Genomic DNA, 230,686 nt, shown 5'->3' with positions numbered 1-230,686 from the left:
AATCAAAAGATATTTTATTGTCGTGTATCGATGTTATCGCAAATGGAAATCAGTATCAACCATTTTTGGATTACGTTAAGGATTTGGAAAAGGTAGTGCCTACGGATTTTTTAGACTTTGACGAGCTTGACAAGATGACTGACTGTATCATAAGTGAAACGCCAAAACGCCTAATTAAGGTATATCTTGTTCGGTGGCTGTTAGGTTTATTTGACTTGCACCTCCACAATCGTATGACTAAAAACGTTCTCGTATTAGCTGGAGAGCAGAACGCTTGTAAGACTTCATTCTCTAAAAATATACTGGCGACTATCTTAAAGCAATACGGCAAAGTGATAGACTTCAATCCAAACAAGATGACCGACGGCAAAATTGCACTATGCAGCTTATTAGTAGCTTGTTTTGACGAGTTTGAGGAAATTTTAACTAAGCACCGTACTCTAGCTGATTTTAAGAATTTAACGGCTTCTTACGACATATTCGAGCGGAGACCGTACAGGAGAAACCACGAACAAATGTTCCGTTCTTCCATAGTAATGGCAACTACTAACCAATCTAACTTTCTTAACGATAGCACAGGGAATACAAGATTTTTGACTATTAACGTGAAAGCCTTTGACCTCGAAAAGTATTTCAAGATAGATTTAGACAAAGTTTGGCGTGTTATCTATGATTTGCACCTACAAGGAGAGACCAGCGTTCTAAGCGAAGCAGAGAGGGCGTTACAAAGCCAACAGAATCAAAATTTTGAGGCGGTGGATAGCTATGTTGAGTTAATCGAAAAAGTTTTCCTGGTTGATGAAAATAGCTTTTTGACAAGTACTGATATAGCTATTGAGCTGGAGAGATACACCCGACAAAATTTATCTATTAACAGAATCGGTGCAGCCCTTAAGAAGTTAGGATTTGACCGAAAATCTAAAAGGATTAACGGCTCGCCAAAATACGGATATATGCTAAAAATCAATTACAATTATGATTAAGGCGGTGTAGTACGTAGTAACAGCGTAGTAATCGAAAAACTACTTTGTTACTACGCTGTTAACCTTAGTAAAATAAAGGCTTAACGGTAGTTGTAGTAAGTGTAGTAACTAGTTTATATATAAGACTATAAATAATACACACATACAGGGATTAGATAGGACTACTATAGGTAGTATTTACCCCTATAAAGGGAAAAAATGGCTACTACGCTAACTACTTACTACAATAACCACCTAAAGTTTTAAAAATCAATTACTTAAACCGTAGTAGCTAGCGTAGTAGCCAAAAGAACGGTGCTACTACAAAACAGATATTTTCAGAATAAACAACGTAAACAAATAAATTCAAAACTATGAAAACAAAAACTATTATCGTGAACGGCAAAAAGTTCAATCTTAAAGCCGTTGCGGCAGGAATGGTTCAAAAACCAAAGACAGTTCACAAACCCAGTGCAAACCTTGTGAGGCTAAAAAATATTATTGCTAAAATGTTGGCAAAAAAGCCCATCCCTAAAGCAACTGCAATTGCTCCAATTGTAAAAGCTCCTGCAAAAGCTCCTGAACGCTCAAATTTATTCAGAAGATACTTGGCTACAATGGCAGTCGATGCGAAAGAGTTAACAGCGATCACTCAAGGTAATTTAAAGGAACTAAGCGACGACGAGTTAAAGCTCCTTAAGATTAAAATTGATAACGCTATCAAGGTGCGTATTTACGACAAAACTTCTAAAGTAGAACAAAATAGATAATTATGACAACAAGAGCCAAAACGGGGGGACGTTCAAAAAACACCCCCAATAAGGTTAACGCAAAAGCAAGAGAGCTTGTGTTAAAAACCATAAATGATGAAATACTCAATTTGCCACAATTGCTTACAGAACTAAAAGCAGTGGACAGGGCAAACCTATTGGTTAAGATGCTCCAGTACGTTTTGCCAAAGCAAAGTAAAATTGAACTCGATGCAGAAATTACTGACCGCTTCCAGCCCGTTGTAATTCAGATAAACGAACCTTTAAAACTTGAAAAATGAGAAGGATAAAAATCGATTCGCTGGACAAATTAGAGGTATTTATAAATAACGAGAGTGTGAGCCTTGAAGACCGTCTTACTGTTTTTAAACAGACGCTTAATTCTTTCCCGCTATTCGTATTGTCGATACGCTTAAACGATGATTGCACCGTAATTGATAACCCCGAAGCCGTGTTAAATGGAATGCTTAACACGCTATCAGAGATTAAAGCCGATACAAACCTAAAGACCTATAGGGGCTTTGTAGTATTATATAATTAATTTAAGGTATAGCGCACCACCTAGAACGGAACGCAAAAAATACATAAACTATGAACACAAGAATTTTATTATCAGAAAACAATGCAGCAGCCGAAAGCTTAATTAATCAAAAACAATTAGGCTATAAAAACGGCGTGCAATTACTGGCAGGGCTGGCGAAATTAGGCTTAGAGCTGGAGAGCGTCAACAATTGGGAAACGGACGTATTGCCACATTTTAAAACTGATTTTCCAAATAGTACGCTTGACTTCAATTTGGACAGCAGAGGCATTAAAGACGAGTTCAAAGCCTTAGAAGTGTTCTACAATAAAAACCGTGGAAGTTTGTCCTTTGTAGCTCCAACAGCCGAAGAGCTGGAAGCAATCAGGGAAAAGTACCGAGTGTATGCGACCGTGAAACAAGCCGAAGCCCTCGAAGTCGTGGAGCGTGTTGCAAATGATCTGAATAAATTAAAATCTGAATTTGGCTTCAATCTTAATTTCGGTTATGTAAGTCAACTTTTTTATCCGCTTCGCCAAACAGCCGATTACAAAGTTGAGGTTTCACAAGAGGGTTTACTATCCTATTTGAAGAAATTGGAATAAAGATATATTTAATTAAATTGGTTCAATTAGACCGTTCAGAGATGAGCGGTTTTTTTATGCTTAAAAAGTTATTAACAACGTAAAAAGGCAACTAAACTGGCAACTAAAAACAGAAAACCCTCATAATCAACAGATTACAAGGGTTTTTGTGAAGGCAGAAGGATTCGAACCTTCGACCGCCTGCTTAGAAGGCAGGTGCTCTATCCAGCTGAGCTATGCCTCCATTGCTCGTGTAAGAAAATTAGTCGGGGTGGCAGGATTCGAACCTGCGGCCTCCTGCTCCCAAAGCAGGCGCGATAACCGAGCTACGCTACACCCCGTACTGCAAAAAATATAAAGCGGAGGGACAGGGACTCGAACCCTGGCACCGATTACTCGATGACAGTTTAGCAAACTGCTCCATTACCACTCTGGCACCCCTCCAAGCTCAAAGAAACGTGTCTCGTTTTGCGGTTGCAAATTTAAGACAACTTTACGTTTCCCACAACTATTTTAAGGCTTTTTTTTATGTTTTTTTGACATTATTCTAAAAACAGTTCACAATCAAACATATAGCTTGAAATAAAAATTCACTTTAATTTTGAAAAAATATAATACTTAGTCAAAAACAAAAATTTGTTCAAAAAAGAGTAAATTTGCTATATAAACCAACATTTTATAAGTTATGAACAAAAGAGTTGTTATCGTTTCTGCCGTTAGGACACCTATCGGAAGTTTTATGGGGGGATTATCTACCGTTTCTGCACCAAAATTAGGTGCAATTGCAATTAAAGGAGCTTTAGACAAAATAAATCTAGATCCAAATTTAGTTGACGAAGTTTTTATGGGAAATGTCGTTCAGGCAGGTGTAGGACAAGCTCCTGCGCGTCAAGCAGCAATTTATGCTGGCTTACCTGATAGCGTAGCCTGTACTACAATAAATAAAGTATGTGCATCTGGTATGAAATCAGTAATGCTAGGAGCCCAAGCAATTCAGTGTGGTGATGCAGAGATCGTCATAGCTGGAGGAATGGAAAACATGAGCTTGATTCCACATTATATGAATTTGAGAACAGGAACCAAGTTTGGTCCATCAACCATGGTTGACGGAATGCAAAAAGATGGTTTAACGGATGCTTATGACAACAACGCAATGGGAGTTTGCGCTGACTTATGTGCATCTGAATATAAGTTCACAAGAGAAGATCAAGATAATTACGCTATACAGTCTTATACTCGTTCTGCAAAAGCATGGGAAGCTGGTAAATTTGATAATGAAATAGTTCCAGTTGCTGTCCCACAAAGAAAAGGAGACCCAATTATAGTTTCTAAAGATGAAGAATTTACAAACGTAAAAATAGATCGCATCCCTACATTAAATGCAGTATTTACTAAAGATGGTACGGTTACAGCTGCAAATGCTTCTACTATTAATGACGGAGCTGCTGCATTAGTTTTAATGAGTGAAGAAAAAGCATTGTCATTAGGACTAAAACCACTAGCCTACATAAAAAGCTATGCAGATGCGGCTCAAGAGCCAAAGTGGTTCACTACAAGTCCATCAAAAGCATTACCCAAAGCATTAAAAAAAGTAGGTCTAACAACTAGCCAAGTTGATTACTTTGAATTCAATGAAGCGTTCGCAGTTGTAGGACTTGCAAATGCCAAAATTTTAGGTTTAGATAATGACAAAGTAAACGTAAACGGTGGCGCTGTCTCACTAGGACATCCATTAGGTTGTTCTGGGGCACGAATTATAGTTACGCTACTCAATGTACTAGAACAAAATAACGGTAAGATTGGAGCAGCTGCTATATGTAATGGTGGTGGTGGCGCTTCTGCCATTGTAATTGAAAGAGCTTAAATAATCATAAATTATGGGTTTTAAGCACCAAAATCTTACAACCCATAATTTCAACTTATAAATTGATCTAAATGTTCGGAATTTGTAATCTAGCAATAATCCCCTTACGATTTGAACCCAGTGATAAAAGCGAAATTGTTTCTCAAGTTTTATTTGGTGAACATTTTGAAATTATTGAACAATTTAAACAGTGGTCTCGAATCAAAATGCAATTTGATAGGTATGAAGGCTGGGTAGATTCTAAACAATATCAATTGATTTCCGAGGCTAATTACATCCAACTTTCAAATGATACGATTATTCTCAATGGTGACTTGATTGAATACATAACTGGAAATTCTAATTTATTAATTCCTATTCCTTTAGGATCGTCATTATCATTTATAAATAACAATGAGATTAACGTCAATAATTTTTATTTCGAAGGCACAAAAATAAATGGCATTAAAGACAAAAAAGAACTGATCAATACTGCTTTTTTATATTTAAACGCTCCCTATTTATGGGGAGGAAAAACTCCTTTTGGTATAGACTGCTCCGGTTTTACTCAAATGGTATACAAACTAAATGGTTATAAACTATTAAGAGATGCTTCACAACAAGCAACTCAAGGGGAAGCGTTAAGTTTTATTGAAGAGAGTGAACCTGGAGACTTGGCTTTTTTTGACAATGAAGATGGAAATATTATCCATGTAGGAATAATTATGGAAAACAACTACATCATTCATGCAAGTGGAAAAATAAGAATAGACAGATTAGATCACTTAGGCATATACAATCCAGAAATAAACAAACACACACACAAACTTAGGGTTATCAAAAAAATTATATAACAAAAAAAAAACCTATCTGAAACAGATAGGTTTTTTTATACTTATGTAAGATTTACATTTTATCTTTTAATGCTTTTTTCTTTTCAGTCATTTCTAAAGCACCATAAACACTTATCAACGTGTTTTTAACCTCTTCATTTTTAGGATCCAATTCATTTGCTTTTTCTAAATATGGCAAAGCATCTTTAAAAACTACTTCTCTTTGTTTTTTAAGAACTAAGTAACGCTTGTTATCTTTCTCTGAGTTTCCTAATTTATTCATTTCCTCAAAAATAACTTTATCACCGTCCAGTTTCATGATAGCTAAATTAAGATATGCATTTACATAATCAGGCTTAATTTCAATTGCTCTTTTATAATACTTCTCAGCATCAACTACATTTTTAGCATTATAGCTAACAACTCCTAAATTAAAAACTAAATCTGCATCATTAGGATTTTTTTCTAAAGCTTCAGAGATTAATTTTTTATATTTATCAAAATCTTTAGTTTCTAAATACAAGTTAGCTTCTGTCAAAATTAATGAATCATCATCAGGATTATTCGCTCTAGCTTCAGCAATTGCTTTTTTAGCTTCATCAGTTCTCCCTTTTTCAACTAAAATTAAAGCCATATTTTTATATATCTCTCCTCTTTTTGATGGAATAACCTCAGTTCGTGGTTTTTCATGTGTCCCCATTTTCACCATTCTATCTCTTTCTTGAACGGTAGCAAAAAGATCTTCTTCACTAGTCAATTTATTTACAGCCAAATAACTTGTTCCTTTTCCAGAATAGTTCATTGTCTTCAAATCATCGTACAATTTCAACGCTTTGTCATATTCTTTTGCATTTACATAAGTAGACGCTGCATAATATAAATTTAAAGTGTCTTTTTTATCTAATAAATAAGCGTCATATAATTTTTGAGCACTTTCAAGATCTTTGTTCACTTTAGAATCAGCTATCGCACTATTTATCAACTTATATTTTATTGCTGTAATTGAAGTAGCTGCTTCAGTTGAATATTTTGATTTTCCTGAAGCTTTCTCAGCTGCCAGCAAATCCAAATAAGCCGCAGATGCTATAGATAAATTTTTATCAGTATCTATATTTTTATTTGCCAAGTCCAAAAAAGCATTTCCTTTCACAAAGAAAAATTGTGCTTTTTCAGAGTCTGATGCATTTGAAATTAAAGACTCAGCACCTTTCAAAATTGTAGCAGCTTCTTGAGAATCGCCTTTTTTTAATGCTTTTTCTGCCGCTTTAATTTCATCTTTTTGAGCAAAAGTAGCTACTGATATCAATAATGCTGATGCAAGTATTACATATTTACCTTTCATAATATTCATTTTTGTTATTTAATAATTATTCTTTTTTTATTTATTTAAACTATGCTTCATCGTCGTCTGAGTCATCCTCTTCAGCCTCATCTTCAACTTCCTCGTCTTCTTCGTCATCTGAATCATCATCAACTCCTACTTCTTCTTCAAGAACTTCAAGAACAGGTTTCACCCTTTCAATTGTCTCTACTTCGATAACATTTCCGTCTTCGTCAACAACAACCTCTTCTTCATCATCCTTCATTACTTTTGTAACTGCAGCAATAGAATCTTTCCCTTTTAGATTAATCAGTTTCACACCTTGAGTAGCACGTCCCATCACTCGTAAATCTTCAACCGCCATTCTAATAGTCAATCCTGATTTATTGATGATCATTAAATCATCTGCATCAGTTACTGCATTAATAGAAATAAGACTTCCTGTTTTCTCAGTGATATTTAAAGTTTTCACTCCTTTACCACCACGATTAGTTATACGGTAAACATCTTCTCCATCTTCATCAACTAATTTAGTACGTTTTCCGTATCCATTTTCAGTTACTACTAAGACTTGAGAATCGTTTACAGCATCCTTATCTACAGTAATCATGCCAATCACTTCATCATTATCGTCTTTAAGCGAAATTCCACGTACTCCAGAAGCTGTTCTTCCCATTGGACGGGTCTTTGTTTCTTCAAAACGAACTAACTTCCCAGACTTAACAGCTAATATAATTTGGCTTTCACCATTTGTCAATTTAGCTTCTAATAATTCATCACCTTCTTTAATAGTAATAGCTGCAACTCCGTTTATTCTAGGTTTAGAATATTTCTCTAATGAAGTTTTCTTAACCTGACCCTTTTTAGTCACCATAACTAAGTTATGACTCTTAATATAATCTTGGTCTTTTAGATCTTGAGTACAAATAAAAGCTTTCACTTTATCATCACTCTCTATATTTACCAAATTCTGGATTGCTCTCCCTTTAGCCGTTTTACTTCCTTCAGGAATTTCATAAACACGCATCCAGAAACATTTCCCTTTTTGAGTAAAGAACATCATATATTGATGATTTGTTGCCACAAACATATGCTCTAAGAAATCTTGATCTCTCGTTCCAGCACTTTTTTGTCCAACTCCTCCTCTATTTTGAGTTTTATATTCCGTTAGATTTGTACGCTTAATATATCCTGCATGTGAAATTGTAATTACTACATTTTCATCAGCAATTAAATCTTCGATACTTACATCCCCACCAGAATACTCTATTTGAGAACGACGTTCATCACCATATTTATCCCGAATTTCTTCTAATTCTTCTTTGATCAATGCAGTTCTTAAGTTCACATCTGCTAATAACGCTTTCAAATGTTCAATTAATTTCATCAATTCGTCATACTCAGCTCTTAACTTGTCTTGTTCCAGACCAGTTAATTGACGCAAACGCATTTCTACAATTGCACGCGCTTGAATATCTGACAATTTAAATCTTTCGATTAATTTTTCTCTAGCTTCCTCAGTGTTTTTAGAACCTCTAATTAAGGCAATCACTTCGTCAATATTATCAGAAGCAATGATTAATCCTTCTAAAATATGTGCTCTTGCCTCGGCTTTTTTTAGTTCAAATTGAGTTCTTCGAGTCACTACATCATGACGGTGTTCTACAAAATAATGAATCAAGTCTTTCAGATTCAACATTTGAGGACGACCTTTTACAATTGCAATGTTATTAACACTAAAAGAAGATTGCAGTTGGGTATACTTATACAAAGTATTCAAAACTACGTTAGGCGTAGCGTCACGTTTCAAGATATAAACGATACGCATACCGTTTCTATCTGATTCATCACGAATATTTGCAATACCCTCTATTTTTTTTTCATTTACTAAGTCAGCAGTACGCTTAATCATATCTGCCTTATTGACTTGATAAGGAATTTCAGTTACAATAATAGATTCTCTACCATCCACTTCTTCAAAGCCAACTTTGGCGCGCATCACTACTCTACCTCTACCTGTTTTAAAAGCTTCTCGAACTCCTTCATAACCATAAATTATACCACCAGTAGGGAAATCTGGTGCTTTAATGTGGTTCATTAATTCATCAACCTCAATGTCATTATTGTCCATATAGGCCAATGTCCCATTAATTACTTCCGTAAGATTGTGAGGAGGCATATTAGTAGCCATACCTACTGCAATACCTGTGGCACCGTTTATCAATAAAGTAGGAACACGAGTTGGCATTACTGTTGGCTCTTGAAGCGTATCATCAAAATTTAATTTAAAATCAACTGTTTCTTTATCAATATCCGCTAAAATTTCTTCCGAAATCTTACGCATTCTAGCCTCCGTATAACGCATGGCAGCAGGACTATCTCCATCTACTGAACCAAAGTTACCTTGACCATCAATTAATAAATAACGCATACTCCATTCTTGAGCCATACGAACCATGGCGTCATAAACTGAGGTATCTCCGTGAGGGTGATACTTACCTAAAACTTCTCCGACAATTCTTGCGGACTTTTTGTGCGCAGATCTTGAATTAACTCCTAAATCATGCATACCAAATAGTACTCGACGATGTACTGGTTTCAAGCCATCTCTAACATCTGGAAGTGCTCTTGATACAATTACTGACATCGAATAATCAATGTAAGCCGTTTTCATTTCATCTTCTATGTTAATAGGAATTAACTTTTCTCCTTCAGACATAAGTTGTTATATTAAATAATTATATTAGTTTCAAAACGTGCCAATATACGGCTTTCTGAAATTTTTCAAAGCATTTTAACTTACTTATTTCAATGATTTATTAACAAATTAACATTCGCTTTTGTTTAATAAATTAACAAATATTCAACATTATTTTATCTTTTTTTTTGTCAATTAGCTGACACGACTTCTTAGGAACGATTTTTGTTTTTCAAATAGTAATTCACTAAATTTACATATACTAAATATATATTATGGATGATAATTTTTCACCAAGAGTAAAAGACGTTATAACCTATAGCAAAGAAGAAGCTTTGCGATTGGGTCATGACTTTATAGGTACTGAACACTTGATGCTAGGTATCCTTCGAGATGGTAATGGTAAAGCAATTCAAATATTAAATAACCTTTCTGTTGATTTAGATCATTTAAGACGAAAGGTCGAAATACTTAGCCCCGCAAACCCTACTTTAGATACTAATGTAGAAAAGAAAAACCTACACTTGACACGTCAAGCCGAGCGCGCATTGAAGACTACTTTTCTAGAAGCAAAAGTGTTTCAAAGTTCCTCTGTAAGTACTGCACATTTATTATTGTGCATATTAAGAAATGAAAACGATCCCACAACCAAGCTATTAAATAAACTTAAAATAGATTATGACGTAGCTAAAGAACAGTACATAAATATGACACCAAACGAAGAAGAATTCTTAGAAAATTTACCAAGAGCATCCGACTCCTACAATGAAGATTCAGGACAAGATGACAGTCTTAAAGAAGGTAATTTTAATAATCCCGCCAATAAATCTAACAAAAAATCCAAAACACCTGTTTTAGATAATTTCGGAAGAGATTTAACCGAAATGGCCGAAGAAGGAAAATTAGATCCTGTTGTAGGACGTGAAAAAGAAATTGAACGTGTTTGCCAAATTTTGAGCCGACGTAAAAAAAACAATCCACTGCTTATAGGAGAACCTGGAGTTGGTAAATCTGCTATTGCAGAAGGTTTAGCTTTACGCATCATACAAAAGAAAGTGTCAAGAATCCTATTCAACAAAAGGGTAGTAACATTGGATCTAGCTAGTCTTGTTGCGGGAACTAAATACAGAGGTCAGTTCGAAGAGCGCATGAAAGCGGTAATGAATGAATTGGAAAAAAATGATGATATCATCCTTTTCATTGATGAAATTCACACCATTGTTGGTGCTGGAGGAGCAACTGGTTCACTAGATGCATCTAACATGTTTAAACCTGCATTAGCAAGAGGAGAAATCCAATGTATTGGAGCAACTACTCTTGATGAATACAGACAATATATTGAAAAAGACGGTGCTTTAGAAAGACGTTTCCAAAAGATAATTGTTGAACCAACATCAGTTGAGGAAACGATTACCATTTTGAATAATATCAAAAATAAATATGAAGACCATCATAATGTTACTTACACACCCGAAGCGATTGAGGCTTGTGTAAAGTTGACAAATAGATACATGTCGGAACGATTTTTACCGGACAAGGCTATCGATGCTTTAGACGAAGCAGGTTCACGTGTTCACATTACCAATATTGAGGTACCTAAAAAAATTCTTGATTTAGAACGTCAATTAGAAGATATCCGTGAACTAAAAAATGTTGTTGTCAAAAAACAAAAATATGAGGAAGCAGCTAAACTTCGTGATGATGAAAAACGCATCGAAAAAGAATTAGCAATTGCTCAAGAACAATGGGAAGAGGATGCTAAAAACAACCGAATCGAAGTTACAGAGGACAATGTTGCCGATGTAGTTTCGATGATGACAGGAATTCCTGTTAATCGTATCGCTCAAACCGAAAGTAACAAATTAGCCAAACTACCGGAGCTCATAGAAAGCAAAGTAGTTGGACAAAATGAAGCTGTACTTAAAATTGCGCGTTCAATTCAAAGAAATCGCGCAGGATTGAAAGACCCAAATAGACCTATTGGTTCATTTATCTTTCTTGGTCAAACAGGAGTTGGAAAAACACAATTGGCCAAAGTTCTAGCTAAAGAATTATTTGATTCCGAAGATGCATTGGTTCGTATTGATATGAGTGAATACATGGAGAAATTTGCAATTTCGCGTTTAGTTGGAGCGCCTCCAGGATACGTTGGATACGAAGAAGGTGGACAATTAACTGAGAAAGTACGTCGCAAACCTTATTGTGTTGTTTTATTAGATGAAATAGAAAAAGCACATCCTGATGTTTTCAATATGTTGCTACAAGTTCTTGATGATGGGTATTTGACAGATAGCTTAGGCCGAAAAATTGATTTCAAAAATACAATCATCATCATGACTTCTAATGTAGGAGCACGACAATTGAAAGATTTTGGTCAAGGTGTTGGTTTTGGTACCGCTGCCAAAGTTGCTCAAGCAGATGATAATTCAAAAAGTATTATTGAAAATGCGCTTAAGAAAACATTTGCACCCGAATTTTTAAACAGAATTGATGACGTAATCGTTTTCAACGCTTTAGAAAAACACGATATTGATTTGATTATCGAAATTGAATTAAAAAAATTATATGCTAGAGTTTCTGAATTAGGATACCAATTAACCCTTTCTGATAAAGCAAAATCTTTTATTGCTGAAAAAGGATTTGACAGACAATTTGGAGCTAGGCCTCTAAAAAGAGCCATTCAAAAATATGTTGAAGATGCGCTTGCTGAAGAAATTATAACTTCAAAAATTACATCAGGAGATGAGATTTTTATGGATATAGAAGATGGAGCACAAGAATTAAATGTACATGTACATAAAGCTGGTGAACCAACAAACCCATAAGCATACATCCTCTAATTTATTAAAAAGTCCGTTACTTTATATAAAGTAACGGACTTTTTCTTTACGTTAATTATACCCAATATTAAAAACATATATTTACATTTGAATTTTATAATACAAATCAAACAAAAATAAAAATATGCCTCTAAATAAAGTAATACTAGGGAGTGAGGAATGGTGTTCTTTTCCTGAATTAGGAATCCCCACGATTAAAGCACGTGTAGATTCGGGCGCAAAAACATCGGCTCTACATGCAATAAATATTGCTCCTTTCATAAAAAACGAATCCAATTGGGTACGATTTGACATAAATCCTATTCAAAACAACCTTAAGACCGTTATTCATTGCGAAGCTCCTTTAATCGACAAAAGAATAGTCAAAAGCTCTAGTGGATTTAGAGAACAACGATATGTAATTCAAACTAATTTACAAATTGGAGAATCAACATGGCCTATCGAAATGACATTGACCAACAGAGATTCAATGGGGTTTCGAATGCTTTTAGGTAGAGAAGCCATGAGCGGTAGAGTCCTTGTTGATCCAGAGCAAAAATACCTTTTAGGTCAACCCACTTCAGAAGCGCTAAAAGAGTTATATGTGAATGCTGAAAAAGCACCAACAGGTCTACGTATTGGTGTCTTGGCCAGTAATCCTGAATTATACTCTAACAAACGTATAATGGAAGCAGGGGAAATGCGTGGTCACGAAATGCATTTTTTAAACATTAAAGAATGCTATATGAGACTGGATGCTCAAACTCCTGAAATTCATTATAGAGGTGGTATCATTTTAAATCAATTTGACGCCATTATTCCAAGAATAAGACCAAGTATCACTTTTTATGGTTGTGCATTAACTAGGCAATTTGAAGCATTAAAAGTATTTTGCTTAAATTCTGCAAGCGCTATTACACAATCTCGCGACAAGTTATATTCCCTCCAATTATTATTAAATAGCGGTATTGGTATTCCTACTACTGGATTTGCGAATTCTCCATTAGATACAAATGATTTAATAAAAATGGTAGGTGGTTCTCCATTAATTGTAAAGTTATTAGAAGGAACTCAAGGAAAAGGAGTTGTACTTGCTGAAACAAAAAAAGCGGCAGAAAGTGTAATCAATGCATTCAAAAGTGTTAATGCTAATATATTAGTTCAAGAATTTATCAAAGAAGCCGATGGAAAAGACATTCGCTGTTTTGTGATCGACGGAAAAGTAGTCGCTTCTATTCAACGTGAAGCTATGCCAGGTGAATTTAGAGCTAACATACACCTTGGCGGAACAGCCACAGTAATAAAAGCAACTTCTGAAGAAAAACGCATAGCCATAAAAGCTGCAAAAGCGATGGACTTAAAAGTAGCAGGTGTAGATATTATTCGTTCTGCAAAAGGGCCATTACTATTAGAAGTAAATTCTTCTCCTGGGCTTGAAGGAATCGAAGGCGCCACAAACAAAGATATCGCAGGCGAAATGATTAAAGCCATCGAGAAGAATTTTAAGATAAAATAAAAAGTGAATCCCTATCTCGATATTATCATTCGAAGTGCCACCGTATATTTTTTTATGGTAATAGCATTACGCGTTTTTGGTAAGAAAGAATTATCACAGCTCAATACAGCCGATGTTATTTTGATATTACTAATTAGTAATTCGGTTCAAAATGCAATGGTTGGAAATGATTCTAGCCTTTACGGAGGCTTGATTGCAGCAACCGTTTTATTTGGTATCAATTTTATATTAAAAAAAATAATGTTCAAATATCAAAAAATCAATAATTTCTTTATAGAAAAGCCTGAGATTTTGATTCATAATGGAACATTAGAATTTAAAACTTTAAGTAGACTAAATATTACTTCTGAAGAATTGAGAGAAGCCATGAGAGAACATGGAGTAGAACATTTTAAGGACGTGAAATTATCAATGTTAGAGATTGATGGCAACATTAGTATTATTACTGGCAATATCAATTTGAAACAGAGTCTTTATAAAAGAAAGAAAAAAGTAAAAAAAACAATCCACTAGTTTAAAAAAAATAACTTTTACTGACTTATAAAAACAAAAAGAGATCCAAGTTTAATTTAAAACTGGATCTCTTTTTGTTTAGTAAATATTTATTTTCAGATTATATAAACAATCTTAGAATATAATATACTAACCCTGCCAATAATCCTGAAACCGGAATAGTTAAAACCCATGCCCATAACAAACTTACCGTTACACCCCAACGAACAGCCGAAATACGTTTAGTCAAACCTACCCCTATTATCGAACCCGTTATAGTATGAGTTGTACTTACTGGAACTTTAAAATGCTCCGTAAAATAAAGTGTCAAAGCTCCAGCAGTTTCTGCAGCAACTCCTTCAAATGATGTTACTTTAGTGATTTTTGACCCCATTGTTTTTACAATTTTCCAGCCACCACTTAAAGTTCCTATAGCAATAGCAGTATAACAAGCCAATGGAATCCATTCTGGCATTACTCCTTTAATTCCTTTTTCATCATTTGGCAAAACCACTTGCAACCATTCAGGAAGACTTACAATATCAACACCGCTGGTCTTAATATAAACAGCTACTGCTGCTGCAATAATTCCCATTACTTTTTGCGAATCATTTCCTCCATGTCCTAAACTAAAAGCTGCCGAAGACAACAACTGCATTTTTTTCAAAACCGCATCCGCTCTATGTAAATTTAAACTACTAAATACTAAAGCAAAAATGGATATCGATATGATTATAAAAGCTACTAAAAACCACTTTATATTGTGTGATTCAAATACTATACTCCAAAAAACAGAAGTTGCAAATCTTGGGTTTTCTATTTTTTCGAAGGGTACCATTTGGTTATAAACAAATAAAACAGAGCCTATCATTAATGCTATTGTAAACAATTTAGGCAACAAACTCTTCTTTGAGGCATTGAGTAACCAAATAGAAATAAAATACGACATGACAGCTCCTAAAAGAGGTGCCAATACAATAAATGCAATGATAATAACGACACCTGAAGGCATCCCTCCATCTTTACCTGCTTTGTACCAACTTACAATATTATACCAATGCTTGATGTGTTCTACTCCGTCTTCAACAATAACATAATCAGAAAATCCGTGTACAGCAATGGCATGAGCAATAGCCGCTCCAGCAAAACCTCCAATCAAAGTATGAGAGGAACTAGAAGGTATCCCTTGCCACCAAGTAATTAGATTCCAGATGATGGCCGCAACAACTCCCGCAAGAATTACGGTCAAGTTAATCTGGCTAGAATCAGCCGTTTTTGCAACAGTATTAGCAACACCTAAACCAAAAACCCAGTACGCTAAGAAATTAAAAAAAGCAGCCCATACAACTGCTTGAAATGGGGAAAGAACTTTGGTTGCAACTACGGTAGCAATGGCATTTGCGGCATCGTGAAAACCATTGATGTAATCAAAAATCAAGGCCAATACTATAATAACTATTAGTAGAGTAAACATAATTTTAATTGAAAGATTGAGAAATTTTCGAAATTTTTAAGAATGCTTAACGGCAATTGATTCTAAAACACTTGCAACACTTTTACATTTATCAGTCGCAGTTTCTAAAATAGATAATACTTCTTTATATTTAATTATGTTTTTAGCATCTGTTTCATTTTCAAAAATCTCAAAAACAGCTTTATTATAAACTGTATCTGATTTATTTTCTAATTTCGAAATTCTAGCACAAGCTGCAGTAATATTTGGAATATTTTTTAAATTCCTCAACTCCTTAACTGCTGCATCAATATTTTGACAAGCGTCAAGATTGATTTCTGTTAATTTTCTAATTGACTTCGTAATTTTATCCACTTGATACAAGCGCATAATACTAGAAGCACCGTGCAAACGGTCTGCCACATTATCAATTGAAGTCACTAATGAGTGAATATCTTCTCTGTCAAATGGAGTAATGAAATTTCTACTCAACTCTAGATTAGTTTGGCGTGTAATATCCTCTCCTTTTTGTTCTAATGCATCAATCTTTTGAAAAAGAACTTCTCTTTCCTTCAAAGGAAGATTCACTGCCTCATGTAAATTGGAAGCTAATTCAATTAAATTACTAGATGCCTCTTCGAAAAGAGGAAAGAATTTTTTATCCTTCGGAACTAAAAATTGGAATATACTATTTAATGACATTTTATATTTTTTTAGGGTACAAATTTAATTGATTTATTTTTTGGAAACCAACCTTAATTTAACAAATCATCTTCTATTTGAAAACTGTTTAAAAAAGCAACAGTTTTCTCAATATCATAATGTAAAATTCTATCTTCCTTTACAAATGAGACTTCTTCTCTATAAGAACTCAAGAACATTTCAATAAAATCACTCGATTTTAAAGGTCTTCTAAATTCAATTGCCTGAGAAGCATTCATCAATTCAATGGCTAAAATCCGCTCCAAATTATCCATTACACGCAATGCTTTTGTAGCACCATTGGCACCCATACTCACATGATCTTCTTGTCCATTACTTGATACAATACTATCAACACTTGCCGGTGTTGCTAATTGTTTATTTTGACTGGCGATACTTGCAGCGGTATATTGAGGAATCATTAATCCCGAATTTAATCCTGGATTATCAACTAAAAAAGCAGGTAGATTTCGCAATCCAGATATTAATTGGTACGTTCTTCTCTCAGAAATACTTCCTAATTCAGCCAAAGCAATTGCCATAAAGTCTAATGCTAATGCCAAAGGCTGACCATGAAAGTTTCCACCTGATATAATTTGGTCACTTTCGATAAATATATTTGGGTTGTCTGTAACGGAATTAATCTCTGTTTTAAACACTTTTTTCACATAATCCATCGCATCTTTTGATGCACCATGAACCTGAGGAATACATCTAAAAGAATACGGATCTTGAACATGAGTTTTTTCTTGCTCAATAATTTCACTTCCTTCTAAAAAGTCTTTCACGCGATTTGCCGTTACTATTTGTCCTTTATGAGGACGAATAAAATGAATTAACTCATTAAAGGGTTCTATTCTACCATCAAACCCTTCCAAAGACATTGCTCCAATTAAATCGGCCAAATACGAAAACTTATTCGCTTTCATTAAAATGTGAGCACCATAAGCACTCATAAATTGTGTACCATTTAATAAAGCCAGTCCTTCTTTGGATTTCAAAACGATGGGCTCCCAATTGAAACGTTCCATGATTACTTTGGAAGACACTTTATTTCCTTCAAAATAAACTTCTCCTTCTCCCAATAATGGCAAAGATAAATGAGCTAAAGGTGCTAAATCTCCAGAAGCTCCTAATGAACCTTGCGTATAAATTACTGGTAATATATCATTATTATAAAAAGCGACCAATCGCTCTACTGTTTGCAATTGTATCCCTGAATGTCCATAACTCAACGATTGAATTTTAAGTAACAGCATTAGCTTAACAATCGCTGTTGGCACTTCTTCACCTGTACCGCACGAATGCGATTTTACTAGGTTTTCTTGCAATTTTGATAAGTTTTCATTTGAAATTTTTACATTACAAAGAGAACCAAAACCAGTATTAATTCCATAAATAGGTTCCGAATGGGAAGCCATTTTTTTATCTAGATAATCTCTACACTTTTGAATATTAACTTTTGCTTCTTCTGAAAGTTCTATCGATTTATGTTGTGCTATAATTTCTTGAACTATTTCTAGGGAAAGTATCTCGGTACTTATGTAATGTGTATTATCCATTTCGTATTGAATTTTGAGTAGCCAAAATTCAATAAATCAATATTAAAAAGCAACATATATTGCTAATAATTTAAAATACTTATCAAAACATACCTGCATTATAAATTTACCCCATAATTTACTCACAAAACCATTATAAATAAGCACTAAAACTAAAAAGCACACCCTTTTTTGCATTCAAAAAATGAAAAATGAATCAATAGAGTGGCTTATTCTTTAGCTTATACAAGCAAAAAACACCTGTTTGAATGGTTTCAAATAAAAAAAACAACAAAAAAACTACTCAAATTCTTTCCTACTTAAAAAAAAATCAACAATAGTTACAATAAAAAGCCTTTATAATAAGGAATACATAATCAGAGGTGAATAATATCCTTATTTTTGAAATATTCGCAAAAACGGAATAAAGGTTTTTCATTTTTATAAAAAACTGTATTTTTGTCACATCATAATGAACAATAACAGAACTACATATCATTCTTCGATAACAACTCAAAACAGAGTTGCCATTTCTGTTACTTCTACTTTTACTACAACAACTACTACCCCTTAGGGGTATACATTTTACATATAATCCAATTTTATATTTTTCTTTTTTAAGAAAGAAAGGTATTGGATGTATAAAAGACATTGCATTTTTTTAAATTAAAACAAATAAAATGAAAGTATTAAAATTTGGCGGAACTTCGGTTGCCAATGCACAAAATATAAAACTAGTCCTAGACATAGTCCAAAAACAAGCAAAACAAGATCAATTAATCGTAGTCGTATCTGCACTAAGTAAAGTAACTGATTTACTTCAGTTGGCTTCCCAAAAAGCAGCTGCAAATGATGAAGGATACAAAGAAATAGTTGCTGAAATTGAGAAAAAACACTTAGATACATTAAAAGAATTTATTCCAGTAAGCGAGCAAAGTAGTTTGTTGAGCCATATTAAAAGAATCATCAACCATCTTGAAACATTATTGGATGGCTGTTACCTTTTAGGAGAACTTTCTGCTAGAACAGCTGATACTATTTTAAGTTTTGGTGAATTATTGTCATCTTATATTATTGCAGAAGCTTTAAAACAAAATCTAAAAAACAGCAGTTACAAAGACAGTCGCGAGTTGATTAAAACCAATACTAATTTTGGAAAAGCAGCAGTAAATTTTGAAATAACAAATCAATTAATCGTTGATTATTTTGCTTCTAATGAAAGTCAAGTAGTGGTTATGCCTGGATTTATTGCTTCGTCTGTCGATGGAATCATTACTACTTTAGGTCGTGGTGGATCCGATTATACTGCAGCAATTTTAGCTGGAGCATTAGACGTAACTGATTTAGAAATTTGGACAGATGTAAACGGAATGTTTACTGCCAACCCTAAAATTGTAAAGCAAGCGCAACCTATCGCAACAATTTCGTACCAAGAAGCAATGGAATTGTCACATTTTGGTGCCAAAGTATTATATCCCCCAACAATTCAACCTGTTTTAAGAAAAAATATTCCTATTCATATCAAGAATACTTTTGAGCCAGATGCGGAAGGAACATATATATCGAATAATGCTACTGCAAATGGAAATCCAGTAAAAGGAATCAGCCACATTGATAACATCACTTTAATCACACTGGAAGGACCAGGAATGATTGGTGTTTTAGGATCTTCAAAAAGATTGTTTGAAGTTTTATCACAGGCCAATGTGAATGTTATTTTTATAACTCAAGCCTCATCCGAGCATTCTATTTGTATTGGAATTCTAAATTCAGATGCTGTAGTCGCTGAAGAAGCCATCAATAAGGCTTTTGAAATAGAGATTTTACAAAACAAAATCGAACCTTGTATTGTAGAAAAAAACCTATGCATTATTGCTTTAGTGGGTGAAAATATGAAAAACCACCAAGGATTAAGCGGTAAAATGTTTAGTACTTTAGGAAAAAACAACGTGAATATTCGTGCAATTGCTCAAGGTGCTTCAGAAAGAAACATATCGGCAGTAATTAATGAAAGAGATGTTAAAAAAGCCTTGAATACGCTTCACGAACGCTTTTTTGAAGACAACACTAAACAACTAAACCTTTTTGTTATGGGTGTTGGAAATGTAGGCGAAAAATTCATCGATCAAATCAGCCAACAAAAGAAGTTCCTAAAAGATAACTTAAAAATAAACCTAAGAGTTATTGCCTTAGCCAATTCTAGAAAAATGCTTTTTGATGAAGATGGAATTGATCTAAAATCATGGCAAGCACTTTTGGACAATGGAGAAAAAGCAGACCAACAATTGTTCATTGAGCAAGTAAAAAACCTCAATTTACGCAACAGTATTTTTGTAGATATTACAGCAAATGCAAGCGTTTCTGAAACTTATGCACACTATTTAAGAGAGAGTGTTGCCGTAGTAACTTGTAATAAAATAGCATGTTCATCAGCGTTTGACAATTATAAAAGTCTAAAAAGTTTATCTCGTAGATACAATGCTCCTTTCTTGTTTGAAACGAATGTTGGTGCAGGATTACCGATCATTGACACGGTTAAAAACTTAGTCGCATCGGGTGATAAAGTGAATAAAATTCAAGCGGTTTTATCTGGAAGTTTGAATTTTATCTTTAATAATTTTGATGCCAATAATTCTTTTCATGATGTAGTGAAAGAAGCAGGCGTGCAAGGATTTACGGAGCCAGACCCAAAGATTGATTTGAGCGGAATTGATGTTGCTAGAAAGATCTTGATTTTAATTCGCGAAAGCGGTTATAAAATGGAAATTGAAGAAATTGAAAACAAATCTTTCCTTCCAATCGAATGCATGGAAACAGCAAATAATGAAGAATTCTTTAAATCCCTTACACAATATGCCAGCCATTTTGAAGGAATTTTGGCGGAAGCCAATGCCAAAGAAAGCCGCTTAAAATTTGTTGCTCAGTTTGAAGATGGAAAAGCAAGCGTAGGTTTGCAATTCATCCCAAAAGACCATCCATTTTACAACTTAGAAGGAAAAGATAATATCGTATTGTTTTACACAGACCGTTATGTAGACCAACCTTTATTGATAAAAGGTGCTGGTGCTGGTGCAGCGGTTACTGCTTCGGGAATTTTTGCCGATGTAATTAGGATAGGGAATGTTTAAAAATTAGTTTCAAGTTTAAAGTTTCAAGTTAAATCTTTGTTTCAAAGCACTTTTTTAACCTGAAACTTTAAACTTTAAACCTGAAACAAAAAATCATGAATGAAATAAAAATATTTTGCCCCGCTACAATTGCCAATCTATCTTGTGGATTTGATGTCCTAGGATTGTGTTTAGACAATGTGGGTGACGAAATGGTTATTCGAAAATCAGATCAAAAAGGAATACGCATCACTAAATTAGTAGGTGCCGACTTGCCTCTTGAAACCGAAAAGAACGTTGCTGGAGTTGCCGCTTTGGCGATGCTAGAAGCCTTAGATTCGGATGCAGGATTTGAAATCGAAATTTACAAAAACATTAAAGCCGGAAGCGGAATTGGAAGTAGCGCTGCCAGTTCGGCGGGAGCGGTTTTTGGAATCAATGAATTATTAGGAAGACCTTTTGAAATCAAAGATTTGGTTCCATTTGCCATGCAAGGCGAAAAACTAGCTTGCGGAAACGCTCATGCTGATAATGTGGCTCCTGCTCTATTGGGTGGTTTTACATTAGTGCGCAGTTACGCGCCGCTGGATATAATCAAAATCGAAAGTCCGTCAGAGTTATACGCTACCGTGGTTCATCCGCAAATTGAGTTAAAAACATCAGATGCACGCTCGGTATTGAAACAAACTGTTTCCCTAAAAAGCGCCATTATGCAATGGGGAAATGTAGGTGGATTAATCGCTGGTTTGTATACCAAAGATTACGATTTAATAGGTCGCTCATTACATGACGAAATTGTGGAACCGTTGCGCTCTGTATTGATTCCGGGATTTGATTTAATCAAACAAACTGCCTTAGAAAATGGTGCTTTGGGTTCTGGGATATCAGGTTCTGGTCCTTCTATTTTTGCTTTAAGCAAAGGAGAAGCTACCGCAAATAAAATTGCAAAAGCCATGAGTGCTGTTTATGACGAAATGAAATTACCGTACGAGATTCATGTTTCAAAAGTGAATCCTGATGGTGTGAGAATAATATAATATTAAATAAAAATTTAAGGTTTTTGATTAACTATTTTTGATTTTAGAAGTAACTACTGTTGCGAGAAAATCATAAATCTAAAATCGTTAATCTCCAATCAAAAATCATTTTTACCAATGAAATACTACAGTTTAAACCATAACGCCCCAAAAGTTTCTTTTCAAGAAGCCGTAATACAAGGATTAGCAAGCGACAAAGGATTGTATTTTCCAGAAACGATAACGCCTTTACCTCAAGATTTTTTTGATACTATCGAAAATCTTAGCAATGAAGAAATAGCCTTTCTAGCGATTCGTCAATTTGTAGGGGATGAAATTCCAGAAACCAAACTAAAAGAAATTATTGCCGAAACCCTTTGCTTTGATTTCCCAGTAGTAGCAGTCGAAACAGGAATCTATTCCTTAGAATTGTTTCATGGACCTACAATGGCTTTCAAGGATGTTGGTGCGCGATTTATGTCCCGTTGTTTGGGGTATTTTAACAAAGATAAAAAAGACAGTAAAAATACGGTTCTAGTAGCGACCTCAGGAGATACAGGTGGTGCTGTAGCTAGCGGTTTCCTAGGTGTAAATGGCGTTGAAGTGATTATCTTGTATCCATCAGGGAAAGTGAGCGACATTCAAGAGCGTCAATTGACCACTTTGGGACAAAACATTAGAGCGCTAGAAGTAGATGGTGTTTTTGATGATTGTCAGGATATGGTAAAAAAAGCGTTCTTAGATGAGAGCTTAAAACACCACAACTTGACCTCAGCGAATTCGATTAATATCGCGCGTTGGTTGCCACAAATGTTTTATTTCTTCTTTGCTTATAAAGCCTTAAAAAGCCAAAACAAACCGTTGGTTTTTTCTTGTCCTAGCGGAAACTTTGGGAATATATGCGCTGGAATTATCGCCAAAAAAATGGGATTACCTGTGGCGCATTTTGTTGCCTCAACTAATGTGAATGATACGGTACCTCGTTTCTTAGAAAACGGAATCTACGATCCTAAACCTTCTAAAGCAACGATTTCGAATGCGATGGATGTTGGTAATCCAAGTAATTTTGTTCGAATTCAGGAAATGTATCAAAACGATTTGGAGCAGTTCAAAAAAGATTTCTCTTCGTTTACGTTCTCAGATGAAGATACTATAGAAGCCATGAAAACCATTTACAATACCGATGGGTACATTGCGGAGCCGCACGGAGCTGTAGGTTATTTAGGATTGAAAAAAGAATTACAAAACCATAGTAATGCACTTGGGATTTTCTTAGAAACGGCCCACCCAATCAAGTTTTTAGATACGGTGGAACCAACATTAAATGTAAAATTACCTATTCCTGCACAAATTGAAAGTGTGTTAGGAAAAGAGAAAGTAAGTACTAAAATAAAAACCTACGAGCAATTCAAAGCATTTTTAGGATAACACTTAAAACAGCTATTATATACAAACGACTGCGAAGTGATTCTCAGTCGTTTTTTTATGGACTAACCTGACTGATTATTATTTTAAAATTGGATTAGTTTAGATAAAATTCTTTTTTTAATCCAAAATAATTTCTAATAATTTGATTATTTTGAATTATTTTATTTTCGAATTGTAAAAAAAGAACAATAAAGGTCAAAAGACTTATTTACTGGAGCTGGTGGTATTAACTTTGTGCTTTGCTTTTAAAGAATTATATTTATTAAAAAAAATATGACAAATATTAAAGAATTAGGTAGATTCCAAATTAGATCAAAAATTGCATATAATTGGATTGAAACAAAAGATGCTTTTATTACAGATAATTTACAAATTTATTATAACGAAAATTTTAACAATTGGAGATTAAAAGATACTACACTCCCATCATCAACGGATCTTACAATTATTATAATACCTTTGAAAAACGAGGAAATTAGAAGAATAAAACAATTTATATAAGAAATTATAATGCTCTTTGAAGTGTACCCCACTCGTGAGCACAAAAATAGAATGATAATTAAATAACAACGCAACTGCGTAAGGGATTGCGGCGGTATCCTTTATTTTTTTTCTTTAAAAAAATAAAGATAAAGCCAAAAGCCCGACCCCAAAGTAGCAGTTTCATTCTTTTTAAAATTAACTTTCTGCTTTGGGGTTACGCCCAAAATGTACTTGGAAAAAAGTGTTACAATTTGTTAAAATCAAACTTTTGGCCGCCAATGGAGTATTTGTACATGAGTCCGCCTTTTTGCATGGTGAATACCATCACGCCATTTGTATATTTTACATTTGCGGAAGTGCCTGCCGTTACCGCAACGGCCGAGGCTTGGGCCGCAAACTCCCTAAAACTTACCCCTTAATAATCAAGAAGTACTCATTGCACGAGCGAAACCAACAGTATCGCGATACATTTGAGGAGAGACAGCTGCATTGTTTTTAAAGAAACGACTAAAATAATGTTCGTCGTCATAGCCTAACTCATATGCGATTTCTTTTACTGCTTTATTAGATAAATACAATTCTCTTTTGGCTTCGATAATAATTCGTTCCGATATTAGAACAGTTAGGGTTTTATTGAAATGGTTCTTGGTGATTTTGGCTAATGCTTTTGGTGTGATGTGCAACAAATCGGCGTAATCACTTGCAGAATGTTTAGTTCTGAAATGCAATTCGATATAATTTTTTAAATTTTGAAGGATAAACGGTTCTTTAGTATCTGGCGCTTCCTTTGGCTCTTGAATTCCCTGCTGGTCTTTTAATCGGGAGGCCGTGATGAGCAAAATTTTTAGGTACGAAATCAACAGTTCGTACTGTGCCAAAGCTGGATTTTGCATTTCTATTTTTATCTGCTCTATTACCATATTCAGCGTATTTGAAGCAGATTCATCAATCAATACAAACGGTGGTTCGTATATGTTATTGAACAAAATACCGTTACAAGCTACTTCGGCCTGATGTTTATGAATGCAAAAAAAGTCTGGATGAAAATGCAACACTACACCTTCCATTTTTTCATGGGTAGACAACATAAAAGGTTGATAGGGTGCAAAAGCTAATAATGAATTTGCTGAAAAATCATATTCAGAGAAGTCTACTTTTACTCTGCCACTCCCCTTTTTAATCCAAATCAATGAATAATAATTAAGTCGTTGCAAGTGATCAAAAGAGCTGTTGTCTTCAAAAGTGAAAATTTTGAAAGCCAAATTCCCATTTTGAGGATTGATTAATGTAAAAGTAGCGTCGTCTAGCATCGTATTCTTTTTTTGTAAATTTAATTAAAACCCTGCTTCTTTCAATTTGGCGGCAAGCAATTTATTTTCTTCTTCCAGTTTATTTATATACGCTTGCTGTGGTTGTAAGGCAATTTGAATTTCGTCTGCCGTAAAGCGAGCTGTAATATGTTGCGGGCAATTCCAATCATAAGCTTCAATATGAAAGACCATTATCCGCTCTCCACGAAATTTATAATCGCCTAAATCGAGTGTAGTGTAAAACTCAGGATTGTCTTTGAGTGCTACAATTTCAGTTTTAGCATAGATTTTCAGCCGTGCTTTTGCTGGATAATCCATCAAGATCAATGATACATTAGCATTGTCTACCAGATTTCCCACCGTTATATACTGTTTATTACCTGAGAAATCAATACATGCAATACGATCTTTATCCAGCACTTTTAAAAACCCTTTTGGACCACCACGGTGTTGAATGTACGGATAATTATTAGTGCCTATCGAAGCCATATAAAAACTATCCCGATTGGCAATAAATGCCATTTCGTTATGTGTCAATCCATCGACCTCGTTTAATTTTTCCATTCGTTCATAGCTATTGCGGCTACCATGAGCCTCTTGTAATGCTTTCACTGCATCAGTAAAAGCAATTTTATGGAAATGCAGTGCCATATCGATTATCTAAACTTTCGGTCTTTTTCTTCGATAGGTAAATCGTTGATGCTCGCAAAACGTTTGCGCATTAAACCATTTTCGTCAAATTCCCAATTTTCGTTACCATAAGCTCGAAACCATTGCCCTTCAATGTTATGGTATTCGTACTCAAAACGAACTGCCATACGGTTTTCACGAAAACCCCACAATTCTTTTTTAAGAGTATAATTTAGCTCTTTCTCCCATTTTTGCTTCAAGAATTCCTTTACAGCTTCCCTGCCATTAATGAACTCAGTACGGTTGCGCCATTCAGTATCAATGGTATATGCTAAGGCAATACGTTCTGGGTCTTGGCTATTCCAAGCATCTTCGGCCAATTGTACTTTTTGTAAGGCAGTTTCCATATTAAAAGGCGGAAGTGGTAATTTCTGTTCCATGGGTTATTATTTTTACGATTATTATTGTTCAAATTTTAGAATATCAAAGTTATCAGATATTGGCAATCCAAAACTTAGATAATGTACGCATATCCATGGACAATTTTCTCATTTAGGGATTTTATTGGAAGCTGCCCATCCTATCAATTTTTTGGATACGGCAGAACCCACTTTAAACGTAAAACTTCCAATTGCTGCACATATTGAAAGTGTGTTAGGAAAAGATTAAGTAAGTACAAAGATTAAGTCGTACGAGCAATTTAAAGCATTTTTAGGAAAACACTTGAAACAGCTATTCTATACAAGCGACTGCGAAGTGATTCTCATTCGTTTTTTTTATCAAGACCATAACGACCTCTATTTAAGTACAATATTAGTTTTTAATAAGAAAAAAACTTAATTTTGAATCTAAAAAAAAAATTTTTATTTATAGCATAAGGTCAACCCATCTTTGATGTATTGAGCCATTTTATAGCTAGTATCAACTAGCAAATAAACTCTTGTTTGAATCCAAATTAAAACGAAGAAAATGAATAGAAGGAAATTTATTGAGAAATCAGGAATAATAGGGTTTGCTGTAATTTTACCTGGATCCTATTTATCTGCAATTAACAATCCAAAATACAAAATGGGTTATCAACTCTATTCTATACGAGATGAAATGGCTAGAGATCCGTTGAACACCTTAAAGTATTTAAAAAAAATAGGTTATCAAGATTTTGAAGTCTATGGTTTTGATAATGAGAAAGATATGTATTATGGATATAAATCTTTGGAATTTAAGCAAATATTAGATGATTTGAACTTATCTGTTAGTAGTGGTCATTATGGTTTTTCTCCCTATTTAGAAAAATCTGAAGACGAGCTAAAACGTTTTGTTGATCAGTGTATCATTGGAGCGCAAACTTTAAACAGTAAATATATCACTTGGCCATGGATAGCTCCACAACAACGGACCATTGATAACTTCAAGTTGATGTCTGAAAAACTTAATGTTATAGGCGAGCAAGTAACTGATGCGGGACTCGGATTTGCTTACCACAACCATGGTTATGAATTTATAGACCAAGGCGGCGAAAATGGATTTAATATTATTATTAATGAGACAGACTCATCTCTAGTTAAACTACAGATGGATATGTATTGGGTAATGCATTCCTCCAAATACACTCCCAAAGAATTGGTACAAAATCAACCAGGTAGATATACCATGTGGCATATAAAGGACATGGATAAAGTTACTAAAGATTATACTGAGCTAGGTAACGGTTCTATAAACTATGAAGAAATATTACCCGATGCCAAAAAATCAGGTCTAGAATATTATTATTTAGAACAAGGTGGCAATTTCTTGGACAATTCTATAAAAAGTGCTTCTGATAGTGCTATTTATTTTAAAAAAGAGCTTCAGAAATATTTTTGATTATACATTTATAAAAGTTAGCTGCAAACAAGCTAAATAATTGAATACACATCTCCACAAAGTGTTATCACTGCGCAAATGACTCTGACTTTGCACAGTTTTGATGTATTATTACAAACTAAATAATTATAGGATTCAGGAGACTTTGTGATGCTATGTTTTCATAACTTGCAAACCACTTTTAGCAAGAAAACATTAGATTTCATTTTAAATCGTCACATCACTCTAATAGAAAGATAAAATGAACAATGACTTTGAATACATACAAATCCAACCAGACAAAGCACTATCGGATTATGTAGAAAGTTTTTGGTGCCTTCACAATCGAACAGACAGCAATAAAGAAACTATTGGATTACCCGATGGACGCATTGATTTATCGCTTTTCGAATCGGCTACAACTTCTTTTCGCATCTCACTTCTTGGCGTAGGTACTCAGCGACACGATCATGCCACAATTCCTGCTCATGGATTGCTATTTGCCGTTAGCTTTAAATTACTTGCTGTAGAGTACTTATTTCATGAACCAGTTGCTGACATTCTTAATAGTGGGAAACACTTACCAAACGATTATTGGGATTTCGATTCAGATGATTTGAAAGACTTTGATCGTTTTTGCAAAAAAGCATCAAAAAAAATTTATTCTCTTTTACCTGAAACAATTGATGCACGCAAACAAAAATTATTCGAACTAATTTATCTCACAAATGGAGCTATTACTGTAAAAGAATTTAGCGAAAAAATTGGTTGGAGTAGCCGTCAAATTAATCGGTATTTCAATCATCAATTTGGGCTTTCATTAAATGCCTTTTGTAAAATATTACGATTCAGAGCATCACTAGACCATATTGCTAAAGGGAAACTATTCCCCGAAATGAACTTTGCAGACCAAACTCATTTTATAAAAGAAATCAAAAAATTTGCGGGTGTGGTACCCAAAGAATTATTTAAAAATAAAAACGACCGATTTATACTATTATCAACACTCTCTTCAAAATAATTTTGTAAAATAATTTTTAGAGACAAAAACATGTTAATACAAAATAAAAAAATTGCCATAGTTGGCGGTGGGCCAGGTGGTCTTACACTGGCAAGACTTTTACAGTTGAAAGGCGCCAATGTAAAAGTGTATGAAAGAGATTTAAATACAGCTGCTCGTGTGCAAGGATCACCACTAGATTTGCATGATGAATCAGGTTTGGCAGCGCTACGTTCTGCTAATTTACTCACCGAGTTTAAAGAAAATTTTCTTGCTGGCGCCGATAAAATGCTGATTGTAAATGAACAAGCCCAAGTATTTTACAGCAACCATGAGACAAAACCAGATGAAAATTTTGACAACATAAATTTTCGTCCAGAAATAGGTCGTGGTGCATTAAGAAAGATACTATTGGATTCCTTAGAATCGGAAACCGTGATTTGGAACTGCCATTTTGTTTCAATGGAACAACAAAACGAAGGTTGGTTGATGCATTTTAAAAATGGAACCTCAGCATATGCTGATTTGGTCATTGCTGCTGATGGAGCCAATTCCAAAATACGTCCGTATCTAACTGAGGTTGTTCCATTTTATTCAGGAATAACCATGCTTGAAGGAACAATTTATAATGCCAAAAAAATTGCTCCACAAATATCAAACTTACTTCGTGGCGGAAAAGTAATGGCTTTTGGCAACAAAAAAGACATTTTATTAGGCCAAAAAGAAAATGGTGAAATTGGTTTTTACATCAGTTTTAAGACCAATGAAAATTGGGGAGCTACAAGTGGCTTGGACTTTACAAATAAAGCACAATTGTTAGACTGGTTTAAAAGAGAATATGGTGACTGGGGTAGTATTTGGTATGAGTTAATTGAAAAAAGTGCAACACCATTAATCCCGCGACCAATATTTTGTATCCCATTTGACCAAAATTGGAATACACTTCCAAATGTAACACTAATTGGTGATGCTGCGCATGTGATGCCTCCTTTTGCAGGCGAGGGAGTGAATATGGCGATGCTCGATGCATTGGAATTGAGTGAATTTTTAACTACTAATAAATACAATAGCATCCAAGAAGCGCTAGCTTTCTATGAAAATGCGATGCAAAAAAGAGCAGTAATTATTGCAAAAGAATCACTTGAAAATGGCGAACTAATGCATTCAGAAAATGCATTGGATAGCATGTTGGGATTCTTTGGCGGACACTAAAAAGAAAATGGAATAGCGGTTTTCAAAAGTAGGATTTGAAGCTTTTAACAATGAGTAAAATAGAAAAAATAAACTTTCACCACTTCTCACTGATAAAAATCGCTCCTTTTAAAGAGTTCGTATCCCAGAAGATATTTTCAATTAACAGATATTAACATTCTCTTTTGTAAGATTTAACACTATCATTTTATAATAACACCACTGCTCCATTTTATAATGTTTAATTTTACAGTAAACATTAAAAAAGTAAATCAAAATGAAAAACTTAAAACTGATTGCTCTAGGAATGATTCTGATTACAACTATTAGCTGTAAGGATACTAAAAAAAGTAATGAAGAATCAACTCCAGAAGCTCAGACCACTGAAGCTAACTACAGTCTAATTAATGATTCTACAAAAGTGAGTTTTACCGCTTACAAAACAACCGATAAAGTAGCTGTGGGAGGGAAATTTAAAGAAATAACATTAACCAATTCTGGTCAAGGAAAAACAGCATTTGAAGCTTTAAACGGGACTAAATTTAGTATTCCAGTAAGCAGTTTATTTACCAATGATGCTACAGGAACAAGAGATCCTAAGATTTTAAAATTCTTTTTTGGAGTAATGAAAAACACGGAACTTATTTCAGGTGAGTTTAAAGTTACTGGTGAAAACAATTGTTCTATCGATGTGACATTGAATGGAAAGACAGCCAACATCCCTTTAAAATTCACTGAAAATAGCGATACAAGCTTGGCTTTTGATGGAGTGATGAATTTAGAAAACTGGGATGGACTTGCAGCAGTTGCATCTATCAACAAAGCATGTGAAGCCTTGCATACAGGTAAAGACGGGATAAGTAAAACATGGAGCGAAGTGGCAGTGCATGCTGATGTTTTATTGAATAAAAACTAGATAATAGGAGTTCAACATTCAGAACAAGTATTGAATTACTCTATATTTAAACGAATACAACATAAAAAAGCGATTAACTTACAATGAGTTAGTCGCTTATTTATGACTTGATTTATTTATGTTCAAAAGTGAGTAGAAGCCTAATCAACTACTTCTAAAAATCATTAGAGTTTATTAAAATTAAACTTTTGACCACCAATAGAAGCTTCATACATGAGTCCCCCTTTTTGCATGGTGAATACCATGACGCCATCAGTATATTTTACGTTTGCTGATGCGCCTGCAGTTACCGCTACAGCTGAGGCTTGGGCTGCAAACTCAAATCGGCTGTCTTTGAATCTTTCCAGTTCATTTTTGGATTCAAAAAATATAACCTCTCGGTACGCTTGTCCCCCTGCTTGAAAACCGATGCTTAGTTGTGATAATTTGGCCAGACCAACAATCTTATTGTGTTCATATACCGTTCCATTACCAGCAGCACCACCAATACCAAACCCTCCTTTACCCACATTAGGGAAAATGACATAACCAGTTGCTTTGTCAAAAAGCCCTTTCATTAGCGGATCACTTTTAATGAACTCTACTTTTGCTGCATTACTGTCGGCAATAATTCTATTCTTTTTGGCTTTTGATTGCCCTATTGCAGGCGTAGCATTGATTGCACATGCCAATACTATTACCCAAATAATATTTAAATTTTTCATGTCTTAAATAATTTAATTGTTGCTATTTTTCTATATTAAAGATAACGAAAAAATCATTTAAATATTTAAAAACTACTGATTATCAGTGTTTTAATTATTAATACCCTAACTATATTTACCAATAGTTTCCTTTAAGTGTTTTTATCAATTGTATTTATTTTATTTAAAAAAAATAGGCTTATAAAAAACAGGTATTTATACGTTATAAAAAATATTATTTTTTATAGAAATTTGATAAATAAAACATTCTAATCTATTCCTATTCAGCTAGATTAAAAAGCAAGAACAATAAATGGTCCTTTTATTAGAACTCAGAAATTACATCTCAATTCTAAAATAAAGACGAGTCTAGTACATTCTCAAAAAAAGGTTCCATTAGAAAAGCCAAAGGAGTAGAAACTAAAGCAAATGTTATGAAAGTACAGGGTAAAAAAATCGATTTGTCAGATATTCATTTATCAAAAACTGATGAAAAGCAACACAAGGTTTTAAGTTACATGAACAATTCTACAGATGGAGGGTATTTATCTCCACAGCAAGTACAGTCCCTGATGCAAAGTTTGCACCTAAATTTGCAGGAATTAATGAATTATTTAGTACCCTATGCCACTAAGTTCGCCATGTCCCCTATATCAGGTTTTAAAGTGGGTGCTGTTGCACATGGAATTTCTGGAGCTATTTATTTTGGTGCTAATATTGAATTTCAAGATCAGGCATTGTCTTTTACCGTTCATGCTGAACAAGCATCTATAGCGCACGCTATAAGTTATGGGGAAACAGGTATCGACTATCTTGCTATTTCTGCTGCTCCATGTGGGTATTGTCGCCAGTTTTTGTATGAAATTACAAATTGTCCTTCAACAAAAGATATTACCATTTTAATTAATAATGAGAGTAATTCCTTGTCTAATTTACTTCCACAAGCATTTGGTCCACAGGACCTAGGGGTTACTACCCGATTAATGTTGGCACAAAATAATAATTTACAAATGATTCCCGTTCATGCAGATCCATTTGTAATTGCAGCCTTTAATGCTGCCAATACATCCTACTCTCCATATACATGTGATTATTCTGGTGTTTGTATAGCTACAAATTATGGTGCTTATGTAGGTTCCTATGCAGAAAATGCCGCTTACAATCCAAGTATGTCTCCTTTAGAAGCAGCAATCGTTCTGTTAATAATGAACGGAGATTCATACAACAATATTTACCGTGCTATTTTAGTTGAAGCTAAAAACAATAAATGCAGTCAACTTTCGGCTACTAAAGATGTCTTAGCAGTAGTAGCCAAAAATATTACTCTGGAATACTACTCTGTTAATAGTCAAAAAAATGGTTCAACACTAAACATTAAAGAAATGGTGTAATTCTATTCCTTTTTTTTTACTTGAATTTTATCTAATATTCCATTTCTTGCACTACAGAAAACTTGTGCGTAAGGGATTGCGGCGATATCCTTTATTTTCTTCTTTCAAAAAAATAAAGATAAAGCCAAAAGCCCGACCCCAAAGCTGAAGACGCATTCTCACTACATACAATCTGTCCGATTTGGGGTGACGCCCAAATAAGTTTTGATCTTCAATAAGAAATTCCTTGAAACTCTTTTTTATTGTACTTTTTATCTAAATTTGTATGATCAATCCCATTTTAGAATATCTTGAATATCATGATTACAAAAGCAAGCTTAAAAGATGTTTCTCACTTAAATACATTAATCAATTCAGCTTACCGTGGTGCTTCTTCTAAAAAAGGATGGACCACCGAAGCCAACATTCTAGAAGGACTCAGAACTACCGAAGCGGAACTTACGGAAATCATGGCCGATGCTAAAAACACGATTCTAAAATTTACGGAGAACGACCAAATAATAGGTTCTGTATTACTGATTGAAAAAGCGCAAAAACTATATTTAGGAATGTTAACGGTTTCGCCTAACCTGCAAAATAGTGGTATTGGAAAACAACTTTTGAAAGAAGCTGAAAAGCAAGCTTTGGCCTTGGGATTACCAAAAATTGTAATGACTGTCATATCTGTTAGAACTGAATTAATAGCATGGTACCAGCGTCATGGCTATGTAGATACTGGAGAAAGAGATCCTTTCCCTAGCAGTGATGTTCATATTTCAATCTCTGAAAAACCTTTGGAGTTTATGGTTTTAGAGAAAAAATTAAGCTAAATTAACACTTCATTTTCAAGATTATAAACTATTCATTTAATACTATTAAAATCAAATGGCAAACAATAGCAAAACACTCGTTATAAAAGATTTAAAAGAGAAATCTATCTTGGTATCCAGAGTCTTTAAAGCTCCTCGTGATAAAGTTTGGCGTGCTTATACCGAAAGTGAATACTTGGAAAAATGGTGGGGACCACAACCATGGAAAGCCGAGACCAAATCCATAAGCTTTACCGTTGGTGGCTATTGGTTGTATGCGATGGTAGGCCCCAAAAACGAAAAGCACTGGAGTCGAATGGATTATACTGCAATAAAACCATACGAAAGTTTGGAAATTAAAGATGGTTTTTGTGATGAAGAGGGGAATTTAAACACTTCCCTACCCGTTTCAACTGGATCTATTATTTTTAATCCAAGTGATTCAGGTACTTTGGTAGAATTCAAAATGTTCTATAACACTGAAAAAGAAGTGGAAACTATGATTGAAATGGGTTTTGAGCAAGGCATTACAACTTGTCTTGAACAATTAGAAAGGCTATTTCAAGAAAATAAAATATAACTAAAAACCCAATCCAAAAACAACAAATTAGTGAATCATAGCTGAGATTATCAGCATTAATTTAAGCTCAGAACATAATGAAAAACTTGGTTTATTTAGGATGTATGCTCTCTAACAAAGAGACAAGAACTCCATTTAATTCTTGAAGCGTACTAGGATTTGTAACTACCCCTATTTCATTCATTTTACTTTTGATGGTTCCAATAGTCAAAGTCGCTTTTTGGGGTGTATTAGTCCCCAAGGCCGAAAGCGTTAATAACAACGATGCTAATGCCTTGTCGCCACCCATTTGCATGGGAGATACACTGATTGCAGCAACTGGTTTATCATTCAATTCTCCTGAAGAAACGAGCCAATCTAATGCGTTTTTTAATACACCGGGAATACCAAAAGCATATTCGGGAGTAGAGAATATAATGCCATCAGCCGCTTTAATTTGGTTTCTAAAATAGGTAACTGTGGGTATTCCTTCGGTTATTTCAGGGTTAAAATGAGGCAATTGATCCAATCCATCAACTATATTTAGAATAACATTTTCTGGAGCAATCTTAGCTACTTCCCTTAAAATATTAGTATTTGCTGAAGTTGATTTCAAACTTCCCGAAATGGCAATAATAGTCGTACCCTGTTTCATTTTTCTTATTTATTTCAAAAATAGAAAAGTAAAAACTAACCTCGTTAATTAGTTTTTACTTTTTTAAATTCAATTTTATAACCATATTCCTTCTGTAGCATCTTACAGAAGATACTATTTTTATAACGCAGGAGCCAGAGGAAAATCTACAGGAACTTGAGTTAAATTATGCAAAAAATTCATCGCCGTTTTATCGCTTACTAGCAAAATCAAATCTACTAAATTTTCATTAGTATAGCCCTGTGCAAAAAATCCATCTACTGCTTCTGTGCTTGCATTTCCTTTGTTTGCAGCTATCTCTGCTGAAAGTTGTACTAAAGCATTTAATTTGGTATCCGTACTTTTACCTTTACGAATGTCTAACAATTGGTCATCCGAGAAGCCATTCATTTTACCTAAAACCAGATGGGCACTTTGGCAGTAAACACATCCATTAACTTGGCTTACAATTAAATTCACTGCTTCTTTTTCTTTATTATTCAAAGAAGTTTTTGCATTTTGATAAGCCAAAAAACGAGATAATCCGTTAGTAGAATGCGCGATAGTAGCGTATAAATTTGGTACAAAACCCAATGCTTTTTGTAGATTGTCAAAAATGTCTTGGTTTGCTGGGGCTACTTGTTCTCTAGTTGGAACTGTAAATGTTGTCATTTTATTTTTGTTTAAATTGGTTGTCAATATTGACTTAGCAAAGATGCGACAGCAATAAACAGTATAAAATGGATAATAAACGCCAGTTGATGGACGATTTATTTCTTTGAAATTTACAGCACTAACTCTTCAAACAAGCGTTGAATGGTTTTTTCTAAATCGTCACACAATCCTGGATGGGGTCTTGAAGTTTGAATTACGGAACTGCGCAAGGCCGTTAACCAACGAAAACGAGACGGAATATCCATTACTGCTATTGACCCACCATCTTTTGTACCGTGTGCTACTTTTTCGAAAGCAGATAAGTTCATTTGGATTTGTTCTACATCAGCTTCTGTCGAAAAAGAAAGAACTCTTTCAACGTTTAAAGCATGAATTACTTTTATAAATTTGGCTTTTTTGCAAAATAGAATAACCCCTACATTCAGGAATTCTTCGCGCTCTACCCTAGGTACAACCCGAATTACAGCATACTCATATAAGTTTTTCTCTTGCATTTTGTGCTTCCTTTATAAAAATTTCTGAATGATTTAAGCGGGTCAATAGGAACTGTAAATATACATTTCTCAATTCGGCAGGTGTGGCTTCTACGTCTTCCCATTGCAACCAATCCTCTGGGATTAGGCTAACAATCTCCTGAAGAATTTCTGGAGTTAATAGTTTTTTGAAAGCGGTATCCGTTTCAGTTAATGCGGATGCTTGAGGCAATAATACGTGGTCTTTGATCAAGGCAAACGGACTTTGAGCATGATTCTCCCAATTTGTCCAAGAATGATGAAAATACAAACTTGCGCCATGATCAATAAGCCATAATTCTTTATGCCAAATCAACATATTGGTGTTTCTAAACGTTCGGTCCACATTAGTAATGTAAGCATCCAGCCATACAATTTGCGAAGCCAAAACGGGATCAACAACGGTTACAACAGGATCGAAATTAATCGCTCCCGATAAAAAATGCAGTGCTAGATTCATCCCCTGACTTCCTTGTAATAAATCCTGAATTTCCTCATCGGCCTCTGTTCGTCCAAAGGCTTCATCGAGATTAGCAAAGACAAGTTCTGGCATTTTAATACCCAATGCACGTGCGATTTCACCACCAATCAATTCGGCGATTAAGGCTTTTACACCATGACCAGCACCTTTAAATTTAAGTACGTATTTGAAATCATCATCGGCTTCCGCCAAAGCAGGCAAGGAACCGCCTTCCCGCAAAGGAGTGATGTACCGCGTAACATTTACGGTTCGAAGATTGAAGTTGGTTTTCATATTCGGGTTTTACTGAAGTACAAACTTACAAATAACTAGACTGAGTTTCAAGATTGTTTTCTATTAAAGAAAAACCACTCACTATTTATTTAATGAGATTCCTCCTTCGTCGGAATGACAAAAATACGAGAAACTAAGTAGTGTAAAATTACAAGAGGCATTAATCCTGATTCTCTAAACTCAAAAATGCTTTCCCTAAATATTTAATTATATCCGAAGCGATAAAGGATTGATAGCCCGTTTCAGGCAAAGCAATATCTGCGGTCAAACCGTGAAGGTAAACGCCGAGAATTGCAGCGTCAATAGGTTCATACGATTGAGCCAGTAAACTAGTAATTATTCCAGTGAGTGCATCACCACTTCCCGCTGTTGCCAAAGCGGCATTTCCAGTTGTGTTTTCGTAAACCGTATCCCCATCAATAATTTGCGTTGGCGCGCCTTTCATTACAATAACGACATTGTATTGTTTAGAAAAAGTAATCGTTTTATCGAATTTATCTTCGTCTGAAGTCCATTTTCCTATTAAGCGTTCTAATTCTTTGGGATGCGGCGTTAGGATAGTTTTTGGTTGTAATAATTTCAGCAAATCTTTATTTTTTGACAAAATATTTAAGGCATCGGCATCGATTACTAGCGGAATTTTGTTGGTTTTTAGGAAATCATGAACTGCTTTTTGAGTTTCTGTTTCTTGTCCTAAACCTGGACCTATAGCAATCGCTTGTGGTTTTATGTTGAATGTAATGTTGGAAATATATTTCTCGCTTTCATCGGTAAGCGTCATGACTTCGGGATTTGAAATTTGCAGAATTTCATAACCACATTCAGGAACATAAGACGTTACGAGTCCGCAACCCGATTTAAGACAAGCTCTAGAAGCCAGTACGGCTGCTCCTATCTTTCCATAACTTCCTGCAATAATTAATGCGTGCCCCTGAATCCCCTTGTGAGTTTGAGAATCAATGGGTTTGTAACGTTGTATGATTTCGGCTTTATGGATAGAAATGGGCTGTTTCATTTTTGAATTATTTGTTTAAAAATACAAAATTAATAGGGAAACGAAATCCCCTAGCCCAGATTGAAATGGAAATCCTTTTTATTTTTTCTTTAAAAATAAAAAGATTGCAGTGCAAAGCTGGATATAGCTCCTAAATAGTATTGAATTTACATATTTAATGCCTTTAATATGATAATTTTTCAATAATTTAGCGACTTCAAATTTTATATACACACACAATGAAAAATACTGCGCTTACGCACATACACGAAAGTTTGGGAGCAAAAATGCTTCCGTTTGCTGGATACAATATGCCTATTTTATATGAAGGGGTGAATGCTGAACATGAAACAGTTAGAAATGCTGTGGGTGTTTTTGATGTTTCGCACATGGGGGAATTCTTGCTTTCGGGTCCAAATGCTTTGGCTTTGATCCAAAAAGTGACTTCAAATGATGCTTCTGTATTGACAATAGGAAGAGCACAATATTCTTGTTTACCAAACGATAAAGGTGGTGTTGTAGATGATTTGATTATCTATAAAATGAAAGAAGAACAGTATCTATTGGTTGTAAATGCTTCGAATATTGAAAAAGACTGGAACTGGATTTCATCTCATAATGATTTGGGAGTGGACATGAAAAACATTTCTGAAGACTATTCCTTATTAGCGATTCAAGGACCAAAAGCAGTTGAAGCAATGCAATCTTTGTCTTCAATAGATTTGGCTGCCATAAAATATTACCATTTTGAAGTGGCTGATTTTGCTGGAATTGACAATGTGATTATCTCTGCAACGGGTTACACTGGTTCAGGAGGTTTTGAGATTTACTGCAAAAATACTGAAGTGGAACAAATATGGAATAAAGTTTTTGAAGCTGGAGCGGCTTTTGGAATCAAACCAATTGGTTTAGCGGCAAGAGATACGTTGCGTCTTGAAATGGGTTTCTGTTTGTACGGGAATGACATTAGCGACACCACTTCTCCACTTGAAGCTGGATTAGGATGGATTACTAAATTCACAAAAGAGTTTACGAATTCTGAAAACTTGAAAAAACAAAAAGAAGAAGGTGTTACTAGAAAATTAGTTGCTTTTGAAATGCAAGAACGTGCAGTACCAAGACATGACTACGAAATCGTAGACGGAACTGGAGCTGTAATTGGGATTGTAACTTCAGGAACAATGTCTCCATCAATGAACAAAGGAATTGGTCTAGGTTATGTAACTGTAGCTAACAGCGCATTGGATAACGACATCTATATTCGCATCAGAAAAAATGATGTTCCTGCGAAAGTGGTAAAATTGCCATTCTACAAGAAATAAAATAGCTATTTAACCGCTAATTTTAAAATTGGCGGTTATAAATCATAAAAAACAGCGAATTTAAAGTTGCTTTATGTAATTTTATAATAACCAAAACGCTTTCTTTTTTTATGAATAAAATTTTAATCGTATTTTTCCTGTTTCCGTTTTTAGCACTTGCTCAAAATGAGGTTAAAACATGTGAGATACTTTCTAAAATAAACACACTTATACAAAACAAACATATTCAGCCTAAACCGGTAGACGACAGTCTATCGGTTTTTGTTTTTGATACTTTCATTGACAATCTCGACAATTCCAGAAATGTTTTCTTAAAATCCGAATACGATTTACTTGCTAAAAAGTACCGTTTAAATATTGATGATTTTATAAAAAATAAAAACTGTAGCTTTTTGACAGACATTATTTCTGTTTATAAAGGAGATCTCTTACGAAATCAGTCGATTTTAGAAAAAATGAAATTGGAAAATATTGATTATGAACAGAAAGATACTATTCGGTTTTACAAAAAAATATTTCCAATCTACATGCAGCAAATAGATGTAGAAAAAGTTTTGAAGAAAAAAGTGCGATACGAAATTCTTGAAGATATCGCCGCTGCAAATGAAAACAGAGACTCCTTAAATTTACATTTCACTTCATTAGAAAAAGAAACAAAAAACAGAATCATAGAAAATGAACTTTGTAAAATAAATGCCATCCTTCAAAATGAAATTAATTATCAAGAAGCTCTTTTTACCATTTTTTGTTCCTATTTTGATCCACACACTGCTTATTTCAGTAATGATTCAAAATCTAGTTTTGTAGCTTCTTTATCAAAAGAACACCTTTCACTGGGAATGAATGTGAATTTAAATAAACGAAATGAAATTATTGTACAAGATCTAGATGCCAATGGTCCTGCCTTTAAAACTGGTAAAATAAAAAAAGGAGATCAAATTGTTTCCATTTCAAACCTTAAAGATACCCTGCAGGTTTCCTGCGCTACACTGGAGTCTATATCCAATATGATTTTATCCGATTCTAATAAACAAATCATGTTAACCTTAAGACGGAATTCAGGCAAGTCATTTGATGTGGTCGTAGAGAAACAACTAATTAAAGATGAGGGGAATTCAGTTTACAGCTTTGTCATAGAAAACAACAATAAGAAATTTGGTTATGTAAAGATTCCAAGTTTTTATGGTGATCTGGAAGGAAATAATGGAAAAGGTTGTGCCGAAGACACTGCCATGGAAGTACTTAAATTACAAAAAGACAATATCAAAGGGTTAATTATCGATTTAACCGATAATGGTGGTGGCTCGATGGAAGAAGCCATAAAATTGGCAGGAATGTTCATTGATTCTGGTCCGATTTCTATTGTAGTTAACAATAACCAAGACCGAACGGTTATTAACGACCCCTACAAAGGAATGATTTATAAAGAACCGATCGTGGTGCTTATAAACGGAAATTCAGCTTCAGCAAGTGAATTTTTTTCTTCAATACTTCAGGATTACAATAGGGCAATATTAGTGGGAAGTACTTCAGTAGGAAAAGCAACTATGCAATCTATTTTTCCTCTAGAAAATAATGATGATGAAAACTTTGTAAAAATAACCATTAATAAGTTTTACCGAATAAACGGGAAAAGCCATCAAGGAATTGGTGTAATTCCAAACATAAAACTACCTGCAATTTATGAAACTATTACTCAAAAAGAGAGCAATAGCCCCACTGCCTTAAAAAATGACAGTATTGCAAGTACTATTTATTTTTTACCCTATATGTCTACTAAAGCGGTGTCAAAAATAGTGGAAAACAGTAAAAATAGAATTGCAGTAAACCTGACTTTGAATGAAGTAATTCAAATCAATAAAAAAATTGAAGAACTCCTTGAAAAACCTAAATCGGCTGTACCAATAACTATCGATGCCATATTCAAAGAACAAACTATTATAAGTCAATTATGGGAACTTATAGACTCTTTTGAAACCCGAAATAACGGATTAAACATTTACAATTCCAATATAAATAATTTTCTATTAACCCTTTATCCAAACGAGAACGAGAATAACAAATTTCAATTGGAAAATTTGAAAACAAATCACTATTTAAATGAGTCAATATCGATACTTGATGACGCAAATTCTTTGAAAAGAAATTAAAAAAGCACTAATTACCTTAATTTATTGAAAAGAAGATACTATGATTTTGGTAAAATAAGGAATAACTGTATTTTTGCAGTTCAAAATAATAAATTAGAAATGGGAAGAGCGTTTGAATTCAGAAAAGGTAGAAAAATGAAACGTTGGTCAGCAATGGCTAAAGCATTTACCAGAATTGGAAAAGATATTGTAATGGCCGTTAAGGAAGGTGGACCAAATCCTGAAGCTAACTCAAGATTAAGAGCCGTTATTCAAAATTCAAAGGCAGCTAATATGCCTAAAGAAAATGTAGAACGTGCTATCAAAAAAGCAACCGATAAAGATACTGCCAACTATAAAGAAGTTTTATTTGAAGGCTATGCACCACATGGAATTGCTATTTTAGTAGAAACTGCTACTGACAATAATAATAGAACAGTTGCCAATGTTAGAAGTTATTTTAACAAATGCAACGGTACAATGGGAACACAAGGTTCAGTAGAATTTATGTTTGACCATACGTGTAACTTCCGAATTCCTGCTGAGGGATTGGATGCTGAAGAATTAGAATTAGAATTAATTGATTTTGGTGCTGAGGAAGTTTTTGAAGATGAAGATGGAATTTTAATCTACGCTCCTTTTACAAGCTTTGGAACTATTCAAAAAGAATTAGAAAATCGTAATATTGAAATCCTTTCTTCTGGATTTGAAAGAATTCCGCAAATCACTAAAAAACTAACAGAAGCTGAAATGGCTGATGTAGAAAAATTGATTGAAAAAATGGAAGAAGATGATGATGTAATGAACGTGTACCATACAATGGAAGAAGCATAATACTTCTTTCTTATAATAGATAAAACTCTAGCTTCGGCTGGAGTTTTTTGTTTGAAATTATTGAAAATTTTAAAATCGATTCGAATGTTATTTCTTTTTTTAAGTATATTATGTAGCGTTACAGTAGGCGTTATCTTTAAAGTTGCTCGAAAATATACCATTAGTACGACTCAAATCGTAGCTTGGAATTATGTTTTCGCACTAATACTTTGTTATTTCTTTTTTAGTCCAGATTTAAGCGTAATTGATGCGTCGATACCGTGGGAGATTTATATTCCGTTGGGGATTTTATTGCCCACCATATTCCTATTTTTAGCAGCTTCCATCAAGCATATGGGAATTGTAAAAACAGATGCTGCACAACGTCTTTCACTCTTCATTCCTATACTGGCAGCTTGGTTATTATTTAACGAAGAGTTTAACAGCCTTAAATTGGTTGCTTTCATGATTGCCCTACCCGCTTTGTTATTGATTCTTTCTAAAAAAACAGATAACGCTAACAATAAATGGATTTATCCAGCAGTCGTATTAGTTGGGTTTGGTGCTATTGACATCTTATTCAAACAAATCGCTTTGGCGACAAGCCTTCCTTTTACAACTTCATTATTTATTGTATTTGGTATTTCGCTCCTTTTAATTTTGGCAGTAGCACTTTACGAAATAGCTTTAAAAAAAGTGCCATTTAAAAGTAACAATATACTTTTTGGAACGCTTGTAGGACTGTTTAATTTTGGGAATATTTTATTTTATCTTAAAGCACATCAGGCTTTCGCCAAAAATCCATCGACTGTTTTTGCGGCTATGAATATGGGCGTAATTATCATAGGAAGCGTGGTAGGTATTTTAATATTTAAAGAAAAATTGAATACAAAAAATTATATCGGTTTATTTTTTGCCTTAGTTTCTATTGTACTTATTGCTTTTTCTCAGGTCCTGAATTAATAAAAATAATATTGAATAATTAGTGTTTATAATTGGTATATTACCTAACTATTTGTTTCATAAATACAACCGATCAAATACGCATAAATTAAAGTAAGGAACGTTAGTAAACGAGTAGTTTTTTATATTTTTTTTGATAAATGCAAGTTCATTATATTTGTCTGACTTTTGATCTATGCGAAGCCCATAAAACTAAAGGTTTTTTAAACCATTTAGAAATTAATCGTTTGAAAGTTAAGTCGTTAAAAATTAACACAAATAATACACAAGGAAAAGTCATTTATTTACAATGATTTTCCAAAGGATATAGCTGCTGATTAAAATAAATGAATCATACAACTATTCCTAATAAAGAATATCGTTCTAAGGAACGTTTTAAATTATAACATCTATGACAAACAACATTCTAATTGAAAATCAATATAATAGAACAAGTTTATTTGAAAAGGAAAATGTAAACTATTTGGTTCGTATTTTAAAAAGATTTAATACCGTACCAAAGGTAAATAACATCAATATTATTACCTCTACTAGTGCCCCTACTATTTTTAAAATTGTACCCAATAAATCAATTATAATTGGTTCGTCCTACCTAGACAAGCCTGTTTTAGCTTTAGTTTATTTACGCTATGGTATCGAATGGCAGCTCTGGTACAAAGCGTTGAATAACGAAAAAAAAGATGCTGTTTTATGTGATATAGCAGCACTTGAAGTGATTCGAATATTTTATAATTTACTCCCAAAAGACGATAAGGAAAAATTAGAAGACCTTGATTATCTCTTAATTAACTTAATTAAAAATGATGCCGATTTATGTACGGTATCTACCATAAAAAACGAAGAGCTACAGTCTTTTCACGGCTTAAAAAATCCAAATACAGAAGTTAATTCATCTTGGAAACCTATTGTTGAAAATCTAGCAAGACCTACCGAATATTTATTGATGGCTGGAGGTGATCTTAGATTGAATATTGACGAAATTCATTTGTTAAACAAATATGGTTGTCGCCCATTCCCCAGACCGGATGCATTTACATTTGCCTCATCAACAGCTTCAAGCGTTTCCAATTTTGCTTTTGACAAAACAGATAAAGTGCGAAGTATTTTAATTAGAAATAGCTTGAAAAACGGTTTTAAAGAAACAACTATCGAGTTTTCGGAATTGTTAAAAAATAATCTTCGAAAAATATTTAAACTAAATGAAGAATGTGAAATAATTTTTTCCCCATCAGGTACAGATTCCTCTCTTCAAATAGCGGCTATAACACAAATTATTTCTGATAAAGAAATTACACATATTTTGGTAGCCTCTGATGAAACAGGTAGTGGTGTGGCTTCGGCCTTGAAAGGATGTCATTTTGAAAACACAACAGCGCTTAATTATCCAATTAAAAAAGGGGATAAAATTGAAGGATTTAGAGATGTCGATGTAATTAAAATCCCTTTTAGAGATGAAAATGGCGCGTTAAAATCGGCTAAGCAATTAGACGAAGAAGTATTTAATGCTGTTTCTAAAACCAAAGATTTAGGTAGACATGTTGTGTTGCATACTATGGATCAATCTAAATTAGGCTATCAAGCTCCTAGTGACCAATTAATTAAAAAACTAAATACGCTTGAAGATTTATCAATTCAGATTATTGTAGATGGTTCACAGTTAAGACTAGATCCAAAAGACATACAAAATTACCTAAACAAAGGATATATTGTAACTATTACAGGGAGTAAATTCTTTACCGGTCCTCCCTATTGTGGCGCATTAATTCTACCTAAAAATGTCACTAAATTAATTCATTCTGTAAAAACCTCATTGCCCGCAGGTTTAACCCAATATTACAATCATTCTGATTGGCCTGCTTCATGGTTCTGCTCCAATGAATTGTCAGATGGTTATAATTATGGGTCTTATATGCGCTGGAATGCTGCCATAGTTGAAATGGATAGATATTACAAAACCCCCATTTTATACCGAAATATGGGTGTTGAAATGTTTTGTAATTTTGTTGAAGACTCCATAAAAGACGCAGGTTTTTTAGAACCTATTTATGCCGACGAAGCCAAAACAAATAGTTATAATAGTAAAGAATTTGGAATAAGAAATATCCGTACCATTTTTCCTTTCTTTATTTTTAAAGATAATGAAGCCTTATCTGTTGATAAAGTAAAAAAAATGTATACTTTATTAAACTCTGATTTATCGGATCAATTTGAAGATTCTTCTATAGAAATCATTCGGCTTGCTGCCCAAAAATGTCATATCGGCCAAGCGGTTAATGTAAAATATACAAATGATATTGCAAGTGCCGTTTTAAGAATTAGTTTGGGTTCAAGAGTAATTTCTGAAAGTTGGGTCAATAGAGATATTAGTCTCTTTTTTAGAAATATAGAATTACAAATGAACCAAATTACAATCATAATTAAAAAGATAGAATTAATTCTTAGCAATCCTGAATTGCTTGACTAAATAAAATAATTATTGCCAATTCTATTCCATAAAAAAGTCCCATTTGCAAAAGCAGATGGGACTTTTAAAATTTATAATAATAAACTTATTTTATCATTTCTATTTTTTGAACTTCTTCTTCATTGACACTGTCAAAGAATCCTTGTTCATTCATCCAGTCGTCGCTAAACACTTTACTCATGTAACGAGAACCGTGATCTGGGAAGATTGCTATTACATTACTGTTTGCATCAAATTCTCCTTCTTCAGCATATTGCTTGATGGCTTGCATCACAGCTCCTGAAGTATACCCTACAAACAATCCTTCTTTACGAGTGATTTCTCTTGCGGTATGAGCACTCTCTTCATCAGTTACTTTCATGAACTTATCGATCATGTCAAAATCGGTAGCCGATGGAATTAAGTTTTTACCTAGACCTTCTATTCTATATGGATAAATCTCGTCGTTATCAAATTCTCTTGTTTCATGGTATTTTTTCAATACAGAACCAAAAGCATCTACTCCAAGCACTTTAATATTAGGGTTTTGTTCTTTTAAATATTTTGCAGTTCCTGAAATAGTACCACCGGTACCACTACAAGCAACAAGATGGGTAATCTTTCCATTTGTTTGCTTCCATATTTCTGGTCCAGTTGATTTATAATGGGCATCAATATTCAATTGATTGAAGTATTGATTGATATACACAGATCCTTTCGTTTCTTCATGTAATCTTTTGGCAACATTATAATAAGAGCGTTCGTCATCTGCTGATACGTGAGCTGGACATACATAAACTTTTGCTCCTAAACTGCGAAGCATATCGATTTTATCTTTTGATGATTTTGAACTTACGGCAAGAATGCAATTGTACCCTTTAATGATACTTACCATTGCTAAACTAAAACCAGTATTACCTGATGTTGTTTCGATAATAGTATCTCCTGGTGATAAAATTCCTTTTTTCTCAGCCTCTTCAATAATGTATAATGCGATTCTATCTTTTGAGGAATGTCCCGGATTAAAAGCTTCTACCTTAGCATAGAAATTTCCTTCTAACTTTTCGGTGACTTTATTTAGCTTAATAAGTGGTGTGTTACCTATTAATTCTAAAACATTATTATAAGCGTTTATTTCTTCTTTCATAAAAAAATAGTTAATCAAGGGCAATTTTATTCAACCTCGAAACGTTGCAAATTTAACAAAAAATTTCGAATTACTTTTTAATTTTCTCTAAATCTAATAAAAAACTAAATTCTTTAGCTAATTCTTTAAGTGCTTCAAACCTACCCGAAGCACCTCCGTGACCAGCATCCATATTAGTATCTAAGTATAAAACCGTATCATCTTTTTTTAATGTTCGCATCTTAGCCACCCATTTTGCAGGCTCCCAGTACTGCACTTGAGAGTCATGAAGACCTGTAGAAACATAAATATTAGGATATTTTTTCTCTTTTAAGTTATCATATGGCGAGTACGACTTCATATATTTATAATACTTTTTAACATTAGGATTTCCCCATTCGTCATATTCTCCTGTTGTCAATGGAATAGAATCATCTAGCATTGTGGTCACTACATCCACAAAAGGCACTTGAGCAATAACACCATTATACAGTTGTGGTGCCATATTAATAATCGCTCCCATTAACAATCCTCCTGCAGAACCTCCCTCAGCATATAAATGTTTTGCAGATGTGTATTGATGCTCGATTACATATTTTGAGCAATCTATAAAATCAGTAAATGTATTTTTCTTTTTGGCTAATTTTCCTCCTTCATACCAAGGTCTCCCTAAATCCTCTCCCCCTCTAATATGTGCAATCGCATAAACAAATCCTCTGTCCAGTAGCGAAAGTCTTGTTGAAGAGAAATAAGCGTCCATGGAGTGTCCATATGAACCATAAGCATATAATAACAAGGGGTTTGTACCATCTTTCTTCAGGTCTTTTTTGTACACCATCGAAATAGGCACTTTGGTACCATCTTTGGCCGTAGCCCAAACTCTTTCTTCGTGGTAATTGTTTTTATCAAATTGCCCCCCTAAAACCTCTTGCTCTTTTTTAACTTCTTTTTCTTTGGTTTTCATATTGAAATCAATCACAGACGAAGGTGTTGCCATAGATTGATAGCCATAACGAAGAATATCAGTATCAAAATCAATATTAGCAGTAGTATAAGCTGTATAGGTTTCACTTTCGAAAGGTAAAAAATACTCCGCATCCCCGTTCCATGGCATAATACGGATTCTGTTCAAACCATTACTACGCTCAGAAACTACAAGAAAATCTCTAAAAATATCAATATCTTCTAGCAAAACATCCTCGCGGTGCATGATTACTTCTTCCCAATTTTTTCTATTGGTTGCCTTTTCAGGCGTTTTCATTAGCTTAAAATTAGTTGCTTTATCTTTATTGGTAACAATATAAAAACTACCTCCGTAATACGAAATACTATATTCCAGTCCGCGAACTCTTTTTTGGAAAACCTTAAATTTTCCGTTAGGATTATCGGCTAATAAAGTTCTAAACTCCGTTGTTAAAGTACTTGAAGAGCTTATTAAAATATATTTTTTTGATTTTTCCTTTCCAACCGCGACATCAAAAGTATCGTCTTCTTCAAAATAAACTAACTCATCATCTGAAGTTTCATTACCTAACTTATGTTTTAAAACTTTATCAGAACGCAAGGTTTTAGCATCTTGATTGGTATAAAACATAGTTTGGTTATCATTGGCCCACGTTGAGTTTCCAGTAGTATTTTCGATTTTATCCTTTAAAATTTCTCCTGTAGTAAGGTTTTTAACATGCAATGTGTAAATTCTCCTTCCTACGGTATCTACTGCATAAGCTGCCAGATTATTATCAATACTAATGCTAAGCCCGCTTAATTGAAAGTATTTGTGGCCTTTCGCCAATTCATTACAGTCAAACATTATTTCTTCGTTTGCCGAAAGGCTTCCCTTTTTTCTAGAATAAATAGGATAATCTTTTCCTTTTTCAAATCGGGTAATGTAGTAGTAGCCATTGTATAAATAAGGAACCGATTCATCATCCTCCTTAATTCTAGCTTTCATTTCTTCATATAAATCTTTTTGAAAATCCTTAGTATGAGCCGTCATTGCTTCATAATATTCATTTTCTTTATTAAGATAATCAATGACTTCTGGATTTTCCCTATCCTTTAACCAAAAATAATTATCGATTCTAATGTCGTCAAACTTTTCTAATTGAGTAGGAATCTTCTTTGCTATTGGTGCTTGTATCTTTTCTGTCATTTATTGAACTTTCAAATTTTTACAAAAATAACATAAAGCCCATTTAGAATACAAAAGCTTTTCATGTTATTTAACATTGGTTATTCCTTCAAATATAGTAATTTCGTGTTTCAATAACTTATAAAATAGGAAAAATGGATTTAATGGGAATGATGGGTAAATTGAAAGAAACCCAAAATAAAATTGAGGAAACAAAAAAACGTTTGGATTCAGTTCTAGTAGACGAACAAAGTACTGATGGTTTATTGAAAGTAACAATTACAGCCAACAGAAAAATAAAATCAATAACCATTGCTGATGACTTATTGCAAGACAAAGAGCAACTGGAAGATTATATGATTTTAGTACTTAATAAAGCGATCGAGAAAGCAACCAAAGTAAATGAAGCGGAACTAGATGCTGTTGCAAAAATGGATATGCCAATGATTCCAGGTATGGACAATTTGTTTAAATAGTAAAAAAATAAGTGGTGAATTAGGAGTCTCAATAGTTGAAATTTTCTAATTCACCACTTTTAATTTATAACTTAGATAAAGTTTCTAAAACATAGGTATGCATGACTTCTCTATAGTCAAGATGCGTAACCATTCTAAGCTTACCTTGTCCCATCGAACTAATTGATATGTTTTTTTGTTTTAACTTTTCAATCAATTGCTTATCCCCGTAATTGGGTGCCAAAGAAAAAATTAAAATATTCGTTTCTACAGGTTCTACAGAAGCGACCCAATCCAACTTATTCAATACCGCTGCTAATTCTTTAGCTCTTCTATGATCTTCGGCAAGGCGACTGATGTTATGTTCTAAAGCATATAGTCCGGCTGCCGCCAAATAACCCACTTGACGCATACCACCTCCTAATATTTTTCTAATTCTTAATGCACGATGAATCGTTGCTTTGTCTCCAAGTAAAACAGAACCTATTGGAGCTCCAAGCCCTTTTGACAAGCAAACTGAAATAGTGTCAAAAAGTTGCCCAAAAGACTTTGGGTCTTGCTTTTTAGCAATCAATGCATTCCAAATTCGGGCACCGTCAAGATGAAATTTTAAATTGTTAGCAACGCAAACTTCTTTTATTTTTTTTAAATCTTCAATTTCATAACAAGCTCCTCCCCCTTTATTTGTGGTATTCTCTACACAAACTAAACTCGTTAACGGACTGTGATAAGACTCGGGATCATTTATGGCTCCAGCTACTTGCTCGGCAGTGATCATTCCTCGATTACCGTCTAGCAAACAAAAAGAAACTCCACTATTAAAAGAAGCTCCTCCTCCTTCATACAGGTAAACATGAGCATATTTATCGGCAATTATTTGTTCTCCAGGTTGGGTATGTAGTTTTAAAGCTGTTTGATTTGCCATGGTTCCAGAAGGAAAAAAAAGCCCCGCTTCCATACCGAAAATTTGTGCAATAGAATCTTCTAATTCAATAACGGTAGGATCTTGCTTGTATACATCATCACCCACTCCAGCATTAAACATGTACTGCAACATTTCATAGTTAGGCTTAGTAATTGTATCGCTGACCAAATTTATTTCCATATCTTGATTTTATAAATATTTAAAAGACAAGTCACCACTTGTCACTGCATAAAATTTTCTTATTTTTGCCCCACAAAATTACATAATTTATGACAACTACCGAACAAATTAAAGGTATTGTAGAGCGCCTTGGTGCGTTGAGGAGGTATCTTTGACGTTGATGCCAAACTAATTGAAATTTCTAACGAAGAAGAAAAGACTTTTGCCCCTGATTTTTGGAACAACGCCAAGGAAGCAGAGGTTATTGTAAAAAACCTTCGTAACAAGAAAAAATGGATCGAAGATTACAATAAAGCAGTTGAAATGACTGACGAATTGCAACTAGCTTATGAGTTTTATAAAGAAGGTGAACTTACCGCAGAAGAGTTAGACGAACAATATAATCTTACTCAGAATCATATTGAAGCGATCGAATTCAAGAACATGCTTTCGGATGAAGGTGACACTTTAAGTGCTGTAGTACAAATAACTGCTGGTGCTGGTGGAACTGAAAGCTGTGATTGGGCTGAAATGCTCATGCGTATGTATATGATGTGGGGCGAAAAATATGGATACAAAATAAAAGAGTTAAACTTTCAAAAAGGAGATGCTGCAGGTATAAAAACAGTGACACTTGAATTTGAAGGCGATTATTCTTTTGGATACTTAAAAGGCGAGAATGGTGTGCATCGATTAGTGCGAATATCCCCTTTTGATAGCAACGCCAAACGCCATACGTCATTTGCTTCCGTTTATGTATATCCACTTGTTGATGATAGTATTGAAATCGACATTAATCCTGCTGATATTGAAATTACAACTTCGCGTTCCAGTGGAGCTGGAGGTCAAAATGTGAACAAAGTAGAGACCAAAGTACAGCTTTTTCATAAACCAACGGGTATCCAAATTCAGTGTTCAGAGACACGTTCTCAGCAAGACAACAGACAACGAGCGATGCAAATGTTACGCTCTCAGTTGTATGAGATTGAATTAAAAAAACAACTAGCACAGCGTGCCGATATTGAAGCGGGAAAAATGAAAATTGAATGGGGTTCCCAAATCAGGAATTACGTAATGCAACCCTATAAATTAGTAAAAGACGTTAGAACGGGTTATGAAACCAGTAATGTTGACGGCGTCATGAACGGTGAAATAGATGAGTTCCTAAAAGCCTATTTGATGATGATGGGGCAAAAGGAAGAAGAATAGAAATTCAGTTTTACATCCCTTTGATATAATCCAATAAAAAAAATCCTTTCTACCTTTAATTTTTTAAAGTTTGAGAGGATTTTTTTATTTTATGACTTATTTTTAAACGCTAGGTGTATTACTCTCTTTACAATCCGTTTTTCAAAACATTTAAATTTCCCATAATAATTGTGGGGTTTTGTTTAGGATCTAACCAATTCACTAATGACTTCATCCTTACTTCATCAATCGCCACGCAACCTGCGGTAAAAGATGGCTTTTTTATAGCCAAATGAAGAAAGATTGCACTCCCCTTCCCTTTTACAATTGGGTTTGTATTGTATTCAATAACTAAACAGTATTTATAAGCATCATTATTCAATACTAAATTCTCATACGATTTTGCATTAGTAGCTCCTTTGATGTACGTATTGTAATCCTTTGAATTGGGGTCATCAATCCATTTATCCTCAGCAGTAGTTTGTTGGTTTTCTAATAAAGTTTCAAACTGTTTTTCATAACTAAATAATTTTCCTAAACGAAAAATTCCTGTTGGCGACTTACCGTCTCCTTCCATTTTATGAAATGGCAATGCAAAGCCGTTTTTCCCTATCCCTACTTCTACCGGACCTAGTTTTACATTATAACCAGTTCCTTTTTTTTCTAAAGCTACAAAAGAAGCTGTATAATTTTCTGGCTGATAATTATACACTACAAGTAATTGTTGTACATTTTCTAAGTTATTTTTGTTCTGTTTCGCAATTAACAAAGCATTTTCAATTGTAGCATTGTTCTTTTGCGCCTTGGAATGATTAGACGAAAACAATACTAAAGTTAAAAAGATAAAAGGATTCAAAAACTTCATTTTATTAGGGATTATTTATCTAATTTTTAAGATTCTAAAAATACCTTTTTTAGATTAATCTATTTACCTTTAATGAGTATTTGTCCTTAAAAATTCAAAAAAAATATAAATAAGTAAAATCCATTCTAAAGGCAAATCAATAAAAAATGGAATGATCCCTAAAAAGACTCCTTTTTTGTTATTAAAACGTTAATATATGAATGATATAAAACTTTTACTGCAGAAAGTTTTATCTTATAGATTCAACAAATTATTTTACAAACTTTAGTACTATTTTTTTTTAATAAAAACATAGACTTCGCAAAAATCCCCTAAATACCTTGTTGACTATTATAGATGCTGAAACTATCAGTTTCTTATTATAAAACATTTTTACAGAAGCAAAAAAATAAACCATTTTTTAAATATAAATATAGTAATAGTAAGCGACAGCGGATTATCCGATCCGTTCTAGAATAAAAAAATAAATCAGATTTTACATTTAATAAAAAAACAAAATATGTCAAAATTAAACGTTAGTCAGAAATTAATTCAATCGCATCTCTTACACGGGGATATGATTGCGGGCAAGGAAATTGGAATCCAAATAGATCAGGCTTTATTGCAAGATGCTACTGGAACATTAGTCCAATTAGAGTTAGAAGCTATGGGGCTGAAAAAAGCAAAAACAGAAATTGCAGTTCAATATGTGGATCACAATTTACTGCAAACCGATTCAAAAAATGCCGATGACCATTTATTCTTACTTTCGGCAGCACAAAGATTTGGTCTTTGGTTTAGCCGACCTGGAAACGGCGTAAGTCACCCAGTACATATGGAACGATTTGGCAAACCTGGAAAAACACTCGTTGGATCTGATAGTCATTCTTGTGCTGCAGGTTCATTAGGAATGCTTGCGATCGGAACTGGTGGTTTAGATGTTGCTGCAGCAATTGCAGGTCAACCCTATTTTGTTAAAATGCCAAAAGTAATGGGTGTAAAACTCACAGGTAAATTACCAGATTGGGTTAGTGCCAAAGATGTTATTTTAGAAATGCTAAGACGTTACGATGTAAATGGTGGTGTTGGGAAAATAATAGAATATTATGGTGAGGGATTAAAAAATCTAAGTGTGATGGATCGGCATGTTATTGCCAATATGGGTGCTGAATTAGGTGCTACAACTACTGTGTTTCCCAGTGACGCCGAAACCAAACGTTTTTTAATTTCCCAAGACCGGGAATCTGATTGGACAGAATTAGTAGCCGATGCAGAAGCGACTTATGATGAATATGTCGAAATCATTTTGGACCAATTAGTCCCTTTAATTGCACTTCCTACTAGTCCTGGAAATGTAGTTCCCGTGAGCCAGGTTGCCGGGAAATCAATTTCCCAAGTCGTAATAGGTTCTTCTGCCAATCCTGGATTAAGAGATTTTTGGATTGCCGGAGCCATTGTAAAAGACAAAACTATCAACAGTGCGGTTTCTTTTGATATCAATCCTACCTCGAGACAAACAATTCAAAATATGCTGAAGAATTTTACTTTTGCAAATTTAATTACTGCAGGCGCTCGGTTTCATCAATCGGGTTGTATGGGTTGCATTGGAATGGGCCAAGCTCCCGCAACAGGAACGATCAGTTTAAGAACCATGCCGCGAAATTTCCCAAGTAGATCAGGAACAGAAGACGATCAGGTGCATTTATGCAGTCCAGAAACGGCTGCGGCATCTGCTCTGACAGGAAAAATAACTGATCCTAGAGATTTGGAAAAAATCTATGGTATGAAATATCCTAAATTTGAAAATCCTGAAATAGAAATTATCAATACCGATATGCTTGTTGCTCCTTTAGAAGATGGTTCGGCAGTTGAATTACACAAAGGACCAAATATTAAATCTATCCCTGAAATCGAAGCTTTACAGCAAGATTATCGCATTCCTATCTTATTAAAAATGGGTGATAATGTTTCAACTGATGAAATTTTGAAAGCCGGAGCCGATGTTCTCCCCCTAAGAAGTAATATCCCTGAAATTAGTAAATATACATTTAGTGTAATCGATCCTAGTTTTTATGAGCGGGCCATGAAATCAAAAAAAGAATTTGGTGGACACATCGTGATTGCAAAAGAAAATTATGCTCAAGGTTCTAGTAGAGAACATGCTGCTCTTGCTCCTAAATATTTGGGACAAGTGGCTGTCATTGCTCATAGTTATGCCCGTATTGCTTGGCAAAATTTAGTTAATTTTGGAATTGTACCTTTAGAATTTATAAACGTTTCTGATTACGACAAAATCGAACAGGGAGATTTGATTCGTTTTAAAAACCTTCGAGATGACGTTATGAATAGAAAGAATATAAAAGTATTGGTTGAAAAGGAAGACGGAAGTATTATAGAATTTGAAACCAAACACAACTTAAGTGATCGCCAAATTAATGTTCTTTCAAAAGGAGGAATCATAAATGATTTTAGATCAAAACTATAAGTTGGATTTAAACAAGTTATATATGGAACTTAAAGAATAAAAATGAATCATACATTCAAACAAACTAAAATTCTGTAGCTTTTTTTTTACTTGTTGCAGCAATATTTGGTTATTTTTGCTTGGAAAATTCATCCTTTTATGAAAAAAAATATAATCCTTTTTGTTTTGTTTATGTCTCTCACTTCTTATGGGCAGAAAAAAGTTTATTATACCGAAGATTTTAAAGAACTAGCTTCAGCTAAAGATGCAACTTACTATAGCATTTATCAAGAGAGCAAAGACGGGACACAGAGAACAACTTACTATTTAGATGGTACAATTAGAAATAGTGATCAATTTTCTAATTTGCGAAAACACATTTTAAATGGCGAATCAGTAAATTGGTACAAAAATGGAAATAAGGAATCTATTTTATTGTATACAAAAGGGAAGCAAGAAGGAATTCAAACGCGATATTATGAGAATGGCCAAATTAAACGTACCGAAAATTACAAAAATGACGAATTTATTGACGGAAAATGCTTTGATCAAAATGGCTTAGAAATTGCTTTTTTTCCGTATTATGTAAAACCTGAATTCCCAGGTGGAATGCAAGAGTTCTACCGTTATATAGGAAAAAACTTTAAGTCAAAAAACAATGCAAAAGGACTAATAAAAGTTGATTTTGTTGTCGAAATAGATGGTAGTTTGAGAGATTTTAAAATAAAAGAAGGACTAAATTACGACATGAATGTTGAAGCTCTAAGAGTACTTTTTAATAGTCCGTTATGGATTCCTGGTAAAGTAGATGGTAAAGACTCACGAGTGAAATACAGTATTCCAATAACTATAAAATAAATCTTTCAACTAAACAACTTTGTTTTTATAACCATTCAATCAAAGAAACCCCAACACCAATGGTCGTTTGTAAATTGTTATAGTCAATTAGCGTTTCACCATAACCATGTGAAAGCAACAAATATCCTTTCAAGTTATTTTTAATAGGATATGACCATGAAAAAGAAGAATTCCCCCTGGCTTTTGATCCAAAATTCAAATTATGACTCCCTATAAAGGAAAATACATTTCCATTTTTAGCATAAATTATATTTAAATCTCCTCTACCTACATATTCAGAAATATCTGGATTATCATCTTTTGTAGCTTTCATTCGCAACCAAGGTCGTATATAAACCGTCCAATTATTGCGCTCAAAACCAGCATGAAAAATAATTCTGTTCCAGCTTCTAGAAAAAGGATCACTTTTCCCATTGGATTCGTGATTAAAAGCGACACCAACCATTCGGGTTTTAAAACCAAAAACTTTTAACTTTACAGGAATATTTAAAATCAGTTCTGGTTCGTAATTCACTTCTCTAAATGGTCTTGATAGGTTATTATTATAAATTTGCCAATGCGATATTTGAGTATATGCCACCCATAAATCACCCCTTCCCCAAAAAATACCTTGCAACACTTTGGTTTTAAAACTCAATTGAAATTTAGCTTCAATATTATTGTAATCAACTCCTGCTGGTGCTATATAATCTGGATCAACATTTCCTGAATGGGGCTGCTCATTTGGATTATTTGACCAACGAACTGGTAAAACATACATGGGTTTATAAGGTGTTACTAAAAAAGTACCTCGTACAGAATTTGTATCTAATTCCCAGCGCTCCGTTAAATTATGAAGCTGTGTTTTATTATTGAATAGCGCTTGAACTTGTGCATTTAAAGAAATAAAAGAACAAAAAGTTATAATAATCGTTAATTTTATTGATATTACTTTCATATTTTAAAAACATATATTAGCCTGTAAAACTAGCTATTAACTATTGCTCTTCGTTATATATTTATTCCATTTACTTACATAAATCACACATTTAAACTTGTTAAAGAATTTCGAAATATTAGGAATTAAAGTACCAATTTGTTTTATTTGACAACTTAAACAAACCAAACACATCTAGACTTAATGAAATCCTATTCACTCGAAGAAATTAATGAAATTTTAAATGGCTGTATCATTGGTAGTGTACTACAAAAAATTACAGCTCCTGAACAACTTGAAGTAGCAAATGAATCAGAAATTTCATTTATTGGAAACAAGAAATATGAGAAATTTTGGGCAAATTCCAAAGCTGGAGTTGCTGTTGTTAACGAGGATATTTCAATAGAACCTGGAGAAAACAGAGCTTTTATTAAAGTAAAAAATGCTGATTTGGCCATGTCCCAAATATTAGCTCTTTTTGCTCCTCCAACTCCAGTATTTCAATTAGACATTCACCCTACAGCTGTAGTGGATCAAACTGCAATTATATGTAATGGGGTAAGAATTGGTGCAGGCTGTTATATAGGTCCTAAAGTAGTTCTTGGAGATAATACTACTATATATCCTAACGTGACTATTCTAGATGAAAGTACAATAGGAAAAAATACCGTAATCTGGTCTGGAACAGTGATTAGAGAACGTTGCCACGTAGGTAATGATTGTATAATACATCCAAATGCTACAATTGGTGCAGATGGATTTGGTTTTCGCCCAGATCCAGAAAGAGGTTTAGTTAAAATTCCACAAATAGGAAATGTAATTATAGGAAATAGTGTTGAAATTGGTGCAAATTCTTGCGTGGACAGAGGGAAATTTAGTTCTACAGTACTTGGTGATGGTTGTAAAATTGACAACCTAGTACAAATAGGTCATAACAGTAAGTTAGGACGTTTTTGTATTATGGCTGGTAACAGTGGATTAGCAGGTTCCGTAACCTTAGGAAATGGAGTCATTATTGGTGGAAGCGCATCAATAAAAGACCATACAACCATAGGTGATGGCGCAATTGTAGGTGCTGGATCTGGTGTTACTGGAGATATTCCTGCTGGAAAAACCATGTTAGGGTATCCCGCTGTTGAAGCACGTGACGCATTAAAACAATGGGCAATATTGAAACGATTAGTAAATGATTCAAAAAAATAATTATTCCACTTTTTATTAAATTCATAAAAAAACAGAAGCTTACTTCTGTTTTTTTGGTTTTAAGACCTGAAATTTTCACATAAACCATGATAATCCCATTCAAATAATAATTTTATTAGTTGGGATTTTGTACTTTAGCACAAACTATTTTTAACCTTATTTCACCTATGGATTTGAACTTCAACAAAAACGAAGACCACAATAAACTTTTATTAAGTCAATTAAAACAAAATTTCTCTAAAGTAAAATTAGGTGGTGGTGAAAAACGAATTCAGAAGTTACATGCCGAAGGTAAAATGACCGCTAGAGAGCGTATCGATTATTTACTTGATCCTAAAGCAAAATGTATCGAAATTGGTGCCTTTGTAGGTGAAGGAATGTATGCTGCTTATGGTGGATGCCCTTCTGGTGGTGTAGTCGTTAAGATTGGATACATCAAAGGAAAACAATGTATTGTAGTGGCTAATGATGCAACAGTAAAAGCCGGAGCATGGTTTCCTATTACTGCTAAGAAAAATCTACGTGCACAAGAAATAGCCATGGAAAACAGACTGCCAATTATTTATTTAGTAGATAGTGCAGGTGTATTTCTACCATTACAAGATGAAATTTTCCCTGATAAAGAACATTTTGGTCGCATATTTAGAAATAATGCCCAAATGAGTAGCATGGGAATTACCCAAATTTCAGCTATAATGGGAAGTTGTGTTGCGGGTGGCGCGTATCTCCCTATAATGAGTGATGAAGCTATAATAGTAGATAAAACTGGAAGTATATTTCTTGCAGGAAGTTATTTAGTAAAAGCAGCTATCGGTGAAAGCATCGATAATGAAACGCTGGGCGGAGCAACAACACATTGCGAAATCTCAGGTGTTACCGATTATAAAGCCAAAGACGACAAAGACGCCTTAGACAAAATAAAAAATATAGTTGACAAAATAGGTGATTTTGACAAAGCGGGATACAGTCGTATTAAAGCTGTAAAACCGGCATTAGATGAAAAAGAAATCTATGGTATTCTACCAAAAGCGCGAAATGAACAATATGATATGATGGAAATCATCAATCGTTTGGTTGACAATTCTGAATTCGAACCATACAAAGATGGTTATGGTCAAACCATTATTACTGGATATGCACGAATTGATGGCTGGGCAGTTGGAATAGTTGCTAATCAACGAAAAGTAGTAAAAACTAAAAAAGGAGAAATGCAATTTGGCGGTGTCATCTATTCTGATAGTGCTGACAAAGCCACTCGTTTTATAGCCAACTGCAATCAGAAAAAAATACCCTTAGTTTTTGTACAAGATGTTACCGGTTTTATGGTAGGGTCCAAATCAGAGCAAGGCGGTATTATTAAAGATGGTGCAAAAATGGTTAATGCCGTTAGTAACTCTGTTGTTCCTAAATTTACTGTAATCGTTGGAAACTCTTACGGTGCAGGAAATTATGCTATGTGTGGAAAAGCATACGATCCAAGACTGATTTTTGCATGGCCAAGCGCTGAATTAGCAGTTATGGGCGGAACTCAAGCTGCAAAAGTATTGGCACAAATAGAAGCTTCTTCGCTTAAAGCAAAAGGAGAAACCGTAGATGAAGAAAAGGAAGCCGAATTGTTCAATAAAATCAAAGCTCGCTATGACGAGCAAACTTCCCCTTATTATGCTGCCTCTAGACTATGGACTGACGCTATTATTGATCCACTAGACACTAGAACTTGGATTTCTATGGGTATAGAAGCGGCAAACCACTCTCCTATTGAAAAACAATTTAATCTAGGTGTCATTCAAGTATAATATAGTACTGGCTCTCCGTTTTTATTTAAAAAAAATAATTCCCTTTCTAGCTAAAAACGGAGACCTAAACAAACACTATGAAAAAATTATTTACTTTAGTCTTTGTCTCCATATTGTTTATTCAATGTGCTTCTATCAAAAAGCACAATAGTCATTTGAATGATTTAATCTCGGCAAAAGATTTAAAATCAGATGTAGATTTTACATATAAAAAACTGCAGCAACTACATCCTGATTTATATGAGTACATCACTAAAAAAGAATTGGACTCGAAATTCGACAGTCTTAAAACAACGATTCGAAAACCCATGACAAGTTTAGCATTCTACAAAAAATTAAGTCCTGTAGTTGCTGCTATTAGACAAGGTCATACTTTTGTTTATGCTCCAACAAAACTAATGAGCAAAAAAGTGACTAAGGCTATTACAAAAAAAGGAACTGGACCGTTTTCACAATTTAATTTTGATTTTATAAATGATAAATTATATGTCGTTAAAAATAAATCAGACAATAAAACCATAAAGCCTGGGACTGAGGTTGTGTCAGTAAATGAAGTAAAACCCATAAATTTAATTGAGGAGTATAACACTTTTTATAGCTCGGATGGTTATAATACCACATTAAAAAAACGCTATTCAGGCAAACGTTTTTCTTCTTATTTTACTATAGAAAATGGATTAAAAGATAGTTTAAATTATGTTTTCAAAATTAATGATAGCCTAAAAAAAATAACCATACTAAGACACCAAGAAGATACAACTAGTAATTCCCTAAAAAAAAATAAACTAAAAAAAACAGCATTTAATCATGCTAAAAGAAAAGTCATCCGAAAGAAAAAAAGAGTTAATGGCTACAACAAAACCGAAAATATATTTAATAGAAATTTACGTTTTATTGAAAAAGACAGCAGTATTGCCATACTGAAAATAAATAGTTTTAAACTGGGGGATTTTAGAACTTTTTACAAAGAAAGCTTCAATAAAATAGACCGGTATAAATCAAAAACATTGATTCTTGATCTAAGAGATAATGGCGGAGGGAGATTAAACGAAATAGTTAATTTATATACCTATTTAGCCGATTCCTCATTTGTATTTATAGATGAATCAGAAGTAGTTTCAAAATCGAGCTTATTAAAAGGTGCTTATTTCAGCGAAGGTACATTTGTTGAAAAAATTATCAAAACCATTTATTCACCTCTACTTTATGGCTATTTATTTCTTACGGTGCACAAAGGACAAAACGGAAAAAATTATTATGCAACGCAAACAAGGCTTCATAAAATCAATAAAGCTGCATTTAAAGGAAAAATATATGTACTGATTAACGGAGGTAGTTTTTCGGCCTCCAGCATTATTTCATCCAATTTAAAGGGATCAAAAAGAGCCACTTTTGTAGGACAAGAAACGGGTGGTGGATATAACGGAACTGTAGCTGGATTTATGCCTAAAATAAAACTCCCTAAATCCGATATAAAAATCCGAATTGGTTTAATGTTGTTTGCGCCCCATTATAAAACAGATCAACACGGGCACGGTATTTTTCCCGATCAAGAAATAATACCAACCCTGCAAAACAAAATAGAGGAAATTGATGTTGAACTCAACTGGGTTTTAGAGGATATTAAAAAACAGAAAACAAAACATAATTAACACTGATTTACAGCTAGTTGCATTATTATTTCATAACTTTATATACCCAAATAGCAATCTAAAACATAATAATATGTTTTTCTTTTACACTCTTTTTCATTTTTAAAATGAAAAGAAATTACTTAAAAATTATAATGATTTAAAATTATAAGTAAGATGAAAAAGATTCCGATTCTATTGTTAAATGTATTGCTTATGACCGTACAGTCTGTTGTTGCGCAGGCCATAACTCCAGATAGCACCTCACCCAAAAAGGACAAAAAAATACATTGGGAATCAGGCATAAACCTTTCAGTACCTGTACACGTACAAATGTATCGTTCCCATAGGTTTGAAATTGGTTTGAATTTAAGGGCTTGGAGAAAAATTTCACCCAAATGGGACCTGGGAATTAAATTCGATTATGACTATTGGCTTGTCAAAAAAAATCCACCAGTACTAACACCCGAAAGTTCTTTAAGCGATAGAGCATTATACAGTAACTTTAGCATCTTTTCATTGAAAGCAAATACACAATATAGTCTCACCAACAAGTGGTATTGGGGAGCAGAATCTGGTATAGGCTATGCGCTTTCGGATGCAGACGGGAGGTTTGGACTTGGTTTTGTATCTGAATTTGGTGGTCCACAACGCTTTGGAATTTCCTCGAGCTTCTATATTGGGAGGTATTTCTTCCTTTGTAACCAAAAAAATAAATTAGGATTATCTATTGATTTCACACAATATTTAGCTCATGGGCATGCAGAGAACAGCCTTGGCTTGAAAGTAAAATACCGCTTCATTCATTAAGTAACTAGAATTTATATAGTATTATAGAACAAATAGAAACGATGCACTAAAAACCCCAATTTTCTATTTCAAACTGAAGGAAATTTATAGGTCTAAAAACACATTTTTACACTTAAAATCAGTAACTTAGTGTAGTATTTTTAAACTATCGCAATATGAATAATGTAAAACAACTAAATAAATGGGCCAATGCGCACACTTATTTAACTTTAGATTTAGTACGAATTGCACTTGGAGTATTTTTGTTTACAAAAGGTATTTCCTTTATTACAAATATCCAGTATCTAGTAGATTTAATTTCTCCAATTGATCGAATTGGTGGTGGAATGTTTCTAATTCATTATATTGCTCCTGCCCATATGATAGGAGGTATTATGATTGTATTTGGTTTGTTAACGAGGTGGGCTATAATTGCACAATTACCTATCCTGATAGGTGCCATTGTTGTCAATTTTATGGGAGAAATGCATTCTCAAAATTTATTATTGGCGCTACTTATATTAGTAGTATGCTTATTTTTCTTGTTTTATGGAAGTGGCAAGCACTCCGCTGACTATTATTTTAAAATGCAAAAGTGAATCTATAAAAAAAAGCATTATGAATTATCATAATGCTTTTCTTTTATAATAGAATAAAGGCTTTAAAAACAAGCCTAAATACTTTCTAACATTTCTTTCCTTTTTATTTTTCCGTTTTCGGTTTCCATAAATTTAGAAACATAAAAAACATTTTTGGGTTTTTCATATTTATCCAATCCGTCAAAACTCAATTCGACTGCACTGTCTTTTTCTCCTTCTATGACCAAAACTAATTTTTCACCTAGAATGGTGTCAGGAATTCCACCTAAAAAAAAGCGAGAATGAATTTCGTTAGCTAATTTTTCCTCAATTTGTTCTGGAATTAATTTTATTCCTCCACTATTGACTACATTATCAATACGTCCTAAAAACACAAATTGCTTTTCATTTAAAATTTCGACTAAGTCATTGGTAACAATAAGTTCTTCCGATATTTTTGGTGCATCAATTACTAAACAATTTTTCTCGTTTTGAGAAATTGAAATATTCGGCAAAATAGAAAAAGCGTTCTCCCCCACTTTTTTGGCAGCAATATGAGTAATAGTTTCAGTCATTCCGTAGGTTTCATAAACTTGAGTCTTCCCTTTTAATAGACTTTTTTCAAGAGACTTGCTCATTTTAGCGCCACCCACTATCATTTTCTTCACATTTTTTAAGCCAGCCAAAGAATTTTGAGCTTGTAAAGGTACCATTGCCACAAAATCATATTTGGTTTCATTCTTAGTCAACGGATGTGAGTTTGGTTCCACAAAATCAATATCAAGTCCTAAAATAAAACTTCGAACTAGCATCATTTTACCCGCAATATACTTAGTTGGCAAACAGTATAATGCTTTATCTCCAGGACTTAATTCAAAGAAATCACCTGTTGCTAAAGCCGAATTAACCATTGTTTGCTTATTTGTTCTAATAATCTTAGGTGCACCTGTAGTTCCCGAAGTTTGTAAATCAATGTACGATTTCTCATCAAACCAATCGAGCAAAAAGTCTCCAATCGATTTTTCAAATTCATCTCCTTCTTTTATCAAACAGTAAGATACACGGCATAAATCTTCTTTATTCAAATGATAACCATTCAATTTGAACTGATTATGCACGTTTTTATAAGTTATTTTTTTCATTACTAGTATGTTGTTTATAAGATGTTTGTTTCCTTATTTAATTCAATCTTTCCAGTTAATTTTTCTTTCCAGTCAGACCAATTGTATTTTCTACTAAAGATATATAAAAGTAATGGGTAAATAACTATTACTGGTAAGATAACATCGATTCCCGCTTTTGGTTCCGAAATATCTTTAAAAATAGAATTCGTTTGAAAAGCAGACCAATCTGAGGTAACTAATAATGCACTAATTAAATTATTTGCTGCATGGAAACCCAATGCCAATTCCATTCCTTCATCCATCAATGTAAGTATTCCTAAAAATAAACCGGTACCTATGTAATAAATAAAGATGATATTTCCCATTTTAGAGACTTCCGGATTCGATAGATGCATTGCTCCAAAAATAACAGAAGTCATCATTAATGGGAACCATTTGTTCTTCGCTAAATTAGCAAATCCTTGCATTAAATATCCTCTAAAAACATATTCCTCTGTACTAGTTTGAATAGGAATTAAAAGCGCTCCAATCACTACTAAAATAGCAAAAGGGACAGGTTTAAAATTGAAAACAAAATTCTCAGGGCTCGTGTAATAAAAAATTAAAGTAGAAGCAATTGTAAAAATAGACCAGATTGAAAAAGAATAAAAAAATCGATTCCAATCCATTTTTTTTCTTGAGGTAGTTATGGAAAGCATGGTTTGATTGTGAAGATACCGTACCACAAAATAAATCCCAATTAAAGTAAAAACAAACGAAATTAGGATTAAAAACAAAGTGAGATTAGGCTCAAAAAAACGCATTATATCTTCGTTATTTGACGGATAAGCCTTACCATTTATCATTACTTCATATAAAAGTCCAACTAATAATGGAATTTGCCCCACAAAAGAGGTCACTATAATTAAAGTAGAACCTACTAAATATTTCCAAAACTTATTTTCTGAATTAACACCTTGCTCTATAAACATTTATTTAATTTAAATATGAGTATAATTAGACTATCAAAGTCTATTTTTGTCAGTCGAAAATACCTTTTTTATTTTAATATAGACTAAAAAACAAAAATAAAACAAATGATACAAATATACCATAACCCTCGTTGCGGAAAATCAAGAAATGCATTAGCACTGGTAGAAGAAACAAAACAAGAATATGAAGTTATAAAATATCTAGAGCAACCACCTACTTATCCAGACTTAGTTTTACTATTAAAAAAGCTTCATTTAAAACCACTAGAATTAGTACGCCAAAAAGAAAAAATTTGGATTGAAAATTACAAAAATAAATCTATGACTGACGAATCAATAATTAATGCCATGGTATCAAACCCAATTCTTATTGAAAGACCCATCCTTATAAAAGGAGATAAAGCAATCATTGGCAGGGACTTAGAGAAAGTTAACCATTTCCTGTAGCGGGAAGCTTTTTTATTTAACAGTTTTTTATGATTTACCATTTAAACCAAATGCAATTTTTGCAATCAAATTGCCATAATCTAAACTAAAAACTAATGCGTTATCAATTAAAATATTATTTGACCCTCACCTTGTTCTTCACATTTTTACTGAATTTTGCACAACAAAGACCAGCTGGTCCAGCTGGAGCCGAAATGCCTAAAATAAAAATCACAGGAACTGTTATTGAGAAAATAAGTAAGCAACCGCTAGAGTATGCAACTGTTACTTTTATTAACTCAAAGAATGCAAAAGTGATTGCTGGAGGAATTACAAACACAAAGGGAGAATTTAATATCGATGTATTCCCAGGAATGTACACGATTAAAATTGAGTTTATTTCTTTTAAATCCATCGAATTAAAACAAACTTTAAAAGAAAATACTAGTTTAGGAACTATTTCTTTAGTTGAAGACGCCGCACAATTAAACGAAGTAGTTGTTCGTGCTGAGAAATCTACTGTCGAAATTAAGCTGGATAAAAAAGTATATAATGTAGGTCAGGATATGCTTGTAAAAGGAGGGACAGTAAGTGATGTATTAGAAAATGTACCTTCCGTTTCTGTAGATGTTGAAGGAAACGTTAGTTTAAGAGGTAGTGATAATGTTAGAATTTTCATCGATGGACGTCCTTCAAATGCTCTAAATATGGCTGAGGCTTTGCGCCAAATTCCAGCAGACGCAATTGATAAAGTGGAAGTAATTACAAATCCATCGGCACGTTATGATGCTGAAGGTGGTGCTGGTATCTTGAATATCATCCTTAAAAAGGGAAAAAATCAAGGTTTAAACGGAACCTTTATTGCCTCTACAGGAATTCCAGAAACCTATGGTTTAAGCGGAAACTTAAATTATAAAACAGAGAAAATGAATTACTTCACAACTACTGGTTATAATTATAGAACTAATGAAGGTGGTGGAAAAACAAACTCTCAATATTTCAATTCGGATGGTTCTACTAATAAATTCATTGATGAATCTCGCGATACACAAAGAATCAGAAAAGGAATTACAACCAAAACTGGTGTAGAATGGTCGATTACTCCAAATACGTTTTGGACAAACTCTATTAGCTATCAAAATAATACGGGAAGTACAGAAGACTTAGTGAACTATAATAATTTTGATGCCAATAAAATTTTTACTTCAAAAAGTTCTCGTTTAAATAGTGGAAACACAACTGGAAAAGACTTTGAATATTCTTCGAATTTTATTAAAAATTTCAATGATAAAGGGCATAAACTAACAGCTGACGCATCTTATTCTAGAGAAAATGATATCGATGATTCCGCAATCAATGGTATTAACGAAACATTCCCTGATCAAAACACGTATAGTACTACTTATAATGATGCAATACAAAAACAATATCAAATTCAAGCGGACTACGTTTTACCAATAGGAGAAGGAAGCCAATTTGAAGCTGGATACAAAGGAAACTTTAACAATCTAAACAAAGCCTTCGATATTTTCTCTGATGATGGTAGTGACCTTGGAAATCTTTTGTCAAATACATTAGAGTATAAAGAAAAAATTAATGCGCTGTACACACAATACGGTTTCAAGGTAAACAAGTTCTCTTACTTATTTGGTTTACGTTGGGAAGACACCAATATTGATGTTAACTTACTTGATACCCAAGAATTCAACAATAAAAAATACAATAAATTTTTCCCTAGTGCATTTGTCAATTATGAAGTTTCAGATCAAAGTAGCTTATCTTTAAGCTATAGCAAACGTTTATCTAGACCAAGAGGTAGATTCTTAGACCCTACTCCTAACATTTCAAGTAATATTAATATTTTTAAAGGAAACCCAGATTTAAATCCTTCATTAACGGATAAATTTGATTTAGGCTACATCAACCGTTGGGATAAAGTAACCTTAAATACTTCCATGTATTTTGAAAACACCACTGATGTATTTTCATTTGTACGATATGAAAGTGGAGAGTTTGTAAATGGTACTCCAGTGATTCTGAGCACTCCAATTAACATTGGAAAAGAGCAAAAAATTGGTTTTGAATTTACTTTAAACTACAACCCAATTAAAGCTTGGAAAATCAACAGTAGCTTCAACTTATTTAATACTAAAACAACAGGAGATTTTCAATATACAAATTCACAAAATGTAGTAGTAACTCAAAACCTAGATAACCAAGCAACCTCTTGGTTTACCAGAGTGAACTCTCGTTTAACATTACCCTACAAAATTGATTGGCAATTAAGCGGAATGTACTTTGGACCTAGTAAAACAGCTCAAGGTAAAAACCTAGGTCAATACGGTATCAACACCTCATTTAGTAAAGATATACTAAAAGACAAAGGAACGATTGCCTTCAATGTTAGTGATATTTTCAATACCCGAAAAATGAGATCCGAGACTAACTTACCTAGTGTAAGCAATTACAGTGAATTTCAATGGAGAAAAAGACAATTCAATTTATCATTCACTTACCGAATCAATAAAAAGAAATCGGATAGAGATAAAAATGCTCCGAAAAATGGTGAAGAAGAAGGCGGTGGATTTCCAGGATAAAAGCAAGATTAAGGACTCATGAAAATGGGTCCTTTTTTTTTTATTATAACAATACAACATTGTCCCTATTTATAAAATAATCCATAAAGCTACAATCTAAAAACACAATTTTAGGCATAAAAAAAAGGACTCGCAAAAACGGGTCCTTTTTTTATGTGTCAATCAAACTAAACTGATTGCTCTTTCTTTGCTTTTCTTTTCTCTTTATATGCTTCCCAAGTTGCTCCACCTACCCAATAGGATACGAAACCAACTAAAAAAAACATTAACCAAAATCCTAATGTAAGGATTGATAAAAAAAGTAAAAAGCCTAAATACTGTGAAAATTCAAACATGTTTTCCGGAATTTTTGAATGTAAGTACAAATGTATGTTTATTATTTTTTCTTAGCAATAAAAAAACAAATCAATTTTCATAAATTAGTATTTATACGTATTTTTGAGCTCAATTTTAGGAGCTATTCCCGCTATTCGTTACAATCTTACATGCCAAACAATGGCATATAAGGATTTTCACTACTATCGGGGCTAGAAAACAGAATGCAGTGCAACTAAATCAATTTTCAACATAACACAAATAAATAATAAAATGAAATTCAGAATAGAAAAAGACACCATGGGTGAAGTGCAAGTTCCAGCTGATAAATATTGGGGTGCACAAACAGAACGTTCTAGAAACAATTTTAAAATAGGACCATCTGCTTCCATGCCAAAAGAAATAGTAGAAGGTTTTGCCTACCTAAAGAAAGCAGCAGCTTATGCTAACTGCGACCTAGGAGTCCTTCCTGCTGAAAAAAGAGATGCGATTGCAGCTGTTTGTGATGAAATTCTTGCTGGGAAATTAGATGATCAATTTCCATTAGTAATTTGGCAAACAGGTTCTGGTACACAAAGTAACATGAACGTTAATGAAGTTGTAGCTAATCGTGCTCAAGTTTTAAAAGGATTTGCAATTGGTGAAGGAGAGCAGTTTATTAAAGCTAATGATGATGTAAACAAATCACAATCATCTAATGATACTTTCCCTACAGGAATGCATATTGCAGCTTACAAAGCGGTTGTAGAAGTTACAATTCCTGGAGTTGAAAAATTAAGAGACACATTACATGCTAAAGCAACTGAATTCAAAAATGTGGTAAAAATAGGTCGTACACACCTTATGGATGCCACTCCACTTACAGTAGGTCAAGAACTTTCAGGATATGTAGCACAATTAAACTATGGTTTAAAAGCAGTTAAAAATACTTTAGCACATTTATCTGAAGTTGCTTTAGGAGGAACTGCTGTAGGAACTGGACTAAACACACCTGCAGGATACGATATAAAAGTAGCCGAATATATTGCTGAATTTACAGGTCATCCATTCGTAACTGCCGAAAATAAATTTGAAGCTCTAGCAGCTCATGACGCTATTGTTGAATCACATGGTGCTTTAAAACAACTGGCTGTTTCATTAAATAAAATTGCTAATGATATTCGTATGTTAGCTTCTGGACCTCGTTCGGGAATTGGTGAGTTAATCATCCCAGAAAACGAACCTGGTTCTTCCATCATGCCAGGAAAAGTAAACCCAACACAATGTGAAGCGTTAACAATGGTATGTGCTCAGGTAATGGGTAATGATGTGGCAATCACTGTTGGTGGAATGCAAGGTCATTATGAATTAAATGTATTCAAACCAGTAATGGCGGCAAACTTCTTGCAATCAGCACGTTTATTAGGAGATGCATGTACCTCATTTGACGAACACTGTGCTCAAGGTATTGAACCTAACTACAAACGTATTAAAGAATTAGTTGACAATTCATTAATGCTTGTTACGGCTTTGAATACAAAAATTGGATATTACAAAGCAGCTGAAATTGCTCAAACAGCTCATAAAAACGGAACTACTTTAAAAGAAGAGTCAGTACGTTTAGGGTATGTTACTGCCGAAGATTTTGATGCATGGGTAAAACCAGAAGATATGGTAGGAAGCTTAAAATAATTATAAATTTTGATTTATAAATCAAAAACCCTGAAATGATAAAACATTTCAGGGTTTTTGTTTATTAACATATATGCAATAAGGACAACATTCAATACTAACTACTTCCCATCAACATAATCTTGTAAATAACTAAATCTTGGAGTCAGTTTTCCTTTTTCGGTCATTTTGGCTCTTTCAAGAATACCCTCTTTATCGCTATCAAAAAAGGCAGGAATAACATGTTCCATAAACATAGTTCCAAAACCTTCACTGGCATCTTTTGGCAATTCGCAAGGCAAATTATCAACGGCCATAACTACAATAGCAGCAGGGTGAAAAACATCCACTTCTTTATGCTCCGATGGTAAATAACCATATAAAGGCTCTGCTATAGTTGAAGCTCTAAGAGTAGATGCTATAGGTCCATTGATATCACAGGAAACATCACCAATTACTTTTATCTTACAGTCCTTTGCTTGAAGCATTTCTTTTGTCAGAATATCTGGTGCATCATTCCCATGAAAATGACCAGTAATTAAAATTTCAGATACTTTAGTGAATCGCTCAAAATCTCCTATATATTCTTTAGGATTATCGTAAAAATCTTTACAATTTAGTACTTGTCCGTCAATACGTTTATTATAATCTAATACATCAATCTGAGTATAAACAGCTTGTGCATACTTTTTAGATAAGAAATTTTCAACCGAAACCTCCGTGATTTTTATAGCATCCAGCACTTCTTTTATTCCCCCTCCTACTTTACCGCTTCCGGTAACAACAAATTTAATGGGTGGGAAAATAATCCGTTTCAATTGTCTAATTAACTCCTCTTTACCTGAAAGTGTCTCCGCTTTTGGTAATTTAAATAATTCAAATTTGATTCCAAAAGCACGAATCGTATTATAAGCACCAACTATTCCAGCATATCTACCAAAACCAATCAATCTGCGATTTTCGGCATCTACTATTGTTTCATGATCATATAAATCAATACTTTTTTCTAGAACTGTTTGTAATAATTTTTTATTGTAAGGCTGCTTCTTTATCGTATGTGAAAAAAAGAAATAGGATTTATTAGGGATTAGATTTTCAACAGGAACTTCTTTAACTCCAAATAATACATCACAATCGCTTATATCATCAGTAACTTCAATTCCTAATTTTTTATATTCTTCATCAGAAAAAATTCTAATATCTGAACTTTCTACTTTTACAATTGCATCTGGATAAAGTTGCTTTAATTGAACTAACTCACTAGGAGAAAAAACGACTCTTCGATCAGGTGGGCTTTTTCTTTCTTTTAAAATTCCGAATTTCATATCTTAGTTTTACATGTATTATTATAACTTTAATCAATGTTATTGTTACAAATATAACAATTTAAACAACATTAAGTTGGGTTTTATAAAAAAAATTAAATCCTAAAAAATTTTAAAAGCTGAGGTCCAAAACAATAGAAAAACAGTTCTAAAAACTTTAATAAAATACTGTTAACGTTTGCTAAAAAAAGGGACTAAAGGGATTGATTCCATATATTTGCCTTTCTAGCACCACAGTAATGATTTTTATAAAAAAAGCAAATATACTACAAATACTCATGCTCTTATTGGTTTTGAGTGGCTGTAAAGAAAAGAATAAATCGGAATCAAATTCAACAGCAAACACAAAAGAGAAAGCAAGTCTTGTAATCAATTCTGGGCCAAAACTTAGTGAAAAGTATTTTGAGTCTAAAAAGAATTCTATCCTTCATTTTTACAACAAAAACTGGCCTCATAATAGTTTAAATGGGGGTTTTCTTGTGGCGAAAAATGGTCAAATTATATTTGAACGATATGAAGGTATTTCAAATCACAAAACCAAGTCAGAAATGACTAGCACAACGCCCTTGCATATCGCTTCTGTTAGTAAAGTAATAACAGCAACAGCAGTATTAAAATTAGTAAGTGCCGGAAAAATAACATTAGACCAAAAAGTAACTACCATCCTAAAAGAGTTTCCTTATCCAGATGTTACTATAAAAACGCTATTAAACCATAGAACTGGGATGCGTAATTACGCCTATTTTACAGAAAAAAAAGGAATTTGGGACCGACATAAAATTCTAAGCAATCAAGATATCTTGACTATCATGGCAACAAAAGGGATTGATTTAGAATTTAAAACCAATACTCGTTTTAGCTATTGCAATACTAATTATGCCATGTTGGCATTAATAATTGAAAAAATAACAGGTAAGCCTTACAAAGATGCCATGCAAGAAATTGTTTTCAAACCATTAGGGATGAAAGACACTTATGTTTTTGATTATGAAAAAGACAAATTGACGGCTACACCTTCTTACAGAGGGAATTTTTCATTGATTAATATGGATTATTTAGATGCGATATATGGTGATAAAAACATCTACTCTACTCCTAGAGATTTATTAAAATTTGATGATGGTCGTAATTCTGCCAGTTTTTTAGATCCAAAATTACTAAAACAAGCCTTTATAGGATATAGTAACGAACATAAAGGAACAAAAAATTATGGCTTAGGTATGCGAATGATCAATTGGCCTACAGGACAAAATTTCTATTTTCATAATGGCTGGTGGCATGGTAATACTTCTGCTTATATTACTTTACCAGAAGAAAAGGTTACAATTATTGCTTTGTCAAATAAATTCAATCGAAGTACCTATAAGGTTCGGAATTTAGCTGCACTTTTTGGAGATTATCCATTCAAACTGGATGATGATGGAAAAGAGGAATGATATTTGTAGAATAAAAAGAGTGTTTAAAATGTAATTTCAACTAGAAAAGAATACATTTGCAAACTCAAAATTATCAGCGATGGTAAAATAAAAAGGGGTCGACTGGTTTTGACAGCAAGTCGAATTGACAAGTAAGCACGTCGAGAACTGGGACAATTCTCGTTAATAAAAGGTTTCAAAACACTTACACGGCGAAGGAAACTACGCTCTTGCTGCATAATCTGAATCATAGTAAGATTAGCCTAGTTCCTATAAGATAGGAAAGCAGGATTTACCTCGAAAGCTTTGGTTTATAGCGGTCGATCAAGGTGAATCGTAAATTTAAACCTAGATTTCCATAAGCTTCGGGTGGATTTCGAACTAAAGAAGATAAGTTATGTGCGGCTGTTTCTGGCCAATCACATAATCGAAAATTCAATCAGGAAATAAGCGTGTAGAAAGCTTCTTAGTTGCTTGTTTGGACCCGAGTTCGATTCTCGGCGACTCCACAAAAAACCTTGTAAATCAATTATTTACAAGGTTTTTTTTTATTTATTCTATTTCACAACTAGGAAAATGGACAATAGGAAAGTTACAAGAGTTCGCAATGAAACATAATTCGTTGGCTTTTTTATGTAAAGTTAATGCTTCCGCAATCTTTTCTGGTTGCCTAATAGCAACTTTAGGATAAAGACGAACTTCAATAAAACGACCACTACCGTCTTCAGTAACTTCAAGTGTTGCCTCAGCAGCATCTGTATAGGAAATAACTTCTATTCCTTCTTTCCCACAAACGTACAAATACGACATCATATGGCACGAAATTATACTACTTAATAACAAGTCTTCGGGATTATACAAAGTTGGATCTCCTTTAAAAGCTTTGGCAGCTGAAACACTTAAAATAGGCTTACCTTCAATTGCGATAGTATGACTTTTACTGTACGTCTTGACTATCGAAATTTCCCGATTTAAAATCGAAGACCATGTTACTTTTGCTTTAAATAAATGTTTAAATCCCATTCTTTTTTTTATTTCAAAAGTAATTAAAACTGCCTAACAGTTTAACCACATTTAGTATACAATTACAAAATCATTTGATGCATAAATTTTGTAGTTTTACGCACCTAAATCTACAATCAAAAAGTGAAAAATAAATTACTCAATATTCCTCCAATTCCAGCTGTTCTTTTCGCTATAATAAGTGTTCAGTCTGGTGCTGCAATAGCAAAAACTCTTTTCCCTTCTATCGGTGCCGCAGGCACTGCTTCGTTAAGAATTGGTATATCAGCAATCATTCTTTTTGCTGTTTACAGACCCAATTTATTCAAAATCACTCCCAATCAATGGAAAATTGTAATTCCATATGGTTTGTCATTGGGTGCCATGAATTTAATCTTTTATCTCGCTATTGAGAGAATCCCAATTGGACTTGCAGTAACACTAGAGTTTATTGGCCCTTTAGTAGTCGCAGTAATGGGTTCAAAGCGATTATTAGATTATTTATGGGTTCTACTTGCTGCCGCAGGAATTGTTTTAATAGCACCTTGGTCTGATAATGGAATTGATCTTTTAGGTGTACTCTTTGCGCTATTGGCTGGTGCTCTTTGGGCAGCTTATATCGTTTTGGGTGGAAAAATTTCGAAAATAATGAAAGGTGGAGAAGCTGTAGCCACAGGAATGCTATTTGCTTCGATATTAATAGTTCCTTTTGGAATTTTAGGAAACGGCTTAAATAGTCTCACTCCTACTTTCCTTTATTTAGGGATAGCATTAGCTCTTTTGTCAAGTGCAATTCCTTTTACATTGGAGATGAAAGCTCTTGGTCAACTTCCTGCCAGAACATTTAGTATATTAATGAGTCTAGAACCTGCAGCAGCCTCTATTTGTGCACTTATATTTTTACAAGAGCACCTCACTTTTAATGAAGTTTTGGCCGTAATTTTTGTTGTAATAGCTTCCGTTGGATCAACAATTACTTCAAAAAAAACAACTCCTAAAATTGATTGAAATTATAAATAGTTCCATTATATGGATCTCAAGTTTACATCAAGTTAAGTGATAAAATTTATTGATCAAGTAACGCAACAGTAAAAATAATAAACTTGCCACAACCGCAAATGCCAGGATAAAACTAAAAAGATTAATAACAATATTAGGAATAAACTTCAGTTTAGGATGAGTATAATAAGGCTCACGATGTAATCTTTCGTGGAGGTTTTTATTTACTATTTTAATTTTCTTTTTGATACTGTTACCCTTTTGAGTTATTACTATAATAAATTCTAACCTTTCAAAGCTATTCCTATTTTACTCTAAATTACTCAATTAATTTAAAATAAAGGAGTTATAAAATAAAAATAAAAAAAATACTATATTTAGAGAATGAAAATAAAATTACTAACCCTGTTATTTTTAATACTTCCTCTCTTAAGTAATTCTCAAGAATATGTCGATTTGATAAATGTCAATTATGGAGAATCTGGAAACACTTCTTTTGAAAATAGTTCCGAAAACACAACTATTTCAACCTTTAGAGCTAGTACATTATTTCCTTTAGTTCTAAACGATAAATATGCAGTTATTACAGGAGCCGACTTTAATAAACAATCCTTACAACTATTTCCAAATACAGAATATAATCATTTATATACTACCCGATTAAAATTAGGAATGAAAGTAAAATATTCTGAACATTGGAGTACTACTTATGTATTTCTTCCAAAATTAGCCTCAGATTATACTAACATAGATAAAAATGATTTTTATCTTGGAGGTGCAGTGGTATTTAAATATAAGAAAAGTAATACTCTTAATTATCGTTTTGGTTTATATAGTAGTAAAGAAGCATTTGGATTGTATTTTTCCCCTTTAATTGGAATCTATTATAAAAGTCCTAATTCCCTTTTTGAATTAAACGTATCTTTCCCTGGTGATTTTGATGTGAATTATAACATTGCTAAAAACACAAAATTAGGAATTGATTATTTTGGTAATTCTGAAAGTTTTAGACTTTCGAAAGAGAAACTAAATCCAAATTATGCACAAAACAACTCTTTAGAATTTTCATCTTATTTCCAAAACAACTCGTTAAATAAAAATTTATTATTACGTCTTAAACTAGGATTATCAACCAATAATTATGAAGTTTATCCAACAGATCAAAAAATGGATTTAGGAATTTCTTCCGTGCGATTTGGAGATAATAGAACTCAAATAAACTCAAATTTATCAAGTAGTCTTTTTTTTAAGGTTGAAGCAATTTACCGTTTTTATATTGTGTCTAAATAATCTTTTTAAACCCTTTTTTTAACCAAAATATACTTTTAATATTGATCTATTTCAAAAATTAATAATTGTAATTATCTGTTCTTAATATTTTAAAAACATAAAAAAACCGTCTCATTAAAATAAACAAGACGGATTCTTGAAAATTTTCGCCATTAATTATTCAACTAATTTATAGTAAAATATTTCTGGAGCTCCTACTACTCCCGCTTCCATCATGATTTTTTTCTTAGACTCAGAAGTTATTGCTGCCTTAGCTTTTTTCAAATCAGAAATTGCAAAAACTAAGGTTACCATATTAGGATCATCAACACTACGAGCCATTCCTCTATCTATAAGCCCTTCTTCCATTCTTTTTGCTGTCCCTTCGGCATCATACACTTTGAGCCATGCATCAAAATCTTTCACTTTATGGGTGACCATTAGTCGATCCTTGATGTTTATTTTTGAATCATCATTCCGTATTACATTGTAAAAAGAAAATGTAGGAACACCCATTACACCCGCTTTTTTCATCGCATCCTTAAGACTTGGCAGTGTACTAAATTCCTTTGCTTTTTTTATGTCATTCATTTTATCAATGACAATAACCATATTTTCATTATCCATACCTCTTCCTATCACAAAATGGGTTATTCCATAACTTTGTCTGATGGAGTCATGAGCATTATAGGCTAATAACCACTTATCATAATTGGCTACTTTGTGCTTTATTACAATTACATCAAAAGGGGTGAATACTGGAATTGCCGGTGTAACAGGTTCTTCCATTTTTTTGGGCTCCTCTACTTTTTCCGTTTTATTGTTTTTACAAGAGAAAACTGTAACCATCAAAACTAATAATAAAACGGGTTTCAAAAACTTTTTAATGTGTTCCATAGTACTATATATTTTAGTTGTTTATTATATAAATATAATGAAAAATACTGATAATCAGACATTTATATTTTTAATAAATTCAAAAAACTGTGTAGTAAAAAACGTACCCAACTAAAATTTTGATAGGTAATTGTCACATATAAAGCGTATAGATTACTATTTTCAAAAAAACTTCTCCATACATTTAAACTAAGAAACCGGTTCGCTTTTTAAAACGAATCGGTTTCTTTGTTTACTCTTATTCCCTTTTTTAAAATATAAGGAACAATTATATTCTAATGAATTTAAATTATTTAGAGGCCCAACAATTATCTGAAGGTGTAGCATCCATAAAAAGTCCCCCATCAATTGTTATTGCCTTTATTTTCTTTGAGCCTTTTAGGTTAATCGTTGTCATTTTTTGATTTGCTTCCCAAATAGCTGGCGTCTCATGTATCGTTTCTTTGGTTCCATCAGTATAACTAATTACTACATCAAACGGAATTGCAAATCCACCTTCATTTTTTATTTCAACTGACTGTTTTGTGGTATTCACATTTGCAATAGCAAGATCAATATAATTATTAGTAAAAAACCAGTTATTAAAAAACCAATTTAGATCTTTACCTGAGTTCGTATTCACTGAGTTGAAATAATCCCATGGAATAGGATGTTTCCCATGCCAATCTTCCATATAAGCATGTAGCACTTTTTTAAATAATTCATCACCTAATAAATCTTTCAAAGCTAGGTAAGAAAGTGATGCCTTTCCGTATGAATTATTTCCATAACCTGCTCCTGATAGCTGTGATGACATAGAAATTATAGGTTGATCTTCTTCGGCTGATTTATCATTTATGTAGCGATTGACCCTAAACTGTTTATAAAATTTATCAGCCGCTTCTTTGCCATGTTCTGAAATTCCTATCAAATATTCTAATGTTGTAGCCCAACCTTCATCCATGAAAGCATAACGAGTTTCATTAATTCCCATATAAAAAGGAAAATAAGTATGCGCTATTTCGTGATCTTGTACTAATTGTGCAAAAACAGGATCTCCAGTTTGAGAATCATTGACCATCATTGGATATTCCATATCAGCAAATCCTTGAAAAGCAGTCATTTTTGAAAACGGATAAGGTACCCCAGGCCAGTTATTAGAAAACCATCCCAAAGCATAATTGGTGTTTTTTACTGAGTTTATAAAATCGGTTCCTTTCACATCATAAGCTGCTTGTGTGCTCACACGACGTTTGGTCTTATTATCTACAATTACACTTCCCGCATCCCATAGATAATGATTACTTAAACCAAAACACACATCCGAAATAGCATTGGCTTCAAACTTCCAAGTATTCCAATCATTTTGTAAAGTAACTTTTCCTTCTTTCATTTCCTGTTCGTTTGCAATATGAATAACTGCATCCGAAGTATACGATTCTTTTAAACGGGATGAAAATTTAGGTTGTAACACCTCTTCAGGATTTAATAGATCGCCTGTAGCATAAACAACGTAGTTTTTGGGCGCTTTGATCGAAAAACTGTAGTCATTAAAGTCATTATAAAATTCTTGACCGTCTGTATGTGGTAATCTATCCCAACCATTGTAATCATCATAAACAGATACTCTAGGATAACTATAAGCTACATAAAATGTAGTTTCATCAATTTGACCTTCACGCCCACTTTCTTTAGACAAAGGATAATTCCAATCAATATCTAACGTAGCTTTACTATTTGGTGCTAATCCTTTTTTAAGTTTAACGTTCCCAACTGTACCCCAATTTTTTGCGTTTTCATTGTAGACTTCGCCATCTATTTTAAAAGAAGTGATAGTTAATCCCGCTGATAAAAAGTCAGGACTTACCTCACCTCCTCTAGGAGCAGTAGGCTTATGCAAGTTATTCACAAAACGAATCACTAGGGTTTTCAAAGTATCCTTACTGTTGTTTTCATAAACTATACTTTCTGTACCATGAACCATTTTAGAAGTAGGATCTACACTAATTTCCATAGTATATTTTCCGCGGTTTTGCCAGTAATTATCTCCTGGTTTTCCGATTTTGGAACGAGTTCCCTTAGCATAAGCTTCTTTTATATTTCGCGGAGTGTAGAGCTCCTGAGCTGAACTATTTTGTGCAAAAAATGCAATTGTAAACAGTAGTAATAAAATTGATTTTTCTTTCATAAATAATTTTTTAAAAATAAATACTAATGTACCATTAGTAGCAATACCTTCAAGATTGTAACACAAAATAATTGAAAATAAAAAAGAATTTATTTAGGAGAATTTATACCATAAAAAAACCGCCTAATCATAAAAATTAGGCGGCTATAATGGGCACTGAATGATTTATAAAATATAATCGGTAGTGATAAAATTAGATTGATCACTATTTAATAACGCTTGTAATATTTCGTTGTTATACTCATTGTCTTTTGAAGCAACAAAGGTTCTAATCGAGAAAGAACGTAAAGCATCATGAATACTCAATGTTCCTACAGCCGAGTCTTTTCGTCCTGTAAAAGGGTAAATATCCGGTCCTCTTTGACAAGAACTGTTTAAATTGACACGACACACTAAATTGACTAAAGTATCGATTAGTGGAGCTAGTGTTTTAATGTCTTTCCCAAACAAACTTACTTGTTGTCCATAATTAGACTCTGCCATATCGTTTAATGGTTCTTGAATGTCTTTGAAGGTTAAAATAGGCACTACTGGGCCAAATTGTTCTTCGTGATACACACGCATGTCCTTATTTATTGGAAACAGAACAGCAGGAAAAATATAATTTGGAGCATGTTCTCCCCCTTTTGCGTTAATCACTTTTGCTCCTTTACTAGTTGCATCATCAATTAATTCCTGAATGTATGCTGGCTTTTCTTTTTCTGGTAATGGAGTTAATGAAACCCCTTTTTCCCATGGGTTACCAAATGGAATTGCATCCACTTTAGCAGAAAAACGTTTATTAAATTCATCAGCAATAGCTTCATGAACATATAAAATTTTCAAAGCTGTACAACGTTGTCCATTAAATGACAATGATCCCGCAATGCATTCTTGGATTGCCAAATCTAAATCGGCATCTGGTAAAATGATCGCTGGATTTTTGGCTTCCAAGCCTAAGATTAAACGTAGTCTGTTCTTATTAGGATGTTGATCCTGTAAAGCAATGGCCGATTTACTATTCCCTATCAAAGCCAACACAGCCACTTTTCCCGATTTCATAATTGGAGAAGCCACTTCACGACCTCTACCATAAACAATATTAATTACACCAGCTGGAAAGCTATTTCTAAATGCTTCCAACAAAGGAGAAATTAATAGAACTCCATGTTTTGCAGGTTTAAATACTACTGTATTTCCCATAATTAAAGCAGGGATAAGCAATGAAAAAGTTTCGTTTAAAGGATAATTATAAGGCCCAAGACACAAAACTACTCCAAGTGGTCCACGGCGTACCATGGCATTTACTCCTTGACTTTTAGTAAAACGAGCACTATTCCTATCTAATTGTTTATAGTCTTCTATAGTATCATAAATGTACTCTACAGTTCTATCAAACTCTTTTTGAGAGTCACCAAGCGTTTTTCCTATTTCCCACATCAAATATTTCACAACCGCTTCACGGGTAGTTTCCATTTGAGTTACAAAACGAGTCATACATTTAATTCGATCTGAAACTTTCATTGTAGGCCATAATCCTTGACCGTTATTGTAGGCGGCATCGGCAGCATCAACAGCTTCCAATCCTTCTTTTTCTCCCATAAATGGAATTGACCCTAATATAGTTGGCGCATATTCTTCAGTGGATGAAATAGTTGAAAATACTGGAGAAGTTTGACCTTCCCAATTTTTCAATTCTCCATTTACTAGATATGTATCTTGATTAAGAAGCTCTTTAATCTGAAATTCTTCTGGTATAAAATTCATTTTTTTGGTTTTTATTAGTAATAATTAAAAAAGAGGCCAAAGCCTCTCTAAAATTATGGCGAAACGATATCTCCGTTCCATGCCAATATTCCTCCTGTTAAATTATAGGCATTTTCAATACCTAATTCATTCATAATCTCGCAGGCTTTTGCACTTCTTGCTCCAGAACGACAATAAACATAATAGTTTTTACTTTTATCTAATGCTTCAATGTCATTAATAAAAGCTTGACCTTGATGGATGTCAATATTTATGGCATTTTCTATTATACCATCATTACATTCATCCTCAGTTCTTACGTCTAGTATCACTGCATTTTCATCCCCTTCAAGTTGAGAAATCCAATCTTGTTGTGTTAAATTCATGTTGCTCTTTTTTGTAAAAATACAATGTTTTTTGCTAACTAAAAACTAACAAAATGTGAATTAAATAATAATTCATAGAAAACGTTTTCGCGACTATTTAATAATCAGACATTTACGTAAATTACTATTTATTTTCAAAAAAAAGCCTAGTAAATCTATGGGTAAATTGAAAAAACTGCAACAGCAAATTTTAAAAAACAAAAAAAACAATCCTCTAAAAGCCTTCTCTATTCATGTTCATTTTTTAATGTACTTTTACAATAGTCAATTCAAGCCGATTCATAAAACAACTACAAAATGCACGATTCTTTAAAAAACACTTTTCCTTCTTTTTCTAATGAATTAATTCAAGAAATTGAGAAGAATGCCATACATCAGTCCTATAAGGCAGGAGACGTCATCATGCGAACAGGACAATATATTAATAATACTATTTTACTAACTAAAGGACAAATTAAGATTTATCGTGAGGGAGAAAATGGCGGGGAATTTTTCATGTATTATTTGCAACCTGGCCAAGCTTGCGCTGTATCTATGATATGTGCCACCAAAAGTCAAACCAGCCAGATCATGGCTAAAGCGATTGAAGATGTTGAACTGATTATGATACCGCTTGCACTAATGGAGAAATGGATGATGGAACACCGTAGCTGGTATGAGTTTGTTATTTTTACCTATCGCACAAGATTTGAAGAAGTATTAGAAGTAGTTGACAGTATTGCTTTTAGAGCGATGGATGAACGTTTAGAGTTTTATTTAAAAAGACATGCTGATGCATGTGGCTGTAAAGATTTAAAATTATCACATCAAGAAATTGGAACTGAACTTAATACTTCAAGAGAAGTTATTTCACGTTTGCTCAAAAAAATGGAGCAAAGAGGATTGGTAAAATTACATCGTAATCATATTGAACTTTTAACCTAAAAAAATCACTCAATGTGATAAATGTTACTGTTCACAATAAAAATACAAACCACCTTTGCAATAAAAATTCATAGATGGAAATAATTGGATATTTAGCTTCAATAATAATTGGCCTTTCTTTAGGATTAATAGGTGGTGGTGGATCTATACTTGCTGTGCCTATTTTAGTATATCTTTTTAAGGTACATCCTGAACAAGCAACTAGTTATTCCTTATTTATTGTAGGTATTACATCAATGTTTGGTTCTTACAGTCATTATAAATTAGGAAATTTAAAAATCAAATCCGCTTTAGTATTTGCAATACCTTCTATTCTTTCATTACTTATTGTTAGGAAAATTATTCTTCCCTTAATTCCTGACACCCTATTTTCAATTGATAATTTTGATGTTACAAAGAATTTATTAATCATGGTGGTGTTTGCTTTTCTTATGATTGCAACATCTATTTCAATGATAAAAAAAGCTAAAAAGTTAAAAGAAGTAGTTGAAATCAACTTTAAAATGCTAGCAATAATTGGATTCTTTGTTGGATTAATTATTGGATTTTTAGGTGCTGGAGGAGGTTTTTTAATTATTCCAGCTTTATTATTCTTTGCTAACCTACCCATGAAACAGGCCGTAGGAACTTCGCTTTTTATCATATTTATCAATTCTCTAATTGGTTTTGGTGGTGATTTATTAGGAGGAGTTGAACTTGAATATAAATTACTTTTTATTATTTCCATAATGGCCATTATTGGGCTTTTTATTGGAACACAATTATCTAAAAAAATTGATGGGGCTAAATTAAAACCTGCTTTTGGATGGTTTGTATTAGTAATGGGAATTTATATAATTACCAAAGAAATTTTATTCAAATAACACTTATGTAACATAAGTCACTGTGTATCAAAATGTATCACTGTAATATTGTTCAAACCATAATACTATTCAATCATGAAAGAACATTTTCAAATACTAATAATCGGCGGTGGTAATGCAGGACTCTCAGTTGCAGCCCAATTAATTCGTAAAAAAAGCGACTCAAATATCGGAATTATAGAACCTTCTGAAAAACATTATTATCAACCTGCTTGGACACTTGTAGGTGCAGGAATATATGATGTTGAAAAAACGGTGCGTCAAGAAAAAGATTATATTCCAAAAAACAGTACCTGGATCATAGATGCTGTAACTGAATTTTTACCAACTGAAAATAAAGTAATTTGTAAAAGCGGTAAAGAAATAAGTTATGATTTTCTAATTGTTAGCCCCGGAATTCAATTGGACTGGAATAAAATAAAAGGCCTAAAAGAAACTTTGGGCAAGAACAGCATAAGCAGTAATTATTCATTTGAATTTGCTCCTAAAACTTGGAAATTTATCGAAAATTTCAAAGGAGGAACTGCGGTATTTACGAATCCTTCAACTCCAATAAAGTGTGGTGGAGCCCCGCATAAAATCATGTATTTAGCCTGCGATTATTGGTATAAGAAAGGTATTTTAGATAAATGTGATGTTCATTATATTTCTGGTGGCGCAAGTATTTTTGGCGTACCTGAGTATGCAAAAACATTAGTAAAAACGCTAAAAAAATATAAAATTCAAACTCATTTTGGAGCCAATGTTACTGCGGTTAATGGAGAAACTAAAACGGTAGAATTTGAAACAAAAGCAACTGATGATACCATCAAGCAAAATCTCTCTACTTTGGACGCTTCTTGTTATTCTATTATACCATTTGATGCAAGTGCCGAAACTAAAAAAATCACACTAAAATTTGATTTTTGTCATGCTGTACCACCACAATCGGCTCCTGATTTTATTAAAAAAAGTCCTCTTGCCGATGCGAAAAATCCGTTGGGATTTGTAGAAGTAGATAAATACACCCTTCAACATTCTCGATTTCCCAATGTTTTTGCCCTAGGTGATTGTACAAATGCGCCTTGTAGTAAAACAGGTGCTGCTATTCGAAAACAAGCGCCGGTGGTTGTTGCCAATGTATTATCACTATTAAACAATACTACATTAGTTGCCAAATATGATGGATATAGTGCTTGCCCAATTCCTACACAATATGGAAAATTGATGCTTGCCGAATTTGATTATGACAATAAACCTAAAATGACTTTCCCATTTGACCAAGCAGTACCACGCTGGACGATGTGGAAACTTAAAACAAAAATATTGCCTTGGCTCTATTGGAATAAAATTCTAAAAGGAACCGCTTAATTCTATTCATAAAGAAAAATGCCCTTGTAATTCATTTTACAAGGGCGTTTTTATATTTAAAACATTCCATTTTATTAATGCTCTCCATAGCCAATATCATCCATTTTACCGCTGAACACTTTATATTGGATAACGAAATAAGCAATCACTAATATCAGGGCTACAACAAACCAATACACTCCCACTGATAATCCGTAATCATCTGCAGCCACATTGTAGATGGTTAATGATGGATTTAAATTATTTGTAGAGGGCAAAACATTTGGAAAAATGGAAGCAGTCGTAGACGTAAATCCGCCTACAAGAAACAGCGATGAAAAAAGAAATCCAAGTCCCTCCTTTTCAAATGATCTTACCTTAAACAAACCAAAAATTCCAATAAAAGTAAGAGTAGGAAATACCCAAAGTACTGGATTGTCTATGAAGTTATGAAATGGTTTTTGCTCTATATTATGCCAAATAAGTAGTGAAACAATCACCAAAACTAGTAGAACAAAATTAAGCTTGAATACCAGTTGTTTTAACTTTGGATTCAAATCGGAATTGGTTTTGTAAATAATCCAATTGGCTCCATGTATCATCAAAGCAACTACACTTACCACGCCTAGAAACAAAGTAAACCAATCTATAATTCCCAGTTGATCTGCTTTTGGACTAAAAGTAGGATTCCATAATGGCAAAAAGAAAAAATGAGCTTCCTGCGTAGACACACCATTTTCTACCATTCCTAAATTCACCCCACGTACTATATTACCCAATGCTACACCAAAAAATAATGCCAATAACAAACTAGCAATACCAAAGGCTTTATCCCAAACTACCTCCCACATAGGATGATGAATTTGCCCACGCAATTCTAAACCAATTGCTCTAAAAATAAGCAACCATAAAATCATCATCAATGGCAAATAAAAACCACTAAAAGAGGACGCATAAAGCGTAGGAAAAGCAAAAAACAAAACGCCTCCAGCTGCAATTAACCAAACCTCATTTGCATCCCAAAACGGACCAATCGCATTGGTAATGGCTTTTTTGTCTTTTTCTGTTTTTGCAAAAAACAAATGAATAATTCCAGCCCCAAAATCATAACCGTCCAAGACAATATACACCGCCAATATTCCCATTAAAACCACATACCAAAAGAATTCCATAGCTTATATTTTTTTTGTTTCTGGACCGTTTTTAATAATTTTCCCCACTAATAATAAGAATAGTAAACCCAAAAGTAAATATAAACCTACGAAGCCAAGTAGGGTAAACAACGTATTTCCTGAAGAAACCGTAGGCGATGCTCCTGCTGTTGTGCGTAATAAATTATATACTAACCAAGGCTGTCTTCCTAATTCAGCTGTGTACCATCCCGTTGTGTTAGCAATATAAGGGAAGGGCAACATAAAAAGCAACGACCATAAAATCCAGTGGGTTACAAAAAGTTTTTTTCTAAATAATTGAAAAACTGCAGCTGCCATTAAACCTATAAAAACGGTACCCAAACCTACCATAATATGATAGGCATAATAAAGTCCAGAAATATTAGTAGGATGTGTTTTTTCATCAAACTGATCCAATCCTTTTACCTCTGTATTCCAACTACCGTAAGTCAAAAAGCTTAAAACATTAGGTACTGCAATCTTGTTATCTAATTTTTTATCTTTTACATCAGGCTGCCCAATTAAAACAATCTCAGCTCCTTTTTTCTCTGTATGAAAAATCCCTTCCATTGCAGCAAAAGTTACAGGCTGGTATTTCACTACATTTTTTGCTAATAAATCCCCTGTAGGAACAGCAACTACTATACTAGAAATCAACCCAAAAATAATTCCTGTTTTCAAAAATAATTTTCCGTAAAATTCACTCCTTTTACTTAAAATATAAAAAGCGCCAATACTAGAAACTACAAAAGAACTTGTAACCATGGAAGCCGCTTGATTGTGCAAATAAGAAGGCCAAATCCAAGGGTTTGTAAATAAAGCACCAAAATTATTAAGTACAAATTTACCATTAGCCAAGATCTCGTAACCCACTGGATTTTGCATCCAAGAATGGGTAGCAATTATTAAAAAGCCACTGGCCCATGATCCTAAACAAATAAGCAATCCAGTGACAAAATGCCATTTGTGTCCTAATATTTTTTCGCCAAAAAGAAACATCCCTAAAAATGATGATTCTAAAAAGAAGGAAAACATTCCCTCCATTGCCAATGTTTGTCCAATAATCCCCCCTGTCAATTCAGAGAATTTAGCCCAGTTTGTACCAAATTGAAATTCCATTGGAATCCCTGTAACGACTCCCATAGCAAAATTAAGAGCAAATATTTTCATCCAAAAATGAGTGGCTTTATTGTAATGTTCCTCATTCGTTCGTAGAAATTTCCATTTAAAATAAACAATGATTAAGGAAAGTCCCATCGTTAATTGGGGAAAGAGATAGTGAAAGGTAATCGTAAATGCAAATTGCATTCGATCGTAAAAAAGCATTTCTTCCATACTGATGTTTATGTTGTAAAATACTCGCAAATTTAACCAATTAAAACCGTAGCAGCCCAACATAATATTACTTTCTCATCCGCTATTTGTTACGTTTTATGGTAAAATTATTTATTTCTAATTTTAAATTACTTTATGTAACATTAGTCACGTTTAAATACAAATACAAGAATTATCTTTGTAATAGATTAAAAAAAATATATCATGCAAATAGAACAAATATATACAGGATGTTTAGCACAAGGTGCTTATTATATAACTTCAAATGGAGAAGCCGCTATAATTGACCCTCTTCGTGAGGTACAACCTTATTTGGATCGCCTAGAACGAGATAATGTAAAATTGAAATATATTTTTGAAACCCATTTTCACGCTGATTTTGTTTCAGGACATGTTGATTTAAGTAAAAAAACAGAAGCACCTATTGTTTACGGACCTACAGCAAAACCTGAATTTAAAGCAATTATAGCTACTGATGGGCAAATTTTCGAATTGGGAGCTGTCAAAATAAAAGCATTACACACTCCTGGACATACCATGGAAAGTACAACTTATTTATTGCTAGATGAAAACGGAAAAGAACACGCTATTTTCTCTGGTGACACCTTATTTATTGGTGATGTGGGACGACCAGATTTAGCCCAAAAAGCGGCTCATATGACGCAAGAACAATTGGCTGCAACATTATATCATTCCTTGAGAGACAAAGTGATGACTTTACCTGATGATGTTATTGTTTATCCAGCACATGGTGCAGGTAGTGCTTGCGGGAAAAACATGAGTAAGGAAACGGTAGGTACGATTGGTAACCAAAAAGAAACCAATTACGCTTTACGAGCAAATATGACCGAAGCAGAATTCATCAAAGAAGTGACTGACGGTTTGCTGCCTCCTCCAGCCTATTTTGGGATGAATGTAGCCATGAATAAACAAGGATATGAAAGCTTTGAAACCGTTTTAAACAATGGTATGAGAGCCATCAAAGTTATCGATTTTGAGGCTGTTGCCGAAGATACTGGTGCCCTAATTCTAGATACTAGAAAAAATGGCGTTTTTGCAAAAGGATTTATTCCGCAATCTATAAACATTGGCATCGAAGGTGATTTTGCACCTTGGGTAGGCGCGCTAATTGCTGATGTAAAACAACCTATAATTCTAGTTACCGAAATTGGACAAGAAGAAGAATCAGTGACTCGTTTAAGCCGTGTTGGTTTTGATAATTTAATTGGTCATTTAGATGGTGGTTTTGAAGCTTGGGCAAAAGCAGGAAAAGAAATTGATACTGTCAATAGAATCACAGCAGATGAATTTGCCAAAAAAGTAAAAATTGGCGAAAGCAAGGTAATTGATATTCGAAAAGACAGCGAGTATGCTGCGGAACATGTTGACGAATCCTATAGCAAGCCATTAGTAAACATCAATGATTGGGTGAAAGATATTGATCCTAAAGAACCTTTTTTCCTTCATTGTGCTGGTGGATACCGTTCTATGATTGCAGCTTCCATTTTACAAGCAAGAGGGTTTAGAAATTTCTGTGAAATTGAAGGCGGATTTAATGCGATTGCAAAAACAAATACACCAAAAACAAATTTTGTTTGTCAAAGTAAAACCTTATAATTTATTTCAATTATATTGATTATCAAATATTTATATTGTAATTTTATAGATAACGAATGCATTTTTTAACTAATTAATATAGGATATCATGAAAAAAAATATGGGTCAAATCGATAAAATAATTAGAGGAATTATAGCGGCTGTAATTGCAATTTTATATTTCACCAATGTAATTAGCGGTACACTAGCATTAGTTTTAGGCGCATTTGCCGTTATCTTTTTAATTACCAGCTTTGTTAGCTTTTGTCCCTTATATACCCCGTTTGGAATTAATACAAGAGAAAATAAGCAATAAATAAAACCAATCAATTTTGAATACAATAAAAAACACATCCAAAAGTACCGATTCTTGTTGTGTAGTATCTTGTGATAGACCACTAGATCAAGACTATTGGGATGCACAATACAAAGCCAAAACTACGGGTTGGGATTTAGGACAAGTGTCTCCTCCAATTAAGGAGTATGTTGACACTTTAGAAAATAAAAATAGTAGTATATTAATTCCTGGTTGCGGGAACACATATGAAGCAGAATACCTATTGCAAGCCGGTTTTACCAATATTACTGTCATTGATATAGCACCAACATTAGTACAGGAGTTAAAACAAAAATTTGAAAACAATTCAAATATAAAAATCATTCAAGGTGACTTTTTTGAACATAAAGGAACGTACGATTTAATTTTAGAACAAACCTTTTTTTGTGCTTTACCACCAACGATGCGCCAAAAATACGTTTGGAAAATGCACCAGCTTTTGGCCCATAATGGCATCATAGCTGGATTATTATTCAATAGAACATTTGAGGTAAGTCCTCCTTTTGGTGGAAGTAAAGAGGAATACGAATTACTTTTTAAAAATGCGTTTGACTTTTTAAAAATGGACGTTGCTCCAAATTCGATTGCTCCCAGAGCCAATTCAGAATTGTTTATCGAATTCAAGAAAAACAATAAAGTAAAAGTAAATCTCTATGAATTCAAAGGAATAACGTGCAGTGGCTGCATGAATACCGTAACAACACAATTCAAAGATTTAAACGGAGTCGAAAACGTAAGTATGAGCACTAATTTTGCTGAAGTTTTGATCGTAAGTAAAAATGAAATACCTGTTTCTCAGTTGCAAGAAATTGTCTCTTATGATGAAAAATACAGCATTATAAAAATTTAAAAATGAAACAATTACTCTATACAAATTGGCATGCCATGCGCTGGATTCGTCTCGTAATTGGTCTTTTCTTTGTACAGCAAGCAATTCAATACCACGAAATTTTATTTGGATTTATTGCTCTCTTTTTCTTATTTCAAGCTGCATTTAATACAGGTTGTAGTCTAAATGGATGTGAAGTTTCACCCTTAAAAAAAAGTAAAAATGAATAGTAGTTTTGACAAAATTATAAATTCCGAAAAACCAATTTTAATTGATTTTTTTGCCACTTGGTGTGGGCCTTGCAAAATGCTAGGTCCTATTCTAAAAGAGGTAAAAGACGACTTAGGAGATCGTATTTCAATTATTAAAATTGATGTCGATAAAAACCAGCAAGTAGCCTCACAATATCAAGTACGTGGCGTACCTACTATGATATTGTTCCAAAACGGAAAACAATTATGGAGACAATCAGGTGTTTTACAAAAAAATGATATTATTAAAATCATTTTAGAAAAAAGCAATCAATGACAAAAAAAGCAATCATTCTCACTGTGATAGGAATAGGTATTGGTGCCATAGCTGGTTATTTATATTATTTTTTTATAGGTTGCGCATCAGGGACTTGCGCTATCACCTCCAAACCTCTCAATTCCACTTTATATGGCAGTTTGATGGGAGGATTAATATTTAATATGTTTATTAAAAATGAAAAAAAGTAATTGCGATTACTTTTTTTTTCTACCTTTGTTAACCAAGTGGTTAAACCAAAAAGTTAAAACGAAATGACCACCGAAGAAAAAATATTTAATGCAGCCCGAATCGTATTCCAAAAAAAGGGATTTGCTGGTTCTCGTATGCAAGAAATTGCAGACGAAGCCGGTATTAATAAAGCCATGCTACATTATTGTTTTAAAAACAAGCAGCTGCTTTTTGAAGCTGTATTCATGAATGCATTTAGTCAATTGGCTCCACAAATCAATGCTATTTTTAATTCCGAGGAAACCGTTTTTGAAAAAATCACGCAGTTCACACACAGTTATATTTCATTTGTACTACTCAACCCTTTTTTGCCTCCATTTATTATTCAGGAAATGAATAACAACCCTGAATTTGTAAAAACATTTCTTAAAAATAAAAATACACCAAACCCTACGCTCCTGATATCCCAAATCAAAAAAGAAATAGCCGATGGAATCATTAAACCAGTTGATCCCCAACAACTAGTATTAGACATATTCGCTATGACGGTTTTCCCATTTGCAGCACAAATGATGGTAAAAGGAATATTACATATCACTGATCAGGAATTCAATGAAATGATGGAAAAAAGAAAAACCAGTATAGCAGAACAAATAATAAATTCTATAAAAAAATGAGAAAACTCTTGCTAGTCCTACTATTTGCAATACCTCTATTTTCTGTTGCACAACAAACGTTGTCACTAGAAGACTGTTACACTTTGGCCAATAAAAACTACCCATTAGCCAAACAAAATGAGTTGTTGCAACAAAAATCCAATTTAGATACTCAAGTGCTCAATACAGGAAAACTTCCAAAAATGGATTTGAATGCACAAGCTACTTATCAATCTGCAGTAACACAATTACCCATTAAATTACCAAACGTTACTGTAAATCCTCCCAACAAAGACCAATACAAAGCGACCCTAGACATCAATCAATTATTGTATAATGGAGGTTTGATCGATGCCAACACCAAAATTAAAGAAGCACAAACCAAAACCCAACAACAACAAGTTGAAGTAAATTTATACCAATTGAAAACTAGAATCAATCAATTGTATTTCTCTACCTTATTATTGCAAGAACGTGCTGCCTTATTGCTATCCAAAAACGAACAATTAGACTCGAAAATTAAGGAGATAAAAGTAGGAGTAAAGTTTGGTGCTATCCTTCCTGCATCCGAAAAAGTGTTAGAAGCAGAGAAACTAAAGATTAAACAGCAACTTGTTGAAATTCGCTTTGACAAAAGTAAAGCACTCGAAAGCCTATCGACACTCACTTATTCAACTATAGATGAAAAAGTGACTTTGCTAAAACCAAATTTAGTTAGCACTTTCGACACCCAAAATAATCGACCTGAATTAAAACTATTTGATTTACAAAACGAACAAATCAACCTTTCGAAAAATATACTTTTAAAAAACAATTTACCCAAAGTAAATGCTTTTGGACAAGCTGGTTATGGAAATCCAGGACTTAACATGCTTGACAATTCATTTCAACCTTTCTATGTTTTGGGAGTAAAAGCCAATTGGAATGTTTTTGATTGGAATAAAACCAAAACAGAGCAGCAAGCATTATCTATCTCCGAAGCCATTGTCACGACCGAAAAAGAAACTTTTGAACTCAACACCAATTTGCAATTGCAGGAAATGGTAAACGAAATCAAGAAAATAGAGGAAGTCATTACTACCGATGGGGAGATAATTGAGCTGAGGGAATATGTAGTCAAATCATCAGATGCTCAACTAAAAAACGGAGTCATCACAGCATCCGAATATGTAGTCGAACTAACCAATTTATTTGAAGCCAAAACAAATGAAAAACTCCATCAAATTCAATTGGCTTTAGCCAAGGCAAATTACCAAGTTATAAAAGGATTATAACTTGAAAATGACTTTTCACTTCAATGCAAATTATCAAGTTATAAAAGGGTTAAAATATAATTATAAATGATGAATTATAAATTTTGAATTATCCGCTTTGCACATTCAATTCATAATTACAATTCACAATCCAAAACTAAAATGAAAAAAATACTAACATTATTGATTTTCGGCTCTTTGTTCTCTTGCAATAACAGTGATGACAAAGCAGATGGATACGGAAACTTTGAAGCTACCGAAACGACCATTTCAGCAGAAACCAATGGAAAATTAACCTTTCTAAATGTAGAAGAAGGAGCTGTCCTAGAACCAAACATCCAGATAGGCCTTGTAGACACCATACAATTGTATTTGAACAAGCAACAACTAATTGCCTCTAGAAATACGATTGTTTCAAAATCTAAAAATGTTTTATCGCAAGAGCAAGTTTTGCTAGAGCAATTAAAAACGACATTGATTGAGAAAAAAAGAATTGAAAACATGTATGCCGAAAATGCGGCCACAAAACGACAAGTAGACGAGATTGACGGGAAAGTAAATGTCTTAAAAGAGCAGATAAAAAGTGTAGGAACACAAAATGCACCTATCACAAATGAAGCCAAATCAATCGATGTTCAAATTGAAAAAATCGACGACCAAATCCTTAAAAGTAAAATTATCAACCCAATAAAAGGAACGGTACTGGCCAAATATGCGGAACCAAATGAAATAACGTCATTTGGCAAACCTTTATACAAAATAGCCGATATATCCCAAATGACTTTGCGCGTTTATGTAAGTGAAACCCAATTACCAAAAATAAAAATTGGTCAAAAAGTGACCGTTAAAATTGATGCGGAATCAGCAATGAAAAATTACAGCGGAACCATTTCTTGGATATCAGCTTCGGCAGAATTTACCCCAAAAATCATCCAAACCAAAGAAGAACGCGTCAACTTAGTCTATGCTGTAAAAGTAACTGTAGTCAATGATGGTAGTCTTAAAATAGGAATGCCTGCCGAAATGTGGATCACACCATAAGTCCTAACAGTTTGTAGTAAAAATGTAAAAGCAATTTTCCAATTAAAACCTTTGTAACGTGAGTATTTCAGTTCAAAATATTTCAAAATCCTACCAAAAAACTGTTGCGGTGGACTCCATTACTTTTCAAGTGAAGACAGGGGAATTGTTTGGACTTATTGGACCTGATGGCGCCGGAAAAACAACCTTGTTTAGAATTCTCACTACACTCCTACTTGCCAATGAAGGCACTGCTACTGTAGCTGGTTTTGACGTTGTTAATGACTATAAATCCATAAGGAATGTGGTAGGATATATGCCTGGAAAATTCTCGTTGTACCAAGATTTGACTGTAGAAGAAAATCTTAACTTTTTTGCCACCATATTTGGTACTACAATTGAAGAAAACTACGATATCATCAAAGAGATTTACGTACAGATTGCCCCATTTAAAAACAGACGCGCTGGAAAACTTTCGGGCGGAATGAAACAAAAATTGGCTTTATGTTGCGCATTAATTCATAAACCCAAAGTATTATTTCTCGACGAACCTACCACTGGTGTAGACCCCGTTTCTAGAAAAGAGTTTTGGGAAATGTTGAAACGATTACAACAAAAAGGTATCACCATTCTTGTTTCTACACCCTACATGGACGAAGCGGCTTTGTGCGATAGAATTGCATTGATCCAAAAAGGAAGTATCTTAAAAATTGACAGTCCACAAAACATTATTGACAACTATGAAAAAACAATATATGCTGTTCAGGCAAAAAACACCTACCAACTTATCGAAGATCTAAAAAATTATTCAACTCAATACAGTGTTTTTGCCTTTGGGGAATACATTCATTACATTGATAAAAACGAATTTTTCGATACGCAGGAATTAGAAAAATATTTGCATAATAATCATCATCAAGACATTGTAATAAAAATTTCAAAAACTACAATCGAAGATGTATTTATGGATTTAACCAACCTAAATCAATAAGTTTTGAGCCAAGAAAAAATCATATCTGTAAAAAACCTCAGCAAAAAATTTGGTGCTTTCACCGCAGTGAACGCTATTACTTTTGAAGTGAATAAAGGAGAAATTTTTGGTTTTCTAGGAGCAAACGGTGCGGGTAAAACCACTGCCATGAAAATGCTTATAGGAATTTCAAAACCCAGCTCAGGAGAAGCAATCGTAGCCGGTTATGATGTCAAAACCAATTCAGAAATGGTGAAGAAAAGTATTGGTTATATGAGTCAAAAATTTTCAATGTATGATGATTTAACCATAAAGGAAAACATCACTTTTTTTGGTGGAATCTATGGATTGAACAAAACGCAAATCAAAGAAAAAACAAATCAATTGATTCAAGAATTACAACTTGAAGCCGTTGCTGATAAACTGGTTGGTTCGCTGCCATTGGGCTGGAAACAAAAACTGGCTTTTTCAGTCGCTTTATTGCACGAACCTAAAATTGTATTTCTAGACGAGCCTACAGGCGGTGTGGATCCCATTACTAGAAGGCAATTCTGGGAAATGATTTACGCAGAAGCACACAAAGGAACTACCCTCTTTGTAACTACACATTATATGGATGAAGCCGAATATTGCGACCGAGTTTCTATCATGGTGGAAGGTAGAATCGAAGCGCTGGATACCCCGAAAAATTTGAAAAAACAGTATAATGTGGATTCTATGAATGAAGTATTTTTAAAATTAGCGCGGAATATTGAATAAGAACAAAGAGTAAAGAGTAAAGAGAAGTAGAAAGTAAAACAAAAAAAATGAAACGATTTATCGGTTTTGTAACCAAAGAATTCTACCATATTTTTAGAGATAAACGCTCCATGTTTATCCTTTTTGGGATGCCTATTGCCCAAATTATGCTGTTTGGCTTTGCTATTACTAACGAAATCAATAATGTCAATATTGCTATTCTGGATCAATCAAAAGATACCGAAACTCAAAAAATAATCAATAAAATCAGTGCTTCTCCCTACTTTCATATCGAACAAGAAATTAGTAGTGAAACTCAGATTGAATCCATCTTTAAAAAAGGAAAAGTAAAAGCCGTTTTGGTTTTTCAAAACCATTTTATTAAAGATTTACAAACCAAAAAATTAGCAAAAGTACAAGTCATAACGGATGCCACTGATCCCAATATTGCCAATACAATTACCAATTATATCAATGCCATTTTGCAAAATTACCTGCAAGAAATCAATAAAATAAACCAACCTGCTTATCAAATACAAACCCAAACTCAACTGTACTACAATCCAGAACTCAAGAGCGTTTTCACCTTTGTTCCTGGGGTAATGACGGTGATATTAATGCTGGTTTCGGCAATGATGACCTCCATTTCAATCACTCGCGAAAAAGAATTAGGCACAATGGAGGTACTCCTTGTCTCGCCACTAAATCCTTTACAAGTCATACTTGGCAAAGTATTTCCTTATATTTTCCTGTCTATTGTAAACGCAATTGTAATATTGACCTTAGGTATTTTCGTATTTGGAATGCCACTCCAAGGCAGCTTATTTCTATTGGCACTAGAGAGTATTTTATTCATTATCACCGCACTTTCATTAGGAATATTAATTTCAACCATTTCTGCTTCACAACAAACTGCCATGATGCTTTCATTGATGGGATTAATGTTGCCTGTAATTATATTATCTGGATTTATATTTCCTATTTCCAGTATGCCTCTGCCCTTACAAATCATCAGTAACATTATACCTGCAAAGTGGTTTATCATTATTATAAAAGCAATAATGCTCAAAGGCGCTTCTATTGCTATCGTCTGGAAAGAAACACTGATTTTAATAGTAATGACCGTATTTTTCATTGCATTAAGCATTAAAAAATATAAAATAAGATTAGAATAAGTTTTAGGAGATATTTCCTGTTTTACGCTTCAATCTTTTCTCTCTTAAAAAAACGAGAGAAAAGGATTTCCACTTCAACCAGGGCTAAAAAATAAAAAATGAGAACAATATTATTCATCATACAAAAGGAGTTCCGACAAATCTTTAGAAATAAAGCCATGTTGCCTATTATATTTATTTTGCCATTTATTCAGTTGCTGATTTTATCCAATGCAGCTAGTTTTGAAGTAAAAAATATTAAATTTTCTTATGTAGACAGTGACCATTCTAGAGCTTCACGAGAATTGATAAGTAAATTTCAATCCTCAAATTATTTTATTGTTGTAGCTGATTATCCTTCAAAAAAGGAAGCCAATCTACAAATGCAAAAAGGTAAAGTCGATGTCATCTTAGAAATCCCAAATCATTTTGAACGCAATTTAATAACCGACAAAATATCGACACTTTCAGTTAGCATCAATGCCATAGATGGAGCTGCGGCCGGCGTAGAAAATGTCTATATCTCTCAAATTATAGCCAGTTACAATCAAAAAATACAAAGCCAATTGTATCAATACAATGAGGGATCCTACATACAGCCTCAAAATATTATTACAATTCCCTCTTTCTGGTTTAATAATACTTTAAACTACAAGACTCTTATGGTTCCGGGGATTTTAGTTTTATTAGTGACGATGCTTACACTTTTCCTATCCGCCATGAATATTGTTCGTGAAAAAGAAATAGGAACCTTGGAACAAATCAACGTGACGCCTATTAAAAAACACCAATTCATTATAGGAAAACTGTTTCCATTTTGGGTTTTAGGATTACTTATTTTAACGGTAGGCTTGACCATAGCAAGATTAGTATTTCACATTCCTATAATAGGGAATATTGGCTTAATCTACCTATTTACTTCGGTCTATTTATTAGTTATTCTTGGTATTGGTTTGTTTATTTCTAATTATACCGAAACCCAACAACAAGCCATGTTCATCGCTTGGTTTTTTACGGTTATTTTTATTTTGATGAGCGGATTATTCACTCCAATTGAAAGCATGCCCAACTGGGCACAGCAAATCACCCTATTCAACCCAATACGCTACTTTGTGGAGATTATTAGAATGGTAATGCTCAAAGGAGCTACTTTTAGCGAAATTTCCACTCCTTTTTTTATAATTGCTTTTTATGCTTTTGTTATTAACGGATTTGCAGTTTGGAGCTATAAAAAAACAAACTAGAAATCACAATTGACTTAATAGTAATTGCGAATTAATCCTATTTATTTAACCATTTTAAAAGCATGCTTTCTAAATCAGAAATAATGATCGGTTTTGGGAGATAATCATCCATTCCTGATTCAAAACATTTTTCTTTTTCTCCGGTCAAAATACCTGCAGTAACAGCAATTATTGGTGTTTTTGATGTATCCCCTTCCAATTTTCTAATTTCATAAGCGGCTTCATATCCATTCTTATTTGGCATTTGAATATCCATTAATATAACATCCGGTTTCTCCTTCACATACATTTCAACTCCCTCATTCCCATCCTTAGCTTCAAAAATAATACAATTTGTAATTAATCTTTTTACCAATGTTTTCGCCAAAAGCATATTGATTTTATTATCCTCAACAATTAGCACTCTCTTATTATTCAAAATTTCTGAAGGTATACTTTCCGTCTCAATTGAAGATTTTCCAAAATCTAATACGTTAACTATTGTAGGAGTGATTTTTTTTAATTTAACATCAAAGTAAAAATTACTTCCTTCCCCATATTCACTTTGCAAATGTAATTTACTGTCCATTAGAGCTAATAAATTATTGGAAATAGCTAGCCCCAAACCTGTTCCTCCAAATTTCCTACTCGTTGAATTGTCTTCTTGTACAAAGGAGTTAAATATTTTTTCATTGTTATTTAACTTTATACCAATTCCAGTATCTTTTACAGAAAAATTTAAACCTAAATAATCATCTTTAAATGTACCTGTCTCACTTATATCTAATCTAATTTCTCCAAAATCAGTAAACTTCAAAGCGTTACTCAATAAATTTACCAATATTTGTTTTAATCTTATTGAGTCGGCTAAAACATATTCAGGAACGTTATTATCCATTGTAAAAGTCAATTTAAGACCTTTTTGAACAGCTTGATATTTAAACAAATCAACAACTTGTTTAATTAATTCAAAAAGGTTTACTTCTTCAATACTTAATTCTAACTTTCCCGATTCAATTTTAGAAAAATCCAAAACATCATTTACTATGTGCATCAATGTTGTAGCTGATTCACTAACAGTACCCATATATTCTAATTGATTTTTTTCCAGATTTGTTTTCATTAACAAATGAGTAAAACCTATTATTCCATTTAATGGGGTTCTAATTTCATGACTCATGTTGGCAAGAAAATCCGTCTTTGCTCTATTAGCAGTTTCAGCTTGTTCTTTGGCTTTTACTAATTCTAGTTCCATCACCTTTTGTTCTGTGACATCGATAAAACTAATTACTACTTCAAATATTTCTCCATTAGCATCAATCTCTGGAAACCCATTAACTAAAAGCCAAATAACATCCTTGGTTTTAGGATTATTTATTCCAATTCTGAAATTCTTAAGTGATTTTTTATTGGAAATAATTTGGTTTATAGGGTATTCTTCAATTGCCATTATTGATTTATCTTCTCTAAAAAACACCCAAGCGGTATCCGCATCTGTTTTCCCGATCATTTTCCCATCATTTAACCCTAATAACTCTGCTGCTTTTTGATTGTTGACTATTATAGAGGTGTCAGGAGCATGAACTACAATTCCTGCATCAAGATTATTCATTAAACCACGGTACCTTTCCTCGCTTTTTAAATGTGCGTAATCCGATTGTTTTGCATTTGTAATATCTCTAGACAAACATATATAATGTATTTCATCATCTTCTCCCTCTTGCATAGGAGCTATTGACAGTTCAAACCAATGAATGCGGTTTTCTAACTGTAAAGAATATTGTCGACCAGTAGAAAAGCCTTTTTCTGCAGCTTCTAAAATTGCTTCTTGGCATATATTTGAAACATCAGAAGGTAATACATCTGAAAACCTTTTGTTCAAAAACAAGTCTGGAGGCAAAGCCAACAAATCATTGCGGCGAGAATGATAGTTATAAATTAGGCCATTAATATCTACTTCAAACAATAAATCAGGTATAGCTTCTAAAATTGCTTCCAATTTTTTATGCATTTTTTTAAACTCATCTTCTGATGCCTTACGCCTGCTTATATCTCTTACTATTGCCACAATACGTTTATCAACTAGCATTTTTGCCGAAATTTCAACAGGAATTAATGATCTATCTTTATGAATCATATGGCGCTCTAGAGATGTTTGGTCACCACTAAATAGTTCATTGTACATAATAGGCCTGCTCGCAAGCTCATCAATTGTATATAGATCCGTTAGATTTTTTGTGCAAAGCTCTTCTTTTGTATATCCAAGCATATCGCAAGCACTTTTATTTACTTCGAGTAAATTACCTGAAAGATCATTAATAAAAATAGCATCAGATGCTTGTTCTACTAGACTACTGTATTTTTCTTCACTATTAAAAAGCTGTTGTTTTATATTTTGTAATTCTGTGATTTCAGTCATACTTCCAATATAACGTACGGCCTTTCCTGATTCATCTCTGATTATAACAGCACGGTCAAAAAAGTAGCCATAATTTCCATCTTTTTTTAGAAAACGAAACTCATCTGACCAAGTATTCACATCACTTAAGTATACTTTTTCAAGTTTATCAATAACTCTTTCTCTATCATCGGGATGAAGTTTAGATCTCCAAATTTCTTTATTATCAGTATTACTTAATTGGTCATTATTACCAAAATTAAAGAGTTCAACAAATGCTTTATTATTCCAATTTTCCCCTGTCACTAGATCAACTTCGGATATCGCATCATTTGTTGCAACCGAAATTCTCTCAAATCGTTCATTGGCTATTTTTATTTCATTTTGAGCTTTTTTAATTTCACTTAGATTCAATCCCATTCCTAAAACGCATCTTTTTCCTTCGTACTCTACAGGAAGAGAGTTGATATAATAGGGAACTCTCTTATTGCTTTTAGTATAAAACTCAATTTCAATACCTGGTAATTTATTTTCTCCTACACAATTATCTTTGGCAAAAACATCTTCTATCCTTTTTTTAACTTTTTCTTTTTCTACTTCATCAAAAAAAGCTAAAGGCCCCATCTGATCAATTTCAATCGTACTATACTCAGTTACCTTTTCAAAATTAGCATTCCACTTCAAAAACTTTCCTGATTCATCGTATAGATAAAATATTCCCGGCAGATTATTTATTACTGTTTCAGAAAGTAGTTTTTCTTTTAAAATTAAACTCTCAATTTTTTTACGTTCTGTAATATCTGTGATAGTACCTATATACCCTATTATTTCATTTTTCTCATTTTTCTCAGGAATGGCTTGCCCTATAACCCAAGATACCGAACCGTCTGGCCTTACAAAACGGTACTCTGACAATGATTTTTCACCAATATAAGTTGCGTTTTCCCAACCATTTAAAATCCCTACTTTATCATCTTCATGTAGTGCTTTAAGCCAACCATTACCGATCGCTTCCTCAAATGACAAACCAGAAATTTCGCACCAACTTGGATTTACAAAAGTCGTATACCCTTCTACATCAGTACGAAATATCCCAACTGGAGATACTTCTGTAAGTGTATGGTAGCGTTGTTCACTTTCGAAAACTTTTTGTTCCGCTTTTTCTTTTAATTCTTCTTTCTCAAAGTTTTGTAAGGCAAATGCAACATCTCCAGTTGCTTCTTCTAACAAAGCAATTTCTTCGGCATCAAAAAAGTTCTTTTCAACCGCATAAAAAGTAAAAATGCCAATAACTTCACCGAATTTTTTTATAGGAACTGACATTATAGATCGAAAGTCACATTTTAATGCATCTTCTTTCCATGGTGCCATTTTTACATCATTTTCAATATCATTACATACACAATAATTCCCTGATCTAATGGCTGTCCCTGCTGGACCATTGCCTTCTGGCGTATTTTCGTCAGCAGTAATTGTTTTTATAATATCAAGGTATTCTTGGCTATTTCCTGCAATCATTGCATGCTTAACACTCTTATCTTGAGGATCAATCAATCCAATCCATGCCATTTTAAATTTACCTAAATCAACTGCTATAGTACAAGCTTCCCTAAATAGTGTTTCTTGATCGACAGTTCTAACAATCATTTGATTAATCTGACTTATAAATAAATAAAGTCTATTGGCTTTAAGTAATTTTTCATCTGCCTTAATTCGATCTGTAATATCAGTAACAATTCCATGACATATCACGGTCCCTTCTTCCTCAACAACAGGTAAAGAGTTTACTTCATGCCAAACGAGTCCTTTTACAGGGTGATAGTAGCGATATTGTCCTTTAAGAGGTACTAATTTCGTTTTCGTTTTTTTAATCTTTGCAAGTACGTTACCAATGTCATCAGGATGTATTAATTCAAAAATTTTATTTGCATTTTCTTCTATTTCTTCAAAACTAAATCCATAAATATCTTTTACGGCATCACTGGCGTATGGATAGCATAATGAACCATCCGAATTTTGGCGCATGGAATAAATTAAACCTGGTGAAGTAGCTGCAATTTTAGCAAACTTATCTCTTTCCTTTTGTAGCGCTTCATTAGACTTAATTCTATCAGTGACATTTCTAAAGTTAGCTACAATGCCTTTCACACTATCATCATGAAGCCTATTATTCAATACACCCTCCAGCCAAATATAATCTCCGTTTTTATGTTTCGCTTGAAACAAAATAAATACTGGTTCTTTTGGATGCTCTATTATTTTTTTAAAATTTTCATGAATATACTCTAAATAATCAGGATGAAAATAATCTGATTCAGGAAGCTCATCATACTCTTTGTCCGTATATCCAGTAATTTTCCTTGACGAAGGACTTCTAAAAATAACCTTTAATTTCTCATCAACAACTGTTATAATACCGTCAATATTTTCGACTAAAGCCCTAAAACGTTTTTCATTTTGTTCAATTAGGTCTTGAGCTATTTTACTTTGAGTGACATCTTTTAAATTGGCAACAATACCTTTTACATTGCTGTTATCAATCAGATTATTCAATATTCCTTTTAACCAGATATAGTGTCCATTCTTATGTTTTACCTGAAATAAAACTTGATTCTGTATACCCGGATTTTCCACAGTTTTTTGGATGACCTCCTGCATGTATTCTAAATAATCTGGATGGTAATAATCTAAATCAGAAATTTTCGTTAACTCTTCGTTGCTATATCCAGTTAATCGTTCCGATGAAGGACTGCGAAATATCGTTTTTAAATTTTCGTCAAGAACGGTAATAATTCCCTCATTATTTTCAACTAAAGCACGAAAATATTTTTCGTTACTTTCAATTTTTTCTTTAGCAATTTTTTCTTCCGTTATATCTCTAAAAAAAATGGACAATCCATCGAGAGATGGGTAAATATGATTTTCAAACCATAAATCATATGGTTCATAGTGTTCTTCTAAATAAATATATTTTTGTTCCTTTTTTGCTTTATAATACGCTGCATAAAATGGTTTATCAATTCCTTCAGGAAATTCCGTCCAAATATGTTTGCCTATCATCTCTTGTGGATTACAACCAAATATTTCACCCGCTTTTTTATTCATATACGTATAACACCAGTCATTATCTAGTGCTATAAAAGCATCCGTTATACGCTCAAAAGTATTGGTCAATAATTCATTTGCACGTTTAATTTCAGTAATATCTTTAACAAAACCCATAAATCGGTTTTCCGAAAGTTTTACTGAATCGACGCCACACCATTTAATTTCTCCGGATTTGTGGACTGTTTTAAATTCTCCTTTTGATACTCCTACTGTTTTTAGCCTATTAAAACACACTCCCAAATCATCCATAGATTCTTGGTATGTTAAATCCATCATTGATAATTTTAAGAGCTCTAGTTTTGAATAACCCGACATTAAAGTCACAGCATGATTTACCTCAATAAAATTGCCGTTTTCATCAACAATAAAAATTCCATCAGGTGCATTTTCAATATAATTTTTAAACTTATGGTTACTCTGTTCTTCTACTAATTTTAGTTTTAATTCAGCTTCTGTTTGTTTTCTTGTATCAAGTTCTTCTCTAATTTGCCTTTTTTCGTTAATATCTTGAGTATTCCCCCTTAAACCAATTACATCTCCTTTTTCATCGACAATTGGGTAAACAATAGCATAAACCCATTTTGTTTTATTCTTACTAATAATGGCAATTTGTTCAGCTTCAAATGGTTTTTTATCTATTTTAGATTTCTTTATTTTGTCTAAAAATATATCTACATCTGATTTAGAAAATCGTTTTACATATTCCTGAAATAAATCTTGATTATCTTTTTTCTCTAATTCATAAATCGAATACAATTCGTTTGACCAAATCATTTTATGATCAACATAATTATACTCCCAACTTCCTATTTTTGATATTTTTTGGGCATTTTCCAGTAGCTCTTCACTTTCTAATAAATCAGCCTCTGCTTTTTTAATTTTGGTAATATCTCGTCCTATTGCATAAATATTTTCTTTTGAAGAATCCACGCTGGTTGTCCATTGTATATAAACAATTTCCCCGTTTTTTTGGATAAATCTGTTTTCAAAATGTAATGATGAAATTCCTTGTCCTAATTGTTTTAATTCAGCATTTGATTTCGCTACATCATCAGGATGGACTAATTCTATGAAGGGGGTGTTCAACAATTCTTGCTTAGTATAACCCAATATTTTTATAAAAGCGGGGTTGATTTCTTTAAAAAAACCATCAAACCCAGCTAAACACACTAAGTCTAAAGATTCTTTGAAGTAGAACTCAAAATTTGCTACTAATCGTTCTTTTTTAATTAAACGACTAATTTCATACTCTTGATCTTTTGTTATTTTGAGTAACTCCTCATATGTAGGTCTTTTCTCTTTCATACTCATTATTAAAAATCATTATATATATGCTAAATATAATGAAAAAATGTTAAGATAAATTCTTGATAGTTTTTTAAAAACAAATAAAACCACAAACCTAATCTGAATGTGACATTTGTTACTGTGCATACCTAGCTCTGAATTTATCTTTGCCTTAATAATTAGAAATAAAAATTATGAAGAAAATAAATTTAATAGTACTATTAGGAACAATTTCCATCTCTACTATTAGTTATAGTCAAGAAACTTTGCCTATTTCTAAGAGTGAGCTTTCGCAAAAAGTCTCCGATAAAAACTTACAGATTAAAATCGCCGAACAAGATTTTAAATCGGCAAAAGCAGATTATAGACAATCTAATTCTCTTTTCTTACCCAATATTACGGCTTCACATACTGCCATTTCGACAACAAATCCATTAATGGCTTTTGGATCTAAATTAAATCAAGAAATCCTTACGGCTTCCGATTTTGATCCAAATTTATTAAATAATCCAAATCGCACACAAAATTTTGCTACTAAAATTGAGGTTTTACAGCCCTTAATTAATGTAGATGGAATGTATGGAAGACAAGCTGCAAAAGCTAAAATGAATGCTTACGGATTACAAACCGAGCGCACCAAAGAATATCTCGAGCTAGAGGTGAATAAATCGTATATGGAATTGCAATTAGCGTATAAAGCAGTGGCCGTTTTAGAAAAAGCGAATGCTACCGCAGATGCTAATTTGAAATTAATAGATAATTATTTCAAGCAAGGAATGCTGCAAAAAACAGATTTACTTTCAGTACAAGTACGCGTAAATGAAGTTAAAAATCAATTACAATATGCTAAAAGCAATGTGCATAATGCTTCCGATTATTTAGCTTTTTTATTGAATGAAGATATTGGTGATAAAGTTTACAAACCAACCGAAGAATTAGAAAACACGATTACTATTAAAAATATAGATACTACACTTTCTGAAAACAGAAAGGATATTCAAGCCATGGATCAATCGACTGAGGCCTATCAAAAAATGTTTCTTTCCAGTAAAATGAATTTCTTACCACGATTGAATGCTTTTGGTAGTTATGAATTGTATGACGACGTACTTTTTGGAACTAAGGCTAAGGGATATGTTGTAGGAGCTCAATTATCATGGAATGTATTTGATGGTTTTAAATCAATAGGAAAAATGGAAAAAGCGAAAGCTGACTTTCAAAAAGCGGAAATTGAAACCCAACAGTACAAAGCCAAAAGCCAATTGGAACTAAATAAAACTAACCGCCAGCTGAATGATGCCGAAAACAAGGTTACTCTTTCTAAGTTGGATTTAGAACAATCTCAAGAAGCATACAGAATAAGAAGCAATCGATTTTCTCAAGGATTAGAAAAAACGACTGACTTATTACAAACTGAAACTCAAATGTTCAAAAAAGAATTAGAATACTTACAATCTGTTTTTGAATATAATTTTACACAACAATATTTACAATTTTTAACGAAGTAACAATAGAGAAAAGAGCAAAGAATATAGAGAAAAGAATAAAGATTTAAGACAAAAAATTATCAAACGAAAAACCATGAAAAAAATAATAACACTAATTTCAATCTCCCTTTTTATTTTAACATCCTGCAACGGAGAGAAAAAAGAAGCAGTTGCTGAATCTCCTGCAATTGCTGTTAAAGTAAGCGGAGTATCAGAAAATGATAACAGTCCATTTGTAAGTGCAAGTGGGAAAATTGAGGCCGAAAATAGTGCCGATTTAAGTACCCGAATGATGGGTTATGTAACTAAAGTTCATGTAACTATAGGACAAAAAGTAAGCGCTGGACAATCATTAGTAAGCATCAACAATTCTGACTTACAAGCCAAAAAAGCACAAGTAGACGCTAGTATTCTTCAAGCAACTGCTGGTTACAATAGCGCTAAAAAAGATTATGATCGTTTTACAAACTTATTCAAACAACAAAGTGCTTCTCAAAAAGAACTAGACGATATGACTGCTCGTTACGAAATGGCCAAAGCGGGACTTGAAGGAGCTAAACAAATGCGAAATGAAGTAGTAGCACAATTTAATTATTCTAATATTACGGCACCATTTTCAGGAGTAGTAACAAATACTTTTGTAAAAGAAGGCGATATGGCTAACCCAGGAACGCCTTTAGTAAGTATCGAAGGAGCTTCTAAATTAGAGGTTACTGCCATGGTTTCTGAAACTGATATCACTTCTATTAAAAAAGGAATGCCAGTACAAGTTTTAGTTAAATCCTCTAATGAAAAATTAACGGGAAGAGTGAGCGAAGTGAGTTTATCTGCTAAAAATACGGGTGGTCAATATCTGGTAAAAATCAATTTAGATAAAACAGATAGTTCTGTCTTGTCAGGAATGTTTGTTAATGTTCAGTTTCCAGTTGAAAACAAAGCAAAGACTTCTGAAAGTACTGTTATTTTAGTTCCGGAAAGCGCTTTAGTACAGCAAGGACAACTAACTGGAATATATACTATTGGTAATGAAAATGTAGCGATTTTAAGATGGTTGCGTATAGGGAAAACTTTTGGCAACCAAGTAGAAGTTTTGTCTGGATTATCAGCAAACGAACAATATATCGTTTTTGCCGAAGGGAAATTGTATAACGGAGCGAAAGTTAGTATTCAGTAATTAGTATTGAGTTTTTGGGTTAAACCTGAAACTTTAAACTTTAAACAAAAAATAATATGCAAGAAGGAATTTCAGGTAAAATCGCCAATTTTTTCATCAATTCAAAACTAACCATTTTGATGATGGTGGGTTTGATGATCATTGGTGTATATAGTTCTTTTCTCATTCCAAGAGAAGAAGAACCACAAATTAATGTTCCTATGGCCGACGTAATGGTAGGTTATCCAGGAGCGAGCCCTACTGAAGTAGAAAGTCGTGTGGCTAAACCGCTAGAGAAAATCATCTCGAATATTAAAGGAGTGGAACACGTGCATACGATGGCTATGAATGGTCAGGCGATGCTTATTGTTCAGTTTTATGTAGGTCAGGATGTAGAGCGTTCGTATGTGAAGTTATACGACGAACTGGCAAAACACGAAGATATGTTCCCAAAAGGAGTGTACAAACCAATGGTAAAAACACGTTCTATTGATGATGTGCCCATGCTTGGAATCACGCTTTGGAGCGAAAAAATGGATGATTTTCAATTGCGTCAAATTGCTGAAGAGGTAACTTCGGAAATTGAAAAAGTAAAAGATGTTGCGATTACTAAAGAAATTGGTGGAAGAAGCCGAGTTTTAAAAGTGATTTTGGACAAAGATAAAATGGCAGAGAATGGCATTGATGCTTTGGGTATCATGCAAATGATTCAAGCCAATAACAGTAGTTCTCAATCGGGAAGTTTTGTAAATCAAGATCAAGAATATTTGATTACTACAGGTAAATTCTTAACCTCAGCCGATGATGTAGAAAATCTTGTTGTAGGTGTCAATAAAAATATGCCTGTTTACTTAAAACAAGTGGCTACGATTCAAGACGGACCATCGACTGCTAGAAATTATGTGTCTTTTGGTTATGGTAAAACAAACGAAAACTATAAAAGCGCCCAATCTGAATATCCAGCGGTTACGATATCTGTAGGTAAAGTAAAAGGGGCTGATGCCATGAAAATTTCGGAGAAAATAATTGAAAAAGTAAACCATTTAAAATCGAACTTGATTCCGAACGATGTTCATGTTGAGGTAACTCGTAATTATGGAGAAACAGCATCAGACAAAGTGGGTGAATTGTTAATGCACTTAGGAATCGCTATTTTGGCGGTTACCATTTTAGTGATGTTTGCTATGGGCTGGAGAGGTGGATTAGTAGTATTCTTCTCGGTTCCATTGACTTTTGCATTGACTTTATTCAGTTATTATATGCTGGATTATACGTTGAACCGTATTACACTTTTCGCCTTGGTATTCGTGGTGGGAATTGTCGTCGATGACAGTATTATTATCGCAGAGAATATGCACAGGCATTTCAAGATGAAGCGATTACCCTTTAAACAAGCCGCTATTTACGCGATAAATGAAGTAGGAAATCCAACGATTTTAGCAACATTTACGGTTATTGCTGCTATCTTACCAATGGCATTTGTATCAGGAATGATGGGGCCTTATATGAGTCCGATGCCTATAGGAGCTTCGATTGCCATGATTTTATCACTGTTTGTTGCCTTAACTGTTACGCCTTATTTAGGATATCATTTATTGCAAGAAAAAGACGAGCAAGGTCATAAAGAAGCCGAAGGTTTAGAAACTAATTTTATTTATAAAATATACAACAAGCTAGAGCGTCCTTTATTGGAAAGCAGCATGAAGCGTAGAGTGCTTGTAGGAGTAACTGTTTTATTACTGTTTGGTTCTGTTGCTATGTTTTTTACCAAATCAGTTTTAGTAAAAATGTTGCCTTTTGATAATAAAAATGAATTTCAAGTGGTGATTGATATGCCTGAAGGAGCGACTCTGGAAAGAACATCAGCAGTTACTAAAGAAATTGCACAGTATCTAACGACCATTCCAGAGGTTGTTGATTATCAAAACTACATTGGAACATCGGCACCAATCACTTTTAACGGATTAGTGCGTCATTATGATTTGCGTGGTGGAAGTAATATGGCTGATATTCAGGTGAATTTATTACACAAAGAAGATCGAAAATTACAAAGTCACGATATCGCAAAAATAGTACGTCCTGTAATTCAAAAAATTGCTGGGAAATATGGAGCGAATGTTAAGATTATCGAAGTTCCGCCAGGACCTCCAGTATTATCTACATTGGTTGCCGAAATCTATGGACCAGATTACAAAGACCAGATTAAAGTGGCGCAGCAAGTAAAAGACATTTTACATAAAACAGATGGAATTGTAGATATCGACTGGACTGTAGAAGACAATCAAGTTGAATACAAACTGGAAGTGGACAAAGAAAAAGCAATGCTGAACGGGATTGCACCACAACAAATAGTGGGGAACTTGACTTATTTATTGAAGGAATATCCTATTTCTAATTTGTATGCCGAAAATTCGAATGATAATGTAGGGATTGTTCTTTCGCTAGACGACAAAGACAAAACAAGCTTACAAGACATTCAAAACTTGAAAATAAAAGGAAGCCAAGGGAATATGATTCCTATAAGCGATTTAGTAAAAGTAAAAACTGATACTTTACAAAAAACCATTTATAGAAAAGATCAAAAACGTGTGGTTTATGTAACCGCTGATATGGCTGGAGCATTAGAAAGTCCGGTGTATGCAATTCTAGGAATGACAGAGAAATTGGATAAAATGAAAATTCCAAAAGGTTATAAAGTCAATGAATTGTACATGGAGCAACCTACAGATGAAAGTGATTTCACTGTAAAATGGGATGGAGAATGGCAGATAACTTTAGAAGTATTCCGTGATTTAGGTGTTGCCTTTATGGTAGCCATCGTAATCATCTATATGTTGATTGTGGGCTGGTTCCAGAACTTTAAAACACCAATCGTGATGATGCTTGCGATTCCGTTATCGTTAATAGGGATTGTATTTGGTCACTGGTTATTGGGCGCTTATTTTACAGCAACTTCTTTCATTGGTATGATTGCCTTGGCAGGAGTTATGGTGAGAAACTCAGTTTTACTGATTGACTTTATCGAAATACGATTGAATGACGGTGTGCAATTGAAACAAGCCATTATTGAGGCTGGAGCAGTGAGAACCTCTCCTATTCTATTGACAACTGGTGCAGTTGTAATTGGAGCATCTATTATCTTATTTGATCCGTTGTTTCAAGGATTGGCTATTTCATTAGTATTTGGAGCTATTGTTTCTACTATTCTTACTTTGATTGTGGTACCATTAATTTATTACATCACAGAGCGAAAAAAATGGGAAAAATAAAAATTGTTCAAAGTTTAAGGTTTAAAGTTACAGCACTAAAACCTTAAACTTCAAACTTCAAACCTTAAACAAAAAAACAATGAAACTACTTATCATAACAGCCATAATGGCATTTGACAAAGACATCAAAAAAATGCTTAAAAAAGCAGATGTAAAAACCTATACCTATAAAGAAGTAACAGGATTTAAAGATTTATCTGAAGAAGCAATTGAAAGTAATTGGTTTGGAAGCGAAATGAATGAAAACGAATCTATTTTGTATTATGCTTTTGTAAAGAAAGAAAATGTAGATCTGTTTTTTGAATTAGTAAATGAATTTAATTTGGAACAAAAGACTTTGTCCAATATTCATATTGCGGTATTAAACATCGAAAAATCAAATTAACAACTCTTAAATTAGAGGAGATGATTGCTTCATTCCTCGCAATGACATTATGAAAAATAAAGCATTTAGAATTATAGTAGGCTCTTTTATCCTAATCAGTTTAGCATTGTCGATCTATGTAAATCAAAACTGGTTGTGGTTTACCGCTTTTATAGGCGTTAATTTAATTCAATCTGGTTTTACCAAATGGTGTTTACTAGAGACTATTTTAACTAAAATTGGATTGAAAGACTAATTCTAGTTTTTATATAAAATTCAAAACCCGAGTTGTTAAAGCAACTCGGGGTTTTTTATGGATTGGAGTGAAGGAATCTATAAAACGTAAAAAGTTGTATATATTTGATGGTATAAGTTATTTGGCAAACATTTGAAAAAATCAGACGTGAATTAATTCAAATGCATAATTATAATCTATTAAACTTTTGCTTTTTTCATTCTCTAACCAAGCTTTTTCCTCATGGCTTTTCCCCATTATTTGAGTAGCATTGCAACCTCTGAATGTATTTACAATAACGTTTAAAGACTCTATTTCTTCGGAATTGAATAATTCTGAATTAAAATCTTTTTGACTGGATTTATAAAAGCATTTACCCCAATATCCATTTCCATAATCTTCCACTTTCATGAAAATATAGTCCTTATTTACAGCGTAATCAAATATACCTCCAAATCTTACTGGAACTGGACCATAATTATGCGCCATATAATTTGCGCCACTTATTGAATATGCTGTATTCTTATAATTATAAAAATCAGAATAAAATAATAATTTATTCATCATTGTTTCCGTAGGATTCAGCTTTTCAGCAAAAAACAAAATCATATTTGACATCTTTTCCATATCAGGTTTTCTATAACCTGTATAATTATCAGGTAACCTATTTTCAAATAAAATGCCTACATAATTTTTATCATCTTTGCTTTCTCGATAATTTTCAATGACAACTTCAATCCTTTTAAGGATTTTTATTTTTTCTTCATCATTCAAATCATTGTTTAAATCAACTAATAACTTAAAGTTCAAAATACTATTTGAAACCGTATTAATTAAATTAGCATTTGCTAAACTTGGAACTTCCCCCTTTTCATAATTCCTATAGCTATTCGTCCCAAAACCCAATATTTTGGACATCATACTTGCAGATAAACCATAAGTATTCCTCAATTTAATAATTTGGTCCGGAAATGGGATATTATGCTTATCCCTATATTGATTATACACTTGATTTAAATTAAATTCATCCATCTCTGTGGTTGTAAATGATTCTCCGCTATCTGCACAATAATAACTTTTGTGATTATATTCGAATTTTTCTTTTCTAAATTCCAAAATACTTTTTTCAATTTGTAAGGTCATTTCCTTACCTGTGATTGGACTTTTCATAATTAATTTGTTTTTTTAGTTTAATCCTTAAGAGGGAATTCCATTGGGAATTCAGCCTTATGAAAAGAAATACAAATTGCTTGGTCTGTGATTTTTGAAATAGTCAACTTAATATAAATTTGCTGACCTTTAATTGTTTTACCGAAAACCCACATTTCAGCTCCCCCTTGTTGAGTTTCCTCTAAAGGACCTTCACTATAATCATCAATTTCTAGATTGAAAATTATTTCTTCACGCATTTTGGCAGTAATACTTAAATCTGCAAGATTTTGAATACTATTTTTGGGGCGATTGGAGAAGATAATGCCCCATACTTTAATAATCTGCTTCAGTTTTTGCAAAAAAGATTTTGCAATTGCTTTATCCGCCATCTTAACGTGTTAAATTATATGCAAATATATAAACATTAAAATAAAAAACACTATAAAGTTGAACTATTAACAAAATATAAACAATTAAACAACTTTAAAGTTTATATAAAAAAAACAAACAGTAGTTTAATTTAATGATTTGTCTATATTTTTAAAGGCTTGGTATTGGCTCATTAACACCGAAAGCAAGCCTCGGGAATGTTATAACAATTAAAAAATACAAAAAATAACCAATAAACAACTCGCCCTATCTTCCAATACAATTTACTCTTTTTCAAAATTACAGAACGCAAACGCTCCTCATTTTCATCTCCCCAATGACCTAAAACTGAAATCACCAGAATCAGTGTTTTTCCAAAATCAATGACGTACTTATTCCATCATTGAAAACGGCGGTTTAATTATTTTCTTAACAAAACGAGATAGACCTTAAAATAAAGAAAATGCTACCTTTGTTGGTGGCATTTTCTAATTAGTAAAAATAAAATATGGCAGCAGAATTGAAGGAGATGTTCAATAAAAAATTCTATGAGCGTTTAGCAACAGCATTTAATAATGCAGATGAAAATTTTAATACTACAAAATTCATTGATGAAGTAACTATTGGATTAGAAAACAGGTCGTTAAATGAACGATTGCGTTTTACATCCATTACACTTAAAAATCACCTTTCTTTAGATTTTAAAGAAGCGATACAAGTATTAAACAAGGTAATTCCAAACAGTCCAACAGGTTATACGGCACTTGTTTTTCCTGATTATGTGGGGCAATTTGGTATTCATGATTTTGAAACTTCCATGGAAGCATTGGCTTATTACACCCAGTTTGGCTCTTCGGAATTTGCCATTCGCGAATTTTTAAAACACGATTTTGATAAAACCATTGAAGTGATGAAACTATGGGCAAATTCACCCAATCATCACATACGAAGACTGGCTTCCGAAGGTTGCAGACCCCGCCTACCTTGGGCTATGGCTATTCCTGAACTTAAAAAAAATCCTTCTCCTATTCTACCGTTATTGACCAATCTCAAATCAGACACCTCAGAATATGTTAGACGAAGCGTAGCAAACAATCTTAACGACATTGCCAAAGACAATCCAAAAATAGTTATTGAAATTGCCACCAACTGGAAAGGACACAGCAAGGAGACCGATGCCATTATAAAACACGGTTGTAGAACCTTGTTAAAGCAAGGAAATACTGAAATTTTAAAACACTTTGGACTTGATAGCTCAAATGTAGCCATCGCCAATTTTGAAATAAGTACTCCAAAAGTAGCTATTGGAAACCATTTGGAGTTTTCGTTTTCTGTTCAAAATAATAATGAAAAACAACAAACGGTGCGACTTGAATATGCGGTTTATTATCTTCGACAAAACGGCCAACTTTCAAAGAAAGTATTTAAAATAAGTGAACGTCTTTTTGAGCCCAAACAATCTTCTGATATTATAAGAAGGCAAAGTTTTAAACTCATTACGACTCGAAAATTTTACGTTGGACAACAAAAACTTTCGATTATCATAAACGGAGAAGAAAAAGATAGTGCTGCATTTGAACTGATTGATTAAAAAATCGTCTACGTCGAAGCTAAATATTAATTATATTCGCTACCACTAAAACCAAACCTAAAATGAACTTTTTACCCTTTCCAGAAATAAAAACAGAGCGCCTATTATTGCGAAAAATTGAAGAATCAGATGCTCCAGTTATCTTATACTTACGCTCGGATGAAACCATTAATCAGTTCATCGAAAGACCTGAGAACCGAAAAACAAAAACACTCGAACAAGCCTTACAATTTATTACCGATATCAATCAAGACTTCGAAAACAATAAATCGGTGACTTGGGGAATCGTTTATAATGACCAACCTGAACTTATTGGTACCATTTGTTTTTGGAATTTTTCGGACAACCATACCATTGCTGAAGTGGGTTATGGTTTAAGTCCTGAATTTCAAAATAAAGGAATCATGACAGAAGTGCTACAGCGTATTATCGATTTTGGTTTTAACGAACTAAAGCTCGCCAAAATAGAGGCATTTACACATACTAAAAACGAAAATTCTAGAAAACTACTAGAAAAATGTGGTTTGCAATTCATACAAGATCGAAAAGATGATGATAATGATTCCAATGTTATTTACGAGATCCTAAATTAGAAGAGTTAGCTTTTTATCTTAATAGTAAGTAAATTATCTTACAATGGGAACTCAAAGCAAATCTAAAAAAGGGATTCAAAAAGAGCTACACCCTACTTCTGTCTCCTTTTAAAACTAATCTAAAAACCACAATTTCATACTAATTAAAAAATACGGCTTTTAAATTGAACATATAACCACTTCAAAAAAAAACACATAATACACTGAAAAACAACTACTTACAATATAATCTATTCCGTCTAAATAAAATAATAACGAATAATTAACTTAACACTTGTATATACAAATAAAAAAAGTGTTACATTTGTACCAACAAATAAGATAAGGTATTATGAAAATTGAAGATGAAATAAAAAGCACCATACCATTAGATATTTCAAAAAAAATTATTTTGAATATTTTATATACTCAAAATATCACAAATGAAAAATTTAATGAAGTGATGAAACCTTATGACATCTCTGGAGAACAATATAATGTTTTACGAATTTTAAGAGGTCAAAAAGGAAATCCAGCTAACATGTGTGTGATACAAGAACGCATGATAGCAAAAACCAGTAACACCACTCGCTTAGTTGATAAATTGTTATTAAAGAATTTCGTGACTAGAAATGTTTGTCCTGAAAATAGAAGAAAAATTGAAGTGATGATTACTCAAAAAGGATTAGATGTTTTAACTGAATTAGATCCTAAAGTAATAGAACATGAAAAACACTTCTCGAAGAATTTAAATACCGAAGAGTTAGAATTATTAAATGAATTATTAGAAAAATACAGAAATCAATAAATATAAAAATTATGAATACCTTTTTAGATAAACAAAACTGGCGTTATGCTACAAAAAAATTTGATAGCACAAAAAAAATAACTGAAGCTGATTTAGACTTCCTTAAGGAAGCAGTTCGTTTAAGTGCATCTTCATTTGGACTTCAACTGTACAAAGTGATCATTATTGAAAATCCAGAAATTAAGGCACAATTATTGCACGCTGCTTATGGTCAAACCCAAATTATTGATGCTTCGCATTTATTTGTTTTTGCCAATCAAACAAACGTAGGAAATACCGAAATTGATGCTTACTTAAAAAACACAAGTGAAATTAGAGAATTGCCTTTAGAAGCATTAGCAGGTTATGGTGAGTATATGAAAGGATTTGTAAATCCAATACCAGAAGATGCTAAAAATGTTTGGACAGCAAAACAAACATATTTGGCTTTAGGAAATTTATTGAATGCCGCTGCTGAATTAAACATAGATGCAACTCCAATGGAAGGTTTTAATGCAGCACAGTTTAATGAAATATTAGGATTAGACAAACTAAACCTAAACGCAGCTGTAATAGCACCAGTTGGATACCGTCATACAGAAGACGATACCCAACATTACAAAAAAGTTAGAAAATCAAACGAAGATTTATTTATCACATTATAATTAGTAATCAAAATTCAATTCAAACAAAAAAATTAAACAAATGAAAAATTTAAAATCAATTGCATTAGCATTAGTAGTAGTTTTATCTACAGTATCAGTATCTGCACAAACTAAAAAAGTAGATGCAGCAGCAAGTACAATCAACTGGGTTGGAAAAAAAGTAACTGGACAACACAATGGAACAGTAAATCTTAAAGACGGTGCACTTGTTTTTAAAGGAGCAAAATTAGTAGGTGGAACTTTCACAGTTGACATGACTTCATTGACTTCTACAGATCTTTCAGGTGAATACCAAGGGAAATTAAACGGTCACTTGAAATCAGAAGATTTCTTTGGAACTGAAAAATTTCCAACTTCTACATTGGTTTTCAAAACTATCGCTGCTAAAGCAAAAGGTGTTTATGCAGTAACTGCTGATTTAACAATCAAAGGAAAAACAAATCCTGTTGCATTTGATCTTGCTGTAACTTCTAATACTGCTGCTACTAAATTTAATGTTGACAGAACTAAATATGACATTAAATACGGTTCAGGTAGTTTCTTCGATAACTTAGGTGACAAAGCAATTTCTGATGAATTTGAATTAGCAGTAGCTTTAAAATTCTAAATATTATATAATAATACCACGTTTACTAATTCACCCAACAAGTAATTGTTGGGTTTTTTATTTCAATCTATCTAATAATCTAACAAAAAAGATTAAAAAATTTGATTTTTTTTAGTTTATTGTATTTGAATAACCAAATTACATTTATATATTTGTAACATGAAAACAACAATAAACAATACTTGGTGGTGGAACAATTTACGTCAATAGTCGTGAACTAAGCTCCTATAGTATTATCAAATATAAATATAAAAGGCTTGTCATGACGACAGGCCTTTTTTTTGTGCTAAAAAGTTGCCTTTCATCAAATTATAAATCATAAAAATTATTTCAATTGAAACTATTTACTTTAAATACTAAATACAAACAAATACTTGCAGATACGATAACTCCTGTGAGTGTTTATTTAAAAATACGTGATAAATTCCCTAATAGTTTATTGCTTGAAAGTAGTGATTATCATGGAAGTGACAACAGTTTTTCTTACATCTGCTGTAATCCCATCGCTTCTATAAAAATAGAAAACGAAACTATTTTCAAAACCTATCCTGATGGGACTTCTGAAAAAACAGCGATTGATGAAAATACTTCAATTCCAGAAGTTATTCAAGAATTTTCACACCAATTTAAATCAGAAAAGAATGATTTTAAATTCATAAACAATGGGTTGTTTGGATATATCTCTTATGATGCAGTTCGTTATTTTGAAAAAGTAAAAATTGCCAAAAAAGAAAATAGCAATACCATTCCTGATGTGTATTATGCCGTATACCAAAATATAATTGCGATTAACCATTTCAAAAATCAAGCTTATATTTTCTGTCATAGTTTAGACGGAAGAAATAATATTTCAGAGATGGAGCAACTGTTACAATCAAGAAATATTGCCTCTTATAAATTTACCAAAGAAGGAGAAGGTTTCTCTAACTTAACTGATGAAGAGTTTAAACACAATGTGGCTCTGGCCAAAAAGCATTGTTTCCGTGGAGATGTATTTCAATTAGTATTATCACGCCGTTTTACTCAAGGTTTCAAAGGAGATGAATTCAATGTCTATAGAGCATTAAGAAGCATCAACCCATCCCCTTACCTCTTCTTTTTTGATTATGGTGATTTCAAAATATTTGGCTCTTCGCCCGAAGCACAAATTATCGTCAAAGATCGCAAAGCCGAAATTCATCCTATAGCAGGAACGTTCAAGCGTACTGGTGATGATGAAAAAGATGCGGTTCTTGCCAAACAATTATCTGAAGACAAAAAAGAAAATAGCGAACATGTGATGCTAGTCGACTTAGCTCGTAATGATTTAAGTCGCAACGGTCATAACGTAAATGTAGAACGCTATAGAGAAGTGCAGTTTTTCTCACATGTCATTCATTTGGTTTCAAAAGTAACGGGGCATTTACACGATAAAGCCACTACCATGCAAGTGGTAGCAGATACTTTCCCTGCTGGAACATTAAGCGGAGCACCAAAACACAGAGCGATGCAATTGATTGAAGATTACGAAAAAACAAATCGTAATTTCTACGGTGGCGCCATCGGTTTTATGGATTTTGAAGGCAACTTTAATCACGCGATAATGATACGAACATTCTTAAGTAAAAATCACCAATTGCATTCGCAAGCCGGCGCCGGAATTGTAGCCAGCTCTGATGAAGAAAGCGAAATGCAAGAAGTATATAACAAATTAAGAGCATTGAATACCGCACTTGATTTGGCAGAAACAATTTAAAAAATAATTAAAAGATTTAATAATTTAAGTATTTAAAGATTACTCGAAATGAGCTTTTTTCAATCTTTAAATCTTTCAATTTTCAATAAAAAAATGAAAATACTAGTTATAGATAATTACGATAGTTTCACATACAATCTGGTACATTACCTAGAGGATTTAAACTGTGAAGTGACAGTATATAGAAACGATGAATTTGATATTGATGAAATAGCGCGTTTTGATAAAATACTACTTTCTCCAGGTCCTGGAATTCCAGATGAAGCAGGATTATTGAAAGCTGTAATTCAAAAATACGGTCCTACCAAAAGTATCTTTGGAGTATGTCTTGGTCAACAAGCCATTGGTGAAGTATATGGAGGAACGCTTTCTAATCTAGACAAAGTGTATCATGGTATAGCTACCAATGTAAAAACCGTTGTCGACGATGAAATTTTATTTGAAGGATTAGGTAACGAATTTGAAGTAGGACGCTACCATTCTTGGGTGGTTGATGCCAGTTTACCCGATGTACTTGAAGCTACTTCATTCGACGAAAATGGACAAGTAATGTCGTTGCGTCACAGAACCTATGATGTACGCGGTGTACAATTTCATCCCGAAAGTGTTCTGACACCAAACGGGAAAAAAATGCTAGAGAATTGGGTTAAAGCATAATGTTCAATTTTTAGAACTTGAAACTTGAAACCTAAAACTTTAAACAAAAAAAAATGAAAAACATACTAAATAGATTAATCAACCACGAAATGCTATCCAAAGAAGAGGCAAAAAATGTATTGATTAATATCTCAAACGGAAGTTATAATCCAAGTCAGATTTCCGCTTTTTTAACCGTGTATATGATGCGTAGCATTAGTATTCAGGAACTTGCAGGATTTAGAGAAGCACTATTGGAATTGTGCATTCGTGTTGATTTAGCATCCTATAATGCTATTGATTTATGTGGAACTGGTGGTGACGGAAAAGACACTTTCAATATCTCTACATTGGCTTCATTTATAGCGGCTGGTGCGGGGATTAAAGTCGCCAAACATGGTAATTACGGTGTTTCTTCCATCTCTGGATCTAGTAATGTCATGGAAAAACTAGGAATCAAATTCAGTAATGAAAATGACTTCTTGGAAAGAAGTATTGATAAAGCTGGAATTTGTATTTTACATGCTCCCCTTTTTCATCCCGCTATGAAAAATGTAGGTCCAATCCGAAAAGAATTGGCCGTAAAAACCTTTTTCAATATGTTAGGACCAATGGTAAATCCTTCCTTTCCAAAAAATCAGTTGGTGGGTGTTTTTAACTTAGAACTAGCTAGAATGTATGCGTATTTATACCAAAATACCGATGTGAATTTCACTATTTTACATTCATTAGATGGCTATGATGAAGTTTCATTGACTAGCCCAACAAAGATTATCACTAGCAGTATGGAAGGAATGTTATCCCATGAAAGTTTTGGTGTTCGCCTTTTATCACAAAGTGAAATCGAGGGAGGAAAAACAATCGATGAGTCGGCACAAATGTTTATTGATATCCTATCAGGTATAGGCAATGAAGCACAGAATAATGTAGTATGTGCCAATGCAGCTATGGCAATTGCAACAGTTACAAAATGTACGCCTTTGGAAGGTTTCGCTCAGGCCAAAGAAAGTTTACTTTCAGGAAAAGGATTAAAAGCGTTGAAAACGTTGCAGGAGTTAAGTAAATAAAAAAATAGTTTAAGGTTTAAGGTTTAAAGTTGCTCAAAACGGGGACTTTAAACTTTAAACAAAGAAAACTTTAAACAAAAAACAATGAACATCTTAGATAAAATAATAGTTGATAAAAAACGAGAAGTCATTCTCAAGAAATCCATCATACCTGTTTCTCAATTAGAAGCTTCAGTTTTCTTTAGAAAAGAAACTATTTCGTTAATCCAAAATTTAAAGAATAGTACTACTGGAATCATTGCGGAGCACAAACGTCGTTCTCCTTCAAAATCAGTTATCAATCATAGTTTTACCGTAGAAGAAGTGGTAAAAGGATATGAAACTGCCGGTGCTTGTGGTATTTCAGTATTGACTGATGGGAAATATTTTGGAGGTTCTTTGGATGATTTGCTTTTGGCAAGAGCTTCAGTAAATATTCCGCTATTGCGAAAAGAATTTATTGTCGATGAATACCAAATCCTAGAAGCCAAAGCACATGGAGCCGATTTGATTCTACTAATCGCAGCGGTTTTAACGCGTGACGAAATCAAATTATTATCTGAGTTTGCCAAAAGTTTAGGGTTAGAGGTTTTACTTGAAGTGCATAATCTAGAAGAATTAGAAAAATCGATCATGCCTACCTTAGATATGATAGGTGTGAACAATAGAAACTTGAAAACCTTCGAGGTAAGTTTGGATTTCAGCAAGCAATTGGCTGATAAAATCCCGAATGAGTTCGTCAAAGTTTCCGAAAGCGGAATATCGTCAATCGAAGCCATAACCGAATTAAAGCCGTATGGATACAAAGGTTTTTTAATTGGTGAAAACTTCATGAAAACAGATAATGCTGGTCAAGCTGCAGCAGAATTTATAAAGCAATTAACTCGTTAGAGAAAAGAAAAAAGAGCAAAGAATAATATAGAATAAAATTAAAGCAAAGCTTAGCGAACTTCGCGAAACCCTTGCGCACTTTGCGGTTAAATACGTTTAAATAAAAGATTATGAAAATCAAAATCTGCGGTATGAAATATCCCGACAATATTCTCGAACTAGGACCGCTCCTACCCGATTATATGGGATTTATATTTTGGGAAAAGTCAGCGCGCTATTTTGATGGAATTATTCCTGAATTGCCAAAATCAATAAAAAAAACGGGCGTATTTGTCAATGAATCGATAGCAACTATTGTTGAAAAAGTAAAGCAACACGATTTACAAGCCGTACAATTGCATGGCAAAGAATCAGTCGCTTTTTGTGCCGAATTAAAAAAAATAGCACCAAAAAATATCGAAATCATAAAAGTATTTTCAATTTTGGATACCTTTGACTTTGAACAGCTTAAACCATTTGAATCGGTTTGTGATTATTTCCTTTTTGATACCAAGGGAAAATTACCTGGCGGAAACGGAACCACTTTCGATTGGAAAGTATTAGAGAACTACCCTTCGTCAAAACCCTTTTTCCTAAGTGGCGGAATAGGACTCGACGAAATGGAAGCGGTTAATGAAATTTTAAAAACTAATTTACCTGTTTATGCTATTGATGTAAACAGTAAATTTGAAATAGAACCAGGATTAAAAAATATATCATTCTGTAGAGAAGCGCTGCAGTGCGTCTCCACGTTGAATGATCCACAATAAAAAAAATAAAAAGATGTCATACAACGTAAACGAAAAAGGCTATTATGGTGAATTTGGAGGAGCCTACATTCCTGAAATGTTATATCCAAATGTAGAAGAGTTGCGTCAAAATTATCTAAAAATCACGGCTGAACCTGAATTTCAAGCCCAGTTTGACGCGCTACTTAAAGATTACGTAGGTCGCCCTACACCATTATATTTTGCAGAACGTTTATCTGAAAAATACGGAACTAAAATCTACCTAAAAAGAGAAGATTTGTGCCATACTGGTGCGCATAAAGTGAATAATACTATTGGACAAATATTATTAGCCAAGCGTTTAGGTAAAAAACGCATCATTGCTGAAACTGGTGCAGGTCAACATGGTGTTGCGACAGCAACTGTTTGTGCGTTGATGGGATTGGAATGTATCGTGTACATGGGAGAAATTGACATCAAACGTCAGGCACCAAACGTAGCACGTATGAAAATGTTAGGTGCAGAGGTTCGTCCTGCACTTTCGGGTTCAAAAACTTTGAAGGACGCTACAAACGAAGCTATTCGCGACTGGATCAACAACCCTGTAGATACCTATTATATCATTGGGTCTGTAGTTGGACCGCATCCGTATCCTGATATGGTGGCGCGTTTTCAGTCGGTGATTTCTAAAGAAATAAAAGAGCAATTATTAGAGAAAGAAGGTCGTGAAAACCCAGATTATGTAATCGCTTGTGTAGGTGGTGGTAGCAATGCCGCTGGTGCTTATTACCATTTTCTAGACAATCCTGATGTAAATATTATAGCTGTTGAAGCTGCTGGTTTAGGTGTGCATTCTGGTGAAAGTGCTGCAACTTCTGCTTTGGGAAAAGTGGGGGTTATTCACGGAAGTAAAACTTTGTTGATGCAAACGCCTGATGGCCAAATTACCGAGCCGTATTCTATTTCGGCAGGGTTAGATTACCCTGGTGTTGGACCTATGCATGCCCATCTATTTGCTTCGGGTAGAGCACAATTCATTTCAATTACCGATGATCAAGCCATGAATTGGGGATTGCAATTGTCCAAAATGGAAGGAATTATCCCTGCCATCGAGAGTGCTCATGCCTTTGCTGTACTAAACGAAATGAAGTTCAAAAAAGAAGATATTGTGGTCATCAATCTTTCGGGACGTGGCGATAAAGATTTAAATACCTATATCGATTATTTCAAATTATAGTTGGGTATACCCTGAATTTATTTCAGGGCGTTACCGTTTACCCTGAAAAAGTTCAGGGCAAGCGGTCGGGCTATTCGCTAAATTTTTTGTTTCGTTCCTAGAGGCGGGACAAAACAAAAAGATACCGCTGCTATCCCTAACGCAAACAAAAACGAGAAGATTAAATTTTTAAATAAATTTTCAAAACAGAAAAAATGGAAAAATTATTCGCTTACGGAACCCTAAAAGACAAAGACATTCAAGAAGATGTTTTTGGACGAACACTTCGTGGAGTTCCTGAAACATTGATGGGATACGTAGTAAAAGAAATCCTAATTGAAGAAGAATTTGGAATGGAGCCTTATCCTATTATTGCTCCTACTCAAAACAATGAAGACACCATTGAAGGGATGGTTTATGATTTAACCGAAAAGGAATTGCAGCTTGCTGACACCTATGAAGGGAGCCATTACAAACGTGTTGAAGTACAGTTGCAGTCCAAAGAAATCGCTTGGGCCTACAGTGCAAAAATTTAAACACCTATAAATAAGCTAAAAACAGATTTTACATCTGAAAAAATACAAAAATGAACAGAATAAATCAAAAACTACAAGAAGGCAAAAAAATACTCTCTATTTATTTTTCTGCTGGATATCCTAACTTAAACGATACGGTACAAATCATTGAAGATTTAGAAAAAAACGGTATCGACATGATTGAGATTGGTTTGCCATTTAGCGATCCATTGGCCGATGGGCCTACTATTCAAGCCAGTTCGACTCAAGCCTTGCATAACGGGATGACAACGCAACTGTTGTTTGACCAACTAAAAGACATTCGTAAAACGGTTTCAATTCCGTTAGTGATTATGGGTTATTTCAACCCCATGTTGCAATACGGAGTAGATAATTTTTGCAAGAAATGCCAAGAAATAGGCATCGATGGCTTAATCATCCCAGATCTTCCAGTGGATGTGTATGCAGAACAATACAAAGTCACTTTTGAAAAATATGGCTTAATCAACGTATTCTTAATAACTCCACAAACATCTGATGCCCGCATTCATTTTATTGATAGCGTTTCTAATGGATTTATCTACATGGTAAGTTCAGCAAGTGTAACAGGATCTTCGGCAGGTTTTGGAAGCACGCAAGAAGATTACTTCAAGCGCATTGCGGGAATGAATTTAAAAAATCCACAAGTGATAGGCTTCGGAATCAACAATGCCGAAACCTTTAATCAAGCCACTCAATTTGCCAAAGGAGCCATTATTGGTAGTGCTTTTATTACGCATTTAACGGAAAATGGAACAGAAAAAATTGCCGAATTTGTAAAAGCAATTCGATAAATAAAAATGTATTTATATACCGCAAATTCGCAAATTATAATAGCTATTTATTTAATTTTCGATTTTGCGGTTTCCTTTTTCATCATAATGATTAGAAAAGAATCAATCAACTACAAATAAAAATCATTCCTCCTCATGAACTACCAATTTAGAAAAGCCAATCTATCCGAAATAACTCCTATTTGGGAAATATTACAACAAGCAATCATTCGAAGAAAAGTAGAAGGTAGTGCGCAATGGCAAGATGGTTACCCTAACCCGGATGTAGTACAAAATGACATTGAAAAAGGAGAAGGTTTTGTTCTGGTTGATGGAGAAACAATTATTGGGTACAGCGCAGTAATCATAAATGACGAACCTGCTTATGCTGGTATTGAAGGAAAATGGTTGACAAATGATGATTTTGTAGTAATTCATAGAGTCGCGCTTTCTGAAAACTATTTGGGCAAAGGACTCGCTAAATTGATTATGGGTTGTGTTGAAGATTTTGCACTACAAAACAATATTTACAGCATCAAAGCCGACACGAATTTTGATAATTTTCCGATGATGAAAACATTTGAAAGCCTTGGTTATGTTTTATGTGGCGACGTTTTTTTTAGAGGCGCTCCTAGAAAAGCATATGAAAAAGTATTGAATAAACGCAACTAGTTCCTATTCAGTACGAACTTCAATCTAAAAAGTAAAAGACCGCAAATTAGCAAATTATTAAAACCGCTTCATTGGTTTAATTTGCAAATTTGCGGTCTCTATTTTTTATAAATAGGATTAAACAGTAGTCTCTTCTTCCACTTCGTCTTCTGTGACAAATTCCATATGATCTTCGACTTCAACAGCTACTTCAGGTTTAGAGGCTTTCAGTGCATTGAATCTTTCTAATTGTTCTAATTCTCCTTCTTCACCACTAAAATAAGGAAATACATCCATTATAGGCGATTCAGTAATAGCAGGAATACTATAATCTCCCATAGTTCCTTTCATCACCGCTGTTGTATTATCAAACGCTTCTTTCACATCATTGGCTTGCAATAAGATATACATATTGGTCTTGCGTTCTTTACCGCTTTCTTCGTCATAAGCCAATAAAGATACTTTGGATTTAAACCACCGATCACTGTTTTCAAAAGGATGGATCTCCGCATAATTCGCCACTTTGATATTCGTGATTTTAAACTCTTCACTAATATAAGCCGACATCTCTTCGTTAATTCTGCTCTCCGCCTCTGTATATGATAAAGCGTCAACTAAATAAGGTTCCGTTGTAACCTTTTGTAATCCAGTTTCATCAGTTTTTCTATATTTTACTTTGCATTCGTACCAAGTTGAACTCATAATTTTTTATTTAAGGATGTCAAAGATAGATTTTAAAGCAAAAAATAAACCCTATTCGTGAAATAGATATTCACAATTTCAAAATGATATTTAAACTGCTGACTTTCCAACTTTTTAATTAACAAAAAAGATACAATAATACAAACCCAATTGCGAAGAAGTGACCTAGAGCCTTTTAAAATAGATTTTTTTAATTTTTAAATTCCAAAATGCGTTCTAAAAATACAAGCACCAAAAAACACAACGATTTCAATGTTAATATTATGTTAAATTTAAATTAAACGATTGTTTAAATTAAACGGTTGTTTAATTTTGTGTCCAATTAAAAAGTATGTCAGTAGAAACCAATTTTAACGATAAGCAAATTCAAATACTACAAGTAGCTGAATCCCTTTTTGCCGAAAAAGGATTTGATGGTACTTCGATTAGAAATATTGCAAAAGAAGCCAAAATAAATATAGCAATGGTTTCTTATTATTTTGGATCAAAAGAGCGTTTGTTAGAATCATTAATCCTCTATAGAGCTACCGATATTAAATTACAATTAGACAATTTAATATTAGAGAATTTAGACCCAATGGAAAAGATTAACAAACTAATCGAATTATACATAGATCGTGTTCTTTGCTACAAAGGAATTTATAAAATTTTACATTTTGAATTTTCTTCTAAAAAGAGAAACGTAAACTTGGAGGCTTTTATTGAGTTAAAAAAAGGAAACTTAAAATCGCTAGAAACAATTATTGTTGAAGGTCAAGCAAAAGGTATTTTTAGAAAAGATATTATCATCCCACTTATAACACCCACGATACTAGGTACCTTTTTTCATTTCCAAACTAATAGACCTTTCTTTGAAACATTATTAAACCTTCATACCGACGAATTGTATAACAATTATATAAAAACTGATTTAACAAAACACATTCAACAAACAATAAAAGCGCTATTAATATATGAAAGTTAGTCAACTCATGCTTTTTGGATTTTTCTTTATTGGAATTTCCTCCGTGGAAGCACAAGACAAAACGAGTTTAACACTCGATCAAGCTATTCAAATGGCTTGGAGCAAAAGTAATGAAGTCACATTAGCAAACACAAAAGTGGAAACTTCAAGACTTGAATTGCAATCAACCAAAAATGACAAGTATCCTAACTTTAAAGTTTCTGGACAGTACCAAAGGTTAACTAAAGCAACTATTGACTTAAAAATCAATAACAATAGTAGTAGCTCAGAACCTATGCCAGTGGTTGATCAATTATTACTTGGGCAAGCCAATGCTACTCTACCTTTATTTGCTGGTTTTAAAACGGTAAATAAAATCAAGGTATCAGATAATATGTACCAGGCCGAGACTGCAAATGCATTACAAACTAAAGAAGAAGTAGCAATGAAAGTGGTTAATTTCTATGCTAGTTTGTATAAAGCACAAAAAACGGTGGAACTGCTAAAAGAAAATCAAAAAAGTGCAAAACAACGTGTAGTTGATTTTATTCAATTAGAAAAAAATGGAATCATTCCTAGAAATGATTTATTAAAATCACAACTTCAAGTTTCAAAAATTCAATTGACATTAGACAGAGCCATTAGCGATTTAAACGTGGTAAACTTTGAGCTGATTAGTCTTTTAAAAATGGACCCTAAGACGAAACTAGAAGTTAGAGAAAGTGATTTTGCTGACTTTCAAATGAATAATATTCCTACCGATGACCAACTTGCATTACAAAATCGTAAAGATCTTGAAGCGGTACAATTACAAGAAAAAGCAAGTTTAGCTAATATAAAAGTAGCGAAAAGTGGTTACTACCCTTCTATCTCGCTTATTGGAGGTTATACAGCCTTGAATTTAAAAAATGTTATTACGGTGCAAAATGCAATGAATATTGGTGTTGGCGTATCTTACGATATCAGCGGGATTTTGAAAAACGGAACCAATGTAAAAATTGCGGAAAGCAAAGCACTTGAAATTCAAAACTCAGAGGCTATGCTTACTGACTACATCAAAATACAAGTTCAAAAAGCAATCGAAGATTATGATTTGGCTCTAAAACAAAATGTGGTTTATAACCAAGCAGTGGAACAAGCATCCGAAAATTATAGAATCATAAAAGATAAATATGACAATGGGCTTTCGGACACCAATGATTTATTAGAAGCCGATGTGGAACAACTAGGCTCTAATATTAATAAAACATTGGCTAGAGCAAATGTTATTCAAAAATATTATGAGCTGCTTTCCGTAAGCGGACAATTAAACCAAACCTTCAATCTTTCAAAAATATAATCAATACCCAAAATGGAAAAGAAAAAATCAAACCCAAAGTTTATCATAATAATAGCTTCATTAGTGCTATTAGGTCTTGCTTATGGAACTTATAAATACATCCACTCGCTTTCTCATGAAGGGACTGATGATGCCCAGATTGAAAAAAACATGAATCCTATTATACCAAGAGTATCAGGATATGTGAGTAAAGTTTACATTAAAGACAATGACTTTGTAAAAAAAGGAGATACTCTTTTTACAATTGACAAAAGAGATTATCAATTAAAAATTGATGAAGCAACTGCAAATTTAGCTGCAGCCGAAGGAAATTTTGAAGTTTCAAAAGCGGATATTGGTAGTATTTTAGCTAGTATTTCAGTATCAGATGCCAACGTAAGATCAGCAGGTGGAAATATCGAATCTGCGAGAATTAAATTGGGACGTATGACTAGCGATTACAACAGGTATAATAATCTATATCAATCACATACGATTACAAAACAACAATACGAACAAGCATTAGCAGCAAAACAAGAAGCTGAAAATGAAGTTCGCATTTTACAACAGCAAGAAAAAGCGTCAGCTTTTCAAAAATCGGTTAATGTAGCTAAGTCAAAATCATCCGACAAACAAACGGATGTAGCAGCAGCCAACATTAAAAGAGCAAAAGCATTATTGGATACGGCCATTTTAAATTTAAGTTACACAATTGTAACAGCTGCAATTGATGGTCAAGTTTCTAAAATTGATATTCAACCAGGACAATTAGTTCAACCGGGACAATCCCTTTTTTATATCATCAATAACAATCAAGCTTGGGTTATTGCTAATTTCAAAGAAACGCAATTGAACAAAATGGTAGCTGGACAAAAAGTAACATTGAAAGTAGATGCGTATCCTGATTACGAATTTAAAGGGACTATCACTTCATTTTCACCAGCCACAGGGGCACGTTTTTCTATCTTGCCTCCTGATAATGCAACTGGAAATTTTGTTAAAACAATTCAACGTTTGCCTGTAAAAATTAATATCGATACAGACAACGATGTTGAGAAAATAAAATTATTGCGTCCGGGAATGAATGTGGATGTTGACGTACATATAAAATAAAATGGTAAAATCAGAAGACGATTTAGTAGAATACGGCTTTAGAAGAATCATTATTACAATAACAGCAGTACTATGTGCTTTACTGGAAATTGTAGATACTACTATTGTCAATGTTGCACTAACTAATATGCGAGGAAGCCTTGGAGCTACGTTAACTGATGTGGCTTGGGTAATTACTGCTTATGCTATTGCAAATGTAATTGTGATTCCAATGACGAGTTGGCTTTCACAACAATTTGGAAGACGTAATTATTTTGCCGTTTCCATCATCATTTTCACAACAGCGTCCTTTTTATGTGGTAATGCAACCAATATTTGGGAACTAGTAGCCTTTCGATTTATTCAAGGGCTTGGTGGTGGCGCACTATTGGTGACTGCACAAACGATTATTACGGAGAGTTATCCTATCGCTAAACGAGGAATGGCACAGGCTATTTATGGAATGGGAGTTATTGTAGGACCTACATTAGGACCGCCTTTAGGAGGGTATCTTGTGGATCATTTCTCCTGGCCTTATATTTTTTATATCAATATCCCTCTAGGAATCATTGCTACACTTTTGACTTTAACTTTTGTTAGAAGTCCAAAATATGGTGAGAAATTAAAAGCAAACCAAGTAGATTGGATAGGAATTATACTTTTAGCTTCTTTTATCGGTTCTTTACAATTTGTTTTAGAACACGGTCAGCAAGACGATTGGTTTAATGACGGATTGATACTAAGTTTAAGTGTTATCACCATATTTGGTTTGATTTTATTTATTTGGAGAGAGTTGACTTACAAATACCCCATTGTAAACTTGAGTGTTTTAAAAGATGGAAATTTAAGAATTGGTACTGTTATGTGCTTCATCTTAGGTTTTGGATTATATGGTTCGACTTTGATTATCCCTATTTATACGCAATCCATTTTAGGCTGGACCGCTACAGATGCGGGTCTATTATTAATTCCTGGATCTATAACAACCGCTTTCATGATGCCTATTATAGGTAAATTGATTCAAAAAGGAGTGCCGCAAGGATATATGGTAGGTGTAGGATTTTTAATTTTCTTTTTCTTTACTTTAATGATGCATAATAACATGACTCCTGATACTGGAACTGAGCATCTGTATTGGCCATTAATTTTAAGAGGAATTGGTTTAGGATTATTATTTGTACCTATCACAACTTTATCTCTTTCTACTTTATCCGGTAAACATATTGGTGAAGGAGCTGCATTTACAGGGATGATGAGACAATTGGGAGGGTCGTTTGGTATTGCAATCATTACCACATTTATAACAAGATTCAGTCAAGAACACCGTGTTAACTTAGTAGCTCATTTAGACGGAAGTAGATTTGAAGTACAACAACGAGTGATACAATTACAGCGTGCTTTTATGTCTAAAGGTTTTACTGCTAATGAAGCATTAAAAAAAGCCTATCAAGCCATTGATTATGCAGTTATGAAACAAAGTACAGTTTTATCGTATATGGATATTTTCTTATACTTAGGAATCATGTTTTTATGTTGTATTCCAATTATATTTTTAATCAAAAAAGGAAAAAACAAGATCAATCCTGCCGATGCTATGCATTAATACTAAACAAAAAAAATGCCGATATCACAATTGATATCGGCGTTTTTTTTATAATGTGAAATGTTTATCTAGTAAAAACCAAATGATTTCCTTTGGATAAATTAGCATCAAATTGGTAGCCATCATAATTGAATCCTTTCAAATCATCAATCGTTTTGGCATTGGTATCAATAATATAACGCACCATCATTCCCCTTGCCTTCTTAGCAAAAAAACTAATTACCTTTAGTTTCCCATCTTTATAATCCTTAAAATCTGGAGTAATTACAGGAACTTTCAAGGCTTTTACATCAATTGCCGAAAAATATTCATTACTAGCCAAATTAATAAATAAATCCCCTTTTTTAAGTTCTTTATTCAACGCTTTTGTAATAGTTGTTTTCCAATATTCATATAAATTTTTGCTTTCGCCAATAGGCAATTTGGTTCCCATTTCCAGTCGGTACGCTTGCATTAAATCCAATGGTTTCAACAAGCCGTATAGGCCTGATAGAATTCGTAAACTATCTTGTAAAGTAGCTAACTTATCCAATGGAATCGAGTAAGCATCTAATCCAGTGTAGACGTCACCATCAAATGTGTAAAGAGCAGGACGAGCGTTTTCTATGGTAAAAGGTGTTTTCCAAACTTGGTTTCTTTGCCAATTTAAATTAGCCAGCTTTTCTGAAATATCCATCAATTCTGATAAATTTTTTGGAGATTCTTGTTTCAATACTTTATGAATCTGTCTTGATTCTTTCAAAAATGAAGGTTCAGTATGTTGTAGTGTAGGCAATTCTTTTTCAAAATTCAAAGATTTGGCAGGCGAGATAACAATTTTCATAAATACTCCTTTTTCAGGTTGATGCTATTAACGTCCCAAAAGTACAAATTGCAAATAAGAATTCCCTATTTGTAAATTGAATAGTTCTATGGAGAAATAGAAATTAAAAATGGTTTCAAGTTTTATTTACATTATTTTTGAGTTTGATAAGAAATTAAAAATATAGTTTAAAATATCATGACACTAATCTCCATAAAAAAAGCTTCTTTATCGGATTTAGATACGCTGCAAAAAATAGGTAAGCAAACCTTCATGGAAACATTTGAACCGGTAAATACCCCCGAAAACATTGCTAATTACCTGGAACAAAGTTTCAATACTACTCAATTGACAACCGAACTTAACAACCCTGACTCTCAATTTTATCTAGCTGTTTTAGAACAAGAAGTAATTGGGTATCTTAAAATAAATTTTGGCAAAGCCCAAACTGAATTAATCAATGAACGCGCTTTAGAAATCCACCGAATTTATGTATTACAACAATTTCACGGAAAAAAAGTAGGTCAACTATTTATTGATGAAGTATTGAAAGTGGTACAACAAAAACCTGTTGAATATATTTGGTTAGGCGTTTGGGAAGAAAATCATAGAGCAATAGCATTCTATACTAAAAATGGCTTCACTCCATTTGACAAACATATTTTTACACTAGGAAATGATGTTCAAACTGATCTATTAATGAAACGTCAAATCCATTAATGAATAGACTGCATCTCCACATTTAGAATACAAAGGGGACTTATATAACGTCTCCAAATTAAATCAATAACAATGAAAAACAAATTCCATAACATCCCCATATCTATTTTAGATTTAGCCGTAATTTTAGAAGGAAAAACAGCAGCTAATTCTTTTAAAAATAGTTTGAGTCTAGCCCAAAAAGCAGAAAACCTTGGCTACAATAGGTTTTGGTTAGCAGAACATCATAATATGGCAAGTATCGCTTCATCAGCAACTTCAATTTTAATAGGTCATATCGCCAATGGGACTTCAACAATTAGAGTGGGCTCAGGAGGCATCATGTTACCCAATCATGCTCCTCTAATTGTTGCAGAACAATTTGGAACTCTAGCTTCCCTATATCCTGACCGCATTGATTTAGGTCTAGGACGTGCTCCAGGAACAGATCAATTGACGGCAAGAGCGTTACAAAGAAACGATCAGGCTGCATTTGAATTTCCAAAAACGGTACGAGAATTACAAGAGTATTTATCAATTGAAAATAGGGACTCACCAGTAAGAGCCATTCCTGGGGAAGGATTAAACATCCCCATTTGGATATTGGGTTCAAGTACGGATAGCGCTCGATTAGCGGCTTCGTTTGGATTGCCTTATGCTTTTGCTAGTCATTTCGCACCACAACAACTGCTAGAGGCTTTACGCATTTATAGAACCAATTTTAAACCATCGGAACATTTAAAAGAACCGTACGTAATGGCTTGTGTAAATGTTACCGCTGCCGAAACTACCCATGAAGCACAAGTACTTGCCACTTCGATGCAAAAAATATTTTTAGGAATACTTACTAATGATAGGAGACCGCTACAACCTGCAGATGAGAATTTTAAAATCAATGACGAAGCAAAAAGTGTTTTGAGACAGTTTTTAGCCTATTCATTTGTAGGAAGCCCATCTGATATAAAAACAGCACTTGAGCAATTTGTTGAAGAAACTCAAATCGATGAACTTATGGTTGTTTCGCATATCTATGATCATGAAGCAAGATTAAATTCTTATAAAATTATTAAAGAATCACAAGATGTTACAAAAAAAGATTAATCCTATTTAATTTAAACTAATCAAACCACAATTAGATTCAATGAATTGGAATCCTACTCCTTAAAAGAGATGTTATTTTAGGCAGATTGTGAAAAATAAGCCGTTAGAATACATTTTTAAAAATTTCTATTGCTAATTTTTAAAACATTATTATCCCTTTCTACAATGGGATTTACTTTGAATTGGTTATTTTTGTGAATCCTACCCTAACCAATAAAAATCAAATACGCCATCGGCACATTTCCGAGTTTTGGTAAAAAAAAATAAAGACTACATGAAAATAAAAATGAAGAAGACAATAAAGAAGATTTATAATAGTGAATTATTTAATGAGTTTTTTGAAAATGAGAAAGCCAGCGGAATCATCTTAATAGGATGCACTTTATTTTCCTTATTTATGGCCAATTCGATTTTCGGATCACAATATTTACATACTTGGCATACTCAATTTGCAGGTGAAAGCTTAGAATATTGGATAAATGATGGTTTAATGACCATTTTCTTTTTATTGATTGGATTGGAATTAGAGCGCGAAATATATGAAGGAGAATTATCCAATATAAAAGATGCTTTGTTACCTATTTTTGCTGCCTTAGGTGGTATGATAGTGCCCGCAGGCTTGTACCTTTTTCTAAATTATGGAACTGTTGCCCATTCAGGAGCAGGAATTCCTATGGCGACTGATATCGCCTTTGCCTTGGGTATCCTATCATTATTAGGAAGCCGAGTTCCGCTGTCATTAAAGATCTTTTTAACAGCTTTAGCCGTTATCGATGATTTAGGGGCTATATTAGTAATCGCTATTTTCTATACAAAAACCATTTTTTGGGGCAATCTATTTAGTGCTTTTGGAGTATTATTAGTTCTTTTCATATTAAATAGAATGAAAGTCCGTAATTTAATACCTTACCTTATTGGTGGTGTAATTATGTGGTGGTTCATGCTTCATTCAGGAATACATGCTACAGTTACGGGAGTATTATTGGCTTTTGTAATTCCTTTTGGTAATGGTGATAAAAAATCAACTTCTTATAAATTACAGCATTTTCTACATAAACCTGTTGGATTCATTATTCTTCCTTTATTTGCATTAGCGAATACCGCTATAGTAATTGGGGCTGATATCGTTGATATTGTAACACAACACTATAGTTTAGGAATCGCCTTAGGATTAGTCATAGGAAAACCTGTAGGTATATTTGTATTTAGCTTTTTAGCGGTTTCAGTAGGGTTATGTAAATTACCTGACGACTTAAATTGGAAAACAATATTTGCAGTAGGCTTTTTAGGAGGAATTGGCTTTACCATGTCAATATTCATTACATTACTTGCTTTTACTGATCAAACCATTATTAGCCATGCGAAATTTGCGATTCTACTTTCTTCATTAATTGCAGGTATAATTGGATTGTTATTCTTGAAAAAAACGTTAAAAGTGGAAGCAGATGCAAGCAACTCTAACTAAATTAATTGCTTATATCAACCTCCATAAAGGGGAAGAAGATAAAAATAAAGTCTTGGACGACGTAAAGTCCAACATTTCATTTAGAGGCTCTAATCTATGGATTTTAGCATGTGCTATTGTAGTGGCATCTATAGGGTTAAATGTAAATTCGACTGCCGTAATTATTGGAGCGATGCTTATATCTCCGTTAATGGGACCTATTGTAGGTGCTGGATTTAGTCTAGGAATTTATGATTTTAATTTACTTAATAAGTCCCTCAAGAATCTTTTGGTAGCCACATTAGTTGGTTTATTTGTATCGACAATCTATTTCTATGTTAGCCCTTTTAAAGAAGCTCAACCGGAATTATTATCCAGAACTGCACCCAATATCTATGATATTTTGATCGCCTTTTTTGGTGGAATTGTGGGTGCCGTAGCAATAACCCGTGTTGAAAAAGGAAATCCAATTCCGGGAGTAGCAATTGCAACTGCCCTAATGCCTCCACTTTGTACTGCTGGTTATGGATTGGCATTAGGGAATCTAAAATTCTTTTTTGGAGCTATGTATTTATACTCCATAAATTGTGTTTTTATTTGTATTTCCACTTTTTTAATTGTCAAGTTTCTAAAGTACCCTGTAAAAAAACAGCTAGATGAAAAGCATCAAAAACAAGTTAAAAATAGTATCACCATCTTAATCACACTTTTAGTACTTCCTAGTATTTATTTTGCCTACCAACTGTTTCAGGAAAAAAAATACCAACATCAAATAGACGTTTTTATGGAAACGGAATTTACAAATAAAGGGATTGCTATTTTATACAAAAAAACCAAATTCAATGTCAGTCCAAAAAAACTCGAACTTGGTTTTCTAACCAAACGATATAGTGAAAAAGAGATTAAAGCACTTAATGAAAAATTAAAGCTTTATGATATCAACAACACTAAATTGATTGTGATACAAGACACCACAGATCTTAAAAGTGATATTCTAAACGAAATCAATTTCAACAAATCTGTATTAAGTCAAAAAGATGTGACGATATTAAATCTAAAAAAAGAAATTACAAATAATAGATACGATAACAAAGCCATTCTATCCGAGATAAAAATTCTATTTCCTGAGATTGAAAACATTTCAATATCCAATCATACTTTTAATGAAAACACCGACAGTACAAAAATAGTTCCTGTTGTCATTTATAATAGTAAAAAAGAAATATCTGATTCCTCAAAAGCAAAATTAACTCTTTGGTTAGAACAACGCTTGACAAAAAAAGAAATCGAAATTTATAATAATCCCACTAAGGAAAAAACCACTGGTAAAACTAAAAAATAATCTTTTGACACACTAGTTTCATAAAGAAGCCCCTTCTGATTAAATCACAATCTTGACTTATCTCGATTGTGATTTTTTTTTGTTCTAGTTCATCCTAGCAAAGTATAAATTCGATTTTCTTCAAAACACGCATTTTACCCAAATAATCTGATTATAATCGGTTAATTTAGTTAATACTGCATTTAATTATTAGCTTTAAATTAGTTTGACAGACACGAACCTAAATTTCACACATTATGGGTAAATCTTTACACTGGTACTTACGAAGACATCCTTTATTATACAAAATACGCTATAGATTAGTTTCTAAAAAAGTGCCTGTATCTACTATTGAAAAATTTTGCTACAATACAATCAATAAGAAAAAAGATATCCCATCTCTTTATTTTGAGTTGAACCAATCCATTTTTGGTGATAACTATAAAAATCGAACTGATCTAAAAAAGGCGAAAAAAATTGCGAAATGGCTTAAAAATAATATTAAAGGAGGGCCTGGCTTGGGGAAATCATCTCAAAACGCATTGATTAAAATGCTTGCTGGACAAGGTGGCGTTTGCAGTGATTTAGCACAGGTATTTAATAATTTTTGTGTTATTAATGATCTAAAAGTAAAGGAATGGGGCTTAAAAATTGAATCCAAAGACAGTAATCTTAGAGGGGGACATTCCTTCAATGAAGTGTATTCTAGCGAATTAGAAAAATGGATTGCAATTGATGTTTCAAAGTCGATTTTATTTTATCAAACGAATTCGAAACAACCCCTATCGGTTATCGAAATGATTGATTTAAAAACAGAAAACCAAGAAATTTATTTTACTAATTTCAACAAAAAAAAGCAACTTGACGAAGACCGCGTTAGAGATCTTTACTTCACCCCTAATTCAAACCCTTTTTTAATTACCCATTACAGCAATAAAACCTACGATACTTTTCTGGATACTTTAGGATTTCTTCCAGAATCCATTATTCACGGATTAATTTATCTTACGGGGAACAGTTATGTATATGAGTTTCCGATTATTACCTCTAAAAAGCAAGTAGCTGCCAATAAAATAGTGGTTCAAGAACACCATTTTTCCATTTAAAAGTCAAGCAAAACTAAAAGTAGCAAGTTTCGGATTTTATACTCCTATTTAACTTCCGATATTTGTCTTCTAAAAACAAACCATGGATACTCCTGAAGCCCTTAATTACCATCGCATAGCTACCGCAATTGAATACATTAAAAATCATTTTAAAGACCAACCCAATCTGGATGAAGTGGCTGCCAAAGTAAACCTAAGCCCATTTCATTTTCAGCGTCTTTTTACGGAATGGGCAGGCACAAGTCCCAAGAAGTTTCTACAATACATTAGCGTAGCCCATGCTAAGAAATTACTGAAAGAAAACCAAACCACCCTTTTTGAAGCAGCCTTTGAAACAGGACTTTCGGGCAGTAGTCGCCTGCATGATTTGTTTGTCAACATCGAAGGCATGACCCCAGCCGAATATAAAAATGGGGGTAAAAACCTAGTCATCAATTATAGTTTTGCTTTCACTCCTTTTGGGACCATTATTGTGGCTTCGACTACAAAAGGAATTTGCTATATGGCTTTTTCCGAAGAGAAGTTGTTGGCAATTACTACTTTACAAAGTCAGTATCCCAATGCCCAATTCCAGGAAAGAGAAGATCAATTGCAACAAAATGCTTTACATATTTTCAAGAATCCTAAGGATAAACTACAAGAAATAAAACTGCATCTTAAAGGCACTGATTTCCAACTAAAAGTATGGGAAACGTTGCTTAAAATCCCTTTAGGCCAACTCACCACTTACGGTGGCATCGCCCAACAAATAGATAAACCAAATGCCTCCAGAGCGGTGGGCACAGCTATTGGCAAGAATCCCGTAGCGTTCTTGATTCCGTGTCACCGCGTGATTCAGTCCACAGGAACACTGGGCGGTTATATGTGGGGAAATACTCGAAAAACAGCGATTATAGGTTGGGAAGCCTCTAAATAGTAGTAAAATCTATGCCGCTATCTGGTAAAAATTAAATTGTAAATAGAATTAGGGCGTGCCCCTACGGGTCGGGCTTTACGTTACAATCTCCCGTAAAAACGGGAGGATTTCCACTGCAATCCCTCACGCAAATCCAACTATGATCACACACTCCCAAATCACCGATACCGAGCTCAAAACCAAAATCAAACACCAAGAAATTGCCTTTGGCGGCAACCTCAAACTCCACATTTACGGAACCCTACATTGCAAATCTGGTAAACGAATGAAAAGAGAAAATCGCGTGTTTTTTTCCTCCGAAGATGAAGCAATTCAAAACAATTTCCGACCTTGTGGTCATTGTATGAAAACCCAATATAAGCAATGGATTTATTCAACCCAGAACCAGACCAAAACACAAACCTATTGCCCAAAGACGGCACCGTAAACTATTATGGCACCTTAATAACGCCAACCAAAGCCAATGAATATTTGGCCGAATTACTCGAAAACATAGACTGGCAAAATGACCAAGCCATCATTTTTGGCAAACTCATCATTACCAAACGCAAAGTCGCTTGGTATGGCGATGCCAATTACAACTACACCTACTCTAACACCACCAAACAAGCCTTGCCTTGGACAGCCGCTTTACTGGAACTCAAAGCACTGGCCGAAGCCACCACGGGCGAAACATACAATTCCTGCTTACTCAATTTATACCATGACGGCAACGAAGGCATGGCGTGGCATAGCGATGGAGAAAAAGACCTCAAGAAAAACGGAGCCATCGCTTCCCTAAGTTTTGGTGCCGAACGCAAGTTTGCTTTCAAGCACAAAGAAACCAAAGAAACCGTTTCTAGAATACTACAAAACGGCAGCCTGCTGGTCATGAAAGACCAAACCCAAACCCACTGGTTGCACCGCCTCCCTCCTACTAAACTCATCAATAAACCCAGAGTAAATCTTACTTTTAGAACAATTGTGGTAGGGCAATAAATTAATTCCTAAATATCACTAAATGTGGGTATAGGATTATTAATTTATAATTAAGTTATTTACTACAAAGTAAATTAACAGCAATACCATTGTATTGAAAAGGCCATAGAAGTTGATGTTATATATTAGTTACCTGCAAGCTTAAAAAAAAACCGAAATAATATGAATATTAAACACTTCGAAATTGAAATTGAAAGGGAAAATCCTTTTGCAAATTGCAAATTGAATAGACAAAAATATTCAGATGTCTTAACTAATATTATCAATTCATATCCATACGGTTTTGTACTTGCATTAAACAATAAATGGGGAACTGGAAAAACTACATTTGTAAAAATGTGGGAACAGGATTTAAAAAACAATAATTTCCAAACTCTCTACTTTAACGCTTGGGAAAATGATTTTGAAAACAATCCTCTAACGGCATTGATGGGAGAGTTAAAAACTCTTACAACAGAAGAGACGGAGCCTGAATTCAAAAAAACTTTAAAAAAAGCATCAATCTTAACAAAAAATATTGCTCCAATAATAGCAAAAGCTATTGCGGACAGATATATTGACACAGATGCTATAAAAGATGCAATCGTAGGTGTTACAAAAGGATTATCGGACGTATTTGAAAATGAAGTTAATGAATACGCCAAAAAAAAAAGTATTTCTGATTTTCGATTAAGTTTATCTGAATTCATCGCAAACACAAATGAAGGAAAACCTCTTGTTTTTATTATTGATGAATTGGATAGATGTCGCCCAAACTACGCAGTTTCTATATTAGAACAAATCAAACATTTTTTCTCTGTACCTAACATTGTTTTTATCATATCAATCGACAAAGAACAACTTGGAAATGCTATAAAAGGTGTTTACGGAAGTGATCAAATCGATGCAGATGAATATTTAAGAAGATTTATTGATTTAGAATTTTCTATTCCAGAACCAGAAGTTGATATTTTTTATAAATATTTATATGATTATTTCGAATATGACGAGTTTTTCTTACTGCCTGAAAGAATAAAAAGTTATGAATTAAAATATGATAAATCAAATTTTATTGAAACTTGTAAATTGCTTTTTACAAACTCAAAAGTTCCATTAAGGCAACAGGAAAAAATATTTGCTCATACAAGATTAGCGCTAAGAAGTTTCACAACAAATATGTACGTTACTCCACATATTTTTGTCTTACTTGCCTTTATAAAAATTAGGCATAATCATTTTTACGAAGATTTAAAAAGCAAACAACTTACTATAAGAGAGGTTCAAGAGAATTTTTTGAAACTAATTAAAATAAATATAAACGAAGAAACAGAAAGCCAAATAATGTTGCTTGAAATATCCTTGATTAATGTTTATAATAATCTAACTACAGAAAGACACTATCGGGGAAAATTATTTGAAAGAGATACTTTAACAGGAAAGAATAAAGCTTTAATTGGTTCAATAATAAAAGAAAATGCAGAGGAAGAGGTAATGAGTATTTTGGAAGGTATTAATCGCGGACATAGAGAAGGAGATTTAGATTTGCTACATTATACAAAGAGAATTGATTTATTAGAAAACATAAAAACCTAAAAAAGCCAGCAGGTAACAGCTTTGATATAGTGTGTGATTTAGTGGAATTACCGTTTCGCATAAAGTTTCTGCAAAGCCGAAAATTGAGCAGTTACGAATTCCCCACCATCTCAAAGGCGACACGTTAGCGGTTATATTACAGCAGAACTTTAAAAAACAACATTTTATGAAATATATTTTAATCCTTTTTACATTTTTTTCAATTACTTTAAATGCTCAAAATATTTTAAAGTTTGACAAAACAAACGTTCAATGTGAAGATAAGTGGATTGCATACCAAATGGAAAAAGATAGTACTTATACATTAGGATTTATTTATATCGATTCACAAGCTGGATTAACATTAAACTATGAGGGAAAATTTAAAATTGAAAAAGATGGTAAATTTATTAGAATAGATAATGAAACTAAAAATGAAGTAGGTTTTATAAAAGCAAGGCTTCAACCAAACAGAACTGCAATAGCTGAAATTCCTGAAGCAAAATTTAAAGAACTAAATATTGAAAAAACACCTAATTGGTTAAAAACATATAAAACTGATGAAAATTCTGTTGAAAGATTATATCGTTGGGGTTATATGTATAATGGCTGGAACGAATGCGAGAAGGCTTTAACTTTTTTAGAAAAAGCAGATAAAATTAATCCGAAATTTAAAGGATTACAAACTGAATTAGCATTTTCTTATAATGCTTTACAGAAATTTGATAAGGCAGAAATATCATTAAAAAAAGCAATTATAGAAAATCCAGAAGACTGTTATACTTATAAAGAATTGGCTTATACTTATACAAAACTTTTGAATTTTGAAAAAGTAGCAGAAACTTATTTAACAATGTCTAAAATTTGTAAGGAACAAAATTTCATTCAAGAAACTGCATATAATTTAGCATATGAATATTTTAAAACAAAAGATGTAATTAAGTTTAATAAGTGGAAAAGTGAGGCTGAAAAATGGTCTAAATCCGAAAATCAGTACACACAAAACTTAAATAAAATGGAATCTGAATTAAATAAATAAAAAATACAACCGCCAACAGCCCCTCCGCTACCGAATCCTTTCGTGTGGTACTTGTTTGGTAAAGCACTAGTTTTCAATTCAATTTCAAGCGCAACCTACTGGATCAATCCTGTGATGTGGTAGATAATTAAGAAACTAATCATTCTATTTTAGATCCATTAAATTGAGTTCCAAAGTACGTATCCATTCATTATTCGAATAAATATTTAGGTTTGATTTTGAATTATAATTTTACAAAGTCATTTGAAAAATAAATAGTAAATTAGTATTCTAATTTGAATTTAAATCCATTCCTAAAACCACATATAATGGCAGCAATTACAATCGCAATCACTGATCAAGAAATTTTGATGTGCTGGGAAGCACTTTATGCATTAAGACCCATGTTGCAACCCCATCTTTTTGTGAATCAAATAAAAGAAATGCAAAAGGAAGGATATGTTCTTTTATACATAATCGAAGATCACAAAGTAGTTTCAATTGCTGGATATCGCATTTATAGTATGCTCTATTGTGGTAAAATGTTGTATATCGATGATTTGTCCACCCTTGAATCAGCTAGAGGAAAAGGACACGCATCTATGTTATTGAAACATCTTTATGAAATTGCGGCTAATCAAAATTGTAAAGCGGTTCATCTAGACAGTGGACACCTAAGAACGGTAGCACACAAACTATACTTCAAAGAAGATTTTACCATCAGTGCGTTTCATTTTAGCAAACCCATTGTATAAGTTGGGTACAATTATATAAACAGTATGATGCTAAAAAGAAGAAATGCAGTACTTGCCTTAGTAGCCGAATATGAAAAAGTACTTCGGGAATTACAAGCAGTGATTGAAGGTATCAGTCACACTACTTTAGTTGCAATTCTTGATGAAACGACTACCAACCCCGACTGCAAATCCATACAAGCGATGCTAACACATGTTGTCAGTGCTGGATATTCCTATTGTATTTACATCCAAAATTTAAAAGACCCAAATGCCAAACGACCCGATAAAAAGTATCATTCCAGCATTTCTGATTACAAAGAGGACTTAGATGCTGTAATTGCTTTTACCCAAAAAACCTTTGAATCCATTCACGATGAGGAACTCGAAGAATATGACAATTCGAAAAAAATAATGGCTTCTTGGGGGCAATTGTATGACATCGAGCAATTGATGGAACATGCTATTGTACATATTTTGAGACACCGAAGACAAATAGAAAGTTTTAAAAAAAACAACTAGAAAAAACATACAAAAACCCATTTTTAACTGTAACAATTAGCATAAAAACAGTCTAACAAAAATATAGGCTTTGAAAGGTAGCATAATTGCTATTTATATTTTCCTTACACCCTTTAACCATTTAATAAAAATTGTACTATGAAAAAAATAATACTGCCGCTGTTTCTTTTGCTGTCTTTTATTTCTAGGGCACAAATGAAAGCAGATGATGTAAAAACATTCACTCTTAAAAACGGAATGAAATTTCTGGTTGTGGAGGATTTTTCGATTCCCAATGCCAATATGTATTTGTTTTACAAAGTAGGAAGTCGCAATGAACACCAAGGAATTACGGGACTTTCGCATTTTTTTGAACACATGATGTTTAATGGAGCAAAAAAATATGGCCCAAAACAATTTGACCGTACCATGGAATTTAATGGTGGTGCGAATAATGCTTATACCACCGAAAATGTAACCGTATACACAGATTGGTTTCCAGCATCGGCCACCGAGACTATTTTTGACTTAGAAGGCGATCGTATTGCCAGTTTGAGTATTGATCCCAAAATGGTGGAAAGCGAAAGAGGCGTGGTATTAAGTGAGCGCAGTACAGGATTAGAAAACTCCCCTTGGAGACTTTTATCACAATCGATGCAAGCCACTGCTTTTCAAGAACATCCGTACCACTGGCCAGTTATAGGTTATGAGGATGATATGAAAAACTGGACACAAGCAGATTTAGAACACTATTTTAAAACCTATTACGCCCCTAATAATTGTGTAGTAGTCGTTTCAGGAGCAATCAAATTTGACCAAGTAAAACAATTTGCCGAAAAATACCTAGAGCCAATTCCCGCACAACCAGCTCCACCAGTGGTACATATCGTGGAACCAGCACAAAAAGGAGAACGCAGGATTACGGTTCAAAAAGAAGTGGCTAATCCGTACTTGATGATTGGGTACCATACGCCAGAATCAAAAAACGAAGATTATTATGCCTTGAACATATTGAGTTCTATACTTTCAAGTGGAGAATCCTCAAGATTATATACTTCACTAGTAGACAAACAGCAAATTGCCAATCAAATTTTTACCGATTATGGGGATAGTTTTGACCCAGGACTTTTTAATATTTATGCCGTTGCTAATACTAATGTTAGCGAAGTGGATTTAGAAAATGCCATCTATACTGAAATTGAAAAAATAAAAAAAGACGGAATCAGTGAAAGAGAGCTTCAAAAAATAAAAAATCAAAAGTTAATGGAATTTTACGGTCAGGTAGAAACCATCAACGGGAAGTCGAACAATATTGGAACCTATGAAGTCTTTTTTGGTGATTATAAAAAAATGTTTGACGCACCAAAAAACTACAATAAAGTTACCGTAGCTGATGTACAGCATGTAGCCAAAAAATACTTCACAAAAAGCAATCGAACTGTAGGTGTCTTAAAAACTAATGTAGAAAACTAATTTTATGGAATCAATAAATAAAAAATACATACTCATTTGCCTATTGGTTTTTAGTTCAATCAATATAATAGCACAAGGTTATAAATTACCTAACTATACCACTTTCAGATTGAGTAACGGACTTACATTTAACTTAATGGAACAACATGATGTTCCTATTGTTGATGTTTCTATTTTATTCCCTGCAGGAGCTATTTACGATCATGAAAAAGCAGGACTTGCTTCATTGACTGCAACCGCTCTTAAACACGGAACCATCAGTTTTTCCAAAGCCAAACTGGAAGAAGAACTGGATTTTATAGGTGCTAATATTGATACCTACGCCAACAAAGAATACGCTGGACTATCCTCTAATTTTGCTGCCAAAGACAAAGAAAAAGTTCTTTTATTAATCAAAGAAGTGGTACTGAATCCGGTTTTTGATAGTACCGAATTTGAAAAGGAGAAAGCTAGGCTACTAGTTCGTTTAGAGCAACAAAAAGAAAGCCCGCGATCTGTAATAGGATTTTACTTTGATGGTCTTTTATACGGCAATCATGTCTATGGTAATAATATCAATGGTACCAAAACTACTGTAGGTAAACTATCTGTAGATGATGTAAAGGATTTTTACAAAACCAATTATAGACCCGATGAATCTGTTATCAGTATTGTGGGAGATTTTAATTCGGCAGAGATGAAAAAAACGCTAACAAAATTATTTTCTAATTGGAAAAACGGTACACTTGAGAAAGAAAACTTGGCTTCAAAACCAATTGCCATTCCTACTGAAAATAAAGTGTTATTAGTAAATAAAGACGATGCCAAAGAGACAACTATGTATATTGGCGCTTCTGGAATAAATAGAAATAATCCTGATTATGTAGCAATTGATGTAGTCAACACCTTATTTGGCGGTCGATTTACATCGATGTTAAATGATGAATTAAGGGTAAACTCCGGTCTTACGTATGGAGCAAGTAGTCGTTTTAGCGCCTTGAAAAATGGGGGTTCATTCATTATGAGTACATTTACAGCTGTAAATACTACGGAAGCTACAATAGATAAATTACTAGAAGTATTAAAGAAATTACATACAAACGGAATTGATGAGCAATCATTGGCTTCAGCCAAAAACTATGTAAAAGGACAATTTCCTCCACGTTATGAAACAGCTGGACAATTGGCGAGCTTGCTTTCGCAAATGCATTGGTATGATCTTGATCGTTCTTACATTGATAATTTTGAGAAGAATGTAGACGGACTAGATTTAGCCAAAGCAAACCAAATTATTGAGAAATACTATCCTAAAGACAAATTACAGTTTGTACTCGTTGGTAAAGCCTCAGAGATAAAAAAAATAGCTAAAAAGTACGGACCTGTTACCCAAGTGGAGATAACAGAATAATGTAAAAATTTATTCAATTAAAAGCAGGACTAGTATCCTGCTTTTTTATGTTAAAAGGGTTTTCAATTTCAAACATTTGTAAAAATTCAGTTTTGTTTTTTAAATTTATATATATTTACATTTAATGCTATATGCTTCCTCTAAAAAAATTTGCTTTTAAAGAACAATCAGTAGCCCTAATTATAATCAATCAAATCGTATCATTATGAACTGGAAAATATCAATTTGTCTTCTTATTAGTTTATTTGCAATGGAAAGTAAAGCACAAAATAGTGAACAGGAAAACATCAAAAAGCTACTTGAAAAAGAATCAGCAACCTATCGTTCAGGAGATAGTAAAGCACACGCTTCTTGCTGGCATATTCAGCCTTATAGTCGAATATTAGTTTCTACAACGGATGGAAATACGTACGACATACCACCAGCTGAAATGGTGAAAATTTCTGAGGACAACACTCCTCGAGGCGGAAGTTCTATCAATACCAATTATAAAATAAGCATCAATGGCAAAACTGCTTGGGTAAGTCACAATGAAGAATCTACTGCCAAAGACGGAACAATAAGTTATTCTTATGAAATTCGATTATTAGAAAAAATAAAAAAGGAATGGAAACTTGTGGGACAATCGATTCATATGTATAAAAAGAAATAAATTCAAAATCTAGTTCGTTTTACCAAAAAGGGGCAGAATATTAAATACCATTCGCCCTTTTACCTAAACCCGAAAATAAAAACCCAATTGAGAATTAAACTTCTATATATTAGTTTTATTTTGTTCGGACTTTTTGCCTGTAACAATAAAGAAAAAAATACTTCCCAAACGGAACCAAAACCGATACAAGAAGGGATACGTTCTAAATCAAATTCATTTCAAAACCCCGCAGATACTGTAAAAGCAATAGATACTAAATATTCTATTGCTCAATTAGACAATACAAATGGACTTTCCAACAGCTCTACCAATGCCTTGTTTCGAGATTCCGAAAACTTATTATGGATAGGTACTTGGGATGGTTTAAATCGATATGACGGAAATAGCTTTAAAATTTTCAGACCAGAATTAAACAATGAAACTAGCTTAAGCAATCAAGTTGTTCTTAAGATAGATGAAGATGCTACTGGCAATATTTGGGTTTTGACCATGCACGGAATCAATCGATATGATAAAAAAACAGATCTTTTTCAACGTTTTTATTTTTCCAGACAAAACACTCCTCCGCTTTCAGAATCTGAATTTAACATGGCTTTGGACGGGTCTAAAAAAGTGTTTTGTGCTATAAAAGACTGGGGAATTGGCTATTATGATGGCGCTCATTTTCAAAAATTAAAATCTAAAAAACTGCCCAGCAAAGCCGTTAAAAAAATGGAATTCAGCTCCAATGGTGAATTACTGATTTTATATGGGGATGGTACACTCTATAATTTAAGCATTACAAATAAAAATACAACTGAAAAATTGATTTCCAAAATTGATTTGATTTCAAGAAATATTCAAAATTTTTCAGTGTTTAAAGATCAAAAAGTTGGCTTAATTAACAGTTCAGGAAACGCTAGTATAGTATCCCTATTCGATAAAAAAGAACAAATACTTCCTCAAAAAAATATTGAAAACATAATTGGTTCTCTTCCAGAAGGTTTGGTACTTTCTAGTAAATCGGGTTATACTATTATAGATAACTTAGGAAACAATGTTACTACCCCTTGGCTTAAATACCTGAAGAATCAAAAAATAACCACTATAATTCAAGGAAGTGAAAATATAATTTGGACCGGGACAGATGGTGATGGAATTTTTAAAATGTACCCTCTTAAAAAATCGTTCCATCTTATTTCCAAAACCCAAATTCCAGAACTGGATGGCGGTATTGTACGAGCATTTCTTAATATAGATCAAAAATCTTTTTGGGTAGGAACTAAGGGAAAAGGCCTTTTTCTATTTCCTCAAGATTTTCATCAAAATGCAGAACAGGATTTAAAATACACCAATTTTAATGAAAATAATAGTGTGCTAAATAATGCTGTTTTTTCTTTATGTAAAGGACAAGATGGTTTAATCTTTATTGGAACTGATGGAGTTGGTATTACAATTTATGATTTAAAAAAATCAAAATTAATTCCATGGTCTGCCATTATTGGGAATGAAAACTGTGATTATTTCAAATCCATTTACAGTATTTTTCAAGATAAAAACGGCATAATTTGGCTTGGAACTAATGGCTATGGAATGATTCGCTGCAAAATAGATCGCGCAGGAGAAAAACTTAAAATATCAGAATTCAAGCAGTATCTGGCTAACAATGGAGATCGTAAATCGTTAAGTAGTAACATTCTGTTTTCTATTGTTCCCAAAAACAACAACCAACTTTGGATCGGTACGCGATTGGGAGGACTGAACCTTTTCGATAAAAAAACAGGTTCTTTTCAAGTCTATAAGAATATAAAGGATAACCCCAATAGTCTATCGAATAATGATATTTTATGCTTGAAAAATGATGCCAAAAATAGGCTATGGATAGGTACTAGTTTTGGTTTGAATCTATTGCAGGATTTAAAAAGTGATGGTAGCGCTGTGTTTAAAAGTTATACTGTAAAAGACGGTTTGCCTAACAACACCATTCATGGAATCATTTCTGATAACAAATCCAATCTTTGGATTAGCACGAATTTTGGCTTATCTAATTTTATTTTAGAAGAATCTAAATTCATTAATTACACCAAAAATGAAGGGCTTCAAAATAATGAATTTTCAGATGGTGCTTTTTATCAAGATCCAAAATCCGATTATATTTATATGGGTGGAATCAAAGGATTTAATTATTTTCTTCCTCAAAAAATAAAAGAATCGGCGGTAGTTCCCGATCTACTTATTGACAAAATTAGTGGACAAAATCAAGCCAAACCGTACTATCAAGGATTAGTAATTCACCCCAATTCCACATCGTACCCGTCAATAGTTTTGCAGCACAATCAAAACTTTTTTGATGTTGAACTGGCCGCATTAACGTATATCAATAGTGAAAAATGCCAATATGCCTATCAATTGGAAAATTTTGACAAAGACTGGAATACCATCAATAACCGTAGAATAATTTCTTTTACCAATGTTCCTCCTGGGAATTATTCCTTGTGGATAAAGTGGACTAATAGCGATGGCGTATGGAGTAAATCCGTTCATGCGATTGACATCAAAATCAAACCTGTTTATTGGCAATCGAACTTGGCTCTAATTGTATATTCCATACTATTTTTCCTTTTTATATTATTTGTTTTAAGTTACTACAAAAAACGTCAATCCTTAAGTCAAAATATTCTCTTTCGAAAAAGAGAAGAAGAACTTCATGAAAATAGGCTAACGTTTTTTACCAATGTTGCTCACGAATTTCAAACTCCACTGACATTAATAGTTGGTCCCGTTCAAAAACTTTCAGAAACGGAGAATCTTAGCGACAAAAATCAGAAGTTTATCCAAATGATTCAACGAAATTCTTCTAGGCTGCTGTTCCTAACCCAACAATTACTTGAATTTAGAAAAGCAGAATACGACTATTTAGAAGTTTCGGTAAAGGAATTTGACCTTGTTAACTTAATAGAACAAATCGCAGAACTATTTGATGAATGGGCACTGGAGAAAAACATTGAATATAAACTGGAGATTCCTACTCAATTATTTGGATGGTTTGACAAAGACAAAATTGAAAAAATTGTTTTTAACCTCATGTCAAATGCATTCAAATACACGCCTATAAATGGAAAAATCGAATTAAAGATTTCAATTGAAGATATTGCTTCAAAAAAAATAAGCATCGCTGTCATGAATACTGGTAAAGGAATATCTAAAGAAAAATTAGATTCCTTATTTGATCGTTTTTTTCTATCTGACACGAATAGTAATACTGAAAATGACATGTTCCGTACAGGGATTGGGCTTGCCTATATCAAAAAATTAGTGACAGTGTTGCGAGGCGAAGTTTTGGTTTCCAGTATTGCAAATGAGCAAACCACTTTTACCGTAGTCCTTCCTTGCAACAAAGAAGCATTTACCGAAAAAGAAATGGATAGAGATGCAAGTCAGGTAGTCCTTTCGCAACATTTAAAAAACATCTTGGAAGAAAATCCAAACACATCAGATGGTATTCCAGAAAAAATAGCCTCAATTGATACGCTGATGGACGGTCGCAAAAAAATATTAATTGTTGAAGATGAAAAAGAAATCCATTTCTTTTTAAATGAATTATTAGGTATAAAATATAAAATCACTTCCGCTTACAATGGTCTTGAAGCCTTAGAAATGCTAAAAAAAGAAATGCCTGATCTAATAATCAGTGATGTCATGATGCCAGTAATGGATGGCATTGAATTTTGTGCCATAATAAAAAAAGAAATTATGACTTGTCATATTCCTTTTATTATGCTTACCGCAAAAGATTCTGTTTTACAACGAATTGAAGGAATTGAAAGTGGAGCTAATTCTTATATTCCAAAACCATTTCATCCGGATCATTTATTAATTCGAATACAAAAATTGCTGGAAGAAAAAGAACTCATTTTAAAACATTTTTCACAGGATACATTGTCCGAAGATCTTTCGGCGCTGCCATTAGAAAAAGAGGAAAAAGACTTTATTAAAAATGTAATTGAACTAATCCGAAAAAATATTGATAACGAAAATCTTCAAAGTTTATTCATTGAAAAAGAATTAGGCATCAGTAGTTCTCAATTGTATCGAAAAGTAAAGCAGCTTTTTGGTTTTTCACCAGGAGATTTAATTCGAACTATTCGTCTTAAATATGCAGCTGAATTATTGCGAAAAAACGTATTAACAGTCTCCGAAGTTTGTTACCAATCAGGGTTTAATAACAGATCCTATTTTTACCGTGAGTTTAAAAAAATGTATTCCCTGACTCCAAAAAACTATCAGCTTAAATACAAATTAAAGCAATAGTACACTTTTAAATACCTGAATAAAAGACACTTAAATCCTAGTGTACACTTTTGATGAAATAGTGTACACTTTTTTTTGTGCCCTACTCCTACTTTTATCAAATGATTTAAAAGTCATAAAAAAAAACCATTAACTCATTTAAACAACCTAATTTTTACAGACATGAAAAAAAATAGCCTGATTATTAATCAATTTAATACTTTCTCCTGATGAAAAAAAATATGATCTACAAATTGTTTTTACTTGGCGTACTATTATCTGGGAGTATTGTAAATGCACAAATGGTTAAAGGTATTGTATCAGATAAAAATGGTTCCGTACCACAAGTAAATGTAATTGTTAAAGGTACAACTACAGGTACAATAACTGATTTTGACGGTAAATACACACTGAACAACGTGAGTCCAAAAGCCATTTTGGTTTTCAGTTATATTGGGTATAATAAAAAAGAAGTTGCGGTAAACGGAATGAGCACTGTCAATATCACTTTAGATCAAGATGCACAAGTATTGGACGAAGTAATCTTAGTAGGATATTCATCTGCAAAAAAATCTTCTTTATCTAGTGCAGTAACAACGGTAAACATGGCTGATTTATCTAAAACAAAAGTCGCTGATGTTGCCCAAGCTTTGCAAGGACAAGTAGCAGGGGTTTTTGTAGCAGCAAATACTGGAGCTCCGGGAGACGGAATAAAAATTCGTATTAGAGGGGAAGGAACACTTGGAAATAATGATGTTTTGTATGTGGTTGATGGAGTTTCGACTCGTGATATTTCTTTCTTAAATCAATCCGATATAAAATCATTAACGGTATTAAAAGATGCTGCTGCAGGTGCCATCTACGGAGCAAGAGCGGCTGGAGGAGTTGTATTAATTACAACCAAAAGCGGAAAAAGTGGAAAAATGAGTATCACAACTGATTATTATACTGGATTCCATTCGGTTTCTAATCTTCCAAAGATGTTAAATACGGATCAATACTTAACTGTATTAGATCAAGCATGGCATAATACTGCTGGAAATTCAGCTACGGCTACAAGTCCCTATGCAGCAGATAGAAGCAGAACCGATTTGGCAAACACCAACTGGCAAGATGAATTGTTTACGACTGGAATTTCTAAAAACTTTCAAACTTCGGTAAGTGGTGGTTCAGATGATGTACAGTACTTAATTTCAGGTGGATACTATGGAATTGACGGTATTGTAGTAGAAGACCATGATAAATACCAACGCTTTAACTTTAGATCTAATATTAATGCAAATCTTTCGGATCGTTTTAAAGTAGGTACTAACCTTCAAATCAGTTATGCAAAACAAGACAAGCTTTCTTCTAGTGGTGATGCACCCGGGATCATAAGACATGCTTTGTTGAGACCACCCGTTTTAGGTGTTTACAAAGATATAAATGATCCAACTTATTCTGCTAGTAATCCTTATACCGATTTACCTTTTTACACGGGTCCAAATAGTGGTTGGAATAAAAATTATGAGTACACCTCAAACCCTATTGCCATCGTTCATTTTACAGATGACAAAAGAAATACTTACCAAACTTTTGGGAATTTATATGGCGAATATGCTTTCTTAAAAGACAAAGCTTTGAAATTTAGAAGCAATCTAGGAGTAGATATTCAATTCAATCATAACAAAAATTTCAGAGAAAATTTTGGTGATGCTGACATCAGTGATACTGGAAATCAATATTACGGAATGGGTAGAAATAATAGACCGAACGGACTAGATGAGAATAGAGGGGAAAACATGACTTTCACGTTTAGTAACACGTTGAACTACGTGAAAACTATTAATGAAAAACATAGTATCGATTTATTACTTGGTATGGAAAACATCAATAGTAAATCATCGGCTGTAGGTGGAAGTCGTCAAAATTATGACAATACCACAGCTGCGTTCCGATATTTAGACTATGGTAATACCACAAATGCTTGGAGTTCAGGATCAGCTAACAACTGGGCATTGCAATCGTTCTTTGGTTCAGCCACCTATGGTTATGCTAGTAAATATTTTGCAACAGCAACCATGAGAGCCGATGCTTCCTCTCGTTTTGGGCCGAATAACAAATGGGGTTATTTTCCATCTGTTTCTGGAGGGTGGATTCTTTCAAGAGAAAAATTCCTAGAAAAAGCAGATTGGATATCTAATTTAAAATTAAGAGCCAGTTGGGGACAATCAGGAAATCAAGAAATTCCAAATAATGCTTATGAAACATTGGTTTCAACATCTGGTGGTGTGGTAAACATCATTCGATATGGTAATCCTGATTTAAAATGGGAAACTACTACCCAAACCAATTTTGGATTAGATATGAGTGTTCTTAAAAACAAACTTTCCTTTTCGGCGGATTATTTTATTAAAAATACAGATGATATTTTGCTAAATGTAACCTTGCCAGCAGTTTCAGTTGGAGTCATCAATCAAACTATTGTTAATGCAGGATCAGTAAGCAACAAAGGAGTTGAATTTGGAGTGAATTTTCAAAATAACGACCATGCATTTAAATATAGTATTAATGCAAATATGGCCACTTTGACAAATAGAGTGAACAAACTTCAAACTTATGTAAAGAGTATTATCGATGATGGAACGCATACAAAAACAGAAGTTGGACAACCTATTAGTTCTTATTACGGTTTAGTATTTGACGGTATTTATCAAAATTCAACAGAAATAAATACACAGTTATTTGCTAATGCAAATGGTGCTCAGCCAGGTGATATTCGATTCAAAGATTTAAATGGAGATGGTCAAATTAATGCCGATGATAGAGGAATTATAGGAAATCCTATTCCTAAATTTACTTATGGATTCTCTTTCTCAGGAGATTACAAAAACTTTGATGTTTCTTTCTTAATTCAAGGTGTTCAAGGTGTAGATCGTTACAATGACTTGAAACAAATTTTGGATTATGATAGTCGCCCATTCAACAGCACAACTGCAGTTTTGAATAGCTGGCATGGTGAAGGAACTAGCAACACTACTCCTCGTGTTACATTTAACAATAATGGTGGTGGAAATGTTTCTAGTGTTTTTGTTGAAGACGCTTCGTATTTACGTCTGAAAAATTTTGAACTTGGTTATACTTTTAATTCAAAAACAACTGGAATTAAAGGAATGCGCATTTATGCGTCAGGTCAAAATCTATTTACTATTACAAAATATACAGGATTAGATCCAGAATCAACTTCTTTGATTGATAAAGGTACTTACCCTCAATCCAAAGCCTATTTATTGGGAGTACAAGTAAAACTTTAATTAAACTTAAATATTTAATCATGAAAAATATATTAAAATCGTTACTCGTAATGAGCCTACTTTTTTTAACGAGTTGCCAGGACGAACTTACTTCTGATCCAATAGGTGCAACAACGCTAGAACAAGCTAATACTACTCCTACATTGAGTGCAGTTGAACTTTCGGTTAATTCCTCTTATCAATTACTATCCAATAGGCTAAACATATTGGCTGAATGGGATTGGGGTGGTGGTCTTGTCTTTCAAAATGATTATGTGATGCAAGATATTGCTTCGGATGATATGGAAAAAAAATGGAATCCTGATGGAGATCAACCTTGGATGGATGACATTAACAATTTTACCTTTACTTCAACAAATGGTGGACCTAATGGGTTATGGAAATATGATTATGAAGGAATAAAAAGAACCAATATCGCCATTGGATTCTTAACCAAATCAGATATTGAAGGGACAACTGGAATAAGCACACAAAGAAAAAACCAATTGTTAGGAGAAGCTTATTTTTTAAGATCATACTATTATTTTTCTTTGGTAACTAATTTTGGAGATGTGCCTTTAATTTTAGGATCAGTTCAAACGTATCAAGAGGCTTTTGATGTGGCTGTAAGAGCCAATAAGTCATTAGTTTGGGACAGTATCAAAAAAGATTTAGCCTTAGCCAAAGACTTATTACCCAATTCTAAATATTCATCGGCTACAGAAAAATGGAGAGTTTCAAAAGGAGCTGTAATTGCGCTTCAAGCGAAAGCTGCTTTGTATACTGAAAAATGGGCCGATGTAATTACTGCTGTCAATGAATTAGGACCATTGGGATTTAGTTTAAACACCAATTATTTTGATAGTTTCAGTACTTCAAAAGAGTATTCCGATAATGAAGTTATATTTTCTTATAATCACCAATCTCAGACCAATCCAAGAAGTGGTAATGGAATTTGTGCACCATTAGGCTGGGGATTTTTTGCGCCAAGCGCTGATTTCCTAAATTCATTTGAACCTAATGACCCAAGAAAACTATATACCGTAGATGCTCCTAATCAAAATGTAAATAAAATGTTAGGAACATTGGATGGTGGTAACAAAGGAAATGATGATGCACCTACAAACAAAGTGTATATGCGCTATGCGGATGCATTACTTTGGAAAGCAGAAGCACTTAATGAAACAGGAGATTATGCTGGAGCTATTGCTATTATTAATCAAATAAGAGCTAGAGCTAGAAATACAGTTACCGCTTTAGGTACATTTCCCCCTTTAGGAACTTTACCAGACCGATTGCCTTCAACCGATAAAGCGATAGTAAAAGGATGGTTGATATCAGAGAGAAGAGCGGAGCTTGGGTTTGAAAATCAAAGAATGTTAGACTTGAAAAGATGGGGAATTGCAAAAGCAGTTATGACAGCACATGGGAAAAATTTTCAAGACAAACACATGCTTTATCCTATCCCACAGTCGGAGATTGATGCTTCAGCTGGACTACTAATTCAAAATCCTGAATATTAATATAATAAGTTGGTTTGTTTAGATTTATTATTACCTTGAGAAGCAGTTAATTAGTATATTGCTGCTTCTCTTTTATAAAATTAAACACCTAGAATTATTTTTTGATTAATCAAAAAAACAACACAAATGACAGATATTGCCAATCGCTATAAAAACAATCCCATACTATCTCCAAAAGACTTAAATGCTAGTGATGATGCTATGATTATCGAATGTTTGCTTAACCCAGGAGCATTTGAATTCAATGGAAGAATAGGGTTACTTTTAAGAGTTGCCGAAAGAACAGTTCAAAAGGACGGCCTTTTATCAGTTCCAATTTATAATAATGAGGGGAAAGTTGAAATTTTAAATTTTAAATTAGACGACCCTAAATTAAATGCTTCCGATTCAAGAGTAATTAAATATGATGGGACCGATTACCTAACCACTATTTCTCATTTGCGATTAGTTTGGAGCACAGACAGCGTTAATTTCATAGAAGACCCTAAGTATTCTTCTCTTTTTGGAGAAGGAGAATATGAATCCTATGGTATTGAAGATTGTCGTGTTACCAAAATTGAAGATACCTATCACCTTACCTATACGATGGTTTCTGCAAATGGCGTTGGTGTTGGGCTTAGAACAACAAAGGATTGGAAAACTTTTGAAAAAAAGGGGATGATTTTTAGTCCACACAATAAAGATTGTGCCATTTTTGAAGAAAAATTCAACGATAAATTTTATGCTTTACATAGACCTAGCAGTCCTGAATTGGGAGGTAATTATATATGGCTAGCCGAATCACCTGATGGCGTACATTGGGGGAACCATAAATGCATCGCTAAAACGCGTGAGGGAAAATTTGACAGCAAACGCCTTGGTGCAGGAGCGGCACCCATAAAAACAGATAAAGGCTGGTTAGAGATATATCATGGCGCAACAAAAGAAAACAGGTATTGTCTTGGGGCCCTTTTATTAGATTTAGAAGACCCATCTATCGTTTTGGCGCGTTCCGAAGAACCTATTATGGAACCAATGGAAACGTACGAACGAACTGGTTTTTTTGGCGAAGTAATTTTTACCAATGGCCATATTGTTAAGGGAGATGAAATTCAAATGTATTATGGGGCTGCAGATGAATTTGTTGGTTTAGCCACGTTTTCTATAACAGAAATCTTAAAAACACTACACGTATAATGGAAAAATTAGCAAGAATAGGCTTGAAGGATTTCACTAGAAGCACCAAAATATTAATACTTACCAATTTAATATATTCATTTGTATTGCCCGTAATTGATATTTTTGTAGCCTCTTATATAATGAGAAATTCAAATGATCCATCAAAAGTGATGCTGTATCAATTAGCAATATATACTGGTATTCCTATCACTTTTTTCATTAATGGTTTTTTGCTAAATAAAATAAATATTAAAAAATTGTTTTCACTTGGAATGTTATTAAGTGGCGTTTCCATGGTGTTCATGATGTCTTTGACTGAAATAACCTATTACGGGATAATTCCGGCTGGTTTAATCATGGGAATGTCTTTTGGATTGTATTGGTCTAATAGAGATTATCTGGTACTAGCAACCACAAGTGATAAAACCCGAAATTTCTATTATGGGTTAGACACTTTTTTCTACACTTTAACAGCCGTTATTGTTCCAGTAATTATTGGTTGGTATTTAATGAATGGAAATGGAACTTCTAATGCAGGAGTTAATTCTGGATATAAGGTAGTTACTGGAATTGTATTTATTTTCACCATTTTAGCATCAATAGTATTTCATTTTGGAGATTATGAAAAACCTAAAAATGAAAAATTTCTATATTTTAAATTCCACAAACTTTGGACAAAAATGCTGCAAATGGCGGTTTTGAAAGGCTTAGCTCAAGGATTTATAGTAACAGCTCCGGCGATGCTTATGATGAAATTTTTTGCCTCTGAAGGCGCATTAGGAACCGCACAATCAGTAGGCGCTATTATCGCGGCAGTTATTATGTTGATTTTAGGGAAACTTTCCTCTCCTAAACATCGGTTGGTCATTTTTAGTATCGGACTAATCTTTTTCTTTTTAGCTTCCTTTTTTAATAGTCTAATGTTTAATTCGACAGGAGTAATTATTTTTATCTTTCTATTATTGATAGCAAGGCCCATTCTTGACATTGCCTACTTCCCTATCCAACTTAGAGTTATCGATTTATTATCGGAAGTAGAAAATCGAAATGAATTCTCATATATCTTAAATCATGAATTTGGTTTGTATGCAGGACGCCTCTTAGGAGCAGGAACTTTCTTAGGAATTGCCTATTTTGGAAATGCCGATGATGCCTTGCGTTATGCTTTATTAATCATTGCCGTTATCCAATTACTCTCTATACTAATTGCCAAACAACTTTTGGATCAACAATCAAAACTAGAAAATAAACATGCTTAAAAAATCATATATACCGTTATTATTACTCTGTATTGGATTTAATTCTTGCAGTGTAACTCAATCTAAAATGGCGTTGGTTCCTGCTGTAAAGCAAGAATCGTTAGCCCGCATAACTGCAATGCCTAACCTTCCAAAACCATTTAAAATTTTAGATTTTAATCAATTAGCTAAAGACTACGATGCCAAAGTGTACGATGCAAATCAAACAGGGAAATACTGGCCACTAATTTGGAAAGATGATTCCCGTAAAAATTTCAATCAAGAAACCTTCGGGATTTACACTGCCATGGGCGATGTAAGACAGGGTGTAGAACATTATAAAGGCATTTTTCATGAATCGTTAGCGAGCATTGGATCCGTGATGGGGGCCAGTTTAGTAGGGATTGACAAGTCCAACCAAAAAGGGAAAGACTATGTAGGAATGCTGAAAAATTATTACAATAGTGATACCAAATGGAATATAATCATGAACAATACTTCTCCTGAGGTTGCTCTTCTTGGTGGTGGTTATGCCAGAGACTGGTGGTATGATGTATATCCCAATTTAATGTTTTATGCGGTTGCTGATTTTTATCCAAATGAAAAAGACTATACAACTATACAGCGTTCAATTGCTGATAAATTTTATCAAGCCGATTCAACAATGGCGGGCAATTACCATCATTCTTTTTTTGATTATTCCACTTTAGAACCTAAAGACAGTTGGATTTGCAAACAAGAAGATGTCGCCGCAGGTCATGCCTATGTGCTTTATTCGGCTTATCAAAAATTTAAAGACCCTAAATATTTAAAAGGCGCCGAATCATCATTGCAAGCACTTTTAAATCAAAAAGACAATCGGTATTATGAAATACTAATGCCTTTTGGTGCTTATGTAGCGGCCCGATTAAATGCAGAAGAAGGTAAAAGCTATGATTATTCTAAAATTATGGATTGGACCTTTAACGGCACTCCTGAATGTAGAGAAGGATGGGGCATGTTATTGGATAATTGGAATGGTTATGATGTTTCAGGATTAATGGGAAGTACGGTTGATCATGGCGGTTTTGCCTTTTTGATGAATACCTATGACTCCATGTGGCCATTAGTGCCAATGGTTCGTTACGACCCTAGATATGCCAATGTAGTTGGAAAATGGATGCTGAATGCCAGTAATGCTATTAAATTCTTTTATCCATACGAAATTGCAGATGACCATCAAACGATACCAGAACAAAAAGAGTATACTAAAGGTGTAATTGCCTATGAAGGTTTGATCAAAAAATCACATCTTAAAAAATATGAAAATATTCAAGCGCCTGTTGCTATTGGTGATGGTCCCAACTGGATAGAAGGAAATCCAGATGTTTCTCAGTTTAGTGTTTATGGAAGTGGTCATGTAGGAATTGCAGGAGCTATTATTGAAAAAACTGATGTTCCTGAAATTCTAAAATTGAATTGTTTAGCGACTGATTTTTATCGTGGGGAGGCCTTCCCAACTTCCCTATTGTACAATCCTTTTGGAGAAGAAAAAACGGTAATCTATCAAACAAAAAATAAGGCAAAAGTAGATTTATACGATGCTATTACACATCAGGTAATTTTGAAAAATGTTAGCCAATCTGGTAAAATAACAATTCCTATGGAAGGGTCCCGATTGATTGTAGAAATTCCAGCTGGATCAAAAATCATCTTAAAAGCTGGAAAATATTATGTAAACAATACAGTGATTGCATATTTATAAATTGTAATTAATTTTAATCCAAATGAACTACTCCAAAATAGGTATATCAATTGTATTGCTTTTGCTTTTTTTCTCTTGTAGTAAACAAAAGAAATCAACCTCAGATAAAGTGTGGTGGAAAGAATCCGTTTTTTACGAAATCTACATGCCTAGTTATAAAGACTCCAACGGGGATGGATTTAGTGATTTTAAGGGGTTGACATCTAAACTAGATTACATAAAAAGTCTAGGTGTAAAAGGAATTTGGTTGACTCCGTTTCTGGAATCTCCCAAAGTGGATAATGGATATGATGTTGCCAATTATTATAAAGTGGATCCCACGTATGGTACTATCGAAGACTTCAAACTATTTTTGGCGGAAGCCCATAAAAAAGATATTAAAATTATTATGGATATGGTTGTCAACCATACTTCCACCGACTCTAAATGGTTTCAAGAATCTCGTAAGTCAAAAGACAATCCGTATCGCGATTATTATATTTGGAAAGACAAACCCAACAATTGGGAATCCTTTTTCGGAGGATCCGCTTGGGAGTTCGACAAGAATACCAATCAATACTACTATCATCAATTTGACACCAGAATGGCTGATCTCAATTGGGGAAACCCGAAAGTAGTTGCCGAGATTCAAAAAATGTTACGATTTTGGTTGGATTTAGGTGTAGATGGTTTTCGCATGGATGTGATTAACTTTCTTACTACAGATGGAATTACAAAAGACAACCCTTTCAAAAATGGTATTCAAGAACATTTGAATGACATCAATCAAAAAGGAGTTAAAACTGCCATGAAATCAATAAAATCGGTGGTAAATGAGTATGAGAATCGGTTTATCGTAGGAGAAATAGGAAGCGACAAAATAGAAGTTCTTAAACAGTATCAATCTCCTGATTTACTGGATGTGGTTTTTAATTTCAATTTTGGGAGCATCAAAGAATTCTCTGCCAAAAGAATCTATGATGAGTTGCAAAGCATGGAGAAAAATATGCAAAACTACCCTACACTCTTTTTTGGAAGTCATGATATGCCCCGTTTGGTTGATCGTTTGGCAAAAAACAATCCCAAAAGAGCCGAATCATTAGCCGCTTTGATGTTAACTGCCAAAGGAGTGCCTTTTATTTATTATGGAGAAGAAATTGGAATGGAAAATATTGTAGCTAATTCGATTACTGAAATAATGGACATTCAAGGGCGTACCCAATATGAATTGGCGTTGAAAGCAGGAAAATCAAAAGTCGAAGCACTAAAAATTGGAAACGAACACAACCGAGACAAGTCAAGAAGTCCAATGCAATGGAATAATCAATCATTTGCGGGTTTTTCGGATAAATCTTCTTGGATTAAAGTAAATCCAAACTACACCAACTTGAATGTAGTTAATTTAGATAAAAATGAAAATTCCATTTTAAATAAATATAAAAAACTTATTGCTTTACGTAATTCCCAGCTTGCACTTCAATATGGAAGTTATACAAACTTATCGTTTTCGAATGATTGTATTCGATTTGAAAGAACTTTTAAAGGAGAGCATATTAAATGTTATTTCAATTTTGGAAAACAACCCCTTGAAATTAAATTAAACTCTAAAGAAACCATCTTAGCGGGTGAAAATAAAATGGAACCCGATAGTTATTTACTTGTAAAACAATAATAAATTTTATAAAAAAAGGACTTGAATAATTTCAAGTCCTTTTCTTATTTTAATCAATTGCCACTTTGTAAGTGGGATCTTCGATGATATTGATATCGATAACATCATCGGCATTGTGAAGTAACTGACGACAGTCGGCACTTAAATGGCGCAAATGGATCTTCTTCCCTACTTTGGCATATCGTTCCGTTAATTTATTTACAGCATCGATAGCACTCATATCAGCAATCTTACTTTCTTTAAAATCTACAATTACATCATTTGGATCATTTAAAATATCAAATTTTTCAGCAAAAGCAGTGGTTGAACCAAAAAATAAGGGTCCAAATATTTCATAATGTTTTACCCCTTTTTCATCTACATATTTTTTAGCTCGAATGCGTTTGGCACTTTCCCAAGCAAAAACTAAAGCTGAAATTATAACTCCGATTAAAACTGCCAAGGCTAAATTGTGTAATAAAATGGTAATCACCGCCACAAGGACACCAACAAATATATCTTGTTTTGGCATTTTGTTAATTATTCTAAAACTAATCCATTCAAATGTACCAATGGCAACCATAATCATTACCCCAACTAGTGCGGCAATAGGCAATTGTTCAATGATAGGAGCTCCAAATAAAATAATGACAAGTATAGTCAAAGCAGCAATAATTCCTGATAAACGAGCTCTAGAACCTGCTGATAAATTAACCAAGGTTTGTGCAATCATAGGACAACCACCCATACCAAAGAAAAATCCATTCAATACATTAGCACTGCCTTGTGCAATACACTCTCGGTTTCCTTTTCCTTTAGTTCCTGTTATTTCATCTACTAGATTTAAAGTCAATAATCCCTCCGTTAATCCAACTGAAGCCATAATTAAAGCATAAGGAAAAACCAATTGCAAGGTTTCAACAGTCCATTCAATATTTGGAATATGAAAAGGAGGAAAACCACCACTGATAGAAGCAATATCTGCCACTGTTTTTGTATGAATTCCTAGACCCAAAACGAGTCCAAAAACTACAATAATTGCGACTAAGGAGGCTGGCACTGCTTTTGTTATTTTAGGAAAAAACAAAACAATGGCAATGGTTAACAGTACTAACCCCAACATAATATATAGTGGATTTCCAGATAACCAAACACTTTGACCATTAACAATGGTTTTGAATTGTTCCAGTTGGGACATGAAAATAATAATGGCTAAACCGTTAACAAATCCAAACATAACGGGCTGTGGAACGAGTCGGATAAATTTACCCAACTTAAACAGTCCTACCAATATTTGCAAAATACCAGCCAAAGCGACTGCTGCAAAAACATATTCTAATCCATTTGACTTCATTAAAGCAATTAAAACAATAACTGTTGCTCCTGCTCCACCTGAAACCAAACCTGGTCTTCCTCCAAAAATAGCGGTAACCAAGCCCATTATAAAAGCAGCATATAAACCTACCAAGGGAGGAAAACCAGCTAAAATTGCAAAAGAAAGTGATTCAGGAATCATCGTCATGGCGACTGTTAAACCTGCTAAAACTTCCGTTTTGTAATTTACTTTTTGAGTAAAATCGAATAAATTGAAATACTGTTTCATTCTTTTGTTTAAAAATTTGTAAAAATAATGGCAGTGGAAAAATTTAAATTTCCAAAAAAAATGAAAAACCAATAAAAAATTGGAAATGACACACGTACCAAAATGCCTATGTCAAGGCGTAGTAACTTAAGAAAACGAGGGTTTTCTCTATTCTCAAGAATTACAAATGTAAATCTTTTTAACAGATGTTCAAATAGAATTATAAAAAGGATGAATTTAGAAAAACTATACTTAGTAATTTATTCCTATATATCTAAATTAAGGTTTCTATATAATTTTTCAAGAAGCACATTAAAATCAAATGGTTTTGATAAATAATCATTCATTCCTGAGTTAATACATCTCCTCTCTTCATCAGCAGTAGCGTGTGCAGTTAAAGCAATAATGGGTACTTTTGATTTTATTCCAGGAAGATTTCTCACCTTTTCAGTCACTTCATTACCATCCATTTCTGGCATTTGAATATCCATCAAAATAATATCATATTGATTTTCTATTATTTTTTCAAGAGCAATTAACCCATTTTCGGCAATTTCAATTTGTTTATTCCACTTCTCAAAAACTTTTTTTGTTAGAAGTTGATTAATCTTATTGTCTTCAACCAATAAAATATTTTTATTCTCTAAAAAACTAAAATCCAATTGTTTTGCTAATACTCTATTCAAGTCTATACTATTTAATTCTGCTATTTTATATTGAATTCCAAATGAAAACTCGCTCCCTTTTAAAAGTTCACTTTTTACTTTAATAGAGCCACCTTGTAATTCTATTAATTTTCGTGTAATTGTAAGTCCTAAACCCGTTCCTCCAAATTTTCTAGTAGTTTCATTTGATGCTTGATTAAAACTTTCAAATATAGCATCAATTTTATCTTCGGGTATCCCTATTCCGGTGTCAATTACATTAAAAAGAACTAATGTTGACTTGTCGGCCTTCTTCTCTTGATTTACAACTAATTCAACTTGTCCTTGTTCCGTAAATTTTAATGCATTCCCTACAAGATTAATTAATATTTGAGATAATCGTGTTGGGTCACCAATTAATGCATCATTAATTTTAGGATCAATTGTGCTTTTTAGAATAACTTTTTTTTCATTTGAAAGAGGAGATAATAATTCAATAACTGAATTCACTGTTTTTGACAATGAAAATTCAATTGATTCAAATGTCATTTTATCGGCTTCAATTTTAGAAAGATCTAAAATATCATTAATGATAACCATTAAATTTTTTCCTGCTATTTTTATAGCTTCAACACTTTGTTTTTGATTTCCATCCAATTCTGTAAATTCAAGAATACTAGCAAATCCAATAATTCCATTCATCGGAGTACGAATTTCATGACTCATGTTTGTCAGGAACCGCTCTTTAATTCGTACTGAGTTTTCGGCTATATTTTTGGCATGAATTAACTCTTTTTCTGTTTTCTTCTGTTCTGTTATGTCTTGAATGGTTCCTAAAACTTTGAACGGTTTATCACTTTCATCATTAATACAAATAATATATTCGTTTATGTGTTTTATAGTCCCTTTTTTAGTCATAATGCGATGACTAAAACTAACTTCTTCATTATTAGCCTTAACTTCTTCTAGTTTATTTTCAAATAATAAAATATCATTTGAAGAGGTAATACAAGACTTAAAAGTACTCATTGATGGCATCACTGTATTATCTAATTCAAGTATCTTAAACATTTCTTCAGAAAAGAATACCTCGCCATCATTCAAATTGATTTCCCAGCTCCCTATCTTGGCTAACTTTTGAGCCTCAGAAAGTCTTTTGGAATTTATTTTTAAAGCAAATTCAGTTTTTTTACGAAGATTCTGACTTTCAAATAATTTCATAGCATTTCTCACACTATGGGAAATACCATCAGAAGTCAATAGTGTTTTAGGCATATAATCAGAAGCACCAGCTAGAATCGCTTGACTTGCAATTTTTTCATCTCCTTGAGAAGTAATAAAAATCACAGGTGTTTCTATGGCTAAGCTCCTTATTTTTTTAAGGATACTTATTCCATCTGAATCTGGCATCATATAATCTAAAAAGATGAGATCAAAACAAACTGATTCCAATTTTTCAAAACCTTCTTTTGCTGAATAAGCACTTTCAATTTCAGCATTAATATCTGAACGAGAAATAGAACGTATTATAGTAATTGAATCAACTTTATCATCATCAATTATTAATATTTTTAATGGTTTTGTCATATTTTATTATTATCTCTTGGAAACTCAATAATGTCTAAGTATGCATTAAGTATAGAGTAAACTTCAGTTATTTTATCTTTATCCATAGGCTTATGAATAAAGCCAGCAATGTTTAAGTCTAAAGCTTCGTTCTTGTTACTGTCTGAATTGGTTAATACAAAAACTAAGAGGGATTTTAATATTGGATGTTTCCTTATTTTTTTCAATAATTCCATCCCGTTTACTCCTTCTCTATTTATATCTATAAAGATTACTTTTGGTACTGGACTTAATTTAGTATTACATTGTAACAATGACCATGCCTCAATTTCATTTTCAGCTAAATAAATAATAGACTGATAGTTTAGGCCCAAAAAAATATCTTTTGTGCTTTGAGCATCAATTTTATTATCTACCACAATAATATTCAAATTCTTCATAAATATTATTTTAAAATTTTACATCTCACATAACTGCCAATAATTTTTTAATGTTGAAACAGACATAAGAAATTTTTCAAATGATAATGGTTTAAGAATGTAACCTGCGACATTAAGATCATAGGCTTTAATTTTATCACTGTCTTCATTTGAAGTCGTCATGACAAAAACAGAAATATTTTTCAGTTTCTCCGTTTCTCTAACAATTTTCAAAAATTCAATCCCATTCATTTTCGGCATATTTATATCCAAAATAATAATTCTTGGTAAAGGAACTATAGTATTTTCAAGCATTTCAAGTGCTTCAACACCATTTCCAGCTATAAAAAGAGGATTTTTAATATTATTTTTTAAAAATGCTCTTTTAACATTCATTACATCTACTTCGTCATCTTCAACTAATAAAATGTTTACTAATTTTTCACTCATTTTTTTTATTTTAAAATAAATTTATATTTTTTTATTTGGGCCAATTAAATTTAAAAACGGATCCCCTATCAATACTAGGTGAATACTCCATTTTACCACCTACCCTTTTTATTATTTTATTGCAAATTGTTAATCCTGCCCCTGTAGTTTCTAGAATGTCCTTTGAATTAACGGTATAGAACATATTGAAAATTTTTTCTTTAACTTCTTCTGGAATTCCAGGTCCATCGTCTCTTATAGTAAACTCGTAATTCGTTGCTGATTCATTTACTTCAATAAAGATATTCATTTTCTCTTTATCGTGAAATCGGATTGCGTTATCTAAAAGATTTGTTAGTACTTTTTGTAGTTTCTTACCTAAAGAATTGCTGTTTTCATTTTCAATTGTATACAAAAAATGAAATTCAGCTTTATCTTTTTCTTTTGTCAGTTCGACACAATCCGCTATCATTCGAGGAATATTAAACTCATACATTTCATTATCAAAATTATTGACTCTTGAAAGTTCCAGTAAAGCATTCATCATCATTTCTAGACGTCCAACTCTATTTTTCAACAAACTAAAATTAGCCAAGACCTCATTATTACTAATTCCTTCTAGGTCTTCTTCAATCCAATTAGTAATATTAGTGATAGCTCTCATGGGACTTTTTAGATCGTGGGAAACGATATAAACAAATTCTTCGTGTTCTTTTTTGAGAGCTATTAATTCCTCTTCTTCTTCGTTTACGAATTCCTTCATTTTATTTTATTTAGGGATTGTAAAAATAAAACTTGTTCCGTTACTTTCTAATGATTCAATATATATATCGCCTCCTTTTTCTTCGATTATTTTTTTTACAATTGACAAACCAATTCCTGTACTTTCCTTTTTATCTCTTGCTTCAATTGTTTGGAAAACTCCAAATACTCTTTCCTGATATTCTTTAGGAATTCCAGGTCCGTTATCGCTAATTTTAAATTGATGAAAATCAGGTAATTCAATATAAACACATTCTATTTTACCAATTTCTTTATCATTATATTTTACCGCATTACCAATAATATTACTAAAAACTTGATACAATAAAATTTTGGCATCAAAAATTTGTGGTATTTTATCTGCAATCGAAACTTCAAAATCCTTGTTTGGAACTATCGTTTCTACAATTTGGTCCAACATTAACTTAATATCAATTGTTTCCATTTCGATCTGGGTTCTTCCAATTCTAGAATAATCCAAAACCCCATTAATTAAGTTTTCCATACGCAATATACGACCACGTAATAATCCTAAATTATTTTTTACATCCTCTGGCATTTCTGGCATATCTTCAACAATCCATTCAGCAAGGTTATTGATTGCTCTTAAAGGAGCTTTCAAATCATGCGAAACAACATAAGCAAATTGATCTAACTCTTTATTGTTTTTTTCTAAATCACTTAAAGCATGATTTAAATTTTCTTGAGCTAATTTTTGTTCGGTTATATCTGTACTTATTGCTATATATTGATAGATCTTTCCTTTAGTGTCTAAAAAGGGAACAATTGTAGTTTTTTCCCAATAAAGTGATCCATCTTTTGCCCTATTTCTTATTTCCCCTTTCCAAATTCCTCCATTTACAACAACTCTTAAAATACTTTTTGCAAATTCGAAGGAAAGATAATCTGATATCATCCGTTGATTTTTACCTATCAGTTCTTCTTTATTGAATTTTGAAATAGCGCAAAAATTATCATTTACATACGTAAATACTCCATTAAGATCTGTCACTGACACAATTGCTGACTCATCTAAAGCCGCTCTAATATCATTTACTTCTTTAGATTTTTCTTGAATCTTTTGTTCTGCTATCGTTTTTTCAGTAACATCTTGAACTGAACCTTGAAGCCCCACTATTTCACCCTTTGTATTCTTAAAAGGTCTTCCTATTTCTGATATATATTTTATTCTATTTTCTGGTAATAAAATTCTATAATTTGTATTGTAATCTTCTCCCGTTTTTATGATTTTTTTATCTAATTCATCTAATAACACTAAATCATCCTTATGTATTCTACCTCTATATGATTCATAAAGTTTTCCATCAGGTACATTATCCAATTCAAATATTTTAGATTGTCCCTTAGACAACATCAGGTCTTTTGTTACTAAATTAAATTTCCAACTTCCAATTTTAGCGATGTTTTCTGATTCATCTAATAACATATTGCTATTTAATAGATTTAATTCAGCTTCTTTCTCTTTAGAAATATCTTTTGCTATTCCTAAATATCCAGTTACCTCACCCTCATTACTTTTAATAGCAGTTACTGATAACCTCATAGGAAAAGTAGTTCCGTCCTTTCTAACATAAGACCATTCTTGGGAATCAGCTATACCAAATTCTCTAGCTTTCACTACAAATGTGTCATATCCAGGCTCGATTTCCCTTCCTAATTCAATAGATAACTCTTCCGCTCTTTTTACCACTTCTTCCTTAATATGAAAGATTTCTGGTGTAATTTTACCTTCGATATCCTCCGCTTTATAACCCAAGAGTTTTTCGGCCCCTCTATTAAATTGTTTAATAACACCATCGAGATCTGAAGAAATTATTGAAAATTCAGTTGCATTTAGGATCGCTTTTAAATCAGTTGTAGTAGAAAGTAGCTCCTCTTTGTGCCTATTTTCTATAGTCATGTCCCTAGCAATACAATATAAATTGCCAGTAACTGGATCAGGAGAAGCATTCCAACTAAGTCCTACATATTCACCTTTTTTGGTGCGATATCGATTTTCAAAACTAATTGTTTTTTCTCCTCTAGCGAGCTTTTCAACTTCTTTGTAAGTTTTATCTAAATCTTCTGGATGAACAAAATTTATAAAGGGGGTTTTCCCCAATTCTTCTTTTGAATATCCCAAAACAGTAGTAAAAGCAGGATTTACACTAACGAACAGCCCATCACTATTGGCGATACCAACCATATCCTTCGATAACTCTAAAAAGTTTTTAAACTCTTTTTGGGCTAGAATAAGTTGCATGTTTTTTCTACGAAGCTGTAGTAAATTTATAACTTGATTTGCTAATAATTGAAGTGCATTTTTCTGCATATCCGTGAGCGTCCTTGGTATAGTATCAATTACACAAAGTGTTCCTAGATTAAATCCTTCATGATCCTTAAGCGGTGCTCCCGCATAAAACCGAATATCAGGATTTCCAGTGACTAATGGATTATCTGAAAATAATGTATCCTCTAATGCATTTTGAACTTCATAAACCTCATCTCCCATTATAGCGTATTGACAAAAAGAAATAGCTTTTGGAGTTTCTTTTGCTTTCAATCCAACACTTGATTTAAACCATTGTCTGTCTTTATCTAAGAGGCTAACTAATGAGATTGGTGTATCACAAATATAAGAAGCCAATTTTGTAATAGAATCAAACTCTTTTTCAGTCAAAGAATCCATTACTAAATAACTTTCTAGTGCCTGTAACCTATCTTTTTCATTAGATGGAGTAGGTAATTCTTTCATATAAAATGAATTAGATTATTTGAAATTAAATCAGAATATGGGGTATTTATTCTAATTAATATTTGTATGTATTAAAATACATTGGTCTTTACAAAAATAAAATTAATTTCCAATTATACATGTATTTAGAGTTATAATATCCTAATAATTAAATTTTTAAAGCTTCTTAAATTCATAGTTACACATTCTAAGGCATGTATTATTTCGATAATGGATTTTAACTATTTCGATATCAAATGAATAAATTCTAGTTTTACTATTTATTATTTATAATATTTAAAAAACACCCAAAGTTTATAATTCACTACAAAAACAACATAAATACTTACAAAACAAGCTATTATGACTAAATTATATTCAAAAAAAATCATAATTTAACATTGAAAAAAAAATATTTGCTTAAATTTACGATATGTCCCTTTTATACAAGAAACAGGAATATCCTCTTGTATTTATCCGTTTCTAATGAACCCTAATTTGCTTTGAATCCCTTTTAGAATTTTTCTATATATGGCTTAGTCAATCTGTTATTCATTTGTTTTTTAAGTTAGAATACCAACCACCTTACATTTTAAATATTTAAAACGATATGGAAAATTCAAAACTTATTCTTTTTTTCGACCAAATTAGCATAACGGATATTGAAATTGTTGGAGGAAAAAATGCCTCTTTAGGTGAAATGTATAATCAATTGAATCCTTTGGGTGTAGCTATTCCTAATGGTTTTGCTGTTACTGCCAATGCTTATCGTTTTTTTAGAAAAAAAAACCATCTAGAAGACACCTTAAACGAATTACTCTTTTCGCTTGACACAAAAAATTATTCGAATCTTTCCGAAATTGGGAAAAAAGCAAGGCAAATTATTTTATCGGCTAAGATTCCAGATACCATTAAAACTGAAATTGATACTGCATACCAATTGCTTTGTAAGCAAACAGGTATTGACAATGTAGGCGTAGCGGTCCGAAGTAGCGCCACTGCTGAGGATTTACCTACAGCTAGTTTTGCAGGTCAAATGGAGTCTTTTTTAAATATTTCAGGAAAGGAACAATTATGGGACGCTTTACTTCATTGCTATGCCTCCCTTTTTACAGATCGCGCCATTAAATACCGCCATGACATGAATTTTACTAAAATAGATATTGCTATTTCGGTAGGTGTTCAACAAATGGTTCGAAGTGATAAAGCATCATCCGGCGTGGCTTTTACCATCGATCCGGATACAGGTTTTCAAAATACAATTATCATTAATGGTTGTTGGGGATTAGGGGAAAACATTGTTAAGGGAACAATTACTCCAGATGAATGGATGGTTTTTAAACCCACTTTACAAAATAAAAACTTCAACCCTATACTAAAAAAACGTTGTGGAAGGAAAGAGTTCACCATGATTTATACCGAAAAATCAAAAATAAGCTCTGCCGAAAATACCATTGTAAATATCTCTACTCCAATAGAAAAACAAAACCAATATGCATTGAATGATAGTGAAGTAATACAACTAGCGCAATGGTGTAAAACAATAGAACTACATTACAAGAAACCAATGGATATTGAATGGGCAAAAGACGGTATAAATAATCAGTTATACATAGTGCAAGCAAGACCAGAAACCATTTATGGGACAATTAAAAGGAAAATAAGAGAAATTTATAAACTCAAGGAAAAAGGGACTTTAATAACGCAAGGAATAGCTCTTGGGGACAAAATTGCTAGCGGTAAAGCTCGAATACTTAATAATCCTCAAGAAGGTAATTTATTACTTGAAGGTGAAATCCTAGTGACTGACATGACCAATCCCGACTGGGATCCAATAATGAAAAAAGCTTCGGCTATCATTACCAATAAAGGGGGGCGTACCAGCCACGCCGCGATTGTAGCTCGAGAACTAGGAACCGTTGCTGTGGTGGGAACTGGAGATGCAACTCAATGTATAAAAAAAGGGCAATTAGTTACCGTTTCCTGCGCCGAAGGTAAAGAGGGCAATGTATATAATGGTCAGTTAAAATGGGAAGTGACTGAGCATGATTTTAGTCAATTAGCAATGCCCGAAACGGATCCCATGTTTATCCTTGCTGATCCTGAGCGTGCTTTTGAGCTGAGTTATTATCCAAATAAAGGAGTGGGTTTGATGCGAATGGAGTTTGTCATTTCGAACTCGATAAAAATTCATCCATTGGCCTTATGTGAACCTGAAAAAATAACTGATAAAACTATAAATGCAGAAATTCAAACACTTACAAAAGGCTATCAAGACGGCAAAAACTATTTTATAGATCAATTGGCCGAAGCTGTAGCTACTGTAGCCGCTGCATTCTACCCCAAAGAAGTTATTGTTCGCATGAGTGATTTTAAAAGCAATGAATATGCAAATCTTATTGGTGGAAAATATTACGAACCTAAAGAGGAAAATCCCATGATTGGTTTTCGTGGCGCCTCTCGTTATTACAGTGATTTTTATCGAAAAGGATTCGCATTAGAATGTGAAGCCATGAAAAAAGTGAGAAATCAAATGGGTTTAAAGAACGTGAAATTGATGATTCCTTTTTGCAGAACAATTGAGGAAGGGGAAAAAGTACTTGCCGAAATGGCAAAAAATGGCTTAACCCAAGGCGAAAACAATCTAGAAATTTATGTTATGATTGAAATTCCGAGTAATGTCATCTTAGCCGATGAATTTGCTGCTCTTTTTGATGGATTTTCGATTGGGTCCAATGATTTAACACAACTTACATTGGGTTTAGACCGAGATTCTGAATTGGTAAGTTATTTATTTAGCGAACAAAATTTGGCAGTAAAAACCCTAATTAGGGAAACAATAAGTGCTGCCAAACGCAATAAGATAAAAGTGGGGCTTTGCGGTCAAGCCCCAAGTGATATTCCAAAATTCGCACAGTTTTTAGTCGAAGAAGGAATTGATAGTATTTCCTTTAATCCAGATGCCTTAATAAAAGGAATTGAAAATATATTGGAAGCCGAAAAGAAAAATAAAGTACGCCTATAAGTAATCAAAAAAAAGAAATTATGGTCAAAAAAAGTAAAGAATAAAGATTGAAAATAAACTACTGTATCGAGTTTATTTTTTATATAAAACCTTTCTAAAATACTAGTCTATAACAACTAAAAATCGCTATTCCTGTTGTTTTATTTCAAATTAATTATTAATAACTAAACCTATTTAATATGCAGACTTACGAAGTAAATTTAAAATGTAAAGACAATAGAAGCGGATTTTTAATTTCATCCGTATTTCCTCAAAATTCAGAAAAAGAGACACCGCTTGAGTTACCAAAAATGATGAAAGACATCTGGTCTCCCGAGCATTTATTGCTTTCCTCTTTAAACAGCTGTCTAATGACTACTTTTTTATCCAAAGCCGAAAATGCTAATATTCAATTTGTAAGTTTTGAAAGTAGTTCCAGCTGTTCTATTGAAGTCATAAAAGGAAAAAATATAATAAGTGAAATTACGCTAAGACCAAAAGTAGTTATTCCCTATTTCCAAAATCCAGAACAGGTTAAATACATTTTGGAAATGAGCAAAAATTCCTGTTTGATTTCAAACATCATTAAAACAAATATTAGATTAGAACCCGAAGTAAGTATTGAACTTACACTCATTTCTAAAGAAGAAAAATATGATTTTGGATAAAAAAAAAAATTCTAAGAGCCCCAAAAGTATTACAATTAACCTCTGATTATGTGGTTATTACCAACTGCAAAAGGCTTACCTTACTATTTGAATAACAAATTGAAGCCAATATAATTACAACTCTTATGGGTTGTGTTAAATAAAATACCAAAATCATGAAAATATTAATGTACAGCACCTTCGACTTTGAAAAACCATTTATAGAAAAAGCTAAACATGGCAAGCTAGAATTAGTTTATACTTCTAAAAACCTAAACCATGATACAGTGGATCTAGCTAAAGGTTTTGAAGGGATATCTCTTTTTACATCAGATATTGCAAATAGTACAATACTAGAAAAATTGTACCATTTGGGAATAAAATACATTGCTTTACGTACTGTGGGCCATGATCATATTGATTTAAAAAAAGCTAGGTCATTAGGAATAAAAGTTGCAAATGTGCCTGAATACTCCCCTTTTTCGATTGCTGAACATGCAGTCGCTTTACTTATGGCACTAAACAGGAAAATAGTTCTAGGTCAAAAACTAATGGAAATGGGAGATTATCGTTTGGATAATTTGGTAGGATTTGATCTACATGGAAAGACTGTGGGCATTATTGGAACTGGAAAAATAGGTAGCGCTTTTGCTAAAATAATGCACGGATTTGGATGTACCCTTCTCGCCTATGATCCCTTTATAAATGAAGAACTGATTCAACAAACCAAAATTCGGTATTGTAATTTAGAAGAATTATGTCAAAGTGCAGATGTGATTTCCATCCATTGCCCATTGAATGTAGATTCTAAATATATGTTTAATAAATCCATTTTTTCTCAAATGAAAAAAGGGGTTGTTTTTATAAATACGGCGCGCGGAATGATTGTGAATACTGAGGATTTAATAGAGGCTATCAATAAAGGTATTATTAGCGCAGTAGGTCTTGATGTTTATGAAAAAGAAAGACCTATCTTTTTTAAAAACCACATTAGTGAAAAATTTACGGATCATGTGTATACGATTCTTCGTTCTCTTCCCAACGTATTAATTACGGGGCATCAAGGGTTTTTATCTAACGAAGCCTTACAGGGAATCGCAAATACTACTATGGCCAATTTAAATGCTTGGGCGTACAATAGTATTTGTGAAAACGAACTTGAAAAATGATATCCTAAAATAAAAGCAAATCCCAAAAATTTTTACTCAAAATAACTTCTGATAAATTAGTGCTTACTTCCAGTTATTGAAGCACAAAACTATTCGCACTAAAAGAATAAATCCAATCGACACTTTAATAGCAAGTATTATTCAAATAAATCAGTTTTGAATAATACCAAAATTCTTAATAAACAATACCGACTATTCTTCAGAAAAAAGTCGTAAATTAGTAACGCATTGATTCCCATAATCTTTCGCTTAAACCTGCATTTTTTGATTTTCATTATTGACACATTTTTTTTCTAATTATGCTTTTTAAAGCATTTAAAAAAAAGAGAAATGAAAGGATCATTTAAACTTGGAAAAGTAGCAGGAATTGGTTTGTTCATTCATTGGACCTTCTCATTACTACTCCTATTTATCATATTTGTCAATTACCGTTCAGGATATAATATCCTTCAAATAACGTGGTCTATTGCTTTTATTCTTTCTATATTTATTACTGTTGTTTTACATGAATTAGGTCATGCTTTAGCAGCAAAAAACTATGGAATTAAAACCAAAGATATTACGTTGCTTCCTATTGGCGGATTAGCCAGGTTAGAAAAACTTCCCGAAAAACCAATAGAAGAATTAATCGTTGCATTTGCTGGTCCGATGGTCAATCTTTTTTTGGCACTATTGACCAGTATTTTTGTTACAGTACCCGAAAATGAAGAACTTCTTATGACTCAATTATCAGGAGGAATCAACTCGCACAACTTCCTCTTGAATTTCTTAATCGTTAATTTAGCGTTAGCTATTTTTAATTTAATTCCAGCATTCCCAATGGATGGAGGGCGCATTTTAAGAGCGCTCTTGGCATTTAAATTTCAACGACATACTGCAACTAAAATTGCAGCTCGAATAGGCCAATTATTAGCAATAGGTTTTATATTTATTGGTTTTTTCTCCAATCCGTTTTTAATTTTCATAGGCATTTTTGTCATTATGGGTGCGCAAATGGAAACCGAATATACTGCCTCGAAATACCTTCTTAAAGGCTACACAGTGCGGGACGTAGTCATGAAACAATACCAAACTATTGATGCAAATCAACCCATAAAAAGAGCTATAGAATTACTTTTAGACAGTCAATCCAAGATTTTTTTAATAACCGCGAATAGCCAACCTGTAGGAACCCTAAATAGAGATCAAATAATAATAGCTCTTTCTGAAAAAGGCGAGAATACTCCCATAGTCAATGCGATGAACAAAAACTTAGTCTTCTTAAATATAGAAACTCTACTTGCGGATATTTTTGAGTTGGTTTATCATAATAAATCTAATTTGATGTTAGTCATGGAGAACAATCAACTTGTGGGTACTTTGGATACTGAAAATCTTTTAGAGTTTATATTAATTAAAGAAGTAAAACAAAAAGGTGCTTATGCTAATTAACAATTACATTAAAAACGACATAGAAAAGGTAAAATTAGTTCATAGTGGAACCGATTATTTTTCACGTTTAGAATATATAATCCAAGAAGCAAAATATGAAATTCATCTTCAATATTATATCTTTAAGAATGATTCTATTGGAAATAAAATCTTACAAGAATTAAAAAAAGCAGCAGTACGCAGGGTAAGAATCTATATTTTATTAGATGGTTTTGGTTCCTTTTCGTTTCCCAAAGATGTAATTGAGGAATTAACAAAAACTGGAATTAATTTTCGTTTTTTTTCTCCATTCCTATCCTCAAGCTCTTTATATATGGGCCGAAGATTACATCATAAAGTTGTTGTTGCGGATGACCAGGTAGTGTTAATTGGAGGAATTAATATAGCTGACAAATATGTGGGGTCCAAAGAAAATGGGGCCTGGCTCGATTATTCAGTGCAAATAAATGACGTGAAAATTGCAAAAAAACTGCAATTACTTTGTAGAGACTTATTCTTTAAGAAAAAGTACTTCTTCAAAAGAAAAATAGAATCTGTCTTTAATTCAGGGGAAGAAACTGCTGTCAGTATACTACAAAATGATTGGCTGAAAAGTAAAAACGAAATATACAATGCCTATATAGGTGCTTTTACACATGCTGAAAAAGAAATCACCATTGTGGGTAGCTATTTTTTGCCAGGTCGAAGACTTAATAATGCAATTAAAAAAGCAGCAAAAAACAAAGTAAAAATAAGATTAATCTTATCTGGAAAATCAGATGTTCCACTTTCTAGAAGAGCGACTTACCATATCTATTCTACGTTACTTACCCATAACATCGAATTGTATGAATGGAATAAAACAATACTTCATGGAAAAGCGGCCATAGTCGATAATTATTGGACAACTATTGGCTCATTTAATCTCAATAATTTAAGTTGTTATGGAAGTTTAGAAATGAATGTTGAAATCAAATCCATCCCATTTTCAAATACATTTCAACACCATCTAGATGAAATCATTTCACAAAGCCATAGAATAACACCTAAATCATTAAAAAAAGGAACAATGATTTCCCGTTTAAAAAATTATTTATCCTACTGGACCGCCAGGTTCATTCTTAATTTTGTTACCTATTTCCCAAATAAAAAATTTAAAAAATACTACTAAATATCCAAAAAAAATAGGGAACTCCAATAGCCGTTAAAATTCCATTATTATAGCAATTCACTCTAGTTTGTTAAATAATCGTATGGGTTTTTAATTTTTATATTAAAAATTTTAACGATTTGTTAATAGTATTAAACGCATAAAAACACAAATATGTATATATTTACTATCCAATAAATTAAACAAACAATTATGAAGCATTTTTACTTAAAAAGGCAGTTCTTTCTTGTAGCTGTATTTACTTTTTTAAGTGTGATTTCCTTTGCTCAAGTTCCTACGTATTATAATGGAGCAAACATTAGCCAAACTGGAGATGCCTTAAAATCAAATCTTTCAAACCTAATAACCACTACACATACGACAAAGTTGTCGTATACACCTGGAGTTTGGGATGCATTAAAACAAACAGATTTAGATCCAAACGATCCAACAAAAGTTTTACTGATTTATGGTTATAATGATAGTGATTCTGATGTTACAAATGACCGAACTCGTTCTAAAGATCAAAATGGTGGAAACCAAGGCGATTGGAATAGAGAGCACATTTTTGCCAAATCATTAGGAAACCCTAATTTAGGTACTGATGGCCCAGGAAGTGATGCACATCATTTACGAGCTGCAGATGTTACTTTGAATGCAACTAGAAATAACTATCCCTTTGGTGATGGATCTGGAAATGCTAAATTAGTTAATGGTGCCTGGTATCCAGGAGATGAATGGAAAGGTGATGTTGCCCGTATGATTATGTACATGCACTTGCATTATGGTGCTCAATGTCTTCCTAGTGCCGTGACCATCAGTTCACAAAACTACAGTGTTGATATGGCTGATATTCTATTAGAATGGAATGTTGAAGACCCTGTTTCTCAAGTAGAAATCAATAGAAATACAATATTAGAAGGAGTTCAAGGAAATAGAAATCCTTTTATTGACAACCCTGCTTTTGCTACAGCAATTTGGGGAGGACCACAAGCTCAAAATAGATTTGATGGAAGTGTACAATTAGATACTGAGGCACCATCTGTTCCAGCAACTTTATATGCTACTAATACAACCCAAACTGGAACAACTTTAACTTGGGTTCAATCAACAGATAATGTTGGTGTTTTGGGCTATCGAATTTATAATGGAACAGTACAAATTGCTTCATCATCAACAGCTAGTTATGTTTTAACTGGATTAACAGCGAATACAAATTATACCTTGTCAGTAAAAGCATTTGATGCAGCTGGAAACAATTCAACTGCTAGTAATAGTGTAGCGGTAACGACTCTAGTTAGTACGCCACCTACAACTCCAGCAACTTCTGTTGTTTTCATTAACGAAATTCATTATGATAATGCAGGTGCTGATGTGGGTGAAGGTGTTGAAATTGCTGGAACTGCAGGAACCGACTTAACAGGTTGGAGCATTATTCCTTATAATGGAAATGGTGGTGCATCGTACACTCCTATAGGAAGTTTATCCGGTGTAATTCCGAATCAATCTAATGGATTTGGAACTATTTTCGTAGCCATAAGTGGATTACAAAATGGGGCTCCTGACGGACTTGCATTAGTAAATAACTTAGGAAATGCAATTCAGTTTTTAAGCTACGAAGGCTCATTTGTTGCTACTAATGGTCCCGCAATCGGAATGACAAGCACGGATATTGGCGTTTCTCAAGCTGGAACCGAAGCAGTTGGTTTATCATTACAACTGAAAGGGTCTGGAAATCGATATAGTGATTTTACATGGCAAACATCTGTAGCAAGCACGTATGGAAGCATCAATAACGGGCAATCATTCTCTACGGTTATCGAGCCTCTCGCGGCACCAACAAATTTGGTCGCTAGTAACATCACACAAACCGCGACTAATTTATCATGGGATGCAGCTACCTCTGCAGTATCGTATGAAATTTATAGTGGAACTACTCAACTAGGAGCTACAACATCAACTACTTTTGACCTGACTGGGCTAACGGCTAATACGGTTTACAACTTAACAGTAGTAGCTTTAGATGCTGATGATAATTCTTCTGAAGCAAGTAATATAGTTACTATAATAACCTTAAAAAATACTACGCCTACTCCAGCTGGAGCTGTTTTTATCAACGAAATTCACTATGATAATGCAGGGACAGATGTTGAAGAAGGTGTTGAAGTTGCTGGTCTTGCAGGAACCGACTTAACAGGATGGAAAATTATTCCTTACAATGGTAATGGTGGTGCTTCTTATACTCCAATAGGTAATTTATCTGGTAGTATTCCAGATCAATTAAATGGTTATGGTACTGTATCTGTAACTATAGCAGGATTACAAAATGGTTCTCCTGACGGAATTGCATTAGTAGATGCAAATAATAATGTAATTCAGTTTTTAAGCTACGAAGGTAGTTTTACTGCTACCAATGGTCCTGCTGCAGGAATGACAAGTACTGATATTGGTATCATTGAAGCAAGTACTGCAACTGTTGGAAATTCACTTCAGCTAGTGGGTAAAGGAACAAAATATGCTGATTTTACATGGGAAGCAGCTGTAAGTACTTTCGGAAAAGTAAATAAAGGACAAAAATTTGGTGATTTAGTTTTCATCAATGAGATTCATTATGACAATGCAGGAACAGATGTTGGTGAAGCAGTTGAAATTGCCGGTTATGCCGGAACTGACCTAACTGGATGGAGCATTATCCCTTATAATGGTTCAGGTGGAGCAAGCTATACCCCAATAGGAAATTTATCTGGTAGTATTCCAGATCAATTAAATGGTTATGGTACTGTATCTGTAAACATTGCTGGATTACAAAATGGTTCTCCTGACGGAATTGCATTAGTAGATGCTACTGGAAAAGTAATTCAGTTTTTAAGCTACGAAGGTAGTTTTACCGCTACTAATGGTCCTGCTGCAGGAATGACAAGTACAGATATTGGTATTGCAGAAGCAAGCACAGCTGCACTAGGAACTTCATTACAATTAATAGGAGCAGGATATAACTATGCTGATTTTACTTGGCAAGCAGCCAATACTACTTTTGGAGCTATAAATAAAGGACAATTTTTTGGTGATGCTTCTGATATTTTAGTTGTAATTCCAATTGCTGAAGCAAGAAGTAAAGCAGATGGCGATATTGTAACTGTAACTGGTGTTTTAACTGTTTCAGACCAATTTGCTGGATCAGCTTACCTCCAAGATGCTACTGGAGCGATAGCCGTTTTTGACAAATCAGTACATGGTACTGGACTTTTCAAAATAGGAGATTCTATCACTGTTACAGGAACTAGAAGTTCCTACAGCGAGCAAGTTCAAATAAGCCCTGTAAGTGCGGTTACTAATAACGGATTACCTAATCAACCTATTTCGCCAGTTACTATCACTTTGAGTGAAATGGCAAACCACCCAGCTGAATTAGTAAGAATAGAAAATACGACTTTCCCTAAGCCTGGTGCTATTATGTTTGGTAATTCAAACACTGATATTACAGATGCAAGTGGAACAGCTCAATTGAGAATTGATGCAGATGTAAGTGATCTTACCGGTTTTGCACAACCTGAAAATTGTTCAGAAATAATAGGTGTAGTTGGAAATTATTTTGCCACTCAACAACTGTTACCACGAATGAGAACTGACTTCCCGTGTGCCAATAAATACCAACAAACAGGAAGTGATTTAAATATTTCAAAAGACAAAACTTTAGATATTGCGACTTGGAACATGGCGTGGTTTGGTGATGAAACTAATTCACCTGCTGCAGGAAAAATTAATTCAGATGCGATACAAAAAGACGCAGTCAAAAATGTTTTGCAACAATTAGATGCTGATATTTATGCAGTAGAAGAAATATCTGATGATGTTTTATTTGCTCAAATGGTTAGCGAAATGAATGATTACAGTTATGTTTTATCTGAAGCAACTTCCTACCCAAATGATTTTAGTAGTCCAAAACAAAAAGTTGGTTTTATTTATAAAAACAAAACCGTTACACCTGTAAGTACCAAAGTACTATTAGAAACCATTCATCCTTATTATAATGGTGGCGATGTTTCTGCATTGGCTAATTATCCTGATGCTGATAAATCACGCTTTTTTGCTAGTGGTAGATTGCCCTTTATGATGACTGCAAATGTTACAATTGATGGAAATCAAAAACAAATCAATATCATTGACCTTCATGCTAGAGCAAATACAAGTGGTGATGCCCAAGGCAAATATGACATGCGTAAGTTTGATGTAGAAGTTTTAAAAGACACCTTGAATGCACAATATCCGGATGCTAACTTAGTATTACTAGGAGATTATAACGATGATGTAGATTACACCGTTTCAGATGTTCCTACAACTGTTTCTAGTTATGAAGCATATGTAAATGATAGCGCAAACTTTAGTGTTGTTACAAAATCATTAAGTGAAGCAGGATTTAGATCGTATGTGACCTATGAAAATATGATTGATCATATTACACTTTCAAATGAACTTGCGGATTTATACATCAATGAATCAGCAAGAGTACACTATGAATTTTACACGAGCGATTATACTAAAACAGCCTCTGACCACTTCCCTGTTTCAGTAAGATTACAATTAAAAGAATTGACGCTTGACGCTAGTAATACAACAGATATAACTTGCAATGGCGAATCTAATGGTACTGCTTCTGTATCTGTTTCAGGCGGAATTGCACCATACACTTATACTTGGAATATTGGTGAAATTACCGACACAAACTCTATATCAAATCTTGATGCGGGAACTTATAGTGTAACTGTAAAAGATATTTTAAATAATGAAGTAGTTGCAACATTTACTATAAATGAGCCTTCAATAATTGAAATTCCTGAAACTGAATCACCAACTGTATATTACGGGTATACAAATTCTTCTTGTACAACGCTAACTGCAGGCAATGTAACTGGAGGTATATTACCTTATTCATATACATGGAGTAATGGAGCTACGACAAGCAGTATTAATGTATGTCCAAGCGCAACAACAACTTATACATTAACTGTTACAGATGCTAATGGTTGCTCATCAGTATCCGAAAAAGCAGTAAATGTAATTGACGTAAATTGTGGTTCTAACCCAAAAAACTCTAAAGTTGCATTATGCCACAAAGGGAAAACAATATGTATTGATGAAAATGCAGTTGCCTCTCATTTAGCACATGGTGACGTTTTAGGAAGTTGCGATACAGCAATTGAGGATGTAAAAATCACAGCTGTAAACGTTTTTCCAAATCCATTTGTAAGCCAAATCAATGTGGAAATTAATAGCTCATCTATTGCAAAAGTAGATTTTCAAATTTATAATTTCTTTGGACAATTAGTCAGCCAATCATCTCATAACATTACTTCAGGAAAATCAACTGTAAATCTACAATTAGCTGATTTAAGAAGAGGATTCTATTTCCTAAAAACAGTAGTTAATGGAAACATAAAACATATTAAATACCTTGTAAAGAACTAATTATTTCAACAAGTTAGATTGAGATAATTTGTTTTTATCTAAAATTAAAGCCTCCAAAATAATTGTTTTGGAGGCTTTTCATTTTAAGTCGTAACAAAAAAAATCTGCACAGATTATACTAAAATGTAAATAAAAAATTGTAAATTTATGTAGAGATACACCCCATTAATCGTTTGATATTATAATACTTACAAATTAAAAACATCTTAATTGATGCTTTAAATACTTTGATATTATGGAACCAAATATAAAAGTAAAACAAAAAAAAGAGGAATGGATTACAAAGGATCTAAAAAGTAAAATCCCAAAATTAGATTCAAAAACCATTTATATTCCAAATCAGAATAAGTTGTCATTTTGATTTATTTTTAAAATTACGTTGGCTAAGCTAACTTTGGAGCAGTGAGTCACTGTTCTGTAATTGAATGTTTTTTCAAGCACTGGGTTTAAAAGGCTCTCCGCAGAGCTCCGAACCTTTTAAACCCGTATTCCTAATTGGAGTGAGTGACATAAAAGTCCTCACTCCATTAACGATTTTAAAGCTATGGATTTTGCTCAATACAAAGAAACTTTCATGAAAGAAGCCACAAAAATAGGCTACTCTAAACAAAACATAAATCGTTGTTTGAATTATGCTGAGCCATTGTTTTCAAACAATGTTCCTGTTATTTATAACTCTTCCCACTTAACCTTACTTGTAGGATATAAAAAAGAATACATAAAAAAAGCCGCATTACACACCAAATATTTTTATCGTGATTTTGAGATTACAAAAAAGAACGGAAAAAAAAGAGCCATTTCAGAACCACTCCCAAGTTTAAAAGAAATACAACATTGGATTTTAAAAAACATCTTATATAAAATTCCTATTAGCCCATTTGCAAAAGCATATAGACCTAATGTAAGTATTTTAGAGAATATAAGATTTCACAAAAACCAACCTAAAGTATTCACCCTTGACTTAGAAAATTTTTTTCCATCAATTAAAATTGAAAGTGTAGAGCAAATATTTTTAGAAGTGGGTTATTCAAAAAGCATTTCAAATCTACTTTCACAACTATGTACTAAAGATGGTTTTTTACCACAAGGTGCACCAACAAGTCCTTATCTTTCAAACCTCATTTTTAAAAAAGCTGATATGGCTATTGCTGATTACTGTATACAACATAAAATAAGATATACCCGTTATGCCGATGATTTGAGTTTTTCAGGAAATTTTGACGAAAAAAAATTACTCGAAAAAGTAACCGACAATATTCAAGTAATGGGATTGCAAATCAATGCTGCAAAAACAAATCTTATGACTCCAAATATGAGACAAACTGTCACAGGTATTGTTGTCAATGAAAAACCACAAGTCGTTTTCCATAAACGCAATAAATTGAGACAAGCCATGTATTATATCATGAAATTTGGTATTGATGAACATCGGGAATACAAAGAAATAGATCAGGTTCACTTTCTAGAACATCTCTTGGGAAAAATAAATTTTGTTTTGCAAATCAATCCAAAAGATCATGAATTTATCGGTTACAAATCACATCTTATCGAATTAAAAGAAAAGCAAAAAGCAAGAATGATAAAAACAGAATTACTACTGATGTAAAAAGCAATATGAACAACTAATAATAGTAGAAAAGCCCTTTATTGGGCTATTTTTATTTCGCTTCCTCTCTCAAAATAAAAATTTTAGACTAAATTCACAATTCAACACCCTTTTTTCGTTTCAGGAAAATTAGAGCCCTATCACAACAATACAAAGTTGAAATCACTAAAAACCCTTATTTAATGAAATCAAAAACTCAGTTATTTATTGCGCTATGGCAAGAAGGTAGAACTAGATTTACAAAGCAATTAGATTTAATTATAGAAAATGATTTGAAAAAGAAATTGGCAACTTCGCCCAATAGCCTTGGTTTTCTTATTCGCCATATTAGTGATGTTGAGTTGCTTTTTACAAAAAATATATTTGGTGCAAGCGAAGTTAAAGTAATTGCAAAAACAGTAATTGCAAAAAAGGATACCGGTGAATGGACCAACCTATCCGAATTAAAAGAATACTCCCATTATGCCTATCAAAATTTATTAGCTATACTTGAAAAACAAACGGATACCGACTGGGATACCTCTATTACTACTTCAGAATTTGGCACAAAGACAAAAGCTGAAGCCCTAGGAAGAATTGTATCCCATACTGCTTATCATGCTGGACAAATGTCCATCATTAATAAATATGGAACCAGTACCTAATTCATTGTTCTGCTAAATAGGAATTACTTTAGCTCCAATTTTTCTGAAATGAAAATGAAAATGAGGTATTAATGCGATGCCTAGCATAATTAAAAATATTACAATCCCCATAAAATAATAGTAATCCCTTGCGAACAAGGTATTAGTATGAATAGCAACTGCTTTACCTAACAATTTTTTAGCCACAACTTTAGCTTTCATTGCCGAAGCTCCGTTGGCAAGTGCTGCATTTTCATACAATTGCAAACGCTTACTCGATTCATAATTTAAAGTAGTAACTGAGTTGCCTAACTCATGATAATGCACACTTACTTGTCGTAGATTCATAAAAGAAATTAGCGCTAAACTCACAGTAAAAGCAAAAAATCGGAAAGAAACACCACTCAATGAGGCCGAAAAACTTTTGGATTCTGGTACTGATGCAATTGTAAACATAACGATAGAAAGCATTAAAATTCCATTTCCTAAACCTTGAAAAAACAGCGGTAATAAAACACTTTCTTCATTGGCCTGCGAGCCAAAAATAAAAAACATTTGAATATGATAGAGTAATAAAAAAGCGAATCCTGTAAGCCAAATTAAGCGCATATTTCTTTTACTTAACAGGAAACGAGCCGTTAATGCAATTCCTACAACAATTCCTAAAGCATTAAAAAACATAATGTAAGCATAATGATACGAATCTAATCCCATATCATTAAAAAGAAATGTGTTCGCAGCACTCAAATCTCCTTTACAAATATAATACAGTACGAGTAGCGCTCCACCTATTCTAAAATTTCTAAATTTGTAAATAGTTAAATCTATAAACGGACGCTTATTTTTTTGCTGCATGAAAATAAAAGTAGCAAGTAATAACATTATTGTCCCTAAACAAACCCAAATACGAATACTTTCAAACCAATTGTAATATTGTCCATACAAAAGAACATAGGCAATTAATGTTAGTAGAGAACTATAAATCACAAAACTTTTCCAATCCAATTGATGTAAGGGAAACCTTTTACTATGCAAACGTATGTTTGTTTTAAGACAAAGAAATAGTAATAATACTCCTGGAATTTGAACATAAATAATGGCAAGATACATTACATTAAAATCATAATTTTGGAATATATATGCATCAAACAAGTACGTAAAAGCATTCGAAATAAGTAGCGTTCCGTAAAAAACAGCATACCCTAATACTCTGGAGCGCTCTGAATGAAATTGAGAAAAAATCAAACTTAATGTAATTCCAATCATTGCAACAGTAACTGCTCCACCTAAAAATCGTAAAACAAAGAAAAGCAGTGCATCATTAGTAGTATACAAAACTAAGTTGATCCCGGTGAACAATAAAACACTCATTAGAAAATAAGTTTTGGAAGCAAAATAGCTAAAAAACCTTCTTTCTAATGGAAAAAAACTGGCAATTCCAACATAATACAAAACGATAGAAAATTGGATATCAGTAGGATCCAGACCATAATAACTGGCAGCACTACTTATTCCTCCGATGTAACCTGCTAACATGGATACCGCTGGCAGAATTACTAAAAAAATAACCGCTTTAATTAACCATTTAGGAACCCAACTTTTAAATATGTTTGATGACTGATCCATGTAACTATTATAATTTAGGAATCAATACCTCAGCATTCATCCCTGCACGTAGATTATTTGTTTTAGCAACAGCATCTGTCAAAAGAATTCGAACTGGAAATCGTTGAATAATTTTTACAAAATTTCCTGTTGCATTGTCTGGTGGCAAAAGAGAAAAACGAGATCCTGTAGCTGGCGCAAGCGACTGTATTTTACCGTGATAGGTTTCATCTGAATAAGCATCAACTTTAATCACTACCTCCTGCCCTTCTTTCATATTGGCAATTTGAGTTTCTTTAAAATTAGCTACAATCCATTTTCCCTGGTCCTGATCTACAATGAATCCTAAAGTTTGTCCTTTTTGAATTAATTGTCCTACCTGCAAGGTTTTGTCACCCATAATTCCATCTGCGGGAGCCGTAATAACAGCATAAGTCAAATTGAGTTTTATATTCTCGACTATAGCTTCTCTCTGCTGTACATTTGCTTTAGCAACGGCCAATTGAGAATCGACATCATTTATTCTCCCCCTGGCTGTTTTATAGGTATTTTGAACTGCTTTATACTCTGATTTTGCTATTTCAAAACTCGTTTTTATGGCTTCAAAATGCTGTTGTGTAACTGCTTCTTCATCCAATAGTTTTTTATATCTATTAAATTCTTGTCCTTGTTGCCACAATTTGGCTCTGGATGCGGCAATACTTGCTTCGCTTACTGAGGCGCTACTAGTAGTTGTTACAGCATTACTTTCTAATACCAACAAAGAAGCTTTTGCTGAACTCAATATGGCTTCGGCTTCTTGTAATTGCATTAGCGTTTCATTTTTATCTATCACAAACAAGGTATCTCCTTTATCAACTTTTTGATGATCTCTAAATTTAATTTCCTGCACAAAACCTGTTGTACGGCTCAATATTGGATTTATATATTCTTCTACTTGTGCGTCATTAGTTTCTTCATATCGATACATTTTTACCAGTGTATAACCACCATAAACTAACAATAAAATTAATACTATAGAGGCAATGCTATAGGTAATCTTAACCGTTATCCTGTCAATACGTTCGTGTTTTTCTGTTATTGTAGCCATAATTATAGGTCTCCTGTATTTTTTAAAAGTTCGTAATAATGTAATTGTTCTGATATTTTGGCTGAAATCAGCTCGAATTGGGCTTGCAATAATTGAGTATCTGCATCCAATAAATCAGTAATTAAAGACAATTGGTTAAAATAAGTTTGATTGAGAATTCGGTAATTCTCTGTCGCTTGTTTTATATTCAATTGTAGTTCTTCAATTTTTTCTTGATCCTCCATGTAATGTTTGTAAGATCTATTGATATCCTTACGCAAATTATCTTGCACATTTTCTTGTGCTATTTTTTGCTCTTCATATACTATTTTAGCTTCTTCTTCCTTATGAACATCATGATAAATCGATGAAATAGTATAAGATAATTTCACTCCTACCACACCTAATAAGTAAGGCGCATTTTCATAGGGATACAGCTTAATTTGTGGATACGAATAATTATAATCTCCAAACAACCCTATTCTTGGCAATTTATCTGCTTTTAACCCTTCAATATTTAATTTGCTGAGTGCTACTTTTTGCTTTGCAATCTTCTGTAATGGTGATTTGTTTATGGCACTGTCAATATAATCATCGTAGCTCATTAATTTTTGATTTTCCTGAAGACCTATATTATCTGTGGGTTTTAAATTTTGTTCATCTGGTTCCCCCATGAAAATATTTAATTCCTGCATGGCTAATTGTGCATTATTACGGATAGCCGTTAATGCCGTTTTCTGTTTGGACAATTGCAGTTGCGCTCGAAGTAAATCACTTTTTAAAACCACTCCTCCAGTATGCAGTTTCCCGATGAGTTTTAATCGTTCTTCATTTTGATAAATATTTTTCTTTACTAATTTTTCCAATTGTAAATACAGTTGTAATTTTAAATACGCTTGAGCCACTTGATAGTGAATAGACTCAATCGTTTCCTCTTCTATATATTGGGATAACTCTTGCTTCACCGCTTCTTTTTGAATGTTTGTTTTGAGCTTATGTCCGTTATAAATATCAAAATAAGCATCTATAGTAGCCCCATAAATAGAATGATCTTCTAACGGAATGTAATCAGGGTGGTGTAAAACTCCGTTATTAAAAATTGGAATATTAGCTAATTTACCATAGTTGGCATTAAAGCCTATTTCTGGCAATTGTTTGCTCTTTGCATTTTTTACAGCTTCCCTTCCCGACTCTGTATGCAAATGGTGCATTTTAATCTCTTTGCTGTTTGTAGCCACTTTTTCCCAAACTTTTTCTAATGATATAGGAATACTATCCTTACTAACTTCTTGTGCTTGTAGGGACACCAGTGGGAACAGGAATATAGGTACTACTATTTTGTAACAATTAAAGTGCATAATTAGTTCTTAAATTAAAATGCAAAATTGCGACATCTTTTTAAGTCTTATTTTGTTAATTAAGCCATTTATTTGTTAATTTGAGCCAAATTAAAAAGCAGCCTATGTCAGCCATAAAAGAGCTTGGATTTTTAGAAAAAGTAAATCAATATCCTAAGACCACTTACATATACCACACTAAGATTGAAGAGCGTCTTGACATGCACAGTCACAACAAGCATCAACTTACCTACGTTGAAGGGGGTGCGGCCTTTTTAAAAACAAACGACAATTCCTATTTTTTACCCGCCCGACATTATGTATGGATTCCCGCAGGGATGGAACATTTCATTGAATTAAAAACATCTGTAAGTATGATTCGAAATATTTATATTCCAACTCATATCCTTACTAACAATGAATTTTATTCGAAAATGGGAATTTACCCTGCTTCCAATTTAATTTTGGAGATGATACTATATACTGAAAACTGGAGTGAGAATATTTTTGAAAAAGAAAAAAGTAAATACCAATACATAAAAACTCTAGGTACTATTATTGCTGAAATCAGTAAAAACCCACTGCCTGTTGTTATTCCTACTACTACAAATGTACGATTGAGTCCCATTTTAAAACACATTCATTTTCACGTTGACCAACCATTACTATTAAAAGATGTTGCAAAATTATTTGGTTTTAGTAGCCGTAGTCTTTCCCGTTTATTTAGAGATACTTTGGACATATCCTTTCTACAATATGTAAAACTCACCCGAATTATTCTCAGTATGGAAAAACTGTTACAAACTGAATTGTCTATTAGCGAAATTGCCTATGCATCTGGATATAATAGTTTAGCCACTTTTAGTAATACTTTTTATAATTTGGCTAAAATAAGACCCGTTGACTTTAGAAAAACGAACCGAGAGATTTCTAAATAATTAAAACAACTATTTCTTAAAAAGAATAGCTATTCCTTTTAATAGAACTAATCCATAGCTAAAGTTTCAATTCTTATATGAAATAAATAAGCTATTGAAATAAAACCTTTTATACTTATTTATCATGTAAAAATTGATTAAATTTGAAAGAAGCAATTTCTCTTTGCTCGGTAAACCTTTATACCATAAATCCATAAAGACTTATAATTAGTAATTCTAAAAAAACAAAGTAAAATGGCATTTATAGACTATTACAAAGTATTAGAAATAGATAAAAAAGCAACGGAGACGGAAATAAAGAAAGCCTACCGGAAAATGGCTCGTAAATACCATCCTGACCTAAATCCCAACGACAAACAAGCCGAAATAAAATTTAAAGAAGTCAATGAAGCCAATGAAGTATTAAGCAATCCTGAAAATCGTAAAAAGTATGATGAATATGGTGAAAATTGGCAACATGCCGAAGAATTTGAGAAATCAAAAAGACAGCAACAACACTATCAAGGAAGCGGGCAACAAGGCGGCTTTGCTGGTTTTGAAGGAGGTGATTATTCTGATTTTTTTGAATCCATGTTTGGCGGTAGAGGGGCTAGAGGTAGTGGACGAGGTAGCGCACAATTTAAAGGACAAGATTTTAATGCCGAATTACATTTAGATCTTAAAGAGGTTTACACCACACACAAACGTACGTTAACTATTAGTGGTAAAAACATCCGACTCACAATACCTGCTGGAGTAGAAAATGGCCAAGTCATAAAAATCACTGGACATGGTGGCGATGGCGCAGGTGGTGGACCAAAAGGTGATTTATATATCACCTTCTCGATATCAAACCATACTGATTTTAAACGTGACAAGGACAATCTATATTCTACTGTGGATTTAGACCTTTATAGTGCCATTTTAGGAGGTGAAATTACTGTAAATACATTTGACGGAAAAGTAAAACTAAAAGTAGCGCCTGGAACTCAAAATGGTACTACAGTAAAACTTAAAGGAAAAGGGTTTCCTGTTTATAAAAAAGAAGGACAATTTGGAGACCTATACATCAACTACCAAATTGTAGTTCCAACCAACCTGACGGATAAAGAAAAAGAATTATTCACAGAACTTGCTAAGCTAAAAAAACCATGAGTATAGAAAATTTTATCCCCGTAAATACCCTATGTATTCATTATAAAATGGAGCAAAGCTTCTTTGGTAATTTAAGTGAAATGGGGCTTATTGAAATCCAAATTATTGATAAAACACCCTACATCCATCAAGATTCATTATATGAAGTGGAAAAAATGATTCGGATGCATCAGGATTTAGAAGTAAATCTTGAAGGAATCGATGTTGTTCTCAACTTATTACAAAAGATAGATTCCTTAAAAAAAGAAATTCATACGGTTAGAAACCGCTTGCGATTGTACGAAAACTAATAATAGCACCCCTTCTCTATTTTCTATTACCTATAAATAACAAATTTAAAATTTTAGAAAACATGATAAAAATAATGCCTGATTTACCAGACCAAGTTCTAGGTATTTCTGGAGAAGGAAAAATTACTGGAAACTAAAAAAAATTATGCATAGCAAGATACCAAAGAATTTAATATTTTTCAATACCAATCAAAAACAAGTACTTACTATACGACCATCGTGCAATGGCTCCGTCCATTGAATCAAAAATGACGCGACAACTTTAAAGAAATGCCTTGGCCCACCACAAAATACCGCAGGTTTTAGGAAGGTTGGAAACTACTTTATCGGCGCTAATACGTGAATATCTTTTTGTATCTTTATTCAAATCTTGTGCTGAATCACTAGCTACTGAAAATGCTAGAAGCTTGAGTGCTATGCAAAGAGCCGAAAAAAACATTTCAGAATTATTGGATACGCTCCATCATAAATACCATCGGTTAAGACAAAGTTCCATTGATGAAGAATTATTCGATGTAGTATCCGGATTTGAAGCATTAAAAAACAAATAGCATTCCATTTTTTTATTTAGACAAATGGCAAAAATTCGGGCCCATTGACAGCTACTTCTTTAAAATTTATTGTTTGTTTATGTCTTTTCAATTATGGAGAGATTCATTTTTATTTTTAGAATTGTCTGGTTTTAATTAAAATTTAATAATCACTAAAATGAAAACTGCATTTAACACTTTAAAACTCGTTTATCTTGGCATTGATACCCAAAAAGAAAATGTAGTTTTCATGCGTAAAGATTGTCATATCTGTAAATCTGAGGGATTTGAAGCACATAACAGAATTTTAGTTACTGCAAATAACCATTCAATAATTGCTACTTTATTTATAATCACCAATGGAATTATAAAAGATGGAACTGCAGGTCTTTCTGATAGTGCTTATGAAGATTTAAACGCTAAAGAAGGTGATGAACTTAGTTTTTCTCATGTGCAACCAGTTGCCTCCATGCGAAGTATACGATCTAAAATGTATGGAAAAGAATTAAATGATAATGACTTACAAAACATTATTGATGACATTGTGAAAGGACAATATTCCAACATAGAAATTGCCGCTTTTATTACTGCCTGTGCTGGCGATAATCTTAATATTCATGAAATTATTGGGCTTACGAAAGCAATGGTCAACTCTGGTAAAAAACTTTCTTGGAATAAACCAATAGTAGTCGACAAACATTGCGTAGGCGGGCTACCTGGAAACCGTACCACGCCTATTGTTGTAGCTATAATTGCTCAATATGGGCTTACAATTCCTAAAACATCTTCCCGCGCCATCACTTCTCCAGCTGGAACTGCGGACACATTGGAAACAATAACCAAGGTTAATTTAGATATTAATCAAATTAAAAAAGTGGTCGAAAAAGAAAATGGTTGTTTTGTATGGGGCGGTTCCATAAAATTAAGTCCTGCCGATGATATTTTAATTCGTATCGAAAGAGCCCTTGATGTCGATAGCGAAGGTCAAATGATAGCATCAGTATTGTCTAAAAAAATAGCAGCAGGATCTACTCATGTGGTGATTGATATTCCAATTGGTAAAACTGCCAAGGTAAGAACTGAAGAAGATGCTGAAAAACTACGGTATTATTTTCATGTTGTTGGAAAGTCAATGGGTATAGAAGTAAAAGTACTTTTCACAGATGGATCACAACCTATAGGTAGAGGAATTGGGCCATCATTGGAGGCTATGGATGTGCTAAGTGTGTTACGAAATGAAAAAGAAGCTCCTCAAGACTTGAGAAACAAAGCGTTATATATTGCTGGTGCCATTATAGATTTGGCAAATACACAATCAAAAGAAAATGGATTTAATACAGCCGAAAAAATTCTTTCTTCCGGTAAAGCTTATGAAAAATTCACTGCCATTTGTAAAGCCCAAGGTGGATTTAAAGAACCTGAATATGCAATTTATAAAAAAGACATTTATGCTGATAAATCAGGAATTGTAACCGAAATTAACAATCGTAAACTTGCTAAAGTAGCAAAACTTGCAGGTGCACCACATGATTCTAAAGCAGGAGTAATGCTTCAAACTCCATTAAATACTCCATTGAATAAGGGAGATTTACTATTTTCTATCTACGCTGAAACTGAAGGAGAATTAAAATATGCAGTTGAATATTTAAAAACGGAACCAAATATTATTTTGATACATTAAAATGTTATGAAAAAAATATTTTTTGCTTTACCTGAAAATGAGAAACTTACACTTCAACTAATTCAAAAAGAACAGGGAGAAAATGGTCAGGTCGAAATTCGTAAATTTCCAGACGGTGAAACTTATATTCGAATATTATCGGATGTAAGGGACAAAGAGGTATTTCTTGTTTGTACTCTTCACCAACCTGACAATAAAATAGTACCTCTATTTTTCTTGGCAAAAACGGCTAAAGAAATGGGGGCCAAAAGCGTTAGTCTTATTGCTCCCTATCTAGCTTATATGCGACAAGACACTATTTTTAACCCTGGAGAAGGAGTTACTTCTACCTATTTTGCTAGTTTTATTTCCAGTTTTGTAAACCGCTTAATCACAATCGACCCGCACTTACACCGCCGTAGTACCTTGGCTGAAATATATTCAATCCCAACAAAAATGAGACATGCAGCAGCTCTTATTTCTTTATATATAAAAAACAATATTAAAAAACCTCTATTGATTGGGCCAGACATGGAAAGTGAACAATGGGTATCTGAGGTGGCAAAAAATGCCAATGCGCCTTATATCACATTAACAAAAATTCGCCATGGAGATCGAAATGTAAACGTCTCTATTCCTCAAGTAGAACAATACAATAATCATACTCCCGTCTTGGTAGATGATATTATCTCGACTGGAAGAACACTTATTGAGACCATTCTACATTTGAAAAAAGCAGGAATGCAACCTCCTATTTGCATTGGTGTTCATGCCGTCTTTGCAGGAAATGCCTATCAAGAAATTTTAAAATCAGGAGCCAAAGAAGTTATTACTTGCAATACTATTCCACATCAAAGCAATAAAATTGACATCAGTGATTTACTATTGTCATAAATAAAAACGCTTCTTCTTCTTAGTATTATCCTTATCTCTCTTTTATAGGAATGTATTTACTAAATACTATAATTTAGAATTATAAATCATTTATTATCGATTAAACGACTAATAATCAGGCTAACAAACAATTAAAAAGCCTGATAATCAGCATAATAGTCGTATATTTGAGTAGCCCTTTCTTGTTAAAAATTAATTCATGATGCTTATGAATGCTATTTTTAAAATAATAAAATTGATTAATTCTTTTTTACTTGAAATTGGCGAACTCTCCTTTTTTGCTGGTCGCTTTTTCAAAGAATGCTTCAAACGCCCATCGGAGTTTAAAGAATTCCTTCGGCAATGTTACAATATGGGAAACAGATCATTGTTGCTTGTTTCAGTAACAGGTTTTATTATTGGGCTGGTTTTTACTTTACAGTCAAGACCAACTTTACAAGAATTTGGTGCTGTTTCATGGATGCCTTCTATGGTAAGCATTTCGATTATTAGAGAGATAGGTCCAATCATCACGGCATTAATATGTGCAGGACGAATCGGTTCTGGTATTGGAGCTGAATTGGGATCTATGAGAGTAACGGAACAAATAGATGCAATGGAGGTTTCGGGTACAAATCCATTTAAATACCTTGTTGTCACACGAATACTAGCCACGACCTTCATGCTTCCTGTTTTAGTTTTCTTTGGCGATGCCATTGCTATTTTTGGTTCCTACTTGGTTGAAAACATAAAGGGTCATGTTTCCTTTTTGTTGTACTACAATCAAGTTTTTAATGCTTTAGAATTTGGCGATCTAGTACCAGCCACAATCAAAAGTTTCTTCTTTGGTTTTGCAATTGGCTTAGTAGGTTGTTTTAAAGGCTATAATTGTAAAAAAGGAACCGCAGGAGTTGGTATTGCAGCAAACTCAGCTGTAGTTTTTACCTCCATGCTACTTTTTATAATTGATTTTATAGCTGTTTTTGTCACTGATATATTTTATGATTTATAATTGTATATGAACGCTCTATCCAAAAATATAAAACCCATTATAGAAATCAAAGACTTAAAAAAAAGCTATGGTGACAACCATGTGCTGAATGGTTTCAATATGGTTTTGAACGAAGGAGAAAATTTGGTTATTATGGGAAAATCCGGATCTGGGAAGTCCGTAATGATAAAATGCCTAATTGGATTAGAAAAACCTGATAGTGGTTCTATTACGGTAATGGGAGAAAATATTAGTGAATTAAATCAATCCACACTAGACGACCTCCGTACCGAAATTGGATTCCTATTCCAGGGTAGTGCGCTGTATGATTCTATGACCGTTCGAGAAAATCTAGAATTCCCATTAAGACGACACACTAAAAAATTTGGCGTACTAAAAGACACCACCCCATTAGTCATGGAAGCCCTAGAAAATGTAGGCTTAGCACACACTTTGAATTTAATGCCTGCAGAATTATCAGGTGGAATGAAGCGTAGAATTGCATTAGCTAGGACCCTAATTCTTCAACCAAAAATAATCCTTTATGATGAGCCTACAACAGGACTAGACCCAATAACGGCAAAAGAAATTTTATTGCTCATGAAATCCATTCAGGAAAAATACAATACCTCAGCTATTATTATAACGCATGACGTTGATTGTGCCAGAGTAATATCTAACAGGATGATTTTATTAGTAGATGGAATTAATTATACCGAAGGAATATTTGAAGAATTATCAAAATCTATTGATCCTAAAATTCAAGCTTTCTTTAAATAAAATATAATATGGAAAAAACAACTTCACAAAAAATACGTCTTGGTCTATTTGTAATTATAGGGCTTATACTTTTTGTTTTGGCCATCTATTTCATTGGCGACAAGCAAAAGATGTTTGGAAAAACAAATCATTTAGAAACTATTTTTACTAATGTAAACGGACTGCAATTAGGTAATAATGTTCGTTTTTCAGGTGTAAATGTAGGTACAGTACGTGGCATTGAAATGGTAAATGATTCTAACATTAAGGTCGATATGATTATTGACAAAACTATTTTTAGACACATTAAAAAAGACGCAATTGCTACTATAGGTTCGGATGGACTAGTAGGAAGCATGGTTATTAATATATTACCCGGCAAAGGGAAACTACCACCTGTAGTGCCTGGGGATGTGATTGAATCCTTGAACCGCATTAGAACCGATGATCTTTTAAATACTTTTAGTAAAACCAATAAGAATGCAGCACTACTCACCGAAAATTTACTGGAAATCACAACCGAAATTAATAAAGGAAAAGGAACCGTAGGATTATTAATAAATGATATTGAAGTAGCAAATGACTTGAAGGAAACTATTCATTATTTAAAAATATCAGGTAAACAAACTTCAGAATCGATAACAAATTTAAACAAAATCATTACTTCATTAAATAATAAGAATAATGTTATCGGGGTTCTGCAAGATACGGCTGTTGCCAATAACATAAAAACGATTATCAATAATTTAGACCAGTCAAGTACCGAAATTAATAAAGTAGTAGACAATCTAAATAAAACTATTTTGAATATTAAAGACGGAAAAGGAGCAATAAATTACCTTTCGAATGACCCAAGATTGGTAAAAAAAATTGATTCGACTATGACAAATATAAATGACGCCAGCATCCGCCTAAATGAGAATTTAGAAGCATTAAAACACAATTTTTTATTTAGAGGATACTTTAGAAAACAGGAAAGAAATAAATTGAAGAGAGACAAATAATACAATACTTAAAAAGATTACAACATAATCAACACCATTTTATGTTATGCTTACAATCGAAAAACTAGGCATTATTTTAAGTCCTACAGACAACGAATTTGAAAATAACGGGGTTTTAAATCCTGGTATTTATCAAGAAGGGAATACCCTGCATATTTTATATAGAGCAGTCCAAGAAGGAAATTATTCGACCATAGGATATGCGAAGACGGATGGTCCTATGAAAGTAACAGAAAGGCTAGATAAACCTTTAATAACTAATGAGTTAGATTATGAAAAGCAAGGAATCGAAGATCCAAGAATTGTGAAAATTGAGGGGATTTACTATATTACTTATACCGCCTATGATGGAGTTAATACCCTAGGAGCACTTACTACCTCTACTGATTTAATTCATTTCGAAAAAAAAGGAATAATAACCCCTCAAGTGAATTATCAACAATATGAAAGTCATGTTAATTCTTGCAACCCATCCAAACTCAACCCTAAATACCATCAATATTACAATCTTTTTGAACAAATAGGTCTCGTTAATGACGAAACAAGACTGCTTCGCGATAAAGATGTTGTTTTATTTCCTAGAAAAATTAATGGTCAATTTGTATTCCTCCATCGAATTTGGCCTGGAATTCAAATTGTAAAATTCGACCGATGGGAGGATTTAACTTTAAAATTTTGGGAAGATTATTTGACAAATCTTACTGATTATATTATTCTGGATCCAAAGGACCCTTATGAAATGAATTATATTGGAGCAGGCTGCCCACCTATTGAAACTCCAGAAGGCTGGGTACTAATTTACCATGGTGTCCATGAAACTACTACAGGAAAAATATACCATGCCAAAGTAGCACTATTACATTTAGACCAACCTGAGATGGAGATTTCTAGGCTACCCTATCCCCTTTTCTCTCCAACAAAACAGTGGGAAATAGAAGGTGTTGTTAGCCATACCGTTTTTCCTACCGGTGTTGCTCTATTTAATAATGATCTTTACATCTACTATGGTGCTGCAGACAAGCATATTGCAGTAGCCAAAGTCTCACTTAAAGAACTAGTACTGGAGTTAAGAAAACAACCTTAAAAACACCAAAAATGAAATTGGATAAAGGAATAAAAATGTTGATTGTTAGCTCATATCCGCCTCGTGAATGTGGCCTAGCTACTTTTTCAAATGACATTATCAATGCTGTTAAAACTGTATTTGGTAGTACCCTTCCTATTGAAGTTTGTGCCTTACAAAATGAGGAAAACGAGGTCACTTATAATTCCGAGGTCACTTTTACATTATTGACATCAAAACTTGATCAATACCCGTTGACAGCTGAAAAAATCAATGAACGCAAGGACATAGGGTTGGTTTGCATTCAGCATGAGTTTGGTCTATATGGTGGTGAGTATGGCGACTATATACTTGCTTTTATTTTAGCTCTTAATAAACCTATTGTAACGATATTCCATACTGTATTGCCTAACCCTAATGAAAAAAGAAAAAAAATAGTGCAAGCCATTATTGATTTGTCTGATAAGATTATTGTCCTTACAAAAAAATCAGAAGAAATTTTAATTACAAACTATGAAACTCCAATTTCAAAAATCAAAATCATTCCTCACGGAAATCACAATGTATTATGGGAACAAAAACAATCTCTTAAAAATAAATATCATTTTTCAGATAAAACAGTCCTTTCCACTTTTGGATTAATCAGTGAAAATAAAAATATAGAAACCACTCTCTTTGCTTTACCTGAAATCATTACGAATCACCCAGAATTAATTTATTTAATTATTGGAAAAACACATCCTGAAATTATTAAAACCGAAGGGGAAAAATACCGAAAAAAATTAGAATTCATTGTCAAAGAACTTTATTTAGATTCTCATGTGATTTTTATAAATGAATACTTAGAACTAAAACAACTATTAGAATATTTAACCTTATCCGATATTTATTTATTTTCCTCCAAAGATCCGAACCAAGCCGTAAGTGGCACTTTTACGTATGCGATGAGTTGTGGTTGCGCTGTGATTTCCACTCCCATTCCACATGCAGTAGAATCAATAGTAGATGGAACTGGAATATTATTAACGGAATTTGAAAATCCAGAAGAATTCCGAAATGCTATCATGTCACTACTTGAAGATGAAGAAAAAAGAATTAATATGGGTAAAAAAGCATTCTCACTAGCTCATATTACGTCTTGGGAAAATATTGCCATTCAGTACCGATTATTATTTGATTTATTAACAAACAAAGAAGAGGATCTAAAATTCAGTTTGCCTCCAATAAAATTAGACCATATAAAAAAACTCACAACCAATTTTGGAATTCTCCAATTTTCAAAATTTAGCCAACCTGATCCTGAATCTGGTTATACATTGGATGATAATGCAAGAGCGTTAATAAATATGGTTATGTATCATAGCCAATTTCCCGATGAAGAAGTTTTAGAGCTAGCAAATACTTATCTCAATTATATTGAAGGAATACAACGAGAAAATGGCTGGTTTGATAATTATAAAGACTTTAATCATCAATTGACAAAACAAAATACTGAAGTCAATCTTGAAGATGCAAATGGAAGAGCACTATGGAGTTTAGGGACTGTCATTGCATATAAACAAACTTTACCCATTGAATTTGTAGTAAGAGCTAAAAAGTGTTGGGACAAAGCTATAGTGAGAATTGAAGACATTAGTTCACCTAGAGCTATTGCCTATGCTTTAAAGGGACTTTATAACTATTATTCTATTTATAAAGAAGAAGCGACCGAAATGCAGATTGAAAAGTTAGCTGATGAATTGTTACGCCATTATCATATCAATTCAGAAGCAAACTGGTGTTGGTATGAAGATTATATGACTTACGCCAATAATGTATTGCCAGAAGCTATGATGTACAGTTACTTAGTTACAGGGAAGCAGAAATATAAAAAAATTGCTATTGTTACCTTTGATTTCCTACTTTCTCATTATTTTATGAAAGGACAAATAAAAGTAATTTCGAACCGAGGATGGTTTAAAAAAGAAAATGAAAGAGTTTTTTATGGAGAACAACCCATTGAAGTGGCAACCACAATTATTACGTTGGATTTATTTAATGATGTAACTAAGAATTCAAAATACAAAGACCAACTTAAACTTGCTTTCATCTGGTTTTTAGGCAATAATCATCTCAAACAAATTATGTATAACCCAGAAAACGGAGCTTCTTATGACGGACTAGAAGACAAACATATCAATATTAATCAAGGAGCCGAATCTACATTGTGTTTTTTTAAAGCCCGATTAATAATGGAAAAATATAAAAACCACAGCCACTGAATTAATATGAGATAAATTAGCCACTTTACTTACAGTTGGTTATGATATAAAAACAATAATAAATTGTGTTTTTATTGTTAGAAATCAAAAATATTTATGTTTTAACAACCAAAAGTACTATATTACACCGTGTACTAGCCCTATTTTACATTAGTACCTATTCAAAAACAATTTATTTTATATGACCATTATAATTTCACTTTGTCTGTTGTTGCTAGTAGCCTATTTATTTGACCTAACTGCCTCATTGACTAAAATACCTTCAGTAATCTTATTACTCCTTTTGGGTTGGGTAGTGCGAGAAGCAACTTTTCTATTCAGTATAGAAGTTCCAGACCTAACTTCAACTTTACCTATATTAGGGACTATTGGACTTATCCTTATTGTATTAGAAGGCTCATTAGAGCTTGAGCTTAATAAATCTAAGATAGGACTTATTAAAAAATCCTCTTTAGGAGCGTTTCTTCCTTTGATTGTGCTGGCTTTTTCACTTGCTTATTTATTGTATTATTATGGCGGTTATTCTTTTAAAGATAGTCTTACTAATGCAATTCCTTTTTGCGTTATAAGCAGCGCTATTGCTATTCCAAGTGTTCGGAATTTATCCAGCAGCCAAAAAGAATTTATCATCTATGAAAGTAGTTTGTCTGATATATTTGGGGTAGTTTTTTTTAATTTCATCGCTTTCAACACTAGTTTTGGCATAGAGACATTTGGTTATTTTTGTCTGGAAATTTTGTTTATAATCGTGATTTCTTTTGTAGCAACCATACTACTTTCTTTTTTATTGAATAAAATCGATCATCATATTAAATTTGTTCCAATCGTTTTACTGATTATTTTGATCTATGAAATTTCAAAAATATTCCATTTACCAGCACTTATTTTTATCTTGGTGTTTGGTTTGTCAATTGGAAATTTAGATGAATTAAGGCATTACAAATGGACACGTCAATTCAAACTTGACCTTCTAAACAAAGAGGTTTCGAAGTTTAAAGAATTAATAATTGAAGCTACATTTTTAGTTAGAGCCTTATTCTTTCTCTTATTTGGTTATTTAATTAAAACGGCTGAAATTATAAATACCGATACCCTAATATGGGCAATAGGAATTGTTGTTATTCTTTTTATTCTACGATTTATTCAGCTTAAATTATCTAAAATGCCTTTATTCCCCTTGCTTTTTGTAGCACCAAGAGGTTTAATTACCATTTTACTATTTCTTTCTATTACTCCAGAGCACACTATCGTTTTAGTCAATAAGTCATTAATTATTCAAGTTATCTTACTGACTGCTTTTATTATGATGTTAGGATTAATGATAACTGCTAAACAAAGAGAAACCATTTTAGAGGAAAGAAGGAAAGCAAAGGCAAAAGCACTAAAAGAAACAGAAAAAATTTAAATTATTTTATAAAAAAATCCGCTAAGCGGATTTTTTTTTATTTCATACTTTTCAAACCAGCAATTAATAAATCGACATCTTCCAAAGAATTATAATGACTGAAAGAAATACGTAAACTCGGTTTTTTCAAATCTTCATCAGAAAGTATTTCTGCCAATACATGTGATGGCCTTATACTACCACTTTGACAAGCACTTCCTCGAGAAACAGCAATCCCTTTCATATCTAAATGAAACAAAATCATTGCCGTCTTATCAGCCGAAAAAGGCAATAAAACATTTAATATATTATAAAAATCATCTGAATTACCATTAATTTTAAAACCCGGAAATTCCTTTTCTAATTGCTCAATTAGATAGAATTTCAATGCAGAAATATGTTTTTTCTCCTCTTCTAAATTAGAATAAGAAAGGTCCAACGCTTTAGCCATTCCAGCAATTTGGTGCACCGCTTCTGTACCCGGACGTAGTCCTTTTTCCTGTTCTCCACCATAAAACAAAGGTTGGAGTCCTGAATTTTTTCTAACAAAAGCAAATCCAACCCCTTTAGGACCATGAAACTTATGAGCGCTTGCTACTAAAAAGTCAATTGACAATTCCTGTAAATCAAAGTTTGTTTTCCCAATAGACTGCACCGTATCGGAGTGAAATAACACATTATGCTCCTTACATATAACCGAAACTCTTTTAAGGTCTAGAACAGTCCCCGTTTCATTATTAACATGCATCAAGCTCACTAACGTCTTACTATCTTGCGCTAACAAATCCGTTAAATCTGTTAAATCGATTGCACCATTGGGTTTAACCCTTACATAATCAACTTGAATATTATATTCTCGTTGTAACGCCATAATAGTATGCAAAACAGCATGATGCTCTATTTTACTTGTGATAATACGCTTTACTTTTAAATCTTTAACGGCTGAACGCAGGATCCAATTATTAGCTTCTGTCCCGCAGGAAGTAAAAATAATTTCTTGTGCTGTTGCATTGATATGCTTAGCAATCGATTTTCTGGAAAGTTCCAAAATATTTTTGGCATTGCGACCAAAACTGTGCGTAGACGAAGGGTTTCCGTAATCTTGAGCCATGATTTGAGCCATTTCTTGAATGACTTCAGTTCTAATAGCTGTTGTTGATGCGTTATCGAGATATACTTTTTTCATTGCTGCAAAGTTATGAAATATCAATTGTCTATTATCCAATATCAATTATCATTTTTTTCGCTATTTTTGCAGAAATAAATTTTTCAATGAAAAAAGTTCTAAGCCTATTGGTTTTTGCATTTGTATTAAATGGCTGTGATGACGGTAATTTAACGCAAGAAGATATTAATTTTGAAACTGCTACAATGCAAAGTTGTAGTACAAATAATATTATTTACAAGTTAAAAGACAAAGAAGCACTGCTAGTTGAGATTCCAGCAGCTTCATTCACAACGGAGCCGTCATTGACCGATACCCCAACAGTTCTTGACATTAGCACTACTAATCGAGTGGTATATCGTTTTTATGGTGGTACAGTATCTGCTGATAATATTTGCGAGACAATACCACCTGCAACGCCTATCGTAACGGATCAATGGAATGCAACTGACGGTAAAATACAAATATTTACTACAGCAGTTAAAACAACAAACACTACTACTAATAGTACTAGAATTACTGGATACAATCATAATATTGTTTTCAAGAACATCACTTTTGCAAAAAATAGCGGCACCCAAGTTTATGAAACATTCCCTTTTGGTGATTATGTAACTACTGCGACAACACTCCCTTTTCTTTTTGATCAAACTGTAGAAAAATGTTCTGCTTCTAATCAAATATATAACTACACCAGTAGTGAGGCTTTAATGTTAACAATAGACCCCAATTTAATTGTTAATGAAGTAACACCATTAAATACACCTCGAACTGGAATTATTGGAACTACAACAAATGTTCTTACGTACCGTTTATTTTCAGGACTACTTACCCCAGCTTATTTTTGTAATACAACCACACCAACTACTCCAGCTTTAAGCCAAGAATGGACAGGTGTAGAGGGTGTAGCAGGAACAAGCGGTATTGTAGAAGTGACTACAACGACGAATGGCCCTGGAAGTTTCAAGCATACAATTGTCCTTAAAAAGGTCACTTTAAAGAAAGGAAATAATGATTTTTTATTGGGTGATAATTTCATTTACGGAGACTTATTAACCACTAATTAATCCCCCATTATTTTCCGAAATTAGGAACAAAAAAAGGTCCCGTTTGCAATTGCAAACGGGACCTTTTTTCATAAAAATCAAATCCTTTATTTACTGTTTTGTTTTATAAAAACCTCCGTTGCTCCTTGTCCGTATTTTTGATAATTACCTTCTTGAAAAGCAATATTATCATAGCGTCCCAATAAAAAATCCAACTCTGCTTTTAGAACTCCTTCACCAACACCATGAATAAAAACTATTTTCGGAATGCGATTTCTAATCGCAAATTCGATATGCCTTTTAGCTGTTTCTGATTGTAAAGTTAGAATATCATAATTTGACATTCCGCGTTTATTAGGAACTAATTTTTCAATGTGTAAATCAAACTCAGGAGCCGAAATTTCGTTCTTATCTTTGCGTTCTTTTACAAAACTCCTTGCTTTTGGGATTGCTTTTTCCTTAGCAATTTCATCTACATTGATTCTTTTAATAGAATCCATTAAGTTACTGGAATTGTTTACTTTAATCAACTCGTTGACAAAAAATGTCATCATAAATCCATCCTCAGTTTCAATAGTAATCTCTTTTTCTTTGGTTGAAACAACAACTCCGTTTATTGCTTCATCAAGTACTGAAACTTTATCTCCTTTATTAAACATCTTTATCTTCTTTTTCTTGATTTTTACTCGGCGTTTTAGCACTCAATTGCATCATCCCAAACATAAAAACAACTATTGCAACAACAGTGATATAAACATTTTTCTCAGCACTTACCTGCTCAAAAAAAGCTACCAGTATAGCAATAATCATTATTGGAATTATTAATTTTTTCATATTTTAAATTTCAGATAACAAAAGTAAGAAATAAAAAAAGAGCACTCCTTTTAATAAAAAACTTTCTTTATGCTTAAAAAATAACAACTATAAAAAGTAACAGTTTTAAACCAAAAACAACAGTTAGAAAAGGACCACTATTTCCAACAAATTTAAAGCTATTTTTCTCGCTTTTTATTCTATAAAATTGTGCCTATTTTTTCAATTTGGAGTTTGTGAAAACAAGATTTTTATTTTAAATTTCTTTTGAAATTCTACTTAAAATATCATTCATCATCTCAATTTGAATTTTCTGAATTTCTATTAATTCTTCTTGTTGATGCCGAATTAAATGATCTAACTTTTCATGTAGCATTCTTATTTCTAATTCAGATTTTAAATTAATCATATAATCTTTTCTTGCTCGGTCTCGGTCTTTTTCTTCCTGACGATTTTGACTCATCATAATTACCGGAGCTTGAAGTGCAGCAAGACAAGATAAAATTAAATTCAATAAAATGAATGGATAAGGATCAAACCCTTTATTCAAGAGAATATAAATATTAGCCAAAATCCAAAGCACAATAAATATCCCGAATAAAATAATAAATCGCCAACTACCTCCAAAATCGGCTACTTTATCAGCTACAATTTGCCCAACGGTTCGAACTTCAATTTCATCTTCCACCTTACTTACTACAGAGTCGTAACCATCCAGTTCTCCAATAACTTTAGATTCGATTTTTGACAACTCCCCTATTTCATTTGACAAATAATTGGAGATGTATTTTTCTCTATATAAATTAAGCTCTTTTATTGATAAAAACTGATCGCTTTTGAAATTAGGAAAATCTGCTTTCATTAATTCCAAAATTGGATTCCGAATTAATTTTCCAGAAACTTTATCCGTCAATGGAAATTCTTTTTTGGAAAGATCACTTATAAAAGTATTAATTGGTTTCATTGTAGCGTTTTTTACTAGGCTAATTTACATATTAAAAAAACACTTTGATATTAAAATAATTATCAGCCCATCAATTCACTTTTATTAAAAAAAAGCACCTGCTTTTGTTAGACTGTGCTACATCTTACAACATAATCCAAAATAGTTCAATATATTTGTTTCGTTTTTATTTAAGGAAACCGTTTCGTTATGAACTACAAACAAATCATTTTTCTTTATAACATTCCAATTTCATCAAAATGGAGTTGTTGTTGCTGTTTCTAAATAAACAACTTTTAACCCATTCTATTAACAATTCACCCCCCATAATCATGACAAAAGATCTGATTATTAATACTATTGCCTCATTAAAGAGTCATTTTTCCATTAATTATGGAATCAAAACAAAAACAGAAACTTTTACTGAAAAGCTGTTTTATACCTTATTTGATAAAAATGCTCCATTGAGCGAAAGCATTGATGAACTTGAAAAGTTATTTAAAGACATTTCAGCAATTGCTTGTAAAAAGCCCCATGCCTTATGCGACTCCATGTGGGATAAATACCTGGAAAAATTACCGTCAGTACTTGAAAAACTAAATCAAGATGCAGCTTACATTTTAGAAAATGACCCTGCCTCAAATAGTATTGAAGAAGTGTACCTCGCTTATCCTGGATTTTACGCCATTGCCATCTATCGTTTAAGCCACGAATTATATGCTTTGGACCTATTGCTGTTTTCTCGATTAATGAGTGAATACGCGCATCGTATTACAGGAACAGACATACATGCAGGTGCAAGTATCGAATCTCCTTTTTTTATTGACCACGCTACCGGAATTGTAATTGGAGAAACAGCAGTTATCGAAAAGAATGTAAAAATATATCAAGGAGTAACTTTGGGCGCACTGAGCGTAAGCAAAGACATGAAAAATGCCAAAAGACATCCTACTGTAGAGAAAAATGTATGCATTTATGCTAATGCAACTATTCTTGGAGGAGAAACCATCGTAGGAAAAGGAAGTATTATTGGAGGAAACACTTGGGTGACCAAATCAATTCCAGCCCAATCAATAGTTACAAATACAACAACAACCGAAGTAAAAGTAAAAGAGTTAAGATAGTATGGAGCCAAAAAAATTATTAGATCTAATTGGGAACACTCCATTAGTAGAAACGGTTAATTTGATCAAGAATAAAAATGTAAAACTCTTATTAAAACTGGAAGGGAATAACCCTGGAGGCAGTGTAAAAGATAGAGCCGCTTACAACATGATTGCAGCAGCTTTAGAAAGAGGTGATATAAAAAAAGGCGATAAACTGATTGAAGCTACTAGCGGAAACACTGGAATCGCTTTAGCCATGATTGCACAGTTATTCAATATAGAAATAGAACTTGTCCTTCCAGAAGATTCAACCAAAGAACGAACACAAACCATGCGTGCTTATGGCGCAACCGTAATTCTTACATCAGCCAAAGAAGGGATTTTAGGCTCTAGAGATTATGCGGATAAAAAAGTGGCTGAAGGTGGTTATATTATGCTCAATCAGTTTGCTAATGAAGACAACTGGAAAGCCCATTACAAAACAACTGGTCCTGAGATTTGGAATGACACTAACGGTACCGTAACCCATTTTGTTTCGGCAATGGGAACTACCGGAACTATTATGGGAACTTCTACTTATTTAAAAGAAAAAAACTCAGATATTCAAATTATTGGAGCGCAACCCAGTGATGGCTCCCAAATTCCTGGAATTAGAAAATGGCCGCTAGAATATTTACCAAAGATTTTTGATGCCTCAAAAGTGGATAGGATTGTAGAAGTGAGTGAACAAGAAGCTAGAGAAATGACTAAAAAATTAGCTCTGGAAGAAGGTGTTTTTGCTGGAATGAGTAGTGGTGGTTCAGTTGCTACTGCCATAAAAATAGCCGAAGAACTAGAATCAGGCGTTATCGTAGCTATTATTTGCGACCGTGGTGATCGTTATTTATCTTCTGATTTATTTGATTAAACATTTCATATGATTAAAATAATTAGAACCACTCCAGAAAACATAGATTTTATCAGCTTGATAAATAAACTTGATAGAGACATCAAACTAAGGGATGGGGACGAACACACTTTCTTTGCACAGTTTAATAAAACGGATAGTATCAAGAATGCGATTGTGGTTTATGATGAGTTACAAGCGGTAGGTTGTGGTGCTTTTAAATTCTATGAAGAAGGTGTTGCCGAAATAAAAAGAATGTATGTAAATCCAGAAGCTCGTGGCAAAGGAATTGCTTCTAAAGTTTTAACCGAATTAGAATTTTGGGCAAAAGAAGAAAACTACACCAGTTGCATCCTTGAAACTGGTAAAAAATATCCAGAAGCTATTGCACTTTATAAAAAAAATGGATTTGTTGTAATCCCTAATTATGGTCAATATGAAGATATAGAAGACAGCATTTGTTTTCAAAAAACACTTTAAATACATTATTGTTACTTATAAAAGTCACTGCTTATTTTCAATTAACGAATCGGAATTTTTAATGAAAGCATATCGTTTATTTTTCGGATTATTTCTTTCATCATTTCTTATGGGACAAAAACTGCAGGCACAAGACTGGCCAAATTTAAATAAATATCAAAAAGATAACCTTCGTTTACAAAACGAACCTACTACTTCGAATAGCGTCGTTTTCATGGGCGATTCTATAACCGAGTTTTGGAGCAATGTAGCGCCACAATATTTTCAAACTCATAATTACATCAATCGTGGAATTAGTGGTCAAACAACGCCACAAATGCTGATTCGTTTTAGAGCTGATGTTATTGCTTTAAAACCTACCATTGTAGTTATTCTTGCGGGTGTAAATGATATCGCTGAAAATACTGGACCTGCAACCTTAGAAATGATTACAAATAATATTTTTTCTATGATTGAGTTGGCGAAAGCCCACAATATTAAAGTGATTCTTTGTTCTGTTTTACCTGCTTTTGATTTTCCTTGGAACCCCAATCAAAACCCAGCTACTAAAATCATGGCTTTAAACAACTTATTAATAAATTATGCCGACGTTAATGCCATTACTTTTGTTGATTACTATTCGGCAATGGTTGATGACCGCAACGGACTACCCTTAATTTATTCAGCAGATGGCGTCCATCCAAACAAAACTGGATATGAAGTAATGGCTCGATTAGTACAACAAGCCATTCAATTGAACTCGACTAAATAACTTGATCTAAAAATTGCAACAAAATGAAATATAGAACACTAGGAAAAACTAATTTTGAAATCTCCGAAATAGCACTTGGAACATGGCAAGTTGGAGGAAAATGGGGTTCCCCTTTTAATGATAAAACAGCTGACGAATTAATAAATACAGCAATAGACAATGGTGTAAACTTTATTGATACCGCAGATGTTTATGAAAATGGATTAAGTGAAACTGCAGTAGGTAGAGTGGTTCGTTCGCGTTCAGAACGAATTTATGTAGCTACAAAATGTGGTCGCCAAATTAATCCTCATACAAGCGAAGGATATCAACCTAAAGTGCTTCAAAAATTTGTAGAAGACAGTTTAAAAAGAACAGGGTTGGAAACATTGGACCTTATTCAATTGCATTGTCCTCCAAATCCAGTTTACTATCGTCCTGAGATTTTTGAAATGTTTGATCGGTTAAAAGACCAAGGTAAAATTTTAAACCTTGGAGTTAGTGTCGAAAAAGTGGAAGAAGCCATAAAAGCAATTGAATATCCCAACGTAAATACCGTTCAGATTATTTTTAATCTTTTCCGTCAGCGTCCTTCGGAGCTTTTTTTCAAAGAAGCCAAAAAGAAAGATATAGGAATCATTGCAAGAGTTCCTTTAGCTAGCGGACTCCTTACTGGACTTTTCAATTCAGAAACCAAATTTGAATCACAAGATCATAGAAATTTTAATCGAAATGGGGAAGCTTTTGACAAAGGAGAAACGTTTGCTGGCATCAATTACGAATTGGGTTTAAAAGCCGTTGAAGCATTAAAAGCATTATTCCCAAACACAACAAACTTAGCGCCCATCGCTTTGCAATGGATTTTGAGTTTTAATGAAATTAGTTGTATTATTCCAGGCGCTTCTAAAGTAAGTCATGTGGAATCCAACTTATCTGTTTATGATTTACCCGAGTTAACACCCGAAAAAATCAAGGCTATGAATGAAATTTATGAGCAATATATTAAACCCGAAGTACATCAGGTTTGGTAAATACATCAATTCTAATTTTATAAAAAAAAGGTCTCAATTATAATTGAGACCTTTTTTTGTACTTATTCTATTTCTTAAACCAAATTGGCTTCTGATACAATTTCTGCATTCAACAATTTAGAAATCGGACAATTTTTCTCTGCCTTAGTGACTAACTCTTGAAATTTTTCATTCGAAATTCCAGCTATTTTAGCTGCAACAGTTAAATGGGAACTTAGTATTGTTCCCTCAACCAAATTAATAATACATTTGGTCTCAATACTTTCTATTTCAAAACCTTCTTCGGTAACATAAGCAGAAAGTTGCATAGTAAAACAGCCTGAATGTGCTGCTGCTACTAATTCTTCAGGATTAGTCCCTACGCCTTCTTCAAAACGAGATTTAAATGAATATTGTGTATTTTCTAATGTTTTACTTTGCGTTGTTAATACACCAGCTCCCTCTTTAAGAGATCCTTTCCAAATAGCGGTTGCATTTCTTTTCATAATTTTAACTTTTTAGTTCTCTCAAATTTAGCTTTTTAAAATGTAAGAATTTTGATTATTATATTATTTAACGAAAATTTAAAATATGTTTACTATTTGTAATTAAATCTAAAAAAACCAGCCCAAATTAAATTGGGCTGGTTTTCTCTAAGTTCATAGTATCACCCAATTATTTTATTTTTTAATTACATTAATTGCTTTTTGATTACTTCCTTGTCTAATTAACAATAGATATTCCCCAGAAGGCAATTCTTCTCCTAATAAAATATTTTGAGCATTTGGTTTTTCTATTTTTTTAATCATTCTTGCAAGCATATCATAAACAAACACTTCTACTTTTTCATCATTACTACCTTGAATTGCTATCGTAAATTGGTGATTCGATGGATTAGGATACGCTTTTACATCAAATTCAGCTAAATCAATTATTTCTTGTTTCCCTATTACAAGAGGTCTATGTGCAATAGGTGCTTCACATTTCGCATTACAAGGTCCTAAGAAATCTCCATGTGCTAAATGTGCCGCTACTGCCGATTCATCTACACAAATTTCATTACAACTATTATTAGTTTTGTGGCAAATTTTAACTTTTGCATTACCACTTTTTCCAGCAAAACAACGAACATCTTCAGCCCAAACTTGAGTTGTTGTTATAAAACTACAACCAAATCGATCAGTAATTGTTGCTGTTATAATCGCGTCTTTCATTAATTTTACAGTTAATGCATAAGTACCTGTTGAAATAACAGTTGAAGTTACAGATGGAATACCTGTAGCACTACAAATGTTATTCATATTTAAACTTGAATTAGTTTTTGTTGCTTCTCCAGTAAAAGTTTCATTTCCTCCATTCACATTACATTCCATAGGTCGATTCAACTCATATTTAATGGTGTATGGACCAGTTCCCCCTGCTGGCAATGTAGTGATTGTTGCAATTTGATCTGTTGATAAACCAAAATACAATTGTTTATTATTTATAGATGTCGTAGCACTTAAAGAACTAGTAATGTTTACCTTAAAACTACAACTAGCAGAGTTCCCACTAGTATCTGTAGCTGTCCAAGTAACTATCGTCTCTCCCTTATTAAAAACTACTCCATCAAGGCTATTACCACTACCTATAGTAACTCCAGTAAGTTGATAAGTTACACTACTTAACGCATAATTATCTGTTGCAGTTGCATTCCAAACTGTTCCTTGTTTAGTATAAGTACATAAATTACTATTTACTTCAAGTTCCATATTCGATATGCAACTAATTATTGGTTTTTGAGTATCTGTTATGATTCCTGTTGTATTATTAATATAATTAATACTGTAGTTTAAACCGCCGTTGCCGTCACTAATTGTCAAGCCTGAAGCAGTCATTACTTTATTTGTACCTACATTTTTGTTATCATAAACTTGTAGTGGTATTGTAATAATTACATCTGGAGAAATAATTCCTGATATCGTAGGAACCGCTAATGAGCTAGTATAACCATCGTATTCTTTAGTGTCAGTTATTGCTGTGACTGTAACCTCTTTTTTACTAATATTTGCTATAGTTGTATTCAAAGAAATTAAATTGTAGTTATCCTTAGCAGGACCTGAAAGTGTAGCCCCAATTAAAGTCACTGTCTTATCTGTTCCAACATGTTTTGTATCAAAAGTACCTGAACCTCCCTCTAAACTCACATTTGTAAGATCTGTTGTCAGTACTCCAATCAATGAGCGACTAGTAACAGTAGCAGTATTATTCCCATCATAAATTTTATTACTGGCAGTGAATGAACCTTCCAAAGCTTTTGTAGTAATTACAAATGATGCTGTGTTATAAGTAATGTCATAATTACTTAATACTGAAGCTGGATTTAAAACAGCACTAATTATATATGGACTGCCTAAAACAGTTTCACCCGCAGTTCTACTGTATGAAGCCGTAACTACATCTGAAGAAAGAAACCCAACTAAATTACCGCTCAATATAGGATCTATCGAACCGTAAACTTTAGTATTTACTATTGGTGAAACACTCGCAACTTTTCGCAAAATCGTAAATGCTTCACTGTCTGAACTTGACCCGTGATTTGCATCTCCTGCATAAGTATAACTTGCTGAAGCGGTATTCACTCCTGCATCAATGTTATTGGTATAATTCGCAGTTGGAGTTAAACTCAATCCTCCTGCTCCTGTTACGGTAACCGAAGCCGGCTCAATTGCCGAACCGGTATAAGTAAATGGTGCGCCTGTGATTGTAACTGTGGTTACCGAAGCGGCTTTACCTATTGTAAAGGTTTTGTTGTCTGAACTTGACTCGTGATTTGCATCTCCTGCATAAGTATAACTTGCTGAAGCGGTATTCACTCCTGCATCAATGTTAGTTGCATAATTCGCAGTTGGAGTTAAACTCAATCCTCCTGCTCCTGTTACGGTAACCGAAGCTGGCTCAATTGCCGAACCGGTATAAGTAAATGGTGCGCCTGTGATTGTAACTGTGGTTACCGAAGCGGCTTTACCTATTGTAAAGGTTTTATTGTCTGAACTTGACTCGTGATTTGCATCTCCTGCATAAGTATAACTTGCTGAAGCGGTATTCACTCCTGCATCAATGTTAGTTGCATAATTCGCAGTTGGAGTTAAACTCAATCCTCCTGCTCCTGTTACGGTAACCGAAGCCGGCTCAATTGCCGAACTGGTATAAGTAAATGGTGCGCCTGTGATTGTAACTGTGGTTACAGAAGCGGCTTTACCAATTGTAAAGGTTTTGCTGTCTGAACTTGACTCGTGATTTGCATCTCCTGCATAAGTATAACTTGCTGAAGCGGTATTCACTCCTGCATCAATGTTAGTTGCATAATTCGCAGTTGGAGTTAAACTCAATCCTCCTGCTCCGGTTACGGTAACCGAAGCTGGCTCAATTGCCGAACCGGTATAAGTAAATGGTGCGCCTGTGATTGTAACTGTGGTTACAGAAGCGGCTTTACCAATTGTAAAGGTTTTGCTGTCTGAACTTGACTCGTGATTTGCATCTCCTGCATAAGTATAACTTGCTGAAGCGGTATTCACTCCTGCATCAATGTTAGTTGCATAATTCGCAGTTGGAGTTAAACTCAATCCTCCTGCTCCGGTTACGGTAACCGAAGCTGGCTCAATTGCCGAACCGGTATAAGTAAATGGTGCGCCTGTGATTGTAACTGTGGTTACAGAAGCGGCTTTACCAATTGTAAAGGTTTTGCTGTCTGAACTTGACTCGTGATTTGCATCTCCTGCATAAGTATAACTTGCTGAAGCGGTATTCACTCCTGCATCAATGTTAGTTGCATAATTCGCAGTTGGAGTTAAACTCAATCCTCCTGCTCCGGTTACGGTAACCGAAGCTGGCTCAATTGCCGAACCGGTATAAGTAAATGGTGCGCCTGTGATTGTAACTGTGGTTACAGAAGCGGCTTTACCAATTGTAAAGGTTTTATTGTCTGAACTTGACTCGTGATTTGCATCTCCTGCATAAGTATAACTTGCTGAAGCGGTATTCACTCCTGCATCAATGTTAGTTGCATAATTCGCAGTTGGAGTTAAACTCAATCCTCCTGCTCCTGTTACGGTAACCGAAGCCGGCTCAATTGCCGAACTGGTATAAGTAAATGGTGCGCCTGTGATTGTAACTGTGGTTACAGAAGTGGCTTTACCAATTGTAAAGGTTTTGCTGTCTGAACTTGACTCGTGATTTGCATCTCCTGCATAAGTATAACTTGCTGAAGCGGTATTCACTCCTGCATCAATGTTAGTTGCATAATTCGCAGTTGGAGTTAAACTCAATCCTCCTGCTCCGGTTACGGTAACCGAAGCTGGCTCAATTGCCGAACCGGTATAAGTAAATGGTGCGCCTGTGATTGTAACTGTGGTTACAGAAGCGGCTTTACCTATTGTAAAGGTTTTGCTGTCTGAACTTGACTCGTGATTTGCATCTCCTGCATAAGTATAACTTGCTGAAGCGGTATTCACTCCTGCATCAATGTTAGTTGCATAATTCGCAGTTGGAGTTAAACTCAATCCTCCTGCTCCTGTTACGGTAACCGAAGCCGGCTCAATTGCCGAACCGGTATAAGTAAATGGTGCGCCTGTGATTGTAACTGTGGTTACAGAAGCGGCTTTACCTATTGTAAAGGTTTTATTGTCTGAACTTGACTCGTGATTTGCATCTCCTGCATAAGTATAACTTGCTGAAGCGGTATTCACTCCTGCATCAATGTTAGTTGCATAATTCGCAGTTGGAGTTAAACTCAATCCTCCTGCTCCGGTTACGGTAACCGAAGCCGGCTCAATTGCCGAACTGGTATAAGTAAATGGTGCGCCTGTGATCGTAACTGTGGTTACCGAAGCGGCTTTACCTATTGTAAAGGTTTTATTGTCTGAACTTGACTCGTGATTTGCATCTCCTGCATAAGTATAACTTGCTGAAGCGGTATTCACTCCTGCATCAATGTTAGTTGCATAATTCGCAGTTGGAGTTAAACTCAATCCTCCTGCTCCGGTTACGGTAACCGAAGCCGGCTCAATTGCCGAACCGGTATAAGTAAATGGTGCGCCTGTGATTGTAACTGTGGTTACCGAAGCGGCTTTACCAATTGTAAAGGTTTTGCTGTCTGAACTTGACTCGTGATTTGCATCTCCTGCATAAGTATAACTTGCTGAAGCGGTATTCACTCCTGCATCAATGTTAGTTGCATAATTCGCAGTTGGAGTTAAACTCAATCCTCCTGCTCCTGTTACGGTAACCGAAGCTGGCTCAATTGCCGAACCGGTATAAGTAAATGGTGCGCCTGTGATTGTAACTGTGGTTACCGAAGCGGCTTTACCTATTGTAAAGGTTTTATTGTCTGAACTTGACTCGTGATTTGCATCTCCTGCATAAGTATAACTTGCTGAAGCGGTATTCACTCCTGCATCAATGTTAGTTGCATAATTCGCAGTTGGAGTTAAACTCAATCCTCCTGCTCCTGTTACGGTAACCGAAGCCGGCTCAATTGCCGAACTGGTATAAGTAAATGGTGCGCCTGTGATTGTAACTGTGGTTACAGAAGCGGCTTTACCAATTGTAAAGGTTTTGCTGTCTGAACTTGACTCGTGATTTGCATCTCCTGCATAAGTATAACTTGCTGAAGCGGTATTCACTCCTGCATCAATGTTAGTTGCATAATTCGCAGTTGGAGTTAAACTCAATCCTCCTGCTCCGGTTACGGTAACCGAAGCTGGCTCAATTGCCGAACCGGTATAAGTAAATGGTGCGCCTGTGATTGTAACTGTGGTTACAGAAGCGGCTTTACCAATTGTAAAGGTTTTGCTGTCTGAACTTGACTCGTGATTTGCATCTCCTGCATAAGTATAACTTGCTGAAGCGGTATTCACTCCTGCATCAATGTTAGTTGCATAATTCGCAGTTGGAGTTAAACTCAATCCTCCTGCTCCGGTTACGGTAACCGAAGCTGGCTCAATTGCCGAACCGGTATAAGTAAATGGTGCGCCTGTGATTGTAACTGTGGTTACAGAAGCGGCTTTACCAATTGTAAAGGTTTTGCTGTCTGAACTTGACTCGTGATTTGCATCTCCTGCATAAGTATAACTTGCTGAAGCGGTATTCACTCCTGCATCAATGTTAGTTGCATAATTCGCAGTTGGAGTTAAACTCAATCCTCCTGCTCCGGTTACGGTAACCGAAGCTGGCTCAATTGCCGAACCGGTATAAGTAAATGGTGCGCCTGTGATTGTAACTGTGGTTACAGAAGCGGCTTTACCAATTGTAAAGGTTTTATTGTCTGAACTTGACTCGTGATTTGCATCTCCTGCATAAGTATAACTTGCTGAAGCGGTATTCACTCCTGCATCAATGTTAGTTGCATAATTCGCAGTTGGAGTTAAACTCAATCCTCCTGCTCCTGTTACGGTAACCGAAGCCGGCTCAATTGCCGAACTGGTATAAGTAAATGGTGCGCCTGTGATTGTAACTGTGGTTACAGAAGTGGCTTTACCAATTGTAAAGGTTTTGCTGTCTGAACTTGACTCGTGATTTGCATCTCCTGCATAAGTATAACTTGCTGAAGCGGTATTCACTCCTGCATCAATGTTAGTTGCATAATTCGCAGTTGGAGTTAAACTCAATCCTCCTGCTCCTGTTACGGTAACCGAAGCCGGCTCAATTGCCGAACCGGTATAAGTAAATGGTGTGCCTGTGATTGTAACTGTGGTTACAGAAGCGGCTTTACCTATTGTAAAGGTTTTATTGTCTGAACTTGACTCGTGATTTGCATCTCCTGCATAAGTATAACTTGCTGAAGCGGTATTCACTCCTGCATCAATGTTAGTTGCATAATTCGCAGTTGGAGTTAAACTCAATCCTCCTGCTCCTGTTACGGTAACCGAAGCCGGCTCAATTGCCGAACTGGTATAAGTAAATGGTGCGCCTGTGATTGTAACTGTGGTTACAGAAGCGGCTTTACCAATTGTAAAGGTTTTGCTGTCTGAACTTGACTCGTGATTTGCATCTCCTGCATAAGTATAACTTGCTGAAGCGGTATTCACTCCTGCATCAATGTTAGTTGCATAATTCGCAGTTGGAGTTAAACTCAATCCTCCTGCTCCGGTTACGGTAACCGAAGCTGGCTCAATTGCCGAACCGGTATAAGTAAATGGTGCGCCTGTGATTGTAACTGTGGTTACAGAAGCGGCTTTACCTATTGTAAAGGTTTTGCTGTCTGAACTTGACTCGTGATTTGCATCTCCTGCATAAGTATAACTTGCTGAAGCGGTATTCACTCCTGCATCAATGTTAGTTGCATAATTCGCAGTTGGAGTTAAACTCAATCCTCCTGCTCCTGTTACGGTAACCGAAGCCGGCTCAATTGCCGAACCGGTATAAGTAAATGGTGCGCCTGTGATTGTAACTGTGGTTACCGAAGCGGCTTTACCAATAACAAAATTACCCGCAGACAAACCTGTTAAACTATTATAGTTTGCTGAATCGGTAGGCATGAAGCTAGCCGTAACTGCATATGTACTTGCATTGGTTTGAGTAGCCACTCCTCCAGTAAGGATACTATTGACATTTCCTGGAACAGAACTACTTGATACTGAAACTGTAGCCGATTTCCCTGTTCCATCATATGTAAGTGGAGAATTATTTACTGCTAGAGTTGCTGTTGGGGTAGCTTTGCTTATTGAAAAAGCAGTAGCAAGAGAACTAGCAGAATTGTAATTCCCATTTGCTCCAACTGTTGCAATCACCGTGTAATTTCCAGCATTTGTTGGTTGTATTGAACTTTGTGGATATGTAGTTGGACTTACCCCAACATAACTGTAGGTATAACTTGTTCCTGTTCCTGTATTAGTTGCCGAATTTGGCCCCTGAGGAGAACCATTATACACATAAGATCCTACTATTGGAGTAACGGTTGGAGTTATTTTTCCGCCCACAACCAAAGTCGCGGTTGTCGTTCTAGTGTTGACAGGATTATTATCGTCAGAACCAGATATATTTAAGGTGTAGGAGCCCGTGGGCGTAGCTACCGTTGTAGTAACTGTCAAGGTTGCATCTGAAGACCCATTTGGGCTTACAACAGATGGTGCAGTGGCACCTGTTGGAAGACCACTTGTTACACTATAAGTGACTTTAGGTTTTCCTCCATTATTTACTAATCCTGCAGTCATTAAAAATGAAACGCTACCAGCAGTTCCAGAGGTAAGAGAACCTGTTTGAGCTCCAGCTGATATTGATGATAAAGTTTGTTGAGCATCTGTAAACGTCCACTCTGCATGTAGTAAAGATGTCGCTCCATCCGCAGTCAAAAGTAAAGTGGCTCCAAGAGCATCACCTTGCGCAACTGTGGGTACATACCATGAGGAAGTAAACGAACCTAAACCATCTGCGACAACTGTCCAAGGCTGATGATACTGTGGATCTGTTCCTGCAGGTTCTTCACCTGCATGCTCCACTAATAGTGTAACAGTTTCACCAGCCTGAAATCCAGAACCAGTAATAATAGCTGTTGATCCTGGTGTATAATCAAGCAGATCAGTTGATACTGTCTGTGAATAAACCCCACTAGCAAAAAATAAATTGGTAATTAAAAAAACAAAAATCAAAAATCTGGAATTGCGTAGAAATGTTTTCATATTTATTGAATTTAAATAATAAAATAACGAACAATAAAAACTTAACTGTAGGATGGTGTTGAATCTATAGAAAGGGGGCTTTCTAATTGGTATATCAAAAACGCTCTTAGATAAAAAAGGCTTTTTTAAGGTTAAAAAAAGCGTGGCTCAATTATCTGTATTTCTTTAACTTAAATACTAATTTAAAGTATTTTAAAAATAGAATTACCTTTTTTTTTAATGTTTCCGATTAAAGTGTTAAAAAAAACTATAAACGACACAATAAACTGATTACAAATGAATTAAAAATAGTACAAAACAAAAATAAAACGAATTTATTATGAATTTTTCATGAAAAAATTTACCACAAAACAAAATCCGCAATAAAATTGAATTTTATTACGGATTCTTAAATACACAGACTAAATAGTGTTAAACTTCTAGATTGTAGTTTTAAAGTAACTATTAAATGTGCAAAGATTTAAACTATTAAAAAATAATAGTAAAAGTGGCGCCTTTGTTCTGGCCTTCACTAGTAGCTGTAAGTTGTCCATGATTTTTTTCTATTATATTTCGACACAAATACAACCCAATTCCAGTAGAGCCTTCATTTGAAGTTCCTAACTTGCTCATTTTTGTGAATTTTTTAAATAATTCACCAATTTGATTTTGGTTGAAACCAATTCCTCTATCGGCAATACTAATTATCAATTTTGCATTTTCTGAATAGACCTTTAAATTAACCTCGCTTTTAGAATAAGAAAATTTTATAGCATTATCGATTAAATTCACTAAAACCCGAATTAATAACTCCTCTTCAATTAAAAGTGTGGTTTCTTGAATATCAATTGACACAATTAATTTTATCTTTTTTATGTCTAACAACTGTTTCACTTGGGTTTCAACAGCAGCAATCAGAGGTTTAAAAAGTATCGTTTTTGAATCCGGACTTGTTTTTAAAACGGCATCTTGTTCTTTAAGTAATTTTAAAAAATTCTCAATATACATGAATTGTTGATTGGAAGATTGATAAATCAACTCCGCCAATTCTTTTATTTCTTCAGTAGGATTTGCATCTAATATCAACCTTGCCAATAATTGAGGTTGTCCTGCGAAGTTTTTTAAATCATGAGACAATAAGTAAACTAAGTCTTGCTTTTCAACAATGAATTTTTCGTGTTCCATAATCGTCTCCTGAATATTACGCATTAGAAAACCGGCTTCATCAAAATAAATAATGGGCAATTCTGGCACTTCTCTTTCTTTCTTATAATTTCTCAAAGCTCTTGAAGCCACTTCTATAGGTTTTATTAATTGTTTCAAGATAATTAGTGTAATACCAGAAGCCAATAAAGTCATTAAAAGCGCAAAAAACAAAATGGTATTTGGAGAGATGGAGAAATTTCCATATAAAACGAAAAACAACAATCCTATTAATGGAATATGAATGCCAATAAAAGCAACAAAAAGAAATTTAAAAGCATAACTTCTACTAAGAAAACTAATTTGAGATAATTTTTTATAAAAATACATGAATTTACTTATTTTAAAAAAATACGTAAAAAACCGTTCCTTGGTTTTAAAGTTTACAATAAATTTAAAAATCCCTTTTAGGTGTAAACAAAAAAACCCAATCCTAACTTTAAGGATTGGGTTTCTCATTAAATTCTTGTTTCTATTATTTTAGAACCGAAAATATAATCTTAGAATCATCATACACGCGTTGTGTTTGTTTTTTAAAATCTTCTGGTTTGGCATAAAAGATATTGTCAACATAGGTTTGCGGATTCAAATCAATAAAAGGAAACCAAGTACTTTGAATTTGAATTTGAATTTTGTGTCCTTTCTTGAACGTATGCATTATATCTTGTAATTTGATTTTCACCGCTGTTTTTTCATTAGCTACAAAAGGTTCTGGATGGATAAAGCTATTTCTAAAACGGCCACGCATTACTTCACTTCGCACCATCATATGGTAATTGCTCATTTTTAAATATGGAGCTACCTCAGGTGTTTCCGGTTCATCATTAGGGAACACATCAATTACTTTTACAATCCAATCGGAATCGGTTCCAGATGTGGACACTTGTAATTGTGCCAATATAGCCCCTGCTAGGGTTGTTTCCTCCGTTAATTTTTCTGTTTCAAATACTAAAACATCAGGACGTCTCGCTGCAAAACGCTGATCATCGGTCATGTATTTTCTTGGCGTTATCCCTTTTTGATAGATATCTTCGGTAAAAGGAACTGGTTTTTTTGGATCGCTGATAAATTCTTGAAATCCACCATCATTTTGTGGTACGGTCGATAACTTATTTTGAGTCAAATAATACGTTTCTTTTACTGCATTTTTTGGTGGCCAAACATCATAGGTTTTCCAATCTTTCACCCCTGTGTCAAAAACATAGGCTTCTGGTAATTTGTTTTCGCCCTTCCCATTGTCTTTTAAAAAGTGACGAAAAAAGTTGGCTTCAATATTTTTTTGAAAAAAACCAGAAATACTATCCCCAAATTTTATATTTCCAATCACTGCAGCAGGTGTATTTCTAGCCCAATCGCCATGACTCCACGGCCCCATAACAATCGTATTGTAATTTTTACTGCTTTTTTCGATAGCCTGATACGTATTCAAAGGACCGTACAAATCTTCAGCATCAAACCAACCTCCAACAATCATAACTGCAGGCTTGATGTCTTTTAAATGTTGTAAAATACCTCGTTTTTGCCAAAAATCATCATAGCTACTGTGGTCTTTTAGCTGTTGCCAAAATTCATTGTCTTTCCCATAAAATTTATCTAGGTTAGTCAAGGGACCCTGATCTAGAAAAAACTGATAATCATCTTTGGTTCCCATATCTGGAAATTGATACCAAGCTTTGCTCGTTTTCTCTGATTTTTGAATTCCAAACAAAGGAGTTGCTTTCCAATAGCTCAATAAATAAGCTCCATTGTGATGAAAATCATCAAAAAAGAAATCACTAATACAAGCCTGAGGCGAAACTGCTTTCAAGGCAGGATGGTTACTCAACAACGAATACGTAGAATAAAATCCAGGGTACGAAATTCCCCAAACTCCTACATTTCCATTATTATTGCCCACGTTTTTCACCAGCCAGTCAATCGTATCATAAGTATCTGATGCTTCGTCTACTTGGGTTTTCCCTTTTTTGTTAGGAATATAAGCGCGCATGTTATCATACAAACCGTCACTCATCCAGCGCCCACGCACATCTTGATACACAACAATATAACCTTCCTTCATCATGGTATCACTAGGGCCAATGCTCTTTTTAAACTGTGTTTCTCCATAAGGCGCACAACTGTAAGGCGTGCGCTGCATAATGATTGGGTATTTTTTAGAATGGTCTTTTGGCGTATAAATGGCAGTAAATAAAGTTACACCATCACGCATTTTAATACTTACTTCCTTTTTAGTGTAGTATTCTCCTACTGTACTTGGCGTTAGGTCTTGGGCAAAAACGCCAGTAGTAATTGCGAAAAATGCAATAAATAATAGTTTTTTCATGTAAACAATAGCTAATTATAGAACGGTAAAGATATTTAGAATAATAGTATAATAAAACATCCAATGATAGAATTTTGATATATCATTAAAATTAGGTCTTGTGATTCTAGTTTTTTTAGTGTCAATTTACTAATGATTAAATAAAACCTAAATTCTTTTCTATTTATGCTATCTGTTAGTAACAAAACTAAGGTAACATCGTCTTATTTATAAAGCAACATAACCTATATGAAACCAAACTTCTTTACTACTTTGTTCACGTTGCTTATGATTCAACTAGGATTTGCCCAAAATATAAAAGGAAAAATAATCGATTCTACAACTGGGGAAACCATTCCCTATGCTAACATAAAAGTAAATGAATCTGAAAACTTGGTTTCAAATGCCGAAGGTTTTTTTACACTATCTGAAAACAACAGCAAGGACGAAACCCTACTTACGGTTTCCTATTTGGGTTTTGTCAATAGAGAGTTGACTGTTGAGCAGCTAAAAAGGCTTGATTATACCATTAAATTAGATCCAGGCGTTTTTGAACTGAATGATGTGACTGTATCCAATGTAAAACCAAATCCCTATGAAATTATGGCTAATGTTCAAGCAAACTTAGCTCGTAATTATGAAACTGGAGAAACAGGGTCAAAAGAAATGCTTTTTTATAGAAGTTCTAATAATTTTAAACCCTCATTAATTGATGTTGAAATTAATAAATCGACAGGATTTACAAAACAAGCTTTAAACAAAGTCAATACTGACTTAAAGGCTTTTTCTAAACAATTAATTTCACATCCCCCGCAGGAATTCACTGATATCCTATGTAATTATTATTCGGTTAAAACCAAAAAAGGAGACAAGTTCCTTTTCAACTCAAAACTGAATATTCTAAAAGCCACCGTTTTAAAAAACGAAGGCCGTTCGAGTTCAGTAGATGATTTAGAAAAAACAGCCCTGAATATGATGTTACAACACTTAGACTCCACTAAATATTACCGCGCAAAAAGTGGCCTTTTTGGATCAAGAGATACGATTTCGTTACGTAAAGACTTCAATAAAAAGAAAAAAACAGGTGTTGACATAGAAATAAACAGCCAGTTAACGGCCACCAAAGCCAGTTTGAATTCCTTTCTGTCAGATGCAAATTTTCTAAATAGCAAAAAACTGGATTTTATTAAAAAAACAGACTTATATGACTATACCTATGAGGGCGAAACCTACACTAGTGAAAATGAATTCGCTTTTGTACTGAGTTTTAAACCTCGAAGAAGTAAAGCGAAATATTTGGGTAAGTTATATATTTCTGAATCAGATTATGCCATCCTGAGAACCGACTATATTTTAGACGAAGGAGAAAAATTGAATAATTTCAACATGAAGTTTCTATTAGGAATTAAGGCTTATGAAAATGTCAGCAAAGGAACGATAACCTACAAGAAAAAAGCGGAAGACGATAGTTATTATATGCAGTATGCCGCTATTGAAAAGGGAAATTACTTTTATTTAAATCGACCTTTGAAATTTATAGAACTAACCAGCAGTGAAAAAGATGTGCTAGCACTTGATATAAAAATTGAAGCAAATACAAGCAATAAAATAGAATTCTTAAATATGTCTCGTACTAAAACATCCCTAGCCACTTTTGAAAAAATTAAGGAAGCCGATTTTAAATTTACAACTATAAAATCATATGACCCTACCATCTGGAAAGACTATAATGCCATCGAACCTTTACAGGAAATGAAACAATTCAAAGCAATGAATTAAATTATTGATGGTTATTTCATTAAGCAAGCCTTGAATTCCTATCTATTAATTAAAGTGAGTTTAATTAACTCTGAAAAAAACATACTTTTCTACTTATGATTCTTGAAAACACCTCAACAGATACATATCCAAATCATTTAAAAACAATAAAAGAATTATTTTACAATAAATACGGACTTTCTATTACCCAACTTGTTATCAATTCAGAGAGTAAAGAATATGAAGCTTGTTCGTTTTTACTAAATGAAAAAAAAGTAGTCTACCGTCAAGCGAAAATTACTCCTACTAAGGCAGGACAATTTGTAACGGTGTGGAAAAGAAATGCATTGGGTATAACAGCTCCTTTTGATAGTAAGGATGTACTAGATTTTATAATTATAACTGTAAAAACAGCAACTCAATTAGGTCAATTTATTTTCCCGAAAGCAGTATTAGCAACAAAAGGAATTCTAACTCATAATGAGAAAGACGGAAAACGCGGGATAAGAGTTTATGCACCTTGGGACAGTGTGAGCAGCAAACAAGCGATACAAACCCAAGCATGGCAAACTGATTATTTCCTAGCGCTTGATGACAGTAACTCATTTGAAATAGTGAGAGCTAAGGCATTATTGGAACTGAAAAAATAGTGATACCCAAGGCGACCCCATTTGGCTTTATTGCTGTGCCTTAATATATTTAGCTACTTCAACCATAGGAGCAACCCAAATATCTTTTTTTCTTTTACTTAGGTATTGCAAGAACTTGCGGTGCTCTTCTAAATCAATATTTAATGCATGTTCCCCTCCAACTCCGTGAAATAGAAAAACAATAAAAGATTGCGCTTTTTCAGCAGCTTCAACTTGTGCGATCATTTGTGCTGCCGTAGTTCCAATCTGGACAAAGGCATTTACATTAGATAAATCAACCTCTTTTGCTGGAAGATAATTAGACTCAACCCCACGAGCGGCAACAAAATCATTCTTTAAAAAATCATAGTAAACTGTGTCGTTAACGGTAAGATCACCACAAGGATAGGCAAAAGTACGCTCCTCTTTTCCATCAATCGCTTTGAGTAAAGTATTTGTAGTTCGGACTTCGTTTACGGTTCTCGCTACAGAATACTTGGACAAATCATTTTCTGGAGTAACGAAACCCCTTCCTGGCAAAGTACCATCACAAGGGTGATTTAAAGAATGGTTTCCTAATTCATGCCCCTCTTTGGATGCAGCGCGCCATTCATCTATTCGATTAGCAACCACAGGTGAAGCACCTATCAGATAAAAGGTTCCTTTAAAATTAAATGAATCGAGCATAGGTATTACCTTGTCCAAATGAATATTTAAAGCGTCATCATAGGTCAATACAACCGCACATTTTTTACCATTCCATTTTCTAATTTCTTTTTGTGCTGTACCTGTAGTAATAGCTAAAAAAAACAATAAAAGTAGTAGCGTCTTTTTTAAATTCATATATGCAATTTTTAATAAAGAATAAGCATTTGAAATCCCTGTATTTATAACTTAATCAATACTTTACGCATTATTAAACACCTCGTTTTAAATAATTTTCATTAGTTTTATTTAGTGTTTTATAAAATAAAATTTGTATTAAAAGGATGTTTCTATCCAATTATAAAATGAAAGAAAGGGATTGTAAAAATAACATTTAATAAACCATTTTAGCAATATGAATTAATCAAAATATCACCTAAAATTGACCTATCAATACATTGATTTAAAACCAAAGAATAAAAACACTACACTAATTAAATTAATAACAACAAAATAAGTAATGTAACTAAAATACGACTTAGTCGTGTTTCTTCTTAAACTTAAAAAATAATACCACAGTAATACCAATCATAAAGAATACAAAAACTGAATGCCTTACTAGTTCGAGTTCTTTAAGCAGGTATTTCAAGCTGTTGTGAAATAGTATTCCAGCAGTGATATAAAGCGTTATAAAAATAAGGGTTCCAAATCCATTAACTAAAAAAAAAGTACGCCACTTAACACGAAAAAGTCCTGCGAAAATAGGGCTAAAAAATCTAATTTTAGGAATAAAACTCAATAGCAACAAGGTTCTTACACTGTGTTTTCCCATTCCGTCAATGTATTTCTTTTGCATCTTTTCTCCTATTTTATTTTTAAAGCGATTGATTAATTTGTTACCTGAAAAAGCCAACCAATAAAATAAATTATCAATAATAGTAAGCCCACAAAAAGCAGATAATCCTGCATAATACGGATTGATTAGATGTTGCTGCGCAATATAGCCTATGGATAACAAGGTAACTTCCTCTGGAATGGGAGTCAATTGATCTAGAAATAGAAACCAAATGAAAATACCAAAATAGCTTAGTGGATTATATGAAAAGATAAGGCTATACATATCCAATTTCATTAGTTATTCAAATTTACTAAATTAGAAAACCAAATAACTAATTGAATATCATTAAGTTAATTTATAAAAATCAGATTTTAAAATTTCAGTAATTAAATTAGTCTAATTTTGCTTTTCCTAAAAGTAGTAACACACAATTATGCTTTCAAAAGTACAGTTTAAAGAATGGTTTGATCGCTATAAATATGCCGAGTTAGCTGCGACCTCTGCCGCTTTACTAGGTTCTCAATTCAGTCTTTTTTTTAATGGCTTGACAACGGCTTACTTGATTACGTTTACGGAGTATTTTGCTTTTTATGGTGTTATCACTATCATGGCTTACAATCAAACAGCCAAAAAGAACATAGAAAATCAGCAACAAACAACATTTAATAATCTGCTACGAATTGTCAAGAACTTACTCTTAGAATTTGGTTATCCTGCAGTACTAGATATTGCATTTGTTCGGCCGTTTTGTATGTATTGGTTGCCTATTGCAACTGGAAATGCGGTAACGGGAATTATGGCGGGGAAAATTTGTGCTGATGTTGTTTTTTACTTTCTCACGATTGTAAATTACGAATGGATGAAACGTAAAAATCATATCTAGACAAAACCAATTTACACCCAACTCCCCTGCCCCCGATTGTAGTGAAAAAACCGAACTTGTGACAGCTTAGAAAGCCGTGCTAGAAAAGAGCGACCGCAGGAAGCTCCTTTTATAGCCGGATTTGTGCTGTGGCAACGAGGGTTTGTAGCGGAAAGCGGGATTGGGCCCAAATAAAAATGGTTCTTTTTTAAAAATATTTGCCAATTTGAATTTATAAAAGTTTACAAACGCTTATTTTTGCGCCATGGGAAGAAAAAATACAGACAAGGTTGTCTTTCATCAAATAAAAGTCCTTGATGCAGGTGCAAAAGGCGTATCGGTAGCAAAAGCACCGGATGGTAAAGTAGTGTTCATACCGAATGTGGTTCCGGGTGATGTGGTTGATGTACAAACTTTTAAAAAGCGTAAGTCGTTTTATGAAGGAAAAGCAGTGCATTTTCATGAGTTTTCGGAACACCGTGTGGAGCCTGTTTGTGAGCATTTTGGTGTTTGCGGAGGTTGTAAATGGCAAAATATGAACTACAACCAACAGTTGTACTATAAGCAAAATGAGGTCTTGAACCACTTGCAACGCATAGGAAAAATTGAACTTCCAGACTTTGAGCCTATTTTAGGGTCGGAAAAAAAGTTTTTTTACAGAAACAAAATGGAATTTTCGTTTTCTAACAGCCGTTGGTTAACTGAAAAAGAAATTGATAGCACAGAAGATTTAGGAAATAGAAATGCACTAGGTTTCCATATCCCAAAAATGTGGGACAAGATCCTAGACATCAATAAGTGTCATTTACAAGAAGATCCTTCGAACGCGATTAGAAATGAAGTTCGGGATTTTGCTAATGCAAATGGACTGACTTTCTTTAACCCTAGAGAACATTCTGGTTTATTGAGAACGTTAATGTTGCGTACGGCTTCAACAGGAGAAATCATGGTTTTGATTCAGTTTTTTGAAAATGATAAAGCCAATAGAGAATTGATCTTAGATCATTTATACGAGAAATTCCCTCAAATTACTTCATTACAATACGTAGTTAATAACAAAGCGAACGATACTTTATACGACACGGACATCAAACTGTACAAAGGGCGTGACTATATCTTAGAGGAAATGGAAGGATTGAAATTTAGCATTAATGCTAAGTCTTTTTACCAAACCAACTCAGACCAAGCTTATGAATTATACAAAATAACCCGAGATTTTGCTGGATTAACCGGAAATGAAATTGTGTATGATTTATATACAGGAACGGGTACTATTGCTCAGTTTGTTTCTAAAAAAGCAAAAAAAGTAATAGGTGTAGAAAGTGTTCCTGATGCCATTAAAGATGCTAAAGCGAATGCGGTACGCAATGAAATCACAAATTGTGAGTTCTTTGTAGGAGACATGAAAGTGGTATTTAATGATAGTTTCATCGCGCAACACGGACATCCAGATGTAATTATTACAGATCCACCAAGAGACGGAATGCATGCAGCTGTGATTGAACAAATCATGAAAATTGCTCCTAAAAAAATAGTGTATGTAAGCTGTAACTCAGCTACACAAGCGCGTGATTTAGCGCTGATGGACGAGAAATACAAAGTAACGCGCGTGCGTCCAGTGGATATGTTTCCGCAAACACATCACGTGGAGAATGTAGTGCTTTTAGAGAGAAGATAAATGGTAACTAGTGATTCGTAAACAGTCATTCGTTAGTAGCTAATTACTATTTACTAATCACTAATCACTTAAAAATATATGAAAAAAATAATGCTTTTAGTATTGGCTATTGCCTTCTCTTTCTCCAGTTGTGAGAAAGATGATATCTGTGATGCTAATACCATTACTACTCCCCGATTGGTAATTACATTTTATGACGTTAACAATCCATCTGTATTGAAAAACGTTACTAATTTAACCATAATTGGAGAAGGTATGACTGATGGGATTACATATAAAGGAAGTACCTTGATTAACGGAAGCACGGTCTCTATCCCCTTAAAAACAGATGCTGATGCAACTAGTTTTCGTTTCATTTTAAATTATGGGAATTCAAATCCAGCATTGGTCTATGAAGACAATTTGTTGTTTAATTATTCTAGGGCTACTATTTTTGTTTCCAGAGCCTGTGGTTTTAAAACCGATTATACTCTAGATCCTATAACACCTTATGTTCATACCGCTTCCAATGTAGCCGTTGATAAGTGGATTCAATATATTGCAGTAAAAAACAGTACTATCGATAACGAAAATGAAACTCACCTTGAAATATATTTTTAGTATTTGCCTCATTTTTTCTTTGTTTTTAGTAGAAGCACAAGAAACGACTCCTATAAAAACCACTCCCGAAAATAAGAAAACGGAGGAAGGTATTATTCCTGACAATTCGTTTAAAAATGCCAAAGTACTACCTAAACCAGTTATAAAAGACACTGTTATTCCTGCTAAAACTAATCGATACGGTTTGCGTGTAGGGGTTGATTTATTTAAACTGACACGTGCTTTGTACGATAAAGATTATAAAGGAATCGAGTTTGTTGGCGATTACCGACTAACAAAAAAATACTACCTCGCTGCTGAACTGGGAAATGAAAATAAAACGACGGATGACACTAGGTTAAACTCAACTGCCAAAGGCTCATATTTAAAAGCAGGTTTTGATTACAATGCCTATGAAAACTGGCTCGATATGGAGAATATCATTTCTATAGGGATGCGCTATGGTTTTAGTACGTTTAGTCAGCAATTGAACACCTACAAAATTTACAATGCCAATCCTTATTTTGGAGAGGTTCCAGCACTTACTTCTGGAGAAAAATACAGCGGTCTTTCAGCCAGTTGGATTGAAGTGGTTGCAGGAGTTAAAGCTAAAGTATTCAACAATGTATTTGTGGGATTCGGCTTTCAACTGAAAATGTTAGTTTCCAATAAAAAACCAGGGAATTTTGATAACCTATATATTCCGGGATTCAATAGAACCTATAATGGAGATTTTGGTGTAGGATTTAATTATACAGTATCGTATTTCATTCCTATTTATAAAAAGAAAGTAGTACCAGTTACTCCTCCTAAAAAACAATAAAAATAAACACTATAAAAAATAAAAAGGAGCTAATTATACGATTATAATTAGCTCCTTTTTTTATGTTGTTAAACAGTGTTATCCTATTTCCTTAACCTCTTTCATAAAAATCCATCTCATATACAACTTCTCCCCATCATTCGTTTTAATCGATTTGAATTTAGGTGCTAAAATTGTTCCTACCATAAAGGCAGTCATTGGAATCCAAAATCCAGTTAAACCTGTATAACGTTCTGCCAAATAACGTACGGATATAAATAAAATGGCGAAACAACCCATTTGATATAAAAATGCTCTTACTTGTAATTTTGTCATGCTATTTTGTTTAAAGTTTAAGGTTTAAAAAAGTTTAAAGTTGGATAATGTTTATTAATGATAAATTTGTACCCTTCTATTTTCTTTTTTCTTTCCTCTTTTTTCTATATTTTATATTCTTATTTCACTATTCCCCTTCAGTTACCTGAAATTTTGTTCTCTTACTACCCTCGTACATTTCGTATTTTACTAAACGTGCTTCGATACTTGCGTTGAAAAGTTTGATTTTTCTTGAAGGTTTTAACCCTACAAATTTCAAAGCTTCCAGGTTTCCAGTAATGAACCAAGCATTAGTTCCAGGATAATTTTTCTTTAGAGTATCTCCAATATTCTTATAGAATTCTTCCATATGAATATCCAATCGTTCATCATAAGGCGGATTAAATACCATATGTAATTTTCCTTCGGTAGTTTTCTCCGTATCAAAGAAGTTTTTCTCTTCAATCGTGATGTATTCATCCAAATTGGCATTCTTGATATTGTCTTTGGCTTTTTGAACTGCCGATGGTGCTTTATCGTATCCTTTTATCGTGTGATGAAACTCACGTACTCTTTTTAACAAGCTGTCCGTAATATTATCAAACAATTCATTATCCCAATCGTGCCATTTTTCGAAAGCAAATTCTTTACGGTTAATGTTCGCCGGAATATTACAAGCAATCATAGCCGCTTCCGCTAAGAAAGTTCCTGAACCACACATTGGGTCTAAAAAATCCGTTTGTCCGTCCCAACCAGAAAGTAACAAAACTCCTGCTGCCAAAACTTCGTTGATTGGCGCAATATTAGTTGCTGTTCTATACCCACGTTGGTGCAATGAATTCCCAGAGGTATCAAGAGCAACCGAAACTTGGTCTCTATCAATATGAATGTTGATTCTTAAATCGGGATGGATTTTATCAATACTTGGACGTTGTCCTGTGCGCTCTCTAAATTGATCTACAATTGCATCTTTACACTTTTGAGAAACAAATTCGGAGTGATTAAAGTTATCTGAATGCACCGTTGCATCAATCACAAAAGTTTGATTGGCATTAATGTATCGTGACCAGTTCACACCAGTAATTCCTTTGTATAAAGCTTGTTCGTTATTTGCCTTAAAAAAATAAATGGGTTTTAGGATTTTTAATGCGGTACGCAACGATAAATTCGCTTTGTACATGAATCCCTTATCTCCTTTAAAACTCACCATTCTTACACCCTGCTCCACGTCTTGCGCGCCTAACATTTGTAATTCCTTTGCTAATATTTCCTCAAAACCAAAAAAGGTTTTGGCAACCATCTTAAAATTATTTTCCATTTTTTTGTATCAATTAAAACAGACCTATTTCTGCTTTATGTTTAACCCCTGATGAAAATCAGAGAATTCTCTACGTGAATCTCCGTCTATCTCCTCAGAATCGTTATTTTTCAGCAAAAATACACTAAATTTGCCGGATAGAATAAATTGAAAAAGAATAAATGTCTGAAGAACAAAAATCAAACCCAATAAATCAAGAAGAACCAGCACCAACATGGTTCAGTTCTTGGTTCGATACTCCCTATTATCACATTCTTTATAAAGAGAGAAACTATAGAGAAGCGCAGCTATTTATGGATAACATCACCCATTACCTCAACCTTCCTGAGAAAGCAAAAG

General features: G+C 33.5%; 191 protein-coding genes, 3 tRNA genes and 1 other RNA gene (2 of these 195 only partly in view). 136 read left to right on the top strand and 59 right to left on the bottom strand.

All coding sequences use genetic code 11. The features are described from left to right. From AB3G39_RS08305 to AB3G39_RS08290, 4 genes are all read left to right on the top strand, one after another. Window positions 1-983, top strand: partial view of a VapE domain-containing protein gene (locus AB3G39_RS08305; RefSeq protein ID WP_369769247.1) — the end only. 1,120 nt of this gene lie to the left of the window's left edge; only the last 983 of its 2,103 coding nucleotides appear in the window; its start codon lies off the left edge, out of view; the stop codon is at window positions 981-983. A 353-nt stretch (window positions 984-1,336) separates the two neighbouring features. Further along, on the top strand, window positions 1,337-1,732 hold the full coding sequence (locus AB3G39_RS08300; protein WP_369769246.1) for a hypothetical protein: 396 nt from the start codon (window positions 1,337-1,339) through the stop codon (window positions 1,730-1,732). 2 nt (window positions 1,733-1,734) lie between these two features. Beyond that, a complete protein-coding gene (locus AB3G39_RS08295; RefSeq protein ID WP_369769245.1) occupies window positions 1,735-2,013 on the top strand; it encodes a hypothetical protein in 279 nt (92 codons plus the stop codon). 310 nt (window positions 2,014-2,323) lie between these two features. After that, on the top strand, window positions 2,324-2,857 hold the full coding sequence (locus tag AB3G39_RS08290) for a hypothetical protein (protein ID WP_369769244.1): 534 nt from the start codon (window positions 2,324-2,326) through the stop codon (window positions 2,855-2,857). 149 nt (window positions 2,858-3,006) lie between these two features. Here AB3G39_RS08290 and AB3G39_RS08285 read toward each other — a convergent pair. The 3 genes from AB3G39_RS08285 to AB3G39_RS08275 all read right to left on the bottom strand — a co-directional run bounded on the left by AB3G39_RS08285 (window position 3,007) and on the right by AB3G39_RS08275 (window position 3,280). Beyond that, a tRNA-Arg gene (locus AB3G39_RS08285) sits at window positions 3,007-3,080 on the bottom strand. 22 nt (window positions 3,081-3,102) lie between these two features. After that, window positions 3,103-3,177, bottom strand: a tRNA-Pro gene (locus AB3G39_RS08280). A 19-nt stretch (window positions 3,178-3,196) separates the two neighbouring features. Further along, window positions 3,197-3,280, bottom strand: a tRNA-Ser gene (locus AB3G39_RS08275). Window positions 3,281-3,521: 241 nt separating this feature from the next. Here AB3G39_RS08275 and AB3G39_RS08270 point away from each other — a divergent pair. Both AB3G39_RS08270 and AB3G39_RS08265 read left to right on the top strand, forming a co-directional pair. Next, window positions 3,522-4,700 carry an acetyl-CoA C-acyltransferase gene (locus AB3G39_RS08270; RefSeq protein ID WP_367770733.1) on the top strand — a complete coding sequence of 393 codons (1,179 nt, stop codon included), beginning with the start codon at window positions 3,522-3,524 and terminating at the stop codon, window positions 4,698-4,700. A gap of 71 nt (window positions 4,701-4,771) precedes the next feature. Further along, entirely contained in the window at window positions 4,772-5,533 is a 762-nt protein-coding gene (locus AB3G39_RS08265; protein ID WP_367770735.1) for an NlpC/P60 family protein, read from the top strand. A gap of 52 nt (window positions 5,534-5,585) precedes the next feature. Here AB3G39_RS08265 and AB3G39_RS08260 read toward each other — a convergent pair whose 3' ends face one another. Together AB3G39_RS08260 and gyrA are read right to left on the bottom strand one after the other, a co-directional pair. Further along, window positions 5,586-6,854 carry a tetratricopeptide repeat protein gene (locus tag AB3G39_RS08260; RefSeq protein ID WP_367757955.1) on the bottom strand — a complete coding sequence of 423 codons (1,269 nt, stop codon included), beginning with the start codon at window positions 6,852-6,854 and terminating at the stop codon, window positions 5,586-5,588. Between the two features lie 49 nt (window positions 6,855-6,903). Further along, window positions 6,904-9,552: a DNA gyrase subunit A gene (gene gyrA / locus AB3G39_RS08255; protein ID WP_367753913.1), complete on the bottom strand. Its 2,649-nt coding sequence runs from the start codon at window positions 9,550-9,552 to the stop codon at window positions 6,904-6,906. Between the two features lie 254 nt (window positions 9,553-9,806). On the opposite strand from gyrA, the gene AB3G39_RS08250 reads away from it, so the two are divergent. From AB3G39_RS08250 to AB3G39_RS08240, 3 genes are all read left to right on the top strand, one after another. Further along, entirely contained in the window at window positions 9,807-12,356 is a 2,550-nt protein-coding gene (locus AB3G39_RS08250; protein ID WP_369764795.1) for an ATP-dependent Clp protease ATP-binding subunit, read from the top strand. Between the two features lie 139 nt (window positions 12,357-12,495). Next, a complete protein-coding gene (rimK, locus tag AB3G39_RS08245) occupies window positions 12,496-13,866 on the top strand; it encodes a 30S ribosomal protein S6--L-glutamate ligase (protein WP_367753917.1) in 1,371 nt (456 codons plus the stop codon). Window positions 13,867-13,869: 3 nt separating this feature from the next. Next, on the top strand, window positions 13,870-14,379 hold the full coding sequence (locus AB3G39_RS08240) for a DUF421 domain-containing protein (protein ID WP_369764794.1): 510 nt from the start codon (window positions 13,870-13,872) through the stop codon (window positions 14,377-14,379). A 100-nt stretch (window positions 14,380-14,479) separates the two neighbouring features. Here the strand turns inward: AB3G39_RS08240 and AB3G39_RS08235 are convergent, their stop codons facing one another. Genes AB3G39_RS08235 through hutH form a run of 3 tightly spaced genes read right to left on the bottom strand, consistent with a single transcriptional unit; the run spans window position 14,480 to window position 18,075 of the window. Further along, window positions 14,480-15,832 (bottom strand): anion permease, encoded by a 1,353-nt coding sequence (locus AB3G39_RS08235; RefSeq protein WP_369764793.1) that lies wholly within the window; start codon window positions 15,830-15,832, stop codon window positions 14,480-14,482. Window positions 15,833-15,868: 36 nt separating this feature from the next. Continuing rightward, complete coding sequence (locus AB3G39_RS08230; protein ID WP_367753923.1) at window positions 15,869-16,513, bottom strand: DUF47 domain-containing protein; 645 nt, start codon at window positions 16,511-16,513, stop codon at window positions 15,869-15,871. Window positions 16,514-16,566: 53 nt separating this feature from the next. Continuing rightward, on the bottom strand, window positions 16,567-18,075 hold the full coding sequence (gene hutH, locus AB3G39_RS08225) for a histidine ammonia-lyase (protein WP_367770745.1): 1,509 nt from the start codon (window positions 18,073-18,075) through the stop codon (window positions 16,567-16,569). A 659-nt stretch (window positions 18,076-18,734) separates the two neighbouring features. Here hutH and thrA point away from each other — a divergent pair. The 5 genes from thrA to AB3G39_RS08200 all read left to right on the top strand — a co-directional run bounded on the left by thrA (window position 18,735) and on the right by AB3G39_RS08200 (window position 24,507). Next, on the top strand, window positions 18,735-21,182 hold the full coding sequence (gene thrA, locus AB3G39_RS08220) for a bifunctional aspartate kinase/homoserine dehydrogenase I (protein WP_369764790.1): 2,448 nt from the start codon (window positions 18,735-18,737) through the stop codon (window positions 21,180-21,182). A 95-nt stretch (window positions 21,183-21,277) separates the two neighbouring features. Then, window positions 21,278-22,198: a homoserine kinase gene (locus AB3G39_RS08215; RefSeq protein ID WP_367753929.1), complete on the top strand. Its 921-nt coding sequence runs from the start codon at window positions 21,278-21,280 to the stop codon at window positions 22,196-22,198. A 117-nt stretch (window positions 22,199-22,315) separates the two neighbouring features. Beyond that, window positions 22,316-23,605, top strand: a complete 1,290-nt coding sequence (gene thrC, locus AB3G39_RS08210; RefSeq protein ID WP_369764788.1) for a threonine synthase — start codon at window positions 22,316-22,318, stop codon at window positions 23,603-23,605. Window positions 23,606-23,878: 273 nt separating this feature from the next. Then, window positions 23,879-24,106: a hypothetical protein gene (locus tag AB3G39_RS08205; protein ID WP_367770754.1), complete on the top strand. Its 228-nt coding sequence runs from the start codon at window positions 23,879-23,881 to the stop codon at window positions 24,104-24,106. Between the two features lie 260 nt (window positions 24,107-24,366). After that, complete coding sequence (locus AB3G39_RS08200; protein ID WP_369769809.1) at window positions 24,367-24,507, top strand: hypothetical protein; 141 nt, start codon at window positions 24,367-24,369, stop codon at window positions 24,505-24,507. Between the two features lie 3 nt (window positions 24,508-24,510). On the opposite strand, the gene AB3G39_RS08195 is transcribed toward AB3G39_RS08200, so the two are convergent. The 3 genes from AB3G39_RS08195 to AB3G39_RS08185 are packed head-to-tail and all read right to left on the bottom strand — an operon-like array spanning window position 24,511 to window position 26,468. Beyond that, window positions 24,511-25,398, bottom strand: a complete 888-nt coding sequence (locus AB3G39_RS08195; RefSeq protein ID WP_369752139.1) for a helix-turn-helix domain-containing protein — start codon at window positions 25,396-25,398, stop codon at window positions 24,511-24,513. Window positions 25,399-25,422: 24 nt separating this feature from the next. Then, entirely contained in the window at window positions 25,423-26,049 is a 627-nt protein-coding gene (locus AB3G39_RS08190; RefSeq protein WP_367770763.1) for a pyridoxamine 5'-phosphate oxidase family protein, read from the bottom strand. Between the two features lie 5 nt (window positions 26,050-26,054). Beyond that, window positions 26,055-26,468 carry a DUF1348 family protein gene (locus AB3G39_RS08185; protein ID WP_369764786.1) on the bottom strand — a complete coding sequence of 138 codons (414 nt, stop codon included), beginning with the start codon at window positions 26,466-26,468 and terminating at the stop codon, window positions 26,055-26,057. Window positions 26,469-26,997: 529 nt separating this feature from the next. On the opposite strand from AB3G39_RS08185, the gene AB3G39_RS08180 reads away from it, so the two are divergent. The 4 genes from AB3G39_RS08180 to AB3G39_RS08165 all read left to right on the top strand — a co-directional run bounded on the left by AB3G39_RS08180 (window position 26,998) and on the right by AB3G39_RS08165 (window position 30,977). Beyond that, window positions 26,998-27,891, top strand: a complete 894-nt coding sequence (locus tag AB3G39_RS08180; RefSeq protein ID WP_369764785.1) for a sugar phosphate isomerase/epimerase family protein — start codon at window positions 26,998-27,000, stop codon at window positions 27,889-27,891. Between the two features lie 241 nt (window positions 27,892-28,132). Next, window positions 28,133-28,891: a helix-turn-helix domain-containing protein gene (locus AB3G39_RS08175; protein ID WP_367770770.1), complete on the top strand. Its 759-nt coding sequence runs from the start codon at window positions 28,133-28,135 to the stop codon at window positions 28,889-28,891. A 30-nt stretch (window positions 28,892-28,921) separates the two neighbouring features. Beyond that, window positions 28,922-30,082 carry an FAD-dependent oxidoreductase gene (locus AB3G39_RS08170; protein ID WP_369764784.1) on the top strand — a complete coding sequence of 387 codons (1,161 nt, stop codon included), beginning with the start codon at window positions 28,922-28,924 and terminating at the stop codon, window positions 30,080-30,082. A 256-nt stretch (window positions 30,083-30,338) separates the two neighbouring features. After that, window positions 30,339-30,977 carry a hypothetical protein gene (locus AB3G39_RS08165; RefSeq protein ID WP_367770774.1) on the top strand — a complete coding sequence of 213 codons (639 nt, stop codon included), beginning with the start codon at window positions 30,339-30,341 and terminating at the stop codon, window positions 30,975-30,977. 164 nt (window positions 30,978-31,141) lie between these two features. Here AB3G39_RS08165 and AB3G39_RS08160 read toward each other — a convergent pair whose 3' ends face one another. After that, a complete protein-coding gene (locus AB3G39_RS08160; protein ID WP_367753947.1) occupies window positions 31,142-31,681 on the bottom strand; it encodes a YSC84-related protein in 540 nt (179 codons plus the stop codon). A gap of 413 nt (window positions 31,682-32,094) precedes the next feature. Between AB3G39_RS08160 and cdd the strand changes: the two genes are divergently transcribed. From cdd to AB3G39_RS08145, 3 genes are all read left to right on the top strand, one after another. Next, window positions 32,095-33,051, top strand: coding sequence for a cytidine deaminase (gene cdd, locus AB3G39_RS08155; protein WP_367753949.1), 957 nt, complete (start codon window positions 32,095-32,097; stop codon window positions 33,049-33,051). A gap of 299 nt (window positions 33,052-33,350) precedes the next feature. Further along, window positions 33,351-33,860, top strand: a complete 510-nt coding sequence (locus AB3G39_RS08150) for a GNAT family N-acetyltransferase (protein ID WP_369764783.1) — start codon at window positions 33,351-33,353, stop codon at window positions 33,858-33,860. A 55-nt stretch (window positions 33,861-33,915) separates the two neighbouring features. Beyond that, window positions 33,916-34,419 (top strand): SRPBCC domain-containing protein, encoded by a 504-nt coding sequence (locus AB3G39_RS08145; protein WP_369752147.1) that lies wholly within the window; start codon window positions 33,916-33,918, stop codon window positions 34,417-34,419. A gap of 91 nt (window positions 34,420-34,510) precedes the next feature. Here AB3G39_RS08145 and AB3G39_RS08140 read toward each other — a convergent pair whose 3' ends face one another. From AB3G39_RS08140 to AB3G39_RS08120, 5 genes are all read right to left on the bottom strand, one after another. Beyond that, on the bottom strand, window positions 34,511-35,053 hold the full coding sequence (locus tag AB3G39_RS08140) for an NADPH-dependent FMN reductase (protein WP_369764782.1): 543 nt from the start codon (window positions 35,051-35,053) through the stop codon (window positions 34,511-34,513). A gap of 120 nt (window positions 35,054-35,173) precedes the next feature. Further along, window positions 35,174-35,704 (bottom strand): carboxymuconolactone decarboxylase family protein, encoded by a 531-nt coding sequence (locus AB3G39_RS08135; RefSeq protein ID WP_367753957.1) that lies wholly within the window; start codon window positions 35,702-35,704, stop codon window positions 35,174-35,176. 113 nt (window positions 35,705-35,817) lie between these two features. Then, window positions 35,818-36,201, bottom strand: coding sequence for a DUF3037 domain-containing protein (locus AB3G39_RS08130; RefSeq protein ID WP_367753959.1), 384 nt, complete (start codon window positions 36,199-36,201; stop codon window positions 35,818-35,820). Next, window positions 36,179-36,973 carry a HipA family kinase gene (locus AB3G39_RS08125; protein ID WP_367770790.1) on the bottom strand — a complete coding sequence of 265 codons (795 nt, stop codon included), beginning with the start codon at window positions 36,971-36,973 and terminating at the stop codon, window positions 36,179-36,181. The genes AB3G39_RS08130 and AB3G39_RS08125 overlap by 23 nt, the downstream gene beginning before the upstream one ends. A 160-nt stretch (window positions 36,974-37,133) precedes the next feature. After that, window positions 37,134-37,988 (bottom strand): NAD(P)H-hydrate dehydratase, encoded by an 855-nt coding sequence (locus tag AB3G39_RS08120; protein ID WP_369764780.1) that lies wholly within the window; start codon window positions 37,986-37,988, stop codon window positions 37,134-37,136. 218 nt (window positions 37,989-38,206) lie between these two features. On the opposite strand from AB3G39_RS08120, the gene gcvT reads away from it, so the two are divergent. From gcvT to AB3G39_RS08095, 5 genes are all read left to right on the top strand, one after another. Continuing rightward, complete coding sequence (gcvT, locus tag AB3G39_RS08115) at window positions 38,207-39,289, top strand: glycine cleavage system aminomethyltransferase GcvT (protein ID WP_369752150.1); 1,083 nt, start codon at window positions 38,207-38,209, stop codon at window positions 39,287-39,289. Window positions 39,290-39,399: 110 nt separating this feature from the next. Further along, on the top strand, window positions 39,400-41,439 hold the full coding sequence (locus AB3G39_RS08110; RefSeq protein WP_369764779.1) for a S41 family peptidase: 2,040 nt from the start codon (window positions 39,400-39,402) through the stop codon (window positions 41,437-41,439). A gap of 99 nt (window positions 41,440-41,538) precedes the next feature. After that, window positions 41,539-42,252 (top strand): YebC/PmpR family DNA-binding transcriptional regulator, encoded by a 714-nt coding sequence (locus AB3G39_RS08105; protein WP_367757957.1) that lies wholly within the window; start codon window positions 41,539-41,541, stop codon window positions 42,250-42,252. 84 nt (window positions 42,253-42,336) lie between these two features. Beyond that, complete coding sequence (locus tag AB3G39_RS08100) at window positions 42,337-43,194, top strand: EamA/RhaT family transporter (RefSeq protein ID WP_369764778.1); 858 nt, start codon at window positions 42,337-42,339, stop codon at window positions 43,192-43,194. Window positions 43,195-43,585: 391 nt separating this feature from the next. After that, window positions 43,586-45,658: a hypothetical protein gene (locus tag AB3G39_RS08095; RefSeq protein ID WP_369764777.1), complete on the top strand. Its 2,073-nt coding sequence runs from the start codon at window positions 43,586-43,588 to the stop codon at window positions 45,656-45,658. Window positions 45,659-45,743: 85 nt separating this feature from the next. On the opposite strand, the gene AB3G39_RS08090 is transcribed toward AB3G39_RS08095, so the two are convergent. After that, a complete protein-coding gene (locus AB3G39_RS08090) occupies window positions 45,744-46,784 on the bottom strand; it encodes a PLP-dependent cysteine synthase family protein (RefSeq protein ID WP_367753975.1) in 1,041 nt (346 codons plus the stop codon). A gap of 70 nt (window positions 46,785-46,854) precedes the next feature. Then, the gene (locus AB3G39_RS08085; RefSeq protein ID WP_369764776.1) at window positions 46,855-48,915 is read right to left on the bottom strand and encodes a S9 family peptidase; all 2,061 of its coding nucleotides are present in this window, start codon (window positions 48,913-48,915) and stop codon (window positions 46,855-46,857) included. A gap of 134 nt (window positions 48,916-49,049) precedes the next feature. On the opposite strand from AB3G39_RS08085, the gene AB3G39_RS08080 reads away from it, so the two are divergent. Then, window positions 49,050-49,370 (top strand): YbaB/EbfC family nucleoid-associated protein, encoded by a 321-nt coding sequence (locus AB3G39_RS08080; RefSeq protein ID WP_367753977.1) that lies wholly within the window; start codon window positions 49,050-49,052, stop codon window positions 49,368-49,370. A gap of 64 nt (window positions 49,371-49,434) precedes the next feature. Here the strand turns inward: AB3G39_RS08080 and AB3G39_RS08075 are convergent, their stop codons facing one another. Then, on the bottom strand, window positions 49,435-50,454 hold the full coding sequence (locus AB3G39_RS08075; RefSeq protein WP_367770812.1) for a low specificity L-threonine aldolase: 1,020 nt from the start codon (window positions 50,452-50,454) through the stop codon (window positions 49,435-49,437). An 89-nt stretch (window positions 50,455-50,543) separates the two neighbouring features. Between AB3G39_RS08075 and prfB the strand changes: the two genes are divergently transcribed. Next, window positions 50,544-51,642 (top strand): peptide chain release factor 2 gene (prfB, locus tag AB3G39_RS08070; protein WP_367770814.1). Its coding sequence is split into 2 segments (ribosomal slippage): window positions 50,544-50,606 and window positions 50,608-51,642, totalling 1,098 coding nucleotides; the frame shifts between segments, so codons are not numbered across the junction. A gap of 127 nt (window positions 51,643-51,769) precedes the next feature. On the opposite strand, the gene AB3G39_RS08065 is transcribed toward prfB, so the two are convergent. Then, window positions 51,770-52,486, bottom strand: a complete 717-nt coding sequence (locus AB3G39_RS08065; protein WP_367770817.1) for a L,D-transpeptidase — start codon at window positions 52,484-52,486, stop codon at window positions 51,770-51,772. Window positions 52,487-52,985: 499 nt separating this feature from the next. On the opposite strand from AB3G39_RS08065, the gene AB3G39_RS08060 reads away from it, so the two are divergent. Continuing rightward, window positions 52,986-54,950 (top strand): aconitate hydratase, encoded by a 1,965-nt coding sequence (locus AB3G39_RS08060; protein ID WP_369769808.1) that lies wholly within the window; start codon window positions 52,986-52,988, stop codon window positions 54,948-54,950. A gap of 138 nt (window positions 54,951-55,088) precedes the next feature. Next, window positions 55,089-55,787: an energy transducer TonB gene (locus AB3G39_RS08055; protein WP_369769807.1), complete on the top strand. Its 699-nt coding sequence runs from the start codon at window positions 55,089-55,091 to the stop codon at window positions 55,785-55,787. 25 nt (window positions 55,788-55,812) lie between these two features. On the opposite strand, the gene AB3G39_RS08050 is transcribed toward AB3G39_RS08055, so the two are convergent. Continuing rightward, on the bottom strand, window positions 55,813-56,724 hold the full coding sequence (locus AB3G39_RS08050) for a phospholipase A (protein ID WP_367770825.1): 912 nt from the start codon (window positions 56,722-56,724) through the stop codon (window positions 55,813-55,815). A 183-nt stretch (window positions 56,725-56,907) separates the two neighbouring features. Between AB3G39_RS08050 and lpxD the strand changes: the two genes are divergently transcribed. The 5 genes from lpxD (at window position 56,908) to AB3G39_RS08025 (ending at window position 62,721) form a co-directional block, all read left to right on the top strand. Further along, a complete protein-coding gene (gene lpxD / locus AB3G39_RS08045; RefSeq protein ID WP_369769806.1) occupies window positions 56,908-57,906 on the top strand; it encodes a UDP-3-O-(3-hydroxymyristoyl)glucosamine N-acyltransferase in 999 nt (332 codons plus the stop codon). Window positions 57,907-58,073: 167 nt separating this feature from the next. Continuing rightward, window positions 58,074-59,702, top strand: coding sequence for an acyl-CoA carboxylase subunit beta (locus AB3G39_RS08040; RefSeq protein ID WP_369752160.1), 1,629 nt, complete (start codon window positions 58,074-58,076; stop codon window positions 59,700-59,702). 77 nt (window positions 59,703-59,779) lie between these two features. Then, the gene (locus AB3G39_RS08035; protein WP_367770834.1) at window positions 59,780-61,354 is read left to right on the top strand and encodes a S41 family peptidase; all 1,575 of its coding nucleotides are present in this window, start codon (window positions 59,780-59,782) and stop codon (window positions 61,352-61,354) included. Between the two features lie 156 nt (window positions 61,355-61,510). After that, window positions 61,511-62,143, top strand: a complete 633-nt coding sequence (locus tag AB3G39_RS08030) for a hypothetical protein (RefSeq protein ID WP_369769805.1) — start codon at window positions 61,511-61,513, stop codon at window positions 62,141-62,143. 155 nt (window positions 62,144-62,298) lie between these two features. Continuing rightward, window positions 62,299-62,721: a DoxX family protein gene (locus tag AB3G39_RS08025; RefSeq protein ID WP_367753998.1), complete on the top strand. Its 423-nt coding sequence runs from the start codon at window positions 62,299-62,301 to the stop codon at window positions 62,719-62,721. A 74-nt stretch (window positions 62,722-62,795) separates the two neighbouring features. Here the strand turns inward: AB3G39_RS08025 and AB3G39_RS08020 are convergent, their stop codons facing one another. Both AB3G39_RS08020 and AB3G39_RS08015 read right to left on the bottom strand, forming a co-directional pair. After that, on the bottom strand, window positions 62,796-63,842 hold the full coding sequence (locus AB3G39_RS08020) for an AMP-binding protein (protein ID WP_369769804.1): 1,047 nt from the start codon (window positions 63,840-63,842) through the stop codon (window positions 62,796-62,798). Window positions 63,843-63,856: 14 nt separating this feature from the next. Further along, window positions 63,857-64,795: a lysostaphin resistance A-like protein gene (locus AB3G39_RS08015; protein WP_369764770.1), complete on the bottom strand. Its 939-nt coding sequence runs from the start codon at window positions 64,793-64,795 to the stop codon at window positions 63,857-63,859. A 105-nt stretch (window positions 64,796-64,900) separates the two neighbouring features. On the opposite strand from AB3G39_RS08015, the gene arsC reads away from it, so the two are divergent. Beyond that, window positions 64,901-65,242 carry an arsenate reductase (glutaredoxin) gene (arsC, locus tag AB3G39_RS08010; protein WP_369764769.1) on the top strand — a complete coding sequence of 114 codons (342 nt, stop codon included), beginning with the start codon at window positions 64,901-64,903 and terminating at the stop codon, window positions 65,240-65,242. A 95-nt stretch (window positions 65,243-65,337) separates the two neighbouring features. Next, on the top strand, window positions 65,338-67,818 hold the full coding sequence (locus tag AB3G39_RS08005) for a TonB-dependent receptor domain-containing protein (protein WP_367770848.1): 2,481 nt from the start codon (window positions 65,338-65,340) through the stop codon (window positions 67,816-67,818). Window positions 67,819-67,985: 167 nt separating this feature from the next. Here AB3G39_RS08005 and AB3G39_RS08000 read toward each other — a convergent pair whose 3' ends face one another. After that, entirely contained in the window at window positions 67,986-68,153 is a 168-nt protein-coding gene (locus AB3G39_RS08000; protein WP_367754008.1) for a hypothetical protein, read from the bottom strand. A 253-nt stretch (window positions 68,154-68,406) separates the two neighbouring features. Here AB3G39_RS08000 and fumC point away from each other — a divergent pair, with 253 nt between their 5' ends. After that, window positions 68,407-69,804 (top strand): class II fumarate hydratase, encoded by a 1,398-nt coding sequence (fumC, locus tag AB3G39_RS07995; protein WP_369764768.1) that lies wholly within the window; start codon window positions 68,407-68,409, stop codon window positions 69,802-69,804. A 101-nt stretch (window positions 69,805-69,905) separates the two neighbouring features. Here the strand turns inward: fumC and AB3G39_RS07990 are convergent, their stop codons facing one another. Then, the gene (locus AB3G39_RS07990) at window positions 69,906-71,108 is read right to left on the bottom strand and encodes an NAD(P)-dependent oxidoreductase (protein WP_367770854.1); all 1,203 of its coding nucleotides are present in this window, start codon (window positions 71,106-71,108) and stop codon (window positions 69,906-69,908) included. Between the two features lie 239 nt (window positions 71,109-71,347). Here AB3G39_RS07990 and AB3G39_RS07985 point away from each other — a divergent pair, with 239 nt between their 5' ends. Together AB3G39_RS07985 and ssrA are read left to right on the top strand one after the other, a co-directional pair. Further along, the gene (locus tag AB3G39_RS07985) at window positions 71,348-72,544 is read left to right on the top strand and encodes a serine hydrolase domain-containing protein (protein WP_369764767.1); all 1,197 of its coding nucleotides are present in this window, start codon (window positions 71,348-71,350) and stop codon (window positions 72,542-72,544) included. Window positions 72,545-72,638: 94 nt separating this feature from the next. Beyond that, window positions 72,639-73,035, top strand: a transfer-messenger RNA (tmRNA) gene (gene ssrA / locus AB3G39_RS07980). Window positions 73,036-73,075: 40 nt separating this feature from the next. On the opposite strand, the gene AB3G39_RS07975 is transcribed toward ssrA, so the two are convergent. After that, the gene (locus AB3G39_RS07975; protein WP_367770859.1) at window positions 73,076-73,546 is read right to left on the bottom strand and encodes an OsmC family protein; all 471 of its coding nucleotides are present in this window, start codon (window positions 73,544-73,546) and stop codon (window positions 73,076-73,078) included. A 123-nt stretch (window positions 73,547-73,669) separates the two neighbouring features. Between AB3G39_RS07975 and AB3G39_RS07970 the strand changes: the two genes are divergently transcribed. Continuing rightward, window positions 73,670-74,533: a DMT family transporter gene (locus AB3G39_RS07970; RefSeq protein ID WP_369764766.1), complete on the top strand. Its 864-nt coding sequence runs from the start codon at window positions 73,670-73,672 to the stop codon at window positions 74,531-74,533. Between the two features lie 375 nt (window positions 74,534-74,908). After that, window positions 74,909-75,814 (top strand): DUF6268 family outer membrane beta-barrel protein, encoded by a 906-nt coding sequence (locus AB3G39_RS07965; protein WP_369764765.1) that lies wholly within the window; start codon window positions 74,909-74,911, stop codon window positions 75,812-75,814. A gap of 156 nt (window positions 75,815-75,970) precedes the next feature. Here the strand turns inward: AB3G39_RS07965 and AB3G39_RS07960 are convergent, their stop codons facing one another. From AB3G39_RS07960 to AB3G39_RS07945, 4 genes are all read right to left on the bottom strand, one after another. Continuing rightward, complete coding sequence (locus tag AB3G39_RS07960; RefSeq protein ID WP_369764764.1) at window positions 75,971-76,690, bottom strand: hypothetical protein; 720 nt, start codon at window positions 76,688-76,690, stop codon at window positions 75,971-75,973. Between the two features lie 289 nt (window positions 76,691-76,979). Next, window positions 76,980-78,857, bottom strand: coding sequence for a M1 family metallopeptidase (locus tag AB3G39_RS07955; RefSeq protein ID WP_369764763.1), 1,878 nt, complete (start codon window positions 78,855-78,857; stop codon window positions 76,980-76,982). 165 nt (window positions 78,858-79,022) lie between these two features. Then, entirely contained in the window at window positions 79,023-80,603 is a 1,581-nt protein-coding gene (locus AB3G39_RS07950; protein WP_369764762.1) for an NADP-dependent glyceraldehyde-3-phosphate dehydrogenase, read from the bottom strand. Between the two features lie 53 nt (window positions 80,604-80,656). Next, complete coding sequence (locus AB3G39_RS07945) at window positions 80,657-80,968, bottom strand: rhodanese-like domain-containing protein (protein ID WP_367754028.1); 312 nt, start codon at window positions 80,966-80,968, stop codon at window positions 80,657-80,659. 297 nt (window positions 80,969-81,265) lie between these two features. Here AB3G39_RS07945 and AB3G39_RS07940 point away from each other — a divergent pair, with 297 nt between their 5' ends. From AB3G39_RS07940 to AB3G39_RS07930, 3 genes are all read left to right on the top strand, one after another. Next, window positions 81,266-81,892, top strand: a complete 627-nt coding sequence (locus tag AB3G39_RS07940) for a Crp/Fnr family transcriptional regulator (protein WP_367754030.1) — start codon at window positions 81,266-81,268, stop codon at window positions 81,890-81,892. Window positions 81,893-81,966: 74 nt separating this feature from the next. Then, window positions 81,967-82,755 carry a sulfite exporter TauE/SafE family protein gene (locus tag AB3G39_RS07935; RefSeq protein WP_367770875.1) on the top strand — a complete coding sequence of 263 codons (789 nt, stop codon included), beginning with the start codon at window positions 81,967-81,969 and terminating at the stop codon, window positions 82,753-82,755. 75 nt (window positions 82,756-82,830) lie between these two features. Next, window positions 82,831-84,105: an FAD/NAD(P)-binding oxidoreductase gene (locus AB3G39_RS07930; RefSeq protein WP_367754034.1), complete on the top strand. Its 1,275-nt coding sequence runs from the start codon at window positions 82,831-82,833 to the stop codon at window positions 84,103-84,105. A 74-nt stretch (window positions 84,106-84,179) separates the two neighbouring features. Here the strand turns inward: AB3G39_RS07930 and cydB are convergent, their stop codons facing one another. Both cydB and AB3G39_RS07920 read right to left on the bottom strand, forming a co-directional pair. Then, window positions 84,180-85,256, bottom strand: coding sequence for a cytochrome d ubiquinol oxidase subunit II (cydB, locus tag AB3G39_RS07925; RefSeq protein ID WP_367754035.1), 1,077 nt, complete (start codon window positions 85,254-85,256; stop codon window positions 84,180-84,182). A gap of 3 nt (window positions 85,257-85,259) precedes the next feature. Beyond that, window positions 85,260-86,591 (bottom strand): cytochrome ubiquinol oxidase subunit I, encoded by a 1,332-nt coding sequence (locus AB3G39_RS07920; RefSeq protein WP_367770884.1) that lies wholly within the window; start codon window positions 86,589-86,591, stop codon window positions 85,260-85,262. A gap of 204 nt (window positions 86,592-86,795) precedes the next feature. On the opposite strand from AB3G39_RS07920, the gene AB3G39_RS07915 reads away from it, so the two are divergent. The 13 genes from AB3G39_RS07915 to AB3G39_RS07855 all read left to right on the top strand — a co-directional run bounded on the left by AB3G39_RS07915 (window position 86,796) and on the right by AB3G39_RS07855 (window position 97,087). Next, on the top strand, window positions 86,796-88,208 hold the full coding sequence (locus AB3G39_RS07915) for a rhodanese-like domain-containing protein (RefSeq protein WP_369769803.1): 1,413 nt from the start codon (window positions 86,796-86,798) through the stop codon (window positions 88,206-88,208). Between the two features lie 88 nt (window positions 88,209-88,296). Then, a complete protein-coding gene (locus AB3G39_RS07910; protein ID WP_367754041.1) occupies window positions 88,297-88,503 on the top strand; it encodes a DUF2892 domain-containing protein in 207 nt (68 codons plus the stop codon). A 16-nt stretch (window positions 88,504-88,519) separates the two neighbouring features. Beyond that, on the top strand, window positions 88,520-89,374 hold the full coding sequence (locus AB3G39_RS07905) for a methyltransferase domain-containing protein (protein WP_367770888.1): 855 nt from the start codon (window positions 88,520-88,522) through the stop codon (window positions 89,372-89,374). Between the two features lie 2 nt (window positions 89,375-89,376). Then, window positions 89,377-89,583: a hypothetical protein gene (locus AB3G39_RS07900; RefSeq protein ID WP_367754044.1), complete on the top strand. Its 207-nt coding sequence runs from the start codon at window positions 89,377-89,379 to the stop codon at window positions 89,581-89,583. Continuing rightward, complete coding sequence (trxA, locus tag AB3G39_RS07895) at window positions 89,576-89,881, top strand: thioredoxin (RefSeq protein ID WP_367754046.1); 306 nt, start codon at window positions 89,576-89,578, stop codon at window positions 89,879-89,881. Before AB3G39_RS07900 ends, trxA begins: the two co-directional genes overlap by 8 nt. After that, a complete protein-coding gene (locus tag AB3G39_RS07890) occupies window positions 89,878-90,072 on the top strand; it encodes a DUF6132 family protein (RefSeq protein ID WP_367770890.1) in 195 nt (64 codons plus the stop codon). The genes trxA and AB3G39_RS07890 overlap by 4 nt, the downstream gene beginning before the upstream one ends. Before the next feature lie 63 nt (window positions 90,073-90,135). Beyond that, window positions 90,136-90,729, top strand: coding sequence for a TetR/AcrR family transcriptional regulator (locus AB3G39_RS07885; RefSeq protein WP_367754050.1), 594 nt, complete (start codon window positions 90,136-90,138; stop codon window positions 90,727-90,729). Then, window positions 90,726-91,982: a TolC family protein gene (locus AB3G39_RS07880; protein ID WP_369764757.1), complete on the top strand. Its 1,257-nt coding sequence runs from the start codon at window positions 90,726-90,728 to the stop codon at window positions 91,980-91,982. Before AB3G39_RS07885 ends, AB3G39_RS07880 begins: the two co-directional genes overlap by 4 nt. 141 nt (window positions 91,983-92,123) lie before the next feature. Continuing rightward, window positions 92,124-93,002: an HlyD family secretion protein gene (locus AB3G39_RS07875; RefSeq protein WP_367770895.1), complete on the top strand. Its 879-nt coding sequence runs from the start codon at window positions 92,124-92,126 to the stop codon at window positions 93,000-93,002. Between the two features lie 58 nt (window positions 93,003-93,060). After that, window positions 93,061-93,972 carry an ABC transporter ATP-binding protein gene (locus AB3G39_RS07870; protein ID WP_369769802.1) on the top strand — a complete coding sequence of 304 codons (912 nt, stop codon included), beginning with the start codon at window positions 93,061-93,063 and terminating at the stop codon, window positions 93,970-93,972. A 3-nt stretch (window positions 93,973-93,975) separates the two neighbouring features. Next, window positions 93,976-94,710, top strand: a complete 735-nt coding sequence (locus AB3G39_RS07865) for an ABC transporter ATP-binding protein (RefSeq protein WP_367770901.1) — start codon at window positions 93,976-93,978, stop codon at window positions 94,708-94,710. Between the two features lie 47 nt (window positions 94,711-94,757). Next, window positions 94,758-95,864: an ABC transporter permease gene (locus AB3G39_RS07860; protein ID WP_367770904.1), complete on the top strand. Its 1,107-nt coding sequence runs from the start codon at window positions 94,758-94,760 to the stop codon at window positions 95,862-95,864. 98 nt (window positions 95,865-95,962) lie between these two features. Then, window positions 95,963-97,087: an ABC transporter permease gene (locus AB3G39_RS07855; RefSeq protein WP_369752179.1), complete on the top strand. Its 1,125-nt coding sequence runs from the start codon at window positions 95,963-95,965 to the stop codon at window positions 97,085-97,087. Window positions 97,088-97,124: 37 nt separating this feature from the next. Here the strand turns inward: AB3G39_RS07855 and AB3G39_RS07850 are convergent, their stop codons facing one another. Then, window positions 97,125-103,877 carry a PAS domain S-box protein gene (locus tag AB3G39_RS07850; RefSeq protein WP_369769801.1) on the bottom strand — a complete coding sequence of 2,251 codons (6,753 nt, stop codon included), beginning with the start codon at window positions 103,875-103,877 and terminating at the stop codon, window positions 97,125-97,127. 176 nt (window positions 103,878-104,053) lie between these two features. Between AB3G39_RS07850 and AB3G39_RS07845 the strand changes: the two genes are divergently transcribed. The 5 genes from AB3G39_RS07845 to AB3G39_RS07825 all read left to right on the top strand — a co-directional run bounded on the left by AB3G39_RS07845 (window position 104,054) and on the right by AB3G39_RS07825 (window position 110,388). Continuing rightward, window positions 104,054-105,367, top strand: a complete 1,314-nt coding sequence (locus AB3G39_RS07845) for a TolC family protein (RefSeq protein ID WP_369769800.1) — start codon at window positions 104,054-104,056, stop codon at window positions 105,365-105,367. Between the two features lie 73 nt (window positions 105,368-105,440). After that, window positions 105,441-106,520: an efflux RND transporter periplasmic adaptor subunit gene (locus tag AB3G39_RS07840; protein ID WP_369769799.1), complete on the top strand. Its 1,080-nt coding sequence runs from the start codon at window positions 105,441-105,443 to the stop codon at window positions 106,518-106,520. Between the two features lie 56 nt (window positions 106,521-106,576). Further along, window positions 106,577-109,768 carry an efflux RND transporter permease subunit gene (locus AB3G39_RS07835; RefSeq protein WP_369769798.1) on the top strand — a complete coding sequence of 1,064 codons (3,192 nt, stop codon included), beginning with the start codon at window positions 106,577-106,579 and terminating at the stop codon, window positions 109,766-109,768. A gap of 79 nt (window positions 109,769-109,847) precedes the next feature. Further along, window positions 109,848-110,153: a hypothetical protein gene (locus tag AB3G39_RS07830; RefSeq protein ID WP_369769797.1), complete on the top strand. Its 306-nt coding sequence runs from the start codon at window positions 109,848-109,850 to the stop codon at window positions 110,151-110,153. Between the two features lie 49 nt (window positions 110,154-110,202). Beyond that, complete coding sequence (locus tag AB3G39_RS07825; protein WP_369769796.1) at window positions 110,203-110,388, top strand: DUF2892 domain-containing protein; 186 nt, start codon at window positions 110,203-110,205, stop codon at window positions 110,386-110,388. A gap of 141 nt (window positions 110,389-110,529) precedes the next feature. Here AB3G39_RS07825 and AB3G39_RS07820 read toward each other — a convergent pair whose 3' ends face one another. Next, the gene (locus tag AB3G39_RS07820; protein ID WP_369752185.1) at window positions 110,530-111,537 is read right to left on the bottom strand and encodes a type II toxin-antitoxin system antitoxin SocA domain-containing protein; all 1,008 of its coding nucleotides are present in this window, start codon (window positions 111,535-111,537) and stop codon (window positions 110,530-110,532) included. Window positions 111,538-111,557: 20 nt separating this feature from the next. Further along, a complete protein-coding gene (locus AB3G39_RS07815; RefSeq protein WP_369752186.1) occupies window positions 111,558-111,908 on the bottom strand; it encodes a hypothetical protein in 351 nt (116 codons plus the stop codon). A gap of 488 nt (window positions 111,909-112,396) precedes the next feature. Here AB3G39_RS07815 and AB3G39_RS07810 point away from each other — a divergent pair, with 488 nt between their 5' ends. From AB3G39_RS07810 to AB3G39_RS07745, 14 genes are all read left to right on the top strand, one after another. Continuing rightward, entirely contained in the window at window positions 112,397-113,479 is a 1,083-nt protein-coding gene (locus AB3G39_RS07810; protein ID WP_369769795.1) for a DNA alkylation repair protein, read from the top strand. A 62-nt stretch (window positions 113,480-113,541) separates the two neighbouring features. Beyond that, window positions 113,542-114,072: a GNAT family N-acetyltransferase gene (locus AB3G39_RS07805; RefSeq protein WP_369764741.1), complete on the top strand. Its 531-nt coding sequence runs from the start codon at window positions 113,542-113,544 to the stop codon at window positions 114,070-114,072. Between the two features lie 331 nt (window positions 114,073-114,403). Next, window positions 114,404-114,859 carry a MarR family winged helix-turn-helix transcriptional regulator gene (locus AB3G39_RS07800; protein ID WP_367770936.1) on the top strand — a complete coding sequence of 152 codons (456 nt, stop codon included), beginning with the start codon at window positions 114,404-114,406 and terminating at the stop codon, window positions 114,857-114,859. An 11-nt stretch (window positions 114,860-114,870) separates the two neighbouring features. Continuing rightward, the gene (locus tag AB3G39_RS07795; RefSeq protein WP_369764740.1) at window positions 114,871-115,503 is read left to right on the top strand and encodes an NAD(P)H-dependent oxidoreductase; all 633 of its coding nucleotides are present in this window, start codon (window positions 114,871-114,873) and stop codon (window positions 115,501-115,503) included. Between the two features lie 40 nt (window positions 115,504-115,543). Further along, the gene (locus AB3G39_RS07790; protein ID WP_369764739.1) at window positions 115,544-116,110 is read left to right on the top strand and encodes a YceI family protein; all 567 of its coding nucleotides are present in this window, start codon (window positions 115,544-115,546) and stop codon (window positions 116,108-116,110) included. Between the two features lie 334 nt (window positions 116,111-116,444). Further along, complete coding sequence (locus AB3G39_RS07785; protein ID WP_369769794.1) at window positions 116,445-117,845, top strand: anthranilate synthase component I family protein; 1,401 nt, start codon at window positions 116,445-116,447, stop codon at window positions 117,843-117,845. A gap of 93 nt (window positions 117,846-117,938) precedes the next feature. Next, window positions 117,939-118,502, top strand: a complete 564-nt coding sequence (locus tag AB3G39_RS07780; RefSeq protein ID WP_369769793.1) for an aminodeoxychorismate/anthranilate synthase component II — start codon at window positions 117,939-117,941, stop codon at window positions 118,500-118,502. Window positions 118,503-118,555: 53 nt separating this feature from the next. Next, on the top strand, window positions 118,556-119,548 hold the full coding sequence (gene trpD, locus AB3G39_RS07775) for an anthranilate phosphoribosyltransferase (RefSeq protein ID WP_369769792.1): 993 nt from the start codon (window positions 118,556-118,558) through the stop codon (window positions 119,546-119,548). Window positions 119,549-119,632: 84 nt separating this feature from the next. Next, window positions 119,633-120,418, top strand: coding sequence for an indole-3-glycerol phosphate synthase TrpC (gene trpC / locus AB3G39_RS07770; protein ID WP_369764736.1), 786 nt, complete (start codon window positions 119,633-119,635; stop codon window positions 120,416-120,418). A gap of 110 nt (window positions 120,419-120,528) precedes the next feature. Continuing rightward, the gene (locus AB3G39_RS07765) at window positions 120,529-121,167 is read left to right on the top strand and encodes a phosphoribosylanthranilate isomerase (protein ID WP_369764735.1); all 639 of its coding nucleotides are present in this window, start codon (window positions 120,529-120,531) and stop codon (window positions 121,165-121,167) included. 13 nt (window positions 121,168-121,180) lie between these two features. Then, the gene (trpB, locus tag AB3G39_RS07760; protein WP_369769791.1) at window positions 121,181-122,362 is read left to right on the top strand and encodes a tryptophan synthase subunit beta; all 1,182 of its coding nucleotides are present in this window, start codon (window positions 121,181-121,183) and stop codon (window positions 122,360-122,362) included. A gap of 194 nt (window positions 122,363-122,556) precedes the next feature. After that, the gene (locus AB3G39_RS07755; RefSeq protein ID WP_367754100.1) at window positions 122,557-122,877 is read left to right on the top strand and encodes a gamma-glutamylcyclotransferase family protein; all 321 of its coding nucleotides are present in this window, start codon (window positions 122,557-122,559) and stop codon (window positions 122,875-122,877) included. A 50-nt stretch (window positions 122,878-122,927) separates the two neighbouring features. Then, complete coding sequence (gene trpA, locus AB3G39_RS07750) at window positions 122,928-123,689, top strand: tryptophan synthase subunit alpha (protein ID WP_369764733.1); 762 nt, start codon at window positions 122,928-122,930, stop codon at window positions 123,687-123,689. A 135-nt stretch (window positions 123,690-123,824) separates the two neighbouring features. Then, window positions 123,825-124,340 carry an N-acetyltransferase family protein gene (locus AB3G39_RS07745; RefSeq protein WP_367770960.1) on the top strand — a complete coding sequence of 172 codons (516 nt, stop codon included), beginning with the start codon at window positions 123,825-123,827 and terminating at the stop codon, window positions 124,338-124,340. Window positions 124,341-124,457: 117 nt separating this feature from the next. Here AB3G39_RS07745 and AB3G39_RS07740 read toward each other — a convergent pair whose 3' ends face one another. Beyond that, window positions 124,458-125,021: a DUF4494 domain-containing protein gene (locus tag AB3G39_RS07740; RefSeq protein ID WP_367770964.1), complete on the bottom strand. Its 564-nt coding sequence runs from the start codon at window positions 125,019-125,021 to the stop codon at window positions 124,458-124,460. Between the two features lie 331 nt (window positions 125,022-125,352). Here AB3G39_RS07740 and AB3G39_RS07735 point away from each other — a divergent pair, with 331 nt between their 5' ends. From AB3G39_RS07735 to AB3G39_RS07720, 4 genes are read left to right on the top strand one after another with little or no spacing between them, the layout of a single operon-like run. Then, window positions 125,353-125,985: a TetR/AcrR family transcriptional regulator gene (locus AB3G39_RS07735; RefSeq protein WP_367754114.1), complete on the top strand. Its 633-nt coding sequence runs from the start codon at window positions 125,353-125,355 to the stop codon at window positions 125,983-125,985. Further along, on the top strand, window positions 125,975-127,303 hold the full coding sequence (locus tag AB3G39_RS07730; protein WP_367754116.1) for a TolC family protein: 1,329 nt from the start codon (window positions 125,975-125,977) through the stop codon (window positions 127,301-127,303). Before AB3G39_RS07735 ends, AB3G39_RS07730 begins: the two co-directional genes overlap by 11 nt. Window positions 127,304-127,315: 12 nt before the next feature. Beyond that, window positions 127,316-128,395 carry an HlyD family secretion protein gene (locus AB3G39_RS07725; RefSeq protein WP_367754118.1) on the top strand — a complete coding sequence of 360 codons (1,080 nt, stop codon included), beginning with the start codon at window positions 127,316-127,318 and terminating at the stop codon, window positions 128,393-128,395. 1 nt (window position 128,396) lies between these two features. Continuing rightward, window positions 128,397-129,977 carry an MDR family MFS transporter gene (locus AB3G39_RS07720; RefSeq protein WP_367770970.1) on the top strand — a complete coding sequence of 527 codons (1,581 nt, stop codon included), beginning with the start codon at window positions 128,397-128,399 and terminating at the stop codon, window positions 129,975-129,977. A gap of 64 nt (window positions 129,978-130,041) precedes the next feature. On the opposite strand, the gene yaaA is transcribed toward AB3G39_RS07720, so the two are convergent. Next, window positions 130,042-130,800 carry a peroxide stress protein YaaA gene (gene yaaA / locus AB3G39_RS07715; RefSeq protein ID WP_369769790.1) on the bottom strand — a complete coding sequence of 253 codons (759 nt, stop codon included), beginning with the start codon at window positions 130,798-130,800 and terminating at the stop codon, window positions 130,042-130,044. A gap of 177 nt (window positions 130,801-130,977) precedes the next feature. On the opposite strand from yaaA, the gene AB3G39_RS07710 reads away from it, so the two are divergent. The 22 genes from AB3G39_RS07710 to AB3G39_RS07605 all read left to right on the top strand — a co-directional run bounded on the left by AB3G39_RS07710 (window position 130,978) and on the right by AB3G39_RS07605 (window position 160,515). Next, window positions 130,978-131,499 carry a GNAT family N-acetyltransferase gene (locus AB3G39_RS07710; RefSeq protein ID WP_369752195.1) on the top strand — a complete coding sequence of 174 codons (522 nt, stop codon included), beginning with the start codon at window positions 130,978-130,980 and terminating at the stop codon, window positions 131,497-131,499. 72 nt (window positions 131,500-131,571) lie between these two features. Continuing rightward, window positions 131,572-132,579: an LLM class flavin-dependent oxidoreductase gene (locus AB3G39_RS07705; RefSeq protein WP_367754126.1), complete on the top strand. Its 1,008-nt coding sequence runs from the start codon at window positions 131,572-131,574 to the stop codon at window positions 132,577-132,579. Window positions 132,580-132,853: 274 nt separating this feature from the next. Next, window positions 132,854-134,044 (top strand): Na+/H+ antiporter NhaA, encoded by a 1,191-nt coding sequence (nhaA, locus tag AB3G39_RS07700; protein ID WP_367754128.1) that lies wholly within the window; start codon window positions 132,854-132,856, stop codon window positions 134,042-134,044. Continuing rightward, window positions 134,025-135,365 carry a TIGR00341 family protein gene (locus tag AB3G39_RS07695; protein WP_369752198.1) on the top strand — a complete coding sequence of 447 codons (1,341 nt, stop codon included), beginning with the start codon at window positions 134,025-134,027 and terminating at the stop codon, window positions 135,363-135,365. Before nhaA ends, AB3G39_RS07695 begins: the two co-directional genes overlap by 20 nt. 236 nt (window positions 135,366-135,601) lie before the next feature. Further along, entirely contained in the window at window positions 135,602-136,450 is an 849-nt protein-coding gene (locus tag AB3G39_RS07690; RefSeq protein ID WP_367754132.1) for a transglutaminase domain-containing protein, read from the top strand. Between the two features lie 82 nt (window positions 136,451-136,532). Further along, a complete protein-coding gene (locus AB3G39_RS07685) occupies window positions 136,533-137,366 on the top strand; it encodes a bifunctional helix-turn-helix domain-containing protein/methylated-DNA--[protein]-cysteine S-methyltransferase (RefSeq protein ID WP_369764731.1) in 834 nt (277 codons plus the stop codon). Between the two features lie 139 nt (window positions 137,367-137,505). After that, on the top strand, window positions 137,506-137,793 hold the full coding sequence (locus AB3G39_RS07680) for an Ada metal-binding domain-containing protein (protein ID WP_369764730.1): 288 nt from the start codon (window positions 137,506-137,508) through the stop codon (window positions 137,791-137,793). Beyond that, a complete protein-coding gene (locus tag AB3G39_RS07675; RefSeq protein ID WP_369764729.1) occupies window positions 137,730-138,344 on the top strand; it encodes an alpha-ketoglutarate-dependent dioxygenase AlkB in 615 nt (204 codons plus the stop codon). Before AB3G39_RS07680 ends, AB3G39_RS07675 begins: the two co-directional genes overlap by 64 nt. A gap of 162 nt (window positions 138,345-138,506) precedes the next feature. Next, window positions 138,507-139,916, top strand: coding sequence for a P-loop NTPase fold protein (locus AB3G39_RS07670; RefSeq protein ID WP_369769789.1), 1,410 nt, complete (start codon window positions 138,507-138,509; stop codon window positions 139,914-139,916). 166 nt (window positions 139,917-140,082) lie between these two features. Next, the gene (locus tag AB3G39_RS07665) at window positions 140,083-140,934 is read left to right on the top strand and encodes a tetratricopeptide repeat protein (RefSeq protein ID WP_369752212.1); all 852 of its coding nucleotides are present in this window, start codon (window positions 140,083-140,085) and stop codon (window positions 140,932-140,934) included. Window positions 140,935-141,242: 308 nt separating this feature from the next. Beyond that, entirely contained in the window at window positions 141,243-141,668 is a 426-nt protein-coding gene (locus AB3G39_RS07660) for a GNAT family N-acetyltransferase (RefSeq protein ID WP_369752214.1), read from the top strand. Window positions 141,669-141,692: 24 nt separating this feature from the next. After that, a complete protein-coding gene (locus AB3G39_RS07655) occupies window positions 141,693-142,169 on the top strand; it encodes a DinB family protein (protein WP_369752216.1) in 477 nt (158 codons plus the stop codon). A gap of 138 nt (window positions 142,170-142,307) precedes the next feature. Continuing rightward, entirely contained in the window at window positions 142,308-143,621 is a 1,314-nt protein-coding gene (locus tag AB3G39_RS07650) for a M16 family metallopeptidase (protein WP_367771005.1), read from the top strand. Window positions 143,622-143,625: 4 nt separating this feature from the next. Beyond that, entirely contained in the window at window positions 143,626-145,008 is a 1,383-nt protein-coding gene (locus AB3G39_RS07645) for a M16 family metallopeptidase (RefSeq protein WP_369764724.1), read from the top strand. A gap of 205 nt (window positions 145,009-145,213) precedes the next feature. Further along, window positions 145,214-145,660, top strand: coding sequence for an endo-arabinase (locus AB3G39_RS07640; protein ID WP_369764723.1), 447 nt, complete (start codon window positions 145,214-145,216; stop codon window positions 145,658-145,660). Between the two features lie 120 nt (window positions 145,661-145,780). Continuing rightward, complete coding sequence (locus tag AB3G39_RS07635) at window positions 145,781-149,950, top strand: two-component regulator propeller domain-containing protein (protein ID WP_369764722.1); 4,170 nt, start codon at window positions 145,781-145,783, stop codon at window positions 149,948-149,950. Between the two features lie 209 nt (window positions 149,951-150,159). After that, a complete protein-coding gene (locus AB3G39_RS07630) occupies window positions 150,160-153,222 on the top strand; it encodes a SusC/RagA family TonB-linked outer membrane protein (protein ID WP_369764721.1) in 3,063 nt (1,020 codons plus the stop codon). A 20-nt stretch (window positions 153,223-153,242) separates the two neighbouring features. Further along, window positions 153,243-154,724 carry a RagB/SusD family nutrient uptake outer membrane protein gene (locus tag AB3G39_RS07625; protein ID WP_369764720.1) on the top strand — a complete coding sequence of 494 codons (1,482 nt, stop codon included), beginning with the start codon at window positions 153,243-153,245 and terminating at the stop codon, window positions 154,722-154,724. A gap of 126 nt (window positions 154,725-154,850) precedes the next feature. Then, window positions 154,851-155,900: a glycoside hydrolase family 130 protein gene (locus AB3G39_RS07620; RefSeq protein WP_369764719.1), complete on the top strand. Its 1,050-nt coding sequence runs from the start codon at window positions 154,851-154,853 to the stop codon at window positions 155,898-155,900. Continuing rightward, the gene (locus AB3G39_RS07615) at window positions 155,900-157,141 is read left to right on the top strand and encodes an MFS transporter (RefSeq protein ID WP_367754171.1); all 1,242 of its coding nucleotides are present in this window, start codon (window positions 155,900-155,902) and stop codon (window positions 157,139-157,141) included. The genes AB3G39_RS07620 and AB3G39_RS07615 overlap by 1 nt, the downstream gene beginning before the upstream one ends. Continuing rightward, window positions 157,134-158,864 carry a hypothetical protein gene (locus tag AB3G39_RS07610; protein WP_369764718.1) on the top strand — a complete coding sequence of 577 codons (1,731 nt, stop codon included), beginning with the start codon at window positions 157,134-157,136 and terminating at the stop codon, window positions 158,862-158,864. The genes AB3G39_RS07615 and AB3G39_RS07610 overlap by 8 nt, the downstream gene beginning before the upstream one ends. Before the next feature lie 22 nt (window positions 158,865-158,886). Next, on the top strand, window positions 158,887-160,515 hold the full coding sequence (locus AB3G39_RS07605; RefSeq protein ID WP_369764717.1) for an alpha-glucosidase: 1,629 nt from the start codon (window positions 158,887-158,889) through the stop codon (window positions 160,513-160,515). 49 nt (window positions 160,516-160,564) lie between these two features. Here AB3G39_RS07605 and AB3G39_RS07600 read toward each other — a convergent pair whose 3' ends face one another. The 6 genes from AB3G39_RS07600 to AB3G39_RS07575 form a co-directional block, all read right to left on the bottom strand. Continuing rightward, window positions 160,565-162,097, bottom strand: a complete 1,533-nt coding sequence (locus AB3G39_RS07600) for a SulP family inorganic anion transporter (protein ID WP_369769788.1) — start codon at window positions 162,095-162,097, stop codon at window positions 160,565-160,567. 245 nt (window positions 162,098-162,342) lie between these two features. Next, window positions 162,343-164,307: a response regulator gene (locus AB3G39_RS07595; RefSeq protein ID WP_367771025.1), complete on the bottom strand. Its 1,965-nt coding sequence runs from the start codon at window positions 164,305-164,307 to the stop codon at window positions 162,343-162,345. Continuing rightward, a complete protein-coding gene (locus AB3G39_RS07590) occupies window positions 164,304-164,726 on the bottom strand; it encodes a response regulator (RefSeq protein ID WP_369752225.1) in 423 nt (140 codons plus the stop codon). The genes AB3G39_RS07595 and AB3G39_RS07590 overlap by 4 nt, the downstream gene beginning before the upstream one ends. 18 nt (window positions 164,727-164,744) lie before the next feature. Next, entirely contained in the window at window positions 164,745-165,155 is a 411-nt protein-coding gene (locus AB3G39_RS07585) for a response regulator (RefSeq protein WP_367771031.1), read from the bottom strand. Between the two features lie 31 nt (window positions 165,156-165,186). Continuing rightward, window positions 165,187-165,897, bottom strand: coding sequence for an ATP-binding protein (locus AB3G39_RS07580; protein ID WP_367771034.1), 711 nt, complete (start codon window positions 165,895-165,897; stop codon window positions 165,187-165,189). Window positions 165,898-165,903: 6 nt separating this feature from the next. Further along, window positions 165,904-168,651, bottom strand: a complete 2,748-nt coding sequence (locus tag AB3G39_RS07575) for a PAS domain S-box protein (protein ID WP_369764716.1) — start codon at window positions 168,649-168,651, stop codon at window positions 165,904-165,906. A gap of 589 nt (window positions 168,652-169,240) precedes the next feature. Between AB3G39_RS07575 and ppsA the strand changes: the two genes are divergently transcribed. The 8 genes from ppsA to AB3G39_RS07535 all read left to right on the top strand — a co-directional run bounded on the left by ppsA (window position 169,241) and on the right by AB3G39_RS07535 (window position 183,726). Further along, complete coding sequence (gene ppsA / locus AB3G39_RS07570; RefSeq protein ID WP_369764715.1) at window positions 169,241-171,655, top strand: phosphoenolpyruvate synthase; 2,415 nt, start codon at window positions 169,241-169,243, stop codon at window positions 171,653-171,655. Between the two features lie 179 nt (window positions 171,656-171,834). Further along, entirely contained in the window at window positions 171,835-172,302 is a 468-nt protein-coding gene (locus AB3G39_RS07565) for an OsmC family protein (RefSeq protein ID WP_369764714.1), read from the top strand. Window positions 172,303-172,457: 155 nt separating this feature from the next. Then, entirely contained in the window at window positions 172,458-173,450 is a 993-nt protein-coding gene (locus tag AB3G39_RS07560; protein WP_369764713.1) for a 2-hydroxyacid dehydrogenase, read from the top strand. Window positions 173,451-173,780: 330 nt separating this feature from the next. Further along, window positions 173,781-174,881 carry a M50 family metallopeptidase gene (locus AB3G39_RS07555; RefSeq protein ID WP_369764712.1) on the top strand — a complete coding sequence of 367 codons (1,101 nt, stop codon included), beginning with the start codon at window positions 173,781-173,783 and terminating at the stop codon, window positions 174,879-174,881. After that, window positions 174,871-176,031: a phosphatidylserine/phosphatidylglycerophosphate/cardiolipin synthase family protein gene (locus AB3G39_RS07550; protein WP_367771049.1), complete on the top strand. Its 1,161-nt coding sequence runs from the start codon at window positions 174,871-174,873 to the stop codon at window positions 176,029-176,031. The genes AB3G39_RS07555 and AB3G39_RS07550 overlap by 11 nt, the downstream gene beginning before the upstream one ends. A 192-nt stretch (window positions 176,032-176,223) precedes the next feature. Beyond that, window positions 176,224-181,476, top strand: a complete 5,253-nt coding sequence (locus AB3G39_RS07545) for an endonuclease (protein WP_369764711.1) — start codon at window positions 176,224-176,226, stop codon at window positions 181,474-181,476. A gap of 544 nt (window positions 181,477-182,020) precedes the next feature. Then, the gene (locus AB3G39_RS07540) at window positions 182,021-183,082 is read left to right on the top strand and encodes a reverse transcriptase domain-containing protein (RefSeq protein WP_367771053.1); all 1,062 of its coding nucleotides are present in this window, start codon (window positions 182,021-182,023) and stop codon (window positions 183,080-183,082) included. 182 nt (window positions 183,083-183,264) lie between these two features. Then, window positions 183,265-183,726, top strand: coding sequence for a DinB family protein (locus tag AB3G39_RS07535; protein WP_367771056.1), 462 nt, complete (start codon window positions 183,265-183,267; stop codon window positions 183,724-183,726). Window positions 183,727-183,738: 12 nt separating this feature from the next. Here AB3G39_RS07535 and AB3G39_RS07530 read toward each other — a convergent pair whose 3' ends face one another. The 3 genes from AB3G39_RS07530 to AB3G39_RS07520 are packed head-to-tail and all read right to left on the bottom strand — an operon-like array spanning window position 183,739 to window position 187,737. Further along, window positions 183,739-185,331: an MFS transporter gene (locus AB3G39_RS07530; protein WP_369764710.1), complete on the bottom strand. Its 1,593-nt coding sequence runs from the start codon at window positions 185,329-185,331 to the stop codon at window positions 183,739-183,741. Window positions 185,332-185,338: 7 nt separating this feature from the next. Further along, window positions 185,339-186,400 carry an HlyD family secretion protein gene (locus AB3G39_RS07525; RefSeq protein ID WP_369764709.1) on the bottom strand — a complete coding sequence of 354 codons (1,062 nt, stop codon included), beginning with the start codon at window positions 186,398-186,400 and terminating at the stop codon, window positions 185,339-185,341. A 2-nt stretch (window positions 186,401-186,402) separates the two neighbouring features. Beyond that, window positions 186,403-187,737: a TolC family protein gene (locus tag AB3G39_RS07520; RefSeq protein WP_369764708.1), complete on the bottom strand. Its 1,335-nt coding sequence runs from the start codon at window positions 187,735-187,737 to the stop codon at window positions 186,403-186,405. Window positions 187,738-187,841: 104 nt separating this feature from the next. Between AB3G39_RS07520 and AB3G39_RS07515 the strand changes: the two genes are divergently transcribed. The 12 genes from AB3G39_RS07515 to AB3G39_RS07460 all read left to right on the top strand — a co-directional run bounded on the left by AB3G39_RS07515 (window position 187,842) and on the right by AB3G39_RS07460 (window position 200,624). Next, on the top strand, window positions 187,842-188,654 hold the full coding sequence (locus AB3G39_RS07515) for an AraC family transcriptional regulator (protein WP_369764707.1): 813 nt from the start codon (window positions 187,842-187,844) through the stop codon (window positions 188,652-188,654). Window positions 188,655-188,888: 234 nt separating this feature from the next. After that, on the top strand, window positions 188,889-189,788 hold the full coding sequence (locus tag AB3G39_RS07510; protein WP_367771070.1) for a DnaJ C-terminal domain-containing protein: 900 nt from the start codon (window positions 188,889-188,891) through the stop codon (window positions 189,786-189,788). Beyond that, a complete protein-coding gene (locus AB3G39_RS07505) occupies window positions 189,785-190,078 on the top strand; it encodes a chaperone modulator CbpM (RefSeq protein ID WP_369764706.1) in 294 nt (97 codons plus the stop codon). The genes AB3G39_RS07510 and AB3G39_RS07505 overlap by 4 nt, the downstream gene beginning before the upstream one ends. Before the next feature lie 275 nt (window positions 190,079-190,353). Next, on the top strand, window positions 190,354-190,629 hold the full coding sequence (locus AB3G39_RS07500) for a F0F1 ATP synthase subunit gamma (protein ID WP_369764705.1): 276 nt from the start codon (window positions 190,354-190,356) through the stop codon (window positions 190,627-190,629). A 157-nt stretch (window positions 190,630-190,786) separates the two neighbouring features. Further along, complete coding sequence (locus tag AB3G39_RS07495) at window positions 190,787-192,289, top strand: thymidine phosphorylase family protein (RefSeq protein WP_369752242.1); 1,503 nt, start codon at window positions 190,787-190,789, stop codon at window positions 192,287-192,289. Between the two features lie 6 nt (window positions 192,290-192,295). Continuing rightward, entirely contained in the window at window positions 192,296-193,162 is an 867-nt protein-coding gene (locus tag AB3G39_RS07490; protein ID WP_367771080.1) for a ribose-phosphate pyrophosphokinase, read from the top strand. Window positions 193,163-193,361: 199 nt separating this feature from the next. Continuing rightward, a complete protein-coding gene (locus AB3G39_RS07485) occupies window positions 193,362-194,153 on the top strand; it encodes an MlaE family ABC transporter permease (protein WP_367771083.1) in 792 nt (263 codons plus the stop codon). A gap of 6 nt (window positions 194,154-194,159) precedes the next feature. Further along, window positions 194,160-194,912, top strand: coding sequence for an ABC transporter ATP-binding protein (locus AB3G39_RS07480; protein WP_367771086.1), 753 nt, complete (start codon window positions 194,160-194,162; stop codon window positions 194,910-194,912). Between the two features lie 8 nt (window positions 194,913-194,920). Then, window positions 194,921-195,895, top strand: coding sequence for an MlaD family protein (locus AB3G39_RS07475; RefSeq protein WP_369764704.1), 975 nt, complete (start codon window positions 194,921-194,923; stop codon window positions 195,893-195,895). A gap of 46 nt (window positions 195,896-195,941) precedes the next feature. Continuing rightward, complete coding sequence (locus AB3G39_RS07470) at window positions 195,942-196,979, top strand: pesticidal protein Cry7Aa (protein WP_369764702.1); 1,038 nt, start codon at window positions 195,942-195,944, stop codon at window positions 196,977-196,979. A gap of 11 nt (window positions 196,980-196,990) precedes the next feature. Next, a complete protein-coding gene (locus AB3G39_RS07465; protein ID WP_367771095.1) occupies window positions 196,991-199,219 on the top strand; it encodes a glycosyltransferase in 2,229 nt (742 codons plus the stop codon). Between the two features lie 181 nt (window positions 199,220-199,400). Beyond that, entirely contained in the window at window positions 199,401-200,624 is a 1,224-nt protein-coding gene (locus AB3G39_RS07460; RefSeq protein WP_369764701.1) for a cation:proton antiporter, read from the top strand. Between the two features lie 37 nt (window positions 200,625-200,661). On the opposite strand, the gene AB3G39_RS07455 is transcribed toward AB3G39_RS07460, so the two are convergent. Next, the gene (locus tag AB3G39_RS07455; RefSeq protein WP_369764700.1) at window positions 200,662-201,789 is read right to left on the bottom strand and encodes a cysteine desulfurase family protein; all 1,128 of its coding nucleotides are present in this window, start codon (window positions 201,787-201,789) and stop codon (window positions 200,662-200,664) included. Between the two features lie 86 nt (window positions 201,790-201,875). On the opposite strand from AB3G39_RS07455, the gene AB3G39_RS07450 reads away from it, so the two are divergent. After that, window positions 201,876-202,835 (top strand): hypothetical protein, encoded by a 960-nt coding sequence (locus tag AB3G39_RS07450; protein ID WP_367771099.1) that lies wholly within the window; start codon window positions 201,876-201,878, stop codon window positions 202,833-202,835. 86 nt (window positions 202,836-202,921) lie between these two features. Here AB3G39_RS07450 and AB3G39_RS07445 read toward each other — a convergent pair whose 3' ends face one another. The 3 genes from AB3G39_RS07445 to AB3G39_RS07435 all read right to left on the bottom strand — a co-directional run bounded on the left by AB3G39_RS07445 (window position 202,922) and on the right by AB3G39_RS07435 (window position 204,591). Then, window positions 202,922-203,473: a Smr/MutS family protein gene (locus AB3G39_RS07445; RefSeq protein ID WP_367754267.1), complete on the bottom strand. Its 552-nt coding sequence runs from the start codon at window positions 203,471-203,473 to the stop codon at window positions 202,922-202,924. Then, window positions 203,466-203,648, bottom strand: coding sequence for a hypothetical protein (locus tag AB3G39_RS07440; protein ID WP_367771101.1), 183 nt, complete (start codon window positions 203,646-203,648; stop codon window positions 203,466-203,468). The genes AB3G39_RS07445 and AB3G39_RS07440 overlap by 8 nt, the downstream gene beginning before the upstream one ends. A 235-nt stretch (window positions 203,649-203,883) precedes the next feature. Beyond that, complete coding sequence (locus AB3G39_RS07435) at window positions 203,884-204,591, bottom strand: DUF1003 domain-containing protein (RefSeq protein ID WP_367771104.1); 708 nt, start codon at window positions 204,589-204,591, stop codon at window positions 203,884-203,886. 311 nt (window positions 204,592-204,902) lie between these two features. Here AB3G39_RS07435 and epsC point away from each other — a divergent pair, with 311 nt between their 5' ends. From epsC to AB3G39_RS07410, 5 genes are all read left to right on the top strand, one after another. Next, window positions 204,903-205,694: a serine O-acetyltransferase EpsC gene (gene epsC, locus AB3G39_RS07430; protein WP_367771106.1), complete on the top strand. Its 792-nt coding sequence runs from the start codon at window positions 204,903-204,905 to the stop codon at window positions 205,692-205,694. A gap of 1 nt (window position 205,695) precedes the next feature. After that, the gene (gene cysM, locus AB3G39_RS07425) at window positions 205,696-206,583 is read left to right on the top strand and encodes a cysteine synthase CysM (protein ID WP_369764699.1); all 888 of its coding nucleotides are present in this window, start codon (window positions 205,696-205,698) and stop codon (window positions 206,581-206,583) included. Window positions 206,584-206,592: 9 nt separating this feature from the next. Further along, window positions 206,593-207,042 (top strand): GNAT family N-acetyltransferase, encoded by a 450-nt coding sequence (locus tag AB3G39_RS07420; protein ID WP_367771111.1) that lies wholly within the window; start codon window positions 206,593-206,595, stop codon window positions 207,040-207,042. A 109-nt stretch (window positions 207,043-207,151) separates the two neighbouring features. Further along, the gene (locus AB3G39_RS07415) at window positions 207,152-207,793 is read left to right on the top strand and encodes an SGNH/GDSL hydrolase family protein (RefSeq protein ID WP_369752249.1); all 642 of its coding nucleotides are present in this window, start codon (window positions 207,152-207,154) and stop codon (window positions 207,791-207,793) included. 23 nt (window positions 207,794-207,816) lie between these two features. Beyond that, complete coding sequence (locus tag AB3G39_RS07410; RefSeq protein ID WP_367771117.1) at window positions 207,817-208,803, top strand: aldo/keto reductase; 987 nt, start codon at window positions 207,817-207,819, stop codon at window positions 208,801-208,803. Between the two features lie 74 nt (window positions 208,804-208,877). On the opposite strand, the gene AB3G39_RS07405 is transcribed toward AB3G39_RS07410, so the two are convergent. The 4 genes from AB3G39_RS07405 to AB3G39_RS07390 form a co-directional block, all read right to left on the bottom strand. After that, window positions 208,878-209,288 carry an OsmC family peroxiredoxin gene (locus tag AB3G39_RS07405; RefSeq protein ID WP_369764698.1) on the bottom strand — a complete coding sequence of 137 codons (411 nt, stop codon included), beginning with the start codon at window positions 209,286-209,288 and terminating at the stop codon, window positions 208,878-208,880. 174 nt (window positions 209,289-209,462) lie between these two features. Next, complete coding sequence (locus AB3G39_RS07400; RefSeq protein ID WP_369764697.1) at window positions 209,463-217,439, bottom strand: YDG domain-containing protein; 7,977 nt, start codon at window positions 217,437-217,439, stop codon at window positions 209,463-209,465. Between the two features lie 468 nt (window positions 217,440-217,907). Continuing rightward, window positions 217,908-218,951, bottom strand: a complete 1,044-nt coding sequence (locus AB3G39_RS07395; protein WP_367771125.1) for a sensor histidine kinase — start codon at window positions 218,949-218,951, stop codon at window positions 217,908-217,910. 145 nt (window positions 218,952-219,096) lie between these two features. After that, window positions 219,097-220,944 (bottom strand): CocE/NonD family hydrolase, encoded by a 1,848-nt coding sequence (locus AB3G39_RS07390; RefSeq protein ID WP_369764696.1) that lies wholly within the window; start codon window positions 220,942-220,944, stop codon window positions 219,097-219,099. A 228-nt stretch (window positions 220,945-221,172) separates the two neighbouring features. Between AB3G39_RS07390 and AB3G39_RS07385 the strand changes: the two genes are divergently transcribed. Continuing rightward, window positions 221,173-222,702: a carboxypeptidase-like regulatory domain-containing protein gene (locus AB3G39_RS07385; protein WP_369764695.1), complete on the top strand. Its 1,530-nt coding sequence runs from the start codon at window positions 221,173-221,175 to the stop codon at window positions 222,700-222,702. Window positions 222,703-222,797: 95 nt separating this feature from the next. After that, window positions 222,798-223,331, top strand: coding sequence for a MepB family protein (locus AB3G39_RS07380; RefSeq protein WP_369764694.1), 534 nt, complete (start codon window positions 222,798-222,800; stop codon window positions 223,329-223,331). 27 nt (window positions 223,332-223,358) lie between these two features. On the opposite strand, the gene AB3G39_RS07375 is transcribed toward AB3G39_RS07380, so the two are convergent. Together AB3G39_RS07375 and AB3G39_RS07370 are read right to left on the bottom strand one after the other, a co-directional pair. Next, window positions 223,359-224,153 (bottom strand): polysaccharide deacetylase family protein, encoded by a 795-nt coding sequence (locus AB3G39_RS07375; protein WP_369764693.1) that lies wholly within the window; start codon window positions 224,151-224,153, stop codon window positions 223,359-223,361. 340 nt (window positions 224,154-224,493) lie between these two features. Then, entirely contained in the window at window positions 224,494-225,087 is a 594-nt protein-coding gene (locus AB3G39_RS07370) for a DedA family protein (RefSeq protein ID WP_369769787.1), read from the bottom strand. A 139-nt stretch (window positions 225,088-225,226) separates the two neighbouring features. Here AB3G39_RS07370 and AB3G39_RS07365 point away from each other — a divergent pair, with 139 nt between their 5' ends. The 4 genes from AB3G39_RS07365 (at window position 225,227) to AB3G39_RS07350 (ending at window position 228,735) form a co-directional block, all read left to right on the top strand. Then, a complete protein-coding gene (locus AB3G39_RS07365; RefSeq protein ID WP_369752264.1) occupies window positions 225,227-225,676 on the top strand; it encodes a hypothetical protein in 450 nt (149 codons plus the stop codon). 244 nt (window positions 225,677-225,920) lie between these two features. Next, window positions 225,921-227,333 carry a 23S rRNA (uracil(1939)-C(5))-methyltransferase RlmD gene (rlmD, locus tag AB3G39_RS07360; protein ID WP_369764691.1) on the top strand — a complete coding sequence of 471 codons (1,413 nt, stop codon included), beginning with the start codon at window positions 225,921-225,923 and terminating at the stop codon, window positions 227,331-227,333. Between the two features lie 78 nt (window positions 227,334-227,411). Further along, entirely contained in the window at window positions 227,412-227,933 is a 522-nt protein-coding gene (locus AB3G39_RS07355) for a DUF6452 family protein (RefSeq protein WP_369764690.1), read from the top strand. After that, entirely contained in the window at window positions 227,917-228,735 is an 819-nt protein-coding gene (locus AB3G39_RS07350; protein WP_369769786.1) for a DUF6048 family protein, read from the top strand. Before AB3G39_RS07355 ends, AB3G39_RS07350 begins: the two co-directional genes overlap by 17 nt. A gap of 78 nt (window positions 228,736-228,813) precedes the next feature. Here AB3G39_RS07350 and AB3G39_RS07345 read toward each other — a convergent pair whose 3' ends face one another. Together AB3G39_RS07345 and AB3G39_RS07340 are read right to left on the bottom strand one after the other, a co-directional pair. Then, entirely contained in the window at window positions 228,814-229,050 is a 237-nt protein-coding gene (locus AB3G39_RS07345; RefSeq protein WP_367754313.1) for a hypothetical protein, read from the bottom strand. 127 nt (window positions 229,051-229,177) lie between these two features. Beyond that, window positions 229,178-230,347: a class I SAM-dependent RNA methyltransferase gene (locus AB3G39_RS07340; protein WP_367754315.1), complete on the bottom strand. Its 1,170-nt coding sequence runs from the start codon at window positions 230,345-230,347 to the stop codon at window positions 229,178-229,180. A gap of 161 nt (window positions 230,348-230,508) precedes the next feature. Here AB3G39_RS07340 and AB3G39_RS07335 point away from each other — a divergent pair, with 161 nt between their 5' ends. Continuing rightward, a protein-coding gene (locus tag AB3G39_RS07335; RefSeq protein ID WP_369752269.1) for a class I SAM-dependent methyltransferase crosses the window boundary here: on the top strand, window positions 230,509-230,686 show its beginning. The gene runs 587 nt beyond the window's last position; 178 of the gene's 765 nt are visible here — the first part of the coding sequence; the start codon lies at window positions 230,509-230,511; the stop codon falls past the right edge of the window.

This window comes from Flavobacterium sp. WC2416, from assembly GCF_041200095.1.
GTDB lineage: Bacteria > Bacteroidota > Bacteroidia > Flavobacteriales > Flavobacteriaceae > Flavobacterium.
This window is presented reverse-complemented; position numbering and strand designations above follow the sequence as displayed.

Bases quoted from the DNA above. Each gene is read 5' to 3' on its own strand.
- AB3G39_RS08030 (WP_369769805.1), top strand. From the start codon at position 61,511: ATGAAAAAGATTCCGATTCTATTGTTAAATGTATTGCTTATGACCGTA.
- cysM (WP_369764699.1), top strand. From the start codon at position 205,696: ATGGAGCCAAAAAAATTATTAGATCTAATTGGGAACACTCCATTAGTA.
- AB3G39_RS07375 (WP_369764693.1), bottom strand. From the start codon at position 224,153: ATGAATTTAAAAAAGACGCTACTACTTTTATTGTTTTTTTTAGCTATT.
- AB3G39_RS07385 (WP_369764695.1), top strand. From the start codon at position 221,173: ATGAAACCAAACTTCTTTACTACTTTGTTCACGTTGCTTATGATTCAA.
- AB3G39_RS08090 (WP_367753975.1), bottom strand. From the start codon at position 46,784: ATGAAAGAAGAAATAAACGCTTATAATAATGTTTTAGAATTAATAGGT.
- AB3G39_RS07840 (WP_369769799.1), top strand. From the start codon at position 105,441: ATGAAAAAAATAATAACACTAATTTCAATCTCCCTTTTTATTTTAACA.
- ppsA (WP_369764715.1), top strand. From the start codon at position 169,241: ATGGAAAATTCAAAACTTATTCTTTTTTTCGACCAAATTAGCATAACG.
- AB3G39_RS07950 (WP_369764762.1), bottom strand. From the start codon at position 80,603: ATGAATTTTATACCAGAAGAATTTCAGATTAAAGAGCTTCTTAATCAA.
- AB3G39_RS07930 (WP_367754034.1), top strand. From the start codon at position 82,831: ATGAAAGAACATTTTCAAATACTAATAATCGGCGGTGGTAATGCAGGA.
- AB3G39_RS07730 (WP_367754116.1), top strand. From the start codon at position 125,975: ATGAAAGTTAGTCAACTCATGCTTTTTGGATTTTTCTTTATTGGAATT.
- AB3G39_RS07885 (WP_367754050.1), top strand. From the start codon at position 90,136: ATGACCACCGAAGAAAAAATATTTAATGCAGCCCGAATCGTATTCCAA.
- AB3G39_RS08195 (WP_369752139.1), bottom strand. From the start codon at position 25,398: ATGCTAGACGACGCTACTTTTACATTAATCAATCCTCAAAATGGGAAT.
- AB3G39_RS07405 (WP_369764698.1), bottom strand. From the start codon at position 209,288: ATGAAAAGAAATGCAACCGCTATTTGGAAAGGATCTCTTAAAGAGGGA.
- AB3G39_RS08020 (WP_369769804.1), bottom strand. From the start codon at position 63,842: ATGAAAAAAATAACTTATAAAAACGTGCATAATCAGTTCAAATTGAAT.
- AB3G39_RS07765 (WP_369764735.1), top strand. From the start codon at position 120,529: ATGAAAATCAAAATCTGCGGTATGAAATATCCCGACAATATTCTCGAA.
- AB3G39_RS08205 (WP_367770754.1), top strand. From the start codon at position 23,879: ATGACAAATATTAAAGAATTAGGTAGATTCCAAATTAGATCAAAAATT.
- trxA (WP_367754046.1), top strand. From the start codon at position 89,576: ATGAATAGTAGTTTTGACAAAATTATAAATTCCGAAAAACCAATTTTA.
- AB3G39_RS07525 (WP_369764709.1), bottom strand. From the start codon at position 186,400: ATGGCTACAATAACAGAAAAACACGAACGTATTGACAGGATAACGGTT.
- AB3G39_RS07395 (WP_367771125.1), bottom strand. From the start codon at position 218,951: ATGTATTTTTATAAAAAATTATCTCAAATTAGTTTTCTTAGTAGAAGT.
- AB3G39_RS07755 (WP_367754100.1), top strand. From the start codon at position 122,557: ATGGAAAAATTATTCGCTTACGGAACCCTAAAAGACAAAGACATTCAA.
- trpC (WP_369764736.1), top strand. From the start codon at position 119,633: ATGAACATCTTAGATAAAATAATAGTTGATAAAAAACGAGAAGTCATT.
- AB3G39_RS07515 (WP_369764707.1), top strand. From the start codon at position 187,842: ATGTCAGCCATAAAAGAGCTTGGATTTTTAGAAAAAGTAAATCAATAT.
- AB3G39_RS07420 (WP_367771111.1), top strand. From the start codon at position 206,593: ATGATTAAAATAATTAGAACCACTCCAGAAAACATAGATTTTATCAGC.
- AB3G39_RS07520 (WP_369764708.1), bottom strand. From the start codon at position 187,737: ATGCACTTTAATTGTTACAAAATAGTAGTACCTATATTCCTGTTCCCA.
- AB3G39_RS08175 (WP_367770770.1), top strand. From the start codon at position 28,133: ATGAACAATGACTTTGAATACATACAAATCCAACCAGACAAAGCACTA.
- trpA (WP_369764733.1), top strand. From the start codon at position 122,928: ATGAACAGAATAAATCAAAAACTACAAGAAGGCAAAAAAATACTCTCT.
- AB3G39_RS07370 (WP_369769787.1), bottom strand. From the start codon at position 225,087: ATGAAATTGGATATGTATAGCCTTATCTTTTCATATAATCCACTAAGC.
- AB3G39_RS08105 (WP_367757957.1), top strand. From the start codon at position 41,539: ATGGGAAGAGCGTTTGAATTCAGAAAAGGTAGAAAAATGAAACGTTGG.
- AB3G39_RS07470 (WP_369764702.1), top strand. From the start codon at position 195,942: ATGCTTACAATCGAAAAACTAGGCATTATTTTAAGTCCTACAGACAAC.
- AB3G39_RS07555 (WP_369764712.1), top strand. From the start codon at position 173,781: ATGAAAGGATCATTTAAACTTGGAAAAGTAGCAGGAATTGGTTTGTTC.
- thrA (WP_369764790.1), top strand. From the start codon at position 18,735: ATGAAAGTATTAAAATTTGGCGGAACTTCGGTTGCCAATGCACAAAAT.
- AB3G39_RS07460 (WP_369764701.1), top strand. From the start codon at position 199,401: ATGACCATTATAATTTCACTTTGTCTGTTGTTGCTAGTAGCCTATTTA.
- trpD (WP_369769792.1), top strand. From the start codon at position 118,556: ATGAAAAACATACTAAATAGATTAATCAACCACGAAATGCTATCCAAA.
- AB3G39_RS07650 (WP_367771005.1), top strand. From the start codon at position 142,308: ATGAAAAAAATAATACTGCCGCTGTTTCTTTTGCTGTCTTTTATTTCT.
- AB3G39_RS07735 (WP_367754114.1), top strand. From the start codon at position 125,353: ATGTCAGTAGAAACCAATTTTAACGATAAGCAAATTCAAATACTACAA.
- AB3G39_RS07445 (WP_367754267.1), bottom strand. From the start codon at position 203,473: ATGTTTAATAAAGGAGATAAAGTTTCAGTACTTGATGAAGCAATAAAC.
- AB3G39_RS07345 (WP_367754313.1), bottom strand. From the start codon at position 229,050: ATGACAAAATTACAAGTAAGAGCATTTTTATATCAAATGGGTTGTTTC.
- AB3G39_RS07745 (WP_367770960.1), top strand. From the start codon at position 123,825: ATGAACTACCAATTTAGAAAAGCCAATCTATCCGAAATAACTCCTATT.
- AB3G39_RS08235 (WP_369764793.1), bottom strand. From the start codon at position 15,832: ATGTTTACTCTACTAATAGTTATTATAGTATTGGCCTTGATTTTTGAT.
- AB3G39_RS07710 (WP_369752195.1), top strand. From the start codon at position 130,978: ATGACACTAATCTCCATAAAAAAAGCTTCTTTATCGGATTTAGATACG.
- AB3G39_RS07530 (WP_369764710.1), bottom strand. From the start codon at position 185,331: ATGGATCAGTCATCAAACATATTTAAAAGTTGGGTTCCTAAATGGTTA.
- AB3G39_RS07910 (WP_367754041.1), top strand. From the start codon at position 88,297: ATGAAAAAAAATATGGGTCAAATCGATAAAATAATTAGAGGAATTATA.
- AB3G39_RS07780 (WP_369769793.1), top strand. From the start codon at position 117,939: ATGAAAATACTAGTTATAGATAATTACGATAGTTTCACATACAATCTG.
- rimK (WP_367753917.1), top strand. From the start codon at position 12,496: ATGCCTCTAAATAAAGTAATACTAGGGAGTGAGGAATGGTGTTCTTTT.
- epsC (WP_367771106.1), top strand. From the start codon at position 204,903: ATGACAAAAGATCTGATTATTAATACTATTGCCTCATTAAAGAGTCAT.
- cdd (WP_367753949.1), top strand. From the start codon at position 32,095: ATGAAAGTACAGGGTAAAAAAATCGATTTGTCAGATATTCATTTATCA.
- AB3G39_RS07615 (WP_367754171.1), top strand. From the start codon at position 155,900: ATGGAAAAATTAGCAAGAATAGGCTTGAAGGATTTCACTAGAAGCACC.
- AB3G39_RS08050 (WP_367770825.1), bottom strand. From the start codon at position 56,724: ATGAAAGTAATATCAATAAAATTAACGATTATTATAACTTTTTGTTCT.
- AB3G39_RS08265 (WP_367770735.1), top strand. From the start codon at position 4,772: ATGTTCGGAATTTGTAATCTAGCAATAATCCCCTTACGATTTGAACCC.
- AB3G39_RS08185 (WP_369764786.1), bottom strand. From the start codon at position 26,468: ATGGAACAGAAATTACCACTTCCGCCTTTTAATATGGAAACTGCCTTA.
- AB3G39_RS07495 (WP_369752242.1), top strand. From the start codon at position 190,787: ATGAAAACTGCATTTAACACTTTAAAACTCGTTTATCTTGGCATTGAT.
- AB3G39_RS07935 (WP_367770875.1), top strand. From the start codon at position 81,967: ATGGAAATAATTGGATATTTAGCTTCAATAATAATTGGCCTTTCTTTA.
- AB3G39_RS08075 (WP_367770812.1), bottom strand. From the start codon at position 50,454: ATGGAAATAAATTTGGTCAGCGATACAATTACTAAGCCTAACTATGAA.
- AB3G39_RS07985 (WP_369764767.1), top strand. From the start codon at position 71,348: ATGATTTTTATAAAAAAAGCAAATATACTACAAATACTCATGCTCTTA.
- AB3G39_RS08270 (WP_367770733.1), top strand. From the start codon at position 3,522: ATGAACAAAAGAGTTGTTATCGTTTCTGCCGTTAGGACACCTATCGGA.
- AB3G39_RS08000 (WP_367754008.1), bottom strand. From the start codon at position 68,153: ATGTTTGAATTTTCACAGTATTTAGGCTTTTTACTTTTTTTATCAATC.
- AB3G39_RS07630 (WP_369764721.1), top strand. From the start codon at position 150,160: ATGAAAAAAAATATGATCTACAAATTGTTTTTACTTGGCGTACTATTA.
- AB3G39_RS08160 (WP_367753947.1), bottom strand. From the start codon at position 31,681: ATGAAAAATTTAAATATTATTTGGGTAATAGTATTGGCATGTGCAATC.
- AB3G39_RS07535 (WP_367771056.1), top strand. From the start codon at position 183,265: ATGAAATCAAAAACTCAGTTATTTATTGCGCTATGGCAAGAAGGTAGA.
- AB3G39_RS07695 (WP_369752198.1), top strand. From the start codon at position 134,025: ATGCAAGCAACTCTAACTAAATTAATTGCTTATATCAACCTCCATAAA.
- AB3G39_RS08260 (WP_367757955.1), bottom strand. From the start codon at position 6,854: ATGAAAGGTAAATATGTAATACTTGCATCAGCATTATTGATATCAGTA.
- AB3G39_RS08065 (WP_367770817.1), bottom strand. From the start codon at position 52,486: ATGAAGTTTTTGAATCCTTTTATCTTTTTAACTTTAGTATTGTTTTCG.
- lpxD (WP_369769806.1), top strand. From the start codon at position 56,908: ATGAAATCCTATTCACTCGAAGAAATTAATGAAATTTTAAATGGCTGT.
- rlmD (WP_369764691.1), top strand. From the start codon at position 225,921: ATGGGAAGAAAAAATACAGACAAGGTTGTCTTTCATCAAATAAAAGTC.
- AB3G39_RS07505 (WP_369764706.1), top strand. From the start codon at position 189,785: ATGAGTATAGAAAATTTTATCCCCGTAAATACCCTATGTATTCATTAT.
- arsC (WP_369764769.1), top strand. From the start codon at position 64,901: ATGATACAAATATACCATAACCCTCGTTGCGGAAAATCAAGAAATGCA.
- fumC (WP_369764768.1), top strand. From the start codon at position 68,407: ATGAAATTCAGAATAGAAAAAGACACCATGGGTGAAGTGCAAGTTCCA.
- AB3G39_RS07355 (WP_369764690.1), top strand. From the start codon at position 227,412: ATGAAAAAAATAATGCTTTTAGTATTGGCTATTGCCTTCTCTTTCTCC.
- AB3G39_RS08300 (WP_369769246.1), top strand. From the start codon at position 1,337: ATGAAAACAAAAACTATTATCGTGAACGGCAAAAAGTTCAATCTTAAA.
- AB3G39_RS07415 (WP_369752249.1), top strand. From the start codon at position 207,152: ATGGGACAAAAACTGCAGGCACAAGACTGGCCAAATTTAAATAAATAT.
- AB3G39_RS07855 (WP_369752179.1), top strand. From the start codon at position 95,963: ATGAGAACAATATTATTCATCATACAAAAGGAGTTCCGACAAATCTTT.
- AB3G39_RS07815 (WP_369752186.1), bottom strand. From the start codon at position 111,908: ATGGCGGATAAAGCAATTGCAAAATCTTTTTTGCAAAAACTGAAGCAG.
- AB3G39_RS07975 (WP_367770859.1), bottom strand. From the start codon at position 73,546: ATGGGATTTAAACATTTATTTAAAGCAAAAGTAACATGGTCTTCGATT.
- AB3G39_RS07640 (WP_369764723.1), top strand. From the start codon at position 145,214: ATGAACTGGAAAATATCAATTTGTCTTCTTATTAGTTTATTTGCAATG.
- AB3G39_RS07740 (WP_367770964.1), bottom strand. From the start codon at position 125,021: ATGAGTTCAACTTGGTACGAATGCAAAGTAAAATATAGAAAAACTGAT.
- AB3G39_RS07860 (WP_367770904.1), top strand. From the start codon at position 94,758: ATGAAACGATTTATCGGTTTTGTAACCAAAGAATTCTACCATATTTTT.
- hutH (WP_367770745.1), bottom strand. From the start codon at position 18,075: ATGGATAATACACATTACATAAGTACCGAGATACTTTCCCTAGAAATA.
- AB3G39_RS07920 (WP_367770884.1), bottom strand. From the start codon at position 86,591: ATGGAAGAAATGCTTTTTTACGATCGAATGCAATTTGCATTTACGATT.
- AB3G39_RS07380 (WP_369764694.1), top strand. From the start codon at position 222,798: ATGATTCTTGAAAACACCTCAACAGATACATATCCAAATCATTTAAAA.
- AB3G39_RS07820 (WP_369752185.1), bottom strand. From the start codon at position 111,537: ATGAAAAGTCCAATCACAGGTAAGGAAATGACCTTACAAATTGAAAAA.
- AB3G39_RS07955 (WP_369764763.1), bottom strand. From the start codon at position 78,857: ATGAAAGAAAAATCAATTTTATTACTACTGTTTACAATTGCATTTTTT.
- AB3G39_RS07340 (WP_367754315.1), bottom strand. From the start codon at position 230,347: ATGGAAAATAATTTTAAGATGGTTGCCAAAACCTTTTTTGGTTTTGAG.
- AB3G39_RS07410 (WP_367771117.1), top strand. From the start codon at position 207,817: ATGAAATATAGAACACTAGGAAAAACTAATTTTGAAATCTCCGAAATA.
- AB3G39_RS07625 (WP_369764720.1), top strand. From the start codon at position 153,243: ATGAAAAATATATTAAAATCGTTACTCGTAATGAGCCTACTTTTTTTA.
- AB3G39_RS07685 (WP_369764731.1), top strand. From the start codon at position 136,533: ATGGATACTCCTGAAGCCCTTAATTACCATCGCATAGCTACCGCAATT.
- AB3G39_RS07485 (WP_367771083.1), top strand. From the start codon at position 193,362: ATGATGCTTATGAATGCTATTTTTAAAATAATAAAATTGATTAATTCT.
- AB3G39_RS07725 (WP_367754118.1), top strand. From the start codon at position 127,316: ATGGAAAAGAAAAAATCAAACCCAAAGTTTATCATAATAATAGCTTCA.
- gcvT (WP_369752150.1), top strand. From the start codon at position 38,207: ATGAAAAATACTGCGCTTACGCACATACACGAAAGTTTGGGAGCAAAA.
- AB3G39_RS07945 (WP_367754028.1), bottom strand. From the start codon at position 80,968: ATGAATTTAACACAACAAGATTGGATTTCTCAACTTGAAGGGGATGAA.
- AB3G39_RS07800 (WP_367770936.1), top strand. From the start codon at position 114,404: ATGAAAATTGAAGATGAAATAAAAAGCACCATACCATTAGATATTTCA.
- AB3G39_RS07850 (WP_369769801.1), bottom strand. From the start codon at position 103,877: ATGAAAGAGAAAAGACCTACATATGAGGAGTTACTCAAAATAACAAAA.
- AB3G39_RS08125 (WP_367770790.1), bottom strand. From the start codon at position 36,973: ATGAAAACCAACTTCAATCTTCGAACCGTAAATGTTACGCGGTACATC.
- AB3G39_RS07665 (WP_369752212.1), top strand. From the start codon at position 140,083: ATGAAATATATTTTAATCCTTTTTACATTTTTTTCAATTACTTTAAAT.
- AB3G39_RS07480 (WP_367771086.1), top strand. From the start codon at position 194,160: ATGAACGCTCTATCCAAAAATATAAAACCCATTATAGAAATCAAAGAC.
- AB3G39_RS08095 (WP_369764777.1), top strand. From the start codon at position 43,586: ATGACAAACAACATTCTAATTGAAAATCAATATAATAGAACAAGTTTA.
- AB3G39_RS07845 (WP_369769800.1), top strand. From the start codon at position 104,054: ATGAAGAAAATAAATTTAATAGTACTATTAGGAACAATTTCCATCTCT.
- AB3G39_RS07875 (WP_367770895.1), top strand. From the start codon at position 92,124: ATGAAAAAAATACTAACATTATTGATTTTCGGCTCTTTGTTCTCTTGC.
- AB3G39_RS08040 (WP_369752160.1), top strand. From the start codon at position 58,074: ATGGATTTGAACTTCAACAAAAACGAAGACCACAATAAACTTTTATTA.
- AB3G39_RS08110 (WP_369764779.1), top strand. From the start codon at position 39,400: ATGAATAAAATTTTAATCGTATTTTTCCTGTTTCCGTTTTTAGCACTT.
- thrC (WP_369764788.1), top strand. From the start codon at position 22,316: ATGAAATACTACAGTTTAAACCATAACGCCCCAAAAGTTTCTTTTCAA.
- AB3G39_RS08055 (WP_369769807.1), top strand. From the start codon at position 55,089: ATGAAAAAAAATATAATCCTTTTTGTTTTGTTTATGTCTCTCACTTCT.
- AB3G39_RS07560 (WP_369764713.1), top strand. From the start codon at position 172,458: ATGAAAATATTAATGTACAGCACCTTCGACTTTGAAAAACCATTTATA.
- AB3G39_RS07580 (WP_367771034.1), bottom strand. From the start codon at position 165,897: ATGAAGGAATTCGTAAACGAAGAAGAAGAGGAATTAATAGCTCTCAAA.
- AB3G39_RS07720 (WP_367770970.1), top strand. From the start codon at position 128,397: ATGGTAAAATCAGAAGACGATTTAGTAGAATACGGCTTTAGAAGAATC.
- AB3G39_RS08130 (WP_367753959.1), bottom strand. From the start codon at position 36,201: ATGCAAGAGAAAAACTTATATGAGTATGCTGTAATTCGGGTTGTACCT.
- AB3G39_RS07475 (WP_369764704.1), top strand. From the start codon at position 194,921: ATGGAAAAAACAACTTCACAAAAAATACGTCTTGGTCTATTTGTAATT.
- AB3G39_RS08120 (WP_369764780.1), bottom strand. From the start codon at position 37,988: ATGAAACAGCCCATTTCTATCCATAAAGCCGAAATCATACAACGTTAC.
- AB3G39_RS08135 (WP_367753957.1), bottom strand. From the start codon at position 35,704: ATGACAACATTTACAGTTCCAACTAGAGAACAAGTAGCCCCAGCAAAC.
- AB3G39_RS07960 (WP_369764764.1), bottom strand. From the start codon at position 76,690: ATGGAACACATTAAAAAGTTTTTGAAACCCGTTTTATTATTAGTTTTG.
- AB3G39_RS08140 (WP_369764782.1), bottom strand. From the start codon at position 35,053: ATGAAACAGGGTACGACTATTATTGCCATTTCGGGAAGTTTGAAATCA.
- AB3G39_RS07810 (WP_369769795.1), top strand. From the start codon at position 112,397: ATGGCAGCAGAATTGAAGGAGATGTTCAATAAAAAATTCTATGAGCGT.
- AB3G39_RS08060 (WP_369769808.1), top strand. From the start codon at position 52,986: ATGTCAAAATTAAACGTTAGTCAGAAATTAATTCAATCGCATCTCTTA.
- AB3G39_RS08295 (WP_369769245.1), top strand. From the start codon at position 1,735: ATGACAACAAGAGCCAAAACGGGGGGACGTTCAAAAAACACCCCCAAT.
- AB3G39_RS08250 (WP_369764795.1), top strand. From the start codon at position 9,807: ATGGATGATAATTTTTCACCAAGAGTAAAAGACGTTATAACCTATAGC.
- AB3G39_RS08025 (WP_367753998.1), top strand. From the start codon at position 62,299: ATGAATAATGTAAAACAACTAAATAAATGGGCCAATGCGCACACTTAT.
- AB3G39_RS07605 (WP_369764717.1), top strand. From the start codon at position 158,887: ATGAACTACTCCAAAATAGGTATATCAATTGTATTGCTTTTGCTTTTT.
- AB3G39_RS08085 (WP_369764776.1), bottom strand. From the start codon at position 48,915: ATGACAGAAAAGATACAAGCACCAATAGCAAAGAAGATTCCTACTCAA.
- AB3G39_RS07660 (WP_369752214.1), top strand. From the start codon at position 141,243: ATGGCAGCAATTACAATCGCAATCACTGATCAAGAAATTTTGATGTGC.
- AB3G39_RS07540 (WP_367771053.1), top strand. From the start codon at position 182,021: ATGGATTTTGCTCAATACAAAGAAACTTTCATGAAAGAAGCCACAAAA.
- AB3G39_RS08145 (WP_369752147.1), top strand. From the start codon at position 33,916: ATGGCAAACAATAGCAAAACACTCGTTATAAAAGATTTAAAAGAGAAA.
- AB3G39_RS07545 (WP_369764711.1), top strand. From the start codon at position 176,224: ATGAAGCATTTTTACTTAAAAAGGCAGTTCTTTCTTGTAGCTGTATTT.
- AB3G39_RS08015 (WP_369764770.1), bottom strand. From the start codon at position 64,795: ATGTTTATAGAGCAAGGTGTTAATTCAGAAAATAAGTTTTGGAAATAT.
- AB3G39_RS08190 (WP_367770763.1), bottom strand. From the start codon at position 26,049: ATGGCACTGCATTTCCATAAAATTGCTTTTACTGATGCAGTGAAAGCA.
- AB3G39_RS07575 (WP_369764716.1), bottom strand. From the start codon at position 168,651: ATGAAAGAATTACCTACTCCATCTAATGAAAAAGATAGGTTACAGGCA.
- AB3G39_RS07795 (WP_369764740.1), top strand. From the start codon at position 114,871: ATGAATACCTTTTTAGATAAACAAAACTGGCGTTATGCTACAAAAAAA.
- AB3G39_RS08215 (WP_367753929.1), top strand. From the start codon at position 21,278: ATGAATGAAATAAAAATATTTTGCCCCGCTACAATTGCCAATCTATCT.
- AB3G39_RS07365 (WP_369752264.1), top strand. From the start codon at position 225,227: ATGCTTTCAAAAGTACAGTTTAAAGAATGGTTTGATCGCTATAAATAT.
- AB3G39_RS07670 (WP_369769789.1), top strand. From the start codon at position 138,507: ATGAATATTAAACACTTCGAAATTGAAATTGAAAGGGAAAATCCTTTT.
- AB3G39_RS08165 (WP_367770774.1), top strand. From the start codon at position 30,339: ATGAAAAACTTAAAACTGATTGCTCTAGGAATGATTCTGATTACAACT.
- AB3G39_RS08170 (WP_369764784.1), top strand. From the start codon at position 28,922: ATGTTAATACAAAATAAAAAAATTGCCATAGTTGGCGGTGGGCCAGGT.
- AB3G39_RS08200 (WP_369769809.1), top strand. From the start codon at position 24,367: ATGGAGTATTTGTACATGAGTCCGCCTTTTTGCATGGTGAATACCATC.
- AB3G39_RS07675 (WP_369764729.1), top strand. From the start codon at position 137,730: ATGGATTTATTCAACCCAGAACCAGACCAAAACACAAACCTATTGCCC.
- AB3G39_RS07690 (WP_367754132.1), top strand. From the start codon at position 135,602: ATGGGTAAATCTTTACACTGGTACTTACGAAGACATCCTTTATTATAC.
- AB3G39_RS07390 (WP_369764696.1), bottom strand. From the start codon at position 220,944: ATGAAAAAACTATTATTTATTGCATTTTTCGCAATTACTACTGGCGTT.
- AB3G39_RS07915 (WP_369769803.1), top strand. From the start codon at position 86,796: ATGCAAATAGAACAAATATATACAGGATGTTTAGCACAAGGTGCTTAT.
- AB3G39_RS07645 (WP_369764724.1), top strand. From the start codon at position 143,626: ATGGAATCAATAAATAAAAAATACATACTCATTTGCCTATTGGTTTTT.
- AB3G39_RS07680 (WP_369764730.1), top strand. From the start codon at position 137,506: ATGATCACACACTCCCAAATCACCGATACCGAGCTCAAAACCAAAATC.
- cydB (WP_367754035.1), bottom strand. From the start codon at position 85,256: ATGGAATTCTTTTGGTATGTGGTTTTAATGGGAATATTGGCGGTGTAT.
- gyrA (WP_367753913.1), bottom strand. From the start codon at position 9,552: ATGTCTGAAGGAGAAAAGTTAATTCCTATTAACATAGAAGATGAAATG.
- AB3G39_RS07610 (WP_369764718.1), top strand. From the start codon at position 157,134: ATGCTTAAAAAATCATATATACCGTTATTATTACTCTGTATTGGATTT.
- AB3G39_RS07585 (WP_367771031.1), bottom strand. From the start codon at position 165,155: ATGAGTGAAAAATTAGTAAACATTTTATTAGTTGAAGATGACGAAGTA.
- AB3G39_RS08180 (WP_369764785.1), top strand. From the start codon at position 26,998: ATGAATAGAAGGAAATTTATTGAGAAATCAGGAATAATAGGGTTTGCT.
- AB3G39_RS07890 (WP_367770890.1), top strand. From the start codon at position 89,878: ATGACAAAAAAAGCAATCATTCTCACTGTGATAGGAATAGGTATTGGT.
- yaaA (WP_369769790.1), bottom strand. From the start codon at position 130,800: ATGAAAATTGTTATCTCGCCTGCCAAATCTTTGAATTTTGAAAAAGAA.
- AB3G39_RS07435 (WP_367771104.1), bottom strand. From the start codon at position 204,591: ATGAAACCAATTAATACTTTTATAAGTGATCTTTCCAAAAAAGAATTT.
- AB3G39_RS08035 (WP_367770834.1), top strand. From the start codon at position 59,780: ATGAAAAAATTATTTACTTTAGTCTTTGTCTCCATATTGTTTATTCAA.
- AB3G39_RS08100 (WP_369764778.1), top strand. From the start codon at position 42,337: ATGTTATTTCTTTTTTTAAGTATATTATGTAGCGTTACAGTAGGCGTT.
- AB3G39_RS07450 (WP_367771099.1), top strand. From the start codon at position 201,876: ATGAAAAAAGTTCTAAGCCTATTGGTTTTTGCATTTGTATTAAATGGC.
- AB3G39_RS07900 (WP_367754044.1), top strand. From the start codon at position 89,377: ATGAAACAATTACTCTATACAAATTGGCATGCCATGCGCTGGATTCGT.
- AB3G39_RS08290 (WP_369769244.1), top strand. From the start codon at position 2,324: ATGAACACAAGAATTTTATTATCAGAAAACAATGCAGCAGCCGAAAGC.
- AB3G39_RS08150 (WP_369764783.1), top strand. From the start codon at position 33,351: ATGATTACAAAAGCAAGCTTAAAAGATGTTTCTCACTTAAATACATTA.
- AB3G39_RS07400 (WP_369764697.1), bottom strand. From the start codon at position 217,439: ATGAAAACATTTCTACGCAATTCCAGATTTTTGATTTTTGTTTTTTTA.
- AB3G39_RS07490 (WP_367771080.1), top strand. From the start codon at position 192,296: ATGAAAAAAATATTTTTTGCTTTACCTGAAAATGAGAAACTTACACTT.
- AB3G39_RS07440 (WP_367771101.1), bottom strand. From the start codon at position 203,648: ATGAAAAAATTAATAATTCCAATAATGATTATTGCTATACTGGTAGCT.
- AB3G39_RS07550 (WP_367771049.1), top strand. From the start codon at position 174,871: ATGCTAATTAACAATTACATTAAAAACGACATAGAAAAGGTAAAATTA.
- AB3G39_RS07510 (WP_367771070.1), top strand. From the start codon at position 188,889: ATGGCATTTATAGACTATTACAAAGTATTAGAAATAGATAAAAAAGCA.
- AB3G39_RS07805 (WP_369764741.1), top strand. From the start codon at position 113,542: ATGAACTTTTTACCCTTTCCAGAAATAAAAACAGAGCGCCTATTATTG.
- AB3G39_RS08005 (WP_367770848.1), top strand. From the start codon at position 65,338: ATGCGTTATCAATTAAAATATTATTTGACCCTCACCTTGTTCTTCACA.
- AB3G39_RS07705 (WP_367754126.1), top strand. From the start codon at position 131,572: ATGAAAAACAAATTCCATAACATCCCCATATCTATTTTAGATTTAGCC.
- AB3G39_RS07600 (WP_369769788.1), bottom strand. From the start codon at position 162,097: ATGAAACAGTATTTCAATTTATTCGATTTTACTCAAAAAGTAAATTAC.
- AB3G39_RS07565 (WP_369764714.1), top strand. From the start codon at position 171,835: ATGCAGACTTACGAAGTAAATTTAAAATGTAAAGACAATAGAAGCGGA.
- AB3G39_RS07990 (WP_367770854.1), bottom strand. From the start codon at position 71,108: ATGAAATTCGGAATTTTAAAAGAAAGAAAAAGCCCACCTGATCGAAGA.
- AB3G39_RS07595 (WP_367771025.1), bottom strand. From the start codon at position 164,307: ATGACAAAACCATTAAAAATATTAATAATTGATGATGATAAAGTTGAT.
- trpB (WP_369769791.1), top strand. From the start codon at position 121,181: ATGTCATACAACGTAAACGAAAAAGGCTATTATGGTGAATTTGGAGGA.
- AB3G39_RS07880 (WP_369764757.1), top strand. From the start codon at position 90,726: ATGAGAAAACTCTTGCTAGTCCTACTATTTGCAATACCTCTATTTTCT.
- AB3G39_RS07590 (WP_369752225.1), bottom strand. From the start codon at position 164,726: ATGAAGAATTTGAATATTATTGTGGTAGATAATAAAATTGATGCTCAA.
- AB3G39_RS07825 (WP_369769796.1), top strand. From the start codon at position 110,203: ATGAAAAATAAAGCATTTAGAATTATAGTAGGCTCTTTTATCCTAATC.
- AB3G39_RS07790 (WP_369764739.1), top strand. From the start codon at position 115,544: ATGAAAAATTTAAAATCAATTGCATTAGCATTAGTAGTAGTTTTATCT.
- AB3G39_RS07965 (WP_369764765.1), top strand. From the start codon at position 74,909: ATGAAAATAAAATTACTAACCCTGTTATTTTTAATACTTCCTCTCTTA.
- AB3G39_RS08230 (WP_367753923.1), bottom strand. From the start codon at position 16,513: ATGTCATTAAATAGTATATTCCAATTTTTAGTTCCGAAGGATAAAAAA.
- AB3G39_RS07620 (WP_369764719.1), top strand. From the start codon at position 154,851: ATGACAGATATTGCCAATCGCTATAAAAACAATCCCATACTATCTCCA.
- nhaA (WP_367754128.1), top strand. From the start codon at position 132,854: ATGAAAATAAAAATGAAGAAGACAATAAAGAAGATTTATAATAGTGAA.
- AB3G39_RS07655 (WP_369752216.1), top strand. From the start codon at position 141,693: ATGATGCTAAAAAGAAGAAATGCAGTACTTGCCTTAGTAGCCGAATAT.
- AB3G39_RS07455 (WP_369764700.1), bottom strand. From the start codon at position 201,789: ATGAAAAAAGTATATCTCGATAACGCATCAACAACAGCTATTAGAACT.
- AB3G39_RS07835 (WP_369769798.1), top strand. From the start codon at position 106,577: ATGCAAGAAGGAATTTCAGGTAAAATCGCCAATTTTTTCATCAATTCA.
- AB3G39_RS08080 (WP_367753977.1), top strand. From the start codon at position 49,050: ATGGATTTAATGGGAATGATGGGTAAATTGAAAGAAACCCAAAATAAA.
- AB3G39_RS07940 (WP_367754030.1), top strand. From the start codon at position 81,266: ATGCACGATTCTTTAAAAAACACTTTTCCTTCTTTTTCTAATGAATTA.
- AB3G39_RS07830 (WP_369769797.1), top strand. From the start codon at position 109,848: ATGAAACTACTTATCATAACAGCCATAATGGCATTTGACAAAGACATC.
- AB3G39_RS07465 (WP_367771095.1), top strand. From the start codon at position 196,991: ATGAAATTGGATAAAGGAATAAAAATGTTGATTGTTAGCTCATATCCG.